194 protein-coding genes, 2 tRNA genes and 3 pseudogenes are annotated in these 204,787 nt (G+C 62.4%); 147 read left to right on the forward strand and 52 right to left on the reverse strand.

Annotated features, from left to right (window positions below; all coding sequences use genetic code 11):
• Window positions 1-275 precede the first annotated feature (275 nt).
• From CO676_RS02295 to CO676_RS02340, 10 genes are all read left to right on the forward strand, one after another.
• On the forward strand, window positions 276-494 hold the full coding sequence (locus tag CO676_RS02295) for a hypothetical protein (protein ID WP_041413752.1): 219 nt from the start codon (window positions 276-278) through the stop codon (window positions 492-494).
• A gap of 159 nt (window positions 495-653) precedes the next feature.
• Window positions 654-1,946: a UDP-N-acetylglucosamine 1-carboxyvinyltransferase gene (murA, locus tag CO676_RS02300; RefSeq protein ID WP_014761005.1), complete on the forward strand. Its 1,293-nt coding sequence runs from the start codon at window positions 654-656 to the stop codon at window positions 1,944-1,946.
• Window positions 1,947-2,052: 106 nt separating this feature from the next.
• Complete coding sequence (locus CO676_RS02305) at window positions 2,053-2,493, forward strand: DUF2948 family protein (protein WP_041414884.1); 441 nt, start codon at window positions 2,053-2,055, stop codon at window positions 2,491-2,493.
• Window positions 2,494-2,526: 33 nt separating this feature from the next.
• On the forward strand, window positions 2,527-3,831 hold the full coding sequence (gene hisD / locus CO676_RS02310) for a histidinol dehydrogenase (protein ID WP_014761007.1): 1,305 nt from the start codon (window positions 2,527-2,529) through the stop codon (window positions 3,829-3,831).
• Complete coding sequence (locus tag CO676_RS02315; RefSeq protein WP_097519542.1) at window positions 3,828-4,304, forward strand: UPF0262 family protein; 477 nt, start codon at window positions 3,828-3,830, stop codon at window positions 4,302-4,304. Before hisD ends, CO676_RS02315 begins: the two co-directional genes overlap by 4 nt.
• Before the next feature lie 11 nt (window positions 4,305-4,315).
• Complete coding sequence (locus CO676_RS02320; protein WP_097519543.1) at window positions 4,316-4,777, forward strand: low molecular weight phosphatase family protein; 462 nt, start codon at window positions 4,316-4,318, stop codon at window positions 4,775-4,777.
• A 178-nt stretch (window positions 4,778-4,955) separates the two neighbouring features.
• Window positions 4,956-5,174 (forward strand): translation initiation factor IF-1, encoded by a 219-nt coding sequence (gene infA, locus CO676_RS02325; RefSeq protein WP_014327290.1) that lies wholly within the window; start codon window positions 4,956-4,958, stop codon window positions 5,172-5,174.
• Window positions 5,175-5,220: 46 nt separating this feature from the next.
• Entirely contained in the window at window positions 5,221-5,841 is a 621-nt protein-coding gene (locus CO676_RS02330; protein ID WP_014761010.1) for a Maf-like protein, read from the forward strand.
• Window positions 5,842-5,847: 6 nt separating this feature from the next.
• Window positions 5,848-6,060 carry a DNA gyrase inhibitor YacG gene (yacG, locus tag CO676_RS02335; protein WP_014761011.1) on the forward strand — a complete coding sequence of 71 codons (213 nt, stop codon included), beginning with the start codon at window positions 5,848-5,850 and terminating at the stop codon, window positions 6,058-6,060.
• A 251-nt stretch (window positions 6,061-6,311) separates the two neighbouring features.
• Window positions 6,312-6,387: transfer RNA gene (locus CO676_RS02340), tRNA-Phe, on the forward strand.
• 70 nt (window positions 6,388-6,457) lie between these two features.
• Here CO676_RS02340 and CO676_RS02345 read toward each other — a convergent pair.
• From CO676_RS02345 to CO676_RS02370, 6 genes and pseudogenes are all read right to left on the reverse strand, one after another.
• Window positions 6,458-7,552, reverse strand: a complete 1,095-nt coding sequence (locus CO676_RS02345; protein WP_097519544.1) for a tyrosine-type recombinase/integrase — start codon at window positions 7,550-7,552, stop codon at window positions 6,458-6,460.
• Window positions 7,549-7,785: a hypothetical protein gene (locus CO676_RS02350; protein WP_097519545.1), complete on the reverse strand. Its 237-nt coding sequence runs from the start codon at window positions 7,783-7,785 to the stop codon at window positions 7,549-7,551. The genes CO676_RS02345 and CO676_RS02350 overlap by 4 nt, the downstream gene beginning before the upstream one ends.
• Before the next feature lie 65 nt (window positions 7,786-7,850).
• Window positions 7,851-8,489 carry a hypothetical protein gene (locus tag CO676_RS02355; RefSeq protein ID WP_097519546.1) on the reverse strand — a complete coding sequence of 213 codons (639 nt, stop codon included), beginning with the start codon at window positions 8,487-8,489 and terminating at the stop codon, window positions 7,851-7,853.
• A 251-nt stretch (window positions 8,490-8,740) separates the two neighbouring features.
• Window positions 8,741-9,321 (reverse strand): annotated as a pseudogene (locus CO676_RS02360) (NAD(P)H-dependent oxidoreductase).
• 56 nt (window positions 9,322-9,377) lie between these two features.
• Window positions 9,378-10,418 (reverse strand): alpha/beta hydrolase, encoded by a 1,041-nt coding sequence (locus CO676_RS02365; RefSeq protein ID WP_097519547.1) that lies wholly within the window; start codon window positions 10,416-10,418, stop codon window positions 9,378-9,380.
• A 117-nt stretch (window positions 10,419-10,535) separates the two neighbouring features.
• Complete coding sequence (locus tag CO676_RS02370) at window positions 10,536-12,860, reverse strand: heavy metal translocating P-type ATPase (protein ID WP_179875392.1); 2,325 nt, start codon at window positions 12,858-12,860, stop codon at window positions 10,536-10,538.
• 206 nt (window positions 12,861-13,066) lie between these two features.
• Between CO676_RS02370 and CO676_RS02375 the strand changes: the two genes are divergently transcribed.
• Together CO676_RS02375 and adhP are read left to right on the forward strand one after the other, a co-directional pair.
• Window positions 13,067-13,744 (forward strand): YoaK family protein, encoded by a 678-nt coding sequence (locus tag CO676_RS02375; protein WP_097519548.1) that lies wholly within the window; start codon window positions 13,067-13,069, stop codon window positions 13,742-13,744.
• A 199-nt stretch (window positions 13,745-13,943) separates the two neighbouring features.
• The gene (gene adhP, locus CO676_RS02380) at window positions 13,944-14,972 is read left to right on the forward strand and encodes an alcohol dehydrogenase AdhP (RefSeq protein ID WP_179875397.1); all 1,029 of its coding nucleotides are present in this window, start codon (window positions 13,944-13,946) and stop codon (window positions 14,970-14,972) included.
• A 205-nt stretch (window positions 14,973-15,177) separates the two neighbouring features.
• On the opposite strand, the gene CO676_RS02385 is transcribed toward adhP, so the two are convergent.
• The 4 genes from CO676_RS02385 to CO676_RS02400 all read right to left on the reverse strand — a co-directional run bounded on the left by CO676_RS02385 (window position 15,178) and on the right by CO676_RS02400 (window position 16,882).
• On the reverse strand, window positions 15,178-15,552 hold the full coding sequence (locus tag CO676_RS02385) for a YbaN family protein (protein ID WP_097519550.1): 375 nt from the start codon (window positions 15,550-15,552) through the stop codon (window positions 15,178-15,180).
• A gap of 90 nt (window positions 15,553-15,642) precedes the next feature.
• Window positions 15,643-16,329: an NnrU family protein gene (locus CO676_RS02390; protein ID WP_097519551.1), complete on the reverse strand. Its 687-nt coding sequence runs from the start codon at window positions 16,327-16,329 to the stop codon at window positions 15,643-15,645.
• Window positions 16,330-16,339: 10 nt separating this feature from the next.
• Complete coding sequence (locus CO676_RS02395; protein ID WP_245424247.1) at window positions 16,340-16,708, reverse strand: hypothetical protein; 369 nt, start codon at window positions 16,706-16,708, stop codon at window positions 16,340-16,342.
• Between the two features lie 18 nt (window positions 16,709-16,726).
• Entirely contained in the window at window positions 16,727-16,882 is a 156-nt protein-coding gene (locus CO676_RS02400; RefSeq protein WP_097519553.1) for a hypothetical protein, read from the reverse strand.
• A gap of 120 nt (window positions 16,883-17,002) precedes the next feature.
• Here CO676_RS02400 and CO676_RS02405 point away from each other — a divergent pair, with 120 nt between their 5' ends.
• From CO676_RS02405 to CO676_RS02430, 6 genes are all read left to right on the forward strand, one after another.
• The gene (locus tag CO676_RS02405; protein ID WP_097519554.1) at window positions 17,003-17,551 is read left to right on the forward strand and encodes a cytochrome c oxidase subunit 3; all 549 of its coding nucleotides are present in this window, start codon (window positions 17,003-17,005) and stop codon (window positions 17,549-17,551) included.
• Between the two features lie 5 nt (window positions 17,552-17,556).
• A complete protein-coding gene (locus CO676_RS02410; RefSeq protein ID WP_097519555.1) occupies window positions 17,557-17,847 on the forward strand; it encodes a cytochrome C oxidase subunit IV family protein in 291 nt (96 codons plus the stop codon).
• Between the two features lie 161 nt (window positions 17,848-18,008).
• Complete coding sequence (locus CO676_RS02415) at window positions 18,009-18,461, forward strand: cytochrome c (protein WP_097519556.1); 453 nt, start codon at window positions 18,009-18,011, stop codon at window positions 18,459-18,461.
• Window positions 18,462-18,485: 24 nt separating this feature from the next.
• Window positions 18,486-19,832 (forward strand): nitric-oxide reductase large subunit, encoded by a 1,347-nt coding sequence (locus CO676_RS02420; RefSeq protein WP_097519557.1) that lies wholly within the window; start codon window positions 18,486-18,488, stop codon window positions 19,830-19,832.
• Window positions 19,833-19,894: 62 nt separating this feature from the next.
• A complete protein-coding gene (locus CO676_RS02425; RefSeq protein ID WP_097519558.1) occupies window positions 19,895-20,707 on the forward strand; it encodes a CbbQ/NirQ/NorQ/GpvN family protein in 813 nt (270 codons plus the stop codon).
• A 10-nt stretch (window positions 20,708-20,717) separates the two neighbouring features.
• Entirely contained in the window at window positions 20,718-22,610 is a 1,893-nt protein-coding gene (locus CO676_RS02430; RefSeq protein ID WP_097519559.1) for a nitric oxide reductase activation protein NorD, read from the forward strand.
• Window positions 22,611-22,692: 82 nt separating this feature from the next.
• Here the strand turns inward: CO676_RS02430 and hemN are convergent, their stop codons facing one another.
• Window positions 22,693-24,045 (reverse strand): oxygen-independent coproporphyrinogen III oxidase, encoded by a 1,353-nt coding sequence (gene hemN / locus CO676_RS02435; RefSeq protein WP_097519560.1) that lies wholly within the window; start codon window positions 24,043-24,045, stop codon window positions 22,693-22,695.
• Between the two features lie 232 nt (window positions 24,046-24,277).
• Here hemN and CO676_RS02440 point away from each other — a divergent pair, with 232 nt between their 5' ends.
• From CO676_RS02440 to CO676_RS02455, 4 genes are read left to right on the forward strand one after another with little or no spacing between them, the layout of a single operon-like run.
• On the forward strand, window positions 24,278-24,559 hold the full coding sequence (locus CO676_RS02440; protein WP_097519561.1) for a DUF2249 domain-containing protein: 282 nt from the start codon (window positions 24,278-24,280) through the stop codon (window positions 24,557-24,559).
• 47 nt (window positions 24,560-24,606) lie between these two features.
• Window positions 24,607-25,965: a hypothetical protein gene (locus CO676_RS02445; RefSeq protein ID WP_097519562.1), complete on the forward strand. Its 1,359-nt coding sequence runs from the start codon at window positions 24,607-24,609 to the stop codon at window positions 25,963-25,965.
• 3 nt (window positions 25,966-25,968) lie between these two features.
• Window positions 25,969-26,514, forward strand: coding sequence for a DUF2249 domain-containing protein (locus CO676_RS02450; protein WP_097519563.1), 546 nt, complete (start codon window positions 25,969-25,971; stop codon window positions 26,512-26,514).
• A gap of 4 nt (window positions 26,515-26,518) precedes the next feature.
• Entirely contained in the window at window positions 26,519-26,812 is a 294-nt protein-coding gene (locus CO676_RS02455) for a metal-sulfur cluster assembly factor (protein WP_097519564.1), read from the forward strand.
• 76 nt (window positions 26,813-26,888) lie between these two features.
• Here CO676_RS02455 and CO676_RS02460 read toward each other — a convergent pair whose 3' ends face one another.
• Window positions 26,889-28,100 carry an NnrS family protein gene (locus CO676_RS02460; RefSeq protein WP_097519565.1) on the reverse strand — a complete coding sequence of 404 codons (1,212 nt, stop codon included), beginning with the start codon at window positions 28,098-28,100 and terminating at the stop codon, window positions 26,889-26,891.
• A 249-nt stretch (window positions 28,101-28,349) separates the two neighbouring features.
• Between CO676_RS02460 and nirK the strand changes: the two genes are divergently transcribed.
• Both nirK and CO676_RS02470 read left to right on the forward strand, forming a co-directional pair.
• Entirely contained in the window at window positions 28,350-29,480 is a 1,131-nt protein-coding gene (nirK, locus tag CO676_RS02465; protein ID WP_097519566.1) for a copper-containing nitrite reductase, read from the forward strand.
• Between the two features lie 102 nt (window positions 29,481-29,582).
• Entirely contained in the window at window positions 29,583-30,497 is a 915-nt protein-coding gene (locus CO676_RS02470; RefSeq protein WP_097519567.1) for a formylglycine-generating enzyme family protein, read from the forward strand.
• 256 nt (window positions 30,498-30,753) lie between these two features.
• Here the strand turns inward: CO676_RS02470 and CO676_RS02475 are convergent, their stop codons facing one another.
• Window positions 30,754-31,044: a hypothetical protein gene (locus CO676_RS02475; protein WP_144340113.1), complete on the reverse strand. Its 291-nt coding sequence runs from the start codon at window positions 31,042-31,044 to the stop codon at window positions 30,754-30,756.
• A gap of 60 nt (window positions 31,045-31,104) precedes the next feature.
• On the opposite strand from CO676_RS02475, the gene CO676_RS02480 reads away from it, so the two are divergent.
• From CO676_RS02480 to CO676_RS02515, 8 genes are all read left to right on the forward strand, one after another.
• Window positions 31,105-31,800: a Crp/Fnr family transcriptional regulator gene (locus CO676_RS02480; RefSeq protein WP_097519569.1), complete on the forward strand. Its 696-nt coding sequence runs from the start codon at window positions 31,105-31,107 to the stop codon at window positions 31,798-31,800.
• A 109-nt stretch (window positions 31,801-31,909) separates the two neighbouring features.
• A complete protein-coding gene (locus CO676_RS02485; protein WP_097519570.1) occupies window positions 31,910-32,353 on the forward strand; it encodes a pseudoazurin in 444 nt (147 codons plus the stop codon).
• Window positions 32,354-32,618: 265 nt separating this feature from the next.
• The gene (gene napE / locus CO676_RS02490; protein WP_097519571.1) at window positions 32,619-32,804 is read left to right on the forward strand and encodes a periplasmic nitrate reductase, NapE protein; all 186 of its coding nucleotides are present in this window, start codon (window positions 32,619-32,621) and stop codon (window positions 32,802-32,804) included.
• A gap of 7 nt (window positions 32,805-32,811) precedes the next feature.
• Complete coding sequence (locus CO676_RS02495; protein ID WP_097519572.1) at window positions 32,812-33,312, forward strand: ferredoxin-type protein NapF; 501 nt, start codon at window positions 32,812-32,814, stop codon at window positions 33,310-33,312.
• Window positions 33,305-33,592: a chaperone NapD gene (locus CO676_RS02500; protein ID WP_097519573.1), complete on the forward strand. Its 288-nt coding sequence runs from the start codon at window positions 33,305-33,307 to the stop codon at window positions 33,590-33,592. The genes CO676_RS02495 and CO676_RS02500 overlap by 8 nt, the downstream gene beginning before the upstream one ends.
• On the forward strand, window positions 33,567-36,071 hold the full coding sequence (gene napA, locus CO676_RS02505; RefSeq protein ID WP_097519574.1) for a periplasmic nitrate reductase subunit alpha: 2,505 nt from the start codon (window positions 33,567-33,569) through the stop codon (window positions 36,069-36,071). The genes CO676_RS02500 and napA overlap by 26 nt, the downstream gene beginning before the upstream one ends.
• Window positions 36,041-36,547, forward strand: coding sequence for a nitrate reductase cytochrome c-type subunit (locus CO676_RS02510; RefSeq protein WP_097519575.1), 507 nt, complete (start codon window positions 36,041-36,043; stop codon window positions 36,545-36,547). The genes napA and CO676_RS02510 overlap by 31 nt, the downstream gene beginning before the upstream one ends.
• A gap of 3 nt (window positions 36,548-36,550) precedes the next feature.
• Window positions 36,551-37,252 carry a NapC/NirT family cytochrome c gene (locus CO676_RS02515; protein WP_097519576.1) on the forward strand — a complete coding sequence of 234 codons (702 nt, stop codon included), beginning with the start codon at window positions 36,551-36,553 and terminating at the stop codon, window positions 37,250-37,252.
• Between the two features lie 60 nt (window positions 37,253-37,312).
• Here CO676_RS02515 and CO676_RS02520 read toward each other — a convergent pair whose 3' ends face one another.
• The gene (locus CO676_RS02520) at window positions 37,313-38,137 is read right to left on the reverse strand and encodes a universal stress protein (RefSeq protein WP_097519577.1); all 825 of its coding nucleotides are present in this window, start codon (window positions 38,135-38,137) and stop codon (window positions 37,313-37,315) included.
• Window positions 38,138-38,371: 234 nt separating this feature from the next.
• Between CO676_RS02520 and fixL the strand changes: the two genes are divergently transcribed.
• The 15 genes from fixL (at window position 38,372) to CO676_RS02595 (ending at window position 52,176) form a co-directional block, all read left to right on the forward strand.
• A complete protein-coding gene (gene fixL / locus CO676_RS02525) occupies window positions 38,372-39,889 on the forward strand; it encodes a PAS domain S-box protein (RefSeq protein ID WP_097519658.1) in 1,518 nt (505 codons plus the stop codon).
• A complete protein-coding gene (gene fixJ / locus CO676_RS02530) occupies window positions 39,882-40,496 on the forward strand; it encodes a response regulator FixJ (RefSeq protein ID WP_097519578.1) in 615 nt (204 codons plus the stop codon). Before fixL ends, fixJ begins: the two co-directional genes overlap by 8 nt.
• A 98-nt stretch (window positions 40,497-40,594) precedes the next feature.
• Window positions 40,595-40,948, forward strand: coding sequence for a transcriptional regulator (locus tag CO676_RS02535; RefSeq protein ID WP_097519579.1), 354 nt, complete (start codon window positions 40,595-40,597; stop codon window positions 40,946-40,948).
• Window positions 40,949-41,027: 79 nt separating this feature from the next.
• Entirely contained in the window at window positions 41,028-41,666 is a 639-nt protein-coding gene (locus CO676_RS02540) for a helix-turn-helix domain-containing protein (RefSeq protein WP_097519580.1), read from the forward strand.
• Window positions 41,667-41,752: 86 nt separating this feature from the next.
• Window positions 41,753-42,208: a pyridoxamine 5'-phosphate oxidase family protein gene (locus tag CO676_RS02545; protein WP_097519581.1), complete on the forward strand. Its 456-nt coding sequence runs from the start codon at window positions 41,753-41,755 to the stop codon at window positions 42,206-42,208.
• Window positions 42,209-42,571: 363 nt separating this feature from the next.
• The gene (gene ccoN, locus CO676_RS02550; protein ID WP_097519582.1) at window positions 42,572-44,191 is read left to right on the forward strand and encodes a cytochrome-c oxidase, cbb3-type subunit I; all 1,620 of its coding nucleotides are present in this window, start codon (window positions 42,572-42,574) and stop codon (window positions 44,189-44,191) included.
• 11 nt (window positions 44,192-44,202) lie between these two features.
• The gene (ccoO, locus tag CO676_RS02555) at window positions 44,203-44,934 is read left to right on the forward strand and encodes a cytochrome-c oxidase, cbb3-type subunit II (protein WP_097519583.1); all 732 of its coding nucleotides are present in this window, start codon (window positions 44,203-44,205) and stop codon (window positions 44,932-44,934) included.
• Window positions 44,935-44,945: 11 nt separating this feature from the next.
• Entirely contained in the window at window positions 44,946-45,098 is a 153-nt protein-coding gene (locus CO676_RS02560; RefSeq protein WP_026617471.1) for a CcoQ/FixQ family Cbb3-type cytochrome c oxidase assembly chaperone, read from the forward strand.
• Between the two features lie 3 nt (window positions 45,099-45,101).
• Entirely contained in the window at window positions 45,102-45,971 is an 870-nt protein-coding gene (gene ccoP / locus CO676_RS02565; protein WP_097519584.1) for a cytochrome-c oxidase, cbb3-type subunit III, read from the forward strand.
• 248 nt (window positions 45,972-46,219) lie between these two features.
• Window positions 46,220-47,794 (forward strand): cytochrome c oxidase accessory protein CcoG, encoded by a 1,575-nt coding sequence (gene ccoG, locus CO676_RS02570; RefSeq protein ID WP_097519585.1) that lies wholly within the window; start codon window positions 46,220-46,222, stop codon window positions 47,792-47,794.
• A 6-nt stretch (window positions 47,795-47,800) separates the two neighbouring features.
• A complete protein-coding gene (locus CO676_RS02575) occupies window positions 47,801-48,292 on the forward strand; it encodes a FixH family protein (protein ID WP_097519586.1) in 492 nt (163 codons plus the stop codon).
• The gene (locus tag CO676_RS02580) at window positions 48,289-50,574 is read left to right on the forward strand and encodes a cation-translocating P-type ATPase (RefSeq protein ID WP_097519587.1); all 2,286 of its coding nucleotides are present in this window, start codon (window positions 48,289-48,291) and stop codon (window positions 50,572-50,574) included. The genes CO676_RS02575 and CO676_RS02580 overlap by 4 nt, the downstream gene beginning before the upstream one ends.
• Window positions 50,571-50,726 carry a cbb3-type cytochrome oxidase assembly protein CcoS gene (gene ccoS, locus CO676_RS02585; RefSeq protein WP_097519588.1) on the forward strand — a complete coding sequence of 52 codons (156 nt, stop codon included), beginning with the start codon at window positions 50,571-50,573 and terminating at the stop codon, window positions 50,724-50,726. Before CO676_RS02580 ends, ccoS begins: the two co-directional genes overlap by 4 nt.
• An 83-nt stretch (window positions 50,727-50,809) precedes the next feature.
• A complete protein-coding gene (locus CO676_RS02590; protein WP_097519589.1) occupies window positions 50,810-51,490 on the forward strand; it encodes a Crp/Fnr family transcriptional regulator in 681 nt (226 codons plus the stop codon).
• Window positions 51,491-51,744: 254 nt separating this feature from the next.
• Entirely contained in the window at window positions 51,745-52,176 is a 432-nt protein-coding gene (locus tag CO676_RS02595; RefSeq protein WP_245424249.1) for a threonine transporter, read from the forward strand.
• A gap of 202 nt (window positions 52,177-52,378) precedes the next feature.
• Here CO676_RS02595 and CO676_RS02600 read toward each other — a convergent pair whose 3' ends face one another.
• The 5 genes and pseudogenes from CO676_RS02600 to CO676_RS02625 all read right to left on the reverse strand — a co-directional run bounded on the left by CO676_RS02600 (window position 52,379) and on the right by CO676_RS02625 (window position 57,333).
• Entirely contained in the window at window positions 52,379-53,719 is a 1,341-nt protein-coding gene (locus CO676_RS02600) for a helix-turn-helix domain-containing protein (RefSeq protein WP_179875393.1), read from the reverse strand.
• A gap of 76 nt (window positions 53,720-53,795) precedes the next feature.
• Window positions 53,796-54,753, reverse strand: a protein-coding gene (locus CO676_RS02610; RefSeq protein ID WP_097519592.1) for an IS630 family transposase whose coding sequence is annotated in 2 segments (ribosomal slippage) — window positions 53,796-54,416 and window positions 54,418-54,753 — 957 coding nt in all. Because the reading frame shifts where the segments join, the coding sequence is not laid out codon by codon here.
• A 110-nt stretch (window positions 54,754-54,863) separates the two neighbouring features.
• Window positions 54,864-55,685 (reverse strand): annotated as a pseudogene (locus CO676_RS02615) (MBL fold metallo-hydrolase).
• Window positions 55,686-56,125: 440 nt separating this feature from the next.
• Complete coding sequence (locus tag CO676_RS02620) at window positions 56,126-56,515, reverse strand: cupin domain-containing protein (RefSeq protein WP_223843477.1); 390 nt, start codon at window positions 56,513-56,515, stop codon at window positions 56,126-56,128.
• 38 nt (window positions 56,516-56,553) lie between these two features.
• On the reverse strand, window positions 56,554-57,333 hold the full coding sequence (locus CO676_RS02625) for an SDR family oxidoreductase (protein ID WP_097519593.1): 780 nt from the start codon (window positions 57,331-57,333) through the stop codon (window positions 56,554-56,556).
• Between the two features lie 488 nt (window positions 57,334-57,821).
• On the opposite strand from CO676_RS02625, the pseudogene CO676_RS02630 reads away from it, so the two are divergent.
• A pseudogene (locus tag CO676_RS02630) lies at window positions 57,822-58,541 on the forward strand (CocE/NonD family hydrolase); the annotation flags it as partial.
• A 306-nt stretch (window positions 58,542-58,847) separates the two neighbouring features.
• Here the strand turns inward: CO676_RS02630 and CO676_RS02635 are convergent.
• From CO676_RS02635 to CO676_RS02645, 3 genes are all read right to left on the reverse strand, one after another.
• Window positions 58,848-59,090 (reverse strand): helix-turn-helix transcriptional regulator, encoded by a 243-nt coding sequence (locus CO676_RS02635; RefSeq protein WP_014761056.1) that lies wholly within the window; start codon window positions 59,088-59,090, stop codon window positions 58,848-58,850.
• Window positions 59,091-59,479: 389 nt separating this feature from the next.
• Complete coding sequence (locus tag CO676_RS02640; protein WP_014761057.1) at window positions 59,480-59,746, reverse strand: DUF2277 domain-containing protein; 267 nt, start codon at window positions 59,744-59,746, stop codon at window positions 59,480-59,482.
• A gap of 429 nt (window positions 59,747-60,175) precedes the next feature.
• Window positions 60,176-65,239: a hypothetical protein gene (locus CO676_RS02645; RefSeq protein WP_097519594.1), complete on the reverse strand. Its 5,064-nt coding sequence runs from the start codon at window positions 65,237-65,239 to the stop codon at window positions 60,176-60,178.
• A gap of 731 nt (window positions 65,240-65,970) precedes the next feature.
• Between CO676_RS02645 and CO676_RS02650 the strand changes: the two genes are divergently transcribed.
• The 4 genes from CO676_RS02650 to CO676_RS02665 all read left to right on the forward strand — a co-directional run bounded on the left by CO676_RS02650 (window position 65,971) and on the right by CO676_RS02665 (window position 78,025).
• Window positions 65,971-68,025: a hypothetical protein gene (locus CO676_RS02650; RefSeq protein WP_097519659.1), complete on the forward strand. Its 2,055-nt coding sequence runs from the start codon at window positions 65,971-65,973 to the stop codon at window positions 68,023-68,025.
• A gap of 30 nt (window positions 68,026-68,055) precedes the next feature.
• Complete coding sequence (locus CO676_RS02655) at window positions 68,056-69,306, forward strand: hypothetical protein (RefSeq protein WP_097519595.1); 1,251 nt, start codon at window positions 68,056-68,058, stop codon at window positions 69,304-69,306.
• Between the two features lie 48 nt (window positions 69,307-69,354).
• The gene (locus tag CO676_RS02660; protein WP_097519596.1) at window positions 69,355-70,512 is read left to right on the forward strand and encodes a UDP-galactopyranose mutase; all 1,158 of its coding nucleotides are present in this window, start codon (window positions 69,355-69,357) and stop codon (window positions 70,510-70,512) included.
• Window positions 70,513-70,948: 436 nt separating this feature from the next.
• Complete coding sequence (locus CO676_RS02665; protein ID WP_097519597.1) at window positions 70,949-78,025, forward strand: hypothetical protein; 7,077 nt, start codon at window positions 70,949-70,951, stop codon at window positions 78,023-78,025.
• A gap of 1 nt (window position 78,026) precedes the next feature.
• On the opposite strand, the gene CO676_RS02670 is transcribed toward CO676_RS02665, so the two are convergent.
• The 6 genes from CO676_RS02670 to CO676_RS02700 all read right to left on the reverse strand — a co-directional run bounded on the left by CO676_RS02670 (window position 78,027) and on the right by CO676_RS02700 (window position 84,346).
• Window positions 78,027-79,013, reverse strand: a complete 987-nt coding sequence (locus tag CO676_RS02670; protein ID WP_014761064.1) for a GlxA family transcriptional regulator — start codon at window positions 79,011-79,013, stop codon at window positions 78,027-78,029.
• 492 nt (window positions 79,014-79,505) lie between these two features.
• Window positions 79,506-79,967: a YbaK/EbsC family protein gene (locus CO676_RS02680; RefSeq protein ID WP_097519598.1), complete on the reverse strand. Its 462-nt coding sequence runs from the start codon at window positions 79,965-79,967 to the stop codon at window positions 79,506-79,508.
• Window positions 79,968-80,049: 82 nt separating this feature from the next.
• On the reverse strand, window positions 80,050-80,238 hold the full coding sequence (locus CO676_RS02685; RefSeq protein WP_014761068.1) for a hypothetical protein: 189 nt from the start codon (window positions 80,236-80,238) through the stop codon (window positions 80,050-80,052).
• Between the two features lie 173 nt (window positions 80,239-80,411).
• Window positions 80,412-80,666, reverse strand: coding sequence for a GlsB/YeaQ/YmgE family stress response membrane protein (locus CO676_RS02690; protein WP_014761069.1), 255 nt, complete (start codon window positions 80,664-80,666; stop codon window positions 80,412-80,414).
• A 274-nt stretch (window positions 80,667-80,940) separates the two neighbouring features.
• Window positions 80,941-82,233, reverse strand: a complete 1,293-nt coding sequence (gene rhaI / locus CO676_RS02695; protein WP_097519599.1) for an L-rhamnose catabolism isomerase — start codon at window positions 82,231-82,233, stop codon at window positions 80,941-80,943.
• Between the two features lie 13 nt (window positions 82,234-82,246).
• Window positions 82,247-84,346: a bifunctional rhamnulose-1-phosphate aldolase/short-chain dehydrogenase gene (locus CO676_RS02700; RefSeq protein WP_097519600.1), complete on the reverse strand. Its 2,100-nt coding sequence runs from the start codon at window positions 84,344-84,346 to the stop codon at window positions 82,247-82,249.
• A 201-nt stretch (window positions 84,347-84,547) separates the two neighbouring features.
• Between CO676_RS02700 and CO676_RS02705 the strand changes: the two genes are divergently transcribed.
• The 20 genes from CO676_RS02705 to CO676_RS02800 all read left to right on the forward strand — a co-directional run bounded on the left by CO676_RS02705 (window position 84,548) and on the right by CO676_RS02800 (window position 105,331).
• Window positions 84,548-85,360, forward strand: a complete 813-nt coding sequence (locus tag CO676_RS02705) for a DeoR/GlpR family DNA-binding transcription regulator (RefSeq protein WP_014327309.1) — start codon at window positions 84,548-84,550, stop codon at window positions 85,358-85,360.
• Between the two features lie 128 nt (window positions 85,361-85,488).
• Window positions 85,489-86,478 carry a rhamnose ABC transporter substrate-binding protein gene (rhaS, locus tag CO676_RS02710; protein WP_097519601.1) on the forward strand — a complete coding sequence of 330 codons (990 nt, stop codon included), beginning with the start codon at window positions 85,489-85,491 and terminating at the stop codon, window positions 86,476-86,478.
• A gap of 88 nt (window positions 86,479-86,566) precedes the next feature.
• Window positions 86,567-88,111 carry a sugar ABC transporter ATP-binding protein gene (locus CO676_RS02715; protein ID WP_097519602.1) on the forward strand — a complete coding sequence of 515 codons (1,545 nt, stop codon included), beginning with the start codon at window positions 86,567-86,569 and terminating at the stop codon, window positions 88,109-88,111.
• Window positions 88,108-89,088 carry an ABC transporter permease gene (locus CO676_RS02720; RefSeq protein ID WP_097519603.1) on the forward strand — a complete coding sequence of 327 codons (981 nt, stop codon included), beginning with the start codon at window positions 88,108-88,110 and terminating at the stop codon, window positions 89,086-89,088. The genes CO676_RS02715 and CO676_RS02720 overlap by 4 nt, the downstream gene beginning before the upstream one ends.
• Window positions 89,088-90,092, forward strand: a complete 1,005-nt coding sequence (locus CO676_RS02725; RefSeq protein ID WP_097519604.1) for an ABC transporter permease — start codon at window positions 89,088-89,090, stop codon at window positions 90,090-90,092. Before CO676_RS02720 ends, CO676_RS02725 begins: the two co-directional genes overlap by 1 nt.
• 10 nt (window positions 90,093-90,102) lie before the next feature.
• Entirely contained in the window at window positions 90,103-90,417 is a 315-nt protein-coding gene (gene rhaM, locus CO676_RS02730) for an L-rhamnose mutarotase (RefSeq protein ID WP_097519605.1), read from the forward strand.
• A 1-nt stretch (window position 90,418) separates the two neighbouring features.
• Entirely contained in the window at window positions 90,419-91,789 is a 1,371-nt protein-coding gene (locus tag CO676_RS02735; RefSeq protein WP_097519606.1) for an FGGY-family carbohydrate kinase, read from the forward strand.
• Between the two features lie 693 nt (window positions 91,790-92,482).
• Complete coding sequence (locus tag CO676_RS02740) at window positions 92,483-94,096, forward strand: globin-coupled sensor protein (protein WP_097519607.1); 1,614 nt, start codon at window positions 92,483-92,485, stop codon at window positions 94,094-94,096.
• Between the two features lie 29 nt (window positions 94,097-94,125).
• Window positions 94,126-94,419 (forward strand): STAS domain-containing protein, encoded by a 294-nt coding sequence (locus CO676_RS02745; RefSeq protein ID WP_014761078.1) that lies wholly within the window; start codon window positions 94,126-94,128, stop codon window positions 94,417-94,419.
• A 3-nt stretch (window positions 94,420-94,422) separates the two neighbouring features.
• Window positions 94,423-94,788: a response regulator gene (locus CO676_RS02750; RefSeq protein ID WP_014761079.1), complete on the forward strand. Its 366-nt coding sequence runs from the start codon at window positions 94,423-94,425 to the stop codon at window positions 94,786-94,788.
• A 19-nt stretch (window positions 94,789-94,807) separates the two neighbouring features.
• Window positions 94,808-97,108 carry a chemotaxis protein CheA gene (locus CO676_RS02755; RefSeq protein WP_097519608.1) on the forward strand — a complete coding sequence of 767 codons (2,301 nt, stop codon included), beginning with the start codon at window positions 94,808-94,810 and terminating at the stop codon, window positions 97,106-97,108.
• 5 nt (window positions 97,109-97,113) lie between these two features.
• Window positions 97,114-97,581: a chemotaxis protein CheW gene (locus CO676_RS02760; RefSeq protein WP_097519609.1), complete on the forward strand. Its 468-nt coding sequence runs from the start codon at window positions 97,114-97,116 to the stop codon at window positions 97,579-97,581.
• Window positions 97,578-98,486, forward strand: coding sequence for a protein-glutamate O-methyltransferase CheR (cheR, locus tag CO676_RS02765; RefSeq protein WP_097519610.1), 909 nt, complete (start codon window positions 97,578-97,580; stop codon window positions 98,484-98,486). The genes CO676_RS02760 and cheR overlap by 4 nt, the downstream gene beginning before the upstream one ends.
• Window positions 98,483-99,535 (forward strand): protein-glutamate O-methylesterase CheB, encoded by a 1,053-nt coding sequence (cheB, locus tag CO676_RS02770; RefSeq protein WP_097519611.1) that lies wholly within the window; start codon window positions 98,483-98,485, stop codon window positions 99,533-99,535. The genes cheR and cheB overlap by 4 nt, the downstream gene beginning before the upstream one ends.
• Window positions 99,535-99,924 carry a response regulator gene (locus CO676_RS02775; RefSeq protein WP_012706841.1) on the forward strand — a complete coding sequence of 130 codons (390 nt, stop codon included), beginning with the start codon at window positions 99,535-99,537 and terminating at the stop codon, window positions 99,922-99,924. The genes cheB and CO676_RS02775 overlap by 1 nt, the downstream gene beginning before the upstream one ends.
• On the forward strand, window positions 99,921-100,475 hold the full coding sequence (gene cheD, locus CO676_RS02780; protein ID WP_014761084.1) for a chemoreceptor glutamine deamidase CheD: 555 nt from the start codon (window positions 99,921-99,923) through the stop codon (window positions 100,473-100,475). Before CO676_RS02775 ends, cheD begins: the two co-directional genes overlap by 4 nt.
• 61 nt (window positions 100,476-100,536) lie before the next feature.
• Window positions 100,537-100,929: a hypothetical protein gene (locus CO676_RS02785; RefSeq protein ID WP_014761085.1), complete on the forward strand. Its 393-nt coding sequence runs from the start codon at window positions 100,537-100,539 to the stop codon at window positions 100,927-100,929.
• A gap of 377 nt (window positions 100,930-101,306) precedes the next feature.
• The gene (fliF, locus tag CO676_RS02790; RefSeq protein ID WP_097519612.1) at window positions 101,307-102,986 is read left to right on the forward strand and encodes a flagellar basal-body MS-ring/collar protein FliF; all 1,680 of its coding nucleotides are present in this window, start codon (window positions 101,307-101,309) and stop codon (window positions 102,984-102,986) included.
• An 856-nt stretch (window positions 102,987-103,842) separates the two neighbouring features.
• A complete protein-coding gene (locus tag CO676_RS02795; RefSeq protein WP_041413788.1) occupies window positions 103,843-104,580 on the forward strand; it encodes a helix-turn-helix transcriptional regulator in 738 nt (245 codons plus the stop codon).
• Between the two features lie 10 nt (window positions 104,581-104,590).
• Complete coding sequence (locus tag CO676_RS02800) at window positions 104,591-105,331, forward strand: helix-turn-helix transcriptional regulator (RefSeq protein ID WP_014761088.1); 741 nt, start codon at window positions 104,591-104,593, stop codon at window positions 105,329-105,331.
• Window positions 105,332-105,485: 154 nt separating this feature from the next.
• Here the strand turns inward: CO676_RS02800 and CO676_RS02805 are convergent, their stop codons facing one another.
• The 6 genes from CO676_RS02805 to motA all read right to left on the reverse strand — a co-directional run bounded on the left by CO676_RS02805 (window position 105,486) and on the right by motA (window position 110,767).
• On the reverse strand, window positions 105,486-105,932 hold the full coding sequence (locus tag CO676_RS02805; RefSeq protein ID WP_041413791.1) for a hypothetical protein: 447 nt from the start codon (window positions 105,930-105,932) through the stop codon (window positions 105,486-105,488).
• Entirely contained in the window at window positions 105,929-107,011 is a 1,083-nt protein-coding gene (gene flhB / locus CO676_RS02810) for a flagellar biosynthesis protein FlhB (RefSeq protein WP_014761090.1), read from the reverse strand. Before flhB ends, CO676_RS02805 begins: the two co-directional genes overlap by 4 nt.
• Before the next feature lie 226 nt (window positions 107,012-107,237).
• A complete protein-coding gene (gene fliG, locus CO676_RS02815; RefSeq protein WP_014761091.1) occupies window positions 107,238-108,269 on the reverse strand; it encodes a flagellar motor switch protein FliG in 1,032 nt (343 codons plus the stop codon).
• A 28-nt stretch (window positions 108,270-108,297) separates the two neighbouring features.
• Window positions 108,298-108,915 (reverse strand): flagellar motor switch protein FliN, encoded by a 618-nt coding sequence (gene fliN / locus CO676_RS02820; protein ID WP_014761092.1) that lies wholly within the window; start codon window positions 108,913-108,915, stop codon window positions 108,298-108,300.
• A 21-nt stretch (window positions 108,916-108,936) separates the two neighbouring features.
• Entirely contained in the window at window positions 108,937-109,884 is a 948-nt protein-coding gene (locus CO676_RS02825; RefSeq protein ID WP_014761093.1) for a FliM/FliN family flagellar motor switch protein, read from the reverse strand.
• Window positions 109,885-109,888: 4 nt separating this feature from the next.
• Entirely contained in the window at window positions 109,889-110,767 is an 879-nt protein-coding gene (gene motA / locus CO676_RS02830; protein ID WP_014761094.1) for a flagellar motor stator protein MotA, read from the reverse strand.
• A 183-nt stretch (window positions 110,768-110,950) separates the two neighbouring features.
• On the opposite strand from motA, the gene CO676_RS02835 reads away from it, so the two are divergent.
• The 37 genes from CO676_RS02835 to CO676_RS03015 all read left to right on the forward strand — a co-directional run bounded on the left by CO676_RS02835 (window position 110,951) and on the right by CO676_RS03015 (window position 142,642).
• Window positions 110,951-111,730: a DUF1217 domain-containing protein gene (locus CO676_RS02835; protein WP_014761095.1), complete on the forward strand. Its 780-nt coding sequence runs from the start codon at window positions 110,951-110,953 to the stop codon at window positions 111,728-111,730.
• A 1-nt stretch (window position 111,731) separates the two neighbouring features.
• Window positions 111,732-112,457, forward strand: a complete 726-nt coding sequence (flgF, locus tag CO676_RS02840) for a flagellar basal-body rod protein FlgF (RefSeq protein ID WP_014761096.1) — start codon at window positions 111,732-111,734, stop codon at window positions 112,455-112,457.
• 87 nt (window positions 112,458-112,544) lie between these two features.
• A complete protein-coding gene (fliI, locus tag CO676_RS02845) occupies window positions 112,545-113,945 on the forward strand; it encodes a flagellar protein export ATPase FliI (protein WP_014761097.1) in 1,401 nt (466 codons plus the stop codon).
• Between the two features lie 2 nt (window positions 113,946-113,947).
• On the forward strand, window positions 113,948-114,499 hold the full coding sequence (locus tag CO676_RS02850; protein ID WP_014761098.1) for a hypothetical protein: 552 nt from the start codon (window positions 113,948-113,950) through the stop codon (window positions 114,497-114,499).
• A 181-nt stretch (window positions 114,500-114,680) separates the two neighbouring features.
• On the forward strand, window positions 114,681-115,061 hold the full coding sequence (flgB, locus tag CO676_RS02855) for a flagellar basal body rod protein FlgB (RefSeq protein ID WP_014761099.1): 381 nt from the start codon (window positions 114,681-114,683) through the stop codon (window positions 115,059-115,061).
• A 4-nt stretch (window positions 115,062-115,065) separates the two neighbouring features.
• Window positions 115,066-115,485 (forward strand): flagellar basal body rod protein FlgC, encoded by a 420-nt coding sequence (gene flgC / locus CO676_RS02860; RefSeq protein WP_014761100.1) that lies wholly within the window; start codon window positions 115,066-115,068, stop codon window positions 115,483-115,485.
• Entirely contained in the window at window positions 115,485-115,820 is a 336-nt protein-coding gene (locus CO676_RS02865) for a flagellar hook-basal body complex protein FliE (protein ID WP_014761101.1), read from the forward strand. The genes flgC and CO676_RS02865 overlap by 1 nt, the downstream gene beginning before the upstream one ends.
• Before the next feature lie 11 nt (window positions 115,821-115,831).
• Entirely contained in the window at window positions 115,832-116,620 is a 789-nt protein-coding gene (flgG, locus tag CO676_RS02870) for a flagellar basal-body rod protein FlgG (RefSeq protein WP_014761102.1), read from the forward strand.
• An 18-nt stretch (window positions 116,621-116,638) separates the two neighbouring features.
• Window positions 116,639-117,148: a flagellar basal body P-ring formation chaperone FlgA gene (gene flgA / locus CO676_RS02875; RefSeq protein WP_014761103.1), complete on the forward strand. Its 510-nt coding sequence runs from the start codon at window positions 116,639-116,641 to the stop codon at window positions 117,146-117,148.
• A complete protein-coding gene (locus tag CO676_RS02880; protein WP_014761104.1) occupies window positions 117,145-118,260 on the forward strand; it encodes a flagellar basal body P-ring protein FlgI in 1,116 nt (371 codons plus the stop codon). Before flgA ends, CO676_RS02880 begins: the two co-directional genes overlap by 4 nt.
• Entirely contained in the window at window positions 118,257-118,796 is a 540-nt protein-coding gene (locus CO676_RS02885; RefSeq protein ID WP_097519613.1) for a MotE family protein, read from the forward strand. The genes CO676_RS02880 and CO676_RS02885 overlap by 4 nt, the downstream gene beginning before the upstream one ends.
• The gene (gene flgH, locus CO676_RS02890; protein WP_014761106.1) at window positions 118,793-119,503 is read left to right on the forward strand and encodes a flagellar basal body L-ring protein FlgH; all 711 of its coding nucleotides are present in this window, start codon (window positions 118,793-118,795) and stop codon (window positions 119,501-119,503) included. Before CO676_RS02885 ends, flgH begins: the two co-directional genes overlap by 4 nt.
• 11 nt (window positions 119,504-119,514) lie before the next feature.
• The gene (locus tag CO676_RS02895; protein WP_097519614.1) at window positions 119,515-120,003 is read left to right on the forward strand and encodes a flagellar basal body-associated FliL family protein; all 489 of its coding nucleotides are present in this window, start codon (window positions 119,515-119,517) and stop codon (window positions 120,001-120,003) included.
• Between the two features lie 7 nt (window positions 120,004-120,010).
• Window positions 120,011-120,748 (forward strand): flagellar type III secretion system pore protein FliP, encoded by a 738-nt coding sequence (fliP, locus tag CO676_RS02900; RefSeq protein ID WP_097519615.1) that lies wholly within the window; start codon window positions 120,011-120,013, stop codon window positions 120,746-120,748.
• A gap of 284 nt (window positions 120,749-121,032) precedes the next feature.
• Complete coding sequence (locus CO676_RS02905; protein ID WP_014761109.1) at window positions 121,033-121,941, forward strand: flagellin; 909 nt, start codon at window positions 121,033-121,035, stop codon at window positions 121,939-121,941.
• A gap of 248 nt (window positions 121,942-122,189) precedes the next feature.
• Window positions 122,190-123,110, forward strand: coding sequence for a flagellin (locus CO676_RS02910; protein WP_097519616.1), 921 nt, complete (start codon window positions 122,190-122,192; stop codon window positions 123,108-123,110).
• 315 nt (window positions 123,111-123,425) lie between these two features.
• Window positions 123,426-124,343, forward strand: a complete 918-nt coding sequence (locus tag CO676_RS02915; protein ID WP_014761112.1) for a flagellin — start codon at window positions 123,426-123,428, stop codon at window positions 124,341-124,343.
• 308 nt (window positions 124,344-124,651) lie between these two features.
• Window positions 124,652-125,614, forward strand: a complete 963-nt coding sequence (locus CO676_RS02920) for a flagellin (RefSeq protein WP_014761113.1) — start codon at window positions 124,652-124,654, stop codon at window positions 125,612-125,614.
• A 407-nt stretch (window positions 125,615-126,021) separates the two neighbouring features.
• Complete coding sequence (locus CO676_RS02925) at window positions 126,022-126,675, forward strand: hypothetical protein (RefSeq protein ID WP_097519617.1); 654 nt, start codon at window positions 126,022-126,024, stop codon at window positions 126,673-126,675.
• Window positions 126,672-127,877, forward strand: a complete 1,206-nt coding sequence (locus CO676_RS02930) for a MotB family protein (RefSeq protein WP_097519618.1) — start codon at window positions 126,672-126,674, stop codon at window positions 127,875-127,877. Before CO676_RS02925 ends, CO676_RS02930 begins: the two co-directional genes overlap by 4 nt.
• Before the next feature lie 5 nt (window positions 127,878-127,882).
• Complete coding sequence (gene motC / locus CO676_RS02935) at window positions 127,883-129,190, forward strand: chemotaxis protein MotC (RefSeq protein WP_097519619.1); 1,308 nt, start codon at window positions 127,883-127,885, stop codon at window positions 129,188-129,190.
• Window positions 129,187-130,650 (forward strand): flagellar hook-length control protein FliK, encoded by a 1,464-nt coding sequence (locus CO676_RS02940; protein WP_097519620.1) that lies wholly within the window; start codon window positions 129,187-129,189, stop codon window positions 130,648-130,650. Before motC ends, CO676_RS02940 begins: the two co-directional genes overlap by 4 nt.
• A complete protein-coding gene (locus CO676_RS02945; protein WP_179875398.1) occupies window positions 130,601-131,152 on the forward strand; it encodes a lytic transglycosylase domain-containing protein in 552 nt (183 codons plus the stop codon). Before CO676_RS02940 ends, CO676_RS02945 begins: the two co-directional genes overlap by 50 nt.
• Before the next feature lie 272 nt (window positions 131,153-131,424).
• Window positions 131,425-132,096, forward strand: a complete 672-nt coding sequence (locus CO676_RS02950) for a response regulator transcription factor (RefSeq protein ID WP_014761120.1) — start codon at window positions 131,425-131,427, stop codon at window positions 132,094-132,096.
• 90 nt (window positions 132,097-132,186) lie between these two features.
• Entirely contained in the window at window positions 132,187-133,401 is a 1,215-nt protein-coding gene (locus CO676_RS02955; protein WP_097519622.1) for a flagellar hook protein FlgE, read from the forward strand.
• A 21-nt stretch (window positions 133,402-133,422) separates the two neighbouring features.
• Window positions 133,423-134,853 carry a flagellar hook-associated protein FlgK gene (gene flgK, locus CO676_RS02960; RefSeq protein WP_097519623.1) on the forward strand — a complete coding sequence of 477 codons (1,431 nt, stop codon included), beginning with the start codon at window positions 133,423-133,425 and terminating at the stop codon, window positions 134,851-134,853.
• 2 nt (window positions 134,854-134,855) lie between these two features.
• On the forward strand, window positions 134,856-135,908 hold the full coding sequence (locus tag CO676_RS02965) for a flagellar hook-associated family protein (RefSeq protein WP_014761123.1): 1,053 nt from the start codon (window positions 134,856-134,858) through the stop codon (window positions 135,906-135,908).
• Between the two features lie 37 nt (window positions 135,909-135,945).
• Complete coding sequence (flaF, locus tag CO676_RS02970; RefSeq protein ID WP_014327358.1) at window positions 135,946-136,293, forward strand: flagellar biosynthesis regulator FlaF; 348 nt, start codon at window positions 135,946-135,948, stop codon at window positions 136,291-136,293.
• The gene (gene flbT / locus CO676_RS02975) at window positions 136,290-136,739 is read left to right on the forward strand and encodes a flagellar biosynthesis repressor FlbT (RefSeq protein ID WP_014761124.1); all 450 of its coding nucleotides are present in this window, start codon (window positions 136,290-136,292) and stop codon (window positions 136,737-136,739) included. Before flaF ends, flbT begins: the two co-directional genes overlap by 4 nt.
• A complete protein-coding gene (gene flgD / locus CO676_RS02980; RefSeq protein ID WP_014761125.1) occupies window positions 136,730-137,173 on the forward strand; it encodes a flagellar hook assembly protein FlgD in 444 nt (147 codons plus the stop codon). Before flbT ends, flgD begins: the two co-directional genes overlap by 10 nt.
• 174 nt (window positions 137,174-137,347) lie before the next feature.
• Window positions 137,348-137,614, forward strand: a complete 267-nt coding sequence (gene fliQ / locus CO676_RS02985; RefSeq protein WP_014761126.1) for a flagellar biosynthesis protein FliQ — start codon at window positions 137,348-137,350, stop codon at window positions 137,612-137,614.
• A 111-nt stretch (window positions 137,615-137,725) separates the two neighbouring features.
• Entirely contained in the window at window positions 137,726-139,813 is a 2,088-nt protein-coding gene (flhA, locus tag CO676_RS02990) for a flagellar biosynthesis protein FlhA (RefSeq protein ID WP_014761127.1), read from the forward strand.
• Window positions 139,810-140,562: a flagellar biosynthetic protein FliR gene (fliR, locus tag CO676_RS02995; protein ID WP_014761128.1), complete on the forward strand. Its 753-nt coding sequence runs from the start codon at window positions 139,810-139,812 to the stop codon at window positions 140,560-140,562. The genes flhA and fliR overlap by 4 nt, the downstream gene beginning before the upstream one ends.
• Window positions 140,563-140,574: 12 nt before the next feature.
• The gene (locus CO676_RS03000; RefSeq protein ID WP_014761129.1) at window positions 140,575-140,988 is read left to right on the forward strand and encodes a hypothetical protein; all 414 of its coding nucleotides are present in this window, start codon (window positions 140,575-140,577) and stop codon (window positions 140,986-140,988) included.
• A gap of 99 nt (window positions 140,989-141,087) precedes the next feature.
• Window positions 141,088-141,639 carry a rod-binding protein gene (locus tag CO676_RS03005; protein ID WP_014761130.1) on the forward strand — a complete coding sequence of 184 codons (552 nt, stop codon included), beginning with the start codon at window positions 141,088-141,090 and terminating at the stop codon, window positions 141,637-141,639.
• 68 nt (window positions 141,640-141,707) lie between these two features.
• On the forward strand, window positions 141,708-142,076 hold the full coding sequence (locus CO676_RS03010) for a hypothetical protein (RefSeq protein ID WP_097519624.1): 369 nt from the start codon (window positions 141,708-141,710) through the stop codon (window positions 142,074-142,076).
• Window positions 142,076-142,642 (forward strand): hypothetical protein, encoded by a 567-nt coding sequence (locus tag CO676_RS03015; protein WP_014761132.1) that lies wholly within the window; start codon window positions 142,076-142,078, stop codon window positions 142,640-142,642. Before CO676_RS03010 ends, CO676_RS03015 begins: the two co-directional genes overlap by 1 nt.
• A gap of 26 nt (window positions 142,643-142,668) precedes the next feature.
• Here the strand turns inward: CO676_RS03015 and CO676_RS03020 are convergent, their stop codons facing one another.
• A complete protein-coding gene (locus CO676_RS03020) occupies window positions 142,669-143,658 on the reverse strand; it encodes a glycosyltransferase (RefSeq protein WP_097519625.1) in 990 nt (329 codons plus the stop codon).
• 379 nt (window positions 143,659-144,037) lie between these two features.
• Here CO676_RS03020 and folD point away from each other — a divergent pair, with 379 nt between their 5' ends.
• Window positions 144,038-144,937 carry a bifunctional methylenetetrahydrofolate dehydrogenase/methenyltetrahydrofolate cyclohydrolase FolD gene (gene folD / locus CO676_RS03025; RefSeq protein ID WP_014761134.1) on the forward strand — a complete coding sequence of 300 codons (900 nt, stop codon included), beginning with the start codon at window positions 144,038-144,040 and terminating at the stop codon, window positions 144,935-144,937.
• 4 nt (window positions 144,938-144,941) lie between these two features.
• Here folD and CO676_RS03030 read toward each other — a convergent pair whose 3' ends face one another.
• Window positions 144,942-145,973, reverse strand: a complete 1,032-nt coding sequence (locus CO676_RS03030) for a substrate-binding domain-containing protein (RefSeq protein ID WP_097519626.1) — start codon at window positions 145,971-145,973, stop codon at window positions 144,942-144,944.
• 296 nt (window positions 145,974-146,269) lie between these two features.
• Here CO676_RS03030 and CO676_RS03035 point away from each other — a divergent pair, with 296 nt between their 5' ends.
• The 8 genes from CO676_RS03035 (at window position 146,270) to CO676_RS03070 (ending at window position 154,186) form a co-directional block, all read left to right on the forward strand.
• The gene (locus CO676_RS03035) at window positions 146,270-147,628 is read left to right on the forward strand and encodes an ABC transporter substrate-binding protein (RefSeq protein WP_014761136.1); all 1,359 of its coding nucleotides are present in this window, start codon (window positions 146,270-146,272) and stop codon (window positions 147,626-147,628) included.
• A 149-nt stretch (window positions 147,629-147,777) separates the two neighbouring features.
• Window positions 147,778-148,785 (forward strand): sugar ABC transporter permease, encoded by a 1,008-nt coding sequence (locus CO676_RS03040; RefSeq protein WP_097519627.1) that lies wholly within the window; start codon window positions 147,778-147,780, stop codon window positions 148,783-148,785.
• 1 nt (window position 148,786) lies between these two features.
• Window positions 148,787-149,935: a carbohydrate ABC transporter permease gene (locus CO676_RS03045; protein WP_014761138.1), complete on the forward strand. Its 1,149-nt coding sequence runs from the start codon at window positions 148,787-148,789 to the stop codon at window positions 149,933-149,935.
• 29 nt (window positions 149,936-149,964) lie between these two features.
• Window positions 149,965-151,620 carry an alpha-glucosidase family protein gene (locus CO676_RS03050; protein WP_014761139.1) on the forward strand — a complete coding sequence of 552 codons (1,656 nt, stop codon included), beginning with the start codon at window positions 149,965-149,967 and terminating at the stop codon, window positions 151,618-151,620.
• A gap of 20 nt (window positions 151,621-151,640) precedes the next feature.
• Window positions 151,641-152,729 carry a sn-glycerol-3-phosphate ABC transporter ATP-binding protein UgpC gene (gene ugpC / locus CO676_RS03055; RefSeq protein WP_097519628.1) on the forward strand — a complete coding sequence of 363 codons (1,089 nt, stop codon included), beginning with the start codon at window positions 151,641-151,643 and terminating at the stop codon, window positions 152,727-152,729.
• 153 nt (window positions 152,730-152,882) lie between these two features.
• Window positions 152,883-153,293, forward strand: a complete 411-nt coding sequence (locus tag CO676_RS03060; protein WP_097519629.1) for a hypothetical protein — start codon at window positions 152,883-152,885, stop codon at window positions 153,291-153,293.
• Window positions 153,294-153,336: 43 nt separating this feature from the next.
• Window positions 153,337-153,702, forward strand: coding sequence for a GFA family protein (locus CO676_RS03065; RefSeq protein WP_179875394.1), 366 nt, complete (start codon window positions 153,337-153,339; stop codon window positions 153,700-153,702).
• Window positions 153,703-153,826: 124 nt separating this feature from the next.
• Window positions 153,827-154,186, forward strand: coding sequence for a glyoxalase/bleomycin resistance/dioxygenase family protein (locus CO676_RS03070; RefSeq protein ID WP_097519631.1), 360 nt, complete (start codon window positions 153,827-153,829; stop codon window positions 154,184-154,186).
• Between the two features lie 34 nt (window positions 154,187-154,220).
• Here the strand turns inward: CO676_RS03070 and edd are convergent, their stop codons facing one another.
• From edd to CO676_RS03095, 5 genes are all read right to left on the reverse strand, one after another.
• Complete coding sequence (gene edd, locus CO676_RS03075) at window positions 154,221-156,041, reverse strand: phosphogluconate dehydratase (RefSeq protein WP_097519660.1); 1,821 nt, start codon at window positions 156,039-156,041, stop codon at window positions 154,221-154,223.
• A 126-nt stretch (window positions 156,042-156,167) separates the two neighbouring features.
• On the reverse strand, window positions 156,168-156,866 hold the full coding sequence (pgl, locus tag CO676_RS03080) for a 6-phosphogluconolactonase (RefSeq protein WP_097519632.1): 699 nt from the start codon (window positions 156,864-156,866) through the stop codon (window positions 156,168-156,170).
• Between the two features lie 9 nt (window positions 156,867-156,875).
• Window positions 156,876-158,351: a glucose-6-phosphate dehydrogenase gene (gene zwf / locus CO676_RS03085; RefSeq protein ID WP_097519633.1), complete on the reverse strand. Its 1,476-nt coding sequence runs from the start codon at window positions 158,349-158,351 to the stop codon at window positions 156,876-156,878.
• 161 nt (window positions 158,352-158,512) lie between these two features.
• Complete coding sequence (locus CO676_RS03090; protein ID WP_097519634.1) at window positions 158,513-159,799, reverse strand: FAD-binding oxidoreductase; 1,287 nt, start codon at window positions 159,797-159,799, stop codon at window positions 158,513-158,515.
• Between the two features lie 16 nt (window positions 159,800-159,815).
• Window positions 159,816-161,252: a glutamine synthetase family protein gene (locus CO676_RS03095; protein ID WP_014761148.1), complete on the reverse strand. Its 1,437-nt coding sequence runs from the start codon at window positions 161,250-161,252 to the stop codon at window positions 159,816-159,818.
• Window positions 161,253-161,463: 211 nt separating this feature from the next.
• On the opposite strand from CO676_RS03095, the gene CO676_RS03100 reads away from it, so the two are divergent.
• From CO676_RS03100 to CO676_RS03110, 3 genes are all read left to right on the forward strand, one after another.
• Window positions 161,464-162,648 (forward strand): NAD(P)/FAD-dependent oxidoreductase, encoded by a 1,185-nt coding sequence (locus tag CO676_RS03100; RefSeq protein ID WP_097519635.1) that lies wholly within the window; start codon window positions 161,464-161,466, stop codon window positions 162,646-162,648.
• Window positions 162,649-162,870: 222 nt separating this feature from the next.
• Entirely contained in the window at window positions 162,871-163,011 is a 141-nt protein-coding gene (locus tag CO676_RS35100; RefSeq protein WP_097519636.1) for a hypothetical protein, read from the forward strand.
• Between the two features lie 348 nt (window positions 163,012-163,359).
• A complete protein-coding gene (locus CO676_RS03110; RefSeq protein WP_097519637.1) occupies window positions 163,360-165,885 on the forward strand; it encodes a methyl-accepting chemotaxis protein in 2,526 nt (841 codons plus the stop codon).
• A gap of 91 nt (window positions 165,886-165,976) precedes the next feature.
• Here the strand turns inward: CO676_RS03110 and CO676_RS35680 are convergent, their stop codons facing one another.
• A complete protein-coding gene (locus CO676_RS35680; RefSeq protein WP_014761153.1) occupies window positions 165,977-166,168 on the reverse strand; it encodes a hypothetical protein in 192 nt (63 codons plus the stop codon).
• A gap of 88 nt (window positions 166,169-166,256) precedes the next feature.
• On the opposite strand from CO676_RS35680, the gene CO676_RS03120 reads away from it, so the two are divergent.
• Window positions 166,257-167,132, forward strand: coding sequence for a LysR family transcriptional regulator (locus CO676_RS03120; RefSeq protein ID WP_014761154.1), 876 nt, complete (start codon window positions 166,257-166,259; stop codon window positions 167,130-167,132).
• 180 nt (window positions 167,133-167,312) lie between these two features.
• Here the strand turns inward: CO676_RS03120 and CO676_RS03125 are convergent, their stop codons facing one another.
• Both CO676_RS03125 and aceA read right to left on the reverse strand, forming a co-directional pair.
• Window positions 167,313-167,552: a hypothetical protein gene (locus tag CO676_RS03125; RefSeq protein WP_014761155.1), complete on the reverse strand. Its 240-nt coding sequence runs from the start codon at window positions 167,550-167,552 to the stop codon at window positions 167,313-167,315.
• Between the two features lie 121 nt (window positions 167,553-167,673).
• Window positions 167,674-168,963 (reverse strand): isocitrate lyase, encoded by a 1,290-nt coding sequence (gene aceA / locus CO676_RS03130; RefSeq protein ID WP_097519638.1) that lies wholly within the window; start codon window positions 168,961-168,963, stop codon window positions 167,674-167,676.
• Between the two features lie 228 nt (window positions 168,964-169,191).
• On the opposite strand from aceA, the gene CO676_RS03135 reads away from it, so the two are divergent.
• The 5 genes from CO676_RS03135 to CO676_RS03155 all read left to right on the forward strand — a co-directional run bounded on the left by CO676_RS03135 (window position 169,192) and on the right by CO676_RS03155 (window position 174,912).
• On the forward strand, window positions 169,192-170,601 hold the full coding sequence (locus CO676_RS03135) for an XRE family transcriptional regulator (RefSeq protein ID WP_097519639.1): 1,410 nt from the start codon (window positions 169,192-169,194) through the stop codon (window positions 170,599-170,601).
• Between the two features lie 202 nt (window positions 170,602-170,803).
• Window positions 170,804-171,898 (forward strand): polyamine ABC transporter substrate-binding protein, encoded by a 1,095-nt coding sequence (locus CO676_RS03140; protein WP_097519640.1) that lies wholly within the window; start codon window positions 170,804-170,806, stop codon window positions 171,896-171,898.
• 130 nt (window positions 171,899-172,028) lie between these two features.
• Window positions 172,029-173,171: an ABC transporter ATP-binding protein gene (locus CO676_RS03145; RefSeq protein WP_179875395.1), complete on the forward strand. Its 1,143-nt coding sequence runs from the start codon at window positions 172,029-172,031 to the stop codon at window positions 173,169-173,171.
• Between the two features lie 4 nt (window positions 173,172-173,175).
• Window positions 173,176-174,087: an ABC transporter permease subunit gene (locus tag CO676_RS03150; RefSeq protein WP_097519642.1), complete on the forward strand. Its 912-nt coding sequence runs from the start codon at window positions 173,176-173,178 to the stop codon at window positions 174,085-174,087.
• Window positions 174,088-174,090: 3 nt separating this feature from the next.
• Window positions 174,091-174,912 (forward strand): ABC transporter permease subunit, encoded by an 822-nt coding sequence (locus CO676_RS03155; protein ID WP_014761162.1) that lies wholly within the window; start codon window positions 174,091-174,093, stop codon window positions 174,910-174,912.
• A 7-nt stretch (window positions 174,913-174,919) separates the two neighbouring features.
• On the opposite strand, the gene CO676_RS03160 is transcribed toward CO676_RS03155, so the two are convergent.
• Window positions 174,920-176,740: an AsmA family protein gene (locus CO676_RS03160; RefSeq protein ID WP_097519661.1), complete on the reverse strand. Its 1,821-nt coding sequence runs from the start codon at window positions 176,738-176,740 to the stop codon at window positions 174,920-174,922.
• A gap of 168 nt (window positions 176,741-176,908) precedes the next feature.
• Between CO676_RS03160 and CO676_RS03165 the strand changes: the two genes are divergently transcribed.
• A complete protein-coding gene (locus tag CO676_RS03165; RefSeq protein WP_097519643.1) occupies window positions 176,909-178,861 on the forward strand; it encodes an acetoacetate--CoA ligase in 1,953 nt (650 codons plus the stop codon).
• A gap of 284 nt (window positions 178,862-179,145) precedes the next feature.
• On the opposite strand, the gene CO676_RS03170 is transcribed toward CO676_RS03165, so the two are convergent.
• Both CO676_RS03170 and CO676_RS03175 read right to left on the reverse strand, forming a co-directional pair.
• Complete coding sequence (locus CO676_RS03170) at window positions 179,146-180,828, reverse strand: iron ABC transporter permease (protein WP_097519644.1); 1,683 nt, start codon at window positions 180,826-180,828, stop codon at window positions 179,146-179,148.
• Window positions 180,829-180,908: 80 nt separating this feature from the next.
• Complete coding sequence (locus CO676_RS03175) at window positions 180,909-184,319, reverse strand: PAS domain S-box protein (protein ID WP_097519645.1); 3,411 nt, start codon at window positions 184,317-184,319, stop codon at window positions 180,909-180,911.
• A 332-nt stretch (window positions 184,320-184,651) separates the two neighbouring features.
• On the opposite strand from CO676_RS03175, the gene CO676_RS03180 reads away from it, so the two are divergent.
• On the forward strand, window positions 184,652-185,098 hold the full coding sequence (locus CO676_RS03180; RefSeq protein ID WP_097519646.1) for a phasin: 447 nt from the start codon (window positions 184,652-184,654) through the stop codon (window positions 185,096-185,098).
• Window positions 185,099-185,258: 160 nt separating this feature from the next.
• Window positions 185,259-185,335, forward strand: a tRNA-His gene (locus tag CO676_RS03185).
• 19 nt (window positions 185,336-185,354) lie between these two features.
• Here CO676_RS03185 and CO676_RS03190 read toward each other — a convergent pair.
• Window positions 185,355-186,236, reverse strand: coding sequence for a LysR family transcriptional regulator (locus tag CO676_RS03190; RefSeq protein ID WP_041413809.1), 882 nt, complete (start codon window positions 186,234-186,236; stop codon window positions 185,355-185,357).
• A gap of 113 nt (window positions 186,237-186,349) precedes the next feature.
• On the opposite strand from CO676_RS03190, the gene CO676_RS03195 reads away from it, so the two are divergent.
• The 3 genes from CO676_RS03195 to CO676_RS03205 all read left to right on the forward strand — a co-directional run bounded on the left by CO676_RS03195 (window position 186,350) and on the right by CO676_RS03205 (window position 190,213).
• On the forward strand, window positions 186,350-187,846 hold the full coding sequence (locus CO676_RS03195) for a CoA-acylating methylmalonate-semialdehyde dehydrogenase (protein WP_097519647.1): 1,497 nt from the start codon (window positions 186,350-186,352) through the stop codon (window positions 187,844-187,846).
• Between the two features lie 203 nt (window positions 187,847-188,049).
• Entirely contained in the window at window positions 188,050-189,168 is a 1,119-nt protein-coding gene (locus tag CO676_RS03200) for a YjgN family protein (RefSeq protein ID WP_097519648.1), read from the forward strand.
• The gene (locus CO676_RS03205) at window positions 189,158-190,213 is read left to right on the forward strand and encodes a M48 family metallopeptidase (protein WP_097519649.1); all 1,056 of its coding nucleotides are present in this window, start codon (window positions 189,158-189,160) and stop codon (window positions 190,211-190,213) included. The genes CO676_RS03200 and CO676_RS03205 overlap by 11 nt, the downstream gene beginning before the upstream one ends.
• A 3-nt stretch (window positions 190,214-190,216) precedes the next feature.
• Here CO676_RS03205 and CO676_RS03210 read toward each other — a convergent pair whose 3' ends face one another.
• Window positions 190,217-190,687: an acyl-CoA thioesterase gene (locus CO676_RS03210; protein WP_048657444.1), complete on the reverse strand. Its 471-nt coding sequence runs from the start codon at window positions 190,685-190,687 to the stop codon at window positions 190,217-190,219.
• A gap of 222 nt (window positions 190,688-190,909) precedes the next feature.
• Window positions 190,910-191,953, reverse strand: coding sequence for a Fe(3+) ABC transporter substrate-binding protein (locus CO676_RS03215; protein ID WP_097519651.1), 1,044 nt, complete (start codon window positions 191,951-191,953; stop codon window positions 190,910-190,912).
• Window positions 191,954-192,135: 182 nt separating this feature from the next.
• Between CO676_RS03215 and rirA the strand changes: the two genes are divergently transcribed.
• The 9 genes from rirA (at window position 192,136) to CO676_RS03260 (ending at window position 200,359) form a co-directional block, all read left to right on the forward strand.
• Window positions 192,136-192,600 carry an iron-responsive transcriptional regulator RirA gene (gene rirA, locus CO676_RS03220; RefSeq protein ID WP_097519662.1) on the forward strand — a complete coding sequence of 155 codons (465 nt, stop codon included), beginning with the start codon at window positions 192,136-192,138 and terminating at the stop codon, window positions 192,598-192,600.
• Window positions 192,601-192,928: 328 nt separating this feature from the next.
• Entirely contained in the window at window positions 192,929-194,524 is a 1,596-nt protein-coding gene (locus CO676_RS03225) for an ABC transporter substrate-binding protein (protein WP_097519652.1), read from the forward strand.
• A gap of 109 nt (window positions 194,525-194,633) precedes the next feature.
• Window positions 194,634-195,638: an ABC transporter permease subunit gene (locus CO676_RS03230; RefSeq protein WP_014761176.1), complete on the forward strand. Its 1,005-nt coding sequence runs from the start codon at window positions 194,634-194,636 to the stop codon at window positions 195,636-195,638.
• Window positions 195,639-195,648: 10 nt separating this feature from the next.
• A complete protein-coding gene (locus tag CO676_RS03235) occupies window positions 195,649-196,557 on the forward strand; it encodes an ABC transporter permease subunit (RefSeq protein ID WP_014761177.1) in 909 nt (302 codons plus the stop codon).
• 1 nt (window position 196,558) lies between these two features.
• The gene (locus tag CO676_RS03240; protein ID WP_014761178.1) at window positions 196,559-197,413 is read left to right on the forward strand and encodes an ABC transporter ATP-binding protein; all 855 of its coding nucleotides are present in this window, start codon (window positions 196,559-196,561) and stop codon (window positions 197,411-197,413) included.
• The gene (locus CO676_RS03245) at window positions 197,410-198,237 is read left to right on the forward strand and encodes a dipeptide ABC transporter ATP-binding protein (protein ID WP_097519653.1); all 828 of its coding nucleotides are present in this window, start codon (window positions 197,410-197,412) and stop codon (window positions 198,235-198,237) included. The genes CO676_RS03240 and CO676_RS03245 overlap by 4 nt, the downstream gene beginning before the upstream one ends.
• Window positions 198,238-198,417: 180 nt before the next feature.
• Window positions 198,418-198,762 (forward strand): RidA family protein, encoded by a 345-nt coding sequence (locus CO676_RS03250; protein WP_014761180.1) that lies wholly within the window; start codon window positions 198,418-198,420, stop codon window positions 198,760-198,762.
• Between the two features lie 153 nt (window positions 198,763-198,915).
• Window positions 198,916-199,086: a hypothetical protein gene (locus tag CO676_RS03255; RefSeq protein ID WP_080605498.1), complete on the forward strand. Its 171-nt coding sequence runs from the start codon at window positions 198,916-198,918 to the stop codon at window positions 199,084-199,086.
• A 145-nt stretch (window positions 199,087-199,231) separates the two neighbouring features.
• A complete protein-coding gene (locus tag CO676_RS03260; protein WP_097519654.1) occupies window positions 199,232-200,359 on the forward strand; it encodes an AI-2E family transporter in 1,128 nt (375 codons plus the stop codon).
• Window positions 200,360-200,390: 31 nt separating this feature from the next.
• On the opposite strand, the gene CO676_RS03265 is transcribed toward CO676_RS03260, so the two are convergent.
• Window positions 200,391-201,188, reverse strand: a complete 798-nt coding sequence (locus CO676_RS03265) for a response regulator (protein ID WP_014761183.1) — start codon at window positions 201,186-201,188, stop codon at window positions 200,391-200,393.
• A 173-nt stretch (window positions 201,189-201,361) separates the two neighbouring features.
• Here CO676_RS03265 and CO676_RS03270 point away from each other — a divergent pair, with 173 nt between their 5' ends.
• Window positions 201,362-201,553, forward strand: coding sequence for a NepR family anti-sigma factor (locus CO676_RS03270; RefSeq protein WP_097519655.1), 192 nt, complete (start codon window positions 201,362-201,364; stop codon window positions 201,551-201,553).
• A gap of 99 nt (window positions 201,554-201,652) precedes the next feature.
• Here the strand turns inward: CO676_RS03270 and CO676_RS03275 are convergent, their stop codons facing one another.
• On the reverse strand, window positions 201,653-201,904 hold the full coding sequence (locus CO676_RS03275; RefSeq protein WP_014761185.1) for a YMGG-like glycine zipper-containing protein: 252 nt from the start codon (window positions 201,902-201,904) through the stop codon (window positions 201,653-201,655).
• A 321-nt stretch (window positions 201,905-202,225) separates the two neighbouring features.
• Between CO676_RS03275 and CO676_RS35105 the strand changes: the two genes are divergently transcribed.
• From CO676_RS35105 to CO676_RS03295, 4 genes are all read left to right on the forward strand, one after another.
• Window positions 202,226-202,537 carry a hypothetical protein gene (locus CO676_RS35105; RefSeq protein ID WP_179875396.1) on the forward strand — a complete coding sequence of 104 codons (312 nt, stop codon included), beginning with the start codon at window positions 202,226-202,228 and terminating at the stop codon, window positions 202,535-202,537.
• Between the two features lie 100 nt (window positions 202,538-202,637).
• On the forward strand, window positions 202,638-202,802 hold the full coding sequence (locus CO676_RS03285) for a DUF1328 domain-containing protein (RefSeq protein WP_014761188.1): 165 nt from the start codon (window positions 202,638-202,640) through the stop codon (window positions 202,800-202,802).
• Between the two features lie 271 nt (window positions 202,803-203,073).
• The gene (locus CO676_RS03290; RefSeq protein WP_014761190.1) at window positions 203,074-204,327 is read left to right on the forward strand and encodes an FAD-binding oxidoreductase; all 1,254 of its coding nucleotides are present in this window, start codon (window positions 203,074-203,076) and stop codon (window positions 204,325-204,327) included.
• 153 nt (window positions 204,328-204,480) lie between these two features.
• Entirely contained in the window at window positions 204,481-204,726 is a 246-nt protein-coding gene (locus tag CO676_RS03295; protein WP_014761191.1) for a hypothetical protein, read from the forward strand.
• Window positions 204,727-204,787 lie beyond the last annotated feature (61 nt).

The following is a 204,787-nucleotide window of genomic DNA, read 5'->3' on the forward strand; positions in this document are numbered from 1 at the left end:
TGAGCTATAGCAGCATCCGGCGGCGTTGGGTGGTACGCCGCAGCAAGCGAGGCGCCTATTGCCATAGCTTGAGGGTGAGCGCAAGGCGCATTTCGAAGTTTTTGCCGGGGCTGGGTCGTGCCGGCGCGCGGCAGGCCGGGTGCGAAATCACAAAATGGGCTGTTTCCAATGCGTTGGCGCGGGCCAGGAACAGAAAACCGCTTCAAACATTTCGGCAATTTGCTCGGTCGGAAATCGCCTTGCTGCTTCCGCCGCATCGGCTTTTGCGCTAATCCATGAGCATGCAGAACGATGACGAGAAAGAGCGCGCGGCGGGTTCCCGAAGCGGCGCGGCAGCGGGCAAAAGCGAGGCGGAGGTGAGGCGCCAGCGGCTGGCGAAGACCCTGCGCGACAATCTCCAGCGCCGCAAGCAGCAGGCGCGGGCCCGCCGGGCTGGCGACGCCGACGAGACGTCCGGATTGCCTGCCGCAAAATCGGACGAATCGGACGATTAGTAATCGGCGGGGGATAAAACCGCCGGCTTCGCGGGCTTCCGCCATTCTTGTCGACTTCGCATTTCAAGGCACTTCTATTTTCGCGGCATCTCCACTAAGAGACGCCCTTCAGAAACACCGGATTTTAAGAAAGCGGGCGGCGCCCGTGCGAGAGGTCTCATGGATCGCATCAGGATCGTAGGCGGAAATGCACTTCACGGGGTCATCCCCATTTCCGGCGCGAAGAACGCCGCATTGCCGCTGATGATCGCGTCGCTCCTGACCGACGACACGCTGACCCTGGAAAACGTGCCGCATCTCGCCGACGTCGAGCAGCTGATCCGCATCCTCGGCAATCACGGTGCCGATATTTCCGTCAACGGCCGGCGCGAGCGCCAGGGCGAGAGCTACGCCCGCACCATCCATTTCACCAGCCGCAACATCGTCTCGACGACAGCGCCCTACGAGCTCGTCTCCAAGATGCGGGCCAGCTTCTGGGTGATCGGGCCGCTGCTCGCCCGCGAAGGCAAGGCGCGCGTCTCGCTGCCGGGCGGCTGCGCCATCGGCACGCGGCCGGTCGATCTGTTCATCGAGGGCCTGGCGGCGCTCGGTGCCAACATCGAGATCGACGGCGGCTACGTCAACGCCACGGCGCCCGCAGGCGGGCTGATCGGCGGGCGCTATGTGTTCCCGAAGGTTTCCGTCGGCGCCACGCATGTGCTGATGATGGCGGCCACCCTTGCCAACGGTACGACGGTGATCGGCAATGCCGCGCGCGAGCCCGAGGTCGCCGATCTTGCCAAGTGCTTGAACGCCATGGGCGCCAAGATCACCGGCGCGGGCACCGGCACGATCACCATCGAGGGCGTACGCTCGCTGGCGGGCGCCCGCCATCGCGTGCTGCCGGACCGCATCGAGACCGGCACCTATGCCATGGCCGTGGCGATGACCGGCGGCGACGTGATCCTCGAGGACACGGAAGCGAGCCTTCTCGATACCGCGCTTGAAGCGATCCGCCGCGCGGGCGCCGAGATCAGCGAGACGAACAGCGGCATCCGCATCGTCCGCAACGGCACCGGCATCCGGCCGGTCGATATCGTCACCGATCCCTTCCCGGGCTTCCCGACCGACCTCCAGGCCCAGTTCATGGGCCTGATGACCAAGTCGAGCGGCGTTTCCCACATCACCGAAACGATCTTCGAAAACCGCTTCATGCATGTGCAGGAGCTGGCGCGGCTCGGGGCGAAGATCTCGCTCTCCGGCCAGACGGCGAAGATCGAGGGCGTCGGCCGCCTGAAGGGCGCCCCGGTCATGGCGACCGATCTGCGCGCCTCCGTCTCGCTTGTCATCGCCGGGCTTGCCGCCGAGGGCGAGACGATGGTGTCGCGCGTCTACCACCTCGACCGCGGCTTCGAGCGGCTTGAAGAGAAGCTGACGCGCTGTGGCGCCCATGTGGAACGCGTCAGCGACTGATTCCGGCTTGGCGCGCCTGCACCCGTTGCGGTTTCGGGCGCGACGTCCTATGTCCTTTGCGATCACCTGCTTAAATGCGGGACTTGAACGGACCGGATGGAATCGCATGGACGCTTTGAAACTGCTGGCACTCGACGAGGAGGACCTTGGGGTCGTTTCCGCTCATGTGCAAGACGCAGTCTTCAAGGTGGCCGGCATCCTCTACGATGCGCGCCGTCACCAGTTTTCCCTGGTCATCAACCGCTTCGCCTGGGAAAAGGCGGAAGGCAAACGCCGCAGTTTCGAGCGCCGCCGCGCCTTGCTGCTGTTCAAGTGCGTCACGGCGGTGCGCTCGCTCGGCTTCGACCGGACCGACATGGAAGCGGTACTCGATCTCCTGGCGCTGCGCTTCTCGGTCAAGGGGGAGGGGCCCGAGGGAACGGTCGAGATCGTGCTTGCCGGCGATGCCTTGATCGCGCTCGATGTGGAATGCATCGAGGCACAGCTTGCCGATACCGGCGGGGCGTGGGAAACCGCCTTCAAGCCGCGCCATCCCGAAGGCGACTGAGCAAAGCGCCGCTACCACCAAAGGATCATCGCATTGGCAATCAGGTTGAACTTTCTCGACAGCGGCTTCGAACGTGAGTTCGCCGCGTTCCTGACCACCAAGCGGGAGGTTTCCGAAGACGTCAACGCCGCCGTACGGGCCATCATCGACGACGTCCGCACCCGCGGCGATGCCGCGCTCGCCGACTATTCCGCCCGCTTCGACGGCATCGATTTCAACGTCACGGCGATGAAGGTGAGTGCGGCCGAGATCGACGCGGCGATCCACGCGGTCGAGCCGGAGGTGCTTGGCGCGCTCAAGGTTGCGGCGACCCGCATCGAGGCGCATCATCGCCGGCAGGTGCCGAAGGATGATCTTTACGAGGATCAGATGGGCGTCGGCCTCGGCTCGCGCTGGACGGCGATCGATGCGGTTGGGCTCTACGTGCCGGGCGGCACCGCCAGCTATCCGAGCTCGGTTTTGATGAACGCGCTGCCGGCCAAGGTCGCCGGCGTGCCGCGCATCGTCATGGTGGTGCCCGCAATGGGCGGTGCGGTCAACCCGGCCGTGCTTGCGGCGGCGCGGCTCGCCGATGTCGAGGAAATCTATCGCATCGGCGGTGCCCAGGCCGTCGCGGCGCTTGCCTATGGGACGGAGACGATCGCGCCGGTGGCGAAGATCATGGGTCCTGGCAATGCCTATGTCGCAGCTGCCAAGCGGCAGGTCTTCGGCACCGTCGGTATCGACATGATCGCCGGCCCCTCGGAGGTGCTGGTGATCGCCGATGGCGACAACGACCCCGATTGGATCGCCGCGGATCTGCTGGCCCAGGCCGAGCACGACGCCGGCGCCCAGGCGATCCTGATCACCGATGACGCCGCCTTTGGCGAAGCGGTCGAACAGGCGGTCGAGCGGCAGCTGAAGACGCTGCCGCGCGCCGAGACGGCAAGGGCGAGCTGGCGCGATTTCGGCGCCGTCATCCTGGTGCCGGATCTCGACAAGGCAGTGCCGCTCGCCAACCGGATCGCCGCGGAGCATCTCGAACTGGCGATGGCCGATCCGGATTCGATGGTCCCGAAGATCCGCAATGCCGGCGCCATCTTCATCGGCCGCCACACGCCGGAGGTGATCGGCGACTATGTCGGCGGCTCCAACCACGTCCTGCCGACGGCGCGCTCGGCGCGCTTCTCCTCCGGCCTCGGCGTGCTCGACTACATGAAGCGGACCTCCATTCTCCGGCTTGGGCCCGAACAGTTGCGTATTCTCGGCCCGGCGGCGATCGCGCTCGCCAAATCCGAAGGCCTCGAGGCCCATTCCCGCTCGGTCGCCATCCGCCTGAATCTCGGGGGCGAGGGATGAGGGCCGATCGCCACCTGCGCCTCTGCGATGTCGTGCTGGACGAGACGATCGGCCGCTCGACGCCCGACGTAGAGCACGAACGTGCGGTTGCGATTTTCGACCTGTTAGAAGAGAACCTGTTCGAGCCCGTCGGCCATCCCGGCGGCCCCTATCGACTCAATCTGTCGCTGGTCGATTCGAAACTCGTCTTCGCCATCTCGACGGATGGCGGCGAGGCGGTTGCCACCCACATTCTGTCGCTCACTCCCTTTCGCCGCATCGTGAAGGACTATTTCTTGATCTGCGAAAGCTATTACGAGGCGATCCGCTCGGCGACGCCGAGCCAGATCGAGGCGATCGACATGGGACGGCGCGGCATCCACAACGAAGGCTCGCAGACGTTGATGGATCGGCTTTCCGGTAAGATCAGGCTGGATTTCGATACGGCGCGGCGCCTTTTCACGCTGGTCTGCGTGCTCTATTGGCGCGGCTGACGGAGGCGGACATGACCGGGATCGCCTTGCCACAGCAGAGGACGCCCCGCTCGATCCTGTTCATGTGCGGAATGAACGCGATCCGCTCGCCCATGGCCGAAGCGCTGGCGCGGGCCTCCCTGCCGAAGGGAACCTATGTGGCCTCGGCGGGCGTGCGCCAAGGCGAGCGCGATCCCTTCGTCGACGTGGTCCTCGATGAGGTCGGACTGACGATCGGGCGCCACCAGCCGCGCACGCTCGAAGAGCTCGAAGACGATTATTTCGACGTCATCGTGACGCTGGCGCCGGAGGCCCATCACAAGGCGCTGGAACTGACCCGCTCGATGGCCGTCGACGTCATCTACTGGCCGACGCCGGATCCGACGGTGGCGACGGGTACGCGCGACCAGATCGTCGGGGCCTATCGCGCCGTCAGGGATCACCTCGCCGGCCTTATTGCCAGCCGGTTGGCCGGCCGCGAGAAGGTCGGCTGAAGGACGGCGCCGCTCGCTTTTGCGTCGCTGAAAGCCGTGCCGGCAGCGTAGGGTAGAATAGCGGAAAAAACGCGTATCAAGGCGGGTTCACAAACCCCTGGCGATTGTGTAGTTTCCGGCAAAATTTTCGGGATGCGTTGGCGCATCCGCTCTTGAACATGAGAAAGCACAATCCTGCATGGCGAAAGAAGAAGTCCTCGAATTTCCGGGCGTGGTCACGGAATTGCTTCCCAACGCGACGTTCCGCGTGAAGCTGGAGAACGACCATGAAATCATCGCCCACACCGCCGGCCGCATGCGCAAGAACCGCATCCGCGTTCTCGCCGGCGACAAGGTGCTGGTTGAGATGACCCCTTATGACCTGACGAAGGGCCGCATCACCTACCGCTTCAAGTAAGTCCCGGCTTTGGCGGCGGTAACCTCCGGGATTTGACGGCTCGCTTATGACAGTCACCCAGAAACTGATATTGGCCTCCGGATCGCCGCGTCGCGTCGAACTTTTGGCGCAGGCCGGCATCGAGCCGGCGCGCCTGCTGCCGATGGATCTCGACGAGACGCCCAAGCGCGCCGAGCACCCTCGTTCGCTGGCCCGCCGGCTTTCCGCCGAGAAGGCCAAGGCGGCGCTGGCGGCGATCAAAGGGGAGCCGGGCTGGGACGGGAGCTATATTCTCGCGGCCGACACGGTCGTCTGCGTCGGCCGCCGCATCCTGCCGAAGCCGGAACTGATCAGCGAAGCGTCGAGCGCGCTCCACCTCCTGTCCGGCCGAAGCCACCGCGTCTATACGGGTATCTGCCTCGTCACGCCGGACCGGACGCTCCGCCAGAAGGTGGTCGACACAAAGGTGCGCTTCAAGCGCCTTTCCGGCTACGACATCGAGAGCTATCTCGCCTCCGGCCAGTGGCGCGGCAAGGCGGGCGGCTATGGCATCCAGGGCATCGCCGGAAGTTTCGTCGTCAAGCTCGTCGGCTCCTATACCAATGTGGTAGGCTTGCCGCTCTATGAAACCGTCAATCTCCTGATCGGCGAGGGGTACGACGTCCACGGCCGCTGGCTGGAAGGCTGAAGACGAGTGAGTGGCGAAGGCAAGAACAACGGCTCGAATGTCGAGCCCCTGCGCCCGACGCGGCCCTGCCCGGAATGCGGCCGCCCGTCGGCGCGTGAGCACTTTCCCTTCTGCTCCGAGCGTTGCCGCAATGTCGACCTTAACCGCTGGCTTTCCGGCTCCTATGCGATCCCCGTCGCCGACGACGAGTCGAAAGCCGACGACGACGAGGATCGCTAGGCGATTTGGGCGGCTTCGGCCACCCGTTCACCAACGAGCCGTCCGCGTCGTGCGAGTACGCCCTGTCTTCCGCGCGATCCTGCTGAATCCTTTCGCTTTTCACCCCTTATTCATGGCTCGCGGATTTCCTTCAAAAAAGAGTCATTTGGTGCTGGACACCGGCGAACAAGATGCTATAACCCCGCTCGCTTCCGGGGCGAACCAAGCGCCCCCACGGCTTCCAAACCGAAGCCGCTGCCCAAAGGCAGGATGCCCGGATAGCTCAGTTGGTAGAGCAGCGGATTGAAAATCCGCGTGTCGGTGGTTCAAATCCGCCTCCGGGCACCATTCTAAGTCCTTGTTTTGGTTTTCCTTTTTCATATCCGCATCCTTTCTGCTGTGTGTGAGTTTGACAAACTCACGAGGTGGGTTTGACAACTTTTGTTTTTCGTTTGTTCAATTCGACCCCAAAATCCGCCACCGCCGCAGCCGTCTGCTTGGTCTTATCGGCGCGCTTGGAATAGTGCCGAGCCATGGCCTCGGTCTTGTGTCCAAGCACGTTTTGAATAGTCCCGTAGTCCTTCCCCATTTCCCGCAGGATCGTTGCCACGGTATGCCGCAGACCTTTGAGCGTGAGGCCTGGTTGGACCGCGCCGGCGTCCTCAAGCTTCTTCTTGATCTTGTGCCAATTCGTGCTGAAGCCATTGTAGGTCCATGGTTTGCCGCGACTGTTGGCGCAGAGCGTGATGGCGTTATGCATCGGCGCGCGGGCGAGGGCATCTGCGACGGGTTCAAATAACGGCAGATAGACAGGCTCCCCGGTCTTGTGCCGACGGGTGTCAATCCCCGCCGAAGAGATCGCCGTCTTCGGCAACGCCAAGGCGTCTTGGGGATCGAGTGCGTAGTGCATCATGAGAGCGATGGGTGGGAACATGTGCGGCGGCAGGGCGGCCAAAACGGCCTCCCTCTCGGCGTCAGTCCATGGCCGGTTCGCGTCAAGTAGGCTCTTTGGTCTTGGAATGGGCGGTATCTCAGCGGCTGGATTATTCTTCACATAGTCGCGGAGCTTGCCCCATTTGAAGAGGACGAAGAGCACGGTGACGACGTAGTTCGCCCATCTCCACTTCAGCTTTTTATAAGCCTTGTCACGAAGCATCACTATGCGGGCGGTGGTGAACCATTCCAGCGGGATGTCTTCGATCGGCTGCAGGTAATCAAATACGCGCTGGTAGTCGCTCTGCGTCCGCTTGGCCTTGCCAATCTCCGGATCCAGGAATTCGTCCGAAGCGCGATACCGCTTGATCAACATCCCCAGCGTTCCGGGCTTCGCTTGCTTTTCTTTATGCAACTCGTTGATGCGGTGCACTTCCATGTCGAAGGCGAGAGTGAAGGGTTCGAATTTGTCGCAGTCGATCTTCTCGCCAGTTTTCCGATGATACGCTCTCCATTTCCCGTACCTGTCCCGAAAAATCTGCCAACCCTTGTATTTATTTCGCCGCCGTTCCTTTTTCATTCGAGGCGCCCCAGTATGTCGTCATCGCTGTCCGTTGCGCCGTGCTTCAGAGCGTCGAGCCATTCATCTAGGTCGCGTATGTCATAGAGCTCGTCACCCGTCGGCATCGCAATCGGTGGCACGGCACGCTGGGCCGCAAAGCGCTTGACCGGAAGGCCGCAGTACTGTGCTGCCTCCTTGAGCGACAGCATTCGCCGTTGCGGCAACACGACTTTGATCGTTCCACTGTACATGGCCTTTCCTCGTGTTAATCAGCACCTCTTTGCTTTAGTTCATCTGCGATCGTGCATGCAGTGCCTCAGTTTTCATCATTGCTCGTTCCTTCTCGACCTCTTGGAGCTGAAAGCCTCGCCTTGAATGCCAAGCTGTCATTCACAATCTCTAGTGCTTCCTGAGAATTATCGCCAGTAACTACCGGTTCTTCCGGCGGCGTTTCACCGGCTAGCTTCATGTAAATTGCATTTAATGCTTTAAATATGAGAAGGTCTACTTCGATCGTGTGGTAATTTTCCGGGAGGAACAGACGAAGCTGACCTAAGTCTCCTTGAATAATCGTCATCTTGTGGCGATCATCAAATCGATAAATGTAGCCTCGGTGATAAACATCAATCATGTGGGCGACGACGGTAAATTCTGGACGGCTGGAACCCTCTGCTTGAGGGGTCTCGTCATGCAGAGCGAGCGCGCGCTCCATGACCTGGTTGCAGAGTGGGGCAGCCTCACTGGGCCGGATGCCAAATTCGACCAGACGGACCATCGCCCGTAGGCCGACGACGCCTAACCCGCTGTAAAGCCGTTTCTTGCCCTTACCGACGTTCGGGCTATCGATTACTCCACTTTCATTCCAGTTCTGGAGCTGCTTAGCCTTCAGCCCTGGAACCAAGGCGAGTGTTTCGGCCTGGTCGAATGTGATGTCTTGAAGGTCAACACGTTCCATGCTGGAAACCTTACGCTAGGTTTTCTGATTAAAAACCTAGCGCAAGGTTCCCGTTCCGTCAACGAAGCGGCGCTTGCTTCTTACGCCTGTGACTGCGAAGACCATCAATCGAATGCGAACGCTTTTTCTTTCGCGCGTGGGCGGTCCGAGAAGACAATCAGCAAACCGTTGAGGAGGGGACCAGCGCGCTGCCCATGACCAAGGGCAGCGAAGGGTCGCAGCGACCCGCCTGTTCGTGAAGTATTCCGAAATTAAACGGCCCGTCTGCCGTCATCGCGCATCTCATCGATCCAGCGAGCGCGCTTCTTCTCGTCGGCGAACGAGAGGCCGTAGAAGTTCTCCCGGATAGGCTTGATCCCGGCGAAGCCCAACATGCTGCGCTCGAAACTGCGCACGCCGTACGCGCCGAAATACCATCGGTAAAGAAGCACCGGCATTCCCATGGTGACGATTATGCGGGCGGAGCGCCTGGCCAGTAGCCGTTTCGGAAAGCCGCGCTTCCTGTATTCCATCGCAAAGCCCGGCCTGAAGATGTGCTCGAGAAAGCCCTTGAGCAGGGCCGGCATCGTTCCATGCCAAAGGGGGAACAGAAAGACCCAGTGTTCTGCCCAGCGCATGTCCTCACGCGATTGCGCCAGGCCGGGCGGCAAGGCCCTGGTCTCGAAATCCTCCTGCGTTCGCAGCAGCGGGAACTCGAGTTTGGCCACCTCTATACGGCGCACCTCGTGTCCCGCTGCCGTGGCGGCGTCGGCGTAAGCGTCAGCCATGGCGTGCAGGAGGTGGTGCCCGGCTGCGTCCGGATGCCCTGGACAATCGCAATGTGCCTGGTCATCTGCTGCGCTCCGCAAAATCACGACGCATGCTATTTGAATGCCGGTTAGCTGTCTCTCATGACCGGGTTGACGAGACCGCGGGTGCGGGCGCCTTTGGCCGAACAGAGGTGCCGGCACCGGATCCGGCGGGCTGCATTGTGCCTGTCCAAGCAAGGAAATCGCTCACGGCCTTCTTGACCTTCTCCCCACGCCCAACGAGCAGATGGCCGCCGGTGTCGTAGACGACCAACTTCGCGCCCGGAATGCTGGTGGCCGCGAATTTGGCTGCGGGGAGCGTATTAAACAGATCGTCCTCGGCCGAAACGACCAGGGTGGGAGCGGCGATCTTCTCGAGGGGCAGGCGGTGGAGATCGGGCGCACTGTCAATGTTTATGCCGGGGAAGCGTCGCGAAAGCGGTTCGACGCTGCGGATAATGGCCATCACCCGATTTCGGTCCTGCGCCGCGGCCGCTTCAACGACCTCGGGCGGCACGCCGAGGAATCGGATGAGAACCGACGGAGCGATCTTTTCGGTCGCCCACCAGGCGAAATCGGCGCCGGTATTGACCAGCCAGAAGACAAACGCGCTGCCACGACTCCCCTCGACCATCACTGGGCTCTCGGGCGCGTAAGTTCCAGGGACGATCAGAATAAGAGCTGACACCCTATCCGGATGGCGAAGCGCCAGCTCGATCGCCGAGCGTGCCCCAGTCGAAACACCTACGACTACCGCCTCGTCGATCTCAAGCTCGGAGAGCAGCGCCACATGCGCATCAGCCTGGGCGGCCGGCGAAGCATCGGCAGGAATCGGCGTTCCCAGATACCCGAAGCGAGATGGGGCGATCACCCGAAAGCCACTTCCGATGAGATCGGCGACGTTGATCAGGCCCTGATCCCATCCACCACCTGCGCCGTGAATGGACAGGAGCGGGATGCCGACGCCTCTCTCGGCATATTCGATGGGACCCGCAGCCGTATTGGAAATTCGCGCAGTGTCGACCGCGGAGCGCGCGCGATCGATGTCATTGCTGTAGGACAGGAAAACCATCCCACCCGCGACCGCGATAGCGATAAAGACCGCTGATAATGTCCATCCGATCCGACCCATGGCCGCCATCCCGGAACTTCAATCTTGCAGGGCATCCTAGTCGGGTTGAGCCGCGAGGACTTTGATCTGCCTCAAATGGGTCGATGAGATGCTCGGCATCGGGTCGATCCGTCTATTCGTTTTGGATTACTCGTCCTCGAGCGATCGATAGATTTCCAGCTCCTGCGCAAAGTGGAGGCGAGTGATGGCTTCCAGACCGTGCAGCAGGCGTTGGATCTCGTAGCGCTGTGTCGGGCTCGGCCCATGTTCGCTAAGGGCTTGTCGAAGCGAAGTGAGGCTGTGGACCTGACGCTGGATCTCCATGTGCGTTCTGCTCATGCCGGCAAGAGCATCCGGAGCGCCCGCCTGCCTGCGCAGCCTAGGATAGAGTTCCTCGTCATCCTGGCGCTCGTGCGGAAGAAGGCGCTGTCGCAGCAGGGCGTCCAAATGTGCAAGCTGATTCCGCACTTCCTCTTCCGGGAGCTGCTGGACGCGCGCGCTCGTATGGCGTATCTCGTCCACGACGTCCATCAGGGCACCATGCTCGGCTTCGAGCTTCAGGAGCTCCGCGTGCGCCAAACGTGTTGTTTTCCTCCAGCGGGATAGGGGGTCGCCTAGGGCGCGCAGCGCATTCAAGATGGCGACGACGTCGATTGCTTCCTGCAGCAGTGCGCCCTGAACCGGCGTCAGGTAGCCGAAGGCGGCCGCGATCATGCCAGCGGCGGACAAGCCCATACCCATATAGACGCTCTGGAGGGCTATGCCGCGTGAGCGACGCGCGATGCGGATGGCGCTGGCGAGGCGATCGAGCCGGTCCACCAGGATCACCACGTCCGCCGCTTCGGAGGAGGCGGCAGCCCCGCGCGCGCCCATGGCGACCCCAACGTCGGCGGCTGCGAGCGCCGGTGCGTCGTTGACGCCATCGCCGACCATCATGACCGGTCCTGCCGATCTTTCCGCTTCGACAATTCTGGTTTTACCTTCCGGCTTCAATTCGGCGGCAACACTGTCCAACCCTAGGAAGGACTGGAGGCTCTCCGCGAGCTCGGTGCGATCGCCGGTCGCAAGCACGATCCGCTCGACGCCGGCCTCCCGCAATTGCCTGAGCACGCTGCCGGCTTCTGGCCTGACCTCGTCGGCCAGGAGAAACGCGCCCGCCAGTACGCCGTCCATGGCAGCGAGCACCGCGACGACGCCATCCCTCCGGATCCACTCCCGTATGTCTCGCGAGAAGGCGGTCTCATCGATCCTTTGGCTGATGAAGTCCCAGCCCCCCACTGCGATTTCGTGCCCATCTATGTTGCCGCTCACGCCGGAACCCGCCGCTTCCCGAGTTCCGGAAGGTGCAACAAGCTTCAAGCCCCGCTCTTTTGCGGCCGCCACCAGCGCACGGGCGATGACATGGTGCGAGCCCTGGTCCAGCGATGCCGCGAGACGCAGCACTTCCAGAGGGTCGAGATCGGTGCGGGACTTGACCTCGACAAGACGCGCCCGGCCATCGGTAATCGTCCCGGTTTTGTCGAGGATCGCCGTCTTCACGCGCGCAAGCATCTCGAGTGCGCCTCCGCCCTTCACGAGCACGCCTTTGCCGGCGCAGCGGGAGACGCCGGCGATGATTGCCACCGGGACCGCGAGAATGAGCGGGCAGGGGGTCGCAATGACCACCACGGCGAGCGCGCGGACCGGCTCCCCGCTCACGGCCCAGGCGCCGCCGGCGAGGAGCAGCGCGACCGCAAGAAACACCAGCGCATAACGGTCGGCAAGCCGAACGATAGGCGCCTTAGCGGCTTTTGCGGCCGCCACCAGCCTGACGATTGAAGCATAGGTGCTGTCGCTCGCCGCGCTTGAGCCGACCATTTCGAAGGCATCGCCGGCGTTCGTCGTGCCGCTCGTCACCGGCTGGCCCGATCGGCGCCGGATCGGCATCGCCTCGCCCGTCAAGGCCGACTCGTCAAGCACGGCCATGCCATCCATCACGTTTCCGTCGACGGGCACCACCTCGCCACGGCGTATCATGATTCGGTCGCCAGGATTCAGGTCTTCGATGGAAACCTCCTGCAACTGCCCATCCGCGTAACGAGCGGCGGTGCGCGGTACCCGATTGAGCAACGCGGTCAGTTCTCGGCGTGCGCGCCTTTGAGCGAAATCCTCGAGCGCCTGCCCACCCGAGTACATCAATGCGACGATGCTGCCGGTCAGGTGTTCGCCGAGAAGAAGGGCACCGCCCATCGCGAGCGCCGCGATGAGATCCAGCCCGAATTCCTTCTTCCCGAGACTGATCGCAATTTCGGTAAGGAGGCTCGCCAGGATTATCGCGGTGCCGGTAGCCCAGGACGCGGCGCTGAGATCGGGCCGATCCGCGAACCAGGCTACTGTGCCGGCGAGCAAGGCGAAAGCGATGAGGCCAAGGAGGAGGCGCTTGCCCAGCTCTCCCTCCTGAAAAAGAAGCTCGAAGAGTCGGCTCTTACTCAAGGCGCCCTCCCGCAGATGTCGCGCAGGATACCGGTGGACAAAATCGTCACCTTGATCCGGCGCAAAAACCAGTGCGAAACGTTGAACGGCGGCCGACGCGAACATGTATGGCAGGAGAATGACGGCGTCGTTCTGCGACTACTGCGAGCTTGCAACGCCGTACCGCGTTTGCTTTCTTAGGCGAGGCTTCACTTGGATCACCACAAATGACTGTACAGCGGCGGCGGCGCATCATTAAGCGTCAGAGGAGTTCTGTTGGTTTGGCGCTCGTCGCTGCAATATCGTTCCTTGCCGGCATGACCGATGCCATGGGGCTTATGACCCTCGGAGATTTCGTGTCCTTCATGAGTGGCAATACGACTCGCGCATCGGTCGCCCTGATGCAGGGCGACGTCGCGCGGGGAGTGCTTCTCATTGGCGGCCTGATCACATTCGTATTCGGGAATGCCGCGGGAGTGATGGTTTCGATCAAATTCGGGCCGCGAGTCGTTTTGTTGTTGGTATCCGCCATACTCGCATTCGCAGCGCTTTCAGCGACCGAAAGAGAGCTCCAGTTCCTTTTGCTTATCCTGGCGATGGGTGCCATCAACTCCGCAGTCGAGCAGATCGAAGGACTGCCGGTTGGGCTGACGTATGTCACCGGAGCTCTGTCGCGCTTCGGCCGTGGACTGGGACGTTGGGTGATGGGTGTCCGCGGTGCGCATTGGATCATTCAGGTCGTGCCGTGGCTCGGAATGTTCGCTGGAGCCATTATGGGTGCAGTCCTGGTACGAGAAGCACGGGATCTCGCCATGTGGGTACCGTCGCTTGCCGCCCTGTCGCTCGCAGCCGTGGCCTTTCAAATACCTCGCCGCTGGCAAAGCAGGTTCATTCAAGATCGCTAGTGCGAACCTGATTGAGCGACCGCCGTTTTGCGCGCAAGGCTGTCTCAACTCTGAGACAATTTGCGTCCCGCAGCATCCTCCCTTGATGCAGGTCAAGGGGCTGAGGTCCCCTCCGCAGCTAAGCTCCAGTCCGCAGCGCTCCCTTCGAGGAGGTGCGCAATGCCGGCAGTGTCGGCGCTAACATCGAGCATTGGAGGAGATCGATATGACAATGAAAGCAGCTGTGGTGCGCGAGTTCGGCACGCCGCTCGTGATCGAGGATGTACCGATACCGCAGCCGGGACCCGGCCAAGTCCTCATCAAATATGAGGCCACCGGTGTGTGCCACACAGACTTGCATGCCGCCAAGGGGGATTGGCCGGTGAAGCCGAAACCTCCCTTCATTCCGGGCCACGAAGGGGTCGGCTACGTGGCCAGGCTCGGCGCTGGCGTCTCGCTGCTGAAGGAGGGGGACCGGGTCGGCGTGCCATGGCTGCACACCGCGTGCGGCTGTTGCACGCCCTGCCGCACCGGTTGGGAAACGCTTTGCGGCAGTCAGCAGAATACCGGCTATTCGCTTGACGGTACCTTCGCACAATATGGCCTGGCTGATCCCGATTTCGTGGGGCGGCTGCCGGCTAAGCTGGAGTTCGGCCCGGCCGCGCCGGTGCTCTGCGCCGGCGTAACGGTGTACAAGGGCTTGAAGGAGACCGAGGTCAGGCCGGGCGAATGGGTCCTTATCTCCGGCATCGGCGGTCTTGGCCATATGGCCGTGCAATATGCCAAGGCCATGGGCATGCACGTCGCCGCGGCAGATATCTTCCCGGACAAGATTGCTCTTGCCGAGAAGCTCGGCGCCGACCTCGTGATCAATGCCAGGGCGCCTGATGCCATCGAGGAGGTGCAGAAGCGGACAGGGGGCGTCCACGGCGCTTTGGTGACGGCTGTCTCTCCGAAGGCGATGGAGCAGGCCTACAGCATGCTGCGCGCGAAGGGCACGATGGCGCTGGTCGGGCTGCCGCCGAGCCAGATCTGCCTGCCTGTCTTCGATACCGTGCTGAAGCGCATCACTGTCCGGGGCTCGATCGTTGGTACGCGCCAGGATCTGGAGGAAGCGTTGGAGTTTGCCGGCGAGGGCAAGGTCGCGGCCCACTTCTCCTGGGACAAGCTCGAGAATATCAACGCGATCTTCGAGCGCATGGAAGAAGGCAGGATCGACGGCCGCATCGTTCTCGATCTGAACGGTTGAGGCTTTCGATCAGAACGACACTGTGTTGACGAGTATATGCCGCCTGCCGACCTATCCTGTCGGCGGGCGGCTGGCCATGGCACCGCCGCCTGGAGGAATTCATGGTTAAAGCCTGTGATCCCCCATGCGATTCCGATGCCGATGCGGGCCGCCGAATGGCCGCCGGCGGCCAGCGTAACGTTGCCAAGAGAGGCGTTGCAGGCCCCTACTTCCGCGGTTCGGCCCGAGAGGCAACGAAGGCGCCGGCGGCGACGATGATGACGGCTACCGTTGCCGCAACGAGCGGGGATGGCTCGGTCCGAAGCCAAAAGTATGCGAACCCCGCAGTCATGAACGATATCGCGCATATCTTCGCGCCCCGTGATATTGCCCCAGCCTCACGCCACTCGCGCAGCGGCTGCCCGAAAAGGGAATGATCCAGCAGCCATCGTTCGAGATCCGGAGAAGAGCGCGCAAACAGCCATGCCGCAAGAAGCAGGAACGGTGTCGTCGGCATAAGCGGAAGAAATATCCCCACCAATCCGAGTCCGATCATCGCCCAGCCGAGTCCGAGCAGAACTACCCGGGTCGAAAGATTCAATTGTCTTCTCCTTGCCACAGCATGGATCTGCGGGAGACTTCTGGCAATCCTTTGCTCGTCCTGTTTCGGGCATGGCTCAATGCACGCCAGCTATTGTGCCGTCGCCAAGAGGAGGGGGTCGGCATAAAACAGGGCGGCATGGCCTCCGGCAAGCAGCCAGAGGGTCAGTCCTGTCGTCACCACGGCGGCGATGACGATCGGCGTGTCGCCCGACAAGGGGGTGCGTCCGTTGAAGAGCGCGGCGAAAGGCATAATGGAGGTCTTCTCCGACTGCCGCTTCCATTGCTCTCCAAGCCGGCGACGGGCGCGCTTCTCCATCGTGGGTATGGAGCCGAGCGCAAAAAGCGCAAAGCCGCCGAAAAGGATCAGCGAGCGCAGGTCGCCGTTGGCGACGAGGTGGCCAAGCGCCCAGATTGCGAAGCCCCAGAGAACGGGATGGCGGGTGACGGAGACGATCGCGCCCGGCCTCTGCCCCTGACGGATGGAGACCGACAGCGGATTCACGCTGAAAAGTCCTGCGAGCACCAGAAACACGCCGGCGGGGGCGGCGAGCAGCGTCACCCAAGCCTGCCAGGCCGAGGGTTCCCAGAGCGGAATGTAGTCGACGTTGAATGCCGCGTAGAACACCCATCCGAGCACGAGGACAGAGACGAGAGAATACAGCGAGAAATAGGCCGCCCTGCCGAGGAGCGAAATCAGCCGCTCGCGGATCGCGGGGACAGCCGGAATCGAGTGCAGGATAAGAAAGGCGAACAGCGCTAGCAGAAATTCAGTCATCGGGATTGCCTCAGTTCGGCCGCTTGGACCGTTTCATTGCTTCAATCATTGCCTGCTCCTTCGCAACATGAAGACGCAGACCCTCGAGCAAGGTTCGCAGCATGGATTCGATTGCCTGCCAGGAGAACGCACTCCTGCCCATCGCCGCCGACCTCAACGCCTCGGCAATGTCTGGCGAGCACCTCCAAAGGCCGGTTTCATCCCAACGGGGCAGTTCGCTCGTTTGCGCGAGCCTTAGCGAGGAAATTTTTTCCGCCACAGACAGGAAGAGCTCGCGGTCCACGCGTCCGGCTATCGAATCGGCAATCGACTCGATAGCATCGCATAGAGCAAGCAGCTCGCCATACTGGTCCTGAAGGCGATCGAGCGTATGGGGCACCGTCATTGGACCTCGATCTCATCCCCCGATGAACAGGACCGTAGCGCAGGCGACCGACGCGAGCACGGCGGCCACCGTGCCGGTCCGCTGCAGGACGCCCATGCGGTAGAGCACGAGCGCGAAGATGATGATGATCGGGGTGGCGACCGAGAGGCCGATCTGTGCGTCGTTCATGGTGATCTCCATTTTCCCGAAGGAACATAACGCGCCGGGTGCAACGGTCTTTGATCGCGAGCAAAGAAGGGGTGGCCTCTTTCGCCTACCGCTTTTCCGGGACTTGTGCGGAGATGCGGCATGCACGATGCAGTGGCCGGCGCGGCCGGCGAAGAGGAAACGGACACCTTCATCCTCTGGGTCCTGATCTGGAGCGAGCTGGCCGCCTTCGGCGTACTCATCGGCGCCTTCCTGGTCGCATCGATCGTTTCCTCCGAGGACTTCGCCGTGGCGCGGCTGCACCTCAAGCCGGGAATCGCCGCCCTCAACACGCTCGTGCTCTTGACCAGCGGATGGCAGGCGGCAGTTGCAGCAGGGAAGGAGGCGTCAACCGCCACGAAGCGCCGGGCATCGGTGATCGCCGCCCTTCTCGGCTTCGTCTTCGTCGTCATCAAGGTCTACGAGTACAGCACGGAGCTCCGCTTTGCCGGGGAGGAGGCCTTTCAGTCCTTCTTCGAGCTCTACTTCCTCCTGACCGGCTTCCACCTTGTCCACGTCGCTTTCGTCGGGATCGTCCTGCTTCTCGTCGCCTGGAGGCCGAGGCAGGCCAACGTCGAACTCGCGACGACCCTGTGGCACGTGATCGATCTCGTCTGGATTGTCATGTTCCCCATCCTCTATCTGGTGTGATTACCATGAGCGAGTTCAGCCCGAAACCGTTGATGAGGACCTGGATTTGCCTGCTCGGAATGGTGTTCTTCGGCATACTGCTTGCCCGCGAACTTCAGGATCCGACGGTGCCGCTAGAGTTTGCACTCGCTTTGCTATTGCTCGCCCTGGCGAAGGCGCGGCTCGTCGTGCTCGACTTTCTGGGCCTGCGGTCAGGCCCGCGGCCCCTGCGCGTCGGTCTTCTCGCCTGGCCGGCTTTCTTCACGTTTGCCGCTGCGGCGAAAGCGCTCATCGCCGCCGTTCTCCCCGCCGCCTGAGGCGCTGTTCGACTTGTTTGCCGAAACGCAAAGAAGGCGCGTCCCAAAACCCTACAAAGGATCGCGTTTGTCGGCCGGCGGGGGATGTGGTTCGCAGCCGGCGGGGACGTGTTGGGCCGCGCGTGCAATCGCGGCCTCCCGGAAATCGAAAGGACCATGGGATGGCAGAACGCCTTACCAAGACAGGGGCACGCAACGTCTTCTATGGCGGCTCCATCTTCTTCTTCGCGATCTTTGTCGGGCTTACCGCCCACAGCCACTACTACATGAAGACGACTTCCACCGACGAGACGACGCTGACGGATTCCGTCGCACGCGGCAAGCACGTCTGGGAGAAGAACTCCTGCATCAACTGCCACACCCTGCTTGGCGAAGGCGCCTATTTCGCGCCGGAGCTCGGCAACGTCTGGAAGCGCTGGGGCGGCGAGAGCGACCCCGAGGGCGCCCGCGAGACGCTGAAATCCTGGATGGCCGCGCAGCCCTCCGGCGCCGAGGGGCGGCGGCAGATGCCGCAATTCAATCTCACCGAGCAGGAACTGAACGACCTTGCCGATTTCCTCGAATGGACGAGCCGCATCAAGACCCAGAACTGGCCGCCGAACGAGGCAGGCTGAGACGGCGCGACAAGGAGAAAAGACATGAAATACCAAACCCAAAAGGTCGCGATGCTGTATTTCTACGGTGCGCTCGGCCTGTTTCTCGCCCAGGTCCTGTTCGGCGTGCTCGCCGGCACGATCTACGTGCTGCCCAACACCCTCTCCGAACTGCTGCCGTTCAACATCGTCCGCATGGTGCACACCAACGCGCTGATCGTCTGGCTGCTGATGGGCTTCATGGGCGCCACCTACTACCTCTTGCCGGAAGAGGCAGAGACGGAACTCTACAGCCCGAAGATCGCCATCGCACAGTTCTGGATCTTCCTGGTTGCCGCGGCGATTGCCGTTGTGGGCTACCTCCTCCACATCCACGAAGGCCGGGAATTCCTCGAGCAGCCCTTTGCGATCAAGGTCGGCATCGTCGTCGTGGCGTTGATGTTTCTCTACAACATCACCCTAACGGTCCTGAAGGGCCGCAAGACGACGGTGACCAACATCCTGATCTTCGGCCTCTGGGGCGTGGCGATCTTCTTCCTCTTCGCCTTCTACAACCCGATCAATCTCGCGCTCGACAAGATGTATTGGTGGTACGTCGTCCACCTCTGGGTCGAAGGCGTCTGGGAACTGATCATGGCCTCCGTCCTGGCCTTCCTGATGATCAAGCTCAACGGCATCGACCGCGAAGTGGTGGAGAAGTGGCTGTACGTCATCGTCGGCCTGGCGCTGTTCTCCGGCATCCTCGGCACCGGCCACCACTATTACTGGATCGGCGCGCCGGGCTACTGGCAGTGGATCGGCTCGCTGTTCTCGACGCTCGAGGTCGCACCCTTTTTCACCATGGTGGTCTTCACCTTCGTCATGACCTGGAAGGCCGGCCGCAAGCATCCGAACAAGGCGGCGCTCCTCTGGTCGATCGGCTGCTCGGTGATGGCCTTCTTCGGCGCCGGCGTCTGGGGCTTCCTGCACACGCTGTCGTCGGTCAACTACTACACCCACGGCACGCAGGTCACAGCCGCGCACGGACACCTCGCTTTCTTCGGCGCCTATGTCATGCTCAACCTCGCCGTGATGGCCTATGCGATCCCAGAAATCCGCGGCCGCGCGCCTTATAACCAGTGGCTGTCGATCGCCAGCTTCTGGGCCATGTGCAGCGCCATGTCTGTCATGACCTTCGCACTCACCTTCGCCGGCGTCGTTCAGGTGCACCTGCAGCGTGTCCTCGGCGAGAGCTTCATGGCCGTGCAGGAGCAACTCGCTCTCTTCTACTGGATCCGCCTCGGATCGGGTGTCGTCGTACTCATCTCGGCGCTGATGTTCTTCTGGGCCGTCCTTTTTCCCGGCAGGAGCCGTAGCCCAGCCCTCAACCAGGCCGTCCAACCGGCCGAATGATGCGAAGCGGCCGGTCCACGTGGCCGGCCGCCTCGCCTGAATTTCGAACTCGGAGATAACTCATGAACATCGCCCTCAAAGCTCCGCCAATTTCGGACTGCACCATTCCGGCCTATTCCCCTTCGGGCCAGGAATGCGCGCTCTTCGAAAGCGCCTGGACCCGCCAGCTCCCGCTTCTGTTGAAGGGACCGACCGGCTGTGGCAAAACGCGCTTCGTCGCCCATATGGCAGCAAGGCTCGGCCTGCCGCTTGCGACCGTGTCGTGCCACGACGATCTCGCCGCCGCCGACCTTACCGGTCGCTATCTCCTGAAAGGCGGCGACACCGTCTGGGTGGACGGGCCGCTGACCAGGGCCGTGCGCGAGGGTGGCATCTGCTATCTCGACGAGATCGTCGAGGCCCGCAAGGACGTCGCCGTCGTGCTGCATCCGCTTACCGACGACCGGCGGATCCTGCCGCTGGAGCGAACCGGCGAACTCCTCGAGGCGCCGCCCGGCTTCATGCTGGTTGTCTCCTATAACCCCGGCTACCAGAACCTTCTCAAGACCTTGAAGCCGAGCACGCGCCAGCGCTTCGTCGCCATCGAGTTCGACTTCCTGCCAAGGGCTCGCGAAATCGCCGTCGTGTCGCAGGAAAGCGGTCTCGACGAGGCCCGCGTCGCGCCGCTCGTCGATCTCGCCCATCGGCTGCGGGTGCTCAAGGGCCATGATATCGAAGAGGGCGTTTCGACGCGCCTCATCGTCTATTGCGCCAGCCTCGTCGACAGCGGACTTACGCTGCGCGACGCCGTGCTGGCGACGATGATCGAACCGCTCACCGACGAGCCCAACGTCAAGGCGGCGCTGATCGAGGTCGCCGACGCGGTAATCCGATAAGGACAAGACAATGCTGGACTTCCTCGAACTCGAAGAAACGGTCGGCCGCGCCTGGCATCGCTTCATCGGCAACACGCGCACCTGGCCGCGCTTTCCGGACGAATCCGTTTGCCTCGAAGATGTCCAGGCGGAGCTCGCCGTCTACTTCCGCGGTCTCGGCGGCGAGCGGGCGGTTCAGATCGCACCCGCACGCGGCCGCACCTCGGCGCACCGGCTGCGGCTGCGCCAGCGCATGGGGCTCGGCGAGGAAAAGCTCGTGCAGCCGGCGCGCGACCATGCGACGCTGATGTTGCCGGCAGAGGTCGATCTCTTTCCGTTGCGGCGTCTCAATCGCGATCTCTATTTCTGGCTGGCGGTGACGATGGCCGTGATGCCGCTTTCGCCGATCTGCGCCGCCGATCCACTCGCACGCGATCTCGCGGTCCTCGCCCGTGCGGAGCGGACCGCGAAAGCGGTTCTCACCACCTTTCCGGCGCTGCGCCCCCGCTATCGTCGTCTCTGCAGGGCGGTGCTCAACGTTCGGCAGCGGCGGGCACTTCCGGCAGTCGAGCAGCACGTCGAAAACCGGATCCTGCACATGCTAAGAGATGGAGCCGGTCTCAGCGACGACATGCCTGTCTTCATCTTTCCGGAGAAGGCGCCTCCCGGCTATCTCCCCAAGCTGCCGGTGCCGCTCTGGCCGGACGTGCTCTTGCGCCAGGAGACAAACGGCCGCCGCGAAGACGAGCCCGCCAGCGGCGGCGGCAGAGCGGAAGGCGCCGAGACGACGCGCCACGTCGCCACCCGCGAGACACAGCGTCAGTCGGAGCGCAGTCCCTTCATTCTCAACCGCTTCGAGAAGATCCTCGCGATGGCCGAGATGGTCAATGTCGACCGCCCGGCGGACGACAGCAACGATCATGATGCCCAGGCGGCGGAGGAGCTCGACGAATTGACGCTCGGCGAGCGCCAGGGCCGGCCGGCCGCGCGTTTCCGTTTCGACCTCGACCTGCCGCCGGAGGCACTCGACCGCACGCCGCTGACGGCCGAGCTCACCTATCCGGAATGGGACTATCGCAGCGGCAGCTATCTCAAGGATCATTGCCGCGTGCTCGCGGCGCCCGCATCCGTTGAAGGCGTGGCCGGTGAGGCGAATCCCGTGACGCAGAGCCTGATCCGCCGCGTCCGCCGCCAGTTCGAGATGCTGAGGCCGCGGCATGAGATGCTGAGGGCGCAGATCGACGGCGCCGATCTCGATCTCGATGCGGTCGTGCGGGCTTGCACCGACCTGAAGGCCGGGGGGCAGGGCAGCGATCGCATCCATATGATGAGCCGGCCGCAGGCGCATGATCTCGCCGTAACGATCCTGGTGGACGTGTCGCTTTCGACTGACGCCTGGTTCGACGATCTCCGAGTACTCGACGTCGAGAAGCAGGCGCTCCTGGTTCTGGCGCATGGGCTCTCGGCCTGTGGCGACAGCCACGAGATTTTGACCTTCACCTCGCGGCGGCGCGACTGGGTGCGGATCGAAACGGTGAAGACCTTCGACGAGGTGATGAGCACGACGGTGGAGGCGCGCATCGCCGCACTGAAGCCCGGCTACTACACGCGCATCGGAACGGCGATCCGCCATGCGGCGGCTGGCTTGGTCAAGCGGCCGAACCGCCGCAAGCTCCTTCTCGTATTGACGGACGGCAAGCCGAACGATGTCGACCATTACGAGGGACGATTTGCGCTCGAGGACAGCCGACGCGCCGTCTGCGAAGCGCGCCGTTCAGGCGTCAACGTGTTCGGGGTGACCGTCGATCGCGAGGCAAAATCCTATGTGCCGGTGATCTTCGGCCAGAACGGCTACGCGGTCGTCAGCAATATCGGCAGGCTGCCTGCGGCCCTGCCGGCGATCTATCGCGGCCTGGTAAGGTAGACGGGGGCAGGCCGCGAGACGGAAGGCCCGGCATGCGCGTACATGCCGGGCCTCTCTGTTTGTGGCTTTGGAGGGTTGACCTTCACGCGGCCTTGCTGTGCGTCCGCCCCGATTGCTCGATATAGGCATCGAATGCGGCGGCGGCGGCACGGATGAGGAAGCGTCCTCCCTCGCGAAGCCGTATGACACCCTCGGCGTTTTCGAGGATGCCGTCGCTTTCGAGCATTGCGAGCTTGGCATTGCCCCGAAGCAATATCTGCGGATCGAAGCCATGTGCCGTGGCAAGCGCTGGAACATCGACGCCGAAGTCGCACATCAGCCGCTCGATGATGCTTGCCCGCAGCCGGTCCTCGGCCGTCAGCCGGTATCCTTTCACCGTTGCCAGCCGACCCGAGGCTATCCGCTGGGCGTAGAGCCCGGGCGGCACCTCGTTCTGCACATAGCCGTCCTTCATCCGCCCGATTGCCGAGGCGCCGAGGCCGATGAGGGTCTCGCAGGCATCCGTGGTGTAGCCTTGGAAATTGCGGTGTAATTGACCGTTCGCCTGGGCGATCGCCAGGTTATCGCCCGGGCGGGCGAAGTGATCGAGGCCGATGCGGCGGTAGCCGGCGGCGACGAGGGTGGTGGCAATAGCCTCGGCCTGGGCCACGCGCCCTTCCGCATCGGCAAGTGCCCTTTCGTCGATCAGCTTTTGATGCTTCTTGAAGGACGGCACATGGGCATAGCCGAAGACGGCGAAGCGCTCCGGCCCCATGCGGATAGCGGCTTGCGCGGTCGCGATGCAGGATTCGGCCGTCTGGTGCGGCAGACCGTAGATGAGATCGAAATTGATGCTGGCGACGCCGGCCTCTCGGAGCCGGGTGACCGCCTCCATCGTCTGCTCCTCGCTCTGGATTCGGTTGATCGCCTTCTGTACGACCGGATCGAAGCTTTGGACGCCGAGGCTTGCACGGCGAACACCCGCATCGCCGAGAGCCGTTGCCATTTCCGGCTCCAGGGTTCGGGGGTCGATTTCCACTGCGATTTCAGCGGCGCTCGCGAAATCAAAACGCTCGCGCAGGAGCATTACGAGCGCCAGGAATTCCTCCGGTAGCATGATTGTCGGGGTGCCCCCGCCGAAATGCACATGATCGATGTTGAGCGGAGCTCTCGTTCTTGCCGAAATCAGCCGTATCTCCTCGCGAAGCATGTCGAGATAGTCGAGAATCGGCTGGTCGCGCTGGGTGATCGTCGTGTGGCAGCCGCAGTACCAGCACATCGAACGACAGAAAGGTATGTGCAGGTAGAGCGACGCCGGCTTCTGCGGCGATACCGCGGCGAGCCAGTCGCCATAGGTGCCGGCGTCGATGGCTGGCGAGAAGCGGGGCGCGGTCGGATAGCTCGTGTAGCGGGGCAGGCGCGCCTCGCCATATTTTGCGACAAGAGCCGGTTGCATGAGGATGTCCTTCTGGTGCGGGAAACAGGATCGAGCGCATCCTAGAAAGGCACCGGGCTTTTCTCTTTGAGCAATGTCAAGGAATGGCACAAAGTCGGTTTCTTGCAATTGTTTGCTCGTCGTCAAAGTGTGTTCGCGCGCCTCGGAATAGGTTTAGCCCAGGTTCCGCTGCGACTCCGGCCGCCGCCGCATCGGAACGCACGAGGGGCGGCTGAGAGAGTTATCAACGACAATGACGGAAACACAAACCAAGCCATCGATCGACGTCCGCATAGTTCCGCCGCGCGAGCGTCACCCCAGAATCTTCGGCATGCTCGGCGCACTTCTGCCCGGCGGCTCGATGCTGATCACCAGCGATCACGATCCGCGTCCGCTTCACTACCAATTGGAGACGAATTTTCCGGGTCAGTTCGGCTGGGATTATCTGGAGGCAGGGCCGGAGGTTTGGCGGGTGGAGATCGCCCGGCTCGAGGACGGGTCTGGCTGCGAATGCTGCTGCGGATCCGACCATTGATCCGGCCCTCTTGCAGGTGATCCGGTCGCGAGCATGGTGATGTGAGAATGCCAGGCGCCACGCTTTCCCCATGGACGATGTCTTACTTCGCTGCCGCCTGCGTTTTTCTGTTGATCGGTCAGGGCATGATGGTGGCAGGGTACGGCTATCCGTTTGCCGCCGTCGATGCCCCGGAAACACTTGTGCTGGTGCACGTTCTCGCCATCGGTTGGCTTGGCCTGCTAATGGCGGGGGCGCTGCTGCAGTTCGTGCCGGTGCTCGTTGCCGCTCCGCTTCGCGGCGGCCGGCTCGCCCTGCCAGCGCTCGTTCTGCTCATTCCCGGACTTTTTCTGCTCGTCGGCGGCTTCACTGCACTTGCTGGCGCGGAAGGAATGTCGCCCGGCATGCTGCCGCTCGGGGCACTGTTACTGGTGATGGGCTTCGGTTTGGTCACCATCATTCTCGCAAGGACGCTCTTTGCGGTGCGTCCGCTGCCGCTTCCCGCCCGCTTCGTCGCGGTGGGCCTCACCGCGTTGACTGCAACGGTCCTCGTCGGCGGCATCTTCAGCCTCGTCCTATCCGGCGCGCTTGCGAATGATGCGGCAATTGCGCTGCTTCTCAAGGGCGTACCGCTGCATGCGGCGCTTGGCCTAGCGGGCTGGTTGAGCTTCACCGCGATCGGCGTCAGCTATCGCCTGCTGCCGATGTTCATGCTTGCACCCGATCAAGCGCGCGCGACCAGCAAGGTCGTCTGGTGGACAGGTGCCGCAGCGCTGGCGCTCGTCGCAGCCTGCATCGTCTCGATTGTAGTGGCGGGTGTGGCCGCGACGTGGCCGCTTACGCTTGCGGCACTTCTCGCCGTCTTCGCCACCCTTCTTTATTCCGCCGATCTCTTGCGACTGTTTCGCGAGCGCCGCCGCAGGACCGTTGAGCTTAACATCCGCGCCAGCTATGCCGCCTTCGTTGCGCTTTTCGTTTCCGTCGTGATGTTTGTCCTTCCGGCTACGCGATCGGCCGCCGGTGAGGGGGCTGCGGCTCTCGTCTATCTCTTCGTCTTCGGCTGGCTCACTGGCCTCGGGCTCGCGCAGCTCTATAAGATTGTTCCGTTCCTGACCTGGCTCGAATGCTACGGCCCGGTGCTCGGCCGGGCCGCTGTGCCACGTGTGCAGGATCTCGTCCAGGAAAAGCGGGCGAGGCTGTGGTTTTGCCTCTACTATGGCGCCGTTGCGGCGGCGACACTATCGCTCTTTGTCGACAGCCCGGCTGCATTTCGTACCGCCCTACTGGCGCAGCTCAGCGCCACGGTCGGCCTGATTGTGGAACTCGTCCGCGCTCGCGCGCTTTCCTCCGTCGCTGCGCCCATGCGCTTTCCTGCGGGCGCGCCGAGGCCGCATCTCTTTCTTCCGATCTCTCGACCACAGGAGTAATCGATGACCCCCGCGCCCCAGAACCCCGCACCCCAGAACCCCTCACCGAGGGAACTCGACGTACGGCCCATATTGAGGAGCGGCGGCGAGCCGTTCCAGGCGATCATGGAGGCGGTGAACGGGCTCAAGCCCGGGCAAGCCTTGCGACTCTTCGCCCCATTCCGCCCGCAGCCTCTGTTCAAGGTGATGGAAGGCCGCGGATTTGCACACCAGGCGCAGGAGGTCGAGGGCGGCGACTGGGAAGTTCTGTTCACGCCGCAGGAGAGTGCCGCCGTCGAGGTGTCCGCCGACGCGGATGATCCCGATAGCTGGCCCGACCCGGTCGAACACCTCGACCTGACCGAGCTCGATCCGCCGGAGCCTATGGTCCGCATCCTGGCGGCTGCCGAACGGCTGCAGCCGGGCGAGGTACTGTTTGCCCTGCTTTCGCGCGAGCCGATCTTCCTTTTCCCGGAACTTGCCAAGCGCGGGCACCAATGGGCGGGCAATTTCGACGAGACACGCACCACCTTCCGCATCTTCGTCCGCGTTGGAAAGCCTAAGGACTGAGACGATGAGCGAAGCCACAAACGATTCAGTATGTGATGCTATTCGCAACGCTCTGCGGATGATCATTGATCCCGAGCTCGACCGTAGCATTGTCGATCTCGGGCTGATCTACGACGTTTCGGTCGACGACTGCGGCATAGCCCAGGTGACGATGACGACCACGACAAAAGGCTGTCCTGCCAGCGAATATCTGAAAGAAGCCGTACGCAATTGCGTCTGGTATGTGCCGGGTGTGGAATATGCCGAAGTCCGGCTGACCTACGAGCCGGCTTGGACGCCAGAGATGATGAGCGCCTGAAACGGCTGCCGCAGACAACGTGAGAACGGCCCGGGGGAAGCTCCCGGGCCGTTCTGGCATGTGGACTGGCCGGCGATCAGCGCAGGGCGCGGCGCTTGCGCATGAGGATCGGCCCGTATTCGATGCAGAACAATGTGAAGGCCAGCATCCACAGGCTTCCGGAGACGGCATAGAGTGTCGTTGCGATCTCGGAAAGCACTCCCGCCAGCGGACGCAGCAGCGCGGAAAGCACGACCGCGGCATAGGAGGCGACAGTCAAGCGCGATGCGCTCAGCGGGTGGCCCGTGTGGCCGCGGCTTGCGCGGGTCATGACCGCAAGCATCATTGCGGCGATGGCCCCGACCGTCAGCACATGCATGACCGAATGCTCTTCGAAAACGCCGAGGGCGCCGAAACCGATTGCGGCAAAGCCCAGGGGCACGAAGGCATAGGCCACGTGCAGGATGACGAGCAGCATTTCCGGCCAGGTGGCCCAGCCACGCCAGCGCGCGAGCCGGATAGCATGGAGCGAAGCGGCGGCAAGGCCGGCGACGGCGGTAGCCGGGTGCTCTGGAATGAGCGTCCAGGCGGCAAGCGCCGCGACGCCTGCGAGAATAGCGGCCGTGTCGAAGCGGTTGTAGGGAACCGGGAAGTCGGTCCGGCCGAAGCGGTTCAACCAGTTGCGGGTGAAGCTCGGGAGGATCCGCCCGCCAACGATGGTGACGAGCGCCACATAGGCGGAAATGCCGAGGCGCATAGCAATATGGGCATGGTCTCCGGTGAACACCGCGAAATGAAAGCAGCTATTGGCGAGCGACAGGGCCAGGAGCCCCCCTAGCACCTTCAGATCCTTCCACTTGCGGCCGGCAATCACCTCCCGGGCGCAGATGAGAAGCAACGCCGGTAGAAAGAGGCCGTCAATAGCCGCGGCCGCCGCGAGGCCGATCGCATCCGGTGAAAGCAAGGCCGCGCGTCCCGCAATCCAGAGCACGAACAGTCCAGCGAGCGGCCAACCCGAAACGGGCAGCCGGCCTGTCCAGTTCGGCACCGCGGTTAAAAGGAAGCCGGCAAGGGCGGCCGAGGCGAAGCCGAACAGCATCTCGTGCGCATGCCAGGCGTGAGCGCCATAGCTGCCGCCAAGTTCGAGATGGCCTGCAAGCGCCACAATCCACAAGCTCATGGCGACAATCGCCCAGATCGCGGCGCCGAGGAAGAAGGGACGGAAGCCGTAGGAAAAGAGCACCGAGCCAGTGCGGGCGAGGCCGCGCGGCACGTAGCTGGGCCGCTCTGCCGCCTTTGTTCCATTCATGGTTCAACTCCTGATGTTTGGCTCGCATCTGCCTACCGGAGTTGCAGAATGTGTTCTTTGACAATTGGCAAAGACAGATCAGGTAGGCACGCGCCGCGACCATCACGCGACATTGTCGCCCCTGCTTGTCAAAATGTCGCACCAGGGCAATTTGCGTATTTGTTCCACCTCAAAGAGCCCTGCGCGGGTGCTCCTAGGATGAATAGCGACCGGGCGATGTTCGCTCCGTCCTTTTCAAGGAGAGGTTCCATGTCTGAGCTATTCCAGATGACACGCCGCAGCATGCTGGCCGGCGCCGCGATCGCAGGCGCGCTGACGCCGCTCGTTGGCGCAGTGTCCGCGCATGCGGAAGAAGCCGTCGCCAAGATCCCCCCGGTGGACGTCGCGTCGCTGCCGCGCGTCAAGGTCGACCTGGTGAAGCCGCCCTTCGTCCACGCCCATACGCAGAAAGCTGAAGGCGGCCCGAAGGTCGTCGAGTTCACGTTGACGATCGAGGAGAAGAAGATTGTCGTCGACGACCAGGGCACCGAAGTCAATGCCATGACCTTCAATGGGTCGGTGCCCGGTCCGCTGATGGTCGTCCACCAGGACGACTATGTCGAGGTGACACTGATCAATCCTGAAACCAACCAGTTGCAGCACAACATCGACTTCCATTCGGCAACCGGTGCGCTTGGCGGCGGTGCACTGACAGTCGTCAATCCGGGCGAAAGTACGGTGTTGCGCTTCAAGGCGACCAAGGCAGGCGTCTTCGTCTACCATTGCGCACCTCCCGGCATGGTGCCCTGGCATGTTACCTCGGGCATGAACGGTGCCATCATGGTGCTGCCGCGCGAAGGGCTGACCGACGGCAAGGGCAAGTCGATTGCCTACGACAAGGTCTACTACGTCGGCGAGCAGGACTTCTATGTGCCGCGCGACGAGCAGGGCAATTTCAAGAAGTACGAAAGCGCCGGTGACGCCTACGCGGATACGCTCGAAGTGATGCGCACGCTCACACCGACCCACATCGTCTTTAACGGTGCGGTGGGTGCGCTCACCGGCGACAATGCGTTGAAGGCGGCCGTCGGCGAAAAGGTGCTGATCGTCCATTCGCAGGCCAACCGCGACACCCGCCCGCATCTGATCGGCGGCCACGGCGACTATGTCTGGGCGACCGGCAAGTTCCGCAATCCTCCGGACGTCGATCAGGAGACCTGGTTCATACCCGGCGGCACGGCGGGCGCTGCCTTCTACACTTTCGAGCAGCCCGGCATCTACGCCTACGTGAACCATAACCTAATCGAGGCGTTCGAACTCGGCGCCGCCGCCCATTTTGCCGTCACCGGCGACTGGAACGACGACCTCATGACCTCGGTTCGTGCGCCTTCGGGCACCTGACTGAAGCGGTCGCTCCGACGGCCACGTCGGAGCGACCATTGAAATCGCCGCCTGACCCCTCGGCGAGACCGGCATGGAAGGGATCGTCGCAAGGAGGCCGCCATGGCCGCACTTTCCAAAAAAAGAGAAGTCGCTCCCATCTCGCTTGCAATACCCTCCGCGCTCTTTCTGATTCTCGCGGGGCTCCTTGCAGTTGAGACGGGGCTGCTGGGGAGCGCTCCGTCTAGCAGCGCCCTTGATGAGCCGCCCGTCGTGACCGTCGCCTCGCGCGATTTCCGGTATCGCGTCGCCGGTGAGTTCTTCAAGAACGGCTACGCCGTCGACGGGCCGGTGGAGACTGTGCGCATGAGCGGGCCGCTCACGATCATGAAATATCAGGTGACGGCAGCCGATTACGCGCGCTGCGTGGCGGACGATGCCTGTCCGGCCGACGAACCCGAGCACGTGCCCGGCGATCCTGAAGACATGCCGGTAACGGGCGTGAGCTTCGACGATGCGCAAGCCTATGCGGCCTGGCTCAGCCGGCGAACCCGCGCAATCTGGGTGCTACCGACGGACGAGCAGCTTGCCTTTGCGGCGGGCAGCCGTTTTCCCGACGACGCGCTCGGCGTCGAGGACGACGGCTCCAATCCGGCCTTGCGGTGGCTCGCCGACTACTACCGCGAGACGGCACGCAAGGCGTCCCGCGAGCCGGAGCCGCAGCGGCTCGGACATTTCGGCGAGAGCGAGACGGGCCTCTCCGACTTCGCCGGCAATGTCTGGGAATGGACGACGACCTGCATCCGGCGCGTCACGCTCGATCGCGCGGGAAAGGTTACCAGCGATGCCTCATCCTGCGGCATCTACATCGCCACCGGCAAGCATCGGGCCGCGCTCAGCTCCTTTGTTCGCAACCCCAAGGGGGGCGGCTGCGCCGTCGGCGCGCCGCCTGACAATGTCGGCTTCCGCCTGGTGAAGGATACGCGGTGGTATGCGCCCTTGCTACGGCCACTGCACGAAAGGGGTCTCGACGTCTGATGTGCGCCGCCTGATCGTGATCCGGCACAGAGAATCCTCTGACGGCGGCATCCACGTGTTGAAGGGCAGGTTCCGGAGGTCGACAATGCGCACGAGAGAGCCGCAGCTCGAGATAGAACGAGTCCTTGGGCAAAGTGGTTGCCGCTCTCCATGCGACTGTCGCCCTTGAAGTCCAGGGGGGCGAGTCTAGCGCGGCGCGCCAATCCTTCCTCTCGGTCTGAGAACCGAATCAGAGCGAAGGATTCGGACACGAGGCTCAGCGGTCGCAAATCCAACCATGTCGAATGTCGCGATCAATCCCGGCCGTCTCCGCCAGGAACCCGATCAGGTAGAAATCGCAGGTAACAACGCTTCGGCGCGGCGATGCAAAGCCCGAGGTGAAGTGCTGGTCGTCAATAGGCGTGTCCGGTGCGCCACTGCGCCGCCCCTGCTCGCCGAACGCGATCGGAAGATGGAGATCAGTTTCCAAGTGCTTCTTCAACCACTCCGACGGATCCGCCTCTTGTCGCCATCGCGAAACCTCTGCTTTTTTCCCTGTTTTCGCCATGCTAGTAAAATCGCAGCCGCAATTGTTCCGATTCAAGGACTCCTGCAGTAGGAAAATGGAATGAAGATCGACCGGAGTGTCGTGAGGTCGCTTGCCCTGTTCGACAGGATGAGCGACGCAGATCTGGACAGGCTGCTCGCCCATGCGACGGCAAGACGCGTGCCGCCAGGCGACGTGGTGTTCGAGCAGGGTCAGGCAGCCACCAGCTTTTTCCTGCTCCTGCATGGGCGGCTGAAGGTGACCCAGGTCACCGAGGACGGTCAGCAGATCATCGTGCGCGTCGTCCATCCGGGCGACCTCTTCGGATTTGCAAAGGCGCTGCAGCGTTCGGATTATCCGGGTACTGCGGCCGCCGCCACGGAAAGCCTTGCTCTTTCCTGGCCTACAGATCTCTGGCCGCAATTCGTCGAGCAGAATCCGCTCCTTGCCGTCAGCACCATGCAGACGATCGGCCAGCGCCTCGAAGAGGCGCACACGCGGATCCGCGAGATGTCGACACAGGAGGTGGAGAGGCGCGTAGCGCACGCGGTGCTGCGCCTTGCACGACAGGCGGGCAAGCAGGAAAAAGGCGGCGTCCGCATCGACTTTCCGATTTCCCGCCAGGACATCGCTGAAATGACGGGAACCACGCTGCACACGGTGTCGCGTATTCTCAGCGCCTGGGAGCAGAAGGGACTGGTCGAGGGCGGGCGTCAGAAGCTTATCATCCGCGACCTGCCAGGCTTGGCGGCGCTCGCGGAAGGCGGGCGGGACTAGACGGATTTTCCGGTGGCTGTTTGACAAGCATCAAAGAGCAGGTGCTCTTTCTGTCCTATCTCCTTGCCGCAAGAACCGAACAGGGTTCTGAAACCAAGGAGAAATTCAAGTGCGCATAATCGCAAAGGGCATGGCAGTCGCCGCAGTTCTTGCCGCCTTCACCGGCACAGCATTCGCCGCCGATTTCGAGGTCCGCATGCTGAACAAGGGCGCCGAGGGCGCAATGGTCTTCGAGCCGGCATTCGTCAAGGTCAATCCGGGCGACAGCGTCACGTTTGTTCCGACCGACAAGGGACATAACGTCGAGACGATCAAGGACATGATTCCCGACGGGGCCGCGGCCTTCAAGAGCAAGATGAACGAGACCTACAAGGTGACTTTCGACGTGCCAGGAGTTTACGGCGTCAAGTGCACGCCGCATGTCGGCATGGGCATGGTCGCGGCCGTCGTTGTCGGTGATGCGCCGGCCAATGTCGAAAAGGTAAAGGCAGTGAAGCTGCCCAAAAAGGCGCGGGAGCGCCTCGACGCCGCGCTCGCCGTGGCCCTCCAATAGAATAGGCAGACGCCAAATGAAATACCAGGCCCGGTGCAGTACAACCTGTCTGCGCCGGGTACGCTTGGTGTAGCTGTCATCGATAGTTTAGTTGTATAGAATATACTTAAACCTTCACCATCTCCTACCAAGTAATTGACAAACATCAATTTCTCGGAGTGTTCGGAAACACCGATCCTACGAATTATCTCGGCTCTCCCTTTATTTTTTTGCTCCAGGCACTAGACTTCCTTCAGGCGTATGCGTTTGGAGAGGAGACGCTTGAATGCCCGATGCCGACCGGCCAACGGCGAGCCTACCACGCTCGCGGCGGCGAAATGAAGTCGTTACCTTTCTCGTGTTGGCGTTCGGCATCTGGCCGATCGTGGCCGTGGGCGTCGTCGGTGCCTACGGATTTCTCGTCTGGATGTTCCAGATCATCTTCGGGCCACCTGGTCCGCCAGCGCATTGAGGGCGGGATGGGCGAGGGCGTCGAGATATCACGGCGGAATTTTCTCCTCGGTCGTCACAAGCGGGGGAGTGGGCGTGTCTCTCCGCCCGGAGCAACACTGCAAGGCCTTGAAGCCTGTACCGGCTGCGGGAGATGTGTCGACGCCTGTCCGACGCACATCATCCGGCTGATCGCCGATCGCCCCGCGCTCGATTTCTCCATCGCGGAGTGCACCTTCTGCGGCCAATGCGCGGAACTCTGTCCCGAGCCGGTCTTCACCGGCCGGCTACAACAATTTCCACATGTCGCGATCATCGGCGAGAGCTGTCTCGCGAAAAGCCGCACCGATTGCCAGGCCTGTCGCGATGCCTGTCCGACGGAGGCGATCCGCTTCCGTCCGCGTGCCGGCGGACCGTTTTTGCCCGAGCTCAGCGAAGAGGCCTGCACCGGCTGCGGCGCCTGTCTTTCCGTCTGTCCTGTCGCCGCCATCGGGATTCATGAAGTCAAGTGGGAGCGCGCCCATGTCTGATCCGAGCGCCCCCTATCACATCTCCAGCGCCGTCATCGTGACGATGCCGCATATGCGGGAGCGTGTTGTCGCCCGCCTCGCCGAGATGCCGAACGTCGAGGTCTACGCCCATGAGGCGGGAAAGATCGTCGTCGTGATCGAGGGCACCAGCACAGGCATGCTCGGCGAAATCCTTTCGCGTATCGCGGTGCTCGAGGGCGTGGTGGCAGCCAACATGGTGTTTGAGCATGTCGAAACTCAAGGAGAGATCGGCCATGACCGGCGAACTGACGCGGCGTGAAATTTTGAAGGCGCATGCCGCCGGCATCGCCGCAGCCACTGCGGGAATTGCGCTTCCGGCCGCGGCGCAGCCCGTGCCGGGCGGTGTGGAGGCGCTGCAGATAAAGTGGGCGAAGGCACCTTGCCGCTTCTGCGGCACCGGCTGCGGCGTCATGGTCGGCGTCAAGGAGGGGCAGGTCGTCGCAACCCATGGCGACATGCAGGCCGAGGTCAACCGTGGCCTCAACTGCATCAAGGGCTACTTCCTTTCCAAGATCATGTACGGCGCCGACCGTCTCAAGACGCCCTTGATGCGCAAGCGCAACGGTGTCTTTGCCAAGGACGGCGAGTTCGAGCCGGTGAGCTGGGACGAAGCCTTCGACGTCATGGCAGATCAGGCGAAGAAGGTGCTGAAGGACAAGGGACCGACCGCCGTCGGCATGTTCGGCTCCGGGCAATGGACGATCTTCGAGGGCTATGCGGCGACCAAGCTGATGCGTGCCGGGTTCCGCTCCAACAATCTCGATCCCAATGCCCGCCATTGCATGGCCTCGGCCGCTTACGCCTTCATGCGCACCTTCGGCATGGACGAGCCGATGGGGTGCTACGACGATTTCGAGCATGCCGACGCCTTCGTACTCTGGGGCTCGAATATGGCGGAGATGCACCCGATCCTGTGGACGCGTCTGGCCGATCGAAGGCTTGGACATGAGCATGTCAAGGTGGCGGTGCTCTCGACCTTCACCCATCGCAGCATGGATCTCGCCGACATTCCGATCGTCTTCAAGCCGGGCACCGATCTGGCGATCCTCAACTACATCGCCAATCACATCATCCAGGCGGGCCGGGTTAACGAGGATTTCGTCAAGAAGCATACCACCTTCATGGCTGGCGCGACCGACATCGGCTACGGCCTGAGGCCGGACAACCCGCTTGAGCTCAAGGCGACCAACGCCAAGGACGCGGCCAAGATGACGCCGAGCGACTTCGAGAGCTTCAAGACTTTCGTTTCGGAATACACGCTCGACAAGATCGTCGAACTGACGGGGGTCGAGGCCGGGTTCCTCGAGCAATTGGCCGATCTTTATGCCGATCCCAACCGCAAGGTGATGTCGCTCTGGACCATGGGGTTCAACCAGCATGTGCGCGGCGTCTGGGTCAACCACATGGTCTACAACCTCCATCTCTTGACCGGGAAGATCTCCGAGCCCGGCAACAGCCCATTCTCGCTGACCGGTCAGCCTTCGGCCTGCGGTACGGCACGCGAGGTCGGCACCTTCGCCCACCGCCTGCCCGCCGACATGACCGTCACCAATCCGGAGCACCGCAAGCACGCCGAGGAGATCTGGCGCATTCCCCACGGTCTCATTCCTGAGAAGCCCGGCTATCACGCCGTCGAGCAGGACCGGATGCTGAAGGACGGCAAGCTCAATTTCTATTGGGTGCAGGTCAACAACAACGTCCAGGCGGCTCCCAATACCGAGAACGAGACTTATCAGGGTTACCGCAATCCGGACAATTTCATCGTCGTCTCCGACGTCTATCCGACGATCACCGCGATGAGCGCCGACCTGATCCTTCCGGCCGCCATGTGGGTGGAGAAGGAGGGCGCCTATGGCAACGCCGAACGCCGTACCCATGTCTGGCACCAACTGGTCGATGCGCCCGGCGAGGCCCGTTCCGATCTCTGGCAGATGGTGGAATTCTCGAAGCGCTTCACCACAGACGAGGTCTGGCCGGCCAATGTCCTCGATGCCAATCCCGGCTATCGCGGCAAGACCCTTTACGAGGTGCTCTTCAAGAACGGCAATGTCGACCGTTTCCCGGCAAGCGAAATCAACAAGGAATACGCCAACTGGGAGGCCGAGACCTTCGGGTTCTACATCCAGAAAGGCCTATTCGAGGAATATGCCTCCTTCGGGCGCGGACACGGGCATGACCTGGCGCCCTATGACCGTTACCACGAGGAACGGGGGCTCCGCTGGCCTGTCGTCGACGGCAAGGAGACGCTCTGGCGCTACCGGGAAGGCTATGATCCCTATGTGAAGCCCGGGGAGGGCGTGAAGTTCTACGGCCGCCCGGATGGCAAGGCGGTGATCCTCGCCGTTCCCTACGAGCCGCCGGCGGAATCTCCCGACGACGAATATAACGTCTGGCTGGTGACGGGCCGCGTCCTCGAGCACTGGCATTCTGGCTCAATGACGATGCGGGTGCCGGAACTCTACAAGGCATTCCCCGGTGCCGTCTGCTTCATGAATGCCGGTGATGCCCGCGATCGCGGCATCAACCAGGGTGCCGAGGTGCGGATCGTTTCCCGCCGCGGCGAAATTCGCGCCCGTGTCGAGACACGCGGCCGCAATCGCATGCCGCCGGGCGTCATTTTCGTACCCTGGTTCGACGCCAGCAGGCTGATCAACAAGGTGACACTCGACGCAACCGATCCAATCTCCAAACAGACGGATTTCAAAAAATGCGCGGTCAAGATTGTCTCTGTCGCATGATGAGAAGCCCCGGGTCATGGCTCGGCGCGCTGTTGGCGATCCTGTTCGTCGCAACGGGCGCGATCGCTCAGATGGTGCCGGGCGAAAGGGTGCCGGAGCTCTCCGGTCCGCAGCAAGAGATGGGCGAGGTGGAGGCGGAGCCGATCCCGAAATGGGTTGTGGACGACGTGCGCAAGGAGCGCGCCTATCCCGACCAGCCGCCGATCATTCCGCATTCGATCGAGGGTTATCAGCTTTCGGTGAACACGAACCGGTGCCTCTCCTGCCACAAGCGGGAATTCACGCAGGAATCCGGCGCGCCGATGATCAGCGTGACGCATTACATGACGCGAGAAGGCCAGATGCTCGCTGACGTTTCGCCGCGGCGCTATTTCTGCACGGCCTGCCATGTGCCGCAGGCCGATGTGCGTCCACTCGTCGGCAACACCTTCAAAGACATGAGCGAGATGGGCGTCAAGCAGGCGGGGAGCGAGTAGGCCATGAGTCGGATAAAGCGTGTCCTGCTTTGGGTCTGGAGGATACTCACCACGCCGGCCGCAACCCTCAGCCTCGCTTTCCTGACGCTCGGCGGCTTCGTCGGCGGCGTCGTCTTCTGGGGCGCTTTCAACACAGCGTTGGAGCTCACCAATACGGAGAACTTCTGCGTCTCCTGTCACGAGATGCGGGCCAACGTCTATGAGGAATTGACACGAACGGTGCATTTCTCCAACCGTTCGGGCGTGCGTGCCTCCTGCCCGGACTGCCACGTTCCGCATGAATGGACGGACAAGATCGCCCGCAAGATGCAGGCCTCCAAGGAAGTGTGGGGCAAGATTTTCGGGACCATCAATACGCGCGAGAAATTCCTCGACCACCGCCTGGAGCTTGCCAAACACGAATGGGCGAGGCTCAAGGCCAATGACAGCCTTGAATGCCGCAACTGTCACTCCTCGGCGGCGATGGACCTTTCCAAGCAGACGCAGCGCGCCGCCGAGATCCATACGCGCTACCTGCTGCCGGGGAGGGCTACCTGCATCGACTGCCATAAGGGCATTGCCCACGAACTGCCGAACATGCAGGGCGTCGAGCCCGGCTGGAAGCTGCCGCCCGAACTCGAAGGAGAGAAGCTGCCTTCCGCTTCCGCGATCGACGATCTGAAGCGGGTCATGGACAAGGCTCACAGCGCGGCGCTCGCGAATTGACCACGCCGTAAGGCTTTCGTCGCCGCTTCTGTAGCCTCCCGGCAAGAGGCGAGCAGACGGTTATCGGACCATCAAGACTGGCATGGCCGGTGCGTCGATCATCGCCTTGGTTACTCCGCCGAATACCCTCTCGCGGATGCGCGAGTGCCCATAGGCGCCCATCACGATCAGATCGGCCGAAGTGTCGCGTGCGTGCTGGGCGAGTACCTCTTCGACCGCGCGGCCGGCACTCGGAAGCCCGTCGACTGTCACTTTGACGTCGTGGCGTGCAAGATAGGTGGCGACATCGGCGCCCGGTTCTTCGCCGTTCTTGGTCTTTGGATCGACGAGCACCAGGTTCACACCCTCGGCGTTTCTCATGATGTCCAGCGCTTCGCGGACGGCCCTTGCGGACTCCATGGTCGAGTTCCACGCCAGGAGGACGTTCTTCGGCTGCAAGGTGGCTGATCGAAGGTTCGAAGCGAGCAGGACCGGCCGTGCAGAATAGAAGAGAGCACCTTCTATGACTCCCCGTCGGAGGAGCTCATCCACCCTTAAACTTGCGCCGATCAAAGCGACATCAGCATACCGGGCACGCTCTCCGACGTCTTGCCCGAGCCGCATCGTCTCCGAGTATCGCCCAACCACATCGAATGAAATCCCGGCACTTCCGAGGATCTCCTGGGCTTCTCTGGCCGCTTGGCGCAGTTGCTCCATGTCGCTGTCGCGGCTGTCAATCCAGGCGGCGGAGATGGCTGCGAGGTCTCCCATCGGAGGGAGAGTGGCAATCTTGCTGGCGAGAACCGAGAGGTGCGCACCCTCCGATGCACAAAGATCTACCGCTGCCCTCAGGTCATCTTCGAATTGGCTGGCCCCAACCACGAGGAGGATCGTCTTGTAGGTCATTGGTGTCGTCTCCCGAAAATCGATTTGGATGCATGAACGATCCTACTCTGCGTCTCAGGGGCTACATTGATCACGGTCAAGAACGTCGCGACGGGCTCCCGTCCTGGGGCGATATGCAGCAAGTGGCGGGTTGGCTGTTTACGCCAGCATCGGCTATGGAAGAGTTCGCATGGTGCAAGCCCAGCCAAGACGCGAGGCATTGCACGGTAAACAGTCCTTCGGTGGATAATGAAGATGCTTTCAGAAAGCATTGTTGAGAGGACTCGGTTGGGAGGATTGTTCGTCAGGTGGCGAGGCGACGGGGTCGCGGCCTATGTTGTCGCAGCGATAGTCACCTCGAGCGTTCTTGCGCTGAGATTGACAATGGCCGAACCAATCGGCGACGGCCTTCTTCTCCTCTCGTTCATCCCTGCCATCCTCGTAGTGGCGCTGGTCGGCGGCCGGAACGCGATCCTCTTTGCGGCCGGGCTGTCGCTTCTTGCTGCGGTTTTCCTTCAATGGATCAAGAGTGTTGACGGTCCGAGCGTCGTGGAACTGGCGGTCTTCGGGTCGGCCGCGCCTTTGATCGCGGTCCTGGGAGAAGTCCTCCAGGCGGTCAAACGCGACGTCGACCGGACGGAGGACGTCGTCAGGGCTCGCGACGCACATCTGAGATCTATCTTGGACACGGTTCCTGACGCCACGGTGGTCAGTGCCACCGACGGTACAATCGTCTCCTTCAACGCCGCGGCCGTGCGGCAGTTCGGATATGCGGAGGAGGAAGTCATTGGCCAGAACCTGCGCATATTGATGCCGCAACCCTATCGCCGCGAACATGATGGCTACATGCAGCGTTACCTGAGCACTGGCGAAAAGCGCATCATCGGTATCGATCGCGTCGTCTCTGGGCAACGGAAAGATGGATCGACGTTTCCGATGAAACTCGCCGTGGGGGAGATGCAGTCAGGCGGTGAGCGATTCTTCACAGGCTTCATCAGAGACCTCACGGAGCGGGAGGAGTCCGCTGCGAGGCTCGAGCAAATCCAGGCCGAACTAGCGCGCCTTGCCCGGCTCAACGAGATGGGCGAGATGGCATCGACGCTTGCCCACGAACTGAACCAGCCGTTGTCGGCGATCGCCAACTATTCGCATGGCTGTACGAGGCTGTTGCGTGACATGGACGACGCCGTCGCTACGCGAATGCGCGAGGCGCTGGAGGAGGTGGCGAGCCAGTCGCTGCGGGCCGGCCAGATCATCAAACATCTCAGGGAATTCGTCACGAAGGGCGAGACGGAAAAGGCGCCGGCAGACATTCGCAAGCTGGTGGAGGAGGCCGCCGCGCTGGCTCTGGTTGGCTCCCGCGAACAGGGCGTCCGGACCGTGTTCGAATATCTACCCGGTGCCGAAATAGTAATGGTGGACCGGATCCAGGTTCAGCAGGTCCTCATCAACCTGATGCGAAACGCGATCGAGGCGATGCGAAACGTAGACCGCCGAGAGCTGACGGTCCGCACGATGCCGGCCGATCCGGGGGAGGTAGCCGTCGTCGTCGAAGACACGGGCGGAGGCATTCCGGAGGAAATCGCCGGCCAGCTCTTCAAGCCATTCGTCACGACAAAGGCAAGTGGGATGGGGATCGGACTCTCTATTTCGAAGCGTATCGTCGAGGCGCATGGCGGTGAGATGACCGTATCGGAGAATGCGGCCGGGGGAGCTACCTTCCGGTTCACACTTCCTGCACATGTGGATGAACGGATCGATGCCAATGACTGATTACACGGTTCACATTGTTGACGACGAAGAGGCGGTCAGGAAGTCCCTGGCCTTCATGCTGACGATGAACGGCTTCGCGGTCAAAATTCATCAATCGGCCGAAGCCTTCCTCGCATTCGCGCCGGACGTCAGAAACGGAATTCTCGTGACGGATCTGAGAATGCCGGACCTGTCCGGCGTCGACCTGCTGCGCAATCTCGGCGAGCGCAAGATCAAGATACCTTCGATCGTGATAACCGGACACGGCGACGTGCCCATGGCGGTGGAGGCCATGAAGGCCGGGGCGGTAGATTTCATCGAGAAGCCTTTCGACGACACCGTGATCATCGAGGCCATCGAGAGGGCCTCGGCACATCTGGTCGTTCCGGATGCCGATGCGGACGAGGTCAATGACATCCAGGCGAGGCTCGAGACGCTGAGCGAGAGAGAACGCCAGGTGCTCTCGGCCGTCGTGGCGGGCCTTCCCAACAAATCGATTGCCTATGACCTGGACATCAGCCCTCGCACCGTCGAGGTGCACCGTGCCAATGTGATGGCCAAGATGAGGGCCAAGAGCCTTCCTCATCTCGTGCGAATGGCTCTCGCCGCGGGTTTCGGTCCTTCCTGATCTGCCGAGTTGATCTGGCGCAATGCGTCGCATTGCCGCAAAGCGTTTTAATGCTGGCTCGTGGCGGGCAGACGGACGCCAGATGAGCGAGATTCAAGTTGTTGGCTGGCAAAAACATAATCGTCGTTGCAGCGGATCACGGCCTCCGCCGGTCCGTGGCATTCGCGCTTGAGGTTGAAGGATATTCCACTGAGACCTACGATACCGTGCAGAGGGCTGAAGCCTCTTGCCGGGAAGCGCTCTGCACGATTCTCGACGATGAGATACTGAGATCAGAGCCGCAGGCTGCCACGCAATTCCTTGAGAAACTCGGCGCCAAAGCCATCCTGCTGGTCGATGGCTTGTCGGCCCTTAAGTCAAGTGTCGACAACGACAACACCATATTAACGAAGCCGTTTACCGGTGCCGACCTGCTCGGGGTGATCGACAGCCTGACCGAAGCGGCTAAGTAGTTTCCCCTAGTGATCTAACCGAATTTCTCCAAGTCACGTCAATTGGCAATCTATCCCCACAACGAACAGGGGATAAGACATGTACGCCGCTGCACAAGCCAAACAACAGTCCTTCGAGCACGCCGAACACCTTGCAAGGGGCCAAGTTTCCGGGCCGCATCTCGTGGCGACCTACAAGGCGGGTCGCGAGATCTATGCCGAGGGCGATTTGATCGAGAAGTGCTATCAGATTTCGACTGGAGCCGTGCGCGTCTACCGCCTCCTTTCCGACGGACGCCGACAGGTCGTTGCCTTTCACCTGCCAGGCGAAATGTTCGGTTTCGGAGCGGGGTCCAACCATTCTTTCTTTGCCGAAGCCATCACGGAAACGACACTGGCCGTCTTCGGGCGCCGGCATATGCAGGAGCGTTCGCGCGACCTTCTCTCGCTCGCATTGACCGGGATGGCGCGAGCTCAGCAGCATCTCCTGGTGATCGGCAGGCAATGTGCCGTGGAGCGGATTGCCGCATTCCTCGTCGATCTTTGCGAACGTCTGGGAGGAGGCAGGCAGTTGCGGCTGCCCATGTCGCGGCAGGATATCGCGGACTATCTAGGCCTGACGATCGAAACCGTGTCGCGCGTGGTCACGAAACTGAAGGAGCGCAGCGTCATCGCGCTCAGGGACGCAAGAACGATCGAGATCGTGAAGCCGGACGCTCTGCGTTCGCTCTGCAACTGAGCCGGGCCGGGGCCGCGCAGCAGGACCCCCTCTCTGGTTCTCTGCCGCTGTCAACCGGCGTGGGTCTAACGGGAGGAGGAAGAGCCGTGTTCGTGAGGGAAATGTCTCGTGAGGAATGCCACGGGATAGTCGCAGCCGGAGATCTAGCGCGGCTGGCATGTTGCAGGGGCGACCAGCCCTACATCGTGCCGATCACCTACGCGCACTCGGGCAATCGCCTCTACTGTTTTTCCATGCCCGGCCAGAAGATCGACTGGATGCGCACCAACCCAAAGGTGTCGCTCCAGATCGACGGGTTTGTAAGCAATCGCCAATGGAAAAGCGTGCTCGTGACGGGCCGCTACCGCGAACTACCGGCGGCGCACGGCCGCCATGACGAGCGCATTCACGCCTGGTCGCTGCTTGAAAGGAAGCCAAACTGGTGGGAGCCGGGCGGTCTCAAGCCTATAGCACAGGCAATTTCAGTGGCGCCTGCCCATATCTTCTTCTGCGTCGAGATAGACGAGATGACAGGCCGGGCAGCCTGCGAGGGTGAGCGATAGTCCCACCAATCACCGCTACTCGTATGCGACGTACTCCGCACCGAGATTGCACATCTCAAATTCTTAGAGCTTCCTGCCACGGACCGAAATGCGGCCGGCTGACTGATCCCACAATCAGGAGCCTGCGGGCGATGTCGCGGTCACTCACCGCTGCGCATGAGGGCGAGCGTCGTTGCCGCTGTCATGTCTCGCCCCTTGCTGCATTGGCTCACTTGATCGGCCTGCGAGGCATGCCTGTCGCGCCAACTGCTTGATCTGAATCAAGGTACTGAAATCCCGGCTCTGGCAATTCTCGGAGGACTTCGGCGGCTTGCGTGCAGGCGTGCGCCAGTCACCGATTAGAAAAGAGTTGGGGGTCCAACCATGAAACACACAGTCGAGATGGTCGTGCTTGCCATCGGCGCCTTCCTGGCGCTGGTCGGCGCCGGCTTTGCCCAGGACCGCCTGTTCGGCGCGCATATGTGGGTGCTGTTCTTCGTGCTGCTTGGCGGCACCTTGGTGCTGATGCGCCGCGTTGACTTCCGTCCAGCCGTCGCGGGTCACCCGAGCCATCGGAGCGAGTACTCCGACGAGGTCGTGAAATACGGCGTCATCGCGACTGTGTTCTGGGGCGTGGTCGGCTTTCTAGTCGGCGTCGTCGTCGCCCTGCAACTCGCCTTTCCCGACCTTAATGTGGAGCCCTGGTTCAACTTCGGCCGCATGCGGCCGCTCCACACCTCGGCCGTGATCTTTGCATTCGGCGGCAACGCCTTGATCGCCACGTCTTTCTATGTGGTTCAGCGCACGAGCCGCGCCCGTCTCTTCGGCGGCGATCTCGGCTGGTTCGTTTTCTGGGGCTACCAGCTCTTCATCGTCCTTGCGGCGACCGGCTACCTGCTCGGCATCACGCAGTCGCGCGAGTACGCGGAACCGGAATGGTATGTGGACCTCTGGCTGACCATTGTATGGGTCGCATATCTCGTCGTCTTCCTCGGCACGATCCTGAAGCGCAAGGAGCCGCACATCTATGTGGCGAACTGGTTCTATCTCGGCTTCATTGTCACCATTGCGATGCTGCACGTCGTCAACAACCTCGCAGTGCCGGTATCCTTCCTCGGCTCCAAGAGCTATTCGGCTTTCTCAGGGGTGCAGGACGCGCTGACGCAGTGGTGGTACGGCCACAACGCCGTCGGCTTCTTCCTGACGGCCGGCTTCCTGGCGATGATGTACTACTTCATCCCCAAGCAGGTGAACCGCCCCGTCTACTCCTACCGCCTGTCGATCATCCACTTCTGGGCGCTGATCTTCATGTACATCTGGGCGGGTCCCCACCACCTGCACTACACGGCCCTGCCGGACTGGGCGCAGACGCTGGGCATGGTCTTCTCCGTCATGCTCTGGATGCCCTCCTGGGGCGGTATGATCAACGGCTTGATGACGCTCTCGGGCGCCTGGGACAAGATCCGCACGGACCCGGTCGTCCGCATGATGGTGATGGCCGTCGCCTTCTACGGCATGGCGACCTTCGAAGGCCCGATGATGTCGATCAAGACCGTCAATTCGCTCAGCCACTACACCGACTGGACCATCGGTCACGTCCATTCCGGCGCGCTCGGCTGGAACGGCCTCATCACATTCGGCGCCATCTACTATCTGGTGCCGAAGCTCTGGAACCGCGAGCGGCTTTACAGCCTGCAGATGGTCAACTGGCACTTCTGGCTCGCGACCCTTGGAATCGTCGTCTATGCCGCAACCATGTGGGTCGCCGGCATCCAGCAGGGGCTGATGTGGCGCGAATATGACGAGCAGGGATTCCTCGTCTACTCCTTCGCGGAATCGGTGGCGGCGATGTTCCCCTACTACGTCATGCGTGCCGCGGGCGGCGCCCTGTTCCTCGCCGGCGCACTCATCATGGCCTTCAACGTAACAATGACCATCCTTGGCCGCGTCCGCGATGAAGCAGCGGCCCTGGACGCCACGCCGCTGCCGGCGGCCGCGGAATAGGAGGGCAGATCATGTCCATTCTCGATAAACACGCGCTACTCGAACGCAACGCCACTTTGCTCCTGGTGGGCTCCCTGCTCGTCGTCTCGATCGGCGGGATCGTGGAAATCGCGCCGCTCTTCTATCTCGAAAACACCATCGAGAAGGTCGAGGGCATGCGGCCCTATTCGCCACTCGAGCTTGCCGGCCGCGACATCTACATCCGCGAAGGCTGTTACGTCTGTCACAGCCAGATGATCCGCCCGTTCCGCGACGAGGTCGAACGCTACGGCCACTATTCGCTGGCGGCGGAGTCGATGTACGATCATCCCTTCCAATGGGGGTCGAAACGCACGGGGCCGGACCTCGCCCGCGTCGGCGACCGCTACTCCAACGAATGGCACGTCCAGCACATGATCGAGCCGCGCTCGGTCGTGCCGGAATCGGTGATGCCGAGCTATGCCTTCCTCAAGGAAACGCCGATCGAGGTGAAGAATGTTGCCATGAACCTCAAGGCGAACAGGGCGGTCGGCGTTCCCTACACTGACGAGATGATCCACAACGCGGCTGCGGACCTCAAGGCCCAGGCCGATCCGAATGCCGACAGTTCGGGCGTGGAGGCACGCTATCCCAAGGCCAAGCTCGGCGACTTCGACGGCGATCCGCAAAGGCTGACGGAGATGGACGCGCTCGTCGCCTATCTGCAGATGTTGGGCACGCTCGTCGATTTCTCCACCTATGACGACACCACGGGCTACCGCTGAGGGGAACGCAGATGGAAACCTACACGGCCATGCGCCATTTCGCCGATAGCTGGGGACTGCTTGCCATGACGTTGTTCTTCCTCGGCGTCGTCCTTTTCATCTTCCGGCCCGGCGCCAAGAAGGCTGCCGCTCAGGCCTCTGCCATCCCGCTGAAGGAGGACTGATCCATGGCGGACAACCATAAGCACGTCGACGAGGTCAGCGGCGTAGAAACCACCGGGCACGAATGGGACGGCATCCGCGAGCTAAACAACCCGATGCCGCGCTGGTGGGTCTATAGCTTCTATGCGACGATCATCTGGGCGATAGGATATGCTGTCGCCTATCCCTCATGGCCGATGCTGACGGAGGCGACCAAGGGCGTGCTCGGCTATTCGAGCCGGGCGGAGGTCAGTGCGGAATTGGCTAACGCCAAGGCCGCGCAAGCCGGCAACCTTGAACGCATCGCCGCGAGCACGGTCGAGGACATCATGGCCGATCCGCAACTGAGACAGTTCGCCATCGCGGCCGGAGCGTCCGCCTTCAAGGTGAACTGTGCGCAATGTCACGGTTCGGGTGCGGCCGGCGGCGAGGGCTTCCCGAACCTGAACGACGACGAGTGGCTCTGGGGCGGCAAACCCGAGGAGATCTACCAGACGATCGCGCATGGCGTCCGTCACCAAGGTGACGGGGAGACGCGGGTGTCGGAAATGCCGGCCTTTGCCGACATGCTGGCACCCGAGGAGCTCCGCGCGACCGCTGCCTATGTCGTAAACCTCACCGGAACACCCTCCAACCCGGCACTCGTGGAAACCGGCAAGCAGCTCTTCGCCGACAATTGCGCCTCTTGCCATGGGACAGATGCGAAGGGCAGCCGCGAATTTGGCGCGCCCAATCTTGCCGACGCAATCTGGCTCAAGGGCGAGGGGGAGCAGGCGATCGTCGATCAGATGCGCTCGCCGAAGCATGGCGTCATGCCCGCCTGGCTGCAGCGCATAGGCGATCCGGTAGTGAAAGAGCTGGCGATCTTCGTCCATTCTCTTGGCGGCGGCGAATAGCCAGCGCGGAACCCGGGGCCACGCGAAAACAGTGCGGCCGCCGGGAGCAAATGGCGACGAAACGACCGCCGCGAAGGTTCGATCCATCCAAATGGCCTGACACAAGGTCGAGCGTATCCCGGAGAAGGTCGTCCCCACTCCCGATGGCGGCGCCCGCCCGCCAGCCAACTTGACGCAGATCAAGGCGCGCAACGGCCACATGGCGCAAAACCGCGTCTGACAATCGAGTTCTAGTCGGGACTGCCCAAATGCTTCACCAGCCCCCGCATAAAGCTGGCTCAGTAGAGCGGCTCGAAGCCGAGCCCGTCAATGCCGCGCGTCACCGCAAGCCGCTCTACGAGAAACGGCGAAAAATTTTCCCCAAACGAGCCGAGGGCCGCTTCCGCCGGTTCAAGTGGCTGGTGATGCTGGTGACGCTCGGCATCTACTATCTGACGCCCTGGATCCGTTGGGACCGAGGTGAGCATGCGCCCGACCAGGCCGTTCTGATCGATCTTGCGGCGCGGCGGTTCTATTTCTTCTTCATCGAGATCTGGCCGCAGGAGTTCTTTTTCGTCGCCGGGCTCCTTGTGATGGCGGGCTTCGGCCTCTTCCTGGTCACCTCGGCCGTTGGGCGCGCGTGGTGCGGCTACGCTTGTCCGCAAACGGTCTGGGTAGATCTCTTTCTGGTGATCGAGCGCTTCATCGAGGGCGACCGCAATGCGCGCATGCGCCTCGATGCCGGACCATGGACGCTGGACAAGATCCGCAAGCGGGTTGCCAAGCATGCGATCTGGCTGGTGATCGGCGTTGCGACGGGTGGCGCCTGGATATTCTACTTCGCTGACGCTCCTACGCTCCTGAAGAGCTTCGTCGCTCTTCAGGCGCCGCCGGCGGCATACATGACCGTGGCGACCCTTACCGCCACCACCTACGTGTTTGGCGGTCTCATGCGCGAGCAGGTCTGCACCTATATGTGCCCCTGGCCGCGCATACAGTCAGCGATGCTCGATGAAAACTCGCTGGTCGTCACCTATAACGACTGGCGCGGCGAGACGCGCTCGCGGCATGCCAAGAAGGCAGCCGCGGCCGGCGAGGTGGTCGGCGACTGCGTCGACTGCAATGCCTGCGTTGCGGTTTGTCCCATGGGGATCGATATCCGTGACGGCCAGCAACTCGAATGCATCACCTGTGCGCTCTGCATCGATGCCTGTGACGGCGTCATGGACAAGCTCGGCCGCGAACGCGGTTTGATCTCCTATGCGACCCTGAGCGACTATGCCGCCAACATGGCTCTTGCCACTGACGGCGGTGCGACTGCGATCGACCCCCGGCGCGTGCGCGGCGCCAACGGCGCCTTCGTCGACGGCATCAGGCATTTCAATTGGCAAACCATCTTCCGCCCGCGCGTTCTTGTCTATTTCGGCGTCTGGGTGCTCGTTGGTCTCGGCCTCCTCTACGCACTCGTCTCACGCGACAGACTAGAGCTGAACGTGCTGCATGACCGCAATCCGCAATATGTGGTCGAGTCCAACGGTTCCGTCCGCAACGGCTACATGATCAAGCTGCTCAACATGATCCCCGAGCAGCGGCGCATTGTGCTCACCCTCGAAGGGATGCCTTCGGCGCAGATGCGGATTGCGGGCCAGGCTCAGGGCAACGGCCGCAGCTTTTCAGTTGCCGTCGATCCGGACAAGGTCACGTCGCTCAAGGTGTTCGTCACCGTGCCGAAAGCAAAGCTCCCAGAGGCCGAGGAAGGCTTTTCTTTCAGAGCCGAAGACCCTTCCAGCCACGAGCGGGATGTCTACCGCGCGAACTTCAATCAACCGGAAACAGCAAAGTGAGCCTCTATGATCAGCCAACGCAGTGAACCGCGTCGTTTTACCGGATGGCATATGGTGGCGGTGATGGCGCTGTTCTTCGGCACCATCATCTCTGTAAACTTCGTCATGGCCTGGAATGCCAGCCGAAGCTGGAGCGGCCTAGTCGTCGAGAACGCCTACGTCGCCAGCCAGCAGTTCAATGGCAAGGTGGCCGAGGCACGCGCCTTTGCCGCAAGCGGCATTAATGGCGAACTCACGGCCGAGAACGGCCTCCGTTACGTGTTGACCCGCAGGGGCGAGCCGGAGCGGGCGGTCGATCAGGTTTTCGCAGTGCTCAAACGGCCCGTCGAGGCTCGTGAGGATGTTCGCGTCGAGCTCGTTCGCGACGGTAACGGCGTGTTCGTTTCGACGCAGGCGCTCAAACCGGGGCAGTGGATCGCGGACGTGACGTCCAAGGCGGGCGGGGCGCTCGTCTACCGCCAGGCCATTCGTTTCATCGCACCGGGAGAGAGCCAATGAGCTGCTGTGCCACGGCGGTCGGCACGACCATTATTGCCGAAGGGGAGGGGCTGGGGCCGCCCCCTTCCGAAGAGCTGTGGCTCACAAGCCCGGGGCTTGGGAACGGTTTGCGACAGACGGATCTTAGCGTGCCGGGCGTTCACTGCGGCGCCTGCATCACGACGCTCGAGACGGCGTTGCAGGCGAGACCTGAAGTCCAACGGGCGCGCGTCAACCTCTCCTCGCGGCGCGTTTCAATTGTCTGGAAGGAGGAAGTTGCGGGCAAGCGCAGCGATCCTCGAGAACTCGTGCGCGCCATCGGCGAGCGCGGCTACGAGGCGCATCTCTTTACGCCTGGCGAGGACGAAGGCGATGCCCTCCTTACGCAGTTGATTCGTGCGGTTGCCGTATCGGGCTTTGCTGCGACCAATATCATGCTGCTGTCCGTGTCCGTCTGGTCGGGCGCGGACGCGGCAACACGCGATCTCTTTCATTGGATTTCGGCGATGATCGCAGGGCCGACGCTGATCTATGCGGGTCGGTTCTTCTATCATTCGGCCTGGAATGCGCTGCGCCATGGGCGGACCAACATGGATGTGCCAATCGCGCTTGCCGTCACACTCTCCTATGGCATGTCGCTCTACGAGACGATAGGCCATGGAGAGCATGCCTGGTTCGACGCGTCCGTCACCCTTCTGTTCTTCCTGCTCATTGGTCGGACGCTCGACCACATGATGCGCGGCCGCGCCCGTTCCGCAATCAGCGGCCTCGCACGGCTGTCGCCCCGTGGCGCCACAGTCCTCAATAGGGACGGTTCGCGGGAATATCGCGCCACAAGCGAGATCGAGCCTGGCGAGCGTCTGATGATCGCTGCCGGCGAGCGAATACCAGTCGACGGACGCGTGGTTTCGGGCATTAGTGATCTCGACCGCTCGGTCGTTAACGGGGAGAGCGCGCCGATCTCGGCCGGCGCCGGCGATGCCATCGAGGCCGGCACGCTCAACCTTACCGGCCCGCTGGTGCTCGAGGCGACGGCGAGCGCGCGCAATTCCTTCTTGGCCGAGATCCTGGGGCTGATGGAGGCGGCCGAGGGTGGGCGAGCCCGCTACCGCCGAATTGCCGACCGTGCCGCACAATATTATTCGCCGGTCGTCCATTTGCTTGCCCTTTTGACCTTCATAGGCTGGATGATTATCGAAGGGGATGTCCGCCATGCGATGCTGATTGCCGTTGCGGTCCTCATCATCACATGCCCCTGTGCACTTGGACTTGCAGTGCCTGTCGTGCAGGTGGTCGCCGCCGGACGGCTCTTTCAGGGCGGCGTCATGGTCAAGGACGGCTCTGCTATGGAGCGGCTCGCCGAAATCGATACGGTGCTGCTCGACAAGACCGGAACGCTGACCGTCGGCAGGCCGCGGCTGGTGAACGCGGCGGAAATTGCGCCCGATGCCCTTGCCGTGGCCGCTGCGCTTGCCGTGCACTCAAGGCACCCGATCGCAACGGCGATCCAGGACGCGGCAGCGCGAGTGTCGCCGCTCGAGGCTGAGATCCGGGAGATTCCCGGCGCGGGAATCGAGGCTAAGACGGCCGGCGGTGTGTACCGGCTCGGCAGCCGCAACTTTGCGACTGATGGGCTGAGTTCTGGGAGCGGGCAATCGGAGGCGGTCCTCTCTCTTGATCGGCGGGAGCTTGCATGCTTCCGCTTCGAGGATCGTCTGCGTCCGGCGACCGCGAACGCGATTGACCAAATCGGCGAAATGGGACTGGCGGTCGGAATATTATCCGGCGACCGCAAGCCGGTCGTACAGGCACTCGCGGACCAGTTGGAGATCAAAGACTGGAAGTCAGAGCTGTCGCCTCGCGGCAAGGTTGAAGCCTGCGCTGACGCCGCTGAGAACGGTCGCAGGCTCCTGATGGTCGGCGACGGCATCAATGACGCGCCGGCCTTGCGTGCGGCTCATGTTTCGATGGCGCCAGCGACTGCGGCCGACGTGGGCCGTCAGGCGGCGGATTTCGTGTTCATGCATCAGCCGCTGACCGCCGTGCCCTTCGCGATCGAGACGTCGCGCCGGGCGGGCCGATTGATCCGCCAGAATTTTGCGCTGGCAATTGCCTACAACCTGATCGCCGTGCCGATTGCCATCCTCGGCTATGCTACGCCGCTCGTAGCGGCGATCGCGATGTCCACTTCATCGCTGATCGTTGTCGCCAATGCCTTGCGGCTGGCGGGCACTGCCTCAGCAAACGAATTCGGCGGACTGGAGCCGAGACCGGCACCGCAACCGTCAGGGGGCGGACGATGAATACGCTCGTCTATCTCATTCCGATCGCATTGGTTCTCGGCGGCCTCGGTCTCGTCGCGTTCCTCTGGGCCGTGAAGAGCGGCCAATATGAAGATCTGGACGGTGCTTCCTGGCGCGTCCTCGACGAGGGCGATGGCAGACCGCAAACCTGACGGCATTCACTTGTTTGACCGGCGTCAACAAGCCTTGTCGTCCGGACGGCTAGACTGATGTGATCTCTGTTGAGGCTTATGCCATGTACACGCTGCAATTGACTTCGAGGGATAGGGCCACCCTCATCCGCTCCCGCTTCTTCGCGCGGCTGCCGCCGTCCACTGTCGAGGACGTTCTCAAGAGTGCGTCGGTATCTGAATACGAAGAGCGTGACGTCCTGTTCCGGCAGGACGAGAATGTCGACGATGTTTTCTTCGTGCTTTCCGGGCTGGTTCGGCTTTGTCGCATGGGAAAGGACGGGCGCGAAGCGGATGTAGCTTTGTTCCCGGAAGGTGAGATGTTCGCAGAGACTGCAATGTTTTTAAGGCAACGCGCGACGGCGAGCGCGGTTGCGGCCGAAAGATCGGTTACTATCCGCCTGAACGGCGGCAGGCTTCAACAGCTTGCCGCGACGGATCACGAAGTTGCCCAGGCGTTGATCGAGCACCTTTGCTACCGCGGCAAGATGACGGAGGATTTACTCGCAGAAGACCGCTTGCTCACCGCTACGCAACGCGTCGCGAACTTTATCCTCAGTCAATGTCCCAAGGACTCGGCTAGCTTTTCGTTCCGCCTGCCGTTTCAGAAGCATGTCCTCGCGGGCAAGCTCGGCGTCGCTCCGGAAGCCCTCTCGCGCGCCTTTTCGACGCTGCGCCAGTCGGGAGTGATGGTAAGAGGTCGATTGATTGAGATCCACGACCGGCCCGCGCTCGAACGGTTCTGACTTGGCAGTAGGAGCTGGGTGTGGGGCTGTAGGAGCGGTAAGAGCGCGATTGACTTGCATCAAAGCTAGACGACGGATCGGAGGGTAGACATGTCTTCAGCTCTACCCCGAGTTTCTTCTCGATGATCACACTGCCCTTCGTTCTCTCGACTCTCCTGATCCTGCTGACGCCAGGGCCGACGAACACCGTCCTGGCAACATGCGGAGCATCGCTTGGCATTCGGCGGGCGGCGATTATGCCCCTCGCGGAGGCGATGGGTTATGTTCTGGCTGTATCGTTCTTCGTTGCCGTGGCCGATCGCATCCAGGCAAACGCGATCGCATCCGCCACAGTCAAGTTGCTAGCGGCGGGCTGGTTGCTGTACTCGGCCGTCCGGCTTTGGGGCACGCCATTCCTCACGACTGCGAAGTCGGTCAGGCAATTGTTCGTTCGCGTGTTGCTGACCACCCTCGTAAACCCCAAGGCCATGCTGGTCGGCACGGTATTGATACCATCCGGAGCCGACATCCAGGCTTCCGTTTGGGTGGCGGCCTACGCTGCCATGTCGACACTTGCGGGCCTTGGCTGGGTCTTTTTCGGAGGCTGCCTGCCCTTGGGAGTGCGACGGCACTCCTACAAACTCGCCTCAGTGATCCTGGGCGGTTTCTCGATGGCAGCCGCCGCCAGCGCGATTTCCGGCCAGTGACTTCGGTCGGGTTCTTGTTCATGCATTACGAAAAACAACAAGAAAAGACTGAAGTGCCGCCCACCCGCTAACAGGTCAATCGACCGCGCCGCCGCTCAATCCGCATTCGACGCGGGCGCTGGAAGAACCTAATGGGGGGGTGCACGTCGGCTCTCGACCAAAAGTTTCTTCCACTCCGTCCTTCTCTTCACGCCCCCGGCTGCTAGGGGCGAGAAGTCGCCCGCGACTGGAGCAGCGACGTTGGTCCCCCGGCCGGGAACCAAACATATTTGATGTTCTTCGGAGGTTGCGGCCAAGGCCAGCCCCGCTCTGCAAACACCGCGCGCCACTCTTCAAATTCTTCGGAACCGACGGCAATCGCCTCCATGTCCGGCAGAGACACCGCGTCGTCGACAGGAACGGGAATTCCCTTGCCGTCCTCGGCCCTTCGGAGCATTTCGTTTATCGCTGGGTAGCCATACTTTGCTCGTCGTTCGAGAACGGCGCGACGACCGGCCTCGCCGCCCCCATCGATGAGGCTCTTGATAAAACGGGATGGCGGTGGTGGTTCAACAGGATCCGATTCGAGGAGCCGTATAAGACGATTCATCCATGCTTTTCCAAACGGCGCGGCGGCGTTGATCAAGCACGAGGCCGGTTGCGGGACAGCCGCAGGCACGGCTTTCCAAAGTCGCTCCTTCAGGTAAGTCGAGGGCGCCGGAGTATGGTCCTTGCCCTGCCGGCGCAACAGCGCGAACCAAGGGTCACGCATCTTTACGGCCGTTTCCCTGTCCTCTGACGATAGCTTCGCAAACTCCCGTTCTGCGCCGGCTAGCGACAAGCCTGCAAAGCCTGGCCAGTTATTCACCAACCGCTGGAAGAGCTTGCGATCACCTCCCTTGGCCTCGCCTGCCTGCTGGCGAGCCTTCGCCACCGAGTCGGCTGCCTCTCTCGCTTCGCCTCTGGGGGATGAGAGGGGGGGATTCTGAGATTCCGTGTTTGCTAGGCCCTCGGTATTGCTAAGGGGGGGATTCTTCGGCAACGGGTAATCCGTCGACGGATTTTCCGTCGCTGGTAAAGAGGGAATCCGTCCGCGCTCCCGCTGATCGTTGCGACGGCTGATGTCCCCCGGCGGCTGCGGCTCGTCGTAAATTACAAGGCCTACGCGCTTAAAACGGCCATCGGGGTCGCGCTCCACTTCACGCTTGGCATAGCCCGTTTGCTCCAGCTCGCGGATCATGGAGCGCGCCTTGTCGCGGCCGCAATTCCCCTTCCTACAGATGTCGCCGATTTGAACCTGCCAATTGTCGGGTTTGGAGAGAAGGTACCCTAACAGCCAACGCGCGCCCATCGACAGGCGAACATCCTCGAACACATGATTGGGAATGGTCGCATAATGAGCGGTTCTGGGGCCGCGCCGGATGGTGCAAGCCTCGTTCATTTTGTTTGACAAATCTGCTGTAAGTGTTTGATCGGCAGAAGCCGGTTTGACAGAATTTCGGATGGAAGTACTTGAATCCTCGCCAAGAGGCGCGGATTGAAAATCCGCGTGTCGGTGGTTCAAATCCGCCTCCGGGCACCATTCAGTCCAGCCAAACCAGTCACCCTGTTGGTCTCGAATAGCCCGATATTTCCGTGGCTTAGAGCGTTTCAGGTTTTGACGGAAGCATACCGGCGTTGGCGAAGTTGTTGCTGCATTCGTCGGGCTGGAGTGATGGGACAAGGCTGCCGAGGTATTGCCATGTGTGCTCGACGGTTCGATTCTGTGCCGCCCGCATCCAGTGTTTGATTTTGGCGAAGGCCTGCTCGATCGGATTGAGATCGGGCGAGTATGGCGGCAGATACCAGAGCCTTGCGCCGGCGGCTCGGATCATCTGTCGGATTGCCACCGACTTGTGCGAGCCGAGATTGTCCATGATGACGATGTCGCCAGGCTCGAGCACGGGCACGAGCTGTTGTTCGACATAGGCGCGGAAACACTGACCGTTGATCGGTCCGTCGAAGACGCAAGGCGCCGTCAGCCGATCATGGCGCAAAGCGCCGACAAAGGTCAGCGTGCGCCAGTGGCCGTGCGGGGCAAAGCCGCGCAGGCGCTTGCCGCGTGGCCCCCAGCCATAGAGCGGCGCCATGTTGGTCTTGATCCAGGTTTCGTCAATGAACACCAGCCGTCTCGGATCGAGACCGGACTGCCAGGAGCGCCAGCGCTGCCGCCGGCGGGCAATATCGGCACGGGCCTGCTCAAGGGCGAACAGTGTTTTTTTTAAATCGTAGCTCCTCGCGGCGCAGGAACCGCCAGACCGTATCGTGCGACACCTTCACCCCACGCGCCGCCAGCTCTTCCTTCAGCCTGTGCAGCGACAAATGCGGCGTCTGGTTAATCCGCTCCGCGATGAACGCACGGTGCGGCTCCAGCACATGCTTGCGGTGGCCGCCCATCTTGCCGGGCGCCACCGACCCGCTCGAACGGTAGCGCTGAGACCACTTCACCGCCGACGATACGGCAATGCCGAAACGAGCCGCCACCGATCGGCAGCTTTCGCCCGCCTCAATGGCGCCAACAACACGTTCACGAAGATCATTCGAAAGAGGTCGCGTCATCAGATGCTGGCCTCCGCTCCAGCCAGCATCTTGAATCACAAAACGGACTAAAACGGAATCCCCGATTCAGTCAAAGCCGGAACCGCTCTAGGGTCAGGATCTAACCCAGGTCAGTAGTCCCAGACGGCCGGTACCCAACGAAAGTGGTCGCCGTCGACCGCCACATGGCAGACGGACGGGAACGGCAGGTGAGTGGCCACCAGCGGTTCGCGGGTCGCCGCCAGCTCCCGGAAGGCGAACCCGGACGCGGGCCGCCTCCTCGGGGTCGTGTTCGAAGCCGTTGTGCCAGTCGGGGTAGTCGAACCCGACCGCGAACACGGCGTCGCCGGCGAACGTCAGCCGGTCGCCGCCGGACGCCAGGCGGACCACGCTGTGCCCGGGGGTGTGGCCGCCGGTGCGACGGACGACGACCCCCGGCGCCACCTCGTACTCCTCATCGAACAGCCGTAGCTGGCTGCGGTACTCTTTTGCGAACCGGGTGGCGGCCGCCCGAAGTGCGTCCGGGAACCCCGGCGGCATGGAGACGCGGGAGAAATCGGGCGACTCCCAGAACTTGACCTCGGCGGCCGCCACGTGGATCCGCAGGTCCGGACGCAGCCGGTCCTTACCCCGTCGACGAGCAGCCCGCCAATGTGGTCCATGTGCATGTGGGTCAGCACCACGTCGGTCACGGATGCAAGATCGATGCCGGCGGCCTCCAGTCGCTTGATCAACTACCCTGCCCGCGGCAAGTCCAAGTCCGGGTCCAACCCTAGTCCGGCGTCGATGAGTATGGTCCGGCCGCCGCTGCGCACCACGACCACGTTCAGCGCCCAATCGAGCACGTCCGGAGGCAGGAACATGTCGTCCAGCCAGGCCGCCCGGACGGCCGGGTCGGCGTTGTGTCCCAACATCTCGCCTGGCAGCGTTAGCACCCCATCGCTGACCACCATCACGTGAGAGCAACTGATCACTCTCCTGCCGATCTGGCTCTCCTTGGCGGTTGCCCTTGCTGGTTGCGGGAGACTTATCTTTACCAGGGATCGGCCCTGGCGGCGCAAAGCGCTCGCAGGTTAGGCGGCGTGCCTGCTCCTCGGCATCCTTGGAACTGTGATCGCAGCCGCCGGTATGAACGACATATGCCACCGCTGAAACGGCAGCAAGCCGGCGTCTGATGGCAACCCTGCGTGGAGCAGAGCTCAGCCTTGCTCCACGTCCCCGGGCCAACTCCTCGCATTCCTATCAGCGCCTTGGATTTCAATCAGGTTGTGCTCAACGGCGGGGAGACGTCGGGAAAACTCCCCCTGCAGGAACCATGAAGGTTAGGACCGGCTTGGATGCTTCCGGACAGAAGCTGGCCGCGAACTCTTCTGCCGCGGCCAGCGCTCGCACATCACTTCTCCAATGGATAAGTCAGTTCGCGTTGGTCTGTGTCGACAACAAAAACGGCCAGCAGCTTTGCGGGTGCCGTTTCACTGTCGTTTGCGCTGACACTGTGTCGGTCGCCCGGCATCTCAGACCAGCTTTCTCCGGCCTTGTAGACCTTCTCCGGCCCATCATTGACCTGGCTGCGAATGGCGCCTTCGAGTACCGTCGCATAGATGAAGGCGGACGGTGGGTGAGTGTGTGCTGCGTTGGATCCACCGGGATCGTATTCCACAAGAACCCCACGGATGCTTTTGCCCGGCACATTTGGAAGCTCATGATCGTAAACGAGCGTCACTTTCGAGGCGGTTTTTGCGTCTCCCGCAACGGCGCTGGTCAAAGGCAGCAAGCTCAGCATTGCAACACGAAAAATATTCGCGAACATTTCGGGTCTCCTTAACTCGCCGCCATGTTGATTTTTTTCTTCTGCTGTGCAGTGACGGCGAACCACTGTTCGAAGGTAATGCTGCCGAGACGCGGGCTCTTGTCCGAAACGAGGGAGTTGGTCTCAAGACGTGCACCGAAATAGCGCGCGTCCGGATCTGCCACGACCATTCTCGGATCGTTCATCTTCTGGAGGTAGCGCCCGATCAATTCATTGAGCTTTACCCGTTGAGGGCCGGAGATCTCGACGATGCCATTCTGCGGTTGTCCCAATGCCACGTCAGTCATTGCATCCGCGACGTCGTCCGATGCAATCGGCTGTACGAAGGCAGGTGACAGGTGGACCGTGTCGCCGACAGTGCCCGACTGGGCGATGCCGCTAAGGAACTCCATGAACTGTGTGGAGTGCACAATCGTATAAGGAATGCCTGATGTTCGGATCAGGTTCTCCTGCGCCAGCTTTGCGAGCAAGTAGCCGCTCTCCGGCAGGCGTTCGGTGCCGACCACGGACAGTGCTATGTGGTGCCTCACACCTGCGATTTTCTCTGCGGCCAACAGATTCTTGCCCGATGTCTCGAAGAACTCGAGTACGGCCTTGTCCTCGAATGACGGGGAGTTTGCGAGATCAAGGACCACTTCGGCATTCTCGAGAGCGCCGGCGAGGCCTTCCCCCGTAATCGTGTTGACGCCTGTATTCGGCGCCGCAGCGATGACTTCGTGCCCGCGTTTGCGCAAGCGCTCGGCAGTCTTTGACCCGATAAGGCCGGTTCCACCAATAATGACGATTTTCATGGGTTATCTCCAATCGCGGCCGAGGCCGCGTCTAAATCGAATGATCGACGGCAAGTTGGTTCAAACCGGCATCGTTTCCTTCAGAACGCCGCGGCCGGCACTGACCAGAATGCGACTATCCGTCCGGCGAACCCATTCTACCGAAGTATCTGTGGCGCGATGGCAAAGTATGGGACGAATGCGCCCGGCGGATGGGGGCGCTCGTGTCAATAGTTAGCCGGCGCCGGAAAACGGCATATGATCGCCGGTAGGACTCTCAGCCTTCAGTACCTCAGCAAGGCGGCCGCCGCCCCGACGCGCACCTCGAGACACGGTTCATTATTCACGCACAGGTCCCAGTGCCGGCCGGACGACTTGGTTGTCCTCGATCGCGTCGGTGAAGACGATCGCGATCCTCTCGCACCGGTAACTCTTGCATCATTTCGAAGCCGCCGAGCGAAAGCCCAGGGCGGCCGAGATCCGATGGGCCGCTTGGGCCATCATGCCAGATGTCGAGCTGGTTCGATGCCTATGTCCCGACAACCTTCGAGAACTTCGCCGGCCTCGGGCGCAGCGGAGGACGGCCGCTCGCCCTGATCATGGGGCCGTGCCTGCACGGCGATCGCAACCTGACCTTTGCCGGCGGCGTCGATTTCGGCCCGAGGGGCCCCATTGGCGGCAATGTCGCCGAAAGCTTTCTGGAATTTCGCCGCCGCTGGTTCGATCGTTGGATGAAGGGCGAGCCGGAGGAGGAGCTCGATAAGGCGCCGATCCGTCTTTTCGTGATAGGCGGGGGAAGCGGCACGAGGAACGACGAAGGCCGTCTGGACCACGGTGGATGCTGGATCACCGCCAAACAACGGCCAGTGCCCGACATGATGGAACGAAGCTTCTACCTGCATCCGAAGGGCAGGCTTTCAGAGAGCCTTCCTGCGTCCGATATTGCTCCTCTCAGCTATGATTTCGATCCCGACGATCCGGTTCCGACCATCGGCGGAGCGCTGACCAGCGGTCAGCCGATCTTCGCCGGCGGCGGTTTCGATCAAAGAGAGGACGAGACGTTCTTCGGTTGCCGCAACCCCGGGCTGCCGCTCTCCGCCCGCTGCGATGTCCTCTCCTTCGAAACCGAGCCGCTCGCCGAAGCTCTGACGATCCTCGGGCGGGTTGCCGTAGAGCTCTGGGCGGCGATTGACGCGCCGGACACGGATTTCACAGCCAAGCTGATCGACGTCTACCCACCGAGCGCCGGCGCCGGCGGGTTTGAGCCTAGCACGGCAGGTGGCACGCAACACGGTTTTCCTCGACAGAGCGAGGCCATCGCGGCTGATCGTCGAGATAGCGGGGGCACAAACGAGCGTCCCGCTTTTCAACTGCCGTTCCGGTTTGGCCATTGCCCCTTGAAGACAGAAGGCTGGGCGTCGCATCCGAGAGCAGTGCGACGCCCAATTCCGAGCATCTTGCTTTCAGCCGGAACCGCTGAGAGCAGAAAAGATGCTCTAGGCGTCCTTTGCGCGCTCAAGCGAACGCGCGGCGCTCTAGTTGAGCAGGAACGCGGAGGTTGGCACTCGGAGTGCGGCGGCGATGCGCCTGAGCTTGCCGGGGTCGACATCAGCGCCGAGTTCAATTCTCGTAATTTCAGCGCCGGTCAAACCGCAGGTAAGCGCGAGATCCTCGATGCTATATCCCACCGCTTCGCGAGATTGCCGCACGGCGTCGCCTATATCGATGTGGCCCCGGCAGGTGGCAGAAGCGTCTATACTGTTCATTGAATTTGTCATGAGACGATTCCTTTCGATCATGGGCAAGGAGCGCTCTCTTCGCGTGAAGGGAGCATGCAGCCATGGAAAGCCCCGTTATATATATTTGTTGCAGTGCAATATAAGTTCAAAGAATGACGATGCAAGGCATGACTGGACGCCGCCGTCATCAATTCGTCTCACATCCGCGCCTGTGTGCGCTCCGCTCGACGGTTCTGCGAGTTCTGCAGGCAGCTGCCGAAGCGTGTTTTGACAGGTACATAACGGATATTCGCCGCCTCCAGCGGACGATAACGAAACGCGAGAGAGCTCGCGTCCACCTACCGCGAACGGGTCATCACGAAATGATGCGGCGACGCTGGTGGGTCAGGGCGGTTCCCGGGATGGCGGCGGTGTGACGCCCGGCACAGTCAGCCGAACCGGATCGCCATTCTCGCGCGAGCTTTAGCGGCTTCGTCCTCGCGGTTGCGGGGAGGTTGCGCAGTCTCCAGCGAATCGAGCAGTTCCCGGGCGCATGCGGCGATCGAATTGACCGCGGACTCGAACGCCGCCTCATTGCGTTTCGACGGTTTGGTCGTTCCGCTCAACTTGCGCACGAACTGCAGCGCGGCATCGTGAATTTCCTCGTCCGTCGCCGGCGGATCGAAATTGAACAGGGGTCTTATGTTTCGGCACATGACTTGCTCCCGGTCATCTTCATTTCCCTCACCGTGAGGGCGAGGACTCGATGTCTGCTACTGATTGGCCTTCATCCTCACGTCATCAATCCAGGCATCGAAGGGACAATACGCCACATCGGTCGCAGCTTCTTCGTTATCAATAGTGCGTAAGGACGGATCATTCAATCAAAGCTGAACCTGTCGGGAGCCGTGACAATGCATGCCCTCCGGCCGGCACATTACGCTCACAGCGAACAGGCGAATTCGGCATCAGAGCCCGGTGAGGCTGGAAGGGTGTGTGCCAGAGGCATCGGGCGAATTGCAACGGCCCCACCTTTGTCGAGGTGGGGCCGTAAGCTCGATGAGATCAGGCTTGGGCTACAGACGGTTGTCCTGACTGATCACACGTTCGGTGCCGGGGGACCAGGTCCCCCGGCACCGATGCCGTTAGATGGCCTGGTATGCCGCGATAATCGCCTCCACCTGCGAGCCGTCCAGAGCTTCTACCTGCGTTGAGGTGACGGCCAGCAACTGGTCGCTGGAGAGGCTCAGGATATCGTCCGTGGACAGACCGGCCAGGGCAGTCGTGCTGATCGCGGCGATATCGGCGGTCGAGAAGGTCGCGAGATCCTCCGTGGAAAGCGCCGCAATGTCGGCCGAGTCGAGCGCTGCGACCTGTGCTGAAGTCAGCGCTTCGACCTGTGTGGAACTCAGCGCGTCGATCTGGTCGGAGCTCAAGGCGCCGATGACCTTCGTGCTCAGGGCTGCGACCTGATCGGTGGTGAGCGCCGCGACATTGTCCGTGCTGAGCGCGGCCAGTTGCGTCGAGGTCAGGGCTCCGATCTGGGCCGAGGTGAGCGCCGCGACCTGATCCGAAGTGAGCGCCCCGATCTGGGCGGTGGAGAGCGCCGCGACCTGGGTGGTCTTCAGCGCCGCTGCCTGATCGGTGGACAGTGCCGCGAGATTGTCGGTGGAAAGACCCGTCAGCGCGGTGACCGTGATCGCCGCAATGTCGGCGGTCGAGAAGGTCCCCAGATCCTCGGAGGCCAAGGCTGCAAGTTGCGCCGAGCCGAGCGCGGCCACTTGTGCCGTGGTCAGGGCTTCAGCCTGATCGGAGCTCAGCGCTTCGATCTGTGCCGAAGTCAAAGTCGCCACCGTCTTCGAATTCAGCGCCGCGACCTGGTCGGTGGAGAGCGCCGCGACATTGTCGGTAGAGAGCGCCGTAATCTGCGCGGAGCTCAGGACCCCGACCTGGGACGAGGTGAGCGCCGTGACCTGGTCCGAAGTGAGCGCGGCGATCTGGGCGGTCGAGAACGCTGCGACCTGGCCGGTCTTCAGGGCTGCTGCCTGATCGGTCGACAGTGCCGCGACATTGTCGGTCGTAAGACCCGACAGGGCGGTCGCGGTGATTGCCGCAATCTCCGAAGTCGAGAATGTCGCAATATCCTCGGAAGCCAGAGCCGCGATGTCGGCCGAGTCCAGAGCGGCGATCTGGGCTGAGGTCAGAGCCTCCGCCTGATCGGAGCTCAGGGCACCGATCTGAGCCGAGCTCAGCGCTGCAACCGTCTTCGAGTTCAGCGCCGCGACTTGGTCGGTGGAGAGCGCCGCGACATTGTCGGTGGAGAGAGCCGTGATCTGCGCCGAGGTCAGGGCTCCGACCTGGGACGAGGTGAGCGCCGCGACCTGGTCCGAGGTGAGGGCGGCGATCTGGGCCGTCTTCAGCGCCACGACCTGGGTCGTCTTCAGGGCTGCGGCCTGATCGGTGGAAAGCGCCGCGACGTTGTCGGTGCTGAGACCCGCCAGTGCCGTGACCGTGATCGCTGCGATGTCGGCGGTCGAGAAGGTTCCGATATCCTCCGAGGCCAGAGCCGCAATCTGCGTCGAGGTCAGCGCCGCCACTTGCGCCGTGGTCAGAGCCTCAGCCTGGTCGGAGCTCAGGGCTTCGATCTGTGTCGACGTCAGAGCTGCGACGCTCTTCGAGTTCAAGGCTGCGACCTGATCGGTGGAGAGCGCCGCGACATTGTCGGTGGAGAGCGCCTTCACCTGCGTCGAAGTCAGAGCTCCGACCTGCGACGAGGTGAGCGCCGTGAGCTGGTCCGAGGTGAGAGCGGCGATCTGGGCGGTGGAGAGCGCCGCGACCTGCGTGGTCTTCAATGCCGCAGCCTGATCGGTGGACAGGACCGCGAGATTGTCGGTGGAGAGGCCGCCGAGCGCACTGACCGTGATGGCCGCAATGTCGGCGGTCGAGAAGGTCGCGAGATCCTCCGAGGCCAAGGCGGCGAGCTGCGTCGAGCCAAGTGCAGCCACTTGCGCCGTGGTCAGAGCCTCGGCCTGGTCGGAGCTCAAGGCGTCGATCTGGACCGAGGTTAGAGCTGCGACCGTCTTCGAGTTCAGCGCCGCCACCTGATCGGTGGAGAGTGCGGCGACATTGTCGGTGGAGAGCACCGAAATCTGCGTCGAACTCAGGGCTCCGACCTGGGACGAGGTGAGCGCCACGACCTGATCCGAGGTGAGTGCGACGATCTGGGCGGTCTTCAGAGCAGCGATCTGAGTGGTCTTCAATGCTGCGGTCTGGTCGGTCGACAGTGCCGCGACATTGTCGGTCGAGAGGCCCGCGAGCGCTGCGACAGTAATGGCTGCAATGTCGGCGGTCGAGAAGGTTGCGATATCTTCCGAGGCCAGAGCACCCAACTGTGCCATGGTCAAAGCGGCGACCTGCCCCGAAGTCAGTGCTTCGAGCTGATCGGAGCTCATGGCGTCGATCTGCACCGTCGTCAAAGACGCCAGGGTCTTGGTGTTCAAGGCCGCGACCTGGTCGGTGGAAAGTGCCGCGAGGCTGTCGGTGCCGATCGCGGACGCTTGCGTCGAGGTCAGCGCACCGACCTGGGTGGTGCTCAGGGCGGCGATCTGGTCCGAGGTAAGGGCGGCGATCTGCGTGCTCTTCAGCGCTGCGACCTGGGTGGTCTTCAGGGCTGCGGCTTGATCCGTCGACAGTGCCGCGACATTGTCGGTGCTGAGACCCGCAAGCGCGGCCACAGAAATCGCCGCAATGTCGGCGGTCGAGAAGGTTGCGATGTCTTCCGACGCCAAGGCGGCCAGCTGTGTCGAGCTGAGCGCGCCGACAAGAACCGAGGTCAAAGCCTCGACCTGGGTGGAGCTCAGGGCTTCGATCTGTGCCGAGCTTAGGGCCGAGACGGTCTTCGAGTTCAGTGCCGCCACCTGGTCCGTGGAGAGAGCCGCAATATTGTCGGTGCTGATTGCGGACACCTGCGACGATGTCAGCGCTCCGACCTGGGAGGAGCTCAGGGCGGCAATCTGGTCCGAGGTGAGGGCGGCGATCTGGGCGGTCTTCAGCGCTGCAACCTGGGTGGTCTTCAGCGCTGCGGCCTGGTCGGTGGAGAGTGCCGCGACATTGTCGGTGCTAAGGCCGGTCAGTGCAGTGACCGTGATTGCCGCAATATCGGCGGTCGAGAAGGCGGCAATATCCTCCGAGGCAAAAGCCGCGATCTGCGTCGAGCTGAGCGATGCCACTTGTGCCGTGGTCAGGGCCTCAGCCTGATCCGAGCTCAAGGCTTCGACCTGTGCCGAGCTCAGCGCTGCGACGCTCTTCGAATTCAAGGCTGCGACCTGGTCGGTGGAGAGCGCCGCGACATTGTCGGTGGAGAGCGCCTTCACTTGCGTCGAGGTCAGGGCTCCGATCTGGGACGAGGTGAGCGCCGTGACTTGATCCGAGGTAAGGGCGGCAATATGCGTGGACTTCAGCGCTGCGACCTGGGTAGTCTTCAGCGCCGCGGCTTGATCGGTGGAGAGTGCGGCGACATTGTCGGTGGAAAGACCTGCGAGCGCGGTCACGGTGATCGCTGCAATGTCGGCGGTCGAGAAGGCGGCGATATCCTCCGAGGCGAAAGCCGCAATCTGCGTCGAGGTCAGCGCCGCCACTTGTGCCGTGGTCAGGGCCTCGGCCTGGTCGGAGCTGAGGGCGCCGATCTGTGCCGAAGTCAGTGCCGCGATCGCCTTCGAGTTGAGCGCCGCGACCTGATCGGTGGAGAGTGCCGCGACATTGTCGGTGGAGAGCGCCGAAACCTGCGTCGAGCTCAGGGCTCCGACCTGGGACGAGGTGAGAGCCACGACCTGGTCGGAGGTGAGGGCGGCAATCTGCGTCGTCTTCAGCGCTGCGAGCTGGCCGGTTTTCAGCGCTGCGGTCTGATCGGTGGAGAGCGCCGCGACATTGCCGGTGCTAAGACCCGACAGGGCAGTCGCGGTAATAGCCGCAATCTCCGAGGTCGAGAAAGTTGCGATATCTTCGGAAGCGAGGGCCGCAATATCGGCCGAATCCAGCGCGGCGATCTGTACGGCGGTCAGCGCCTCGACCTGATCGGAGCTCAGGGCGCCGATCTGTGCCGAGCTCAGCGCTGCGACAGTCTTCGAGTTGAGGGCTGCGACCTGGTCGGTGGAGAGTGCGGCGACATTGTCGGTGGTGAGCGCCGAAATCTGCGCGGAGGTCAGCACGCCGACCTGCGACGAGGTGAGCGCCACGACCTGGTCCGAGGTGAGGGCGGCGATCTGGGCGGTCTTCAGCGCTGCGACCTGGGTGGTCTTCAATGCCGCGGCCTGGTCTGTAGACAGTGCCGCAACATTGTCGGTGGTAAGACCCGTCAGCGCCGTGACCGTGATTGCCGCAATGTCGGCGGTCGAGAAGGCGGCAATATCCTCCGAGGCCAGAGCTGCAATCTGCGTCGAGGTCAGCGCAGCGACTTGTGCGGTGGTCAGAGCCTCAGCCTGGTCGGACGTCAGCGCGCCGATCTGTGTCGAAGTCAGAGCTGCGACGCTCTTCGAGTTGAGTACTGCGATCTGGTCGGTGGAGAGCGCGGCAATATTGTCGGTGCTCAGGGCCTTCAACTGCGTCGAGCTCAGGACTGCGACCTGCGACGAGGTGAGCGCCGTGACCTGGTCCGTCGTGAGGGCGGCGACCTGGGCGGTCTTCAGCGCTGCGACCTGGGTGGTCTTCAGCGCAGCGGCCTGGTCGGTCGACAGGGCCGCGAGATTGTCGGTGGAGAGACCTGCGAGCGCGGTGACGGAGATCGCCGCGATCTCGGCGGTCGAGAAGGCGGTGATGTCTTCCGAGCTCAAAGCCGCGATTTGCGTCGAGGTGAGGGCGGCCACTTGCGCCGTGGTCAGAGCCTCGGCCTGGTCGGAGGTCAATCCGTCGATCTGTGCCGAGCTCAGAGCCGCTACCTGGGACGTCGCGAGGCTTGCAATCTTGGCCGCATCGATGGCTGCCAACTGGTCGAGGCTGATGCCAGCGACGGAGGTTGCCGAAATGGCGCTCAATTGTGCGGTGGTGAAGGTCGCGACATCCTCGGTATCGAGCGCCGCGATTTGGGTCGAGGAGAGTGCCTTGACCTGGGCGGTCGTCATTGCCGCAACATCTGTCGTGGTCAGAGAGGCAATGACGGTCGTCGACAGAGACTTGATCTGGTTGACGCTCAGAGAAGAGATGATGGAAGTCATGGACGCGAGCCTTCAAAGTTAATCGCTGTGGAATTCACCCCGTTGGCGCCGACCGTGCGACAAGCGCTGGGAACCCATGAGGGTCCAAGCGCGTGATGCGTGCGACCACATGCGACGCCCGTCCACCCGGACGCGAGACCAGCTTCGGCTGTCAAACCGTCCTGATGGGCGAAAATATCGGGTTGAGGGACATGGCTCGCGTGAGCCCTAGCGTTCGGAAAGCTTCATGCAGACAGGACGAGTGCGTCCTATTTCCTACGCCTATGAATGAAACCTTACCCTTGGCGAGATCGGTTCCGTCACCTTCGCCGCAGCCTCATCCGGCGGTTGCTGACTGCGGTACTCGGTTACTACGACTAGCGACGAAAGTTAAAATTTTAGTTAACGGCGCGGACCAAAGCGAGTGCCGCAATGTTCCACCGGACTCAACCTGCGAGCGACGATTCGGGACGCAAACTCATGTTTGACGCGACGCTACACATCGAGTTGGTGGTTGGCAATATTCAGCGAACCTAAAATGCCGAGAGGGTCGATGACGGCCCTCTGCCGCTTCTTGCGTGCCGCGCGACGAGAAACTGCGCAAGCGGATTCCGTCTATCTCGAACGATACCCGCTCCACAAGCAGTCGAGGAGGCGCAAGCCCAAGGCAAGCTAATCCGGTTAATGGCCTAAAATAGCATTCGAACATGTTCGCAGCGTCGGTCGTCAACTCGCCTGTCAGTGGGAATTCCATGACCATCTATACTCATCTCGCCTCGGATCCTGCTTCGCCACTTGCCGGTTTCTTGGAAAGGGCGCGTCAGCAGCGGCTTCCGCTGACGGAGTTGTTCCAGTTCGCGGAAAGTTTCAATGCGACCGGGCAAAGAGAGCAGGCCGCCGAACTCTACAAATCCTGGATCGCCTACAACGACTCCAATCCGCTACTGCACCTGGTCTATTTCAACTACTCCGTCACGCTGCGCCAGATGGGTGATCTCGCCGGCTCCATTCATGCGCTGCGCGGTTGCCTGAAGCTCGAACCGCGCTTCGCTCAGGGCCATATCAATCTCGGCCGCGCGCTGGAGGATGCCGGTCTGACGGGACAGGCGATTCAACAATGGCAAGCCTATGCCGAGACGACTTCCGAAATCACGCCGGAGCGCGTTGCTCATCGCCTGATGGTGCTCCAGCACATGGGTCGGGTGCTCGAGAATGCCGGTCTGATGGAGGAGGCGGAAAACACGCTCTGGAAGGCGATCGAGTTGAGGCCGGACAAGACCGAGGCCGGTCAGCATTGGACCTCGCTGCGGCAACGCCAATGCAAGTGGCCGACATTGGTTCCTTCGGAGCATGTCTCGGTTCGGCAACTGCTCGATGCGCTGTCACCGTTGACCCTTGCCTGTTATGCCGACGATCCGGTCTTCCAGCTTGCCAAGGCCTATCGCTACTGCAAGTCGCTGGTCGGCCGCCCCGATTTGAGCGACTTCCCGAAGCTTCAGCCCCGCCGCAAAACCGGAACCGGGCAACGATTGCGTATCGGCTATGTGTCGTCTGACCTGCGCGATCACGCGGTCGGCTTCGCCCTCAGCGAAGTCTTCGAGACGCACGACAAGAACAGCGTCGAAATCTATGCCTATTATTGCGGCGAAGTGCGGACCGGCGACGCGACGCAGACGCGGATGATGAGCGCCATCGACTGCTGGCGCGATATTTCCACGGTCAGTGACAGCGATGCTGCCAAGCGGATCATTGCCGATGAAATCGATATCCTCGTCGATGTCAACGGCTACACGAAACATGCCCGCACTAGGATCTTCGCCTATCGGCCGGCACCGGTGATTGTCAGCTTCTGTGGCTACCCGGGTACCATGGGCAGCCCCTTCCACCAGTACATCATCGCCGACGAGCACATCATCCCGCCGGAAAACGAGATCTACTATTCGGAAAAGGTGCTGAGGATACCCTGCAACCAACCCGTCGACCGCAAGAGGCAGATCGCGCCGCGGCCGAGCCGTACCGAAGTGGGGCTGCCCGAGGATGCCTTCATATTCGCTTGCTTCAACGGCATGCAGAAGATCACCGCCGCATGCTTCGACCGCTGGATGGCGATCCTTTCCGCGACCCCGGGCAGCTTCCTCTGGCTGCTCGGCGGTGGCGAGGATGTCGATCAGCGCCTCAAGCAGGCAGCCGAACAGCGCGGTGTGGCGCCCGAGCGCCTGATCTTCGCTTCGAAGGCTCCCAACCCCAAGCATCTGGCGCGCATCGGATTGGCCGACCTGTTCCTCGACACCTTCCCTTATGGCGCGCACTCCACCGCAGGCGACGCGCTCACCATGGGACTGCCCGTCCTGACGTTCCCCGGCAACGGCTTCGCATCGCGCTTCTGCTCGAGCATCGTCGCCGCGGCAGGTGTGCCGGAGCTCATTTGCGACGGACCGGACGACTTCGTCCGGAAGGCGATCGGATTTGCCCGGGACCGCCAAAGCCTCGCAGCTGTCAGGCAGGCCCTGGAGAGCCGCCGCGAGGCCAGCGTATTGCGCGACATCCCGGCTCTCGTCCGGCGCCTGGAGGAGCTGTTCTGGCAAATGCAGGGTGAGTGCGAGCGCGGCGAAACGCCTGTGCCCGATCTCGGCAATCTCGACATCTATTACGAGATCGCGGCGGAGATCATGAAGGAAAACGTGGAGTTCGCTGGCAGCACCGCCTATCGGCAGCAGTACGTCGCGAAACTGGCTGAGTGGCATGCCTTTTCGCCGATCCCGTTCGACTCCCGCTTGTGGACAGCGGCGACAGCCGACGTGCGTTGAGTGGCACCAGTTTCAGACAGTGAGGATGATATGGCTCCGGTTATACTTGTCACATTTGCAGGCAGACAGAAGAGGATGGAAATCCTCACCCGCTACATCCATTCCGCCCTGGATGCCGGGATAATTGACGAATGGCATGTCTGGGATTTCACCCGCTCGCAACAGGATCATGAGTGGGTGACGCGCGAATTCGGACCCGTCCGCTATATGGGTTCCGCTGCGCCCTATCAGTCCAACGGATCGGTAGCTCCCAATCAAGCGCTGCGCCTCAGCGCGACGATCACCAACGACCTTCATATCGCCATCGTTCCGAACGGCAGCGAAGACTATTTCGAACTGGTTGTCGGCGGTTGGAGCAACTCGCACTCCGTGTTGCGGAAACTGCCGCTGAGCCAGCTCAGGAGTTTCGATCGCAATGATGTCCCGGCCCTGTGGAGCCGACCCACTCCTGGCGTCCTGTCACCAGGCACTACCAATCAGATTGTGCTCAGCATCGATGCGGCAGGTGTTCCCTCCCTCCATGTCAACAACGTGGCGATCGGCCGCTGGAGCGAGCTGGACCTGTCGTCCGGCGCGTCCGTCATGGTCCGCGGCGGCTGGGGTGCCGACCTGGAGCTCGGCAATGTACGGTCGCGGATACAGCGGTTCGTCGGCAATCCGAACGAGCAGATGCCCTATTGGCAGGCCTATGATTACTACGCCAAGCGGCTGAAAACCTTTTCGGATTCCATATTCCTGAAATGCGACGACGACATCGTCTATATGGATCTCGAAAAGCTCAGCGATTTCATCGAATTCAGGCGAACCAATCCGAAATATATCGTTGTTTCCGCCAATGTGGTGAACAACGGGGTTTGCGCCCACTGGCAGCAGGTGGCGGGCTCCATTCCCGAAGGGGTTGGCCATTTTGAACGGCCGCCGGGCGGGTTTGGCGGTAGCCTCTGGCAGAGCGCGCAACGGGCCAACGAGCTGCACGACTATTTCCTGCAGACCAACAGCAAGCATCTGCCTTTGCCGAGCAGGGTGATCGAGTGGACTGAACGCCAGTCGATCAACTTCATCGCCTGGCTGGGCAAGGACCTCGTGCATATGGCCCTGCCGAAGGGCGATGACGAACGCGCGCTTACGGTCGATCTGCCGATGCTGCTCGAGCGACCCACGGCCATCTACTCGGACTTCACCGTCAGCCATTTGAGCTTCGGACCCCAGGAGCAGGGCCTGGCCTTGGATCGCTTGATCGACGCCTATGACGAGCTGATGCGCAGCGCGCTCGCTGCGTAACAACCTTTCACCTCGGAATATCTCAATACGGGACTGGAGCGTCTTCGAATGCGCGCAAGCGGAAGAATCGGTATCGTCGGGGCAGGATTGTCGGGTGCAGTCATTGGCCGTGAACTGGCCGAGGCGGGTCATCAGGTCGAGATCTTCGATGCGCGAGAGCATATCGCCGGAAACTGTCATACGGAGCGCGACGAAGACACCGGCGTCATGATCCATGTCTATGGTCCGCATATCTTCCACACGGACGACCGCGAAGTCTGGGACTATGTCAACAGCTTCCAGACCTTCCTGCCCTACAAGAACCGTGTGAAGACGACATCGGGGGACCAGGTCTATTCCCTTCCAGTCAACCTCCACACGATCAATCAGTTCTTCGGCAAGACCTTCAGGCCGGACGAGGCCCGTGCCTTCATCGAAGCGCAGGCGGACAGGTCGATCGAGGACCCGCAAACCTTCGAAGAGCAAGCGCTTCGCTTTGTGGGCAAGGACCTCTACCAGGCCTTCTTCCAAGGCTATACGCAAAAGCAGTGGGGCTGCTCGCCGACGGAGCTGCCGTCGTCCATCCTGAAACGGCTTCCAGTGCGTTTCAACTATGACGACAATTACTTCGCGCACAAATATCAGGGCATGCCGGAGAACGGCTACAGCGATATGGTCGGCCGCATTCTGGATCATGCCAACATCAATGTGACCTTGAACGCGCGTTTTGACCGGGCGCAAAAGGACGATTTTGCGCATGTGTTTTATTCCGGTTCGCTCGATGGCTATCTGGACCACGAATTCGGACCGCTGGGCTATCGAACGCTCGACTTCGAGCGCTTCAACTATGACGGCGACTATCAGGGTTGCGCGGTCATGAACTACGGCGATGTGTCCGTGCCCTATACCCGCATCACCGAGCATAAGCATTTCTCGCCCTGGGAAGAGCATAAGGGCTCGGTCTGTTACCGGGAGTTCTCCCGTACCTGCGGTCCCGACGACATCCCCTACTATCCAATCCGCCTCGTCAGGGACAAGGAACAGCTGGCCCAATATGTTGAGCGGGCAAGCCTGGAAGCGTCGATCACCTTTGTCGGGCGGCTCGGCACCTATCGCTATCTCGACATGGATGTGACCATTCGTGAGGCGCTCGATACGGCACGGCTTTACCTTGCCCGAACGGCGGAAAATGCCTCGATGCCGGTATTCCTGCATTCGCCGATCTGATCGTCGTTGTTGCGGACCAGCGCCATCGAACCGCCTCGATATGCTCGCGACCCGATCGGCAGACGCTCCGGTCGGAAACTGAATTATGCGAGCGGGGAACGGACGATAAGTCGTTCCGCAATGGGGTCGCCGCGCGGACCGCTCCGGCGCAACGAAGACGTGATCATGTTGAAGGTCAGACAGACGCAAGGTTGCTGACTATTATCAACGGCAGCTTATTCCCAAAGCAGCCATGAGATCGCCCATGCCGGTATCCGGACGTTTCCCTTCCACAGCTCGCAATTCGAACGAGGGCCGGGCCTTCTGACGACGGCGATCTCGGCGTTCGTCCGGACCTACCTTCAGCGGGGAGGGGCCGGAGGTTGCAGGAGCGACTGCTCTTTCGGGGCGGTCGTTGGCAGATAGAGACCAATTAGGCCCCAAGGGTTTTTCACGTATGACCTCCATCATTTCGTCCCTGAGCCCCACTCTGATCAAATCCTATTCGACGGCGGCCGTGGCTGCCTGGACGACGGAAGACGTCGCCTCGTTGACGACGAAGCAGATCAGCGCGATGTCATCGGCACAGATCGCCGCGCTGGACACGGAGGACGTCGATGTCCTCAATTCCCGGCAGTTGGCCGCCATCTCCCCAAGCGCCGTCGTCGGTTTGACCCTGGAGCAACTCGCCGTCCTCGACCAATCCGACATCGAAAGCTTCGGCACGAGCCAAGTTGCGGCCCTCACGACGACGCAGGTCGACGGTCTTTCGACGGACCAGACGGAGGCCTTGAGTTCGACCCAGGTCGCGGTTTTTAGCGCGTTACAGCTCTCGGTCATGAGCGAGGAAGACCTGGCGACCTTCTCGACCGCCGACATCGCGGCCATCGGTGCGAAAGCCGTGTCAGGTCTGTCCACGGAGGTCATCGCATCCCTTTCCACCGATCAGATTGCCGCTTTGAGCACGCGCGCCATCGCCGGCCTGACGACCGCGCAGATCGCCGCCCTGTCCACCGATCAGATTGCCGCCTTGACGACGGCCCAGGTCGGTGCCCTGAAGGCCTCGCAAATCGATGCCTTGGGCAGCGACGATATTGCCGCTTTTTCCACCGATCAGATTGCTGCGCTGAGCGCCTCGGCGATCTCGGGGCTTTCCACCAACCAGATCGGCGTGTTGGCGATCGACCAGATCGAGGCACTGACCGTCTCACAGGTGAAGGCGCTGACCGCGGCGCAGCTCGGGTCCTTGGAGACGGACGGCATCGCGGCATTCTCGACTTCCGAAATCGCGGCGATCAACAAGGCCGTATGGGGCTTGACCACGGGTGGGATCGCTGCGCTCTCCACCGCACAGATTGCCGCCCTGAACACGACTGCGGTCGCCAACCTGACGACCGCGCAGATGGCCGCCCTGTCCACCGATCAGGCCGAGGCGATGTCTGCCTTGCAGGTGAAGGCGCTGAATTCGAGGCAGCTTGCGGCGCTCGGGACCGACGGCATCGCGACATTCTCGACTGCCGAAATCGCGGCGATCACCAATCTGGCCATCAAGGGAGTGAGTACGGAAGCCATCGCTGCGCTTTCGACCGCTCAGGTTGCTGCCCTGAGCACCAGTGCCATTTCGGGCCTGACCACCGCCCAGAGCGACGCCTTGTCCTCCGACCAGACCGCGGTCCTTTCCGCCGCACAGCTCAGGACATTGAGTTCGGCGCAAGTCGCCGCCTTCGGCACGGACGATCTTGCGGCCTTGTCCACCGATCAGGTCGCGGCGCTCAGCACGAAGGGCGTCCTGGGCCTGACAACCGATCAGATCGCTGCGTTGTCGACCGACCAGATCGAGGCTCTGTCCGTGACACAGGTGAAGGTCCTGAACGCGCGACAGATTGCGGCCCTGGGGACCGACGGGTTGGCTATGTTCTCGACCGGCGACATCGCCGCGATCAGCAACAAAGCCATACTGGGATTGGATGCGGAGGTCATCGCGTCCCTGTCCACCGATCAGATTGCGGCCTTGAGCACGAGTGCGATCGCCAGCCTGTCGAGCACCCAGATCGCCGGCCTGTCGACCGCCCAGGCAGAAGCTTTGTCCGTCTCGCAGGTGAAGGCACTGAGCTCGACACAGCTCGCCGCTCTTGGAGAAGAGGGCGTAGCGACGTTCTCGACCGCCGAGATGGCGGCAATTACCAACAAAGGCGCCCCGGGCGTCAGCGTGGACGCCATTGCAGCGCTTTCCACCGCTCAAATCGCCGCGCTCAGCACGAGTGCGGTCGCGAGCCTGACCACCGCACAGATCGCCGCCTTGTCGACCGACCAGACCGCGGCCCTGTCCACCGCGCAGCTTAAAGCGCTGAGTTCGACGCAAATCGCCGCCTTGAACACGGACAACGTCGCGGCTTTGACCACGGCTCAGGTCGCGGCGCTCGGCACGAAGGCTGTCGCCGGCCTGACCGCCGACCAGATCGAAGCCTTGTCCTCCGATCAGGTCGGGGCTCTCTCCACTGCACAGGTTGCCGCCCTCGGCTCCGAGCAGCTTGCCGTCCTCAGTGCGGAGGACATAGCGGCATTCTCGACCGCCGATATCGCGGCGATCAATTCGAGCGCCGTTGCCGGATTGTCGGCAGATCTCATCGAGGCCCTCACCACGAACCAGATCGTGGCGCTGACCACGAAGGGCGTCGCTCACCTCAGCACCGACCAGATCGACGCCCTGTCCAGCGACCAGATTGCAGCCCTCTCCTCCACGCAGGTTGCCGTTCTCAGCTCCACCCAGCTCTCGGCCCTCGAGCCGGAGGACATAGAGGCGTTCTCGACCGCCGATATTGCCGCAATCGGCTCGAAGGCCATTTCGGGCTTGTCGGAGGATGTCGTCGCGGCCCTGTCCTCCACGCAGATTGCCGCGCTCAGCACCGCCGGCATCGCGGGCCTGAGCACGGACCAGATGGCCACGCTGAGCTCCGACCAGGTCGTCGCTTTGAGCACCAAACAGATTGCCGCGCTGAAATCGACGCAAGTCGCCGCCTTGAGCACGGAGACTGTCGCGACCCTGTCCTCGGACATGATCGCCGCGCTCGGCACCGCCGGCATCAGCGAGCTGACCTCTGACCAGGTCGAGGCCCTGTCCACGGACCAGATCGTCGCGCTGAGCACCAAGCAGGTCGCCGCGTTGACGTCGGCGCAAATTGCCGCCCTGGACACGAGCGACATCGAGGCCTTCTCGACCGACCAGATCGCGGCGTTGAGCACAACGGCGATCACCGGGCTGAGCACAAAGCAAATCGTGGCCTTGAGCACCGACCAGATGGAGGCCCTGACCGCCGCCCAGGTCGGAGCCCTAAGTTCGACTCAGATCGGAGCCCTGGGGACGGAGGACATAGCGGTCTTCTCGACCAAGGACATTGCGGCGATCAGCGCGAGCGCCATGACGGGACTGTCCACGGCTGTCGTTGCTGCCCTTTCCACCGATGAGATCGCTCTCCTGAGCACGACGGGTATTGCCGGCCTGAGCAGCGCGCAGTTGAACGTGCTCAGCAGCAGCCAGTTCGCCGCCTTGAGCACCAAGCAGGTGGCGGCGCTGGGCTCGGCGCAGGTCGCCGCCCTGGGCACGGACGACCTTGCGGGTCTCTCGACCGATCAGATCGCAGCTTTGAGTGTCACTGCCGTCGCAGGACTGACCACCAGGCAGCTCGTCGCCTTGAGCACCGATCAAGTCGAAGCCCTGACTTCGACCCAGGTCGGCGCTCTGAGTGCGACGCAGCTTGTAGTCCTGGGGACGGAAGACATTGCGGTCTTCTCGACCAAGGACATCGCGGCCATCAGTTCGAGTGCCATTTCGAGCCTCTCCACGGCCGCCGTCTCGGCCCTCTCGACGGATCGGGTTGCGGCCCTGAGCACGGCCGGCATTGCCGGCCTGAGCAGCGCACAGGTCAACGCGCTCAGTACCAGCCAGCTCGCCGCCTTGAGCACCAAGCAGGTTGCCGCCCTGAGTTCGACGCAAGTCACCGCCTTGGGCACAAGCGATATCACGGCCCTCTCGACCGATCAGATCGGGGCCTTGGGCACGGCTGCCATGGCGGGACTGACCACGAAGCAGCTCGCTGCCTTGAGCACGGATCAGCTAGAGGCTCTGACCGCGGCGCAGGTCGGCGCCCTGAGCTCGACGCAGCTTGCAGTCCTGGGGACGGAAGACGTGGCGGTCTTCTCGATCAAGGACATTGCTGCCATCAGCGCGAGTGCCATAGCGGGACTGTCCACGTCTGCCGTCGCTTCCCTTTCGACCGATCAGATCGCAGCCTTGAGCGCCACGGCCGTCGCCGGACTGACCACCAAGCAGATCGCTGTTCTGAACTCCGACCAGATTGCCGCCTTGTCGACCGACCAGATTGGCGGGCTGACGTCGCAGCAAATCTCCGCGCTTGATGCGGACGATATAACGGCGCTGTCGGTCGAGGACATTGCGGCGATCGGCGCGGATCTCGTTTCCGGCCTTTCGACGGATGTCATAGCTGCCTTCTCCGCCGGTCAGATCGCTGCCTTGAGCACGGCTGCCGTTGCGGCGCTGAGCACCAAGCAGGTCGATGCCTTGAACAGCGATCAGCTTGCGGCCTTGACCACGGCCCAGATGGGGGCGTTCACGTCCAGACAGGTCGACGTGTTGAGCACGGACGACGTCGCGGCGCTCTCGACCGACCAGATCGCCGCCTTGAGCGCGGGCGGCGTTGTCGGTCTGAGCACGGCGGATATTTCCATCCTGAGCGCGGACCAGGTCGATGCCTTGACGACGGACCAGATCGCCGCGCTCGGCTCCAAGCAAATCGCTGCGCTGAGCACGCACGACATTGCAGGCTTCTCGACGGCGGAGATCGCGGCTCTCAGTTCAAGCGCCGTGGCGGGACTGTCCACGGATACGATTGCGGCGCTTTCGGCGGAACAGATCGCGGCTTTGAGCACGGCCGGCGTCGCCGGTCTTACGACGGCCCAAATGAGTGCGTTGAGCACCGACCAGATCGCAGCCCTGTCGACCGAACAGGTCGCTGTCCTCAGCTCCAAGCAGGCGGCGGCCCTGGGCACCGAGGACATTGCGGCCTTCTCGGCGGACCAGATTGCCGCGCTTGGCACGGCTGGCATTGCGGTCCTTTCCACGGCACAGATCGATGCGCTGAGCGCCGAGCAGCTCGCGGCCCTGACCTCAGAACAGGTCGCGGCGCTGAGTTCGACGCAGATCGCGGCGCTGAGCACGGAGGATCTCGCGACCTTCTCGACCGCGGATATCGCGGCGATCAGTTCGGATGCCGTAGCGGGGTTGTCTACGGACATGATAGCAGCGCTTTCGGCGGATCAGATCGCTGCCTTGAGCGCGGACGGCGTCGCAGACCTTTCCACCGCCCAGCTCAACGCCTTGAGCGCCGACCAGCTCGAGGCCCTGTCGACCGACCAGATCGCTGCTCTCAGGTCCAAGCAGGTGGCGGCGCTGGGCACCGACGACATTGCGGCTCTTTCGACGGAACAGATTGCCACACTGAGCACGGCGGGCGTTGCGGCGCTTTCGACCATGCAGATCCAGGCGCTGAGCGCCGATCAGCTCGAGGCTCTGACCATGAGTCAGATCGCGGTGATGAGTTCGACGCAGATTGCGGTGCTGAGCACGGACGATCTGGAGAGCTTTTCGAGCGCGGATATCGGGGCGATCAGCTCGGGCGCCGTGGCGGGATTGTCCACGGACACGATCGCAGCGCTTTCGGCGGATCAGATTGCCGCCTTGAGCGCGGCGGGCGTCGCCGGTCTTTCCACCATCCAGATCCAGGCGTTGAGCACCGCCCAGATCGAGGCACTGTCGACCGACCAGATCGCAGCCCTGAACTCCAAGCAGGTGGCGGTGCTGGGAACGGACGACATCGCGATTCTCTCGACGGACCAGATTGCCGCGCTGGGTGCGGCAGCGTTTGCAAGCCTTTCCACCGCCCAGATCGACACGCTGAACGCCGATCAGCTCGAGGCCCTGACCTCGGCCCAGGTGGCGGTGATGAGTTCGACGCAGATCGCGGCGCTGAGTACGGACGATCTGGAAAGCTTCTCGACCGAGGATATCGCAGCGATCAGTTCGCGTGCCGTGGCGGGATTGTCCACCGACACGATAGCGGCGCTTTCGGAAGATCAGATCGCGGCGCTGGGCACGGGTGGCATCGCCGGCCTTTCAACGGCCCAGATCAACGCCTTGAACATCGACCAGGTCGAGGCTCTCACCTCGTTCCAGATTGCCGCACTGAGTTCGAAGCAGATCGCCGTTCTCGGCACGGATGATCTGGAGACCTTCTCGACGGATGAAATAGTGGCGATCAGTTCGACTGCCGTGTTGGGGCTCTCCACAGACACCATCGCTGCGCTTTCGGTCGATCAGATCGGGGCCTTGAGCTCGGCCGGCATATCAGGCCTTTCCACCGCCCAGATCAACGCGCTGAGCACCGACCAGATCGAGGGCCTGTCAACGGCGCAGATCAGCGGTCTCGGCTCCAAGCAAGTGGCGGCACTAAGCACCGACGATCTCGCGGTACTCTCGACGGAGCAGATTGCCGCTTTGAGCACGGCGGGCGTTGCCGGCCTCGGCAGCGATCAGGTCAGGGCCCTGAGCGACGATCAGGTCGACGCCCTTACCACCGTGCAGATCGCCGCCATGAGCTCGGATGCGCTGTCGGGGCTGAGCACGGATGACCTGGAAGGCTTCTCGGCCGACGAGCTTGCGGCGATCAGCTCGGCCGCCATCAGCGGGCTGCCCACGGAGTTCATTGCCGGGCTCTCCACCGCCGAGATTGCCGCCTTGGGCACCGCCAGCATTGCGGGCCTGAGCAGCGCCCAGATCGGAGCGATGAGCGCCGAGCAGATCGATTCGCTGTCCACGGATCAGATTGCCGCCTTGAGTGCGGACGGGCTTGCGGGTCTCACCACCGAGGATCTCGCAACGTTCGAGACCGAGGAGCTGCAGGCGATCAACGCGGCTGCCATAAAGGGATTGTCGACGAGTTTTGTCGCAGCGCTCTCCACCGACGAGATCGCAGTCTTGAGAGCAAGCCAGGTCGGCGCGTTGAGCTACAACCAGGTGGCGGCGATGAGCACCACCCAGATCGCGACCTTGTCCACCGCGCAGATCAGTGCCCTGAACGCCATACAGGCCGCGGCCCTGGGGACGGACGACATCGCCCAGCTCTCCACCGATCATATCGTCGCCTTGAGCACGAGCGCGGTCTCGGGGTTGACCGCCAGGGTCGTCGTCGCCTTGACGACAGACCAGGCCGAGGCTTTGACGACAGTTCAGGTCGGTGCGATGACCTCGGCGCAGGTCGCGGCATTGGAGACCGACGATCTGGCAACCTTCTCAGCGGAAGATGTCGCCTCGTTCAGCGCATCCGGTGTGGCGGGCCTGTCCACAGAAGACATCGGGAATCTGTCTAGCACGCAACTGAACGCCTTGATGGACTCCCAGATGGACGCTCTGAGCTCCGATCAGATAGCGGCAGTGATTGCGGCCTATCTGTCGACCTAAACTAACGCCGGCCGGGCGCTGCGTTACGGGCGGCAGCGAGCTGCTTGCGCGCCGCCGCCGGGGTGATCGAGAAGGCCTTCCGGAATTTGCGGATGAAGTGCGAGACGTTCTCAAAGCCGGTTTCCAGCGCGATATCGATCAGCGGCTTGTCGGTAGAGGCAACGAGGCGCATCGCGGCGTCGAGGCGAAGCTTCAGATAGACGGATATCGGCGTCGCCCCGAGCTCGTTCTGGAACAGGCGCTCCAGTTGCCGGCGCGAGATGCCGAGCACATTCGCCACGTCGTCGATGCCGATGAGATCTTCCAGATGCTGCTCCATGACCATCAGCGCAAGGCTGATCCGCTTGTCCTGGACCGGCACGGGGCCGAGCGGATTTCGCGGCTGCATCTCGCTCGCCTCGCGGCGACGCGTGATCTGCATGATTTCGAGCGCATTGCGTTCGGCGTCTTCGCCGACGTGCCTCCTGATCAGGTAGGTTGCGAGGTCGGCGACGCTGCTGCCGCCGGCGCAGGTGATGATCTTTGCATCTTCGACGAAGATCCGGTTCGAGGTGACCTCGATCGCGGGGAAGCGGGCGCGGAATTCGTTGTGATGCAGCCAGCTCACGCATGCGGCATGGCCGTCGAGGACGCCGGCCTCGGCGAGAACGAAGCTCCCGGTGCAAACGCCGATGATCGGCACGCCCGCCCGTGCGGCGCGGTGCAGATAGTCGATCGTCTCCCGATCGAGCGGCTCGGCGACATTGAGCCTTCCGCCGACGACCGCGATGTAGCTGAATTCCGACGGTGGGCGAAGCGGCGCCGTCGGCGCCACCTGGATGCCGCAACTCGACATGACGAAGTTCCTGGTGCTCCCGAGCACCTCCCAGTCGCAATTCACGCGCCCCGACTTGTCCTCCACATCGCTTCCCAGGCGAAGGGCATCGACGAAGAGCGAGAAGGCGCTGAGCGTGAAGCTGCGCGCCAGAATGAATCCGACACGCAGCACACCGTTGTCCCTGAGGGTCTTTCCTGCTGCAGCTGTTGTTTCCGTGAGAGCCGTTCGCAATGTCGCGCTGTTCCGTTGACGATCTGGCGGTGCCCGTCACCGGCCTCCCGCCACGCGCGTCTCGGGACGCGCTTCCAAAGTTCGAGATCCGCTTCTATTCGGCAATTATCCCCCAAGCAACGGCCCGGGTAAATGCTTGTCTTACCTCCCGAGACAGGGGGGCTAATCCGCATTGACAGGATGACTTATTAACCAACTTGTCGGAAGGTTCTTAATGTCGATGGGAGGGGTCGGCACGCCGATTGTCGGCGAGGGGCCGTCAAGTTGCGCCTTCGCTTATTCCCATTGAAGCGCGGGCAAGGATCTACGCAGATGACACTGCACATGATGAAGGTGCTGTTGAGCCTCATGGCCGCGCTTTCGTTCGGCTCGCTCATGGTTCTCGTGGCCGTTCTGTAGGATCGCCCGCGTGCCGGCACCCCGGCCGGACGGTCAAGCTTCCGAAACGTCGATCCATTCGGCGCCGGTCAGTTCCGCCATGCGGTGCGGGTTGATGTGGACGGCGGCGTTGATTGCGCCGGCAGCGGGCACCACCACATCGAAGGCCTTCAAGGATTCATCGCAATAGACGGTATGCGGCTTCGCAAGTCCGAACGGGCAGACGCCGCCCACCGGATGGCCAGTTTCCAACTCGACCTCCTCGAAGCCGAGCATGCGCGCCTTGGTGCCGAAGCGGTCCTTGTATTTCTTGTTGTCGAGGCGAGCGTCGCCGCGGGTGACGATCAGGATCACCTCGTCGCCGACGCGAAGCGCCAGGGTCTTGGCGATCTGCGCCGGCTCGACGCCGTGCCCTTCGGCCGCAAGCGCCACTGTGGCGGTGCTCTGCTCGAGTTCAATGACATCGATGTCCGGGGCGTGCTCGGAAAAGAACTCTTTGGCGGAGGTGAGGCTCATGTGCGGCTGTCTATGCTTGCTTGGCAAAAGGAGAATAGCCACGGCAAAGGGCGGCCCGCGGCGTCTTGAGGAGGGAAATGTTTCAGTCGTCGTTCGACGCGTCAAGGTCTTCCGGACGCCGGCCCTCCTGTTGCGGCGGCAGGTAGCCGTGGCTTGCGAACCAGTTTTCGAGAATCGTGGAGATCGCCTGTTGGCGCGTCACGGTACCTGGATGATCGCTCATATAGGTCTGCAGCGCAGATTCGATCTTTTCCGCATAGAACTCAGTCATCTTTCTCTCCGCTCTCTTTGTGCGGCAGCGATCCGCGACTTTGGACGCGGAACGCTTGGGCGCCATACCGTTAATCAGACGGACGAAGGCGGCCGGAACGCTTGTAATCGCTGAATGATTTTGTCCTCAAACCGGTTCCGATGATAGCGAATCCTGTGCCGGATATCGCCATTTCAGGCCTGTTTGACGATCCGGATCAGCACCAGCAGGATAATCGCACCGATGGTGGAATGAATGATGGCGGCGAGAATGCCGGTGCCGAGCGTGATGCCGACTGCCGGAAACAGGTAGCCGGCAATCAGGGCGCCGATGATGCCGACGACGATGTTGCCGATCAGGCCGAAGCCGAAGCCGCTGACGATCAGCCCAGCGAGCCAGCCGGCAACGGCGCCGACGATCAGAAATACCAGAATGCTTTCGATACCCATCAATGCTCCCTTTCGGTTGTGCCTGCGGGAAACATAGCTCATCCGTCGCGAGCAGATAGAGGGCAAAGCGATCGGCACCGCTTTTTCTGCGCAATGGTGATGGTCGGCCGCGGAGCGGCTAAACCTGGAAGGCTCGATCGCAATTGACCTTGCCTGAATAGCGACGATACCGAGGTTCGGGCGGCCTCGGGATCGTCAATCCGAACAGATAGGAGCGACTCGGAAAGGTGCCGGCGTGTCAGCGACTGCTTACCTACGTTCCGGCTCAGACAGTTCAGACGATGCCGCCACCACCACCGGCAACCGCAGGGCGTTCAGCCGCCACCTTGGCCCGGTAGCCGCTCGCCCGGTAGGTCGCGACCGGCGCAATCGCACCGCCGTTTTCGAGGCGGGCCATCGCAAGGATCGGCTCGACATCGGTCCGGAATGCTACTTTAAGCGTTTCGGATGCCATCAGTGCGTCATTTTCCTGCTGGTAACCTTCGAGCGCCTCGCGGTCGACGAGAAGCGCCTGGGCATAGGCACGGCCGACTTCCATCGCGCTGGTCATCAGGCTCTCGATCGGATCCGTCACGTTATGGCTCTGATCAAGCATATGGGCCGGTTCGAAACCCGGCGCGGCGCGGGTCTCGGCGTCTACCAACTCGTTGAACACCAGGAACAGCCGGTAGGGATCGATCGATCCGGTGTCGAGGTCGTCGTCGCCATATTTCGAATCGTTGAAATGGAAGCCGCCGAGCTTCTTGAACTGAATCAGCCGGGCGACGATCATCTCGATATTGACGTTCGGAGCGTGGTGGCCGAGGTCGACGAGGCAGAAGGCCTTAGGCCCCAATTCCTGGGCGATCAGATAGTTGGTGCCCCAATCCTGGACCACCGTCGAATAGAAGGCGGGTTCGTACATCTTGTGTTCGGTGAAGACGCGCCAGTCGTCCGGAAGCGACGCATAGACGGCCTTCATCGCATCGAGATAGCGCTCGAAGGACCGGGTGAAGTTGCTCTGGCCCGGAAAGTTGGAGCCGTCGCCGATCCACACCGTCAGCGCCTTCGAGCCGAGTGCCTTGCCGATCTCGATACATTCGAGATTGTGCTCGACCGCCTGTCGGCGTGTCGCGGCCTCGCTATGGCTGAGAGAGCCGAACTTGTAGGAATGGGCCTGGCTCGGCGCGTCGGAGAACGTGTTCGAGTTCATCGCATCGAAGCTTAAACCCAGCGCCGCGCCTTTTTCCTTCAGCGCCTTGAGATCGGCCACCTTGTCCCAGGGGATGTGCAGCGACACGCTCGGCGTCGCCCGCGTCAATTCATGAATGACGCCGCAGTCTTCGAGCTTGTCGAAGATGTTGCGCGGCTCGCCCAGGCCGGGGAAGCGGGCAAAGCGCGTACCGCCGGTGCCGACACCCCAGGAGGGGACGGCAACACCGTAGGCGGCAACCTTCTGCTTGATGGCGTCGATGTCGATGCCGCGGCGCGAGAGTCGCTCGCCGAGGCCTTCGTAGTCGCGCCTGAGCGCTTGCTCGCGCTTGGCATTCTCGGCGTCGATCGCCGACGTGCTGATCATGTTTGTCATGGCACTCTCCCGATCAGCGTGTGAAGGACTGGGCGTTGCCCGCGTCGACATTGACGATGTTGCCGGTCGATTTCGCCGACATGTCGGAGGCGAGGAAGTAGATGGCCTCAGCGATATCCTCCGGGAAGACGCTCAGCTTCAGCATCGAGCGCTCGCGGTAATGCGCCTCCAGTTCGTCTACATCCATCTTGTAGGCGGCGGCGCGCTGTTCCTTCCATTCGCCGCTCCAGATCTTGGAGCCGCGGAGCACCGCATCCGGATTGACGACGTTGACGCGGATCTGTGCCGATGCGCCCTCGAGCGCCAGGCAGCGGGCCAGATGGATCTCGGCGGCCTTGGCCGTGCAATAGGCCGACGCGCCGGGCGAGGCGGCAAGGCCGTTCTTCGAGGCGACGAAGACGACGTTGCCTCCCGCCTTCTGGCTGCGGAAGATGCGGAAGGCTTCGCGCGACACGAGGAAATAGCCGGTCGCAAGAATGTCGATGTTCTTGTTCCAGAGCGCAAGCGTCGTGTCTTCGATCGCGGCCGACGAGGCGAGGCCGGCATTGGAAACGAGAATATCGAGGCCGCCGAAGGCGAGGAGCGCGTCGCCGAAGCCGGTTTCGACCGCCGCCTCGCTGGTCACGTTCATATTGACGGCGCGGACGAAATCCTTGCCGTAGCGGGCGGCAAGCTCGTTCTGGGCATTTTCGAGGGCGGTCTCATCGATATCGGCGAGAACGACGCATGCGCCCTCCTGCATCAGCCGGACGGCCGTCGCCTTGCCGATGCCGCCGGCCCCGCCGGTGACGAGCGCAATGCGCCCGGCGAGGCTCTTCGGCTTCGGCATGCGCTGCAGTTTGGCTTCCTCGAGCAGCCAGTATTCGATGTCGAAGGCCTCCTGCTCGGGCAAGCCGACATAGGTCGACACGCCGGAGGCGCCGCGCATCACGTTGATCGCATTGACGTAGAATTCGCCGGAGATGCGCGCCGTCGCCTTGTCCTTGGCAAAGGTGATCATGCCGACCCCGGGCACCAGATAGACAACGGCGTTCGGGTCGCGCATCGCCGGGCTGTCGGCACGCTTGCAGCGCTCGTAGTAGCGCGCATAGTCGGCGCGGTAGGCGGCAATTGCCTCGGGCAGGCCGGCAAGCGTCTTTTCGACATCCGGCTGCGTGGGGTCGAAATCGACCACCAGCGGCCGGATCTTGGTGCGCAGGAAATGGTCCGGGCAACTCGTGCCGAGCGCCGCGAGCGGCTCCAGGCTCGTCGAGGTTACGAAATCGAGCACCGCCTTGCTGTCGTCGAAGTGGCCGACCTTCTTTTCCTCAGCGCTGATCAGGCCGCGGATCACCGGCATCAGCCGCTTGGCGATGGCCTCGCGCTCGCCAGCGGCGAGCACCGGCCGCGCCTCTCCGCCGAAGGCGGGCGCCGTATTTTCCGCCTCGAACCAGGCGATCGCCCGGTTGATGATCTCGATCGTCGTCTCGTAAGCCTCCTTCGCCGTGTCGCCCCAGGTGAAGAGGCCATGGCTTTCGAGCACGATGCCGCGCGCCTTCGGGTTCTCGAGGCAGAATTTTTCGAGCCAGAGGCCGAGTTCGTAGCCCGGCCGCTTCCACGGCAGCCAGCCGATCTCGTCACCGAAGATCTTTTTCGTCAGTTCCCGGCTGTTTTTCGAAGCGGCGATGGCAATGATCGCGTCCGGATGCATGTGGTCAACATGCGCCTTCGGCACATAGGCATGCAGCGGCGTGTCGATCGAGGCGGCGCGCGGATTAAGGTTGAAGGTGCAATGCGGCAGGTAGCCGACCATTTCGTCTTCGAACTCGACGCCGCGATAGATGCTCTTCAGCGCCCGGAGCTTGTCCATGTAGAGCGTCGCGAAGCCGTCCATCTTGATCGTGCCGACGTCGCCGCCCGAGCCCTTGACCCAGAGGACCTCGAACGTCTCGCCGGTGAGCGGGTCTTTCTGCATCACCTTTGCCGAGGTGTTGCCGCCGCCGTAATTGGTGATCCGCTTGTCCGAGCCGAGCAGATTGGACCGGTAGAGAAGCCGCTCCGGCTCGCTCATTCCCGCCGCCTTGGCGTCGTCCCAGAGATTGGCCAGGCGTGCGCCCTGTTGCTTGTCGAGCATCTCGAATTCCTCCCGGTAAGCTAGCCGTCGGCACTCGAGGCCGCGACGATATGATCGGCATCAGATCACATGCTCGATGCGCAGATGTCAATCAAAAACGATCAAAAACGTTCATATTGCAGCGCACAATGAAAATACATGATCGAAACTGATTGACAATGCGCGGGACTGATGGAAGCATGCAGGACATTGGAGGAGCGCATGCACGAGAAAGAAAGACATAGGATCATCCTGTCGGCAGTGCAGGAAAAGCCGGTCGTGACCGTGCCCGAGCTCGTCGAATTGACAGGCAGCTCGGAGGCGACGATCCGCCGCGATGTGGCGGCACTGCATGTGCAGAAGCGCCTGCGCCGGGTGCGCGGCGGTGCCGAAGCGATCAATCCGCCGCAATTCGTCGGCCTTGCCGGCCGCCCCTTCAGCGTCAACGAAGGTTTGCATGCGCGGGAGAAGCAGGCGATCGCCCGGGAGGCTGTGGCGCTCTGCCAGGACGGCGAGCCGATCATCATCAATGGCGGCACGACAACCTTCCAGATGGTGCATTTTCTTGCCAACCGCCGGATGCAGGTCTTCACCAATTCCTTCCCGATCGCCGAGCACCTGCTCAAGCACTCGAAGAATACCGTGATGCTTTCGGGCGGGACGATCTACCGCGAGCAGAACATTATTCTAAGCCCCTTCGACAATGACGTGACGCGCAACTTCTATGCGCGGCGCATGTTCATGGGCGCGCAGGGGCTCGGGCCGCTCGGCCTGATGGAGGCCGATCCGCTGCTGATCCAGGCCGAGCAGAAGCTGATCGACCAGGCCGACGAACTGGTCGTGCTGGTCGATTCCTCGAAATTTCACAAGCGCTCAAGCCTCATTCTCTGCGGGCTCAAGCGCATCGCCACTGTGATCACCGATTCGGGCATCGAGGACAGACATGCCTCGATGCTCGAAAGCGCCGGCGTCAACCTCGTCATCGCCAATGCGAAGCCGAAGGCCGACGCGCAAACTGCTTCGACATCCGCCTGAGGCGGATGGGGAGGGGGAATGGGAGGCGGCCTTGCCGGGCGCAAGCCGGTAGCAAGACCGCCAGATGGAGTTGTCGGGTCGAATGATGCATCCACTCCGGATGCATGGGCCCAAGGGAGGAGATAGTGATGAAAATTCTCAAATCATTGATGGTGACGGCCGCCGTCGCGGTCGCGCTCATGGCGAATGCCGCCCATGCGGAGAACAAGAAGATCGCGCTCGTCGTCAAGGCGCTCGGCATCGGCTTCTTCGAGGCTGCCAACAAGGGTGCCCAGGAAGCGGCCAAGGAACTCGGCGACGTCGAGATCATCTATACCGGCCCGACCTCGACGACCGCCGAAGGTCAGATCGAGGTGATCAACTCGCTGATCGCCCAGAAGGTCGATGCGATAGCGGTTTCGGCCAACGACACCGATGCTCTCGTGCCGGCGCTGAAGAAGGCGATGGACCGCGGCATCAAGGTCATTTCCTGGGATTCGGGTGTCGCCAAGGAAGGCCGGCTGATGCACCTCAACCCGTCGTCGAGCCCGCTGATCGGCAACATGATCATCAAGCTCGCCGCCGACAACCTGCCGGAAGGCGGCGACGTCGCCGTGCTCTCGGCCTCGGCCACCGCAACCAACCAGAACACCTGGATCGCCGAGATGAAGAAGGTCCAGGGCAACTACAAGGGCATCAATGTCGTGGCCACCGTCTATGGTGACGACCTGGCCGACAAGTCCTACCGTGAGACGCAAGGCCTCATCCAATCCCATCCGAACCTGAAGGCGATCATTGCTCCGACCTCGGTCGGCATCGTCGCGGCCGCTCAGGCCGTCACCGACGCCGGCAAGATCGGCCAGATCAACGTTACCGGTCTCGGACTGCCATCCGAAATGGCCGGTCATGTGAAGTCCGGCGCCTCGAAGTCCTTCGCGATCTGGAACCCGATCGACCTCGGCTATTCGGCGACGATGATCGCCTATGACATCATCAACGGTGCCGAAGCCAAGCCCGGCGCGGAGCTGAAGATGGGCCGCATGGGAACCGTCAAGCTCGACGACAACAACGAAGGCGCCATGGCCGACCCGTTCGTCTATGATGCCTCGAACGTTGAGGAATTCGCCAAGATCTTCTGATCTTCGATCATCGCCGGCGCAGGGGTGTGATCTCCGCGCCGGCAGTCCATCCGGCTTCTGCCGGAGAGTCCCTGATGAACCGGCGGAAATGGCTTTGCTTCACGATACCAAATCAGTAACGGCGACGCCCGCCATCACGCTCGAGGGCATATCGAAGTCCTTCCCAGGCGTGCGCGCACTCTCCGAAGTCTCTCTCGCGCTCTATCCGGGTTCGGTGACGGCGCTGATCGGCGAGAACGGTGCCGGCAAGTCGACGCTCGTCAAGATCCTGACCGGCATCTACCAGCCGGAGTCCGGCGTGATCCGCGTCGCCGAGACGGAAACGACATTCCCGACCGCCCTTGCTGCGGCGCGCGCCGGCGTCACCGCGATCCATCAGGAGACGGTCCTCTTCGACGAGCTCTCGGTCGCGGAAAACATCTTTCTCGGCCATGCCCCGCGCAACCGGTTCGGTTTGATCGACTGGAAGAAGCTGAACGCCGACGCCGCGGCTCTGCTGCACCGGGCAGGTGCGGACTTCGACCCGACGATCCGGCTGCGCGATCTCGGTATTGCCAAGAAGCACCTGGTGGCGATCGCCCGCGCCCTCTCCGTCGATGCCCGCGTCGTCATTATGGACGAGCCGACGGCGGCGCTCTCGCACAAGGAGATCCACGAGCTCTATGCGCTGATCGAGCGGCTCAAGGCCGACGGCAAGGCAATCCTCTTCATCAGCCACAAGTTCGACGAGATCTTCCGGATCGCCGACCGCTACACGGTCTTCCGCGACGGGACGATGGTCGGCGAGGGGCTGATCGCCGACGCCAGCCAGGACGATCTCGTCCGCATGATGGTCGGCCGTGCCGTCGACTCCGTCTACCCGAAGAAGGAGGTCAAGATCGGTGAGCCGGTGCTGACCGTTTCCGGCTACCGCCATCCGACCGAATTCGAGGACATCAATTTCGAGCTGAGGCGCGGCGAGATCCTCGGCTTCTACGGTCTGGTCGGCGCCGGGCGCTCGGAGTTCATGCAGTCGCTCATCGGCATCACCCGGCCCTCGGCCGGTGCGGTCAAGCTTGACGGAAATGTACTGGTGATCCGCAACCCGGCCGAGGCGATCCGCGCCGGCATCGTCTACGTGCCGGAAGAGCGCGGCCGGCAGGGCGCGATCATCGGCATGCCGATCTTCCAGAACGTCACCCTGCCGTCGCTCTCGCACACGTCACGCTCGGGCTTCCTGAAGCTTGCCAACGAATTTGCCTTAGCGCGCGAATACACCTCGCGCCTCGACCTGCGCGCCGCTTCGCTCGATCAGGACGTCGGCACGCTCTCCGGCGGCAACCAGCAGAAGGTGGTGATCGCCAAGTGGCTAGCGACCAAGCCCAAAGTCATCATCCTCGACGAACCGACGAAGGGCATCGACATCGGCTCCAAGGCCGCCGTCCACGCCTTCATGAGCGAACTCGCGGCGCAGGGCTTGAGCGTCATCATGGTCTCATCGGAAATTCCCGAGATCATGGGCATGTCGGACCGTGTCATCGTCATGCGCGAAGGCCGGATTGCCGGCCGCTTCGAGCGATCGGAACTGACCGCAGAAAAGCTCGTGCGCGCAGCGGCCGGCATCGAAACGCAGCTTAGCGGGAGGGCCGCATGATCACCAAGCTCCTCAAGAATCGCGAAATCCTGCTCGTCGTGGCGGTCGTCGTGCTGCTTGCCCTGATCGCCTTGCGCTTTCCTGGTTTCGTGGCGCCTTCGAATCTTGCCCGCGTCTATAACGACACGTCGATCCTGATCATCCTGGCGCTCGGCCAGATGGCGGTGATCCTCACCCGATGCATCGATCTGTCGATGGCGGCGAACCTGGCGCTCTGCGGCATGGTTGCGGCCATGCTGAACGCGGCCTTTCCCGGCCTACCGATCCCTCTCATCATTCTTGCCGCCATGGCGCTCGGCGGTCTGCTCGGCATGATCAACGGAACGCTCGTCTGGAAGCTCGACATCCCGCCGATCGTCGTCACCCTCGGAACGCTGACGATCTATCGCGGCCTGATCTTTCTTCTGACCGACGGCAAGTGGATCAATGCGCACGAGATGAGCGACACCTTCAAGGCCCTGCCGCGGCTGGCTCTTGCCGGCGTGCCGGTGCTCTCCTGGCTGTCGCTCCTGATGATCGCAGTGATGTTCCTGGTCATGGGCCGCACGCCGCTCGGTCGCGCCTTCTATGCGGTCGGCGGCAATCCGCATGCCGCCGTCTATACGGCGATCGATGTCGGCCGCACCCGTTTCTTCGCCTATTGCCTCTCGGGTACGCTCGCCGGCCTCTCCGGCTATCTCTGGGTGTCGCGCTATGCGGTCGCCTATGTCGATATCGCCGCCGGCTTCGAGCTCGACATCATCGCGGCCTGCGTTATCGGCGGCATTTCGATCGCCGGCGGCATCGGCTCGGTGGCAGGCGCCGTGCTCGGCGCGCTCTTCCTCGGCGTCATCAAGAACGCGCTGCCGGTCATCAACATCTCGCCCTTTGCGCAGATGGCGATCTCCGGAACGGTGATCATCATCGCCGTTGCCGTCAACGCCCGGGCCGAGCGGCGCAAGGGCAGGGTCATTCTCAGGAAAGCGGAGGCGGTCTGATGGCGCACGCTCAACTCTCTCCCCGCAATATCCCGGATCGCCTCGAGGGGCGCGGCGCTCGCCTGATGAAGAGCTGGGAAACGCTGCTCATCGTGGTCGCGACCCTCATCTTCCTCGGCAATTCCTTTGCGTCGCCCTATTTCCTCGATCCATGGAATCTGTCCGACGCCACCTTCAACTTCACCGAAAAGGCGATGATCGCCTTCGCCATGGCGCTGGTGATCATCTCGGGCGAGATCGATCTCTCGGTCGCCTCGATCATTGCGCTCGCCTCGACGGCCATGGGCTATGCCGTGCAATTCGGCTTCGACACGCCGGCACTCGTGGCGATCGGTCTCGGCGTCGGGCTTGTCTGCGGCGCCGTCAACGGCCTCTTGATCACCGGCCTCGGCCTGCCGTCGATCGTCGTGACGATCGGCACCATGAGTCTGTTTCGCGGCCTGTCCTTCATCGTTCTCGGCGACCAGGCCTTTACCGGCTATCCCGAAAGCTTCGCCTGGTTCGGCCAGGGTTATGTCTGGTGGGTCTTTTCCTTCGAGTTCACCCTCTTCGTGCTGCTCGCCGTCGTCTACGGCGTGCTCCTGCACAAGACGAATTTCGGCCGCGCCGTCTATGCGATCGGCAACAACCAGACGGCCGCGCTCTTTTCGGGCGTCCGCGTGGCGCGGGTGAAGTTCGCACTGTTCTTGCTGACCGGCCTGATGGCCGGGCTTGCCTCGATCTGCCTCACCTCCCGCCTCGGCTCGACCCGGCCTTCGATCGCGCTCGGTTGGGAGCTCGAGGTCGTCACCATGGTGGTGCTCGGCGGCGTCAACATTCTCGGCGGCTCGGGCACCATACCGGGCGTCGTGCTGGCGGCGCTGATCATGGGCATGGTCACCTTCGGCTTCGGCCTGTTGAACGTTCCCGGCATCGTCATGTCGATCTTCATCGGCCTGCTGCTGATCTCGGTCATCGCCTTGCCGATCCTGTGGAAGCGCGCCCGCCGCCGTCTCGCGCACTGAGGTTTCTCCGATGGAAAAATACGCCTTCCGCATGCGCCTCAACCCGGGCATGGCCGAGGAATATAGAGCGCGCCATGATGCAATCTGGCCCGAACTGGTGGATCTGCTGAAAGACGCCGGCATCTCCGACTATTCGATCCATCTCGACGAGGAGACCAACCTGCTGTTCGGCGTGCTTTGGCGAGCAGAGGACCACAGGATGGCCGATCTGCCCTCGCACCCCGTCATGCGGAAATGGTGGGCCCACATGGCCGATATCATGGAAACCCGCGCCAATAACGAGCCGGTCGCCGTGCCGCTCCAGACCGTCTTCCACCTTAGCTGACATGAAGACCGTCGCCATCATCGATATCGGCAAGACTAACGCCAAGGTCGCGTTGGTCGACCTCGAGCGTTTCGAGGAGATCGCCGTCCGCAAGATGCCCAATGTCGTCGTCGGGGAAGGTCTTTACCCCCACTTCGACGTCGACCATCTCTGGCGCTTCATTCTCGACGGTCTCGCGGCGCTGCACCGTGAACACCCGGTGGAAGCGATCTCCGTGACGACGCATGGCGCGACCGCTGTGCTGCTCGACGCTGCCGGTGGACTCGCGCTGCCTGTCCTCGACTACGAGTTTGCCGGACCGGACGCGCTCGCCGAGGAATATGGCCAGGCACGCCCGCCCTTCTCTGAAACCGGATCGGCACGCCTGCCGATGGGGCTCAATGTCGGCGCGCAGCTCTTCTGGCAGCAGCGGCTGTTTCCGGAGTACTTCGACAGGGTCGCGACCATCGTGACCTATGCGCAATACTGGTCCTACCGCCTCACCGGCGTGGCAACGAACGAACTGACCTCGCTCGGCTGCCACACCGATCTGTGGAACCCCAAGGCGGCGACGTTCTCGACATTGACCGAGGCGCAGGGTTGGACACCACTCTTTGCGCCCGTTCGCAAGGCGGGCGACGTGATCGGGGGATTGCTGCCGCCCTTGGCCGCGGCAACGGGCCTGCCATCCGGGCTGCCGGTCTATTGCGGCATTCACGATTCGAACGCCTCGCTTCTGCCGCATCTCTTGACGCGGCGCGCGCCTTTCTCCGTCGTCTCGACGGGAACCTGGGTGGTCATGCTGGCGGTTGGCGGCGACCAAGTGGAGCTAGATGAAACCCGCGACACGTTGATCAATGTCAACGCGCTTGGCGAACCGGTGCCCTCCGCCCGCTTCATGGGCGGCCGCGCCTTCTCGATGCTCGTCGGCGACAATCCGCCGGAGGTCTCGGCCGAGGCCGAGGCGCGCGTTTTTGCGGAAGGCTGCATGCTGCTGCCGTCGGTGCCGGGCGGCTCCGGTCCCTTTCCCTCGGCACGGTCGCGCTGGACGGTGGATGAAGCAGGGCTCACCCCTGCCGAGCGGCTCGCCGCCGTTTCGTTCCATCTCGCCCTGATGACGGCGACCTGCCTCGATCTCATCGGCGCCAGGGGGGGAATCGTCGTGGAGGGGCCTTTCGCGGTAAATTCGGCCTATCTGCGGATGCTGGCCGCTGCGACCGGCCGGTCGGTGCTCGTCAACAGGCTGAGCAGCACCGGAACGAGCCTCGGTGCCGCCTGCCTTGTCGCAGGTGCCCACATCCGGACCGGGGCGGAAGCCCTCTCGGCAGCAATTCCGCAAGCCTATGTCGATTATGCGCGGGAATGGCAACGCTTGACCGCTGGGCATGTATAGGGAGGCTGCAGTCGCAAATGCCTGTCGATAGATCGATGAAGTAGAACCGACGGATCTTCTTGGGAGCTGGCCAGGCGACCGACCGTCAGAAAATGTTTCGATCCGCTGCTCGTCTATGTTCGAGATTGATGACGATGGAGATCGCCGTCATTGCGAGGATTGCGGTGGTAGCGGCGCTAATTCCAAGAACAATCATTGCTCATATCCGTGGGCGCATCTTCATGATGTCGCCTTGTGCCTGTGATGGTGCAGCTCGCGCGGTTCGCGCCCATTTGACACCTGCTTCGATACTGGACCGCAAGTAGAACCGCAATTCTAAACTCTTGTGATTAAAAACCTGTTGTCTTCCGCACAGTAAAACGGTGCAAGACCGCGGCGAAGTAACGTCTTGGTTGAATTTTAGCGATTCCGATTACGGGCCAGGAACCGTTAACCTTCAAGCAAGGAATTAACCATAAACATGGTCCCACACGTCGGAATTAGGAAGTCTCAGCTTCTCTCAAGGCATGATGCCGTACCGCCGTACCGGTTCCGGTCCGGTATGCATTTCCACCGAAATTACTTGCGGGATGGACGATCAAGAATGCTCAGGCGCGCCGGTCTTACCGACTGGGCGTGACCGGCCACAGCCCGTTCAGCGGGCCACATCTCCCCCAAGGCTAATTTCGACTACGCATCAGGCCGGGGAACAGCGTGCAGCAGGAAGCGTCAGAACAGGCAAGGAAGAGCCAGGCAGGCAGCCTGCTCGAGCGCCTGCGCTTTGCCGGCCTCGACGAAGCAGCCTGTGCGCTTCTGCGTGATCATCGCCAGGCCCTGTCGCCGCGCATAGAGCTTGCGCTGCGCGACCTTTTCCATCGGCTGCAGACCAATCCGGACGCCATTCGCCATTTCGACAACGATCGCCAGCTCGACGGGCTTCACGATCTTCAATCTTCGCACTGGAATGTGCTGACCGATGCCCGTTTCGACGGGCTCTATGCCGAGCGCGTCAAGGTGCTCGCCGACACGGAAGCCCGCATGGGCCTCGACCCGCGCTGGCAACTTGCAAGCCATGCGGTCGTGCTGGAGCATCTCATCGTTGGCGCCATCGAAGAGGCCTGGCCCAAACCCCTGCTTCCGTTCGGCAAGGGACGCAGGAACGAACTCTGCCGTCTCGTCGCCGCACTCGTCCGCGCCGCCTTCGTCGACGGCGAGATTGCGGTGTCGCTTCGCTTCAACGCGCTCCGCCAGCAGCAACAGCGCCAGCTCTCGGAGCAGCGCAAGGGCGACGAGTCCGAAGTCACGACGCTCTTTTCGGACTTCATTCAGGCACTCGGCACCGGTGACCTCGGCGCTCGCCTCCCGACGGACGCGCCGGACGTCTATCGGCCGATCGTTGCCGGGCTGAATGCCGCCCTGGATCAGATCCAGCAAGCCCTGCTGTCCGGAGACAAACGCGCCGCGGCCGCCGAGAGCATGGTGGAAAGTCTTCGCAGCCGCACGAGCGAGTTTTCCGGCTCGGCCGGCGGCGGGGCCGAGGCACTGACCGGCCAGGTCGCAGCGCTTGGTGCGATGACCGATCGCATGCGCTCGGGCGCGATGAGGATCAGCGAGGCCGAAGCCAAGGCCAACGAGACGCGCCAAGCGGCCGAACGAAGCGGCGAGATCGCCGGCCAGGCGATTTCCGCGATGGCGGATATCGAAGCTTCTGCGGAAAAGATCGGCCAGATCATCGGCGTGATCGACGAGATCGCCTTCCAGACCAATCTTCTGGCCCTGAATGCCGGCATCGAGGCGGCACGCGCCGGCGACAGCGGCCGGGGCTTCGCGGTCGTCGCCCAGGAGGTGAGAGCGCTTGCGCAGCGCTCGGGCGAAGCGGCGCGCGAGATCAAGCAGCTCGTCAACGGCACGAAGTCGCAGGTCGAAGCCGGCGTCGAGATCGTCGGTCAGACGCAGAACGCGATCAGCAGCATCGTCGACCAGGTGATCTCCATCAATGCCGCCGTCTCCGGCATCGCCCGTGAGGCGGAATCCCAGGTTGGCGATCTGGCCGCTGCGGCCTCCGACATCGGCGGCATCTCGAAGGCGATGAGCCGAAGCGCGGCGCTCGCCGGCGAGGCAGCGGCTTCGACCGAGGATCTTCACGGCACCATTTTGGAGTTGGGACAGACGATCCGTCGCTTTCGCTTCGAGCGCCAGGCCGGATTGAGGGCTTCGACATTCGCCCTGCCGCCCGCGCTTCCGCCGCAAATTGATGAGGACGAAGCAGCGATGCCGTTCAGCGATGACGCCGCCTCCGGGCGGCAGGTCGCCGCCTGGCGGCGCTAGTTTCAGGGAACAGGTCAGCCGAGGACAGAATGGCCAGCAGGAACACCGCAAAGAAATCGCTGAAGCTCGCTTCGGTCTTGGACCTGAACGAGGCGACGGCGCTGCATGAAAGGCTGCTATCGCTCAAGGGGTCGCCGGTCGAAATCGATGCTTCCGCCGTCGAGCGGGTCGGAACGCTCTGCGCACAGGTGCTGATGGCCGGCGCAAGACGTTGGGAAGAGGACCGGTTGTCCTTCACCTTCGCCAAGGTGTCGGACGCTTTCGTTAAAACGACACAGCTCATCGGGGTGGACATTGCGCCCCTGATGGCAAAGGAGATTTGAGAAATGAAGAAGAGAGTTCTGACTGTGGACGACTCCCGGACAATCCGGAACATGCTTCTTGTCACCCTCAACAATGCCGGCTTCGAAACGATCCAGGCGGAGGATGGCGTCGAAGGCCTCGAAGTGCTGGAGACCGCCAATCCGGACGTGATCGTCACGGACATCAACATGCCCCGCCTCGATGGCTTCGGCTTCATCGAAGGCGTGCGCAAGAACGACCGCTATCGCGCCGTTCCCATCCTCGTGCTCACCACCGAAAGCGACGCCGAGAAGAAGAACCGTGCGCGGCAGGCGGGCGCCACCGGCTGGATCGTCAAACCGTTCGACCCGACCAAGCTGATCGATGCCATCGAGCGCGTAACGGCCTAAAATCCGAGGGTAGCCTCCAATGGATATGAACGAAATCAAAGAGATTTTCTTCCAGGAATGCGAGGAGCAGCTCGCGGAACTGGAGTCGGGTCTCCTGAAGCTCAACGATGGCGACCGCGATCCCGAAACGGTCAATGCCGTCTTCCGCGCGGTCCACTCGATCAAGGGTGGCGCCGGTGCGTTCGGGCTGGACGACCTCGTCTCCTTCGCGCATGTGTTCGAGACGACACTCGATTGCGTTCGATCCAACCGGCTTGAACCCAATCAGGACGTCCTCAAGGTCATGCTGAAATCGGCGGACGTGCTTGCCGATCTTACCAATGCCGCCCGGGACGGCGGCAGCGTCGACGAGGTGCGCAGCCGGCAACTGATCAAGGAACTCGAGGCGCTCGCCAATGGTGAATTGCCGCAGACGGCCGTTGCCGAGCCGGTCGCAAAGCAAGCGCCGGCTGCCACGCCGGTACCGGCGCCGGCACCCGCAGCAGCCGTGAACGAGGAAGGCTTCCAGCCGGTTGCCTTCTCGTTCGACGACTTCGAGGCGAGCGAGCCTCCGGCGATCGAGCCGACGACCTTTGAGGTCCTCTTCAGGCCGAAGTCTGAACTCTATGCCAAGGGCAACGACGCGACGCTGCTGCTGCGCGATCTCTCGCGCCTCGGCGAGATGAGCATCCATTGCGACATGGACGAACTGCCGGCGCTCGGCAGCATGAATCCGGAGGCGGCCTATTTCGCCTGGAAGATTTCGCTGAAGACCGACAAGGGCGAAGACGCGATCCGCTCCGTGTTTGAGTTCGCCGAATGGGATTGCGAGCTCGACGTGACGCTGGCTGGCGGCGATCACGCCGGCGCGGGCGAGGAGCTGCCCATGCAGCCCGTTCCTTTCGACCTGTCGCTGCTCGACGAAGAAGTGCCCGCCTCGACGGGCGCGGCCGACGATGATGAGCAGCTTGCCACCCAGCAGCGCGCGGTTCGCGACGAGGCCGTATCCGCCGCGGCGACCGCGAGCAACGTCCTGCAGATGGCGCAGGCCGCACGCACGCCCGCCGAGAGCACCAGGAGTGTGGCGTCCGCCTCTGCGGCACAGGCGGCTGCACAGGCGGCGGCCTCCGCCGCCACCCCGACGATCCGCGTCGATCTCGATCGCGTCGATCGCCTGATCAACCTGGTCGGCGAGCTCGTCATCAACCAGGCGATGCTGTCGCAGAGCGTCATCGAGAACGATACGAACGGCACCTCGTCGATCAATATGGGGCTCGAGGAGCTGCAGCAGCTCACCCGCGAGATCCAGGACAGCGTCATGGCGATCCGCGCGCAGCCGGTGAAGCCGGTCTTCCAGCGCATGTCGCGTATCGTGCGCGAAATCGCCGACATGACTGGCAAGTCGGTGCGCCTTGTCACCGAGGGCGAGAACACGGAAGTCGACAAGACCGTCATCGACAAGCTTGCCGAGCCGCTCACCCACATGATCCGCAATGCGGTCGACCACGGCCTCGAAACGCCGGAAAAGCGCGTCGCCGCCGGCAAGAACCCGGAGGGCACGGTGCGGCTGACGGCGAAGCACCGTTCCGGCCGCATCGTCATCGAACTTGCCGACGACGGTGCGGGCATCAACCGCGAGAAGGTCCGGCAAAAGGCGATCGACAACGATCTGATCGCCGCCGACGCAAATCTCTCGGACGAGGAAATCGACAATCTGATCTTCCATGCCGGATTCTCGACCGCCGACAAGATCTCCGACATATCCGGTCGCGGCGTCGGCATGGACGTCGTCAAGCGCTCGATCCAGGCGCTTGGCGGACGTATCAATATCTCGTCGAAGCCGGGGCAGGGCTCCGTCTTTACGATGAGCCTGCCGCTGACGCTCGCCGTCCTCGACGGCATGGTGGTGACGGTTGCCAACCAGACGCTCGTCGTGCCGCTGACGGCGATCGTCGAAACGCTTCAGCCCGAGGCCTCGGCGATCCACAGCTTCGGCGCCGCCCAGCGGCTGATCTCGATCCGCAACTCCTTCTGCCCGCTGGTCGATGTCGGCCGCATCCTGAACTTCCGCGCCATCCAGGCCAATCCGGTCGAAGGCGTGGCGCTGCTCGTCGAGTCCGAAGGCGGTGGCCAGCGCGCTTTGATGGTCGATGCCATCCAGGGCCAGCGCCAGGTGGTGATCAAGAGCCTCGAGGCGAACTACACCCATGTTCCGGGCATTGCGGCGGCGACCATTCTCGGCGACGGGCGCGTGGCGCTCATCCTCGATGTCGATGCGATCGTCGGCGCCTCGCGCGGGCACTCCCTGAAACCTGAAATGTCCCTTGCTGCAGCCGGATAATACCTATGACCTATGCCGCAAAAAATCTGACGACTGGCGGACGGGAGCTGATCGCTTTCCGCGTCGGCGGTCAGGAATACTGCGTCAACATCATGTCGGTCCGCGAAATTCGCGGCTGGACGCCCGCGACCGCGATGCCGCACGCGCCGAACTACATGCTTGGCGTCATCAACCTGCGCGGCGCGGTGCTGCCGATCATCGACTTTTCGGCGCGCCTCGGCATGAAGCCGGCCGAGCCGACGGTTCGCCATGTGATCATCGTCGCCCAGGTGAAGAGCCAGGTGGTGGGGCTTCTGGTCGATGCCGTCTCCGACATTCTGACCGTTTCGGATGCCGACATCCAGCCGACCCCGGATATTGCATCGGACTTCGAAAGGAGTTTTGCCCGTGGCGTCCTGGCGGTGGAGGGGCGGATGATCTGCCTCGTCGAACTCGACTCGGTCTTCCCGCAAGAGGAAAGGGAAGCAGCATGAGAGTCCAGGCCACTTTCGAGCAGAAGCTGTCGCCGGACGAATGCCTTGCTGCCGGCGAATATCCTCTGACGCGTCGCGACCTTACCGACATCGCGGCGATGATCTATGCGGATGCCGGCATCTATCTGAATGAATCCAAGGCATCGCTGGTCTATTCACGGCTGTCGAAACACATCCGCAATCTCGGCCTCAAGGGCTTCCGCGACTATTGCCAGCTCGTCGCCTCGCCGGTCGGCGCCGCAGCGCGCCGCGACATGCTCTCGCACCTGACGACGAACTTCACCCGCTTCTTTCGCGAGAACCATCATTTCGAGCACCTGAAGACGGATGTCTTGCCGGGCCTGATCGCCCGAGCGAAGAACGGTGGCCGGGTCCGTATCTGGTCGGCGGCCTGTTCGGACGGTCAGGAGCCCTATTCGATCGCGCTGACGGTGCTGTCGCTGCTGCCGAACGCCGCCGACTATGACTTCCGCATTCTCGCAACCGACATCGATCCGAAGATCCTCGCGCTTGCCCGGGCCGGCGCCTATGACGCCACCGCGCTCGAAACGGTAAGCCCCGCCATGCGCAAGCAATGGTTCCGCGACATCGAGATCGGCGGTCGCGGCAAGTGGCAGATCGATGACCGCGTCAAGAGGCTGATCACCTTCAACGAGCTCAACCTCATGGCGCAATGGCCCCTCAAGGGGCCCTTCGACGTGATCTTCTGCCGCAACGTCGTGATTTACTTCGACGAGCCGACGCAGATGAAGATCTGGTCGCGGTTCGCAGGCATGCTCGATACGGGCGGGCATCTTTACATCGGCCACTCGGAGCGCGTCTCGGGGGATGCCAAAGCGATCTTCGACAACATCGGCGTCACCACCTATCGCCACACCGGCAAATTTCATGGAGGTCGGGCATGAACGCTCCCGCCCGCGTTCTCGTCGTCGACGACTCGCCCACAATGCGGGGCCTCATCTCCGCCGTGCTCAACGCCGATCCGGAGGTCAAGGTCGTCGGCCAGGCAGCCGATGCGCTCGAGGCGCGCCAGGCCATCAAACAGCTCGATCCCGATGTCATCACACTCGACATCGAGATGCCGAACATGAACGGCCTCGAGTTCCTCGATAAGATCATGCGGCTCAGGCCCATGCCGGTGATCATGGTCTCGACGCTGACCCACAAGGGCGCCGAGGCAACGATCGCCGCCCTCGAAATCGGTGCCTTCGATTGTGTCGGCAAGCCGCATCCCGGCGATCCGAATCCGTTCGGCGGGCTGGTCGAAAAGGTCAAGGCGGCCGCGCGCTCGCAGCGCAAATCGATGATCACCAGCAACCGGGCGGCATCCGCCCCGGCCATGGGGACAGTCTCCGATTATAGAGCCGGCCGCAAGATCATCGCGATCGGCGCCTCGACCGGCGGTGTGGAGGCCCTGATCGCGGTCCTGCAAAAGTTCCCGGCGAATTGCCCGCCGACGGTGATCACCCAGCATATGCCGCACACGTTCACCAAGAGCTTTTCCGAGCGGCTGAACCGGCTCTGCGCGCCGAGCGTCCAGGAGGCGACCGACGGCGCCCGGCTCGAAGTCGGCAAGGTCTATCTGGCGCCCGGCGGCGACCGGCACCTGCAGGTCGCCAATGCCTCGGCGCCATGCTGCAGGCTGATTGACCGGGAGCCCGTCAACGGACACCGCCCATCGGTCGACGTCCTGTTCGATTCGGTCGCCGAACTGGCGGGGCGCAATGCAATCGGTGTGATTCTGACCGGCATGGGGCGCGATGGCGCGGCCGGTCTCCTCAAGATGCGGCACGCCGGGGCGCGCACCTTCGGACAAAACGAAAAGACTTGTGTCGTCTACGGAATGCCCAGAGTGGCCCATGAATTGGGTGCTGTCGAAACGCAGCTCCCCCTCGGATCGATCGGGGAGGAGATATTGAAGACGGCAGCAGCCCGGAAGGAAGGAAGCGAATAATGTCCATCGCCGAAAAGATTAAGGTTCTGATCGTCGACGATCAGGTCACAAGCCGCCTGCTCCTGGGCGATGCCCTGCAGCAACTAGGCTTCAAGCAGATCACTGCCGCCGGCGACGGGGAGCAGGGCATGAAGATCATGGCGCAAAACCCGCACCACCTGGTCATCTCGGACTTCAACATGCCGAAGATGGACGGTCTCGGGTTGCTGCAGGCGGTTCGCTCCAACCCGAACACCAAAAAGGCGGCCTTCATCATTCTGACCGCTCAGGGCGACCGGGCGCTGGTCCAGAAGGCCGCCGCGCTCGGTGCCAACAACGTTCTCGCCAAGCCGTTCACCATCGAAAAGATGAAGGCAGCGATCGAGGCCGTATTCGGGGCACTGAAATGATGCTGGAGGCTGCCGGCAGGCGTGTGCATGTCATCCAGGGCGAGTTCAAGGTCGTCAACGATCCGGATGTCGTTCTCTCGACCATTCTCGGCTCCTGTGTGGCCGCCTGCATGCGCGACCCGGTGGCGGGCGTCGGCGGCATGAATCACTTCCTGCTGCCGGGCTCGTCGACGTCGCCGACATCGGCGGGTGATGCGACGCGCTACGGCGTGCATCTCATGGAACTGCTGATCAACGGTCTCTTGAAGCAGGGCGCGCGCCGCGATCGCCTCGAGGCGAAGATTTTCGGCGGAGCAAAGACGATCGCACGGTTCTCGAATGTCGGCGAGCAGAACGCGGCCTTCGCCCGAGAGTTCTTGCTTGACGAAGGCATCCGCATTGTCGGCGAGAGCACCGGTGGAGAACATGGCCGCAAGCTGGAATACTGGCCTGTGACAGGCCGTGCCCGGCAGTACGCCCTGACTGGTGTGGAAGCCCAACGCGCCATCCATCAGGACCAGCGGCCGGCGCCCGCGCCGAAGCCGGTGGAAAGCTCGATCGAGTTCTTCTGATCGCGCGCGAGCCGCCCAGCGGGGCTGCAAGAGTTTCCTTCAAGACCACGTGAGAAAAAAGATGCAGACCGATCACCAGAGCTACATGCCTCACGCGGAAGAATCGCTGCCGGAAGTGCTGATGCGCATCGTCACGGAGCTCCATGACGTCGCCTATCTCATCGAGCGCATCGAGCCGCAGCTCTGGAGCGGCCGTGCTGCGTCCGCGACCGATCCGGCCGACAAGATGATGGTGCTCCAGGGCGTCGACCTTGCGGTCCAGAAAACCCGCGGGCTTGCCGAATTCATCGACACGATCACCGCATCGATCCCCGACACGTGCCTCGTCGATATCTCGACGGCCGTCAACCTGATCAAGCTTGCCGACATGAAGAAGGCGCTCGGCAGCGGCCTGTTGCGCCACGGCCACTCGCAGCCGCTCACAAAAGCCGCGGGCGATTTCGAGGCGTTCTGACACTACAGCGCCGTACGTCTTATCAGACGCCACCGTACACGACAGTAGACTACTGCGTTTGTCGGTGGGGCATGGCAAGGCTTCCTCCCGACCCTCATTCCTGTGCTTGTCACAGGAATCATTCAGCCCTGAAGAGACTCTTCCGCGCCGCAGACGCGGCGCTGCTGGATCCCTGTGAGATGACGCGCCGCCGGCAACCCGCCGGGAGATCGCCAGAGACTGTTTCGTCAAGTTCGCGCAAGTTTCGCCGCCTAGCTTCGCTTCCGGGGCTGGGTAGATTCGCGCATATCGATACTGGCTTACCAGAATGTTGGATCTTCGCATGATGCCGTCGAGTACCGGCAAGGGTGCCATGCGATACTGGGTGCGGAAACAGAATGAATCTGTTCGATCAATTCTCGACGTTCACGAAAAACCTGAGCAATCTCGGGCAGAGCAAGCTGATAGCACTCGCGGTGGCCGGCATCGTCGCAATCGGCTTCGTTCTCGGCGCTGCCGTCTACGTCAACAAGCCGGCCTTTGAAACGCTCTATGTGGGCCTCGAACGCAGCGATGTCACCCAGATCAGCATTGCGCTTGCCGAGGCGAATCTCAACTTCGAGGTCGGTGTGGATGGCGGCAGCATCCAGGTGCCGGTCGGCATGACCGGCAAGGCTCGCCTGCTCCTGGCCGAACGCGGCCTGCCGAGCAGCGCCAATGCCGGTTACGAACTTTTCGACAATGTCGGCTCGCTCGGGCTCACCTCCTTCATGCAGGAGGTTACGCGCGTTCGTGCATTGGAGGGCGAGATTGCCCGCACCATCCAGCAGATCTCCGGCATCGCGGCGGCCCGTGTCCATATCGTCATGCCCGAGCGGGGCAGCTTCCGCAAGGCCGAGCAGACGCCGACCGCATCGGTGATGATTCGCGCGAGCGCGACGGTCGGCCGGGGCGCCGCCTCGTCCATCCGTCATCTCGTTGCTTCGTCCGTCCCGGGTCTCGATGTCGACGACGTCACCATTCTCGATTCGACCGGCCAGCTTCTTGCTTCCGGCGACGACCCGGCAAGCAGCGCCCTCAATCAGTCGCTCGGCGTGGTGCAGAACGTTCAGACCGATCTCGAGAAGAAGATCGACAACGCACTCGCGCCGTTCCTCGGCATGGACAATTTCCGCACCAGTGTCACGGCCTCGCTCAACACCGATGCCCAGCAGATCCAGGAGACCGTCTTCGACCCCGAATCGCGGGTCGAGCGCTCGACGCGCGTGATCAAGGAAGAGCAGAAGTCCAGCCAGCAGCAGCCGGACAATGCCGCCACCGTGCAGCAGAACGTGCCTCAGGCGGCGCCGCGTGGCGGTGCAGGCCAGCAGTCGAGCGACGAGGCAGAGAAAAAGGAAGAGCAGACGAACTACGAGATCAACAGCAAGACGATCGCGACCGTCAAGAACAGCTATTCGATCGAGCGGCTGTCGATTGCCGTCGTCGTCAACCGAGGTCGCCTGTCGGCCATGGTGGGCGAGACGGCCGATCAGGTAAAGATCGACGCCTATCTCCAGGACATGCAGAAGATCGTCGCGTCCGCTGCCGGCGTCGATCCGAGCCGCGGTGACGTCGTCACGCTGAACGCAATGGATTTCGTCGAGACGCAATTGCTCGACCAGCCGGTGACCGGGCCGGGCGTCATGGAAATGCTGACGCGCAATCTCGGCGGCATCATCAACTCGCTGGCCTTCATCGTCGTCGCCTTCCTGGTCGTCTGGCTGGGTATGCGGCCCCTGGCCCGCCAGATGGGCTTTGGCGGCCGGTCGGGTCAACTCGAAGGCGAGGGCGCCGGGCTCGAACTGCCGGATTTCTCTCCGGCCGCCGCTGGCGCCGCGGGAGGTGCCCTCATGGAAGGCTTCGGTTCCGACTTCGGCTTCGACAGCACGGACGACCTGCTCAATCTCGGCGACGACAGCAGTGGCTTCAATCGCCGCGTCAAGGAAGGCCCCGAGCGCCGGCTCGCCCGCATGGTGGAGATCAGCGAGGAGCGCGCCGCAAAAATCCTCCGCAAATGGTCGCTTGACCGCGCCGCCTGAAATCGTTCGAGAGAAGCCTCTGACAGGAAACCCCGCCACACTGGCGGGGTTTTTGCATTTTGCCGGGCAGGTACCAGGTTCGCTGCGCACCGCTGCGATCGTCTGATGATTTGTCACACCGATCGAAATAGTGCCTGAGTCAAACACGCCGTGGCTGTGCCGGCACCCAATCCACGCAAGAATCCAAGCCGACCGGACGAGTCTAGGGGAGGGGCTGGATCGAAACTTTTAAAGAAAATTTTAACGATTTTAGATTCGGAAAGACCGACGCTGCCCTCTTTTCCCTGTTTGTCGACTGACGGTTGTTTCTCCAGTGCTCATTTCTTGGATATATAACTTCCGAGAGTCCAAATAAAGTTTGGATCATCTTTGCATCTATACAGGTCACTGCTGCCATCCCAGTGCGTGGAACTTGGTGCATTTTAGCAACATGCGTCATTCGAAAGTAAAGTTCGCTCGGCAATATTCGGGGTGCTCGCGGCTTTGAAGGCGCAGAAAGTCGTCGGAAAGTGGCCGCAGCCACTCCTTAGGCGTGTCTCTGACGCCTCAGCCGGCACCGGATTCGGAACTGACGATTGGCAAAAAAGCCATAAAAAACACCGGCATGCGTTGACAGAACAGCGCATGGGGCTGCGGTGGCGATTGTGACGAAAATCCGCAGGAGAGCGGCCACTCTACTCAAAGCTGCGCAAGCAAATCGCGCCGCAATCACCGTGTCTTTTTAGGGGCGGAGATGTACAGTTTAGATATTGATTCGTGCCCTGGTCTGCGCACGGGGAATGCCGGCTTTGATTGGCTGTCTGTCGGCAGGGCGAGTGTTCCAGGGGCGTCGAATCCGGCACGGGGGCTGAAAGTAATGGAGATTTCACCGACTGGCGCGGCCTGGTCTTTGCAGACCGCCGCGCCGCGCATGAGTAGTCGCGGCATATCGCGGGAACAGCTGATACGAAAGCTCGGGGAAGCTGCCGAGCGCAGCAGTCTCGCCAACGGGCTGGCTATCCTGACCGAATATGTCGGAGCAACGCACTACCTTCTGGCTCGCCACGATCTCTCGCAGGACGGAGGGCTTGATTTCGTTCTGTGTTCCGATTGGCCCTTCGACGTCGTGCGGCGCCTTTCAAGCATCGTCATCGGTCTGAACGCGAAGACGACCGAATTGGAAAAGTGCCTGACCGCGCTGCAGCCTTGCTTCCAGGCCCTGCCGGACGACATCGATCTGCCGCGCGGCGTCAACCGCTCCTATTGCTCCGTCACGTTCAATGTCGGTCGGTCCCGTTTCTCGATGATGCTGCTGTTCCCCGAGGACGTCATCCTGTCCCAGGAGGGACTGCGCGATATTGCCGTGCTGGCAAGCTATCTCGCGAGTTTCAAGGCCGATGCCGGGGTCAGGCACGACAGGGACTTCGAACTCACCGAGCGCGAGCTCGAATGCCTGTTCTGGATCGCCGAAGGCAAGACGAGCGAGGAGATGGCCGTGATCCTCGGCATTTCCCGCAACACGATCAACAACTACATCACCAGCGTCATGCGAAAGACCGCAACGCGCACCAGGTCGGAGGCCATCGCCCACGCCGTCCGCCACAATCTGGTATAGGAGCGAGACGATGGTGCACCTGGATTCGGAGGGTCGCTCGGACCATGTCCGCCTCGGCCGAAGCGCGCGTGCGGCGCGCGCGGCGACGCTGGTGACGCGGCTGCAGGTCATGCAGCGGCAGATCAACGCGAAGAACTTCGCGGTTCTGCGCGTCAATGGAAGGGGTATGCCGACGACGCGCAAGCTCACCTGCGTCCTGCACAATTGGGGTGCCGCGTCCGAAGCGAATGCGCACGAACTCTTGAAGGTCTATGGCGAGGAGTTGCTCCAGCACCTCGATCGTTCTCCGCTGGCGGTGCTGTGGGACGGCCAGGGAGAGCATCAGGCCGCCGACGTCCCCGACATGGCGCTGTTCTCGCACCGGCTCAAGGGGCGGAAGCTCTCCTATTCGGGTATCGCCTTCCCGATACGGCTCGGCGCGCAGGGCAACGGCTGTGTGGTCTTTGCCGGCAGCTACATCGATGCGCCGGCCGAGCAGATCCTCGACCTGCACGGGCGTTGCGCGCAGGTCATGATCGACATGCTGGCCGCGGACGAAAGACGACTGTTCAAGGGCGAGAGCCTCAGCGACCGCGAGATCGCCTGTCTGCAGATGGCGGGCGACGGCTATATTAGCGAGGAGATCGCCGAAAAGATGGGACTTTCGGTCCACACCGTGAATGCGTATCTCGGCGCCGCCACGACGAAACTCGATTCCGTCAACCGCATCCAGGCGATCGCCAAGGCGATACGCCTCGGTTACATAAGTTAACGCCTGTTCTCAGGTCGGTTTCCCCTCACCTATCTCTCCCCGTCAGGACGGGGAGAGGGGACTACGAGCGCGCAGCTTGCCCCTTTTCCCCGCATGGGGGGAGAAGGTCGCGGCAGCGGGATGAGGGGGGGGGACCCCAACCGCTCCAAACTGGTCAGCTTGCGAGCCGCAGAGGGTAGGATTTGACGAATCTCGCCTCTTCCAGGCTCCTGGCGAGGAAGGCGGTATTCTCGTCCGGATCGGTCGAGGGATGCTGGAAGTTGATGTGGCTGATCTCGATGCCGGCCGCTTCCCCGGCCAGCACGAGCCGTGCATAGACCGTTACGCCGCGGGGCTTCAACTCCAGGTCCAGAATGATTTCGGGGCGACTGTTCCAGTCGAGATTGTAGTTGCCGCCAAGGCCGAAATTCACGGTGCCCGGCAGGAAATAGAGTTCCGCCGCCGATTCCACGAGATCGGCGAGGCTCGCATAGGACTCGAACCGCAGGAGTGCGATGAAGTCCGCGGCGTCGATCAGGCGCAGTTCTGTCGCTACCGGACGAATCGCCTCTGCCACTAGTTTTTCGCGTTTTTCGGAGAATTCGCACTTCTTCAAGATCATGTCACCCGTTTTTGTTGCGGCTGAGCTGCGTAAACCCGGTGAATGAGTTCGGCGACTGCCTTGTAAAACACCGGTGGAATGACACTATCCACCGAGACTTGTGCAAACATGGAGCGCGCGAGCGGCGGATCCTCGAAGACCGGAATGCCGTTTTTTTCTGCGATCTCGCGGATCTTCAGGGCGACGAGATCCTGCCCCATGGCGACGACGACGGGCGCGTCGTTCTCTTCGCGCACGTAGCGCAGCGCGACCGCATAGTGCGTCGGGTTGGCGATCACCAGAGTGGCGCGGGGGACCGAGCCGATCATGCGCTTGCGGGCCCGGTCCCGCTGCATGGACCGCAGCCGCGCCTTGACGATCGGATCGCCCTGCGACTGCTTCAATTCTTCCTTCACCTCCTGCTTCGTCATCCTCAGTTCCGTGTACCAATGATGACGGGTCCAGAAGAGATCGACGATCGCCAGTGCCGCCGTGGCAAGCAGCACGACGGTGACGATCTGCTTGAGATCGGAGGTCATCGTCGCGAAGATCGTCACCGGATCTGAAAACATCAGATCGAGCGTGGCGAAATAGTCGTTCCACAAGACCACGACGACAATGATCGACACGACGATGATCTTGAACAGCGACTTGGCGAATTCCACCAGCCCCGGGATGCCGTAAATGCGCTTGAAGCCTGCTATCGGCGACACGCGGTTCATCTTCGGCATGATCCGGTCGAGCACCGGACGCGGTAGGTTCTGGAAGATCGACGACCCGACGCCGAAGATGATCAGCAGCAGGAAAATCGGAAGAACCAGCCCCGCAGACTTCAGGACGACGTGCGAGATCAACCCGACGGCATCCGTTGCCGTTTCGAGGCGCCAGGCTTCCGGTTGCTCGAATATGTCCTTGAGAGCCTCGGCCGTGCTGGCCGCGCCCTCAGAGAGAAAAAACACGATGAAGATGTAGACCGCGAGCGTCGAGGCGAAGGCCGTCACTTCACGAGAAAAGGGGACATTGCCCTTTTCCGTCGCATCGGACAGTTTTTTCTCCGATGGTGCTTCGGTTTTACTGTCCTTGTCCTGATCTTCCGACATGAAACAGGAAGCTCCCATTCTCGCAAGGAGCGGCGTCCGGTTCGCGGCCCGTGCTTCGCCGGCTCCGCGCCGATCTACCGGCGCCAGCGTGCTCCACTGCCTCTGTCGTGGACCGCGCGGGTTTTATGCGCAAGAGCCGGACACCAAGAAGACGGCCGGCTCAACAGAAATTAAAGCAGTCGTGGAATCTTGCCGACGCGACCTGGCGTCGGGGAGCAACCTGGCGCTAGGCGGCTTCCGATTCCTTTTCCTTGAGCTCCAACTGTCCGCTCGCCGCGAGGCGAATCGCTTCCTGCGTGATCGAACGCCTGGCGATGGCGATATCGCGCGGGTTGATGCCGGCATCGCCGACTGCAAGGTCCGATTCGATCATGCGCCGCTGGCGTGCACCGACGGACGCGAGGATCGATTCGCGCAGTTCCGGCGCCGAACCCCTGAGCGCCATGGTGATGACGTCGGTCGAGACATCGTTGAAAAGCTGCACCCGGCTTCTCTGCGGCATGTAGAGGATATCGTCGAAGAGGAAGATCTTCGGCCGGACCTTCTTGGCGGAATCGGTGTTGATCGTTTCCAGCGAGGCGAGCAGCGTATCCACCTGCTTCTTCTCGAGCTCGTTCATCACCTCGGCGATCTTCGCCGGGCCGGGCGAATTGCGCTCCGCCTCCATCTCGCCGATCATCTCGATGACGCGCGTCTCGATGATCGACGCCGCCTTCGGGCTGACATTCTTCATGTTGACGGCGCGGTTGAGAACGTCCGGCCGCTGCCTGTCCGATAGCTGCAGCAGCACCTTGGCGCCGAAGCTCGAAGGCATCATCGAGAGAACGTAGGCGATCGTCTGCGGATGCTCCTTGGCGAGCAACTGGGCAACGGCGACCGGATCGCATTCCTGCAGCCGATCCCAGATGCTTGCTTCGTAGGACTGGAAGGTGGCGCGCCGCCCAAGCAGGCCATCGACCTCGTCCGGGGTCAGGCCTTCTTCGAGAATGCTCTCCATCGCCTTGGCGTTGTCCATCAGGCCGGCGCCTTCGGTGAACAGATCCTCGAACTCGTTGACCAGCGCCTCGAGCTCGTGGGGAGGGATGGCGCGCAGCGACTGCGCTGCGGCGATGATGGACTGCAATTCGCTCTGCGTGAAGAATTTCAACAGTTTACCGGCCACGGATTTACCCATGGCAAGCAGCACGGCTGCGGCCTTTTCCGTCTGACTGAGCGGTCTTGCCAGTGCCTGCGCTTCGAAACTTTCGAAATCCATCATGGATTCATCCCTCGCCCGATCATCGGGCCTATTTCCTGCTGCCCTTTATCTCGATGAGCTTGACGCCGAACCGGGTCACATCGCCCTCAAGTACGGTAATCTCGCCGCGGCCGATCACCCGGCCGTTGACCATGATCTCGACCGGCTCGCCGATCCTGCGGTCGAGCGCGATCGTTGCGCCTTCGGTCAGTCCCATGAGACCGGAGACCTGCATCCGGCTCGTGCCGAGCACGATCTGGACATCGATCGGGATGTCCATGATCAGGTCCATGTTTGCCGCCATGCCGCTGCCCGGCGCACTTTCGACGCCGGACATCGCGGCACCGAAATCGTCGCCGCCGAAATCGCTGCCGGCAAAGCCGGCGCCCACATCGAGGCCGTCGCCCAGGGACGCGTCACCGAAATCGCCGCCGAAGCCGCCGGCACCGAGATCGGCGCCGAAATCCGCAGCCTGGCCGAACGGCTCGGCGGCACCGAACTCGGCACCGAAATCCGTTGCTGCGCCGTCCTGCTTGAGAACGCCGCGCAGATCGTCGATCGCCTGGTCGAGCTCGGCGTCTCCCGCGAATGCGGTCTGTTCTTCGATGGATGCTGCTTTCTTGCGTACCATGTGCGGATTATTCCAGTTGAAGCTTGCCTCAGGCATTCTGCGATGCGAGGTGACGGTTTAACTCATGATGTGACGAAGGATATCCTGCTCGGAACCGTGCGTATCCTTGATGCGAACCGTGTATCTCGAACCGGACCGGCCGAATTCGCAGACGTAGAGATCGCGCCCGTTGGCGTTCACCTCGACCCGCACGTCCTGGCCGTCGTGAAAGGGGATCACGTCTCCCGGTTGCAGTCGGCTGATCGTCTCGAGCGTCAGGCTCTCCAGCTGAATGCGCGCCTCGAGCGTGACGGCCGAGCGGCGAATCTGCTCCTCGAGTTGCTCGGTCCAACCGGTCTTCATGTTTTCGTTCTGTCCGGCGCTCCTCGGCAGAACGATCTGGCTCTTGAGCAATACGCTTTGCGGAATGATCACCGAGAAGGTGGAAAGCACCGGCCCGAGCCCGAAGGTCATGTCGATCGAGGCGGCGTAGACGTCCTCCAGCGCAGGGTCGGGCGGCAGGCGCTCCGCCCCGTTGTACGGCCGGCCCACCAGCGGCTCGAAACCGCCGGGGGCGTTTACCGCCATGCGGACGACCTCGGCGATCCTCTCGAACACCGGCATCGCCACATCGATCTCGATCTTGGAGAGCGCGCGTGGCAGCGGCTCCTCGATGTCGGTGGGCTCGGCGCCGAGCAGGGCTTCGACGAGAGCGATGAGAACGGGACTGTCGCAGCCGATCTGAAATTCGGCGCACCAGTTGCGGAGCGAAACGTCACTGAGCAGAACCGCTTCTCCGAGGTCGGCGATGAGCTCATTCCTCAACCCCATATTGAACCCGGCATAGCCGATCGCGATGTCGTGGCCCGTCTCCTGCTTGAGCATATCGGGGAGGAGTTCGCTGAAGACATGGCCGAGCTCCAGAGTCGTGCGGCCGATGGTCTTGTCGTCGCCGAGCGCGCCGGTCATGCGCGCCAGCAGTCTCTTGTCGAAAGCGTGGACGTTCGATGCGGTGCTCGGGTTCATGGTGTCAAGCCGCCTTGCTTTCGCTACCGCCGCCCGGATTCATCATCTCCTGCTCGACCGCATCGATGGACGGACGCTCATAGGCGGAGATCGTCTTGCGGCCATATTCGAGCGCGACCTGGGGAACCGAGCCGTTCATGTAGGCAAGCAGTGTCTGCTTGACGATGACGTAGAGCCGGTTCTGCTTCTCGCGGACCGATTTGATGTTTGCGACCAGCGGACCGACGATCGAGTAGGAGAGAAACACGCCGAGCAGCGTTCCGACGAGCGCGGCGGCGATCTTCGCGCCCAGCACTTCCGGCGCTTCGCTGATCGCGCCCATCGCCTTGATCACCCCGAGAACCGCCGCGACGATGCCGATCGCCGGCAGCGCGTCGCCCATGGTCGTCAGGGAGTGATAGCACTTCATCTTGTCGTGGGTGATCGTATGGATCTCTTCATCCATCAGCGCTTCGATCTCGTGCGAGCGCGCGTTGCCGATGATGATGAGCCGCACATAGTCGCAGATGAACGCCGTCAGTTCCTTGTTCTGCAGGACGGTCGGCGCGGATTGGAAGATCGGCGATTCCTCGGGATTGTCGATATGGGCTTCGATCTCGTTGCGCGACTTGGTTCTAAGGTCGCGCATCAGGCTGTAGAGGACGCCGAGCGTGTCGAGGTAATGGCGCTCCTTCGGCACCTTGTGCCTGAACGCTTCGCCGAGCGCTTTGCCGGTATCTTTCACCACTTTCATCGAGTTGGCCATGATGAAGCCGCCGATGCCGGCCCCGCCGATGATCAACAATTCGAAGGGCTGGTTGAGGACTTCCAGATGGCCGCCCATGGCGAGGTATCCGCCGAGGATACAGCCGAAAGTCACAAGAAGCCCGATGATGATGTTCATTGTCGATACCTGTCGCGATCGTGATTTTCCTCCATGGAATAGGATTTCATCCTTGCGTGAGGCTGGCCGTTGAAGTCTGCTCGAAACCGGCGCGCCGAACAGGTTCGCGCAAGCCAACAAGGTCAGGATTTGTCAAGGTCGGGCCATGGCGCCGGACCGCTATTCCGGACAGGGCGAGCGATCGTGACCACGACCTACACGAGCTACAAGCTGATAACCGCCGACCTCACCAGGTCGCTGGAGCGCGTCTCCGATCAGCCGGACGTGGCGCGGGAGACGAAATATTACCTTTCCAAGATAGGCAGCATCAAAACGCTTGACGAGTTCTTTGCAGACAGCCGGCTCTATGACTACGCGATGAAGGCCCATGGTATCGAGGACATGGCCTACGCAAAAGCCTTCATGCGCAAGGTGCTTACCGAGGGTATCGACAGCGACGACGCCTTTGCCAACAAGCTGGCCGACAGCCGCTACAAGGCCCTGGTCGAATCGCTGAACTTCGCCCGGCATGGCGATACGGCCACCTCGTTCGAGCGTGCGCAAAAGGGCGTCGTCGACAAATACACGCGCCAGAGGCTGGAGCAGAATGCCGGCGAGGAGAATACCGGTGTCAGGCTGGCGCTCTATTTCGAGCGCATGGCGCCCTTGATCACCAGCGGTTACGAGATCATTGCCGACGAGGCGCTGGCGCAGGTCGTGCGGACCGCGCTGCAACTGCCCGAGGAATTTGCCGCAGCCGACGTCGACCGGCAGGCCAAGGCCTACGAGGAAGCGATAGACCTCAAGGATTTCCAGGATCCCGTAAAGCTCGCGGCCTTCATCGATCGCTTCACCGCCCTTTGGGAAATCAACAATTCTTCCGACAGCTACGATCCGCTTGCGGTTTTCGGTTCTTCGAGCGGCTACGGAATTTCCCCCGACCTGCTCCTTTCCATCAACAATCTGAAACTCGGGGGAGCCTGACGTGCAGACCGGTCTCTATGTCGCGCTTTCGTCGCAGATGGCGCTCGAGAAGCGCTTGAATACGCTTGCCGACAACATCGCGAATGCCAATACGGTCGGCTTTCGCGCAACGGAAGTAAAGTTCGACCAGGTGCTTGGCGACACGAAGCCGAACCGGGTCTCTTACGTGTCCGAGGGCGAGGAATATCTGAGCACCAATAACGGGGCCTTAGCGAGGACCGGTTCTGCCCTCGACTTCGCCGTCAAGGGGAACGCCTGGTTCTCGATCGACACGCCGGGCGGACCGGCGCTCACCCGCGACGGTCGCTTCACCCTGACCGAGACCGGCGAGTTGGTGACCATCAAGGGATATCCGGTGCTCGATGCCGGCGGTGCGCCGATCCAGCTGAACGGCGGGGCTGGCGAGATCACCGTCGGCGCCGACGGCGCCATCCACCAGAACGGTGTCCAGGTCGCGCTGCTCGGCCTCTATGAGGCGGATTTCTCGAGCGGCTTCGTGCGCTATGACAACAGTGCCGTCATGCCCGCCGCCCAGCCGGAGCCCGTCGTCGACCGCTTCGATGTCGGCGTGATGCAGGGCTTCCTCGAAGAATCGAACGTCAATGCCGTCCAGGAAATGACGCAGCTCATCACGGTGACGCGCGCCTTCGACAATATCACGGCTTTGATGCGCGACAGCGAAGGATCGCTTGAAGAAGCGATCAAGACGCTCGGCGGCGAGCGCTAGTGCGCGTCGCCCAAAAGCGTGCCAGCGGTTTTGGGATAACCAGACGCACACAAACAATGACCTGGGTCGATCGCGACGGAAATCTGCATGGAACGCCAAGGCTCTGACATCCTTCCGGCTTCGACCTCGCTGGCGGCGCTCGCCGGCCTGGTCGAGCGTTATGCCAATCCCGACTTTTCGATCGCCCCAGGCGGCCATGTCCAGACGATCTCGCCGGGGCACTATACCGTCACCGGCCTGTCTCGCCATGTGCGGCTCGGGGATTTCGTGGCGCATAAGAGCGCGACCGGCACCCATCTCGGCGAGGTCGTCCGCGTCGAACCGGAGCGGGTCGTCGTCTGCCCGATCGAGCCCGGCGATCCGATCGGCATCCACGATACCGTCATCCGCAAGGGCGCCTTCCGTATCGCGCCGACGGACAATTGGTGCGGCCGCACGATCAACGCGCTGGCCGACCCGATAGACGGCCGCGGTCCCCTCATGCAGGGCGACATCCGCCGTCCGATCTCCAACACCGCCCCGCCGTCGATGACCCGCAGACGCGTCGAACAGGGTTTCAAGACGGGCGTGCGCGCCGTCGACATCTTTTCGCCGCTCTGCCTCGGGCAGCGCCTCGGCATTTTTGCCGGCTCCGGCGTCGGCAAGTCGACGCTGCTTTCGATGCTTGCGCGCGCCGACGCCTTCGACAAGGTGGTGATTGCGCTGGTCGGCGAACGCGGCCGCGAAGTGCGTGAATTCATCGAGGATACGCTCGGCGACAATCTCGCCAAGTCGGTTGCCGTCGTCGCCACCAGCGACGAGAGCCCGATGCTCAGGAAAATGGCGCCGCTGACGGCAGTGACGATCGCCGAGCACTATCGTGACAAGGGCGACAACGTTCTGCTGATCGTCGACAGCGTGACGCGTTTTGCCCATGCGATCCGCGAGGTGGCGACGGCGGCCGGCGAGCCGCCGATCGCCCGCGGCTATCCGGCTTCGGTCTTCACGGAATTGCCGCGCCTGCTCGAGCGCGCGGGCCCCGGTGCCGAAGGCACCGGCACGATCACCGCGATCATCTCGATCCTGGTCGACGGCGACAATCACAATGATCCGGTTGCCGATTCGGCGCGCGGCATCCTCGACGGGCACATCGTCCTCGACCGCAGTCTGGCCGAAGAAGGTCGCTATCCGCCGATCGATCCGCTGGCTTCCATCTCGCGCCTGGCAAGAAAGGCCTGGACGCCGGACCAGGAAAAGCTCGTGGCGCGGCTGAAATCGCTGATCCATCGCTTCGAGGAGACTCGTGACCTCAGGCTGATCGGCGGCTACCGCGCCGGCGGCGACCCCGATCTCGACATGGCGATCAAACAGGTGCCCGTCATCTATGACGTCCTCAAGCAGACGCCCGGCGAGCGGTCCGCCACCGATGCCTTCACCGACCTTGCCAATGCGCTGAAGGCAGCCGCCATGGGCAACCAGCCCGCCGCGGGCATCCGGGGGAAGGGATAGCAATGACCGATAACGACGCGGACGAAATCGTCCGTCAGCGCCGGCGCGACGCCAAGATGCCGCTGACCGACAAGGTGCTCGGCGCGATCGGGCTGGCCATGGCTGCCTTTGCGACCTTCTTCCCGTGGTACGCCTTCCTGCACCAGGACCAGTTCTCGATTCCGCCACTGTGGCAGGGAACGACGCGGGATCTGCCTGAGCGCCCCGGTCGCGGCGTCGTGTCGGTCTCGCCGCTGGCGATGACCGATGTCGACGAGGAGACGGCCGCAGCGATCGATCGGCTGACGACGGCGACCGTGCCCGGGCTGGAGCATCAACCGGCCGCGGCCGCGGGCGAGCCGGAAGCCGGTCTGGAGCAGCCCTTTCCCGAACCGTCCGGCTTCAAGCTGATGCACGTCGCCAACGGACGGGCCCTCATCGAGGACGCGACCGGCATGTATATCGTTCGCATCGGTTCGGTCCTGCCGGACAATAGCCGGCTTGCCACCTTCGAAGAGCGGAACGGCCGCTGGGTGATGATCACCTCCAAGGGCGAGGTCTACCAGGCTAACTAGGCCGCGCCGCCAGGATGCCTCGGCGAGCTGGCGCCTGCCGCGGGAATTGGCGGCGCGACGGCTTCGCCGCCAAAGCGCCCTGACGAGAATTCGACGCACTTGGTTCGTCATCCCGGTCTCTCGACAAGTCCCACGCAAGATTACCCGCCTAGGGTCCTCCTCATCTCATGAGGAGTAGTCGATGGATCCGATTCAGCTTTTCGATCTCGCGTCGCGCCAGGCCCAATGGCTGACGGTCCGCCAGAATGTCGTGGCCGGGAACATCGCCAATGCGAACACGCCGCATTACAAGGCCAAGGACGTCCAGCCCTTCGAAAGCGTGCTCCAGAACACCGGCATCCAGATGGCGGCGACCCATCGCGCCCATTTCACCGAGAGCCCGGACGCCGCGCAGGTGACCGACGTCAGCATGATCGACGATGTGGCGGTCCAGCAGTCCGGCAATACCGTCGCGCTCGAGCAGGAAATGATGAAGACGGGCGAGATCAAGCGCGACTACGAACTCAATTCCGGGCTGGTGAAATCCTTTCACCGGATGATGCTCATGACGGTACGGAAATAACACCATGGATCCTTTGACCTCGGCACTCAAGGTTTCGGCCTCGGGCCTGCAGGCGGAATCGACGCGGCTGCGCGTCGTTTCCGAAAACATCGCCAATGCCCGCTCCACCGGCGACGTGCCCGGCGCCGATCCCTATCGCCGCAAGACGATCTCCTTCGCTGCAGAAGTCGATCGTGCAAGCGGCGCATCGCTCGTGGAGATCCAGCGTCTCGGCACCGACGATTCGGAATTCACAATCGAGTTCGATCCCGGCAATCCGGCCGCCGATGAGAGGGGCATGGTGAAAATGCCGAATGTCAACGTGCTGATCGAGATGGCCGACATGCGCGAATCCAACCGCGCCTACGAGGCTAACCTGCAGACCATCAAGCAGTCCCGCGATCTCATTTCCCAGACAATCGACCTGTTGAGGGCTTCGCAATAATGATCGATGCAATTCAGTCCGTCGGCGCGTTTTCGACCCTGAAGGAGGCCGAGGGCACCAGCCCCGTCGCCTCGACCGCGCTCTCCCTGCCGAGTGCCGGAGCTTCCGCTCCGCAATCGCAGAGCTTCGCCGACATGCTCGGCAACATGACCACGGACGCCATCCGGTCGATGAAATCGGCGGAAGGGGTGTCGTTGCAGGCGATCCGCGGCGAGGCGAACACCCGTGAGGTCGTCGATGCGGTGATGAGTGCGGAGCAGTCGCTGCAGACCGCGCTCGCCATCCGCGACAAGGTGGTCACCGCCTATCTCGAAATCGCCCGCATGCAGATCTGAAGGAACGTGACATGAAGGCCCTTTCCATCGCCGCCACGGGCATGAATGCCCAACAGCTGAACCTCGAAGTCATCGCCAACAACATCGCCAACATCAACACGACCGGCTACAAGCGGGCGCGCGCGGAATTCTCGGACCTGCTCTATCAGACGGAGCGCGCCCAGGGCGTGCCGAACCGCTCCAATCAGGCGATCGTTCCGGAAGGCGCGATCGTCGGTCTCGGCGTGCAGACGGCGGCCGTCCGCAACCTCCATGTCCAGGGCAGCCTGGTCAACACCAGCAACGATCTGGACCTGGCGCTTGTCGGCCGCGGCTGGTTCCAGGTCGAAACGCCAAATGGGGAGACGGTCTATACCCGCTCGGGTGCCTTCAACACCAACGCCACCGGCCAGCTCGTCACCATCGACGGCTACACGGTAGTTCCCGGCATCACCGTGCCGCAGGACGCCACCGAGATCACCGTCTCCGCTTCCGGCCAGGTTCTGGTGCGGATTGGCGACGCGACGGAGACCCAGGAAATCGGCCAGTTGACGATCGCCAATTTCGTCAACGAGGCCGGATTGGAGCCGCAGGGCGAAAACCTCTTCAAGCAGACGGCGGCATCCGGCGAGCCGATCGTCGGCACGCCGGCGGATCCCGGCTTCGCGCAGGTCAAGCAGGGCTATCTGGAATCCTCCAACGTCGATCCGGTCAAGGAAATCACCGATCTGATCTCGGCCCAGCGCGCCTACGAAATGAACTCGAAAGTCATCCAGGCCGCGGACGAGATGGCCGCCACAGTGAGCAAGAACCTCAGGTAACGGAAAGAGGGGGCAAACATGATGTTTCGCCGATCCGCCAAAACGGCAGCAATCGAAAGCGGTTCCGGCCGCTTGAAGCGGTCGCTCGCATCTGCCGCGATCGCCGCCGCTTTGCTGTCGCCGGCGCTCGTTTCCGCACAGCAGCCGACCGCCGTTATCCCGAAGCAGACCATCTATCCCGGCGAAACCATCGAGGCGAGCATGTTGGAAGTGGTCGACGTGACCAATCCGGATCTCGCCGACGGCTACGTCGGTTCCCTCCACGAGGTCGAGGGCAAGGTGACGAAGCGGACCCTTCTGCCGGGACGGGTGATCCTCGCCTCGGCGCTGCGCGACCGATTCGCTGTGGAACGCGGCTCGACGGTTCGGCTGATCTTCAGCAATGGCGGGCTGACGATCACCGCTTCCGGCTCGCCGCTGCAGGACGCGGCGGTCGGCGAACTGATCCGCGCCCGCAATATCGATAGCGGCGTCATCGTGTCCGGTACGGTGATGGCCGACGGCACGATCCATGTGGTGGCGAAATGACGATGCGCGTTTCCAAGTGGTTGCTGACCTTCGCCTTGCTGTTTGCGGCGACATTGACGCCCGCCCATGCCGCGTCGCGCATTAAGGACGTGGCCTCGCTTCAGGCCGGCCGGGACAACCAGCTGATCGGCTACGGATTGGTGGTCGGGCTGCAGGGAACCGGCGACAGCCTGCGGTCCTCGCCGTTCACCGACCAGTCGATTCGCGCCATGCTGCAGAATCTCGGCATTTCGACGCAGGGCGGCGAGTCTCGGACGCGCAACGTCGCGGCGGTCCTGGTCACCGCGACGCTGCCGCCCTTCGCCAGCCCCGGCAGCCGCGTCGACGTCACCGTCGGATCGCTTGGCGACGCGACGTCGCTGCGCGGCGGCACGCTCGTCATGACGTCGCTCTCGGGCGCCGACGGGCAGATCTACGCGGTGGCCCAGGGCTCGATCGTCGTCACGGGCTTCAGTGCTCAGGGTGACGCGGCGACGCTGTCGCAGGGCGTGACCACGGCCGGCCGCGTCCCGAACGGCGCCATCATCGAGCGCGAGCTGCCGTCCAAGTTCAAGGACGGCTTCAACCTCGTGCTGCAATTGCGCAATCCGGACTTTTCGACCGCCGTCGGCATGGCGGCGGCGATCAACAAATTTGCGGCCGCCCAGTTCGGCGGCCGCATCGCCGAAGCCTTGGATTCGCAGTCCGTTCTCGTCCAGAAGCCGAAGATGGCCGACCTCGCCCGACTGATGGCCGACATCGAAAACCTCGTCGTCGAGACGGACGTCCCGGCGCGCGTCGTCGTCAACGAGCGGACCGGCACGATCGTCATCGGCCAGGATGTGCGCGTTGCCGAAGTTGCGGTCAGCTACGGCACCCTGACGGTGCAGGTGACCGAGACCCCGACTGTCGTGCAGCCGGCGCCCTTCTCGCGCGGCGAGACGGCCGTTGAGCCCAATACCACCATCGAGGCGCAGTCGGATGGCGGCACGGTCGCAATCCTCAACGGGTCGAGCCTTCGTTCGCTTGTTGCGGGCCTGAACAGCATCGGCGTCAAGCCGGACGGAATCATCGCCATCCTGCAGAGCATCAAGACGGCGGGAGCCCTACAGGCGGAGCTTGTGCTGCAATGACCGGAATTTTAAACCATCTACTCGGCAGGTCTCGCCGCACGCTCATGGCCGCGGCCGGTGCCGCGCTGATGCTGGCGATGCCCGGCGCATTCGCGCAGGACGTGACCGCGCCGCCCGCAGAAAACGCTGCCGCGAACGAAGTCCAGCAATTCTGCACCAATATCGCCGATGCGGCGCGCGACCAGCGCTACCTCCTGCAGCGCAAGGACCTCGAAACCCTGCAGGCGAGCGTCGACAAACGCATTGCGACGCTGGAAAAGCGCCGGGCCGAATACGAGGATTGGCTCAAGCGCCGCAACGATTTCCTGAAGCAGGCGGAACTCGGGCTCGTCGATATCTACAAGACGATGAAGCCCGACGCCGCCGCCGGCAAGCTCGAGATGGTGCGTCCGGAGATCGCCGCGGCGATCGTCATGAAGCTACCGCCGCGCCAATCCTCGCTGATCCTCAGCGAAATGAGTGACGAAAAGGCGGCGGTGCTCACGAACATCATTTCCAGCGCCAGCGACCCGAACACCTCGAAGGAGCCATCATGAGAATGCAACTTACGGCCGCTCTGGCCGCGAGCCTCCTTGCGGGATGTCAGAACCAGGCCTTCAAGGAGATCGGCCAGGCGCCGGCGATGAGCCCGATCGGCAGCGGCCTGCAATACACCCAGGCGCCGCAGCTCGCCATGTATCCGAAGCAGCCGCATCAGATGACCGCCGGATATTCGCTGTGGAACGACCAGCAGGCCGCCCTCTTCAAGGACGCGCGCGCGATCAATGTCGGCGACATACTGACGGTCGATATCCGGATCGACGACAAGGCATCCTTCAACAACGAGACCGACCGCAGCCGAACCAATTCCAGCGGCTTCAATCTCGGCGCCGCCGGCGAATCGCAGACCAGCGACTTCGAATGGTCCGGCAATCTCAAATATGGGTCGAACACCAAAACCGAAGGGGACGGCAAGACCGAGCGCTCCGAGAAGCTCAGGCTGCTGGTTGCCGCCGTCGTCACCGGCGTTCTGGAAAACGGCAATCTGTTGATCAGCGGCTCCCAGGAAGTGCGCGTCAACCACGAGCTGCGCATCCTCAATGTCGCCGGCATCGTCCGGCCACTGGATGTCGATGCCGACAACATCATCTCCTATGACCGGATCGCCGAGGCGCGCATCTCCTATGGCGGCCGCGGCCGGCTGACCGAAGTCCAGCAGCCGCCCTATGGTCAGCAGATCGTGGATCTCATCTCGCCGATCTGAGAGGCACGACGATGGAAGAAATCGACAGCAAGCAATCCAAATCCCCGTCGCTGGTCATGACCATTGCCGCCGTCGCCGTGCTAACGCTCGTCGCCGGCGGCGGCGGCTGGCTTGTCGGCGCTCTTCTGGCGCCGCCGCCGGCACAGACGACCGAGGCGGCAGAGGTGCCTCCGGACGCCACCGGCGAGGAGGACATTCCCAAGATCGCCACCGAAGCCAATGGCGTCGTCCAGCTCGAACCGATCACCACGAACCTTGCCTATCCGGCGGAGAATTGGGTCCGGCTCGAGGTCGCGCTGCAGTTCAAGGGCGCGCCGGACGTTGCGCTTGCGGAAGAAATCCACCAGGACATCGCCGCCTATCTCAAGACTGTGTCGTTGCAGCAAATTCAGGGGCCGCGCGGCTTTCAATATCTCCGGGATGACATCCAGGAACGGGTTGACCTGCGCTCCGACGGGCGCGTAACCAATGTGATGTTCAGGACCTTCGTCATCCAATGATTCGCTGATGCTCCGGATTGCTGCATTTATTATCGCCATGATGGCGATGTCGGGAATTGCCGGGGCCCAGAGCTTTCCCGCCGATATTCTGAACACGCCGGTCGACGGCTCGGTCGCCTCGTGGATCATCCGCACCTTCGGGCTGTTGACCGTCCTTTCGGTGGCGCCCGGCATCCTGATCATGGTGACAAGCTTTCCGCGCTTCGTCATCGCCTTTGCCATCCTGCGCTCAGGCATGGGGCTCGCGACCACGCCGTCGAACATGATCATGGTGTCGCTGGCGCTGTTCATGACCTTCTATGTGATGGCGCCCACCTTCGACCGTGCCTGGCGCGACGGCATCGATCCGTTGCTGAAGAACGAGCTCTCCGAGACCGAGGCGCTCACGCGCGTCTCGGAGCCGTTCCGCGAGTTCATGCTCGCCAACACGCGTGACAAGGACCTGCAGCTCTTCATCGACATCGCCAGGGAAAAGGGCCAGATAGTCGTCGTCGACGACAAGGTGGATCTCCGCGCCGTCGTGCCCGCCTTCATGATCTCGGAGATCCGCCGCGGCTTCGAGATCGGCTTCCTGATCATGCTGCCGTTCCTGGTGATCGACCTGATCGTCTCGACCATCACCATGGCCATGGGCATGATGATGCTGCCGCCGACATCGATCTCGCTGCCCTTCAAGATCCTGTTCTTCGTGCTGATCGACGGCTGGAACCTGCTCGTCGGCAGCCTGGTGCGCTCCTTCACCTGAGGTTGCTGCGGGTGTTCCTCGTTAAGACATTCGGCGGCCCCACAACAATCCGTTAAGCATAGGATTTCACGCGGGATTCACCACGTTATCGCGTCGCCTCCGGAGTGCCCTCCGGGTTAAGGTGTTGGCAAGAAATGGCTGCGAATTTCGTCCTCACACGACGGGTTTGGTGTCCTTCACGAGCTGAACGGAACCGAGTGGCATGATGCCGGACCGTCGTGACCGGTAACGATTTTCAGCCCGGTATGTCCCCCCATAAGTATTTCGTAAAAGGGACAACGAGTATGGCAAGCATTCTCACCAACAGCTCGGCAACGGCCGCTCTCCAGACGCTGCGCTCCATTTCCTCCAGCATGGAAGACACGCAGAACCGCATTTCCACCGGCATGCGCGTCGGCTCTGCTTCCGACAACGCCGCCTATTGGTCGATCGCGACCACCATGCGTTCTGACAACGCAGCCCTTTCATCTGTCACCGACGCGCTCGGCATGGGCGCCGCCAAGGTAGACACCGCTTATGCCGGTATGGAAGCGGCCATCGATGTCGTCAAGGAAATCAAGGCGAAGATCGTCGCCGCCACGGAAGAAGGCGTCGACGGCGCAAAGGTCCAGGAAGAAATCGACCAGCTTCAGGACCAGCTCCTGAGCATTGCCGAATCCGCCTCTTTCAACGGAGAAAACTGGATTGCAGGCGAAGCTGCCACGAAGACTGTCGTAACCGGCTTTGTTCGTGCTTCGGACGGCACGGTTTCGATCAAGACGTCCAGCTATGCGCTCACCGATGCGGCCGATGGTACGCTCCTCTTCGCTGACGATGGTGCAGGTGGACTCGATACCGCGACCGGCATCCTCGGCACTGACGGCACCAACGGCAACAATGTCTACGGCCTCGACATTTCTGCGATGGACGCGACGGCCCTCGGAGAGGCGCTCTCCGACGTCGAAGACGCTCTGACGGCAATGACCAGCGCCGCCTCTTCGCTCGGTTCGATGTCGACCCGCATCGATCTGCAGGCCGACTTCGTTTCCGAACTCAGCGACTCGATCGAAAACGGTATCGGCCGCCTCGTCGATGCCGACATGAACGAGGAGTCGACCCGCCTGAAGGCCCTGCAGACGCAGCAGCAACTCGCCATCCAGGCCCTGTCGATCGCCAACTCCGACTCGCAGAACATCCTGTCGCTCTTCCGCTAATCGGCGAACCGGCACGGAGGCTGACTGTGCCGCACCGCTGGAAAAGAGCCGCGACCGTACCCGGTCGCGGCTTTTTCGCATTTTTTTTCCTGCTTCAGCATTCCTTAACCATCTTGCTGTTTCCTAAGGCCATCGAAACGGCGGGTTAACCAACAAAATTAAGTGGTTAGCAGGCATGATGCTGACCGTCGCTTGCCGGCGTACTCCGGAATGTCCCTTCTTAATCAGCCACTAAGGGGCACTCAGAAATGACAAGCATTCTCACCAACATTGCCGCCATGTCCGCACTCGAAACGCTGCGGAGCATCGGTAACAACATGGAAACGACCCAGGGCCGTGTCTCCTCCGGCCTGCGCGTCGGCGAGGCTTCGGACAACGCCGCCTACTGGTCGATCGCGACCACGATGCGGTCGGACAACATGGCGCTCTCCGCCGTCCAGGACGCCCTCGGCCTCGGCGCCGCCAAGGTCGACACCGCTTACGCCGGTATGGAATCGGCCATCGAAGTCGTGAAGGAAATCAAGGCCAAGGTCGTTACGGCAACTGAAGAAGGCGTCGACAAGGCCAAGGTTCAGGAAGAAATCGATCAGCTTCAGGAACAGCTGCTGTCGATCGCCGAATCGGCTTCGTTCAGCGGCGAGAACTGGATCGGCGGCGTAGCCGGCAACACCGTGACCGTCGTGTCCGGCTTCGTCCGCGCCTCCGACAGCACCGTCTCCGTCAAGACGACGAGCTATGCGCTGGTCGACGGTGTGTCGGGTGGCAACCTTCTGTTCAGCGACGACGGCACCGGTGCTCTCGACACGGCAACCGGTATCCTTGGCACCGCCGGTGCCTCCGCTGGCGGCTACGATGTCTATTCGTTGGACATCAGCGCACTCGCGACGGCGGACATGAACGACGTGCTGTCGGACGTGGACGATGCGCTCTCGGCCATGACCAGCGCTGCTGCAGAGCTCGGTTCGATCTCGATGCGCATCGGCCTGCAGGAAGATTTCGTCGCGAAGCTGTCCGACTCGATCGACTCCGGCGTTGGCCGCCTCGTCGATGCCGATATGAACGAGGAATCGACCCGCCTCAAGGCCCTGCAGACGCAGCAGCAGCTCGCTGTCCAGTCGCTGTCGATCGCCAACAGCAACTCGGAAAACGTCCTCCAGCTCTTCCGTTAATCGACAGAGTCGGACTAGGGATCAGACGATCCCTCAAACGCTCAAGATTGCTGAAAGCCACTTCAGAAAGCCGCATCTTGCGAAAGGTGCGGCTTTCACGCATTTGCGCCCCAGCACAAGGAAATTGTTAGGTTTTGTTAATTTTATTAACCACTCTTCAGAGTTTGTTAACCATGTTCCCGTTAGCTGGCCGCATCGAAACGATGGGTTAACCAAAGTGACCAGCTGGTTAACAGGCATGACGCCGATCATTCGTTCCCGGCGGCGATCCGGAATGTTTCTTCATTCTAATGCCATTCGAGGGGCGAACAGACCATGACCAGCATCCTGACCAACACGGCGGCGATGGCCGCGCTTCAGACCCTCCGCGCGATCGACGACAGCATGGAGACGACGCAGGCTCGTGTTTCATCAGGGTTGCGCGTTGGCGAGGCGGCGGACAATGCCGCCTATTGGTCGATTGCCACCACCATGCGTTCCGACAATATGGCGCTTTCCGCCGTTCAGGACGCGCTCGGTCTTGGTGCCGCCAAGGTAGATACCTCCTATGCGGCGATGGAAAGCGCCATCGAAGTCGTCCAGGAAATCAAGTCGAAGATCGTCGCCGCTACCGAAGAGGGTGTTGATAAGACGAAGATCCAGGAAGAAATCGACCAGTTGCAGGAGCAACTGATGTCGATCGCCGAATCAGCCTCCTTCAGCGGCGAAAACTGGGTCGCCGGGGACGCGGCCGTCAAGAGCGTGGTCTCTGGCTTTGTGCGCGCCTCCGATGGTACCGTTTCGGTGAAGACGACCACCTACACGCTCGACGATACAGCGACCGGCAATTTGCTCTTCGGCGGTGACGGCGCTGGCGCCATCGTGGATACCAACGGCATTCTCGGCACCACCGGCGGCGCGACGATCGGCGTTTCCATCTATGCTCTCGATATCACTGGCTTCGACACCACCGAAATGGCCGAAGCGCTGACCCTTGTCGAAGATGGCCTCCAGGCGATGACGAGCGCCGCCTCGGAGCTCGGCTCGATCTCGATGCGCATCGGCCTGCAAGAGGAATTCGTCGCGGCGCTGACCGACTCGATCGACTCGGGCATCGGCCGTCTCGTCGATGCCGACATGAACGAGGAATCGACCCGCCTGAAGGCCCTGCAGACGCAGCAGCAGCTCGCCGTCCAGTCGCTGTCGATCGCCAACACCAATTCGGAAAATATCCTCCAGCTCTTCCGCCAGTAGGATTGATTGGCAGCCGGTTGAGGCTGCAGTCCCTGCTATCACTTTTCCAGGCCGCGCAATCGTTGCGCGGCCTTTCGTCTTTTCGAAGCTCCCGGCCCCCGCACGCTAATGCAAGCTTTTCTTCATACATCTTAATCGTCGGTTAACCGCGTTAACCATTTGTTAACCATTTCGCATTAACGCTTTGTTAAGCACGATGGTCTGTCCACTCAGGGCAAAACGGTGGGCAGCGCGCATGACGCCGTACCATCGCTCCCGGTTTCCCGCCCGGAATGTCTTCGATCTCCCATCGACAGGGGCGATAGCCAATGACCAGTATCATGACCAACGCTGCCGCGATGGCGGCATTGCAGACCTTGCGTTCGATCAACAGAAATCTGGACGAGACCCAGAGCCGCGTGTCCTCCGGCTATCGCGTCGAGACCGCCGCGGACAACGCCGCCTATTGGTCAATTGCGACGACGATGCGGTCGGACAACGCGGCGCTCTCGACGGTGCAGGATGCCTTGGGCTTGGGCGCGGCCAAGGTCGATACCGCCTATGCCGCCCTGGACACCGTCATCGACCTGATGAGCGAGGTCAAGGCGAAGCTAGTGGCGGCACGCGAGCCGGGCGTCGACAAAAGCAAGATCGACAAGGAGATCTCGCAGCTCAAGGACCAGCTGGTGTCGGCTGCCCAATCGGCATCCTTCTCCGGTGAGAACTGGCTCTACAACGACGCAAGCGCCGCGGTCGGCACGAAATCGATCGTTGCCTCCTTCAACCGCAGCGCCGACGGTAGCGTCTCCGTGACGACGCTCGATTACGATACGTCGGGGTCCATTCTCGTCGACGTCCAGGATGCGAGCCGCGGCTTGCTGACAATGGCGGTGGATGCGGATGCACTTACCTCGGCCCCCACAGGAACGGCCCGCGAATACTACCTGATCGACGCCGGTAGCCCTCCTGCCGGCACGGAGATCGCGCTTTCCGATGCTACGACCGACAGCGAGCTGGACGACATGATCAGTGTCGTCGATGACCTCGTCAGCCAGTTGACCGATTCCGCCGCGACCTTGGGCGCGATCACCAGCCGCATCGAAATGCAGGAAAACTTCGTCGCCAACCTGATGGATGTGATCGACAAAGGCGTCGGCCGCCTCGTGGATGCCGACATGAACGAAGAATCGACTCGATTGAAGGCGCTGCAGACCCAGCAGCAGCTCGGCATCCAGTCGCTGTCGATCGCCAATACCAACTCCGAAAACATCCTGAGGCTGTTCCAGGAATAGGGCCGCTTTCGCTGCTGCTATAGGCGGATGCTCCGTACACCGTTTCACTTCCGCCGTGCCGCGGTCATCGGCATCCGGCGGGACTGGTTGGACCGCGCTGTTGCCCTGGCGCGGTCCAACACCTTCATTTTCGCACAAGTTTGACCGGCTAATTTCCTTTCGCAGTCTGCTCGGCTGATTGTCGGCCAAAATGATCTTGGTCGTCGTTGCACCGGTCCCGCCTCGGGTCCGCCCTCCGGGAACCGATGCGCATCGAGAATGCTGGTCCTGTCGCTGACGAGAGTGATGAGGACCGAAGGAGACATTATAGACGTGTCAGGCGCTTTGGATTTCTGGACCATGCGGCAGCCCCAGCCTGTCGGGCGGAACGCGCCGATATTGGCTGCGAGCCGTCGGGGGAACCGCCGATGAGTGCGTCGCTCTCCCGCTATCTCAAGGATTTCAGCGCACCGAAGATCGAACTCACGCGGATGACGCCGAAATACTTTCCGGACCTCGAAGCGGACTTCCCCGCCGCAGATCGGTCCCCCCAGAGGCCGACGATGCCCGAGATCGACGTCGAGGCCGAGCGGCGCGAGGCCTTTGTCCAGGGGCGCACGGAAGCCGCCGCCGAGCTGACTTTGGAGCATCAGCGGGAGCTCGCCGAACTCAAGGCGCGTCACGCCGAGGAACTAGACGCCGTGAAGCATCGCCTGGCGGAAGAAACCGCTTCGAAACTCGCTGCCGGCTTCGCTGAGATCACCGAGCGGCTGGCGCTGGCGCTTGGCGATCAGACGGCGCGCGTGCTTGCGCCGGTGATGGAGGAGGCGCTCATCAAGCGTGCCGTCGAGGACCTGGCGACGATGATCAGACAGGGCATCGGCGCCGGAGAGGGCCTCACCATCACTGTCAAAGGATCGCCTGTGCTCTTCGAAGCCCTGAAACAGTATATGGATGACGACATGTTGGCTTTCCGGCACGTGGCGACCGACGATATCGATCTCACGGTTGAGATGGGCGAAGCGGTTCTGGTGACCAGAATGGCGGCCTGGTCCGAGACCGTCCGGAAGGTTCTGGCATGAGCGACGAAAGCCCTCACAATGGCAGGAATGAAATCATCATCGTCAAGCGTTCCGGAGACGGGCACGACGGCCATCATGGCGGCGGATGGAAGATCGCCTATGCCGACTTCATGACGGCGATGATGGCCTTCTTCCTCGTCATGTGGCTGATCAATGCCGCCAACGAGGAAACGAAGGCGGCGATCGCCTCCTATTTCAATCCGGTTCAGCTCACCGACCAGAAGCCCGCGGAGAAGGGCCTGAAGAATCCTGCCAAGGATGCCCAGGGCGAAGAGACGCAGCAGCGGTCGAAAGCGGATGGCGCGCAGGCGAAATCCGGCGGCTCGGCCAAGACCGGCGACCAGTTGACGGCGACCTCGGGCGAGGAAACCAAATATTCCGACGCCGACTTCTTCGAGAATCCCTACTCGGTCCTCTCCGAAATCGCCCGCGAGGTCGGTCGGCAGGCCAATATCAGCGTGAGGGGCGAGGGCGGTGCCGCCCAGTCGGGGCCGGCGACCGGCGCAGACGGCGGCGAAGCCTACCGCGATCCGTTCGATCCCGATTTCTGGACCAAGCAGGTCGAAGTCAAGGACGCCGGCAATGCGACGGAGAGCGAAGTCGCGGCGGCTGTGAAGGATGCCGCGCAGGCCGACGCTGCCCAGGTTGCCCCTCCCAGCGACACGTTGGCGAGGACCGCAGATGCGGCCGCCAAAGGCGAGACGCCGCTCAACGAAAAACCAGAGGCACAGGAGCAGCAGAAGGCTGCCGAAGCCCTGAAGGCCGAGATCGAGAAGGCGATCGGCGGCGAGGCGGGGCGGCTTCTCGAGGGGCTGGTGGTGACGCCGTCCGAAGGCGGGCTGCTGGTTACGATCAGCGAGCAGACGGACGCGCCGATGTTTGCGGTGGGATCTGCCGTTCCTCAGAAAGAACTCGTCCTCGCCATGGAGAAGATCGGCAAGCTGCTCGGCGAACGCCAGGGGGCCGTAGCGATCCGTGGTCACACGGATGGTCGTCCGTTCAAGGACGGAACCTATGACAACTGGCGGCTGTCGGCGGCGCGTGCCCAGAGCGCCTATTACATGCTGGTCCGCGGCGGGCTCGAGGAGGAACGCGTCAATCAGATCAGCGGCTTTGCGGACCGGCGCCTGCAGGTGGCGAACGATCCCTATGCGGCCGCCAACCGGCGCATCGAAATCCTGTTGCAGTCGGGGCAGGGTTGAGCGAGATGCTGAAGCGGCTGCGCGCCATCCTGGCGACATCTGTTCTTGCGGCTCCGCTCGCGATCGGCCTTGCGCATGCCAGCGAGACGGAAGAGCTGGCGCCGTTCAAGATGGTCAGGTCGCTGCAATACGTCCAGGATTCCGTCGTGCTCGGCGATCATTCGGCGATCGAGATGCAGCGCTTCATGCTGGGCGAGATCGACAAGCGCCTGAGGGTCGCCGAGGAAACGACCTTTCGCGATCCCCGCAACGTCGATGCGGCGCTCGTCTACGTGATGAGCGGCGGCAATCCCGAAACACTGGATTATTTGACTGACAGGGATGTCGAGGGCAACTTCGATGCGCGGGTGACGGATGCGCTCAGGCAGTATCTGCGCGGCAAGGGGCCGTTGATCGTCGAAAATCTCTCCAAGGCGGCGCCCGAATACAAGAACTCCCGCGTTGGTCCGTACCTGTTTCTGATCCTCGGCAACGCCACATCGCAGCAGGATCCTGTGGCCGCGATGAAATTTTACGACTGGGCGCGTCTGACGGCGCCCGGCACGATCATCGAGGAGGCTGCGCTTCGTCGCTCCGTATCCCTTGCAGCCCGCGCCGGCGACCCGGGCAGGGGTTTTCGCTACGCGCTGACCTATGCGCGTCGCTACCTGACGTCACCATATGCGAGCCAGTTTGCCGACGTCTTCGTGGATCTGGCTGTGGCGAATTTCGACGGGGCGGTCGAGCAGAAAGTTTCGGAAATCCTCGCCTTCATGGACGAGGCGCGCCAACGCGAGGTCTATCTCCGCGTCGCAAGGCGGGCAGCGATCGGCGGCAACCAGACGCTGGCGCGGTTGGCGTCCAGTCGAGCCGAAGAGCTTGCCCGGGATGGCGGCGGGCAATCGCAACTGCTGGCGAGCTTCTACGAGGGGCTTGCGGCCGTGCCGTCTGAGGACGTCTTCACAGCGGCACAGACGCTGGCAGCAATTCCGGATGAGAAGCTGTCGCCGCGAGACCGTGCCCTCCGGGAGGCGGCCAGGGCGATTGCGGAGGAGGTTGTGCGACTACCGCAGGATGAAAGCCCCGCGCAAGCGTCCATGCCTATACCGGAAGTCGACATTGGCGCCACGAGCGATGGCGGCGAAACAGGAGAAACCGGAAGCGGCATGAGTCCCTTTGCCAAGGCGGGTGATACGGTGCCAGCCCCGGATGACGAACCGCCAGTTAGCGCGGAGACCGCTGCCGCATCCGATCCGGCTCTTGACGGTTTCATGGCCAATGGGCGCTCGAAGATCAAGGAGATCGATGCGCTCCTAGCGGAGGAAGAACTATGAGGCCACTTGAAGAGACGTTCCGCGCGCCCGCCGCAGCGATCGGTGCCCGATCCGGTTCCCGGCAGGGCGGAAACGAGCAAGCTGCAGGAGAGCCCGGCGCCTTCGAGAGCGCGATCGCCGATGCCGGCCGTCAGAAGGCATCGAACCAAGCTGTGGCTCAAGACCCCGGACAGGGTGCGGTCGATTCTTTGGCGGACGGTGCGCAGGCCTCGGCCGCCGAGTTCACGCTCGGCAATGGCCAGGCAGGCGTCTTGATGGCGAGCACCGTCACGGGAGCCGGTCGCCTTTCGACGCCTTCGGTGCAAGGCGGCGGACAGGCCGAGGCGGAAGGGGCGCTCCAGAAAGACCAGACCTCCTCCGAACTCGGTGCTCTCCGCGAGGATGGAAACCGCCAGCGTTCGGCGGGCAAGGCATCGGTCAAGAGCGACGAGGCCGGGGAGCCGGACGGGACTGCGGTCACCGTGAAGCCGAAGGGGCACGCGCCGGCGGAGAGCGGCGCAACAGAGACGGTCGAGGCGAGGGCGACGTCGGAGGGTGATACGAGCTCCGCCGCGCCGCCGAACGGCTCCGTCAGCGACCTTCTGACGCTGCTCGCCGGCAACGCGCCGCCGGTCACGGACATTCAGATCACCGACAAGACAACACCTACGACGGGTGACCGCGCCGCTGCAGCCGAGATAGTCAATGTCACGGTGGACGCTGCTGCCGGGGGCAGCGATTCTCGGACCGAACAGCAAGATGACGTCGGGTCCGACCGCCTCTTCCGCTTCGCACGCGCCGACGGCAAGGGGCAAGCGGTCTCGATGACCATTTCGCCGGACGGCGAAGCAACTGCCGTCGAGAACAGCAGGTCTTCGGCGAACGCCAAGGCGGAAACCGTGACCGTTCTCGAGGCGCGCCGCTATCTCGGAATCGCGATGAACGATAACTCCGCGTCGGTGACGGGTGCGATCGCCGGTGACGGCGAATGGGCGCAGGCGCTCCAGTCGAGCGCCGTGTCGGCGCAGTCGGAGGCGTTGCGCCAGGCCGGCAAGACGCTGAACACGCTCAAGATCCAGATGCATCCGATCGAACTCGGCACGGTCACGGCCACGCTGCGCCTGAAGGACGACGAACTGCAGGTCGAGCTGAAGGTGGAAACGGGCGAGGCGTTCCGTCAATTGCGCGATGACCAGGGCGAGATGGTTAAGGCCCTGCGCGCCCAGGGCTTCGCGGTCGACCAGGTCAACGTCGTGTTCAATGCCGGCGGCGATGCTTCGAACGGCAGCGGTTCGCAGCCGCAGGCGCAGAGCCAGCTCGGCCAGTCCGGCCGCGAACGGGCCGGTGACGACGGCGGCCAGGGGCGCCAGCGGCAGAATGGCGGCGAGGCTGCAATGATCGAGACATGGAGGGGCAAGGATGGAATGGACGATGCGTCTGGCAGCGTTGAGCGCGCTCGCACTGGTCACGTCTACATGTAGCGCCCTTGCGAGCGCCGGCATCTGTGAACGCGAGATCGCGTCCGCTGCGGCCAAGTACGGCATCCCTACGGGGATTCTTTACTCGGTCGGCCTGACGGAGACCGGCCGCAAGGGATCGCTGCAGCCCTATGCGATGAACATTGAAGGCAAGGCGTACTTCGGCACGAGCGTCCAGGATGTCCTCAGCCGATTCGGTGCGGCACGGGCGCAAGGGGCGAAGCTCATCGATCTCGGCTGCATGCAGGTCAACTATCATTTCCACGGCGAGCATTTCAGCTCTCCGGGGGAAATGCTTGATCCCCGAAAGAATGTCGACTATGCCGCGCGCTTCCTCTCCAATCTGCGCGCCAGGCACGAGAGCTGGACGATGGCGGTTGCCCGCTATCATGCCGGGCCGAACAATGATCCGGCGCAGAAGAAATATGTCTGCCGGGTCATCGCGAACCTTGTCGCAACGGGCTACGGCAAGTGGACGCCGAACGCGGCGCAGTTTTGCCAATAATCAATCATCAGTTGTGATATTCACCCCCGTGTCGCATTGTGGCTACAATGCGGAGAGATTGTGATCGCAAGGGCTAATTGTTGTGATGCGTTAACTTTTCCACACCAATTTAGTGTCATCGTTAACGGGGACATACTAGATATAGATCAAATCGGCACACATTCCTTAATCAACTATTAAAACCTCCCATTAACTTCCTCTAGTTGTTCGTGAATCCCCGGATTCGTACTTCTCAATCAGCGAGACACCCATACTGATTCGGAGGCGGACGAATGATCGTGGTGGTTGATGAAAGAGAGCTTGTGAAGAATGGCTACGCATCCCTGTTCGGGCGCGAGGGCATTCCTTCGACCGGCTTTGATCCCAAGGAATTCGGCGAGTGGGTGAACACCGCCGCCGATTCGGACATCGATGCGGTCGAGGCGTTCCTGATCGGCCAGGGTGAAAGCGCTTTCAGCCTGCCGCGCGCGATCCGCGACCGCTCCCAGGCGCCGGTGATCGCCATGAGCGAAACGCCGTCGCTGGAAAACACGCTGGCGCTGTTCGACTGCGGCGTCGACGATGTCGTCCGCAAGCCCGTGCACCCGCGGGAAATCCTGGCGCGCGTCGCGGCGATCCGCCGGCGCCTGAAGGCCATCGCCAACTACACCGACATCGGGCCGATCCGCGTCTTTGCCGATGGCCGAGACCCGGAGATTAACGGCGACGTCTTTGCGCTGCCGCGTCGTGAGCGGCGCATCCTCGAATACCTGGTCGCCAACCGCGGCCGGCGAGTGTCGAAGTCGCAGATCTTCAATGCGATCTACGGCATCTTCGACGAAGACGTCGAAGAGAACGTCGTCGAGAGCCACATCAGCAAGCTGCGCAAGAAGCTGCGCAAGAAGCTTGGCTTCGATCCGATCGATTCCAAGCGTTTCCTTGGCTACTGCATCGACTGGAGCTGAGCCGGACCGACGGAAGGGCGGGGCGCCAAGACAGGTTCACGCAAGGCCCGACTTCTAGTCTCCCACTGAAGCAGGAAACGAGGATCCTCTATGAGTCTCTACGGTACCATGAGAACGGGTGTCTCTGGCATGAACGCCCAGGCCAATCGCCTCAGCACGGTGGCTGAAAACATTGCGAACTCCAGCACCACCGGCTACAAGCGCGCATCAACCGAATTCTCCTCGATGATCCTGCCTTCGAGCAACGGCTCCTACAATTCCGGCGGCGTGGAGACCTCCGTGCGCTACTCGATTTCCGACCAGGGCTCGACGACCTACACGACATCGGCAAGCGACCTGGCGATCGACGGCGACGGTTTCTTCATCGTTCAAGGCGCCAACGGCCAGGAGTACCTGACGCGCGCCGGCGCCTTCGTCCAGGATGACGCGGGCAATCTCGTCAACGCGGCCGGCTTCACCCTGATGGGCTATGAATACGAGGCCGGCGTCGACCCGACGGTTGTCGTCAATGGCTTCGACGGGCTGACCGAAGTCAATCTCGCCTCGGAAGGCCTCACCGCAGCGGGTTCGACGGCGGGTTCGATGGGTGCCAACCTGCCGTCCGGGGCCGCGAACGGCGATGTGTCGACCACTTCGCTGATCGTCTATGACTCGCAGGGCAACACGCGAATCCTGGACTTCAACTACACGAAGGTCGCCGACAATCAGTGGGAGCTGGAGATCGTCGACCGGACGTCAGCCCTCTCCCTCGGAACTGCGACGCTGGACTTCGATTCGGCCGGCGCCTTGATCACTTCGCCGGCGACACTAACGCTGGACCCCACGGCGCTTAATCCGATTAGCGGCACCGGCGCCGAGCTCAACGCGATCACTATCGACTTCTCGGAGACGACGCAGCTTGGCACGTCCTTCACGCCGGATGGCGGCTCCATCGACGGTAACGCGCCGAGCAAGGTTTCCGGCTATCAGATCGACACGGACGGCGTCGTCTACATCAAATACGCGAATGGCGAGCTCGAGCCGCGCTACCGCATCGCTCTGGCGAATGTCCAAAGCCCGGACAAGCTGGTTCCCGAGTCCGGCAACGTCTACTCGCAGGGCGTCGATTCCGGTGTCATCGTGACCGGCTTCGCCGGTTCCGGCAGCTTCGGCGAAATTCTTTCCGGCGCGCTTGAAAGCTCCAACGTCGATATCGCCGACGAACTGACCTCGATGATCGAATCGCAGCGCAACTACACGGCAAACTCCAAGGTCTTCCAGACCGGTTCGGAGTTGCTCGAAGTTCTCGTGAATCTGAAGCGGTAATTCCAACAAGACGGTCCCAGCATGTCGTTGTCCTCGGCAATCGCAATTGCGCAATCAGCATTCAGCACCACCGCCTCGCAAACGGCCACGGTGTCGAAGAACGTCGCCAATGCGAGCAACGCGGATTACTCGCGCCGCATGGCCATGCTGGGCACCACGTCCGACGGTGCGCAGATCGTCTCCATCTATCGGGCGCAGAACGAGGCTTTGCTCAAGCAGAACCTCACGAGCATCTCGCAATCCTCGGCGCAGAGCAGCCTGCTCTCCGGGCTTGAACTGTTGAAATCGGCGCTCGGCGGCAACGACTACGAGACGGCGCCGTCGACCTATCTCTCCGCTTTCCGCAACAGCCTGCAGACCTTCGCCTCGACGCCGGGCAACTCGACGATCGCGGCGACCGTGGTCGCGGACGCTTCGGACCTCGCCAACTCGATCAGCACCACGGCGACCGCGGTCCAGGACCTGCGCCTCGATACCGACAAGCAGATCGCCGAAGAGGTCGACAACCTGAACGCGCTGCTTGCCAGCTTCGAAACCGCGAACAATGCGGTCAAGCAAGCGACGGCATCGGGCGCAGACGCCACGGCGGCGCTCGACGAGCGCGACAAGCTTTTGAAGCAGATTTCGGAGCTCGTCGGCATCTCCACCGTTACCAGGGCGGACAACGATACCGTCATCTACACCTCCGACGGCATAGTCCTCTTCGAGACGCAGGCCCGGCAGGTGACGTTCACGGCAACCTCGGCCTTCGATGCATCGACCACCGGCAACGCAATCTTCGTCGATGGCGTGTCGCTTTCAGCCGGAACCGGCGCCGACACCACCGCGCAGGGAAAGCTTGCGAGCCTTCTCCAGCTCCGCGACGACATCGCTCCGACGTTCCAGTCGCAACTCGACGAGATGGCCCGCGGTCTGGTCAGCCTCTTCCAGGAGGACGGCGGCCCCGGCCTCTTCACTTGGGCGGACGGAACGGTTCCCGCGGACGGCACGATCGAGCCCGGCATCGCGGCAAGCCTGAGCGTCAATGCCGCCGCGCAAGCCGATCCCTTCCTGCTCCGCGACGGCGGGTTCAACGGCCTTGTCTCCAACCCGGGCGGCGCCACGGATCCGAATTCCGGCTATACCGATCTCCTCGATGGCTTCATCACCGCCATGGACGGCGACATCAATTTCGACGCGGCGGCCGGGCTGGACAGCACCAGTTCGATCATGGAGTTCGCCGCCTCGTCGATCGGCTGGTTCGAGCAGATCCGTAGCGCGGCCTCGACAGCCGACGACAACAAGACGGCTCTGTTGGCGCGGACGGAGGAGGCTCTGGGCAATGTGACCGGCGTCAGCATCGATGAAGAACTCTCGCTGCTGCTCGACCTCGAACAGTCCTACAAAGCATCTGCCAAGTTGATCAGTACCGTGGACGCCATGATGGCGTCTCTTCTGGAAGCCGTGAGGTAATCATGAAGACATCCTTCGTTTCTAACCTGGCGGTGCAGAATGCCATGCGCCTGACCATTCAGCAGGGCCAGGAGGAACTGCTGAAGCTTCAGACGGAGGTTTCGACCGGCCGGCACGCGGATGTCGGCCTCGAGCTTGGTTCCTCCACCGCGCGTTCCGTCAACCTGCAGCGCGAGCTTGCTCGATTGGAAACCCTGGTCGACACGAACTCCGTCGTCACGCAGAGGCTTGCATCCTCCCAGGAAGCCCTTGGAACGATGGCGGAGGCGGCCGAGCAGGTCCGCAATACGCTCGTCACCTTCAAGGGCAATGATTCCGTCGACCAGTTGTCTGTCCAGAAGACCGAGATCGAAAGCGCCATGTCGCTTTTCACCGCGTCAGCGAACACCTCCTTCAACGGCGAGTTCCTCTTTGCCGGCATCAACACCGATGTGAAGCCTTTCGAGGATTACGCGGCGTCTGGTTCGGCCGCGAAGACCACCTTCGACGATGCGCTGGCGACCTACATGTCGGCAAACGGCATCTCTTCCATGAGCGACTTCGACCAGGCGCAGATGGAAGATTTCATCACCAATACGCTGGAGCCGCTCTACACCGACGATACGCAGTGGGCCACCGATTGGTCCGCGGCCTCGAGCCAGAACATGACGAGCCGCATCAGCACGTCCGAAGTCGTTCAGAGCTCGACCAACGCGACGACGACCGGTTTCCGGATGTTCGCCCTTGCCAGCGTCATCTCCTCGGAGCTCATGGACGAGGAGATCGGATCGGACGTTCGTGCCTATATCGGCGAGGCTTCGCTCGGCTATGTCGAGCAGGCGATCACGGGACTGACCGCCGAACGCAGCACGCTCGGCATCTCCGAAGCGCGCGTCGAAAAGGCCAACACCTCGCTCGAGGTTCAGATCAAGCTCATCAACACGCACATCACCGATCTCGAGGGCGTCGACACCTATGATGCGTCGACCCGGATGAACACGCTGCTGACGCAGATGGAGACATCCTACACCCTCACCGGACGGATCCAGCAGTTGAGTTTGATAGATTTCCTCTGATGACAAGAGGATAAGGACAAGCATGAAGGATGTCTGAATGTATCAGTTTGCATACGCCGAGATCATGGAGGAAGGCGTAGCCGTTTCCAAGGATCGCGAGTGGCAAGTCCTCAATCGCTCGATCGCGCTCCTGGAAGCAGCAAAACAGCAGAAGGGATACTCAAAGGAAGCGATCGAGGCGATCTATTACACCCGACGTGTCTGGATACGCTTCATCGAGGATCTGCGCGCCCCGGATAACCAGCTCAATGACGAATTGCGGGCCAACCTGATCTCGATCGGGATCTGGATATTGAACGAGACGGAGAAGATCCGCAAACGCGACTCCTCCAACTTCCAGGGCATAATTGATATTACCACCATCATCAGGGATGGACTGAAATGAAGAGCACACTGCGTATCTCGCTGAAATCGGGCGAACGGATCTTTGTAAACGGCGCGGTGCTTCGCGTTGACCGCAAGGTCGCCGTCGAATTCCTCAACGACGTCACCTTCCTCCTGGAAAACCACGTGCTGCAGCCGGAAGACGCCACGACACCGTTGCGGCAGCTCTATTTCATCGCCCAGATGATCCTGATCAATCCGGAAGGCGCCGAGCAATCGACCGCCATGTTCCGCAAGTCGATCGTCATGCTGCTCGCCTGCTTCAAGAACGAAGAAGTGCTGGCGGAACTGAAGCGCATCGACGGCCTTGTCACGCAGGGACGCGCCTTCGAAGCGCTGAAGGCAATCCGCGGCCTCTATCCCGTCGAAGAGCGCATCCTGAACAATCAGGAAATCACGCCGGCCACCATCGACCAGATTCGCAAGGAGATCGCGCCATGGCGGTAAGCGGTGTGTCGTCGAGCACATCGACGAGCACGACATCGACCAGTTCGACGTCGACGAGCGGCACGGACGCGGCTGACGCGACCCTGAACTACCAGAGCTTCCTGAAACTGCTCATCGCGCAGATGCAAAATCAGGATCCGACTGATCCGATGGATGCAACCGAGCAGATCTCGCAGCTTGCGACCTTCTCGCAGGTCGAACAGTCGATCAAGACGAACAGCAATCTGGAGAGCTTGCTGGCGAGCGAAAGCCTGACGCAGGCTTCGACCTACATCGGCAAGACGATCACCAGCAGCGACGGCAAGACGAGCGGCGTCGTCGCCGAGGTCGAGGTGACCTCCGATGGCGTGACCGCGATCACGACCGACGGCAAGGAGATCGCGATCGAGACCGGCATCACCGTGTCGACCACCTCGTCCGACTCGGAAACGTGATCGTCCTCACCGGTTGGAGCGGGAAAGAGGCGAAAACCGCACACAGTTCATCCCGCTCCGCGTACGGGGTCCTCGCTTGACGCGCGCCGTTGATTGTTGAGAATCCTTTGAAGAATCACCCCTGAAGGTTCGCCGCTGCTTGTCCGCAGCCGGCAGAGATAGGACCGGACCAGAATGAATGAGGCGGACGCCCTCGACATCGTGCAGGCCGCGATCTGGACCGTGATCGTCGCCTCGGGTCCTGCCGTTCTGGCTGCCATGGTGGTCGGCGTCGTCATCGCTTTCATTCAGGCGCTGACCCAGGTCCAGGAAATGACGCTGACCTTTGTGCCGAAGATCCTGGCGGTGATGGTCACGGCGGCGATCTCGGCGCCGTTCGTCGGTGCACAGATCTCCATCTTCACCGATATTGTCTTTTCAAGAATCCAGTCCGGGTTCTGAGGACTTTCCGATACCATCTTCGCGCAAGCTTGGGTCTCTAGACCTTCCGTCATAGTTTGGGGCAGCCTCTCGCGGTGTGCTGCCCGCCTCTCATGAAGAGACGGAAGAGACATGGCACAACAGGCGACGCTGACCATCCCGAAACTCGCACCGAAGAGCCGGGACGTCGGCTTTGCGCTCGGGATCGTGATGATCCTGTCGATCCTGTTCCTGCCCATTCCTCCCTTCCTCATCGATTTCGGGCTGGCCTTCTCCATCGCCTTTTCGGTGCTGATCCTGATGGTTGCGCTCTGGATCCAGCGGCCGCTCGATTTCTCGTCCTTTCCGACGATCCTGCTGATCTCGACGATGACCCGCCTGGCGCTGAACATCGCCACGACGCGCGTCATTCTCTCCCACGGCCATGAGGGGCATGACGCCGCCGGCGGCGTCATCTCGGGCTTTGCGAGCCTCGTCATGTCCGGCGACTTCGTCATCGGTCTGATCGTCTTCCTGATCCTCATTACGGTGAACTTCATCGTCATCACCAAGGGTGCGACGCGTATCGCCGAGGTCGGCGCCCGCTTCACCCTCGATGCGATCCCCGGCAAGCAGATGTCGATCGATGCCGACCTCTCGGCCGGCCTGATCGACGAGAAGGAGGCGCAGCGCCGCCGCCGCGAGCTCGAAGAGGAGAGCTCCTTCTTTGGCGCGATGGACGGTGCCTCGAAATTCGTGCGGGGCGATGCGATCGCCGGCCTGATCATCACGGCGATCAACGTCTTTGGCGGCATCATCATCGGCTATCTGCGCCACGACATGCCGATCGGCGAGGCGGCCGATGTCTTCGTCAAGCTCTCGGTCGGCGACGGCCTCGTCTCGCAGATCCCGGCGCTGATTGTCTCGCTCGCCGCCGGCCTTCTCGTGTCACGCGGCGGCACCGCCGGCTCGACCGACCAAGCCGTCGTCGGCCAGCTGAGCGGTTACCCGCGGGCGCTGATGGTTGCGGCCGGCCTCATCGTCCTCCTCTCCGTGATGCCCGGCCTGCCCTTCGTGCCTTTCGCCGTACTCGGCGGCGGCATGGCCTTCCTGGGGTGGGCCATCCCGAGGCAGATCGAAGCCGCCAATGCCGAAAAGCGCGCTCAGGAGGCAGAGAAGGCGCAGCAGACGAAGGACAGCGACAGGGATTCCGTCAAATCGGTGCTGAAAACCGCGGAGATCGAGCTCCTGCTCGGCAAGCAGGTCTCCACCCGACTGCTCGGCGCGCATCAGGAGCTCGCCTTCCGCGTCGGCAAGATGCGCCGCAAGTTCGCCCTGCAATACGGGCTCGTCGTTCCGGAGATCAAGGTTTCCGACGACATCACCATTCCGGACAAGGCCTATCACATTCGCATTCATGGCACGACGATCGCCTCCAACACGGTGCGCGTCGGCGAAGTGCTGGTCGTTACCGGCGGCGGCCGCCGGCCGAGCGTGCCGGGCGACGAAATCCGTGAACCCGCCTTCGGCATGCCGGCGCTCTCCATTCTGGAGACCTTTACGGAAGACCTGAAGCGCGAAGGCTTCCACCCGATCGACAACGTCTCGGTCGTGCTCACACATCTGAGCGAGGTGATCCGCAACAATCTGCCGCAGCTTCTCTCCTACAAGGACGTGAAGGTGCTGATCGAGCGGCTCGATCCGGAATACCGCAAGCTCGCCGACGAGATCTGCACCTCGCACATGTCCTATTCCGGCCTGCAGGCGGTCCTCAAACTGCTGCTCGCCGAGCGCGTTTCGATCCGCAACCTGCACCTCATTCTCGAAGCCGTGGCGGAATTGGCGCCGCATGTCCGCAAGACCGAACAGATCGTCGAGCATGTGCGCGTGCGCATGTCGCAGCAACTCTGCGGCGACCTTGCCGAAAACGGCGTCCTGCGCGTCCTGAGGCTCGGCAGCAAGTGGGACATGGTCTTCCACCAGGCACTGAAGCGCGACGCCAAGGGCGAGATCGTCGAATTCGACATCGACCCGCGCCACCTCGAAGAATTCAGCGAGCAGGCGACGAAGGTTATTCGTGAACATCTCGATCGTGGCGTCCCCTTCGTGCTGGTAAGTTCGCCCGAATCCCGCTCATATGTACGCATGATCATCGAACGCCTCTTCGCCACGCTGCCCGTGCTCTCCCATGTCGAGCTCGCCAAGGGCCTGGAAATCAAGATTATCGGCGCGCTCTCATGATCACCGATCCCGAGGGCACGGTGCTGGCGCTGTTCGCGGCATTCTGCCGGATCGGCGCCTGCATCATGATCATGCCGGGATTTTCGACCGCGCGCGTCCCCATGCAGGTGCGCCTGTTCATCGCCGTCGCCCTCTCCATGGCCATCCTGCCGATCATGTGGGCGGACATCTATCCAGAGGTCGCGGGCAAGGGGCACACCTACATCTATCTCATTGCGACGGAGACCGTCATCGGCGCCGTCATCGGCCTCGTGGCGCGCTACTACGTGCTCGGTCTGCAATTTGCCGGGACGGCGATCACCATGCTGATCGGCTTCAACTCGCCACCGGCGACCGACGTGCTCGAAGAGACGGCGGAAAACCAGCTCACCAGCATGATCAGCTTCGCCGGCCTGATGCTGCTCTTCATGCTCGACTTCCACCACGTGATCTTCGAGGCCATCGCGCAGTCCTATCGCGCGATGCCGATCGGCATCGGCTTCGATCCGCAGGGCATGCTGATAACGCTCTCGAACTCGCTGGGACAGACCTTTCTGATCATGCTGCGCCTCGCGAGCCCCTTCATCATTTACGGTCTGCTCTTCAACGTCGCGATCGGCATGGTGAACAGGCTTGCTCCGCAGGTTCCGATCTATTTCATCTCCCAGCCCTACCTCATCATGGGCGGCCTGTTCCTGTTCTATCTTGGCGTAGCGGCGATGCTTCGCCTGTTCGCCGATGGCTTCGCCTCGGTGATGCAGGGCGGCTAGGGAACGGATGCGATGAAAGCGCGGTCGGAAAAATTGAAGCGGCTGGTCGACGTGCAGCGGCATCTCGAACGGATGGCCGAAAGCGAGCTTGCCGAGACGACGCGCCAGCGTGGCGTGCTCGCCGAGACGATCGACGTTGTTGTCGATGCAATGGGCTCGGCCCATCCCATGCATCGCGTTTTCTCCGGTCACTATGCAGCACAACTCGGGCGATTGGTGCAGAAGGACCAGATGCTGCTCGGCATCCAGCAGGTGCATGAGGCGCGCATGCTGAAGGAGCGGGCGAAGGGCGATCGGCTGGAAGAGAGCATGCAGGAGGCGCGCCTGACGGAAGACCGCGAGGCGGACGACAATCAGGTGCTCGACCTCATCGACCAGCATGTCGCCGGTTACGCGCCAGCTTCCGGTAAGGTTGAGGGGCGATAGTGCGTCATCCGGACGGGCGACGAAGCAGTCCTCCGGTTCGCATTGATTGCGCTGCCTCGCGTGACAAGACGCCTGACAGCCGCCTCGAGAGGATCTGACATGGCTATTTCCCCGCCCAGCGATCTGGTGCTGGACGTCGTCCGCGCGGCCGATCCGGCGGAAGTTCAAGAGGCGCAGGCGCGGCTCAAGGCCAATCGCTCGGCCTTTCAAGCCACGAGTCTTGCAGAGAACGGTAAAGGCTTTGCCGCTGCCGTTTCGGTGCTGAATTCCTCGGAAGGATCAACAGGCCTCGGCGACATCAGCAACCGCGTCGAGCCGAAGAAGGTGCCGGAGACCTACCGTAAGTTCGAGGCGATGGTGCTGCAGAATTTCGTCAAGTCGATGCTGCCGAGCGAAAGCGAGAATGTCTTCGGCAAGGGCACGTCCGGCGAGGTCTGGAAAGGCATGATGGCGGAGCAGATTGCAAACGTCCTGGCGGACGGCGGCGGCATCGGCATCGCCGATCGGATGGCTGGCAGCGAAATGCCCGAACGGACCAACGCGCGGCTTGACGACAATACCAGCAATATCGCCGCCGGCATGGTTCAGGAATACGAACGCAAGGCGATCTCCGGATTCCTGTCCACCGACGAGAAGAAGAACCAGGCATAGATTTGGTCGGGACGGTTCGCGCGCCTGTTCGCGTCCTTCCCTGAAACGCATAATTTGGGAGTTGATTTATGGAAGCTGTGGCATCCCACGATCTGCGGATACAGAACGTTCTCGGCCGGTTGGAGATGATCATCGACAATGAGAACAGCCGCATCGGCTTGGACCCGAAATTCGACATCAAGACGTCGAACGCCCACAAGAGCCGCTGCCTCTACGAGCTGACGATGCTGCATCGAGCCGCCGCACCCGGCGAAATCTCGCCGTCTTTCACGTCGCAGACGCGCCACCTCAGGCAGAAGCTAAAGCTCAACGCCCAGAAGGTTGAAGCGCATCTCGAGGCCGTGCGTTCGGTCGTCGATCTTCTGAAGACGGCCGCTCAGGATGCCGACGCGGACGGCATCTACACCGAAGCGCAATTCCGCTATAGCGATTTCTGATGCTGAAGCTCGTTCTCACCGGGGTCTGGGTCTGCGCCGTGACGCTTGGATCCGTCTATTTCTCGATGCAATACGCCTCGGCACCAGTCCTTTCGGACGCCGAGGCCGACCGGCGAGCATCGGAGGAATATGTGCCCGGAGAGATCATTACCATCCCGGTGATCGAGGATGGGGCGGTCCAAGGTTACTTCCTGGCGAAATTGTCCTTTTCCGCGACGCGGGAAGGGATAGCGAAGCTTCACGCGCCGCTTCGCCAAGTGGTCACCGACGAGCTCTACGACATGCTCGTCGGCTCAAAGTTCGTCAATCTCGCCGACACCGGGACGTTCGACCTGGCGAGCTTCAAGGGCGCCGTCAAGGATGGTCTCAACAAAAAGCTCGGGAGCGAAGTGGTTACCGAAGTCCTTGTCGAACAGCTCGAATATCTGGGCAAGGACGACGTGAAACGCGCGGCGAACGGCGAGAACAGGCCCTATCAGGAGCCGGTGCCGGTAGTCGACAGGAACGGCAAGGTCGCCGGCGACAAGATCCCCGAAGGCGCCGTGAAGGCGACGAGCGGCCATTAGACTAGGGCCATTTGGAGGGGATGTTCTCAGCTCTCTCCGGCAGATCGGAATTGTTCGCCAGCAAAGCCTATGCTGGCCGTCAGCCGGCCGATCGCCACATGGAAGTGATAGAGGCTTGCGGTTGCAAGCCCGGTTTTCGCCCATAGCTTGAGGCCAAGCGGCAGTGACGCTGCGAGCAGCGCCATCGACTTGCCGAGCGTTCGCAGGCGACCCGTAAACGTCGCGTCGCGCTGATGTTCGAGCAGCGTGGAGATTGCGCCTTGTTCGAGGCTGCGGGCCCGGATCCAGGACGCCGTCGTGTGCTCTGGCGGAACAGTTTCCGCTACCCATGCCTCCGCGGCCCAGGCAAAGGAGAACCCCTTCGCTCTGCATCGATTGAAGAAATCCCCGTCGCTGACGCCGACGAAATTGAGGGCGGGGTTCAGAAACGGCCGCGGCATGGCATCGAGCACCGCGCGTGTGATGAGGACGTTGCCGGCGGAATAAAGCCGCGGCACCGGCCCGGTCGCGTCGTAATGGGGCGAAAAGATGGGATGATGCTTCCATTTCTGGCCATCCGGATCCTCGAAGACAGGAAGCTGGGGGCCGCCGACTATGTCCGCCCCGTGGCCCTCCTGAACGGCAATAAGGCCATCGAGCCATTCGGGAGCGGCGACCGCATCATCGTAAATCACGGCTAACGCGCGCAGGTTCGGATAGAGGTCGAGGGCCGTCGCCAAGCCGGCATTGCAGGCATGGCTGTGCCCCCGCCGATGCGCGACGATCACGGTCGAGTCGGACCGGTGTTCGAGAAAGAATGCTTTCGCCGCTTCCGCTCCCGCCGAGGCGTCGGGGTCGTTTTCAACCACCACCGTGGCGCAAGCGACGTCCGGCCGTTGCGAGACAATCGTTTTCAACGTCTTGATGAGATGGTCGGGGCGCCGGAATGTCGGAAGCACGACGACGAGTTCAATATCCGCCGGATTCTCCAGTTCGGTCTGGAAGTGGATCGAAATGTCCTGACCGGTCGGTTGCATAGACGAAATCCGCGTAGCTGAAGGCAAGCAATAAGCAAATCTTCGTAAAGCGATGCTGATTCAGAATACGAGTCTACCACGTTCGTGGTCTCGGCGTGACTGTACTCGGCTGGTTCTTGTGGAGAACAAGGCCCGCGCCTTTGGACGTGCATCGCCCGTGAGGCCCTTCCATGCGATCGAACTCTCAGCCCCCGCCATGTGAGCTTAGGGGTCTCTCAGCGATGCAAGGAAATGCCGCGGTCGCCTGGCCGAATCGCGGCGCTATCCTGGTGGACACTTGCATTTATCCGTTTGGAACAGCATAGGGCGCATGCAGGCAAATGCGCAAAGTGGCGCCGGCTAGAGTGTGGCGCTTCGAGGATAGTTCGGGAGATACGCCGTGACGACTGTGATTGATGGCAAGGCCGTTGCCGCTTCGGTCATTGAAACCGTGAAATCGGCCACCAAGACGCTGGAGACGGAAGCAGGCGTCCGGGCCGGCCTTGCGGTGGTCATCGTCGGCGACGATCCGGCAAGCCATGCCTATGTGTCGGCGAAAAGCCGGATGGCCAAGGAATGCGGTTTCCTCTCGGTCCAGCACACGCTGCTCAAGGAGACCTCGCAGGAGGAACTGGCGGCGCTGGTGGCGGAGCTCAATGCCGATCCGTCCATCCACGGCATTCTCGTCCAATTGCCCTTGCCGAAACATCTTCAATCGGAGCCGATCATCCAATCGATCCTGCCGGAGAAGGATGTCGACGGCCTGCATGTCGTCAATGCCGGCAAGGTCGCGACCGGCGATCTCGACGGCGGGCTCGTCTCCTGTACCCCTGCCGGCGCCATGGTCTTCGTGCGCCGCACCCATGGCGACGACCTTTCAGGGCTCAACGCCGTGGTCATCGGCCGCTCCAATCTCTTCGGCAAGCCGATGTCGGCGCTGCTGCTCGCTGCCAATGCGACGGTCACGACGGCACATTCGCGCACCAAGGATCTTCCGACCGTGTGCCGTAACGCCGATATCCTGGTGGCGGCGGTCGGCCGCCCGGAAATGGTCAGGGCGGACTGGGTGAAGCCCGGTGCGCTGGTCATCGATGTCGGCATCAACCGCGTTCCCGCGCCGGAGCGCGGCGAGGGCAAGACGAGACTGGTCGGCGACGTCGCCTTCGAAGAATGCGCGAAGGTCGCAAGCGTCATCACACCGGTGCCGGGCGGCGTCGGGCCGATGACGATCGCCATGCTGATGGCCAACACGATTATCGCTGCCTACCGCAAGGCCGGCCGCAAGCCGCCGAAGTTCTGACGTCCTACCGCCCGGGCGCGGGCCCGGTTGAAGCGCGCACGATCAGTTCGGCGCGCCAGAGCTCCTGTTGCGGATAGTCGCCGCGGCCGATGATTCCGCTGATCAGCCGCGTCGCGATGCGCGCGCCGGCTGCCCGAAGCGAGGAGCGCGTGGTCGTCAGCGGCACACTGAAATTCTCCGGCTTCAGCATCGGCAGGACGTCGTCATGGGCGATGATCGAGATGTCGCTGCCGATGACGAGCCCCGCCCGGTTTATCGCCCGGACGGCGCCGAGCGCCAGCACCGTACTGGAGCAAAGAACCGCGGTTGGCGGGTCCGGCCGTTCAAGAAAGGACTGCATGCTTCGATAGCCGTATTCGTCGGCCATCACCGAGTGATGGACAAGCTCTTCGTCGAGGCCAAGACTCCACTCCTGGAGCGCCCGCGTCACCCCCTTTTTTCGACGGATGGAGAAGGCGAGATATTCCGGCCCGTTGATCAGCGCGATCCGGTGATGGCCGAGCTGCAGAAGAAGCCTGGTGGCGTCGTAGAACGCCTGCGTGTTGTCGATGTCGAGGAACGGATAGTCGCGCGAGCCCCCGATCGACCGGCCGTGGACCATGAAGGGGATCGAGAGCGCCTTCAGCATGGCAATGCGCGGGTCGTTGGCGCGCATGTAGGCCAGGAAAACCGCATCGACATTGCCGCTTGCCGCCAGCCGCCGAAACGTCGCCTCCTCGTCATCCGGCGCGCTGGGGTTGAGCACGAAGTGGAAATCGTGCTTCAGCGCCTCCTCGGCGAGCCCCGCGAGAAATTCGCCGAAATGGATGTCGGAGTCGATGCCGGGCGCGATCGGCATCACGAGCCCGATGGAATAGGCCTTTCCCGTTGCTAGCCGCTGGGCGGCACGATTGGGCCGGTAGCCGGTCTCGCGCACCGCCTGCAGCACCCTCTGGCGCGTATCCGCATTGACTTCCGGATAGCCGTTGAGGGCCCGACTGACCGTCGTCTGCGACAGGCCGAGGATCTCCGCCAACTGCTTGAGATTGACCGCCATCGTCGCATTCCTCCCAAAGCGCTTTGGATATCTCCTGGATTGTTGACAGATCAGCCAGCGCCCAACTACGTCCTCTATCATCCGATCCGTGCAGGAAAAAGCAGAAAACGGCGCCTTCGCGACGCAATACGTTACCGCAAAGCAATATTTTCGCGTTATGCGAGCGGCCAGAGGAAAGCCCTTGACTCTTTCTCGGCGGCATTGGAGTGTTGGCAAACTCAAAGCGCTTTGAATGTTGCGCCTTGACGATCACCCGTGGCGTGACGCCCGGGTTTCTTTTTGGGGAGGACCAGAACGTGAAGAGATCATTGCTGATTGGCGTCGCTGCGCTCGCTCTGCTTGCAGGGACCGCCGGCGCCGCCGACCTGAAGTTCAAGCCGGGCGAGGATTCGAAGTTCAATTGGGGAAGCTTCGAGGAGTTCAAGAAGGGGCATGACCTGAAGGGCCAGACGCTGACGATCTTCGGTCCCTGGCGGGGCGAGGACGAGGCTCTGTTCAAGAGCGTTTTTGCCTATTTCGTCGAGGCGACGGGGGTTGAAGTCAAGTATTCCTCCTCAGAGAACTATGAACAGCAGATCGTCATCGACACGCAGGCCGGCAGCCCGCCCGATGTCGCAATCCTTCCGCAACCGGGTCTCATTGCCGACCTCGCCGCGAAGGGCCTCCTGACGCCGCTCGGCGACGAAACCAAGCAATGGCTGCTCGACAATTATGCCGCCGGTCAGTCCTGGGTGGATCTCTCCACCTATAACGGCAAGGACGGCACTGCGGCGCTCTACGCCTTCCCCTACAAGATCGACGTCAAGTCGCTCGTCTGGTACGTGCCGGAAAACTTCGAAGACGCCGGCTACGAAGTGCCGAAGACCATGGAAGAGCTGAAGGCTCTGACCGAGAAGATTGCCGCCGACGGCGAGAAGCCCTGGTGCATCGGTCTCGGCTCGGGCGGCGCGACCGGCTGGCCGGCGACCGACTGGGTCGAAGACCTGATGCTGCGCACGCAGTCACCCGAGGTCTATGACAAGTGGACCAAGAACGAAATTCCCTTCACGGACCCCGCGGTGATCGGCGCGCTCGATGAGTTCGGCTGGTTCGCGCGAAACGACAAGTTCGTCGACGGCGGCGCGGCAGCGGTCGCCTCCACCGATTTCCGCGACAGCCCGAAGGGTCTCTTCGCCTCGCCGCCGAAATGTTATCTGCACCACCAGGCTTCGTTCATCCCGTCCTTCTTCCCCGAAGGCACGGTGGTCGGCGAGGATGCCGACTTCTTCTACATGCCGCCCTATGAAAGCAAGAAGGAGCTTGGCAATCCGGTGCTCGGCGCAGGCACGCTTGCGATGATCACCAAGGATACGCCGGCTGCGCGTGCCTTCATCGACTTCCTGAAGACGCCGATCGCGCACGAGGTCTGGATGGCGCAGACGAGCTTCCTGACGCCCTATAAGAGCGTCAATGTCGACGTCTACGGCAACCCGCCGCTCAAGAAGCAAGGCGAGATCCTGCTCAATGCCACGACCTTCCGCTTCGACGGTTCGGACCTGATGCCCGGCAAGATCGGCGCCGGCGCCCTCTGGACCGGCATGGTCGATTTCGTCGGCGGCAAGTCCTCGGCCGATGTTGCGGCCGGCGTTCAGAAGGCCTGGGACGCCATCAAGTAAAGTCTGGGGCGGCGGACGGCATGCCTCGTCCGCCGCCTTCCCTTTCGGACCGGCCCGCGTCGGCGGGCCTCCCAACAATAAGCGGAAGCCGCGTCGTGCAATGCGCCTGGAGCGTCCGTTCCGAAGGCGTTTGAGGGGAGGGATGTGCCATGCAGCTGCTCGCTGCCATTCTGACGATGATAGCCGGTGTCCTGGCTTGCGCGGCCTACTTCTGGGCCACCAGTCTCATTCTTGATTGGATTTTTCCGTCGAAGGGGCTGTCGGGTGCCGCCGCCTCCCGCAACCTGCGGATCACCAACGCCATCCGGCCCTGGCTGTTCCTGGCCCCGGCTTTGTTCGCTCTGACGATCTATCTCATCTATCCGGTGGTCCAATCGGTGTGGTTGAGCTTCCATGACAGGGGCGGACAGAATTTCGTCGGCGCGCGCAACTACAACTGGATGATCACTGACGGCGAATTCCGCCAGTCGATCTTCAACAATTTCCTCTGGCTGCTGGTCGTTCCGGCGCTCTCGACCTTCTTCGGCCTGATCATCGCGGCCCTGACGGATCGCATCTGGTGGGGCAATATCGCCAAGACGCTGATCTTCATGCCGATGGCGATCTCGTTCGTCGGCGCGGCGGTCATCTGGAAGTTCATCTACGATTACCGGGCCGAAGGCTCCGATCAGATCGGTCTTCTGAACGCAATCGTCGTCGCCTTCGGGGCCGCGCCGCAAGCCTGGATCACCCTGCCTTTCTGGAACAATTTCTTCCTGATGGTCATCCTCGTCTGGATCCAGACAGGCTTTGCCATGGTCATCCTCTCCGCGGCGTTGCGCGGCATTCCGGAGGAAACGATCGAGGCGGCCGTCATCGACGGCGCCAATGGCTGGCAAATCTTCTTCAAGATCATGGTGCCGCAGATCTGGGGCACGATCGCGGTCGTCTGGACGACCATCACCATCCTGGTGCTGAAGGTCTTCGATATCGTGCTCGCGATGACGAACGGCCAATGGCAGAGCCAGGTACTCGCCAACCTGATGTTCGACTGGATGTTCCGCGGCGGCGGGGATTTCGGCCGCGGCGCCGCGATCGCCGTCGTCATCATGATCCTCGTCATCCCCATCATGATCTGGAACATCCGCAACGCCACCAAGGAAGCGGGAGGCCACTGAGATGAACCCGTCGACGCGCTCCCCGCTCACCTGGGCTGTCCATCTTTCGGTCCTGCTGCTGGTCGTTCTCTGGACCATGCCGACCGCCGGCCTGCTGATCTCCTCGCTGCGCGACAAGGACCAACTCGCGGTCTCCGGCTGGTGGACGGCGCTCGCGACCTCGTCGCGCAACGATGTGGCGCGTGCCCCTTCGGCCGAAAACCAGGTCGAGCGGGACGGCCGGTTCGTGATCTCCGGCAATCTGCTTGAAGGGCAAGGTGGCGGCCAAGTCTCCGCCTTCGGGTTTTCCAGCCGCGAACCGGGGAAGTTCAAGCCCGGCGAGACGGCCGAGCTCAACGACGGCGAGAGGCTGACGGTGCAGGCGGACGGCAGCTTTGAGATCGTCTCTGACAAGAAGATGGAGGGATCGCGCGGCCAGCGCATCTTTTATACCGCCTCCACGCCTCCACGCTTCACGATCGACAACTACATCGAGGTGCTGAGCGCGGCCGGCATCGGCACGTCGTTCCTCAACTCGCTGACGGTCGCGATTCCGTCGACGGTCATACCGATCCTAATCGCGGCCTTTGCTGCCTATGCACTTGCCTGGATGCCTTTCCCGGGCCGCGCCATCCTGCTCGCAGTCGTCGTTGGCCTGCTCGTCGTGCCGCTGCAGATGTCGCTCATTCCGCTGCTGCAGCTCTATAATGGGGTCGGGGCTTTCCTCGGCGTTCCGGCCAAGACCTATCTGGGCATATGGCTCGCCCATACCGGCTTCGGACTGCCGCTGGCGATCTATCTCCTGCGCAACTACATGGCGGGTCTGCCGCGCGAGATCATGGAATCGGCGCGGGTCGATGGCGCCAGCGATTTCGACATCTTCGTCAAGATCATCCTGCCCTTGTCGTTCCCGGCGCTTGCCTCCTTCGCCATCTTCCAGTTCCTCTGGACCTGGAACGACCTGCTCGTTGCCATCGTCTTCCTCGGTGCGGGGGAGGACAACCTGGTGCTGACCGGGCGTCTGGTCAATCTCCTCGGCTCACGCGGCGGCAACTGGGAAATCCTCACCGCTTCGGCCTTCATCACCATCGTCGTTCCGCTGATCGTCTTCTTTACCCTGCAACGCTACCTCGTTCGCGGCCTGCTCGCGGGATCGGTCAAGGGCGGCTGACACTTCAAGACAAGGACTTTAAGAATCGCATGAACATGACCGAAACGAGCAAGGCCGTTCTCGCAGCCGACAAGGACTGGTGGCGTGGCGCGGTGATCTACCAGATCTATCCGCGCTCCTTCCAGGATACCAATGGCGATGGCATCGGCGATTTGAAGGGCATTTCCGCCCGGCTGCCGCATGTGGCGGCGCTCGGCGCCGACGCTATCTGGATATCGCCCTTCTTCACCTCGCCCATGCGCGATTTCGGTTACGATGTCTCCAACTACACGGATGTCGACCCGATCTTCGGCACGCTCAAGGATTTCGATCAGTTGATCGCAGAAGCCCATCGTCTCGGCCTTCGCGTGATGATCGACCTCGTCCTGTCGCACACCTCCGACCAGCATCCCTGGTTTGTCGAGAGCCGCTCCAGCCGCAGCAATGGCAAGGCCGACTGGTATGTCTGGGCTGATTCCAAGCCGGATGGCACGCCGCCGAACAACTGGCTGTCGATCTTCGGCGGCTCCGCCTGGGCCTGGGACCCGACGCGGCTGCAGTATTACCTGCACAACTTCCTGACGTCCCAGCCCGATCTCAACCTGCACAATGCGCAGGTCCAGGAAGCGCTTCTCGCCGTCGAGCGTTTCTGGCTGGAGCGGGGCGTCGACGGCTTCCGCCTCGATACCATCAACTTCTACTTTCATGACAGAGAGCTGCGCGACAACCCGGCGCTGGCGCCGGCGCGCCGCAACGCTTCGACCGCGCCTGCCGTCAATCCGTACAATTATCAGGAACATATCTACGACAAGAACCGGCCGGAGAACCTAGACTTCCTGAGGCGCTTCCGTGCCGTCATGGAGGAATTTCCGGCAATCGCGGCCGTCGGCGAGGTTGGGGACAGCCAGCGCGGCCTCGAGATCGCCGGCGAATACACCTCGGGCGGCGACAAGGTGCAGATGTGCTACGCCTTCGAGTTCCTGGCGCCTGATGCGCTGACGCCGGAGCGGATTGCCGAGGTATTGCGCGATTTCCAGAAGGTCGCACCGGAAGGCTGGGCCTGCTGGGCCTTCGCTAACCACGATGTCGTGCGCCATGTCAGCCGCTGGGGCACCGGCGTTGCCGACCACGTAGGCCACGCCAAGCTGCTTGCGAGCCTTCTGATGTCGCTGCGCGGCTCGGTCTGCATCTATCAGGGTGAGGAACTGGCGTTGCCGGAAGCGGAACTTGCCTACGAGGACCTTCAGGATCCCTACGGCATTCAGTTCTGGCCCGATTTCAAGGGCCGCGACGGCTGCCGGACGCCGATGGTGTGGGAGAGCCTGCCGGATGGCGGCTTCAGCAGCGCCAAGTCGTGGCTGCCGATTCCGGAAGCCCACCTTCCGCAGGCTGTTGCCGTCCAGGAAGGCGATCCGGCCTCGGTGCTCGAGCACTATCGCCGTTTTCTGCATTTCAGGAAGGCCTATCCGGCCTTCGCCAAGGGCGACATTGAATTCGTCGAGACGCGAGCTCCGCTGCTCGGCTTCATCAGGACGCATGGCAACGAGAGGCTCTTCTGCCTCTTCAATATGAGCGAGGAGCCCGCCGCAGCGGATTTGCCGGAAGGCGCGATCGAGCCGCTCGAGGGTCACGGCTTCATCTCTGATATAAGAGACAACAAGATCAGTCTTCCGGCCTGGGGCGCGTTCTTCGCGCGCCTGGCCTAGAAAACCGAGGGGAGGATGCAATGACGGGTCTGCTGCTAAAAGATATCCGCAAGTCCTACGGGGCGGTCGATGTCATTCACGGCATCAATCTCGACATCAAGCAGGGCGAGTTCGTCGTCTTCGTCGGGCCGTCCGGCTGCGGGAAATCGACGCTGCTCAGGATGATCGCCGGACTCGAGGAGATTACCGGCGGCGACATGTATATCGACGGCGAGCGGGTCAACGAGGTGCCGCCGTCGCAGCGCGGCATCGCCATGGTGTTCCAGTCCTATGCGCTCTACCCGCATATGACCGTTTACGACAACATGGCCTTCGGCATGCGGATCGCCAAGGAATCGAAGGAGGAGATCGATCGCAGCGTTCGCGCGGCCGCGGAGATGCTCCAACTCACCAAGTATCTCGACCGACTCCCCAAGGCGCTTTCCGGCGGGCAACGCCAGCGGGTGGCGATCGGTCGGGCGATCTGCCGTAACCCGAAGGTCTTCCTCTTCGATGAACCGCTTTCCAACCTCGATGCGGCGCTGCGCGTCGCCACCCGTATCGAGATCGCCAAGCTCAGCGAGCGGATGGCCGATACGACGATGATTTACGTCACCCACGACCAGGTAGAGGCGATGACGCTCGCCGACCGCATCGTGGTGCTGTCTCTCGGACATATCGAGCAGGTCGGTGCGCCGCTCGAACTCTACGAGCGTCCGGCAAACCTCTTCGTCGCCCGCTTCATCGGCTCGCCGGCCATGAACGTCATTCCCTCGACGATCACGGCGACCGGCGCCCAGACGACGGTAACCCTTGCCGGCGGCAAGTCCGTCACGCTCGACATCCTCACCAACGCGTCGGAAGCGGGCAAGAAGGCGAGCTTCGGCGTGCGGCCGGAAGACCTGCAGGCGACGGAGGGACAGGACTTCCTCTTCGAGGGAACGATCGCGATCGTCGAAGCGCTTGGCGAAGTGACGCTGCTCTATATCGAGGGCCTCGTCGAGAACGAGCCGATCATCGCCAAAATACCCGGCATCCTCAAGGTCGGCCGCGGTGACAAGGTGCGGTTCACCGCCGACAAGGCCAAGCTTCACCTCTTCGACGCGGATGGGCGCAGCTATCGCGTCTAGAGCCGTCACTTTTTCTTTTGCGCCGATTTTCTTTTGCGCCAACCCGCCCGGCACTGCCGAGCGGGTTTTTTGCGCACCCGCGCCTGAGCCAAACCCTCTGTTAAATTTCACGGATTAGCGTGGCCGCAATTGGAATGCGGAAAGGTGAGTTCTATGAGCGGCGCGGCTCCCGTTATGCCCCGGCACTTTCTCAACAAGGAAGAGTCGTTCATGTATGATCGGGAAGCGAACTTCCCGATGGAGGATACGCGCAACGACGCGCGGATCGAATTTACCGAGAGGGGGATGCAAAACCTTTCGTCGCGTCGCTGCGAGATTATCAAGCTGTCGAAAAGCAGCGCCGTTATCGGCATCGTGACGAAGTTTCAGCTGCCACAGAATTTCTATCTCGACATTCCGAGCGCCCGCATTCCCCTGATCGGCTGCCTATTGAAGCGGATCCACGCCAACAACCTCGTCGAGGCTCGGTTCCTGCGGCTCTTGAGCGACCGCGACCTGAACCGGATCTTCGTCTACAGTACCCATCCGAACCATCGCAACCGCACGCTCGACATCTATCGCTGACCATCAGAGCCTCGAGCACATGAGGCGAAGCGAGGGAGCAGCCATGCAACGACCCTATCGCCTGTCCTGTCACTGCCGCGAAATCGCGATCGAGGTCGATGCTGAACTTTCGCGGCTGGTCGAGTGCAACTGTTCGACCTGCCGGCGCTCGGGCTTTCTTCATTGGAAGGTGGATGCCGCGGCTATCCGGCTCGTCACCGAAAAGCGTCGGATGTCGACCTATATCTGGCGCGGCATCACCGAGGGCCATCATTTTTGCCCGACATGCGGCACCGCGATCATGCGCAGCGGCTATCCAGGCGGCCGTGTTTCGCTCAATGCCAGGTGCGTCGAGGGCGTCGATGTGTTCACGCTCGACGTCGAGCGCTATGGCGGCCGGAACGACATGCCACCCGGGCCGCAGCCATAGGCTGTGACTGCGCCGGCACCTCAGAGCGGATGAGGAGCGGCCGCCCGCTTCCTGCCTGCAGATGTCACGGGAACCTTTCCGGTCGAGCAGGCGTTCAGACCGAATCTGGCCCGGAGAGGAACAAATGAACCTGCAGAAGATCTACACCGCATTGCTCACCGCAGACCTTGCGGCGGCCGAAGGCTGGTATACGAAGCTGCTTGGGCGTGGACCGGATTATCGGCCGATGGATACGCTGGTGCAGTGGGAGCTCTTCGGTCAGGGCGGCGTGGCGCTTTCAACCGACGACGAGATCGCCGGCAGGGGCGTGATGTTCCTTGTCGTCGATGATGTCGCGGCCGAGCGCCGCAGGCTGCAGGGCCTGGGGATCATGCTCGGGGACGACATTGAGGGCGATTACTCGACGCTGGCGCAGGTGCGTGATCCCGACGGCAACCTGCTCACGCTGGCGACGCCGCCGTCGCGGCCCTATCCGCCGGCATGACCGCCCGGAAGAGCGAAATCCGCTTCATCGTGATCTAGCGAAACAGGACGCTCCCTCCATGGTCCGCGGTACCGGCGATCTGGCGGAACGGCGCGAACAATTCGCGGCCCATGCCGAACTCGTTGTCGGAGAGGTCGATATGTGCCGGCACGCGCGTCTTCAGCGCGATGTCCTCGATCTTCACCTCGATCGTCCCCTTGACCGCGTCGATGCGGATGATGTCGCCCTCCTGGATGCGGGCGATCGGTCCGCCGTCCTTGGCTTCCGGCGTAACATGGATGGCCGCCGGCACCTTGCCCGATGCGCCCGACATGCGGCCGTCGGTGACGATTGCCACCTTCTGCCCACGATCCTGCAGGATGCCGAGCACCGTCGTCAGCTTGTGCAGTTCCGGCATGCCGTTCGCCTTCGGGCCCTGGAAGCGGACGACGGCGATGAAATCGCCTTCGAGCTTTCCCGCCTTGAAGGCGGCATTAAGCTCGGCCTGATCATTGAAGATCTTGGCGGGGGCCTCGATGACATGGCGCTCCGGCTTGACGGCGGAGATCTTGATGACCGCCTTGCCGATATTGCCGGTCAGCATCTTTAGGCCGCCGGTATGCTGGAACGGCTCGTCGATGGTTGAAAGCACCTTCGGATCGGCGCTTTCCTCGGGGGACGGCTCGCGCCGGACGGTGCCGTTCTCGCCGAGTCTCACGTCGATCGCATAGGCTTCGAGCCCCTGACCGAAGACGGTCCTGACGTCATCGTGCAGCAGCCCCTTCTTAAGGAGTTGGCTGATCAGGAAGCCCATACCGCCGGCCGCGTGGAAATGGTTCACGTCGGCGAGGCCGTTCGGATAGACGCGGGCAAGCAGCGGTACGATGTCGGAGAGTTCCGAAATGTCCTGCCAGGTAAGCACGATGCCGGCGGCGCGCGCCATGGCGACGAGGTGCATGGTGTGGTTGGTCGAGCCGCCGGTCGCATGCAGGCCGACGACGCCGTTGACGATCGACCGCTCGTCGATCATCTCGCCGGCGGGCGTGAACTCGTTCCCCATGGCGGTGATCGCCAGGGCCCGCTTCGCCGCTTCCTTGGTCAGCGCGTCGCGAAGCGGCGTGCCGGGATTGATGAAGGAGGCGCCCGGCAGGTGGAAGCCCATGATCTCCATCAGCATCTGGTTGGAGTTGGCCGTGCCGTAGAAGGTGCAGGTGCCGGGGCCGTGATAGGATTTCGACTCCGCCTCGAGCAGTTCGTCGCGGCCGACCTTGCCTTCGGCAAAGAGCTGGCGGACCTTCGCCTTTTCGTCGTTCGGCAGACCCGAGGTCATCGGTCCGGCGGGAACGAAGACGGCGGGCAGATGGCCGAAGGTCAGCGCCGCGATCACCAGGCCCGGGACGATCTTGTCGCAGACGCCGAGATAGACGGCCGCATCGAACATGTTGTGCGACAGGCCGATGCCGGCGGCCATGGCGATCAGGTCGCGCGAGAAGAGCGACAGCTCCATGCCCGGCTGGCCCTGGGTCACGCCGTCGCACATGGCCGGCACGCCGCCGGCGACCTGTGCGACGCCGCCCGCCTCGCGGGCTGCGTCGCGGATCAGCGCCGGATAGGTTTCGAAGGGCTGATGCGCCGAGAGCATGTCGTTATAGGAAGTGATGATGCCGAGGTTCGGGACGCGGTCGCCGGCGAGCGCCACCTTCTCGGCGGGGGAACAGACGGCAAATCCATGCGCCAGGTTGCCGCAGCCGAGCACGCTGCGGTGCGGTCCGTTTGCCGCGGCGCTGCGAATGCGTTCGAGGTAGGGCTCCCGATAGGGCTTCGAACGCTCGACGATACGGGCGGTAATGGCGGCAATGCGGGAATCGGCGGACATGGCACATCCTGTTCCGGAGTCTTCGGACTCCTTGATCTTCATCCTGTCAACGGCTCACAGCGGCAATGTTTCCAAGCGGCACGTGTCGCTGTAATGCTTTGAATTGCTGTATCTTGTCCGGACGCGTTACGGCGCCCAGTAGATCTGCAGCGGCGATGCCGCCCGCCTCAGCACGGCACGGATCGGCATTTTGGTCTCCTCGCCCGCAGCCTTTGCGCGGTCGAGAACCTCCTTCTTTCCCTCTCCCTCGATATGCAGGACCAGATATCCGGCATCCTGAAGGCTCGAGAAAGTAAAGGTGAGGCGGGTTTCGCCGGCCCCGCCGGCCTCCATCGTGATCACGCCGCGTGGGGTCGACGCATCAAGCGCCTCCTCAAGCCGCGTCCCGCCTGGAAAGAACGAGGCCGTATGCCCGTCCGTTCCCATGCCGAGCACGACGACGTCGAAGGGAGCGGCAATGCCGGCCGTCTTCTCGCTGGCGATCGCAGCGGCAGCCTCGGCCGTTGGCGCAGCGTGATAGAGCGGCACGAACCGCGCCGCGGCCGCTTTGTCCTGTAGCAGGTTGGCGCCGACGAGAGCGTGATTGGAGCGGTCGCTTTCCGGCGGCACGAACCGCTCGTCGACGAGCGTGATCGTCACCTTCGCCCAATCGAGGTCGCGCTCGGACAGGGCGCGGAAAAACGCCTTCGGCGTCGAACCGCCGGACACTGCGATGCTCGCCTTGCCGCGCGCCGCGGCGGCGGCGGCGAGTCTGGCGCTGACCGCATCGGCAAGACCCTCTGCCAGGGCCGCCCCATTTTCGAACAGGTGCAGGGTTTCGCTCATCGGCCGGTCCTAGATCGTGTCGTTCCAGGTGCGGCCGTCACGCTCGATGAGCGCGATCGCCTGGCTCGGGCCCCAGGTGCCGGCGGTGTAGCCCTGCACCTGCTGTCCTGCCGTTTCCCAGGCTTTGAGGATCGGATCGATCCATTGCCAGGCGGCCTCCACCTCGTCGCGACGTACGAACAGTGTCTGGTTGTTGCGGATGACGTCGAGCAGCAGCCGTTCATAGGCGTCCGCATTGCGTACGCCGAAGGCTTCGGCGAAGCTCATGTCCAGGGGCACGTTCCTGAGGCGCATGCCGCCCGGTCCGGGGTCCTTGATCATCAGCGATTGCTTGACGCCTTCATTCGGCTGCAGCCGGATCATCAGTTGGTTGGCCGAGATGCGCCCGGCGCTATTGTCGAAGATCGAGTGCGGGATCTGCTTGAAGGTGATGACGATCTCCGACATGCGGCCGGCCATCCGTTTGCCGGTGCGGATGTAGAACGGCACGCCGGCCCAGCGCCAATTGCTGATCTCGGCCTTGATCGCGACGAAGGTCTCCGTGTTGGAAACGCCGCCTTCGAGCTCTTCCAGGTAGCCCTTGACGGGACCGCCGGCCGAGGCGCCGGCGCGATATTGACCCCGAACCGTGACCTGCTCGACATTGGCGGCGGTGATCGGTTTCAGGGCTCTGAGCACCTTGAGCTTCTCGTCGCGCACGGCTTCCGCGTCCATCGAGGTAGGCGCTTCCATCGCGACGAAGCAGACGAGCTGGAGAATATGGTTCTGCACCATGTCGCGCAGGGCGCCGGCCTTGTCGTAGTAGCCGGCGCGGTTTTCCAGGCCGACCGATTCGGCGACGGTGATTTGGACGTGGTCGATATGGGCCGAATTCCACAGCGGCTCATAGAGCGCATTGGCGAAGCGCAGCGCCATCAGGTTCTGCACCGTCTCCTTGCCCAGATAGTGGTCGATGCGGAAGATCTGCTCTTCGCGGAACACCTTGCCGATCGTGTCGTTCAGCTCCGTCGCCGAAGCGAGATCGCGTCCGATCGGCTTTTCGACGACGATGCGGGTGTTCTTGGTGATGAGCTTGTGATCTCTGATCTTTTCCGAGATATCGCCAAAGATCGCCGGCCCGACGGCAAGATAGAAGGCGCGGGTGCGGTCCCTGCCTTCTTCCAGCAGTTTCTTGAGATCGTCCCAGCCCTGCTCGGACTTGGCATCGACGGAGACGTAGTAAAGCCGCGAGTTGAATTTCTCCACCTCGGCCTCGTCGAATTCGCCGGGCTTCAGGTGTTCCTTCAGCGCGTCGGAGGCGAAGCGGCGATATTCTTCATGGGTGAGGGCAGCACGCGAGGCGCCGATGATACGCGTCGGCTCGGTGAACTGGCCTTCGATCTGCCGGTGGTAGAGGGCCGGCAACAGCTTGCGCTCCGCAAGATCGCCGGTGCCGCCGAACACGACATAGTCAAACGGTTCGACAGGAATGATCTGGCTACTCATGGGATGTCTCGATCTCGTTCAAGTCAGGGGCAGGTATAATCTAATCGATTTAAAAGCGCTAGGGTGCAACGCAACAAAATCGTATCTGCCCAACTTTTCTAAAGCATGACGCCCAATCGTTGAACCACGTCAAGTCGTCCGGACTTGGGCAAGCATCGCCTCTAAATCCGATCGCGCAAGGCATACCAGGTCAGCGCGAGGAAGAGCAGGGCGGATCGGAACCGTGTCCCGCCGGGGAATGCCGGGATCTTCAAGTCGTTGAGGAGATCCAGTTCCGTCGCTCTGCCGAGCGCGACATCGGCATAGAGCTTGCCGCAATAGTTCGCGAGCATGACGCCGTGGCCGGAATAACCGCCGATGCTCGTCACCCCCGGCATGACCTCGCGGTAGAAGGGCTGGCGCGGCATGGTGATGCCGACCGAGCCGCCCCAGGCATGGGGGATGGCGACGTCGGCGAGTGCCGGATAGATCTCGCGGATCTGGCGGCGGATGTGGCTGGAAATGTCGCGCGGATTGTCGGCGGTATAGGCTTCGCGCCCGCCGAACAGCAGCCGGCCATCCTTCGTCTTGCGGAAATAGCGCACCACGAAACGCGAGTCGTCGACGGATTCGCCACCCGGAAGAATCTCGGGGTGGTCCGTCAGTACTGGCGTCGCGCCGATGAAGGAGCGGATCGGCATGACGTGGCTGGCGGTCACCGGCTCGAGATTGCCGATATAGGCATTACAGGCGATCAACGCCCGTTCCGCGGTGATCGTGCGCCGGTTCGTTTCGATAACGACCGCTCCGCCCTTTTTCTCGATCTTCAGGGCCTTCGTTTGCTCATAGAGATTTGCCCCGGCGAGGGCTGCCTGCCGTGCCAGCCCGACGAGCAGCTTCATCGGATGGATATGACCGGTGCCGGTATCACGGATGCCGAAGTGGTAGTGGCTCGAGCCAAGCCGGCTTACGGTCTCCTCGCGGTCCATGAAGGAAAGATGCGAATAGCCGAACCGCTCCGCCATCGCCTCGACATGGCGGCGATAGTCGGTCTCGAAGCTCTTCTTGTGGCCGACGGAGAGCTGGCCCGGTACGAACTCGATATCGATCCCGTGCTCGCTGGCGAAATCGAGGACGTAGCGCTTGGCGTTTTCCGCCATGTCGAAAAGCAGTTGCGCCCGCTCGTGGCCGAGCATCTCTTCCGCTTCGTCGGCCCAGGCGCGCTGACCCGTGCCGAATTGCCCGCCGTTGCGCCCCGAGGCGCCGTCGCCGAAGCGGCAGGCATCGATCAGCGTGACATCGGCGCCGCCTTTCGCAAGATTGCAGGCCGCCTGCAGCCCGGTGTAGCCGCCGCCGATGATGGCCACGTCGGCCCTGCGCGAGCCCGGCATCGCCGGATAGGCGGGCCTGTCCGGGACGGTCGCCTCATACCAGGAGATTCCAGGCGAGATCGGGCTTTGCCAGGCCATCCGGATGCTCCTCAAATCAGACGTTGAGGAGCAGGAATTCGCGTTCCCACGGGCTGATGACCTGCATGAAGGTCTCGAACTCGCCGCGTTTCACCCCGGCATAGATGGCGATGAACTCGGCACTGAAGACCTCTGCAAGCGACGGCGCCGATTCCAGCAGCGAAATGGCTTCGAGCAGGCCGCGCGGCAGATCGATTTCGCCTTCGTTGGCCGTGTCTTCCGAGGGTGGCGTCGGCTGCAGGTCCTCCATGATGCCGAGATAGCCGCAGCCCAGCGAGGCGGCGAGCGCCAGATAGGGGTTCGCATCGGAACTCGGCAGCCGGTTCTCGATGCGCCTCGCCACCGGGTCCGAAACGGGAATACGGAACGCGGTCGTCCGGTTGTCGTAGCCCCAGGCCGTATTGACCGGCGCCGACATGTCCGGCGTCAAGCGGCGATAGGAATTCACGTAAGGCGCCATCATCGCCAGCGTCTTCGGCACGTAATGCTGCATGCCGCCGAGGAAGGAGAAGAACTCCTTGGATGGCGAGCCGTCCGGGCTGGAGAAGATGTTGCGGCCGGTCTCGATATCGATGACCGACTGATGGATGTGCATCGCCGAGCCCGGCTGACCCTGCATCGGCTTTGCCATGAAAGTGGCGTAGATGCCGTGCTTCAGCGCCGCTTCGCGGATGGTGCGCTTGAACAGGAATACCTGGTCGGCCAGTTCGATCGGATCGCCGTGCCTGAGGTTGATCTCGAGTTGCGCCGGCCCCTCTTCGTGGATCAGCGTGTCGATCTCGAGGCCCTGCTTTTCCGAGAAATGATAGATGTCGTCGATCAGTTCGTCGAATTCGTTGATGCCGGCGATCGAATAACCCTGGCCGCCGAGAATTGAGCGTCCGGAGCGGCCCTTCGGCGGGCGCAGCGGGTAGTCCGGGTCGTCGTTCTGGGCAACAAGGTAGAATTCGATCTCGGGCGCGACGACCGGTTTCCAGCCCTTCTGGCGGTAGAGGTCGACGACGCGCTTCAGGACATTGCGCGGCGTATAGCTGATCTGCTCGCCCTGCGAGCCGGCGATGTCGCAGATCACCTGCGCCGTAGGGTCACTCTCCCACGGTACGATGGAAATTGTCGAAAGGTCCGGCACCAGCTTGATGTCGCTGTCGCGGGAATCGTAGCGGAACTGACCGGTCTCCTCCGGATACTCGCCGGAAATCGTGTGGCGATAAATCGCCGAAGGCAGCGCCAGCGATGTGTTGGACGTGAATTTCGAGGTCGGCATCATCTTGCCGCGCGGCACACCGGCAAGGTCGGGCGTGATGCACTCGATATCTTCGATGCCGCGAATCTTCAGCCAGTCGACTGCGTCCTTCCAAGTCTTGACGCCTCGGGGCGCATGCAGGGCGAGGGGAACTCCTGAACTCTTGCTGACCTTTGCTGTCTGTTGGACAACACTTCTCTTGGAAGTCATAAATCACCGGATTCTGCTTCGGATAGCGCATCATAGCCGCCCTTTGCCAATTGGCTACTGCATGTTTCCGTAAATCGGAGGCGCCCTCAGCTCGAAGTGCCGCAGCGAGCTTTGTGCACCCGAAAGGACGCACACGGCGCTGTAGATGCTTCGCGATTGACTTTTCGCCGTTCGCCGGAAAGGAAGGCGGGAAACGCGAAGAGGGCTTTCCGTGGTCGAGAAGCAGGATGTGGTGATCATCGGGGCGGGTGCCGCCGGCATGATGTGCGCGATCGAGGCGGCAAAGCGCGGCCGCCGAGTCGTCGTCATCGACCACGCCAAGGCGCCCGGCGAGAAGATCCGCATTTCGGGCGGCGGCCGCTGCAACTTCACCAATATTCATGCGGGCCCGAAAAACTTCCTTTCCGACAATCCGCATTTCTGCAAGTCGGCGCTTGCCCGCTATCGCCCGCAGGATTTCGTGTCGCTCGTCGAGCGGCACGGCATCGCCTGGCATGAGAAGACGCTCGGGCAGCTCTTCTGCGATCACTCGGCCAAGGACATAATCCGCATGCTCCTTGCCGAGATGAAGGAGGCAGGCGCGGTGCTGCGGCTCGAGACGGCGATCTCGGCCGTCGAACGGATCGCCTCGGGTTTCCGCGTCGCCACCAGCGCCGGGACGATCGAGGCCGCGTCGCTGGTGGTTGCGAGCGGCGGCAAATCGATCCCCAAGATGGGCGCAACGGGTCTCGCCTATAAGATCGCCGAGCAGTTCGGCCTGCCGGTCGTCGAGACGCGGCCCGCACTCGTCGCCTTCACCCTCGATCCGGCTCAGCTTGCCAAGCTCGGCACCCTTGCCGGGGTCGCGGCCGATGCCGAGGTCCGCTTCGGCAAGGTTGCCTTCCGCGAGGCGGTGCTCATCACCCATCGCGGCTTGAGCGGGCCGGCGATCCTGCAGATCTCCTCCTATTGGCGCGAGGGCGCGGAGATCGTCCTGAGAGTGATGCCCGATATCGACATCGCCTCGATCCTCAAGGGCATGCGCCGCACGAGCGGACGCCAGGCGGCCCAGACCGCGCTTGCCGACATTTTACCGCGACGGCTCGCGCAGTTCTTTGCCGAGGAGGCAAAGCTCGCCGGGCGCCTGCTTGCCGATCTCTCGGACAAGGCGATCGACGCGCTGTCGGCTTCCATCCAGGCCTGGACATTGAAGCCGGCGGGGACCGAGGGCTACCGGACCGCCGAAGTGACCCTCGGCGGGGTCGATACGCGCGCGCTCGACTCGCGGAGCATGCAAGCGACGAGCATCCCCGGCCTCTATTTCATCGGCGAATGCGTCGACGTTACCGGCTGGCTCGGCGGCTACAATTTTCAATGGGCTTGGGCTTCCGGCTTCGCCGCCGGTCAAGACGTGTAACCGCCCGGCGAAAATGGTGATTTGCGTCTTCAGCCATTCTTAAGGGAAATGGTCGAACCTGCTTTGCATGGCTTCCACAGCCGGCATAGGACTGGCGGAACGGTCCCAAAAAAGAGACCAGACTGTTTCCAATTCATGGCCTTTCCCCAGCCGCAGGATGGTTGCACCATGAAGCGTATGGCAAGACCCGAAGGTCCTGCCAAGGAGTAAGGACAGGATGCCATGACCCAGCAACGCCGCCGTCCCCGTGCCATTGCCATTGCCCGCGCCGATGAGAGCCGCTCGCAAGGCGAACTGATCGCTTTCGCCGCGACCCTTGCGCTTTTCGCGATCGCCGCTTCTGCAATCTTCTCCTCCCTCTGATTTCTCCTCCTCGCGATCGGAAGCACTTCGCCGGCGTCCTGCCGCGGATGCCAGCGCGTGCCCCGGCACTGGTTTAGAGCGCTCCAGTAAGAGCGCCCCCTGGCGAGCGCCGCGCTTATAGGATTCTTAATCGTTCAAAACCAATATGCGAAAGACGTGAGTCCGTCAGGTCCTCGCCGCCGGAGCGGTGCGGTCCCGCAATGATTGCCGACGGATTGGCGGCGCGCGCCGCATGATCTCCGAAAAACATCAGCCTGTTTGCGCATCGGGTGGTGCCTAAGCGTCCTGTTCGGACGCTTGACGCCATTGGGGGAGGCCAAACGCGCGCTGGGAGCCAAGGTGTTTTCCATGCTCATTGACAGGATTCTTGCCCGCTTCAAGATCCAGACGAAGGTTCTGTTCTTCATCCTGCCGTTCGTCGTCAGCATCACGGCGGTCGGCATCACCGGCCTCTATGCCTCGGGCCTGTTGCAAGGCCGCATGGAGATCTCGAACAGCGTCCTGCAGACGCTGAGCGGCTTCAAGGATGTCTACGCCGGAATGAACCACTTCCTGCACGAGACCACTGAGGAGAGCCGCAAGGCAGTCCAGGACACGATCGCGGCGCAGAAGCAGGTCCTGGCTGATACGGCCGCGCAGGTCGCAGGCGCAAGCGGCGAAACGGAGCTGGCCGCGGCAATCGGCGCGACGAACGACATCGAGGCGCGCATCGACGGACTTTGGACGCTGCATGAGGGCGAACAGAAATTGCGAGCGGCGACGACAGCCAATCTGGAGCGCCTGGCCGTCGAACAGTTGAAGGTCAAGGGGGAGACGGACTCGCTGCAATACGCCGTGCGCAAGGACGAAAACGCAGCGAAGACGATGCTGCGCAACGCCGAAAAGCTTCTGCGTGCCAGCCGCTTCTATACGGAATTCGCCACGGAAGTCAGCAAGGCCGTAACGGTCGAGGAAAAGCTGAAGGTCGCGCAGGGCCTCTTCCCGAAGATCAGCCGCACGCAGCGCGACATCTTCGTCCTGCTGCCCAAGGACGAAAAATCTCTGGCGGAGACGGTCAATTCGGCCGCCGGTGCGATTGGCGCGCTGATCCGGTCGCCGGCCGCTCCTGAAACACTCGCCGGTCTGTCGAAATATGTCGATCGTTTCCGCAATGCCAGCTTCCGACTGGAGGCTGCCTCCGTTGGAAAGATGCGCGAGGCGACGCAGATCTTTAGTGAGCTCGACGGGAAGATTGCCAGCACCGAGTCCGTGCTGACCGCGACGCGCAGGCTTTCCGTCTCGATCACCGAAATCCAGATCGCCACGGCGGCCTTCCTCGGCAATCCGACCGAGGAGAACCGTCAGAAGCTTCTCGACAAGATTCTGGCCGTTCAGGCCAACCTCACGACTCTGCGCGGCATCGCCAAGGACGTGAGCTTCTTCGATGCAACGGCGGATGCCGTCGTGCCGATCATCGATGCGATGAAGAAGGATAGTGTCGCACTGGTCGAAATCACCGACAAACGGACGGCGGAATTCAACGCGGCCGGCGCATCGATCAACGAGATCTGGAACGACCTCACAGGATTTGCCGAGCAGCAGAAGGTCGCCGCCGGCACGGAGCGGCAGGAAGCCAACCAGATTTCCGTTGCCGCCACGGTGGCCGGCGTGGTGATTGCGCTGCTTGCGGGGATCGCGCTGACGCTGACGCTGAAGCGGCCGATTGGACAAATCACCGCGGCCATGCGCCGGCTCGCCGACGGCATGCTCGATACGGCGATCGACGGCGATGCGCGGCGCGACGAGATCGGCGACATGGCGCGGGCGCTCGGTGTCTTCAAGGAGAATGCCCTTTCGAAGGTGCGCATCGAGGCCGAAAGCGCGGAAGAGCGCGCCCGTGCCGAAGTCGAGCGCACCCGCAACGACGCCGACAAGCGCGAGCTCGACCGGCAGATCGATCTCGCCGTCAGCGAACTCGCAGCCGGCCTCGGACGGCTTGCCCAGGGGGATCTCTCCCAGCAGATCGAGGTGCCCTTCCACGGGCGCCTGGAGCAACTGCGGCAGGACTTCAACGGATCGCTCATTCGCCTGCAGGACACGCTGGCGCAGATCCGCGGCAATGCCCAGGCGATCCAGCAGGGCGGGGCCAACATGCACCACTCCGCCGACGCGCTTTCGCAGCGAACGGAGGCACAGGCCGCATCGCTCGAGCAGACGGCCGCCGCTGTCGACCAGATCACCGCAACTGTGCGCTCCTCTGCGGAACGCGCCCACGAGGCGAACCAGGCGGTTTCCGAAACCAAGCGGAGCGCCGACAGTTCGGCAACCGTGGTCGCCAATGCCATCGCCGCTATGGGCCGCATCGAAGATGCTTCGCGCCAGATCGAACAGATCATCGAAGTCATCGACGACATCGCCTTCCAGACCAACCTCCTTGCCTTGAATGCCGGCATCGAGGCGGCGCGCGCCGGCGAGGCGGGCAAGGGCTTTGCGGTCGTCGCCCAGGAGGTTCGCGAACTGGCGCAGCGTTCGGCCGAGGCGGCGCGGGAAATCAAGGGGCTGATCAACAAGTCGACCGACGAGGTCAGTTCCGGCTCGCTGCTCGTCAAGGAGACCGGGGCGGTGCTCGCCTCGATCAGCGCGCAGATCGTCACCGTCAGCCAGCATGTCGAGATGATCGCCACCGCAAGCCGCGATCAGGCGACTGCCTTGCACGAGGTCAACGGCTCCGTCAATCAGATGGACCAGATGACCCAGCAGAACGCCTCGATGGTCGAGGAGGCGACGGCCACCAGCCGTGCGCTGGCGACCCAGGCCGATACGCTGATGATGCTGGTCGAACAATTCCGCCTGGAGCCGGAAAGTGGAGCCGGCCAGGTTTATCGCGCCGCATAGCGGAAGACGGAACGTTCCTCCCGATGTGATACTCCAAATGAACGCCGCGCATCCTGGTGCGCGGCGTTGTCGTTTGTTCTGAGCTGGGCTCCTAAGGCGCGATACACGGCACGCCGTCGCAATCGTCGCGCCTCTCGGCCGGCCGAGGTTTGCGGAAGAGCGCGGCGAGCATGTGTTCCCCGAAGGTTTCCCTTCTGCCTTTCGATCGGGGCTCGAATTGATCTTCCCTGCGGCGGTTTCTCGAGGCCATGTCGAACAGCACGGCCATTGCCATCATATCCATGTGATGCTCCTTATCTCTTGGGCATCTCCTCTTTTATGCATCCCAAACTGTTTTACATACAGTCGAATCCCTCATATGTTTTTCAGCTATGAAAAATGTGGATTGGGACATCTACCGCTGTTTCATGACCGTGGCGCGCGGCGGCGGGTTGACCGGGGCAGCGCAGGCGACAGGGCTGAGCCCCGCCACGATCGGTCGGCGGATGCTGGAACTCGAGGAGCGCACCGGGCGCCTCCTCTTCATCCGCAGCCAGACCGGCTACGCGCTGACGGCCGAGGGGCGTTTCCTGTTCGAGCAGTTGCAGGAGATGGAGGCGGCGGCCCGCAAGGTCGAGAGCTGGCAGAAGGAGGGGGAGGGCGCCACGATCGTCCGGATTGCGGCGGGCACGTGGGGGTCGTGGCTGATCGCCGAAAACTTCCCGGCGATCTGCACGGAACGGGACATGTTCGGCATTTCGCTGTCGATCGGCGAAGCGCGGGCAAGTCTCGCGTACCGGGAGAGCGACATCGGCATTCGCGCCTTCGAACCGGAGGAGACCTATCTCGCCTCGCGGCCGGTCGGCGAGGTTGCCTATGCCGCCTATCGCCAAAAAAACGCGCCCGGCGGATCGGATCGTTGGGTCGCCGTCGCCGAAGAGGACGCCCTTTCGGCCTATCTGCGCTGGCCGCACGAAAACGCATCCGGCCGGATCGTGGCGACCGTCAGCCGCCCTCGCTCCCTGCTCGACTTGGCCCGCGCCGGGGCCGGCAAGGCGGTGCTGCCCTGTTTCGTCGGCGACCTCGATCCGCAACTGGAGCGGGCGGGCGATGAGATCGGGCCGCTCAGGCATCGTCAGTGGATCGTCATGAACAATGAAGACCGCCACAGGCGGGATATCCGCACCGTCGTCGATCGCATGACACGGCTGCTGCGCAGCCATGCGGATCTTTTTGCCGGTAAGCGGCCGCGGCGGAGCGCCGCCTGACCATGAAATGGGGTTCGGCCGGCTTTGCACCGGCCGAATCTCCTGTCCGTTCAGTCGCTCAGCGCAGACGGCGTCTCTCGCAAACCCGAGCCTGAAGGGCTTGAACCCTCCGATGCCGGATCTCTTGCCAGAGCGCAGCGCCAAGCATGAGTGCGGCCGCGGCCGAGGCGAGAGCCGCCATCACGCCCGTCCCTGGGTGACGATGACGGGGATCAACAGATCGCCCCAGTTGCCGTCACCGCCGTGATGGCGTGCCGAGCGCACCAGCTCGACCGAGACGCCGGCCTCGACCGCCTTCATGACCGACTGGTTGAGGCGATGCAGATCATTGGCAACCATGCGGATCGCCGCCTGCTGGTCCGGGGTCATGGCCGATGACTGTTCCTCGGCCCGTTCCTTGACGCGTGTCTGTACTGTCATGGGAGTGCTCCTTCAAAGGTTAGAGCCGGCGCGGGGGAAACCATTTCGTGCCCCGCTTACGGTTCGAGTATGCTTCCGGGGCGCCCAACGGGCAGGGATGTCGCGCGCCCCGGACTTGCATTCATTGTGCCGCCGGCAGGAACTGATCGTGTTCGGTCGACTCCTTCATCGCCGTCGTCGACGACTGGCCGCCGGTGATCGCCAGCGATACGGCGTCGAAATAGCCGGTACCGACTTCGCGCTGGTGCTTGGTCGCCGTGTAGCCGTTCGCCTCGGCAGCGAACTCCGCTTCCTGCAGCTCCGAATAGGCGGCCATCTGCCGGTCCTTGTAGCCGCGCGCCAGTTCGAACATGCCGAAGTTCAGCTGATGGAAGCCGGCGAGCGTGATGAACTGGAACTTGTAGCCCATGGCGCCGAGCTCGCGCTGGAACTTGGCGATCGTCGCGTCGTCCAGGTTCTTCTTCCAGTTGAACGATGGCGAGCAATTATAGGCGAGCAGCTTGCCCGGGTGCACCTTGTGCACGCCTTCGGCGAATTTGCGCGCCTGCTCGAGGTCCGGCTTCGAGGTCTCGCACCAGATGAGATCGCAATGCGGCGCATAGGCGACTGCGCGGGCAATGCAGGGCTCGAGCCCGTTCTTCACCTGGTAGAAGCCTTCCACCGTGCGGCCGGCATCATAGTCGACGAAGGGCTGGTCGCGCTCGTCGATGTCCGAGGTCAGGAGTTTCGCAGCCTCTGCGTCGGTGCGGGCGATGACCAGCGTCGGCGTGCCCATGACGTCGGCGGCAAGCCGCGCGGCGTTCAGGTTGCGGATATGCGCGGCGGTCGGGATCAGCACCTTGCCGCCAAGATGGCCGCACTTCTTTTCCGAGGCGAGCTGGTCCTCGTAGTGGACGCCCGCTGCACCCGCTTCGACAAAGGCCTTCATGATTTCGAAGGCATTGAGCGGCCCTCCGAAACCGGCTTCAGCGTCCGCGACGATCGGCGCGAACCATGTCTCGACCGAAAGGCCCCTTCCTTCCGACGTTTCGATCTGGTCGGCACGCTGCAGGGTGCGGTTGATCCGTTTCGCGAGCTCCGGCGCAGCATTGGCCGGGTAAAGCGACTGGTCCGGATACATTGCCGAGGCCGTATTGGCGTCGGCCGCAACCTGCCAGCCGGAGAGATAGATCGCCTGCAAGCCGGCGCGAACCATCTGCATGGCCTGGTTGCCCGAGAGTGCGCCAAGCGCGTTGACGAAGTCTTCTTCGTGAATGAGCTTCCAGAGGCGGTTCGCGCCCATTTCGGCAAGCGAATAGCGGATCTCGACCGAGCCCCTGAGCCGCTGCACGTCCGCGGCGGAATAGGGCCGCTCGATGCCGTCGAAGCGGCCCTGCGGTGCGCTCGGAACGAGTTTGTAAAAATCAGTCATACATATCTCCTCGTCAAAATCGTGAGCTCTACAACTTTCGTCCTAGCTCGCATCGGCTCATGAGTTCATATGACAGTTTTTACATTGCAGTGCATAAACAAGCCACGTCTATTCCTGCGTCGCCAAGCTAAAAGGGGTTACCTTGTCTTGTGTTTGACAATGCGGAGCAGTAAATATGTAAATGTTGTCAAAGGCGCTATGGCGGAAATTCTGTAAAGGGAGTGACAAATGGCCGAGAACAAGATCTTCGCCGGACCGCGCGTCAGACGAATCCGGAACGGGCTTCAACTGACGCAGACGGCGATGGCGGAGGCGCTCGGCATCTCGCCGTCCTACCTGAACCTGATCGAGCGCAACCAGCGGCCGCTGACGGTGCAGCTGCTGCTCAAGTTGGCCTCGGTCTACAAGGTCGACCTCGACGAACTGCAGGGCGAGGCGGGCGGCAGTCTGGCGCAGTTGCGCGAGGTCTTTGCCGATCCCTTGCTTGCCGGCGAGCTTCCGGGAGATCAGGAACTGATCGAGGTCACCGAGGCGGCACCGAACGTGTCGGGCGGCGTCGTCAAGCTCTACCGCGCCTATCGCGAACAGGCGTCGCGTCTGAAGGACCTGGCGGAGCTTCTTGCGGGGCAGGGGCACATGGCGACGCTTGCCGACACGCGGCTGCCAATCGACGAGGTCCGCGAGACATTTGAGGCGCGGCCGAACCATTTCGCGCGGATCGAAGAGGCGATGGAGGCGTTCCATGCGAGCCTGTCGCCTGGCGATGACCTTGCAGCGGCGCTGAAGGCTTGGCTGAAACGGGAACACGGCCTCGTCGTCCGGACGCTGCCGGCTCACGTCATGCCGAATCTCCGCCGCCGTTTCGACCGCCACTCGATGCGCCTGTTCATTTCCGAGCGGCTGTCGCCCTTCGACCAGACGCTCGAAATTGCCATGGAGGTCGCATCGATCGCCTGTCACGAGGCGATCGATGCGGAGCTCGACCAGATCCCCTTTTCGACCGCGGAGGCGCGCCGCATAGGCCGCTTCGAGCTCGCACGCTATGCCGCACATGCGCTGATGATGCCCTATGCAGCCTTCCATGCCGCTGCCCAGCGGGCGAAATACGATGTCGATCTCCTGAGGGCACGCTTCCAGGTGTCGTTCGAGCAGGCGGCCAGTCGCCTGACGACGTTGCAGCGGCCCGGCGCCGCCGGCATTTCGTTCTTTCTGATGGAGATCGACAATGCCGGTCATCGCCTGCGCCGCGCCGGGGCGCAGGGCTTTCCGCATGCCCGTTTCGGCGGCGCCTGCCCGAAGCTCAACATCCATGCGGCCTTCGCGGTGCCGGGGCAGATTCTCGTCGACCGCGTGGAAATGCCGGACGGCGGCGAGTTCCTGACCGTCGCCCGCACGGTCGAAGGCCCCCAGGCCGCCTTTCAGGAGCGGGTCAGACGCACTGCGCTACTGGTCGGTTGCGACGCCGGCTTCGCGCAGGAGACGGTTTACGGGGCCGCGCGCCTGCCGGCGATCGCCGTCGGTCCGGTCTGCCGCCTCTGCGAGCGCCAGGGCTGTCTGGCACGCGCCGAGCCGCCCGTCACCCGACCTCTCGGTCTCGACGAGATGGCGACGGGCTTGAGCGTATTCGATTTTCAATAGTCAGCGCGACGGGCGCATAAGCCCCGGATTTTGCTTGTGCTTACGAAAATGCAACCGACCTGAGGATGGCGGATTGCCCCATTCGAAAGCGCTTGAGGTTATTGAGAAACATGCCTAACTTCGGCATGGCAACGAACAACGGACAGGGCGCGACCGCGCGAAATGGGCGACTTGTCTCGAACCGATAAATGAGGGGAGTTGTATGTCCAAACTCATCGTCGCAGCCTTGGCGGCCGCAATGCTGGCGGGATCGGCCACGCTCGCTTCCGCCCAGGAGCGGGTCGTCAATGTCTATAACTGGTCGGACTATATCGACGACAGCATTCTTGCGGATTTCACCAAGGAAACCGGCATCAAGGTCGTCTATGACGTCTTCGACTCCAACGAAATCCTGGAAACCAAGCTGCTTGCCGGCGGCTCCGGCTATGATGTGGTGGTTCCGACCGCTTACTTCTTGCAACGCCAGATCGCTGCAGGCGTGTTCCAGAAGCTCGACAAATCGAAGCTGCCGAATCTCTCGAACATGTGGAACGTCATCATGGAGCGTACCGCCCAGTACGATCCTGGCAACGAATATGCCGTCGACTACATGTGGGGTACCACCGGCATCGGCTACAATGTCGAGAAGATGAAGGAAATCCTCGGTAGCGACGAGAAGCCGAACTGGGACGTCGTGTTCAATCCCGAGATCGCGGCGAAGTTCAAGGATTGCGGCATTCACCTCCTTGACTCGCCGACCGATATCATACCCTCCGCGCTTGCCTATCTCGGCCTCAATCCCGACAGCCATCAGCAGGCGGATCTCGACAAGGCCGCCGAACTGCTCTTGAAGGTCCGCCCCTATATCCGCAAGTTCCACTCGTCGGAATATATCAATGCACTGGCAAACGGTGACATCTGCCTGGCGGTAGGGTTCTCCGGCGACATCTTTCAGGCGCGCGACCGTGCAGCCGAGGCGAAGTCCGGCGTGACGGTCGACTATTCGATCCCCGCTCAAGGGGCGCAGATGTGGTTCGATATGCTGGCGATCCCCGCCGATGCGCCGCATGTGGCCGAGGCGCACGAGTTCATCAACTACATGATGAAGCCGGAGGTCATCGCCAAGGCATCGAACTACGTTTTCTACGCCAACGGCAACAAGGCCTCGCAACAGTTCCTCGATAAGGAAGTGCTCGAAGACACGGCCATCTATCCGCCGGAGGCGGTGATGCAGAAGCTCTTCACCGTCACGCCGTTCGAGCCCAAGGAGCAGCGGATACTGACCCGCCTCTGGACCAAGATCGTCACCGGTCAGTGAGAGCCGAAACAAATTGCCCGGACCCAAGTCCGGGCAATTTCATGAGAGCGGGTTGCAGAAGCGGTTTCAACTCGCAACGGTCAGGCACCGGGGGCGGCGCCGCACCCATCGTCGCATTCGGGGTTAAATGATGAAATCTCTCGGTAGCATCCGGCGTTCCTTCGCACCATGGGCGGACCCCGCCTCAAGGCCCTTCATTTCCGTCAAAAACGTCACGAAGAAGTTCGGCGACTTCATCGCCGTCGACGATCTTTCGCTGAACATCTATACACGCGAGTTCTTCGCGCTGCTCGGCGCGTCCGGTTGCGGCAAGTCGACCCTGTTGCGCATGCTTGCCGGTTTCGAGCAGCCGACCTCCGGCGAGATCATCCTCGATGGCCAGAACCTCGCCGGCATCCCGCCCTATCGGCGGCCGGTCAACATGATGTTCCAATCCTATGCGCTGTTCCCGCACATGAATGTCGAGACCAACATCGCCTTCGGGCTGAAGCAGGACGGCATGCCGAAGCCCGAGATCGCCGAGCGGGTGGCGCAGATGCTGAAGCTCGTCAAGCTGGAGAAATTCGCCCAGCGCAAGCCGCATCAGCTATCCGGCGGTCAGCGGCAGCGCGTGGCGCTCGCCCGTTCGCTGGCCAAGCGGCCGAAGGTGCTGCTGCTCGACGAGCCGCTCGGCGCGCTCGACAAGAAGTTGCGCGAGGAAACTCAGTTCGAACTGATGGATCTGCAGCAGGAACTCGGCCTCACCTTCGTCATCGTCACCCATGATCAGGAAGAAGCGATGACAATGGCCGACCGCATCGCCGTCATGAGCCACGGCAAGGTCGTCCAGGTAGCGACGCCGGCCGAGATCTATGAGGCGCCGAATTCGCGCTTCGTTGCCGACTTCATTGGCGACGTGAACCTGTTCGATGGCACGGTGACCGCGGTCGAAGGGGGCACTGTCCGCGTGGAAACGACGGGCGGCATTCCGGTCCGCATGGGCTCGGCCGAGAAGGTCGCGAACGGTGCAAGCGCTGCCGTCGCCATTCGTCCGGAAAAGATCAGGATTAGCCGCCAGGCGCCCGCCCACGCACCGGTCAATGCCGCCGAAGGCGAGATCTGGGACATCGGCTATCTCGGCGACATGACCGTCTTCCACGTCCGCCTCAAGGACGGCAAGGTCGTCAAGGCATCGTCGCTCAATGCCGTGCGCGCCGTCGAGGATCCGCTTGGCTACGACCAGCAGGTCTGGATCTCGTTCGGCGAAGATGCGGGCGTGGTGTTGAAGGATTGAAGCCATGGCGAAACTTGCCTCAGCCCTCGTCAGCCGACTGGTGATCATCGTCCCCTACGCGTGGCTCTTGTTCTTCTTCCTCGTTCCCTTCTTCATCGTCTTCCGCATCTCCCTGTCGCAGACGGCGATTGCCATGCCGCCCTATACGCCGGTCCTGGATCTGGCGGGTGGGCTCGCCGGTATTCTGGAGAAGGCCCGCGAATTCTCCGTCGACAATTACGTCTGGCTGGCCGAGGATGCACTTTATTTCAATGCCTATCTGTCGAGCCTGACCATCGCGGCCGTTTCGACGTTGCTGACGCTGCTGATCGGCTACCCGATCGCCTACGGCATGGCCAAGGCGCCGCGTTCGATCCGACCGACATTACTGATGTTGGTCATCCTGCCTTTCTGGACGAGCTTCCTGATCAGAGTCTATGCCTGGATCGCCATCCTCAAGCCGGAGGGGCTGCTGAACCAGTTCCTGATTACCATCGGCGTCATCGACCAACCGCTGATCATCCTCAACACCAATACCGCGATCTATATAGGCATCGTCTACTCCTACCTTCCCTTCATGGTGCTGCCGATCTATTCGGCGCTGGAGAAGATGGACAACGCGTTGATCGAGGCGGCCCAGGACCTCGGCTGCACACAGACCAGCGCCTTCTGGCGCGTCACCTTCCCGCTGTCCTTGCCGGGCGTCGTCGCGGGCTGCCTGCTCGTCTTCATTCCGGCCGTCGGCGAGTTCGTCATCCCCGACCTGCTCGGCGGGTCGGAGACATTGATGATCGGCAAGACGTTGTGGAACGAGTTCAATGCCAACCGGGACTGGCCGGTGTCGTCGGCGGTGGCGACGGTCCTGCTTATGATCCTGGTCATTCCCATCGTCTATTTCCAGAATGTCCAGGCCAAGGCCGATGGCGAGGGGAGGTGAGCCATGGAAAAATGGTCCCGCTTCAACGTCGCCTCGGTCGTCCTCGGATTCGGCTTTCTCTACCTGCCGATCGTGCTTCTGGTGATCTTCTCGTTCAACGAGTCGAAGCTGGTGACCGTGTGGGCCGGTTTTTCGACCAAGTGGTACAGCCAGCTTTGGCACAATCAGGGGCTACTCGATGCCGCCTGGGTGACCATTCGCGTAGCGCTGCTGTCGGCAACTTGCGCGACGGTTCTTGGCACATTGGCGGCACTGGCGCTGGTGCGCTACACGCGCTTCCGCGGACGCGTCCTTTTCTCCGGCATGGTCTATGCGCCGCTGGTCATGCCGGAGGTGATCACCGGCCTGTCGCTGCTCCTGCTGTTCGTCGCAATCGGGCTCGATCGCGGTTTCTGGACGATCACGCTTGCCCACATCACCTTCACCATGTGTTTCGTCGCGGTCGTCGTGCAGTCGCGCCTCCTGAGCTTCGACCAGTCGATCGAGGAGGCGGCGCTTGACCTCGGCGCGACCCCGGTCAGGACCTTCTTCGCCATCACCCTGCCGGTGATCGCGCCGGCAGTGTTTTCGGGCTGGGTCCTGGCCTTCACGCTGTCACTCGATGACCTCGTCATCTCGAGCTTCACCACAGGGCCGGGTGCGACGACGTTGCCGATGAAGATCTACAGCCAGGTACGCCTTGGCGTGACGCCGGAGATCAATGCGATCTGCACCATCCTGATCGGTATCGTCGCCCTGGGGGTGGTTGTCGCGTCGATCGTCACCAAGCGGCGGGAAGTCCAGCGCGAAAAGGATGAGCGCGCAGCTTTTGCGGCAATCGGCTGAGGGGCGGCTACTTCGGAGCGACGAGCACGGAAAGCGGCGAAATGACCGCATTCGGCCAAGAGCCGCCGACGAAGAAGCGAACCGGTTGGTTACTGCTGGGCGTTTCGGTTTGGAGCGTCCCGGCAAGCGCCAGGCTGCCATTGCGATAGGGGATCACGCCGGTCACCGACATGTTGCCTGACGTGCCGACGAAATCGGCCCGGTCGAGACGCGCCGTTCCGTCGGCGAAGCTGGCCTTTATGTTCGCAGCCTGGAAGTCGAAGCTGGCCTCGTTCGCTTGCGACAGTGAAAAGAACTCGCCCTTGCGGACGAGATCGGCAAAGGCGTAGGCGTCGAAGCCGGTGATGCTGCCATCCGCCAGTGAAAAGGTGAGATTGCCCGATATGTCGCCAAGGCGGGTTGCCCAGAGGGCGTGATCGGTCCCGACATCGATGCTGAGAATCCCCCGGCCGGCCGGGACCGGGCCGTTGAGGCCGAAACCGCCGAGCACCGCGGCGAAATCGGCGTCCTTGAGGCGCGCCTGCAGTCGGCCGCCGTGCTCCAGCCCTTGTTCCGAGAACACGGCGCGGGCGCTCAGGCTGCCATTCGCGAAATTGCTGTCGCCAATATCCAGTGACGCGCGTTTCCCATCGATCAACACCCCTGCGGCCACATCCGTCAGATGGAAGGGACCGGCGAGGACCTCCTGAGAGGAAAGCCGAATGTCCGTGTGCCAGGCGCCGACAAAGGTTTCCACCAGACGCCACAGACGGTCGTCGCGGCCGAGGGGCGTAAGCGCGGCGACCGAAACGCCGTTGAGATCGATGCGATCGAAGGCGAGCGTCCCTTCCATCCTTGGCGCCTTGCCGTCCTGCAGGGCGAAATCCAGCACGCCGGTCGCGCTGGCGCCGCCCATCGTGAACGCTAGATCGTCCAGCTTGAGCGTCTTCTCGCCGGTGGTCACTCTGGTGTCGATGCTGATCCCTCCCGGCGAGAGCGTCGTCGCCGAATTGCCCTGGTACCACTGGACGAGTGTCGCAAGGGAGGGCGCGGACATCTGCAGATGGCCCGACGCGAAGGGAACGGATGAAAGATTGCCGACGCCCTCGAAGGAGAAGGTCAGCGGCGCCGATGTGATGGATGTCTTGAGCGACGCGTTCCGCCTCGCGAAGAAAGCGAGCGGATCCTCGCAGACGAACGCCCAGGCGACCTCTTCGCCGCTTAGGCGCGCCGATAGTTGCGCGCTCAATCGCTCGGCAAAGGCGGGCCATTTGATCGTGCCGGAGATTCCGGGAATATCGACATCGTTGCCAGCCGGCATTCGGTCGAGCACGATAACCCGGCCATTGACGACCGCGATGTCTCCGATTGGACTTTCCTGGGCCGGCGCAGCAGCCTCTGGCGGGGCGATCCACTGCGGCTTTTGCCAGTTGATCGTGCCGTCGGCTTGGCGCTCGATCGTGATGATAGGATCGACAAGGCTGATGTCCTCAAGCGTTGGGTCGCCGAGAAGGGCCGAAAGCGGGTTGAACGATGCGGTAATGCGGCCGATTTCGGCAAGCCGGCGGGGTTCGAGGCCGGTGGATTCGATCGTCGCCGAAGGCAAGGTCAACAGCAGCTCCGGCCAGAACCGGATCTCCGGCTCGCCATTGATCCTGCTCTTGCCGCCCGACCAGCTGTCGAGCGTCCGCTCCATCGTCGCGCGCACGCCGGTTGTCGAAACGAGCAGGGGCAGGGCGGCGTTGTACCCGATGGCGAGAACGACGCCGATTGCGGCAGACCAGACGAAATGGCGGCGGCGCAGGCGCAGCCTCAGGACGCGCGATATTTTCCGGATCAATCTGGTCATGTCGGTCGGGTGGGCGTCGCCTTCGGTGAAACCGTTTGGATAGGCCCTGAAGAGGGCAAATGCAACTGACATGGAAATGTCGTCTTCGCGAGAGCGAGGCCCCCATGCACGCTGTTTATTTTGCGTTGCAGCATGTTATAGAACAGGGCCAGAGGAGTGGAGGAACGCATGCAAACAGATCGACCTTTGTGGGTTCCTGATGCCGAGACGCTCGCCAGGAGCCCGATGGCGCAGTTCATGGCCTGGTGCGAAGAGCGTTTCGGACAAAGGTTTTCCGGCTACGATGCCTTTCACGACTGGTCCCTGGCGGAGCGCGGCGATTTCTGGACTGCCGTGTGGGAGCATTGCGGCGTCATAGGCGAGCGGGGAGACCAGGCGCTCGTCAACGGCGAGCGGATGCTCGAGGCCCGCTTCTTCCCGGACGGCAAGCTCAATTTTGCCGAAAACCTGCTGCGTGGGAGCGGCGATGGCGATGCGTTGATCTTCCGCGGTGAAGACAAGGTCCGTTACCGGCTCTCTTGGGACGAGTTGCGCAGTCTCGTGTCACGCCTGCAGCAGGCGCTGCAGGCAGAAGGCATCGGCGTCGGCGATCGTGTCGCGGCGATGATGCCGAACCTGCCGGAGACGATCGCGCTGATGCTCGCTACCGCCTCGCTCGGCGCCATCTGGTCCTCCTGTTCCCCGGATTTCGGCGAGCAGGGCGTTCTCGACCGCTTCGGCCAGATCGGCCCGAAGCTTTTCGTCACCTGCGACGGCTATTGGTACAACGGAAAGCGCCAGGACGTCGACGCGAAGGTGCGCTCCGTCGCGAAGACGCTCGGCGTGCCGACGCTGGTCGTGCCCTATGCGGGCGACAGCGCCGCGCTGGCGGCCGGAATTGAAGGCGGCGTGACGCTTCCCGATTTCGTCGCCGCCTTCGAAGCCAAGCCGCTTGTCTTCGAGCGGCTGCCCTTCAGTCATCCGCTCTACATCCTGTTTTCCTCCGGCACGACGGGCGTGCCGAAATGCATCGTTCATTCGGCCGGCGGAGCGCTCCTCCAGCACCTCAAGGAGCATCGGTTCCACTGCGGGCTGAAGCAGGGCGAGAGGCTCTTCTACTTCACCACCTGCGGCTGGATGATGTGGAACTGGCTGGCCTCCGGCCTGGCCGTGGGTGCGACCTTGTGCCTCTATGACGGCTCGCCCTTCCATCCGGACGGCAATGTTCTCTTCGACTTCGCAGCCGAGGAGCGCTTCGCCGTCTTCGGTACCTCGGCAAAATATATCGATGCGGTGCGCAAGGACGGTTTGACGCCGGCCGAGACGCACGACCTTTCGGCGCTCAGGCTCCTTACGTCGACCGGTTCGCCGCTGTCTCCGGAAGGCTTCTCCTTCGTCTATGAGGGGATCAAATCGGACGTCCAGCTTGCCTCGATCTCCGGCGGCACCGACATCGTCTCCTGCTTCGTGCTCGGCAACCCGCTGAAGCCGGTGTGGCGCGGCGAAATTCAGGGGCCCGGCCTCGGACTTGCCGTCGACGTCTGGAACGACGAGGGCAAGCCGGTGCGCGGAGAGAAAGGCGAGCTCGTCTGCACCAAGGCGTTTCCGTCGATGCCGGTGATGTTCTGGAACGATCCCGACGGCGCCAAATACCGCGCCGCCTATTTCGAGCGCTTCGACAATGTCTGGTGCCATGGCGACTTTGCCGAATGGACGCCGCATGGCGGCATCATCATTCACGGCCGTTCCGACGCGACGCTCAATCCGGGCGGCGTGCGCATCGGCACGGCGGAAATCTACAATCAGGTCGAGCAGATGCCAGAGGTCGCCGAGGCCCTCTGCATCGGCCAGGATTGGCAGGACGACGTTCGAGTGATCCTGTTCGTGCGGCTGGCGCCGGGCGTTGCGCTGACGGAGGAACTGACGCAGGCGATCAAGACGCGGATCCGCACCGGCGCCTCGCCTCGGCACGTGCCGGCGAAGATCATCGCCGTCGACGACATTCCGCGCACCAAATCCGGCAAGATCGTCGAACTGGCGGTGCGCGACGTGGTGCACGGCCGGCCGGTCAAGAACAAGGAGGCGCTGGCAAATCCCGAGGCACTCGAGCTCTTTGCGGGGCTGGAAGCACTGAAAAGCTGAGTGCGGGACGAGCCGGTTCCGTTAACCTGTCGTCCCCGTGCAATTAACCAAGCAAGCCGACTTGCGCCTCGTTCCCTAAAATTGTCGGGTCCGGCGGTAAGGTCCTGTTAACGTTTGCCGGGGCATGGTCGAGCCAACTGGAGGCCGGTCCATCAAGGCGCCGGTGCCACAGCAGCGATGCTGTCACAGACATGACGTCCCGAGTTCTCGAGCATTTGTTGGTTAGCATGACTTCAGAGGCAGCCGCGAGCTGCCTCTTTTTTTGTATCGTTGGGCCCAGCCCCCTATGAGCGTCTTTCCAGAGACCGCGACACCAGAATGACTGGTATCATGCCGGCGGTGACGATGATCATCGCGGCCACCGATGCATCCTCGACCTTCGCGCGTGACGCATCCTCGTAGACCAGCGTGGCAAGCGTATTGAAATTGAACGGCCGCAGCATGATGGTGGCGGAGAGCTCCTTCATCGTTTCGATGAAGACAAGCAGCGCCGACGTCAGCACCGCCGGACGCATCATCGGCAGAAGCACCGAGCGCAAGGTCTGGGCGCTGGTCCGGCCGAGCGCCCGAGCGGCCATGTCGAGATGCGGCGAGAGCTTATGGAAGCCGGCCTCCAGGGTCCCCTCGGCCATGGTAAGAAAGCGCACTGTGCAGGCATAGACGATCGCAAAGCCCGTACCGCTCATGACGAGGCCGGTGGAAATGCCGAAGAGGTGGCGCAGCCAGGCATCCAAGGTATTGTCGAGCGCTGCGAGCGGAAAGAGCACACCGATCGCCAGTACGGTGCCAGGCACGCCGTAACCGAAGGAGGCGAGCCGCCCGGCGACTTCCGTGATCGGCGAGCGACCGGCGCGGGCCGCATAGGCCAGAACGAAACCCAGGACCACGGCGGCGAGTGCCGTCAGGCCGGATACCAGAACGCTGTGCAGCAACGCGTCCAGGAGGCGCGGCGCCAGGAATTGGTCGAAGCGTTTCAGCGCATAGTTGCCGAGGACCAGGAAGGGGACGGCGAAACCTGAAAGGACGGGCAGGAGACAGACGAGCATTGCCGTCCATTGCTTCCAGCCGGAAAGCTCGAGGCGCACCGCATCATGGACGGCGGCCGTCGTCTTCTGGCTGGAAAAGCGCTGGCTGCGCCGGGCGGCGCGCTCGACCATCATCAGCCCGATGATGAAGATCAGCATGATGCAGGCGATCTGCGCCGCACCGGCCAGGCTGCCGCGGTTGAGCCAGGTGTCGAAAATGGAGAAGGTCAGGGTCTGGACGCCGAGAAACTCGACCGCGCCGATGTCGTTCATCGTCTCCATGGCGACGAGCGTCAGGCCGATCATAATAGCCGGCCTTGCCATCGGGATCTGGATCCTGAGGAAGACCTTGACCGGCCCGGCGCCGAGCGTGCGCGCCACATCGGCGGCCGCCCGGCCTTGCATCAGAAACATCGAACGGCAGGCAAGATAGATATAGGGATAGAGGACCGAGCTCATCACCAGCACGGCGCCGCCGAGCGAGCGCACGTCCGGGAACCAATAATCCCGGCTCGTCTGAAAGCCGAAGAGCGCCCGGATCATCCCCTGGACCGGTCCGGTGAAGGTCAGGAGCTCGCCGAATGCATAGGCCGCGAGATAGGCCGGTATGGCGAGCGGCAGCACGAGCGCGGCGGAGAGCAACCGGCGCAGCGGAAAGTCGCAGGTTGCCACCAGCCAGGCGGTCAGAATGCCGACGACGGCCGTCGCCGCGCCTGTCAGGCCCATCAGCATCAGCGTTCTCAAGGTGGCGCGCGGGATCACGTTCGCGATGAGGTGCGGCCAGTCCGCGCCGCCGCCGGTGACCGCAAGCCAGGCAATGGCGACGATCGGCATCAACACGATCGCCGAAGCGAGGCCGGACCAGGTCGCGAGCAGCCGATGCCTGAGGCCCGAGCCCGACTTGGCATAGCGTCGCTTGAGGCTTTTGGTGGCGAAGTGCAAACGATCCGTTCCGAGGCAACATGCTGGCGGGGCCGGCAAACTGGCGCCCGTTGGTCAACATTTTCTTACAGCATCGGAACTCAGTTCGCCAAGACGCGTTGCGACGGGAAGGATATTTCCACGAGCGTCCCTTCGTTCGGCGCGGAGCTGATGGCGAATTGGGCGCGGTTCGCCTCGGCCATCGCCTTGGTCAGCGGCAGCCCGAGACCGGTGCCCTCGCCACGCTTGCGGCCGCCGGTCGTCACCTGCCTGAACGGCTTCATCGCCTGATCGAGTTCGCTGCGCGTCATGCCGATCCCCATGTCGCGGATCCTGAGGATGACGCTGCCGTTCGCCTCGTAGGACGTCGACACGACGATCTGCCCGCCGGACGGCGTGAAGCGGATGGCGTTCGCCAGGATGTTGAGCGCGATCTGCTTGATCGACCGGCCGTCGGCGACAACCTCCGGCACCGAGGCGGAGAGCGAGGTGCGGATGATTACGCGCTGGCTGTTGGCTTGCGGCTGCACCAGCGATACCGCCTCGGAGACCGCCTCGTTGAGGTCGACGGCGCTGAAATCGAGCTCCATCTCGCCCGCCTCGATCTTCGAAATGTCGAGCAGGTCGTTGACGATGTCGAGCACGTGCCGCCCCGACCGGCCGATGTCGCCGGCATATTCGATGTAGCGGGGATTACCGATCGGCCCGAAATGCTCGCTCGCCATCATGTCGGAAAAGCCGATGATGGCGTTGAGCGGCGTGCGGATCTCGTGGCTCACCCTTGCGAGGAAGTCGGTCTTGTGGGCGTTCGCGGTCTCGGCGGCACGCTTGGCGTTGCGCAGTTCCTCCTCGGTCCGCTTCCACTGGGTGATGTCGCGGATGACGGCGCAATAGCCGTGGGAGGAGGAGAGCCGCCCGATGGTCATGAACAGCGGAATGAAGCCGCCTCCCGCCTCCCGGCCGATCACTTCCCGGCCATCGTTGAGCACGCTTGCGACACCATGGCCGGAAAGGCCGTGGAGGTAGTCGATCACCGCCTTCTGGCTCTCATGGGCGAAGAGCGCGGCAAACGGCTTTCCGCGCATCTCGTCTTCGTCATAGTTGAAAAGCGCGCTTGCCGAGCGGTTCATCGTGCGAATGTCACCGTCCTGCCCGAGGACCACCACGCCGTCGGTGGCGGTTTCGAGGATCGAGCGCAGTTCGTCGATTTCCATCCGCAGCCGCGCTTCGGCTCCCGCCGAGGCGTCCGCGTCGGGCGAAGCCGTATTAGCTGCGCCTGTCGCCGCGGGAGTGAGCGCCAGCATGAGCGTGCTCCGCCCTTCCCACTGGATCGAATGGAGATGGGCGCTGACCGGTGCAAGCTGGCCATTGGCGCGGACCAGGGTCATCGTCCCGTCCGGCTGTGTCTCTCCGGATGTGTTGCCATAGGCGAAGAGGGCTTCCAACCCTCCTTCCTGCTCGAAGACATCGAGAGTCGCGTAGCCGGTCAGCCGCAGAAATTCCGGATTGACGTGCAGCAGTTCGTCCCCATGGTGAATGAGGAGCGCGACAGGCAGCCGGTCGAGGATTTCGCTGCTCATGCTGACGCCGCTGCGCGGGACAGGGGGCGCCTCGTCCTCGACCGCGGGCGCCGTGTCCTCTAGCGGGTCGGCAATTGCCTCGTCCGGTGATGGGTTGTCTGCGGCGGGGGAGGCGGCGGCTTCGGCCGGAGGCGCGGGGCCCGCCGAGCGCTCGTCGTCCTCGCCTGCCGCACTCGCGGCAGGCTCGTCGAAATGTGCGCCGAGCTGCCGCGCGATCTCGCGGAAGGCCGCCTGCTCGCCGCGCGTCAGCGCCCCGGAACCCGCGGGCCGGCGCTCGTCGAGAGCGATGACCTTGTCGGAGGGCGGCCGCGCGGCCGTGTCGACAATGCGAAGGGCCGGCCGCTCGCCGGCAAACGGGTCTTCCGCCGTTGAAAGTTCTCCCGTAGCGCCGTCTTCGGGCTCACTCTGCGGGGCATCGGCAGCGGGGGAAGATTCCGCTTCCGTCTCATCCTGGATCGCGGCCGGTCCCTCGGGAGCGGGTTCCACCGGTGCTTCGGCCGGCATGTCCTCGCGCCGGGGTGTCCCGGTATCGCCGAGCGACAGCCCACTTGCCCTTGCGTCCTCAACCGCATCGGCGATCCTCACGATGCCGAAGCCGCGGAAGCCGTCGAACTCGCGCGAACGGGAATAGGTCGGCAGAGCGGCGAGGTCGACCGGGACCTTGAGGCTCGTCCCCTCGATCGGCCACAGGATGGTCTTGCCGGACCAGGTGTCGCGGCGATGCAGAAGCTCGTTGATCTTGTGGTCGGGGTCGAGATCGTAGCGGTCCGCAAGCGCGGCGAAGGTCGTTCCGACCACGTCGGCCGATTTCGGGCCAACGGCCGAAGCGAATTCCTCGGAGATCTCACTGAAGCGTCCCTCAGCGTCGATTTTCCATACGAAGCGGACGGCCCGGCTACCCGGCGTGAAGGTAAAGCCCGAAGCCGCTGCTGTGTCCTGCTCGGCGTCCGATGCTGCCGTTTCCTGCACGGACTCGAGGGTCTCTGCGATAGTCGTCTGCGGCGGTTCTGCCGTCTCGTCGCCGGACTGCAGAGTCAATTCGCCCTGTTTCTCGTCGATTGGCGCCGCATCGGCCGGCTCTTCGGCTTCGGCTCGTTCAGTCGTCGACGGGGTCCCCGAATCTTCCACCGCATCTTCGACCCTCGGGGTTTCGGCAGGCTCGTCCGGCGAAGGCGCATCTGGCCCCGTCTCGATCTCAGCGAATGCTGGCGCATCGACTGCGTCCGGCTCGTCCTTCGCGATGGTCTCTCCGGCATCCGGCGCTTCGAGCGTGGTTTCCACGGCAAAGAGAAGATGGAGGGCCGGGTGGTCGGAAATCTTGCCGATGGCGGCGGGCAATTGCCCCTTCTCGGTCGCCACGAGGCGCTTGATCAGCCGGTCCTTTTCGCGCGTCACCGCCGAGACGAGCGTCCGCCGGATTTCGGCCGACAACCCCAAATGCTCGAATCCGGGCGAACGGGCGACGATGTCGCCGTCGTCGTCGAGCACGGCCATATGCGTGTCCGGCCCGTCCAAGCCGGCGATCATCGCGGCCGCGCGTTCCTCCGCCGAAAGTGCCTTGCCGTTATGCGGAGCGGTGAAGAGAACGGCGTCCTCGCCCGGCCGGATGCGGATCATCTCCACCGTCGCGTTGAGCGGCAGCCTGCGGAAGCCGGCCGCAATCCGGATCAGCAGTTGGCGACGGTCGCCGACTGCGGCAAGCTGCGCTGCAGCGGCACCCAACTGGCGCAGCGAGAGGTCGTTCGCGTTCAAGGGGCTATCGATGAAATCGTAGACCGACGCGACGCCGAACAGCCTGGCGCCCTGATCATTTGCCCACAGGACGCGCGCCAGATCCTTCGAAAAGAGAACCGACGCATCGCCGCGGGCAAAATGCTCCCGCACCCGTGCATGCACGGCAATGTCAATGAAAGGGTACTGTCTCGCGGGCATGGGCAGGCCTATTGACGGGTCCCTACGGCGCCGTGCGCCTTTGAGACGCATGAAGGTCGCTGTAGCAGTTTGATTGCTGCATGATTTTATCCTTTAATCGGCTCCGATCTCAGGAACCATGCAGCAGCGCGTTAACACTCTATTAATAACCGCCGCATCTGCGAGGGTCCAGCGACGGCCCCTTTTCCGCCACGGCTTTCGTCCCGCAAGGTTAATGGCAGTCGTTTTTGTGCGATGCACAATTTTGTTGCAATGCACAACGATATCGATTATAAGATCGGCATCACTCACCAAGGCGCCTCTTAAGAGGGCCACACCAAGGAGCGCATACAATGGCTACCAGGAAGACCGAAGACGCATTTTCCCTTTCCTTTGACCCGACCAAGTTTGCCGACGGCTTCCGCGAGTTTGCCGAAAAGGGTGCCGCGCAGTCGAAGGACGCCTATGCCAAGATGAAGACCGCCGCCGAAGAGGCAACGAAGACCGTCGAAGCGACGCTCGAAAACGCCCAGTCCGGCTCCGTCGAACTCGGCCTCAAGGCCATCAACGCGCTGCGCACCAATGCCGAGAACTCGCTCTCGCACATGGAAGCGCTGCTCGGCGTCAAGTCGCTCTCCGAGCTCGTCGACCTGCAGACCGCCTTCATCCGCAAGCAGGCCGAGGTCGCTGTCGAGCAGGCGAAGACCATGCAGGAAGCCACCCGCAAGGTCGCCGAGAACGTCGCTAAGCCCGGCAAGGACGCCGCGGAAAAGGTCGTTTCCACTTTCAAGAAGGCCTGATCGCTCGAAGCGCAGCCGATCGGAATCGATGAAAGACCGGGTGCTTGCCATCCGGTCTTTTTGCTTGATAATCTGAAGTTAAGGCTTGCAAATCGGCCGAAGTGACCGTATGTGAGCCGCCAACGCAACGACCCAAGCGATTTGGGGTCGCGTCCAAAGTGCGGTTGTAGCTCAGTTGGTTAGAGCGCAGGTTTGTGGCACCTGAGGTCGGTGGTTCGAGACCACCCAACCGTACCATTTTCTTCTCCCGATAAATTCACACAAATATCTGATGCTCCGCCGTCACCAGTTCCTGCAGGAACGAGACGACCGTACGCACGCGCACCAGTTCGCGCGCGCTTTCGTGATAGGTGGTCCAATAGGCGCGGCGGATCGTCGTTTCGGGCAAGAGCCGGAAGAGCTCCGGATATTGCCGGGCAATGTAGTTGTGCAGGATGCCGATGCCGGCGCTGGAGCGGACCGCCTCGGTCTGGCCGGTGGCGCTCGAGATCTCGAAGGAGGCGTCCCAGCTGCGCATGACCTCCGCCGAGAAATTGAGCGACGGCGTGAAGATCAGGTCCTCCACATAGCCGATCCGCCGGTGGCTTTTCAGATCGTCGATCGTTTGCGGCGTGCCGTAGCGGGCAAGATAATCCGCCGATGCGTAGAGCCCCAGTGTATAATCGGTGAGCTTGGACGAAACGAGACGTCCCTGTTCGGGCCGCTCGATGGTGATGGCGATGTCGGCCTCGCGCTGCGACAGCGAGAAGGAGCGCGGAACCGGCACGAGTTGCAGCTTGAGCTCCGGGTGGCGCGCAGTCAGCCGACCGAGCCGCGGCGCCAGGAAGGAGACGCCGAAGCCGTCAGGTGCGCCGATGCGCACCGTGCCGGCGATCGCCGTGTCGATCCGCCCGATCTGCGATTGAGCCGCGAGCATTTCGGTTTCCATGCGCTCGGCGGCCGAAAGGAAAATCTCGCCCTCGGCGGTCAGCTCGCAGCCGTTCGGGCGCCGCACGAGCAAGCGCGTCTTCAGCGTCTCCTCGAGCGCGGTGACGCGCCGGCTGAGGGTGGCGTGATTGATACCGAGCCTCTTCGAAGCGGCGAGAATTTGGCCCGTTCGCGCCACCGCGAGAAACACCCTGACGTCGTCCCAGTCCATGACGTTGCTCCTTGGACTTTAATTTTTGCACAACGGTTTCTGAATATCGGAAATTGATTTGTTGAAATCGTAGTGCGATCATGCACCCGAGATCAAGACCAGGAGGAAAACCCATGTATGAAGTAGGACATTTCATCGACGGCAAGCGCGTCGCCGGCCAGAGTGGCCGCGTCAGCAACATCTTCAACCCGGCGACGGGCGAGGTTCAGGGTACGGTGGCGCTCGCGAGCGACGCGGAACTTGCCGCCGCCGTCGAGAGCGCCAAGGCCGCGCAGGTCAAGTGGGCCGCCACCAACCCGCAGCGCCGTGCCCGCGTCTTCATCAAGTTCGTCCAGCTCCTCAACGAAAACATGAACGAGCTGGCCGAGCTGCTTTCCCGCGAGCATGGCAAGACCATCGACGACGCCAAGGGCGATGTCGTGCGCGGCCTCGAGGTCTGCGAGTTCGTCATCGGCATTCCGCACCTGCAGAAGAGCGAGTTCACCGAGGGCGCCGGTCCCGGCATCGACATGTACTCGATCCGCCAGCCGGTCGGCGTCGGCGCCGGCATCACGCCGTTCAATTTCCCGGCGATGATCCCGATGTGGATGTTCGCCCCGGCGATCGCCTGCGGCAACGCCTTCATCCTGAAGCCGTCCGAGCGCGATCCGTCTGTGCCGATCCGCCTCGCCGAACTGATGATCGAAGCCGGCCTGCCGGCTGGTGTCTTGAACGTCGTCAACGGCGACAAGGGCGCGGTCGACGCGATCCTGACGCATCCCGACATCGCCGCCGTCTCCTTCGTCGGCTCGACCCCGATCGCCCGCTATGTCTATGGCACGGCGGCGATGAACGGCAAGCGGGCCCAGTGCTTCGGCGGCGCCAAGAACCACATGATCATCATGCCCGATGCCGACCTCGATCAGGCCGCCAACGCACTGATCGGCGCCGGCTACGGTTCTGCCGGCGAGCGTTGCATGGCGATTTCGGTCGCCGTTCCGGTCGGCGAGGAAACCGCAAACCGGCTCATCGACAAGCTGACGCCGATGGTCGAAAGCCTGCGCATCGGCCCCTATACGGACGAAAAGGCCGATATGGGCCCGGTCGTCACCAAGGAAGCCGAGCAGCGCATCCGCAGCCTGATCGACAGCGGCATCGAACAGGGCGCGAAGCTCGTCGTCGATGGCCGTGATTTCAAGCTGCAGGGCTATGAGGACGGCCATTTCATCGGCGGCTGCCTGTTCGACTACGTGACGCCGGACATGGACATCTACAAGACGGAGATATTCGGACCGGTTCTCTCGGTCGTGCGTGCCAAGAACTACGAGGAAGCCCTGTCGCTTCCGATGAAGCACGAATACGGCAACGGCGTCGCGATCTATACCCGCGACGGCGATGCGGCGCGTGACTTCGCCTCCCGCATCAACATCGGCATGGTCGGTGTCAACGTTCCAATCCCGGTTCCGCTCGCGTACCATTCCTTCGGCGGCTGGAAGTCCTCGTCCTTCGGCGATCTCAACCAGCACGGCGCTGACTCGATCAAGTTCTGGACCCGCACCAAGACCATCACCGAGCGTTGGCCCTCGGGTATCAAGGACGGCGCGGAGTTCTCGATCCCGACAATGCGGTGACGGAGTAGAAAATCCTCCCCCACTCGAGCCTCCCTCTGGGAGGCTCTTTTTTGTTGCATACTGCGCAGCGGCACAACTAACGTCGGGATCGACGGGTGAGGCCGAACGATGATTCGCGCATGCGTTGAGTTCACTGACGCCGGCCGCTAACGGGATGACGCGGTTCGCACTCTGGGCGTTGGGCTTTGATTAGGGGATAGATCATGGTTTTGGCAGAACCATTGCCGGCACAGAGTGTCGGCCAGGCTAGTTTCGGACGCGCGGCTCCGGGGGATTTTCACCGCCTTTCATTTACCGGCAGCGGTAGCGAGTATTTCGGGATCTGGATCGTCAACATCCTGCTGACGATCATCACGCTCGGCATCTATTCCGCCTGGGCCAAGGTTCGCCGTAATCGCTATTTCTACGGCAATACCGCGCTTCTCGGCCGCGGGTTCGAGTATCACGCCAGAGGCGGCCAGATCCTGATTGGCCGTCTCATCGTCTTCGCCTACCTGATCCTTTACAACGTCCTGCTGACGTTCGCACCGCTCGCCGGCATTGCGCTCGTTCTGCTGTTTCTCTGCTTCGTTCCGTGGCTCGTCGCCCGGGGCTTGCGCTTCAGCGCGCGGGTGACGAGCTACCGCAATGTCCGTTTCGATTTCGTCGGCCGGGCCGGTGGTGCCTTCCTCGCTTTCATCATCGGGCCGGTACTCGCGGCGCTGACGCTAGGGATCCTCGCGCCGCTCGCCAGCCGCTGGACCTATCGCTACATCGGCAGCAACCTGCGTTATGGGCAAAGGGTCTTTTCGACCGATCCCTCGGTCGGGGCGATCTACAAGACCTGGGGGATCTCGGCTGCGATCCTCGTGCTCGGGCTGTTGATCATCGGGTTCATCGCCTTCCTCAACATCGCCCTTGTCTCCACCGCCATCGAGAATCCCGATTTCCTTCCCGGGGAGGCGCAGGTGTCGCTCGCCGTGCTGGCAGTTCTTGGCTACGTCTTAATCCTGTCGATCTTCGGCGTCGCGGCGCTTGTCTATCGAGCCGGCGTGCGCAACGTTGCCTGGTCCGCCACCACCTTCGACGGCAAGCACCGGCTCCTGAGCGACCTGTCGCGCCTGCGTTATACGTGGATCGCCATCTCGAACTTCGTCGTCACGCTTGTTACAATCGGGCTGATGCGGCCTTGGGCTGCCGTTCGGATGGCGCGCTACGTCAACGAGCATACCGGCGTCCGCTTCGACGGCAATGTTGGCGAAATCTTCTCGGCGATCGCCCAGGAAGGTTCGGCGGTCGGCGCCGAATTCATGGATATCGAAGGCTTCGACTTTGGCTTCTGACAATTTGGCCTTTGCGCTTGGCGAGTGGCATCCCCCCGGATCGAGCCGCTCGGTCACCTCCGGTCTCGTCGAGGCCGGAGACCGCCTGGTCGCCAGCGATGAAACCGGTGCCGAACTCGCCGGGGGCAGCCTGTCGACCATTGACATCTCCGCACGGGTCGGCCGAGTCCCGCGAAGGGTCACTTTCCCCGACGGTTCGCTCTTCGAGACCGACGACAACGAGGCAATCGACCGGTTTCTTTCGCGCAAGGGGCGGGCCGGGGCGGGGATCGTCCATCGGCTGGAGCGCTTCCACCCGCGGCTGATTGCCTTCGTGGCGGCGACCATCCTGCTTGGCACGTTGATCTACCGTTACGCGTTGCCAGCCCTGGTGGAGGTTGCCGTCGTCGTCACGCCGCCGATCTTGCCCCGCATCATGTCGGCGAGCACGCTCGAAACCATGGACAGGACGCTGCTCGGCGAGTCGAAACTGGATGAGGCGCGGCGCGGCAGGATTGTCGACGGCTTCCGTCGCATCGCCAGCGTTTCGGCGGCTGGCAGGGTGGCCTATACGCTGAACTTCCGTGAAGGTGGGCCGATCGGCCCCAATGCCTTCGCGCTGCCTGACGGAACGCTCATCCTCACGGACGAGCTCGTGGAGCTTGCAGGCGATGACACGGAGATGATCGTCGGCGTGCTGGCGCACGAAATCGGCCATGTCGAGCACAAGCACAGCCTCCGGCAGATCTATCGCGCCGCCGGGGTTGCCGCACTCATCATGCTGATCGCCGGCGATATAGGCTCGGGCGCCGAGGACGTCCTGGTGGAGGGCGGCGGCCTTCTCGCGCTTTCCTATTCGCGCGCCGCGGAAGCTGAGGCGGACCGGCATTCCGTCGAGCTGATGATGAAGGCGGGTCTCGATCCGACGGCAATCGCCCGTTTCTTCGAACTATTGGAGGCGAAGCTCGACGATCACTCGGAAACGAGCATCTTCTCCACGCATCCAGGTACGCCCGAGAGGCACAAGGCGATCCTCGATCTAATTGCCGAATTGCGGAAGGGCTAGAAGCTAACCCTTATCGGATGCGGCCGTCGAGCCGGCAGCCCGGAAACGCTCCTCGAACTCCCGGCGCAGCTCCCGTCTGACCTCGGCGGCGCGGTAGCGGCGTTCCCTTATACCGGGCTCCGGCCGGTAAGGCGGCACGCTCGTCGGCCGGCCCTCCGCATCGACGGCGACCATCGTGAAATAGCAGGAGTTCGTGTGTCTCCGTTCGCCGGTGCGGATGTTCTCCGCTTCGACCCGGATGCCGACCTCCATCGACGTCCGGCCGGCGTAATTGATGGAAGCACGAAAATGCACGAGCTCGCCGACATGGATCGGCTGGCGGAAAACCACCTGGTCGACGGAGAGCGTCACCGCATATTGCTTCGAGTAGCGCGAGGCGCAGGAGAAAGCGACCCGGTCCAGGAGGTTGAGGAGCGCCCCGCCATGCACCTTGCCGCTGAAGTTCGCCATGTCGGGGGTCATCAGCACGACCATATCGAGCTGGCTCTTGTCATTCGTCTCTTCCAATGTCCCCTCCGAGTCAGGCCGCGTCACTCAAGTGCGATTTTCAAGGGCCCGAGAATCCTACCGTTGGAGCGGCCCGTCAATGCGCCTTCGTATGCAGCGACGGTCGTGGCGGGGGAATTATCGTCGATCCGCTCAAACGAAAAACAGCGGGCCTGCGCCCGCTGTTTCGTCTTGACTGGCAATGACCCCTTAGTCTTGCGGGCCGTCGTTATAACCGATCTTGTCGACGAGCTCCGATGCCTTCTTCCGATTTGCCGCAACTTCGGCAAGCGGCAGGCTGTCCGGCTTGATGGTTCCAAAGGACTTGACGACTTCCGACGGCTCGGCGCCCGGAAGCACCGGATACTCGAAGACCTGCTCGGCATAGATCTTCTGCGCTTCGCCTGCCGAGAGGAATTCCATCAGCTTGACGGCATTCTCCTTGTTCGGGGCGTTCTTCGCGAGCGCCATGCCGGAGATGTTCACATGCGTGCCGCGGTCCTTCGCGTTCGGGAAGAGGACCTTGATGGCCGAAGCCCATTCCTTCTGCTCGGGCTCCTTCTCGTTCGTCAGCATGAGGCCGACATAGTAGCTATTGCCGAGCGCGATATCGCATTCGCCGGCAAAGATCGCCTTTGCCTGATCACGGTCGCCGCCATCGGGCTTCTTGGAGAGATTGTCCCTGAGCCCGGTCAGCCACTTCTCCGTCTCGGCCTCACCGTGATGCGCGATCATCGAGGCGAACAGGCCGACATTATAGGAATGCTGGCCATCGCGGGTGCAGAACTTGCCCTTCCATTTCGGATCGGCGAGTTCCTCATAGGTGATGTCGTTCTGCGCCACGCGTTCCTTCGAGGCATAGACGACGCGGCCGCGGGTCGTCAGGCCGAACCAGTTGCCGTCCGGGTCGCGGAAATGCGCGGGGATGTCCTTGTTGATCGTCTCGTTGACGAGCGGCTGGGTCACGCCCGCGTTCTTCGCCTCGGTCAGGCGGCTGATGTCGACGGTCAGAATGACGTCGGCCGGAGAATTCGCCCCCTCCGCCTGAATGCGCTCGACGAGGCCCTTGTCGAGGAAGAGCACATTGGCGGTGATACCAGTCTCCTTGGTGAAGGCGTCGAGCAGCGGCTGGATGAGATCGGGCTGGCGGTAGGAATAGATATTGACCTCGCCGTCGGCCCGGGCGGGCGTCGTAAGGGCAAGGAACGCCGCCGCGACCGACAGGGTGCCGATCAGCGTTTTTGAGGCAATCATGGTGTTCTCTCCGTGTGGTGCTTATAAGTTAACCAAGCGGGTCATATTTCCACCGCCGAAGAGCGACAGTCAACGGCGAAACGGCGAAGTAAAGCCTTCGTGAATTTTTCCTATTTTGGAATTGTTCCAAACTACGTTCCGTCCTATATGAGGGGGACGAATTCTCGACTCCGGAGCGAATGATGCGTCTGACGAAGCAAACAAACTACGCGGTTCGCATGCTGATGTACTGTGCTGCGAATGGCGAGAAGCTCAGCCGCATTCCTGAGATCGCCAAGGCTTACGGTGTTTCCGAGCTGTTTCTGTTCAAGATCTTGCAGCCGCTGACCAGGGCCGGATTGGTCGAGACCGTGCGTGGCCGCAATGGCGGCGTGCGGCTCCCGAAACCGGCATCGGAGATCAGCCTGTTTGACGTGATCAAGGTGACCGAGGACAGCTTCGCCATGGCGGAATGTTTCGAGGCGGGCGAGATCGACTGCCCTCTCGTGGACAGTTGTGGCCTCAATGCCGCCTTGCGCAAGGCGTTGAATGCCTTCTTCGACGTGCTCAAGGGCTATACGATCGACGACCTCGTCAAGGCGCGGCCGCAGATCAACTTCCTTCTCGGGCTGGACGTTGGCCCGCGCCCGCAGCCGTCGGCCGCTTAAGAATTCCCGTCCATTACTGCTTGCATCCTTAAATCGTAGCCGGTTTAAGGATGCCGCAATTCAAAGTGCTGCAGCGACCTTTGCGCGTCTGATAAGGCGCGCGGCGCTATTCTATAGCGCGGAGCCCGTTTGCGCTTGGCCGCCGCTCCGAATCACTGCCGGCTCAATCCTCTACCTGTGGAAGAATTTTTCGCATAGACAAATTTCTTAAGCGAGTTATTGCATTGCGACGCCAAATGTCGTTCCATCCGTCCTTGACCGGATGGAAAATTTCCTGCCGCGTTCGAAAACAATACGAGAACAAAAAACAAATCTGGGAAGCAAGCTCATGAAAAAGCTCACGACTCTCTTCGCAGCGACGGCGCTTGCCACGCTGATGGCCGGCACTGCCTGGTCAAAAACGTTCGTCTTTTGCTCGGAAGGCTCGCCGGAGGGCTTTGACCCCGGCCTCTACACGGCCGGCACCACGTTCGATGCTGCCGCGCATACCGTCTATAGCCGTCTACTCGAATTCAAGAAGGGCACGACCGAAACCGAGCCCGGGCTTGCCGAAAGCTGGACGATTTCCGACGACGGCCTGGAATACACCTTCAAGCTCCGTCCTGGCGTCAAGTTCCAGACGACCGAGTTCTTCACGCCGACCCGTGAGCTGAACGCCGACGATGTGATCTTCTCGCTCGAGCGCCAGTGGAAGTCTGACAATGCGTGGCACGGCTATGTGACCGGCGGATCCTGGGAATACTTCGCCGGCATGGGGCTGCCGGACTTGCTGGAGTCGATCGAGAAGGTCGATGACATGACGGTCAAGATCAAGCTGAAGCGCAAGGAGGCGCCGTTCCTCGCCAACCTGGCGATGCCCTTCGCTTCGATCATGTCCAAGGAATATGCCGACAAGCTGCAGGCTGAAGGCAAGATGAACCAGTTGAACCAGATGCCGCTCGGCACCGGTCCGTTCTCCTTCGTCGGCTATCAGCAGGATGCGGTCATCCGCTACAAGGCCCATCCGGACTATTGGGGCGGAAAGCAGAAGATCGATGATCTGGTCTTCGCGATCACCACGGATGCCGCCGTTCGCTTCCAGAAGCTGCAGGCCGGCGAATGCCACCTGATGCCCTACCCGAATGCGGCCGATGTCGGGGCGATGAAAGCCGATCCGAACCTCAAAGTGATGGAACAGGCCGGCCTCAACGTCGCCTATCTCGCCTACAACACGACGCAGCCTCCGTTCGACAAGGTTGAAGTCCGCAAGGCGCTGAACAAGGCGATCAACAAGCAGGCGATCGTCGATGCCGTTTTCCAGGGACAGGCGCAGCCGGCGACAAACCCGATTCCGCCGACGATGTGGTCCTATAACGAGCAAATCGAAGACGACACCTACGAGCCGGAAGTCGCCAAGAAGATGCTCGAGGATGCCGGCGTCAAGGATCTGTCGATGAAGGTCTGGGCAATGCCGGTCGCGCGGCCTTACATGCTCAATGCCCGTCGCGCCGCCGAACTGATGCAGGCCGACTTCGCCAAGATCGGCGTCAAGGTCGAGATCGTCTCCTATGAGTGGGCCGAATACCTCGAGAAGTCGAAGGCCAAGGACCGCGACGGTGCGGTGATCCTCGGCTGGACGGGTGACAATGGTGACCCGGACAACTTCCTTGACACGCTGCTTGGCTGCGATGCCGTCGGCGGTAACAACCGCGCTCAGTGGTGCAACAAGGAGTTCGACGATCTGGTCACCAAGGCCAAGGAAGCCTCCGACGTCGCAGAGCGCACCAAGCTCTATGGAGAGGCACAGGCCGTCTTCAAGCGCGAAGCGCCCTGGGCGACGCTCGATCACTCGCTGTCGATCGTCCCCATGCGCAAGAACGTCGAGGGCTTTGTACAGAGCCCGCTCGGCGACTTTGCCTTCGACGGCGTTGATATTGTAGAGTAATCTGACCGACTGACCCGAAGGGGGCGTTTGCCGTTGGGCGAGCGCCCCTCTTCCTTTTTGCCAATGCTGCAGCAGCGCGGCCGCAGCGATTATGGCATGAGGTTTGACTATGTTTCGATTCTTGCTGGGGCGCTTGGCAGTGCTGATCCCGACCTTTATCGGGGTCTCGATCATTGCCTTCTCCTTCATCCGCTTGCTTCCGGGCGATCCCGTGGCGCTGCTTTCCGGCGAACGGGTGATGTCGCCGGAGCGGCACGCCGAAATCTCTCACCAATTGGGCTTCGATCGCCCCATCGTCATGCAGTACCTGGATTACCTCTGGGGTGTGCTTCGCGGCGATTTCGGGGTGTCGATCGTCACCAAGAAGCCGGTGATCGACCAATTCCTGGAGCTCTTCCCGGCCACCGTCGAGCTCTCGCTCTGCGCCATCATCTTCGCCGTCGTCCTCGGCATTCCGGCCGGCGTGATTGCGGCAATCAAGCGGGGCTCCATCCTGGACCAGTTGATCATGGGCACCGCGCTGGTCGGCTTTTCGATGCCGATCTTCTGGTGGGGCCTCCTGCTGATCATCGTCGTCTCCGGCATGTTGCAGTGGACTCCGGTGTCCGGGCGTATTTCGCTGATGTTCTTCTTTCCTTCGGTCACCGGTTTCATGTTGGTCGATTCCCTTTTGTCGGGGCAGGAGGGGGCGTTCCAGTCGGCCTTCAGTCATCTGGTCCTGCCGACGATCGTGCTCGGCACCATTCCGCTCGCCGTCATCGCGCGCCAGACCCGTTCGGCGATGCTGGAGGTGCTTTCGGAAGACTACGTTCGCACCGCCCGCGCCAAGGGCCTTCCCACCTTCCGGGTGGTTGGCATCCATGCCTTGCGCAATGCGCTGATTCCGGTCGTGACCACCATCGGCCTGCAGATCGGTGTGATGCTGGCTGGCGCCATCCTGACGGAAAGCATCTTCTCCTGGCCGGGCATCGGCAAGTGGATGGTCGATTCAGTGTTCCGGCGCGACTACGCCGTCATTCAGGGCGGGCTGCTGATCATCGCCGCTGTCATCATGCTGGTGAACCTTGCCGTTGATTTGCTGTATGGGCTGATCAACCCCCGCATCCGGCATTGAGGAGGGCGATATGACCGAAATTACCGCAACAAGCCCCATATCGACCGATCCGTCTCGCCGGGCGCGTCTCGCCGAATTCTGGTACTATTTTTCGGAGAACCGCGGCGCCGTCATAGGCCTGATGTTCTTTCTGTTTCTGGTGGTGCTCGCCCTGTGCGCTCCGCTCGTCGCACCGCATGATCCGACCATCCAGTACCGCGAATCCGTTCTGCTTCCGCCCTTCTGGCAGGAGGGCGGCCGCGCCGCGTTCCTTCTCGGAACGGACGCCGTCGGCCGCGACATGCTCTCCCGTCTCATCTACGGCACGCGCTTTTCGCTGTTCGTCGGCGTTATCGTGACCACATTGTCGCTGACGGGCGGCATCCTTGTCGGCGTCATCGCCGGTTATTTCCGCGGATGGGTGGACACCGTCATCATGCGGATCATGGACATCATTCTGGCCTTTCCGTCGCTGCTACTCGCGCTCGTTCTGGTGGCAGTGCTCGGGCCGGGCCTCACCAATGCGATGATCGCGATCGCTCTCGTTTTCCAGCCCCACTTCGTTCGCCTGACGCGAGCGGCCGTGATGACCGAGAAGACCAGGGATTACGTTGTCGCGGCGAAGGTGGCCGGAGCGGGGCACCTGAGGCTGATGTTCAAAACCATCCTGCCGAATTGCATGGCACCGCTGATCGTCCAGGCGACACTCTCCTTTTCGAGCGCCATTCTCGACGCCGCGGCGCTCGGCTTCCTCGGCATGGGCGCACAGCCGCCGACGCCGGAATGGGGCACGATGCTGGCGGAAGCCCGCGAGTTCATTCTGCGTGCCTGGTGGGTCGTCACGCTCCCCGGCCTCGCAATCCTCGTGACGGTGCTGGCGATCAATCTGATGGGCGATGGCCTGCGTGATGCTCTCGACCCCAAGCTGAAGAGGTCCTGACATGGCGCTTCTCGAAATCGAAAATCTCGTCGTCGAATTCCAGACGGCAACCGGGCCATTCCGGGCCGTCGACGGCGTCTCGCTCAAGGTCCATGAGGGCGAGGTTCTGGCGATCGTCGGGGAATCCGGCTCGGGCAAGTCCGTGTCCATGCTGGCGGCGATGGGGCTCCTGCCCTGGACCGCGAAGGTGACGGCCGACAAGCTCGCCTTCAACGGGCGGGATCTCCTGAAAATGCCGTCGGCCGAGCGCCGCAAGATCGTCGGAAAGGACATCGCGATGATCTTCCAGGAGCCGATCGCAAGCCTCAATCCGTGCTTTACGGTCGGCTTCCAGATCGAGGAAGTGCTACGTATCCATATGGGCCTCGATCGGGCGGCGCGGCGCAAGCGCGCCATCGAGCTCTTCGAGGCCGTCGGCATTCCCGATCCCGCCGAGCGCCTCGGGCATTTTCCTCACCAGATGTCGGGCGGGCAGTGCCAGCGCGTGATGATCGCGATTGCCCTTGCCTGCAATCCGAAGCTCCTCATCGCCGACGAGCCGACGACAGCGCTCGACGTCACGATCCAGAAGCAGATTCTCGACCTTCTGATGAAGCTGCAGCAGGAATACCGCATGGGCTTGATCATGATCACCCACAATATGGGTGTCGTCGCGGAAACGGCCGATCGCGTCGTCGTCCAGTACAAGGGCCGCAAGATCGAGGAGGCGGATGTGCTGTCGCTGTTCGCGGCGCCGAAGAGCAACTACACGCGCGCGCTTCTCGCCGCCCTCCCGGAAAACGCCACCGGGGATCGGTTGCCGACGATCTCCGAACTTTTCAATGAACAGCAGACGCTCGAGGGAGCCGCTCGATGACGCACGTTCTCGAAGCCCGTAACCTGCTGCGCGACTATCACATCCCGGGCAGTCTGTTTCGCAGGGCGCGCACCGTCCACGCGTTGAAGGGCGTCAGCTTCACCGTCGACGAGGGGAAGACGCTGGCGATCGTCGGCGAAAGCGGCTGCGGCAAGTCGACCCTCGGACGCATCATCACGCTTATCGACCCGGCCACCGCGGGAGAGCTGCTGATCGACGGCAAGAAGGTGGATATCGCCAGGGACGGCCTGACGTCTGAGATGCGCCGCAAGGTGCAGATTGTCTTTCAGAACCCCTATGGTTCCCTCAATCCGCGCCAGAAGATCGGCGACATCCTTGCCGAACCGCTCGTCATCAACACCAAGGTTCCCGCCGGCGAGCGCCGCGAGCTGGCGATGACGATGCTCAAGAAGGTCGGCCTCGAGGAGAAGCATTATAACCGCTATCCGCACATGTTCTCCGGCGGCCAGCGGCAGCGCATCGCCATCGCCCGCGCCCTGATGCTCAATCCCAAGCTGCTGGTGCTGGACGAGCCCGTCTCGGCGCTCGATCTCTCCGTTCAGGCGCAGGTCCTGAACCTGCTTGCCGACCTGCAGGACGAGTTCAAGCTCACCTATGTCTTCATCAGCCACGACCTCTCGGTGGTACGCTACATCGCCGACGACGTGATGGTAATGTATTACGGCGAGGCCGTCGAATATGGCAGCCGCGACGAGGTGTTTTCCAATCCGCAGCACAGCTACACGAAGACGCTGTTTGCGGCCACGCCGCGGGCGGATGTGGAGAGTATCAGGGCGCGGCTCGCCCGGAAGAATGCCGCTTGAGCGGCTCCAAACGGATCGGTAGAAAATCCAGCAATTCGCGTCTCCTACGCGAGTGCGGCTTGTTGGCGTTCTCATCCTGATCGTGTAGAGCATCTGCGCCGCTACTGTATTCTGGCCTTGGCGGCGGGCAGCCGAACTGGCCGGCAATTCCTTGTTCGGCCCAACACCAGGATGACCAATATGGAAATCAAGCGCTTTGAAACCGGTCCGCGGATGAGCCAGGCCGTGGTCTACAACAACACGGTCTATCTGGCCGGCCAGGTGGGCAACGCTGGAGACGATGTCGTCACTCAGACCAAGCAGGCGCTCGCCGAAGTGGATCGCCTGCTGGCGCTCGCCGGAACCGACAAGACGCGCATCCTCTCCGCCACCGTCTGGCTCGCTGACATGGCGGACTTCGCCAAGATGAACTCCGTCTGGGATGGCTGGGTGCCGCAGGGCCATACGCCTGCCCGCGCCACCGGCGAGGCCAAGCTCGCGACACCGGAATACCTTGTCGAGGTCATCGTGACGGCAGCCCTCTGAGGGGCCACGTCACGCCACGTAACGTGTGTATTTGAACGCCGCCGGCTGGACAGTCCGGCGGCGTTTTGCCGCGCGTTGCCGGTGCGGCACAGCAGGAACGATTCCCCTCTTCGAAGCGTTTATCGGATCATTCCGCACGTGGAGGAATCGCCCATGGTCTATTGGCTGCCGCGGCTTTGTTTGCTGCTGATCGCCGGGGTGATTCTGGGCTTTGGCCTGTTCCCGCGGACCTCGGAGGAGGTTGCCTACACGTTGTTGATAATCCTTGTGGGGCTGGGGCTGCTTTCCGTGACGCTCCACATATTTCCGCCCGAAAAGCATTGATCACGGGGCCGCCGAAACCATGGGCGGAGAACTGCCCACGGCTTCCTGATGTCGGCCTAGCGCTGCAGACGCGTGGTCGGCGGTTCATGGCACGCGTGAGAAGAAAGCGGGAGCCGAAGCAAGTGCAGCTTGAAGAGGCGTATCGATGGACGCCAAAAGTGTAGCAGCTGTCCGTAGCGGCAAGCGCAACGCCGAAAAGGAAATCGCCTTGGCCGAGGCGACGAAGGCGGCGGCCCGCAAGCGCGATGGAATGGATCTCCTCGTCGCCTGGAGCATCGTCGGGTTGTTCATCGTCGCTTGCTCGGCAGTCGTTTACGCCATGGCGGCTATCCTGATGCCCATTGCTTTCGCCATCGTTGTCGGGATCGTGCTCGGCAGGGCAGCCGACGAGCTGGCGCGCTTCGGCCTTCCGCCGATCCTTGGCGGCCTCTTGCTGGCGCTTTTCTTCGTGCTCGGTCTCTCTTCGCTCGTCAATGCGCTCCTGAGGCCGATCACCGAAGTTGCGCGCGAGGCGCCGAGACTGGCCGAAGGCGTGGTGGAACGCGTGCTGCCCTTCATAGAGCGTTTCGAGTGGGGGCGGATTGCGCTCGCGCGAAGCATCGGCGCCGATGCCTTTGCGGACGTCATTGTCAAGAATGCGGGCCCGTTTCTCGGCGCGATCGCGGCGAGCGTCACGCCGGCGCTGATCCAGACGCTGATTTTCCTTGCTGCCCTCGTCCTGTTCCTGCTCGGTCGCGTCCAGTTGCGCAGCACCATCATCCTGGCATTTCCGAGCCGCGAGGGCCGTCTGAGCTCGATCCGGATCATGAATGCCCTTGAGGACGGGCTGACGCGATATTTCTCGACGGCCAGCCTGATCTATCTGGCGCTGGGCGGCTTCACCATGATGATCGCCCTGGTCGGCGGGCTGCCAATGCCGCCCCTGTGGGGGCTCTTCGCCTTTGTCTCGAGCTTCATTCCCTATCTCGGGGTCACGTTCATGACGCTGTCGCTGCTCGTGGGGGGCTTGATGGCCCATGACGCGCTGGTGCTGGCGTTCGCGCCGGCGACCGTCTTCTTTCTTATCCATCTGGCCATGGAGAACCTGGTCTTCCCGGCGATCCTCGGACGGCGCTTCGAAGTCAATCCCTTCCTGATCTTCGTCGCGATCCTGTTTTGGACATGGATGTGGGGGGCGGTCGGGGCCATCCTCGCGATGCCGCTGTCACTGATCGCCATGACCATCTTCGAGCAACTGCGCGAGGTTCCCCCGGAACCGCAACTGCCCGGGTGAAGTCATGAAAGGCTCCAGTCTTAGTCTTAGTCTAGCGACTTCCCGCCTGTGCTTGTTCGTCGAAGAACAGCGCCTGGCTGATCAGCGCCTTGACCATCTCCGGGTTGAAAGGCTTGGTCACGAGGAAGGCCGGCTCCGGCTTGTTGCCCGTCAGCAGCCGTTCGGGGAAAGCGGTAATGAAGATCACCGGGACGGCCGCCTGCGTCAGAATGTCGTTGACCGCGTCGATGCCGGAGCTCCCGTCGGCGAGCTGGATATCCGCGAGAATCATCTTGGGCGAAGTCTGCCGATAGATATCGATTGCCTCGCGATGCGTGCGGGCAATGCCCGTGACCCGATGCCCCAGGCTCGTCACCATGTCCTCGATGTCCATGGCGATGAGCGGCTCGTCTTCGATGATCATGATATCGGTGGCCACCTGGCGCGAAATCTCTTCCGAGGCGCCGGCCAGTAGTTTGGCAAACGCGCCCTGGTCGACCGACATGATTTCAGCGGCCTCGGCGCTAGAAAAACCTTCGACTGAGATCAGCAGGAATGCCTGTCGTGGCGCCGGCGCGATCAGCGACAGATTGGCGGCGGCCCTCTGCTCCCAGGCGAATGGCGAGGTCAGATTGGATCGATCGACCTTCAGCTTGTCGAAGAGCGAACAGAAAAGCTTGTATACGCTTATCCGGTCGCTCGATGCCGAGGGGAAACGGTTGATGTCTTCGATCAGCGCTTCCAAGACGGCGGCGACATAGGCATCGCCTGCCGCTTGCGAACCTGTGACGGCGCGGGCGTAACGCCTAAGGTAAGGAAGATGTGGCGCAATCCTGGTGGAAAGTGACATTTAGGCCTTCCTAAACTATTGTGCGTAAAGTCGGCACTTATGGGCGGTGGCGTGACGCAGGATACGTCAATGTAGTGCACGCGTCTTCCGAATGTAGGAAACGGTTTGCAGACTGCAATATACGAATGGAAAACAGCCGGGGGATTTGAGCCTTCGGTATTCGGAATTGAAAAATGAACGATGAGTCCAACGGGCGCGCGCGAGGCGTATTGGCTGCCGGCGCCAGGAAAAGCGATGCGAATGGCGCAGTCGCTTCCAGGTTGAGAGCACTTTATCAGGCTGTCGAGTCGGAGCCCGTGCCGCAACAGCTCATCGACCTCCTCCGGCGCCTCGACGAGGCCGAGAGGGCGCAAACAGGCGATTGACGAAAGGAAATTCTCCGGCCCTCCCGCCCGGGGAGGGCCGCGTGCCCCGCGGAATGATGACGAAGCTACCGCCGCAAATCCGCTTTCGCGAGGTCGTTGTCAGCAACGCGCGGTGTAACGGCGGCCGTAGCGGTCGCGGTAGACGCAGTAGCCGGGCTCGTTCGCACGGCCGATAAGGGCGCCGGCAACACCACCGACCGCCGCGCCGACCGCAGCACCCCTGACATCGTTCGATATGGCCCCACCGATGATGCCGCCGGAAGCGGCGCCGATCGCAGCACCCCTTTCCGTTTGCGTGCACGCAGCAGCAAGCGGAAGAATTACGCTGACGACGAGAAGGATCTTCTTCATGGTGCTTTCCTATCCGAGGTTGGTTGATCGAAAATGGGCACGGGGCGGCGAAACGGTCCGGTCGAAACCGGCCGGAATGAAGATCGCGAGGACGATTGCAGAAAGCAGGGTGAGTCGGCGTCTGCCGGGAGCACCAGAATAGGGGCGGCGAAGACTTGCAATTTCCCGACTCCCTTGTAGCTGTCGCCGCTGCGGCGCTCGTTATCGTTGTCAGAACGCCGATTACCGCCTTTTGTTCCGCGCGACCTCGGGGTGCCACGCCCGGTTGTTGCCGCCCGGGCCGGCCGGAGCTGAAATCTCATCTGTACAGCATTCGGGAAAATGACCGCTCTAGCGACGGGATCCGCGCTCGGTCCGTTCCAGGTTCTCGAGCAGGGCCTGGAGACGCTCGTTGCTCTTTCCTTCCGTGTGCATCTCAAGCTCACGCAGCGTTCTGCCGATGTGCAGATTATGGTTGCGCATATCCACTGCGTGCCGGGGGATCTCTGTCACCGTTTTGAGTATATGTCGCGAAGGGATTTTCATTTCTTACCTGAGGAACTCTGTTTCCCGGAGAACGCCAAGCTGTGGCGAAGGTTCCTGCTGTCGTGGGTCGGCTCGCAATTGCGGATTGATTTTTCTTCGTTTCGCTAAACACATGGTTTCCGCCTGGTTAACGGCGTTGGGGACGAAACCGGAACAAAGGCGAAAGGCCGAGCGTTTGGATTTCAGTTCCAAGGCAAGGAGATAGCAAATGCTCTACTATGCCCTCATCTTTCTTGTGGTCGCCATTATAGCCGGCGTTCTCGGCTTCGGCGGCATAGCCGGCACCTCGGCGGGAATTGCCCAGATCCTGTTCTTCCTGTTCCTGATCTTCCTGGTGGTCTCGCTCGTTATGGGCATCTTCCGGCGAACGTGACGAGTGTTCACTGACTTGCGGAGCGGATCGCTCTCTGCTCCGCGCCAGTTTCCCAAGACCTTGTTTCTTTCATGGGGTGGGGCCTGACGCCTCGCCCTTTTTCGTGGCGCCTGCGCTGTTCCCTTGCCCCTTCTCGTCCGCTTGGCTATTCATGCGAACATCCTGCCGGTCGACTCCATCAGGCCCTGCTGCCGGCTTCCCTGGGGCAGATCATGAGCAAGCTGAAGAAGTGACGCGCCGATTCATCGGGCGAAAGAACGGGGCATCATCTATGAAAACTGATGTAGTGGTATTGGGCGCCGGGATCGTCGGCATTTCGAGCGCCATTCACCTGGCGCGGCGCGGCAAATCGGTGGTGCTTCTCGATCGCCGCGGCGCGGGCGAGGAGACGTCGTTCGGCAATGCCGGCCTCATCCAACGGGAGGGCGTTTTCCCCTATGGCTTCCCGCACGACTTCGGGGCGCTTTTCCGCTACGCGCTGAACAACACCATCGATGCCAGCTATCACTTCCGCGCGCTGCCAAGCCTGGTGCCTTTCCTGGCGCGGTACTGGTGGCACTCGGGCTTCACCCAGCATCAGCGCATCGCCCATCTCTACGCGCCGCTGATCGAGAATTCCATCGCCGAGCACAGCGACCTGATCGACGCGTCCGGCGCCGGCGAGCTTATCCGCAAGGACGGCTGGATGAAGGTGTTCCGCACCGAGAAGGAGCGCGACGCCGCCTACAAGGATGCCGAAAAGCTCTCGGCCGGATTCGGCGTCAATCACCAGAAGCTTTCGACCAGTGAGTTGAAGACCCTCGAGCCCTCTATCCAGGTTGAGCTGGCCGGCGGTTTGCGCTGGACCGATCCCTGGTCGATCCGCGACCCGCACAGTCTGAACAAGGCCTATCTCGGCTATTTCCAGTCGCTCGGCGGCCGGCTTGTCTCGGGCGACGCTGCAACGCTCGAGCATATTCTGGAAGGCGCCGGCTGGCGCGTCGCGACGCCGGAAGGTCCGCTGGAAACCCGCGAGGTGGTGGTCGCCCTCGGCCCATGGGCCGACACGGTGACGCGCAAGCTCGGCTATCATTTCCCGCTTGCAGTCAAACGCGGCTATCATATGCATTACGGCACCAAGGATGGTGCTCAGTTGAACAACTGGGTGCTGGACGAGGAGATGGGATATTTTCTGGCGCCCATGCTGCGCGGTATCCGCCTGACGACGGGCGCCGAATTCGCGCTGCGCGACGCCCCGAAAACTCCCGTGCAGTTGACCCGTGCCGAGCGCGTCGCTCGTGAATTCTTCCCGCTCGCCGAACGGCGCGACGAGGAACCCTGGATCGGTGCTCGGCCGTGCACGCCCGACATGATGCCGATCATCGGCAAGGCGCCCAGGCACGAAGGCCTGTGGTTCGCCTTCGGTCATGCCCATCACGGCATGACCCTCGGCCCCGTCACCGGTCGGGCGCTTGCCGAAGCGATGACGGGCGAGAAGACCGTGGTCGACCTTGCGCCTTACCGGCCGGATCGCTTCCTCGCTTGAGCTCCTTCGGTTTCCGGAGCGTTTTTTTCACTCCCCTGGAACCAAAGCAGCCGAGAGGTGTTTTCCTCGCGGCTGAAGACGAGGATTCGGTGCGCTTGTGCTTTGCGTTGAGCCGGTCGCCGTCACTCAGGCGGCGAGGGAGGAGCCGATTCCATGAAAAACCAGACGATCGAATTCGCCGGCGAGGCCGTGGGCGCGTTGATGCCCGACGATGGGCAATTACGTTTTGTCGCTGTCAAATACAGCGTCTGGCCGCTCGATGGCCGGAGATTTGCGACGGCCGAGGAGGCGCTTCGGGCCGTTGCCGCCCTGCACGTCTTGCGGCAGAGGGGGCCGATCGGGACAAGAGCGGCGCCGACTGATCATTGCGAAGCGGTCGGTACTGCCGGTGCGCACTAACATTACAGTTGCATTTTAGTTTTGAGGTGAGCTCGTCGAGCGGCCGCCTGATGGGCGCGCC

This window comes from Sinorhizobium sp. BJ1, assembly GCF_002531555.1.
Classification (GTDB): Bacteria; Pseudomonadota; Alphaproteobacteria; order Rhizobiales; family Rhizobiaceae; genus Sinorhizobium; species Sinorhizobium fredii_B.

Bases quoted from the DNA above. Each gene is read 5' to 3' on its own strand.
- CO676_RS02295 (WP_041413752.1), top strand. From the start codon at position 276: ATGAGCATGCAGAACGATGACGAGAAAGAGCGCGCGGCGGGTTCCCGA.
- murA (WP_014761005.1), top strand. From the start codon at position 654: ATGGATCGCATCAGGATCGTAGGCGGAAATGCACTTCACGGGGTCATC.
- CO676_RS02305 (WP_041414884.1), top strand. From the start codon at position 2,053: ATGGACGCTTTGAAACTGCTGGCACTCGACGAGGAGGACCTTGGGGTC.
- CO676_RS02315 (WP_097519542.1), top strand. From the start codon at position 3,828: ATGAGGGCCGATCGCCACCTGCGCCTCTGCGATGTCGTGCTGGACGAG.
- CO676_RS02320 (WP_097519543.1), top strand. From the start codon at position 4,316: ATGACCGGGATCGCCTTGCCACAGCAGAGGACGCCCCGCTCGATCCTG.
- infA (WP_014327290.1), top strand. From the start codon at position 4,956: ATGGCGAAAGAAGAAGTCCTCGAATTTCCGGGCGTGGTCACGGAATTG.
- CO676_RS02330 (WP_014761010.1), top strand. From the start codon at position 5,221: ATGACAGTCACCCAGAAACTGATATTGGCCTCCGGATCGCCGCGTCGC.
- CO676_RS02345 (WP_097519544.1), bottom strand. From the start codon at position 7,552: ATGAAAAAGGAACGGCGGCGAAATAAATACAAGGGTTGGCAGATTTTT.
- CO676_RS02350 (WP_097519545.1), bottom strand. From the start codon at position 7,785: ATGTACAGTGGAACGATCAAAGTCGTGTTGCCGCAACGGCGAATGCTG.
- CO676_RS02355 (WP_097519546.1), bottom strand. From the start codon at position 8,489: ATGGAACGTGTTGACCTTCAAGACATCACATTCGACCAGGCCGAAACA.
- CO676_RS02365 (WP_097519547.1), bottom strand. From the start codon at position 10,418: ATGGCGGCCATGGGTCGGATCGGATGGACATTATCAGCGGTCTTTATC.
- CO676_RS02375 (WP_097519548.1), top strand. From the start codon at position 13,067: ATGACTGTACAGCGGCGGCGGCGCATCATTAAGCGTCAGAGGAGTTCT.
- CO676_RS02390 (WP_097519551.1), bottom strand. From the start codon at position 16,329: ATGACTGAATTTCTGCTAGCGCTGTTCGCCTTTCTTATCCTGCACTCG.
- CO676_RS02400 (WP_097519553.1), bottom strand. From the start codon at position 16,882: ATGAACGACGCACAGATCGGCCTCTCGGTCGCCACCCCGATCATCATC.
- CO676_RS02405 (WP_097519554.1), top strand. From the start codon at position 17,003: ATGCACGATGCAGTGGCCGGCGCGGCCGGCGAAGAGGAAACGGACACC.
- CO676_RS02410 (WP_097519555.1), top strand. From the start codon at position 17,557: ATGAGCGAGTTCAGCCCGAAACCGTTGATGAGGACCTGGATTTGCCTG.
- CO676_RS02415 (WP_097519556.1), top strand. From the start codon at position 18,009: ATGGCAGAACGCCTTACCAAGACAGGGGCACGCAACGTCTTCTATGGC.
- CO676_RS02420 (WP_097519557.1), top strand. From the start codon at position 18,486: ATGAAATACCAAACCCAAAAGGTCGCGATGCTGTATTTCTACGGTGCG.
- CO676_RS02425 (WP_097519558.1), top strand. From the start codon at position 19,895: ATGAACATCGCCCTCAAAGCTCCGCCAATTTCGGACTGCACCATTCCG.
- CO676_RS02430 (WP_097519559.1), top strand. From the start codon at position 20,718: ATGCTGGACTTCCTCGAACTCGAAGAAACGGTCGGCCGCGCCTGGCAT.
- hemN (WP_097519560.1), bottom strand. From the start codon at position 24,045: ATGCAACCGGCTCTTGTCGCAAAATATGGCGAGGCGCGCCTGCCCCGC.
- CO676_RS02440 (WP_097519561.1), top strand. From the start codon at position 24,278: ATGACGGAAACACAAACCAAGCCATCGATCGACGTCCGCATAGTTCCG.
- CO676_RS02445 (WP_097519562.1), top strand. From the start codon at position 24,607: ATGCCAGGCGCCACGCTTTCCCCATGGACGATGTCTTACTTCGCTGCC.
- CO676_RS02450 (WP_097519563.1), top strand. From the start codon at position 25,969: ATGACCCCCGCGCCCCAGAACCCCGCACCCCAGAACCCCTCACCGAGG.
- CO676_RS02455 (WP_097519564.1), top strand. From the start codon at position 26,519: ATGAGCGAAGCCACAAACGATTCAGTATGTGATGCTATTCGCAACGCT.
- CO676_RS02460 (WP_097519565.1), bottom strand. From the start codon at position 28,100: ATGAATGGAACAAAGGCGGCAGAGCGGCCCAGCTACGTGCCGCGCGGC.
- nirK (WP_097519566.1), top strand. From the start codon at position 28,350: ATGTCTGAGCTATTCCAGATGACACGCCGCAGCATGCTGGCCGGCGCC.
- CO676_RS02470 (WP_097519567.1), top strand. From the start codon at position 29,583: ATGGCCGCACTTTCCAAAAAAAGAGAAGTCGCTCCCATCTCGCTTGCA.
- CO676_RS02475 (WP_144340113.1), bottom strand. From the start codon at position 31,044: ATGGCGAAAACAGGGAAAAAAGCAGAGGTTTCGCGATGGCGACAAGAG.
- CO676_RS02480 (WP_097519569.1), top strand. From the start codon at position 31,105: ATGAAGATCGACCGGAGTGTCGTGAGGTCGCTTGCCCTGTTCGACAGG.
- napE (WP_097519571.1), top strand. From the start codon at position 32,619: ATGCCCGATGCCGACCGGCCAACGGCGAGCCTACCACGCTCGCGGCGG.
- CO676_RS02495 (WP_097519572.1), top strand. From the start codon at position 32,812: ATGGGCGAGGGCGTCGAGATATCACGGCGGAATTTTCTCCTCGGTCGT.
- CO676_RS02500 (WP_097519573.1), top strand. From the start codon at position 33,305: ATGTCTGATCCGAGCGCCCCCTATCACATCTCCAGCGCCGTCATCGTG.
- napA (WP_097519574.1), top strand. From the start codon at position 33,567: ATGACCGGCGAACTGACGCGGCGTGAAATTTTGAAGGCGCATGCCGCC.
- CO676_RS02510 (WP_097519575.1), top strand. From the start codon at position 36,041: ATGCGCGGTCAAGATTGTCTCTGTCGCATGATGAGAAGCCCCGGGTCA.
- CO676_RS02515 (WP_097519576.1), top strand. From the start codon at position 36,551: ATGAGTCGGATAAAGCGTGTCCTGCTTTGGGTCTGGAGGATACTCACC.
- CO676_RS02520 (WP_097519577.1), bottom strand. From the start codon at position 38,137: ATGACCTACAAGACGATCCTCCTCGTGGTTGGGGCCAGCCAATTCGAA.
- fixL (WP_097519658.1), top strand. From the start codon at position 38,372: ATGCTTTCAGAAAGCATTGTTGAGAGGACTCGGTTGGGAGGATTGTTC.
- fixJ (WP_097519578.1), top strand. From the start codon at position 39,882: ATGACTGATTACACGGTTCACATTGTTGACGACGAAGAGGCGGTCAGG.
- CO676_RS02540 (WP_097519580.1), top strand. From the start codon at position 41,028: ATGTACGCCGCTGCACAAGCCAAACAACAGTCCTTCGAGCACGCCGAA.
- ccoN (WP_097519582.1), top strand. From the start codon at position 42,572: ATGAAACACACAGTCGAGATGGTCGTGCTTGCCATCGGCGCCTTCCTG.
- ccoO (WP_097519583.1), top strand. From the start codon at position 44,203: ATGTCCATTCTCGATAAACACGCGCTACTCGAACGCAACGCCACTTTG.
- CO676_RS02560 (WP_026617471.1), top strand. From the start codon at position 44,946: ATGGAAACCTACACGGCCATGCGCCATTTCGCCGATAGCTGGGGACTG.
- ccoP (WP_097519584.1), top strand. From the start codon at position 45,102: ATGGCGGACAACCATAAGCACGTCGACGAGGTCAGCGGCGTAGAAACC.
- ccoG (WP_097519585.1), top strand. From the start codon at position 46,220: ATGCTTCACCAGCCCCCGCATAAAGCTGGCTCAGTAGAGCGGCTCGAA.
- CO676_RS02575 (WP_097519586.1), top strand. From the start codon at position 47,801: ATGATCAGCCAACGCAGTGAACCGCGTCGTTTTACCGGATGGCATATG.
- CO676_RS02580 (WP_097519587.1), top strand. From the start codon at position 48,289: ATGAGCTGCTGTGCCACGGCGGTCGGCACGACCATTATTGCCGAAGGG.
- ccoS (WP_097519588.1), top strand. From the start codon at position 50,571: ATGAATACGCTCGTCTATCTCATTCCGATCGCATTGGTTCTCGGCGGC.
- CO676_RS02590 (WP_097519589.1), top strand. From the start codon at position 50,810: ATGTACACGCTGCAATTGACTTCGAGGGATAGGGCCACCCTCATCCGC.
- CO676_RS02595 (WP_245424249.1), top strand. From the start codon at position 51,745: ATGGGTTATGTTCTGGCTGTATCGTTCTTCGTTGCCGTGGCCGATCGC.
- CO676_RS02620 (WP_223843477.1), bottom strand. From the start codon at position 56,515: ATGCTGAGCTTGCTGCCTTTGACCAGCGCCGTTGCGGGAGACGCAAAA.
- CO676_RS02625 (WP_097519593.1), bottom strand. From the start codon at position 57,333: ATGAAAATCGTCATTATTGGTGGAACCGGCCTTATCGGGTCAAAGACT.
- CO676_RS02635 (WP_014761056.1), bottom strand. From the start codon at position 59,090: ATGACAAATTCAATGAACAGTATAGACGCTTCTGCCACCTGCCGGGGC.
- CO676_RS02640 (WP_014761057.1), bottom strand. From the start codon at position 59,746: ATGTGCCGAAACATAAGACCCCTGTTCAATTTCGATCCGCCGGCGACG.
- CO676_RS02645 (WP_097519594.1), bottom strand. From the start codon at position 65,239: ATGACTTCCATCATCTCTTCTCTGAGCGTCAACCAGATCAAGTCTCTG.
- CO676_RS02650 (WP_097519659.1), top strand. From the start codon at position 65,971: ATGACCATCTATACTCATCTCGCCTCGGATCCTGCTTCGCCACTTGCC.
- CO676_RS02655 (WP_097519595.1), top strand. From the start codon at position 68,056: ATGGCTCCGGTTATACTTGTCACATTTGCAGGCAGACAGAAGAGGATG.
- CO676_RS02660 (WP_097519596.1), top strand. From the start codon at position 69,355: ATGCGCGCAAGCGGAAGAATCGGTATCGTCGGGGCAGGATTGTCGGGT.
- CO676_RS02665 (WP_097519597.1), top strand. From the start codon at position 70,949: ATGACCTCCATCATTTCGTCCCTGAGCCCCACTCTGATCAAATCCTAT.
- CO676_RS02680 (WP_097519598.1), bottom strand. From the start codon at position 79,967: ATGAGCCTCACCTCCGCCAAAGAGTTCTTTTCCGAGCACGCCCCGGAC.
- CO676_RS02685 (WP_014761068.1), bottom strand. From the start codon at position 80,238: ATGACTGAGTTCTATGCGGAAAAGATCGAATCTGCGCTGCAGACCTAT.
- CO676_RS02690 (WP_014761069.1), bottom strand. From the start codon at position 80,666: ATGGGTATCGAAAGCATTCTGGTATTTCTGATCGTCGGCGCCGTTGCC.
- rhaI (WP_097519599.1), bottom strand. From the start codon at position 82,233: ATGACAAACATGATCAGCACGTCGGCGATCGACGCCGAGAATGCCAAG.
- CO676_RS02700 (WP_097519600.1), bottom strand. From the start codon at position 84,346: ATGCTCGACAAGCAACAGGGCGCACGCCTGGCCAATCTCTGGGACGAC.
- CO676_RS02705 (WP_014327309.1), top strand. From the start codon at position 84,548: ATGCACGAGAAAGAAAGACATAGGATCATCCTGTCGGCAGTGCAGGAA.
- rhaS (WP_097519601.1), top strand. From the start codon at position 85,489: ATGAAAATTCTCAAATCATTGATGGTGACGGCCGCCGTCGCGGTCGCG.
- CO676_RS02715 (WP_097519602.1), top strand. From the start codon at position 86,567: ATGGCTTTGCTTCACGATACCAAATCAGTAACGGCGACGCCCGCCATC.
- CO676_RS02720 (WP_097519603.1), top strand. From the start codon at position 88,108: ATGATCACCAAGCTCCTCAAGAATCGCGAAATCCTGCTCGTCGTGGCG.
- CO676_RS02725 (WP_097519604.1), top strand. From the start codon at position 89,088: ATGGCGCACGCTCAACTCTCTCCCCGCAATATCCCGGATCGCCTCGAG.
- rhaM (WP_097519605.1), top strand. From the start codon at position 90,103: ATGGAAAAATACGCCTTCCGCATGCGCCTCAACCCGGGCATGGCCGAG.
- CO676_RS02735 (WP_097519606.1), top strand. From the start codon at position 90,419: ATGAAGACCGTCGCCATCATCGATATCGGCAAGACTAACGCCAAGGTC.
- CO676_RS02745 (WP_014761078.1), top strand. From the start codon at position 94,126: ATGGCCAGCAGGAACACCGCAAAGAAATCGCTGAAGCTCGCTTCGGTC.
- CO676_RS02750 (WP_014761079.1), top strand. From the start codon at position 94,423: ATGAAGAAGAGAGTTCTGACTGTGGACGACTCCCGGACAATCCGGAAC.
- CO676_RS02755 (WP_097519608.1), top strand. From the start codon at position 94,808: ATGGATATGAACGAAATCAAAGAGATTTTCTTCCAGGAATGCGAGGAG.
- CO676_RS02760 (WP_097519609.1), top strand. From the start codon at position 97,114: ATGACCTATGCCGCAAAAAATCTGACGACTGGCGGACGGGAGCTGATC.
- cheR (WP_097519610.1), top strand. From the start codon at position 97,578: ATGAGAGTCCAGGCCACTTTCGAGCAGAAGCTGTCGCCGGACGAATGC.
- cheB (WP_097519611.1), top strand. From the start codon at position 98,483: ATGAACGCTCCCGCCCGCGTTCTCGTCGTCGACGACTCGCCCACAATG.
- CO676_RS02775 (WP_012706841.1), top strand. From the start codon at position 99,535: ATGTCCATCGCCGAAAAGATTAAGGTTCTGATCGTCGACGATCAGGTC.
- cheD (WP_014761084.1), top strand. From the start codon at position 99,921: ATGATGCTGGAGGCTGCCGGCAGGCGTGTGCATGTCATCCAGGGCGAG.
- CO676_RS02785 (WP_014761085.1), top strand. From the start codon at position 100,537: ATGCAGACCGATCACCAGAGCTACATGCCTCACGCGGAAGAATCGCTG.
- fliF (WP_097519612.1), top strand. From the start codon at position 101,307: ATGAATCTGTTCGATCAATTCTCGACGTTCACGAAAAACCTGAGCAAT.
- CO676_RS02795 (WP_041413788.1), top strand. From the start codon at position 103,843: ATGGAGATTTCACCGACTGGCGCGGCCTGGTCTTTGCAGACCGCCGCG.
- CO676_RS02800 (WP_014761088.1), top strand. From the start codon at position 104,591: ATGGTGCACCTGGATTCGGAGGGTCGCTCGGACCATGTCCGCCTCGGC.
- CO676_RS02805 (WP_041413791.1), bottom strand. From the start codon at position 105,932: ATGATCTTGAAGAAGTGCGAATTCTCCGAAAAACGCGAAAAACTAGTG.
- flhB (WP_014761090.1), bottom strand. From the start codon at position 107,011: ATGTCGGAAGATCAGGACAAGGACAGTAAAACCGAAGCACCATCGGAG.
- fliG (WP_014761091.1), bottom strand. From the start codon at position 108,269: ATGATGGATTTCGAAAGTTTCGAAGCGCAGGCACTGGCAAGACCGCTC.
- fliN (WP_014761092.1), bottom strand. From the start codon at position 108,915: ATGCCTGAGGCAAGCTTCAACTGGAATAATCCGCACATGGTACGCAAG.
- CO676_RS02825 (WP_014761093.1), bottom strand. From the start codon at position 109,884: ATGAACCCGAGCACCGCATCGAACGTCCACGCTTTCGACAAGAGACTG.
- motA (WP_014761094.1), bottom strand. From the start codon at position 110,767: ATGAACATCATCATCGGGCTTCTTGTGACTTTCGGCTGTATCCTCGGC.
- fliI (WP_014761097.1), top strand. From the start codon at position 112,545: ATGGAACGCCAAGGCTCTGACATCCTTCCGGCTTCGACCTCGCTGGCG.
- CO676_RS02850 (WP_014761098.1), top strand. From the start codon at position 113,948: ATGACCGATAACGACGCGGACGAAATCGTCCGTCAGCGCCGGCGCGAC.
- flgB (WP_014761099.1), top strand. From the start codon at position 114,681: ATGGATCCGATTCAGCTTTTCGATCTCGCGTCGCGCCAGGCCCAATGG.
- flgC (WP_014761100.1), top strand. From the start codon at position 115,066: ATGGATCCTTTGACCTCGGCACTCAAGGTTTCGGCCTCGGGCCTGCAG.
- CO676_RS02865 (WP_014761101.1), top strand. From the start codon at position 115,485: ATGATCGATGCAATTCAGTCCGTCGGCGCGTTTTCGACCCTGAAGGAG.
- flgG (WP_014761102.1), top strand. From the start codon at position 115,832: ATGAAGGCCCTTTCCATCGCCGCCACGGGCATGAATGCCCAACAGCTG.
- flgA (WP_014761103.1), top strand. From the start codon at position 116,639: ATGATGTTTCGCCGATCCGCCAAAACGGCAGCAATCGAAAGCGGTTCC.
- CO676_RS02880 (WP_014761104.1), top strand. From the start codon at position 117,145: ATGACGATGCGCGTTTCCAAGTGGTTGCTGACCTTCGCCTTGCTGTTT.
- CO676_RS02885 (WP_097519613.1), top strand. From the start codon at position 118,257: ATGACCGGAATTTTAAACCATCTACTCGGCAGGTCTCGCCGCACGCTC.
- flgH (WP_014761106.1), top strand. From the start codon at position 118,793: ATGAGAATGCAACTTACGGCCGCTCTGGCCGCGAGCCTCCTTGCGGGA.
- CO676_RS02895 (WP_097519614.1), top strand. From the start codon at position 119,515: ATGGAAGAAATCGACAGCAAGCAATCCAAATCCCCGTCGCTGGTCATG.
- fliP (WP_097519615.1), top strand. From the start codon at position 120,011: ATGCTCCGGATTGCTGCATTTATTATCGCCATGATGGCGATGTCGGGA.
- CO676_RS02905 (WP_014761109.1), top strand. From the start codon at position 121,033: ATGGCAAGCATTCTCACCAACAGCTCGGCAACGGCCGCTCTCCAGACG.
- CO676_RS02910 (WP_097519616.1), top strand. From the start codon at position 122,190: ATGACAAGCATTCTCACCAACATTGCCGCCATGTCCGCACTCGAAACG.
- CO676_RS02915 (WP_014761112.1), top strand. From the start codon at position 123,426: ATGACCAGCATCCTGACCAACACGGCGGCGATGGCCGCGCTTCAGACC.
- CO676_RS02920 (WP_014761113.1), top strand. From the start codon at position 124,652: ATGACCAGTATCATGACCAACGCTGCCGCGATGGCGGCATTGCAGACC.
- CO676_RS02925 (WP_097519617.1), top strand. From the start codon at position 126,022: ATGAGTGCGTCGCTCTCCCGCTATCTCAAGGATTTCAGCGCACCGAAG.
- CO676_RS02930 (WP_097519618.1), top strand. From the start codon at position 126,672: ATGAGCGACGAAAGCCCTCACAATGGCAGGAATGAAATCATCATCGTC.
- motC (WP_097519619.1), top strand. From the start codon at position 127,883: ATGCTGAAGCGGCTGCGCGCCATCCTGGCGACATCTGTTCTTGCGGCT.
- CO676_RS02940 (WP_097519620.1), top strand. From the start codon at position 129,187: ATGAGGCCACTTGAAGAGACGTTCCGCGCGCCCGCCGCAGCGATCGGT.
- CO676_RS02945 (WP_179875398.1), top strand. From the start codon at position 130,601: ATGCGTCTGGCAGCGTTGAGCGCGCTCGCACTGGTCACGTCTACATGT.
- CO676_RS02950 (WP_014761120.1), top strand. From the start codon at position 131,425: ATGATCGTGGTGGTTGATGAAAGAGAGCTTGTGAAGAATGGCTACGCA.
- CO676_RS02955 (WP_097519622.1), top strand. From the start codon at position 132,187: ATGAGTCTCTACGGTACCATGAGAACGGGTGTCTCTGGCATGAACGCC.
- flgK (WP_097519623.1), top strand. From the start codon at position 133,423: ATGTCGTTGTCCTCGGCAATCGCAATTGCGCAATCAGCATTCAGCACC.
- CO676_RS02965 (WP_014761123.1), top strand. From the start codon at position 134,856: ATGAAGACATCCTTCGTTTCTAACCTGGCGGTGCAGAATGCCATGCGC.
- flaF (WP_014327358.1), top strand. From the start codon at position 135,946: ATGTATCAGTTTGCATACGCCGAGATCATGGAGGAAGGCGTAGCCGTT.
- flbT (WP_014761124.1), top strand. From the start codon at position 136,290: ATGAAGAGCACACTGCGTATCTCGCTGAAATCGGGCGAACGGATCTTT.
- flgD (WP_014761125.1), top strand. From the start codon at position 136,730: ATGGCGGTAAGCGGTGTGTCGTCGAGCACATCGACGAGCACGACATCG.
- fliQ (WP_014761126.1), top strand. From the start codon at position 137,348: ATGAATGAGGCGGACGCCCTCGACATCGTGCAGGCCGCGATCTGGACC.
- flhA (WP_014761127.1), top strand. From the start codon at position 137,726: ATGGCACAACAGGCGACGCTGACCATCCCGAAACTCGCACCGAAGAGC.
- fliR (WP_014761128.1), top strand. From the start codon at position 139,810: ATGATCACCGATCCCGAGGGCACGGTGCTGGCGCTGTTCGCGGCATTC.
- CO676_RS03000 (WP_014761129.1), top strand. From the start codon at position 140,575: ATGAAAGCGCGGTCGGAAAAATTGAAGCGGCTGGTCGACGTGCAGCGG.
- CO676_RS03005 (WP_014761130.1), top strand. From the start codon at position 141,088: ATGGCTATTTCCCCGCCCAGCGATCTGGTGCTGGACGTCGTCCGCGCG.
- CO676_RS03010 (WP_097519624.1), top strand. From the start codon at position 141,708: ATGGAAGCTGTGGCATCCCACGATCTGCGGATACAGAACGTTCTCGGC.
- CO676_RS03015 (WP_014761132.1), top strand. From the start codon at position 142,076: ATGCTGAAGCTCGTTCTCACCGGGGTCTGGGTCTGCGCCGTGACGCTT.
- CO676_RS03020 (WP_097519625.1), bottom strand. From the start codon at position 143,658: ATGCAACCGACCGGTCAGGACATTTCGATCCACTTCCAGACCGAACTG.
- CO676_RS03030 (WP_097519626.1), bottom strand. From the start codon at position 145,973: ATGGCGGTCAATCTCAAGCAGTTGGCGGAGATCCTCGGCCTGTCGCAG.
- CO676_RS03040 (WP_097519627.1), top strand. From the start codon at position 147,778: ATGCAGCTGCTCGCTGCCATTCTGACGATGATAGCCGGTGTCCTGGCT.
- CO676_RS03045 (WP_014761138.1), top strand. From the start codon at position 148,787: ATGAACCCGTCGACGCGCTCCCCGCTCACCTGGGCTGTCCATCTTTCG.
- CO676_RS03050 (WP_014761139.1), top strand. From the start codon at position 149,965: ATGAACATGACCGAAACGAGCAAGGCCGTTCTCGCAGCCGACAAGGAC.
- ugpC (WP_097519628.1), top strand. From the start codon at position 151,641: ATGACGGGTCTGCTGCTAAAAGATATCCGCAAGTCCTACGGGGCGGTC.
- CO676_RS03060 (WP_097519629.1), top strand. From the start codon at position 152,883: ATGAGCGGCGCGGCTCCCGTTATGCCCCGGCACTTTCTCAACAAGGAA.
- CO676_RS03065 (WP_179875394.1), top strand. From the start codon at position 153,337: ATGCAACGACCCTATCGCCTGTCCTGTCACTGCCGCGAAATCGCGATC.
- CO676_RS03070 (WP_097519631.1), top strand. From the start codon at position 153,827: ATGAACCTGCAGAAGATCTACACCGCATTGCTCACCGCAGACCTTGCG.
- edd (WP_097519660.1), bottom strand. From the start codon at position 156,041: ATGTCCGCCGATTCCCGCATTGCCGCCATTACCGCCCGTATCGTCGAG.
- pgl (WP_097519632.1), bottom strand. From the start codon at position 156,866: ATGAGCGAAACCCTGCACCTGTTCGAAAATGGGGCGGCCCTGGCAGAG.
- zwf (WP_097519633.1), bottom strand. From the start codon at position 158,351: ATGAGTAGCCAGATCATTCCTGTCGAACCGTTTGACTATGTCGTGTTC.
- CO676_RS03090 (WP_097519634.1), bottom strand. From the start codon at position 159,799: ATGGCCTGGCAAAGCCCGATCTCGCCTGGAATCTCCTGGTATGAGGCG.
- CO676_RS03095 (WP_014761148.1), bottom strand. From the start codon at position 161,252: ATGACTTCCAAGAGAAGTGTTGTCCAACAGACAGCAAAGGTCAGCAAG.
- CO676_RS35100 (WP_097519636.1), top strand. From the start codon at position 162,871: ATGACCCAGCAACGCCGCCGTCCCCGTGCCATTGCCATTGCCCGCGCC.
- CO676_RS03110 (WP_097519637.1), top strand. From the start codon at position 163,360: ATGCTCATTGACAGGATTCTTGCCCGCTTCAAGATCCAGACGAAGGTT.
- CO676_RS35680 (WP_014761153.1), bottom strand. From the start codon at position 166,168: ATGGATATGATGGCAATGGCCGTGCTGTTCGACATGGCCTCGAGAAAC.
- CO676_RS03120 (WP_014761154.1), top strand. From the start codon at position 166,257: ATGAAAAATGTGGATTGGGACATCTACCGCTGTTTCATGACCGTGGCG.
- CO676_RS03125 (WP_014761155.1), bottom strand. From the start codon at position 167,552: ATGACAGTACAGACACGCGTCAAGGAACGGGCCGAGGAACAGTCATCG.
- aceA (WP_097519638.1), bottom strand. From the start codon at position 168,963: ATGACTGATTTTTACAAACTCGTTCCGAGCGCACCGCAGGGCCGCTTC.
- CO676_RS03135 (WP_097519639.1), top strand. From the start codon at position 169,192: ATGGCCGAGAACAAGATCTTCGCCGGACCGCGCGTCAGACGAATCCGG.
- CO676_RS03140 (WP_097519640.1), top strand. From the start codon at position 170,804: ATGTCCAAACTCATCGTCGCAGCCTTGGCGGCCGCAATGCTGGCGGGA.
- CO676_RS03145 (WP_179875395.1), top strand. From the start codon at position 172,029: ATGAAATCTCTCGGTAGCATCCGGCGTTCCTTCGCACCATGGGCGGAC.
- CO676_RS03150 (WP_097519642.1), top strand. From the start codon at position 173,176: ATGGCGAAACTTGCCTCAGCCCTCGTCAGCCGACTGGTGATCATCGTC.
- CO676_RS03155 (WP_014761162.1), top strand. From the start codon at position 174,091: ATGGAAAAATGGTCCCGCTTCAACGTCGCCTCGGTCGTCCTCGGATTC.
- CO676_RS03160 (WP_097519661.1), bottom strand. From the start codon at position 176,740: ATGACCAGATTGATCCGGAAAATATCGCGCGTCCTGAGGCTGCGCCTG.
- CO676_RS03165 (WP_097519643.1), top strand. From the start codon at position 176,909: ATGCAAACAGATCGACCTTTGTGGGTTCCTGATGCCGAGACGCTCGCC.
- CO676_RS03175 (WP_097519645.1), bottom strand. From the start codon at position 184,319: ATGCCCGCGAGACAGTACCCTTTCATTGACATTGCCGTGCATGCACGG.
- CO676_RS03180 (WP_097519646.1), top strand. From the start codon at position 184,652: ATGGCTACCAGGAAGACCGAAGACGCATTTTCCCTTTCCTTTGACCCG.
- CO676_RS03190 (WP_041413809.1), bottom strand. From the start codon at position 186,236: ATGGACTGGGACGACGTCAGGGTGTTTCTCGCGGTGGCGCGAACGGGC.
- CO676_RS03195 (WP_097519647.1), top strand. From the start codon at position 186,350: ATGTATGAAGTAGGACATTTCATCGACGGCAAGCGCGTCGCCGGCCAG.
- CO676_RS03200 (WP_097519648.1), top strand. From the start codon at position 188,050: ATGGTTTTGGCAGAACCATTGCCGGCACAGAGTGTCGGCCAGGCTAGT.
- CO676_RS03210 (WP_048657444.1), bottom strand. From the start codon at position 190,687: ATGGTCGTGCTGATGACCCCCGACATGGCGAACTTCAGCGGCAAGGTG.
- CO676_RS03215 (WP_097519651.1), bottom strand. From the start codon at position 191,953: ATGATTGCCTCAAAAACGCTGATCGGCACCCTGTCGGTCGCGGCGGCG.
- rirA (WP_097519662.1), top strand. From the start codon at position 192,136: ATGCGTCTGACGAAGCAAACAAACTACGCGGTTCGCATGCTGATGTAC.
- CO676_RS03225 (WP_097519652.1), top strand. From the start codon at position 192,929: ATGAAAAAGCTCACGACTCTCTTCGCAGCGACGGCGCTTGCCACGCTG.
- CO676_RS03230 (WP_014761176.1), top strand. From the start codon at position 194,634: ATGTTTCGATTCTTGCTGGGGCGCTTGGCAGTGCTGATCCCGACCTTT.
- CO676_RS03235 (WP_014761177.1), top strand. From the start codon at position 195,649: ATGACCGAAATTACCGCAACAAGCCCCATATCGACCGATCCGTCTCGC.
- CO676_RS03240 (WP_014761178.1), top strand. From the start codon at position 196,559: ATGGCGCTTCTCGAAATCGAAAATCTCGTCGTCGAATTCCAGACGGCA.
- CO676_RS03245 (WP_097519653.1), top strand. From the start codon at position 197,410: ATGACGCACGTTCTCGAAGCCCGTAACCTGCTGCGCGACTATCACATC.
- CO676_RS03250 (WP_014761180.1), top strand. From the start codon at position 198,418: ATGGAAATCAAGCGCTTTGAAACCGGTCCGCGGATGAGCCAGGCCGTG.
- CO676_RS03255 (WP_080605498.1), top strand. From the start codon at position 198,916: ATGGTCTATTGGCTGCCGCGGCTTTGTTTGCTGCTGATCGCCGGGGTG.
- CO676_RS03260 (WP_097519654.1), top strand. From the start codon at position 199,232: ATGGACGCCAAAAGTGTAGCAGCTGTCCGTAGCGGCAAGCGCAACGCC.
- CO676_RS03265 (WP_014761183.1), bottom strand. From the start codon at position 201,188: ATGTCACTTTCCACCAGGATTGCGCCACATCTTCCTTACCTTAGGCGT.
- CO676_RS03270 (WP_097519655.1), top strand. From the start codon at position 201,362: ATGAACGATGAGTCCAACGGGCGCGCGCGAGGCGTATTGGCTGCCGGC.
- CO676_RS03275 (WP_014761185.1), bottom strand. From the start codon at position 201,904: ATGAAGAAGATCCTTCTCGTCGTCAGCGTAATTCTTCCGCTTGCTGCT.
- CO676_RS35105 (WP_179875396.1), top strand. From the start codon at position 202,226: ATGACCGCTCTAGCGACGGGATCCGCGCTCGGTCCGTTCCAGGTTCTC.
- CO676_RS03285 (WP_014761188.1), top strand. From the start codon at position 202,638: ATGCTCTACTATGCCCTCATCTTTCTTGTGGTCGCCATTATAGCCGGC.
- CO676_RS03290 (WP_014761190.1), top strand. From the start codon at position 203,074: ATGAAAACTGATGTAGTGGTATTGGGCGCCGGGATCGTCGGCATTTCG.
- CO676_RS03295 (WP_014761191.1), top strand. From the start codon at position 204,481: ATGAAAAACCAGACGATCGAATTCGCCGGCGAGGCCGTGGGCGCGTTG.